We start from the raw sequence: 230,686 nt of genomic DNA on the forward strand, positions 1-230,686 counted from the left end.
TGCTGACCGGATTTTCTTTCGACATGCTGTATGTTACTGTCCTGAACCGTGATTGGTTTATTCTGATCAGATTTCGGATTCTTTTCATACCCTACCTCATTCTTATTGGCGCATGCAGAGAGAACGAGTGCAAGCACAAGCAGAGAGATGAATTTGTTCATGGCTTAACCTCCCGAATTAGTGTCAATATCTATTCTTATTGTGTAATTTTCTTCTATCTTTATACGTTTATTCATATATTTTAAGAAACGGGCCGTCCTATTTGAGTAGCTGGGAATAACCGGATCAACTTTGGCTACATACAATAGTAATAAGAAATGAGGAGCAGGAGGCATCGATTTGAAAAAAATTTATGTATTAGATACCAATGTCTTATTACAGGATCCACAAGCCATCTTTTCGTTTCAGGACAATGAGGTGGTTATACCTGCAGTTGTATTAGAAGAAGTGGATTCCAAAAAGCGTTACATGGATGAAATCGGACGAAACGCAAGACATGTATCAAAATTGATCGATAATTTAAGGCAAGAGGGAAAGCTCCACGAAAAAATTCCTTTATATACAGGAGGATCTTTAAGAATTGAGTTAAATCACCGGTCCTTTCAGGAACTCCAAGAAATATTTGTAGAGAAAACAAATGATAACCGGATACTGGCTGTTGCTAAAAATCTTTCTTTGGAGGAAGAGGCCAAAGAGGATGGGAAGTCCGTGATATTAGTGAGTAAGGATACCCTGGTGAGGGTTAAAGCTGACGCGCTCGGGTTACAGGCTGAGGACTTTTTAAGCGATCGGGTAGTTGAGGTTAATGACATATATACCGGATTCAATGAATTATATATTGATAAAGAATTAATGAACAAATTTTATGAAAAAGGGGAATTGACCCTTAAAGATATTACAAAACAACGGTATTATTCGCATGAATTCATCATTATGAAAGATGTGTTGGGAAGTTCTGCATCAGCACTCGGAATGGTTGATGGATCAGGATTGAAAGTGAAGAAGTTAGTATATGATCATGACCATATGTGGGGGATCAAGGCAAGGAATGTACAGCAGACAATGGCGACTGAACTGCTTCTCCGGGACGATATTTCACTGGTGACCATGATCGGGAAGGCAGGAACCGGCAAGACGCTGCTTGCACTTGCTGCGGGTCTCTTGCAAACAGAGGATTTTCATAAATTCAACAAGCTCCTTGTAGCCCGTCCGATTGTACCGGTCGGAAAGGATATTGGTTATCTGCCAGGTGAAAAGCAGGAAAAGCTCAGACCATGGATGCAGCCGATATATGATAATCTCGAATATCTGTTCAATGTTAAAAAACCTGGTGAACTGGACGATATATTAGCCGGAATGGCATCTATAGAAGTAGAGGCGCTTACCTATATAAGAGGGAGAAGTATCCCAGATCAGTTCATCATAATCGATGAAGCACAAAATCTTACGAAACATGAAGTGAAAACCATCTTGACCCGGGTAGGGGAGAGAAGCAAAATCGTCTTGATGGGTGATCCCGCCCAGATCGACCACCCGTATCTGGATGAATATAATAACGGTTTGACATATGTAGTAGAAAAATTCAAGGAACAACCGATAGCCGGTCACGTCAAATTGATGAAAGGTGAACGCTCGGGTCTTGCCCAGCTGGCTGCAGACCTTTTATAATGATGCGGGATTTCCTTCAAGAGGCAAGCCCGAAGGAAATAAATACATTTATACCATATGAAAAAACCGGGGCAGGGGTTACTGCTCCGGTTTAATTATTGTATGTAGAGGATGTTAATGAAGGTGACTATTCCAGGCGGAAAGCCTTGACTCTTTTTATCGGTTCATCTTTATTGGAGCCGTCCTTGAAAAGGATATGAATAGGTCCATCTTCCTTTAATGGTTTTCCGTTACTGGAAAATCCTAACAGCAATTCATCTGCTTGGTCAATCTCGAACCTGTATTCTCCGGTGTCAGTCTCAACCATGATATGAGAAGCACTTTGAAGCGGTTCTGCATTTTTGAGAAATGGAGAAAAGGGCATGGCGAAAGTACCTGTCAGGATCCTTTCCTTTTCATATTTCTTTTCTGTTTTTAAAGTGGGCGGATATGTGGCACCCTCTTGGATTTCACGGGACCAGTGCTTGGAAACCGCCTTTGTATATTCTTCAAGCTCGTCTTTTAAAACACTGCCTTCTTCAAAAAAAGTAGTTAAATCAATCTTTCTGTCATCAAATATCCATACTCCGGAATCCAATGTGATGACAAACTTTACTTTACCTTTGATCGGTACGATGCTTTTCACTGCAGATTCCTCCTTTTATTAGTACTAGTATATCGGTAAAGAAAGGTTTTGTCACACTATTAACTGAAAGCATTACACTGTTTTCAATTACTGAAAATAGGGAAACTTACATTAGTGAGGAAAGGAGAGTGAGTGGAAAATGTCAAATCAGAGACTTTTGGAAGAATTAGTGGAGATCGCGAGGCCGTTTGCCTCATATGGTAAGGTGGCAGATTATATTCCGGCACTAAGCGACCAAAATCCAGAGGATTTGGCCATTTGTATCTATTCCATTGAAAATGAATCCTATTATGCAGGAGACCATCTGAAAAAGTTCACGCTTCAAAGCATCTCGAAAGTCATCACGCTCGCTTTGGTATTGATGGATAATGGAGAAGAAGAAGTGTTTTCTAGAGTTGGGATGGAACCGACTGGAGATCCGTTCAACTCCATAGCCAAATTAGAGACTCATAAGCCATCCAAACCGCTAAACCCGATGATCAATGCGGGGGCTTTGGCAGTAACGAATATGATTAGAGGGAACACAGTCGTGGAGAAATGGGACAGGCTGATTGAATTTATTTCTCATTTGACCGGCGATAACGTTACATACAATGAGGATGTTGCATATTCAGAACTTCAGACAGCCAATCTGAACCGCTCATTATGTTACTTTATGAAGCAGCATGGCGTCATTACGGGGAATGTAGAAGATTTATTGGTTCTGTATACAAAACAGTGTGCCGTGGAAATGAACTGTGTTGATTTGGCGAAAATTGGAGCGGTCTTTGCTAATGACGGATTGGATGCAGAAAGTGGTAAACAGCTCATCACACGGGATGTAGCAAGAATATGCAAGACGTTTATGGTTACATGCGGAATGTACAACAGCTCAGGGGAGTTTGCCATCAAGGTGGGTATCCCTGCAAAAAGCGGGGTTTCCGGCGGGATAATGGGCAGTGTACCGGGCAGGTGCGGAATCGGAATATTCGGCCCTGCATTAGATGAAGTGGGAAACAGCTTTGCGGGGGTAAAGCTGCTCGAAGGGTTAAGTGCAAAGTATTCATGGAGTATATTTTAGGAATCATTCAATGGTCGGGAATTCCTCCTATTCTCAAATTCAATCCTTACAAATACGCTTATTTTTCTTGCAATTTATATGATTTAACGATAAAATTTTAAGACAGGAATGCTATTTGTTCGGAATGGGGGGATCACTGTGGCGTCAGAAATGACAGTTAATCATCGGGAAAAGGCCTATGAGTTGTTGAAGGCCGATGCAGAAAAGATTTTACAGCTTATTAAAGTGCAAATGGATAATTTAACGATGCCCCAATGTCCTCTTTATGAGGAAGTATTGGATACCCAAATGTTCGGATTATCCCGTGAAATAGAATTTGCTGTCCGATTAGGACTGGTGGACGATGTAGATGGCAAAGAATTAATTGATTCTTTAGAAAGAGAACTTTCTGCCCTTCATGAAGCATCCACTAAAAAGTAAAATAGTCATGACAACTCAAACAATACTTCACTCTTGTTTGAGTTTTTTTGTAGAAGTACATAAGAACGCTCAGCTGAACACACTGAGAGCTTAAAATCCATTTGCTTGATCGATGCACTGAAAATAAGAAATGATACAAGAAAAAGGGTTGAATCGCCATGATTAAAAAAATAATGAAGTCCTATGACTATTCGTTGATAGCTGTCTATGTATTCCTGTGTTTTTTTGGGTTGGTAATGGTATACAGCGCCAGTATGGTGATGGCTGTCGAACGCTTCGAGTATGAAAGCGACTATTTTTATCAAAAACAGCTGATCAACGTCCTGATTGGTTTTACTGCTTTCACTGCAGCGGCATGGTTCCCTTATAAAGCCTTTCAAGTAGGGAAGATCATCAAGGGTCTCATGTTTATCATTATCGCTATGCTTATTTCTGTCCATATCATCGGCAGTGAAGTTAATAATGCCAGGAGCTGGATCGACCTTGGATTCATGGGGATCCAGCCTTCAGAATTTGCAAAGCTTGCGGTTGTCATTTACCTCGGTTCGGTTTATTCAAAGAAACAGGCATACATCAATGATTTGAACCGTGGTCTTGCACCGCCGCTTATCTTTCTCGGTTTCATCTGTTTTATTGTCTTCCTGGAACCTGATTTTGGTACTGCTGCTATCATCTTTGCAATCGGAGCCATCGTTATCATGTGCTCAGGCATCAACTTCCGTACATTCTTTAAGCTTGCCGGCATAGGAGCAGGCTTGCTTGTCATCATCTCGCCTTTCATCTATCTGGCGAGGGGATTTATCTTCACAGAAGAAAGAATGAGTCGAATAGAAGCTTATCTGTCTCCATTCAAGGACGCGCAGGGGGAAGGTTATCAATTGGTTAACTCTTACCTTGCGATCGGTTCGGGCGGGATCCAGGGCCTCGGTTTGGGACAAAGTGTCCAGAAGCTGGGGTATATACCAGAACCCCAGACAGACTTCATCATGGCCATCATAGCAGAAGAATTAGGTGTGTTTGGCGTTAGTTTTGTCATTCTCGGTTTGACCTATATTGTATTAAAGGGAATCTATATTGGCGTGAAATGCCAGGACCCGTTTGGTACAATGCTTGCCATAGGAATTTCGAGTATGATCGGCATACAGGCATTCATCAATCTTGGCGGGGTGTCCGGTCTGATTCCGATTACAGGGGTGCCATTGCCGTTCATCAGTTACGGAGGCTCTTCTTTACTTGTCCTTTCATTATCGCTGGGAGTACTTGTCAACGTCTCCATGTTTGTGAAATATGAAGAAAAATATAAAACGAAGAAGGAAAATGCCGAACCGTTGGAGAATATGTCTACTAGCAAGAAAATATATGGTGTTAAAATGTAGATCTACATTAGAGGATTAAAAAACTCTATGTCTAGGGTCTGCCCCCTAAGATAAGCCAGCATCCATCTTTCGGGTCAGTCCTTTTTTAATAGACTAGTAATGAAAGATTTTCAATCATGAACTAACTCAGAAGGAGAGATTGTATTGAAGAAAATTCAAAAGGTATTAGTCGCAAACCGCGGAGAAATCGCAATCCGGGTATTCCGTGCATGTACGGAATTGAATATCAGAACAGTTGCAATTTACAGTAAAGAAGATTCGGGGTCCTATCATCGATATAAAGCAGATGAAGCATATCTGGTCGGTGAAGACAAGAAACCCATAGATGCATACCTAGATATTGAAGGCATTATCAAAATAGCCAAAAAGTCCGGGGTTGATGCCATTCACCCGGGTTATGGATTCCTGTCTGAAAATATTCATTTTGCCAGGAGATGCGAAGAGGAGGGGATCACATTTGTTGGCCCTCATTCCACTCATTTGGATATGTTTGGGGATAAGGTTAAAGCACGAAAGCAAGCACAGCTTGCAAGCATACCAGTCATTCCCGGGAGTGACGGACCGGTATCGACTTTGGAAGAAGTTATCAGCTTCGGAAAGGAAGCGGGCTTCCCGATCATTATCAAGGCCTCTCTCGGCGGAGGCGGCCGTGGAATGCGTATTGTCAGAAACCTTGAAAGCCTTAAAGAAGCTTATGAACGTGCTAAATCTGAAGCGAAAGCAGCGTTTGGTAATGATGAAATCTATGTAGAGAAATTTGTAGAGAACCCCAAGCATATCGAGGTTCAAATCCTGGGGGATGAAGACGGCAACATCGTCCACTTGTTTGAACGTGATTGCTCCATTCAGCGACGTCATCAAAAAGTAGTGGAAATCGCCCCTTCAGTATCTCTTACGGATGGGCTGAGAGATGATATTTGTGAAGCTGCTGTGCGCCTGATGGATAACGTGAAATATGTGAATGCCGGTACCGTCGAATTTCTGGTGGCGAATAACGAATTCTTCTTCATTGAAGTCAACCCGCGTGTTCAAGTCGAGCATACGATTACCGAGATGGTAACAGGGGTGGATATCGTTCAATCCCAGCTGTTGATTGCTGAAGGCCATGCCCTTCACAGCAGTGTAGTAGGAGTACCGCATCAGGAAGATGTTCAGTTGAACGGTTTTGCCATTCAGTCAAGGGTGACGACTGAAGATCCGCTTAATAACTTCATGCCTGATACAGGAAAGATCATGGCTTACCGCTCAGGTGGGGGATTCGGAGTTAGGCTGGATGCCGGAAATGGTTATCAGGGAGCAGTTGTTACACCGTATTATGATTCATTGCTGGTAAAGCTTTCGACATGGGCATTAACATTTGAGCAAGCTGCGTCTAAAATGGTCAGAAATCTTCAAGAATTTAGAATTCGCGGAATCAAGACCAATATTCCTTTCCTTGAAAACGTTGTGAAGCATGAAAATTTCATCACAGGGGAATATGACACTTCATTTATTGACACAACTCCTGAATTATTCATTTTTCCTAAACGAAAAGACCGTGGTACCAAAATGCTTTCTTATATCGGAAATGTGACGGTAAACGGGTTCCCGGGAGTAGAAAAGAAGAAAAAACCAGTATTTCAAAAGCCAAGGACACCAATGATCGATCTCACTGCCCCGGTAAGGCATGGGACTAAACAAATTCTCGATGAGCGTGGTGCAGACGGCCTGGTAAACTGGGTGAAGGATCAAAAGTCGGTCCTATTGACAGATACGACTTTCCGGGATGCCCATCAATCGCTGCTCGCTACCCGTGTGAGAACGAATGACCTCAAACAGATTGCAGAACCTACATCAAATCTGCTCCCGGATATGTTTTCCTTTGAAATGTGGGGAGGGGCGACCTTCGATGTTGCATACCGCTTCCTGAAGGAAGACCCTTGGAACCGGTTATTGTCATTAAGGGAGCGCATCCCTAATGTATTATTCCAAATGCTTCTGAGAGCTTCAAATGCAGTAGGGTACAAAAACTACCCAGACAATGTCATCAGGGAATTCGTAGAGAAATCTGCATTTGCCGGGATCGATGTCTTCCGGATCTTCGACAGCTTGAACTGGGTGAAAGGAATGGAAGTAGCGATAGATGCCGTAAGACAGAGCGGAAAGATTGCGGAGGCTGCCATTTGCTACACTGGCGATATCGATGATCTTGCTCGTACCAAATACGATATCGATTATTATAAGAATCTTGCCAGAGAACTGGAAGCGAGCGGAGCGCATATCCTGGCCATAAAAGACATGGCAGGACTATTAAAACCACAGGCAGCTTACAGGCTCATCTCAGAATTGAAGGATACCCTAAATCTTCCTATTCATCTTCATACACATGATACAAGCGGTAACGGGATTTATACGTATGCAAGGGCGGTGGATGCAGGAGTCGATATCGTCGACACTGCGCTCAGTACAATGTCCGGCCTGACATCCCAGCCTAGTGCAAACACACTTTATTATGCGTTGAAAGGCACTGAAAGAGAACCGGATGTCAGCATCGATTCACTGGAATCCCTTTCTCATTATTGGGAGGATGTGCGTAAGTACTATACTGATTTTGAAAGCGGCATGATGGCCCCCCATCCTGAAGTTTATAAACACGAAATGCCTGGCGGCCAGTACAGCAACCTTCAGCAGCAGGCAAAAGCTGTCGGCCTGGGTGACCGCTGGGAGGAAGTGAAGGAGATGTATGCGAGAGTCAATCATCTCTTCGGTGATATCGTCAAAGTCACTCCTTCTTCAAAAGTGGTAGGTGACATGGCACTGTTCATGGTGCAGAATGATCTTTCAGAAGAAGATGTGATTCAAAAAGGAGAAAAAATAGATTTCCCTGATTCTGTCGTGGAACTTTTCGAAGGATATCTGGGACAGCCGCACGGTGGATTCCCAGAAGAACTGCAAAAAGTCATTCTGAAAGGAAGAAATCCTTTGACTGTCCGTCCTGGTGAGCTCTTGGATGATGTCGATTTCACGACATTAAAAGAGAAACTTTATGAACAGCTGAACCGTCCAGTAACAAGCTTTGATGCTCTTGGATATGCCTTGTATCCAAAAGTTTTCTCCGAGTATGCGCAAACTCTCGAACAGTTTGGTGATATATCCAAATTGGATACTCCTACATTCCTATTCGGCATGAGACTTGGTGAAGAAATTGAAGTGGAAATTGAAACAGGTAAGACATTAATCGTTAAATTGGTTTCGATTGGACAGGCGCAGGCAGACGGTACAAGAATCATTTATTTTGAGTTAAACGGACAGCCTCGTGAGATCGTTATCAAAGATGAAAATATCAAATCCACTGTTGCTTCCAAAAGAAAAGTGGATCCGAAAGATGAAACTCATATTGGTGCTTCCATGCCTGGTACTGTCATCAAAGTGATCGTCGACAAGGGTGAAATGGTGGAGAAAGGCGATCACTTGATGATTACGGAAGCCATGAAGATGGAAACCACCGTCCAAGCTCCATTCTCAGGAAAGGTAAAAGATATCTATGTGGAAAGCGGAGATGCGATCAGCCCTGGGGATTTATTGATAGAGATGCAAAAAGCTTAATAAAGCTCTATGAAAAAAGGATGCCGGTAAAGACCGGCATCCTTTTTTGTTAATCTGTAAACTTAATCGTTTTTCAATTTACTCCTAGAAGCGAGGAGTATGAAGTAACATAATAATCCAAACAGACAAGAGATAATCAGTGCATGCAGCAGAGAGATCCCTAAGTGTAATCTGGTAAAGACGACCAGAGCACCGGAAATGACCTGTAATGTCACAAGGGTGAAGGCAATGATCCAACCCCAATAAATGACCTTCTGATGTTTATGCTCTTTTATGGCGATATAGGTGATATAGGCAATCCATAAAAAGATAAACCCGGCAGCTGCCCGGTGTCCCATTTGAATCCATTCGTACATATTTCCTGGTAGTCCGGGGCTCGAGTTCACACAAAGCGGCCAGTCTTTACAAACGAGACTTGAATTAGTATGTCTGACGAGCGCACCGGTGTACACGACAATGTAACTGTACAGAGTAACACCGATCATATGAAATCTCATCCGCTTATTGATCACAAGTGAGCTTGCTTCAAACTTCTGGTCAACCTCAAATATAAGTAAAGTCAGTAGTAATATAGCTGCAAATGATATGAGGGAAATTCCGAAATGCAGTGCAAGTACGAAATCGGATTGGCCCCATATAACTGCCGCAGCTCCTATCAGACCCTGTAATAGTAAGAAAAAGAATGATAGTACTGAAAGAAATTTCGTTTCACGCTTATATCCAATGGCTTTCCAAGACCATACTGATAATGCGAGCACGAGCAGCCCGACTCCCCCGGAAACCACCCGGTGCGCAAGTTCGATGACCAATTCTAACGTAATATCTGTTGGTATAAGCTGTCCATTACATAATGGCCAGGAACGGCCGCAGCCCATGCCCGATTCCGTTTTGGTCACCAGGGCCCCGCCTAATAGTACAAATAGCATGCCTAATGTCGTCAGGACGGCAAGCCATTTCAATCCTTTATGCAATCCATTCACCTTCTTAGATAAAGACGTATTTACATTCAAATAAATATAGTAGAAAAATAGTTTGATGCCTCTAAGATAATAACGAAAATAGTTCTAAAACTCAACAGATAAAATGTTACAGAATAATGAGCATTAATATAGGGAAGGTGGGGAGGATAATTCATAGTAAAAATATCCTAATAGGGATTATACTAATTGTGTAAGCGCTTCTGATAAAAATATGTTATGATAAAATCAACATTTGTCGAATCGGGTGGAGAACATGATTGATTTAATTCTTCACAATTTCTTCACAATATTATTTTTTTCCATCCCAAAAAAGAAAAAATATATGGTTTAATATAATATTGATAGCGTAATTACTGTTTCTTATCTCTGTTAAATATTTGAATTCGATATAGAAATGGTTGTTCAATTACTTTATAGTAGTAAGGGGTGTCATCTGCCTCTGTTTGGTTTTTATAAGAGGAGGGCTAAAATGTCAAACAGTCGATTAATGACAAATGTTGAAAAAGCCGAGATCACAACTTCCACTGTTTGGAAAGATTTCTTGGCATTAATAAAAGTCGGAATTGTTAATTCTAATCTAATTACTACCTTTACGGGAATGTGGTTAGCATTTTACTTTACGAATACACACTTTCTGAATTCTCTCGATATCATGTTCCTTACACTAGCAGGTTCCTCTTTGATCATAGCGGGATCATGTGTAATCAATAATGTGTACGATCGCGACATCGATCATCTGATGGAACGAACGAAGGAACGTCCTACCGTGACTGGAAAAATAAATGGCACCAAAGCTTCATTACTGGGGCTCCTGATGATTGCATTCGGAATCATCATGCTGTTTATGACTACCATTACAGCCGGGGTTATAGGAATCATCGGAGTCTTTAGTTATGTCGTATTATATACAATGTGGTCCAAGAGAAAATATGTAAGCAACACGATTGTAGGAAGCATCTCTGGTGCAGTCCCGCCATTAATCGGCTGGGCAGCTGTTGATCCAAATCTTGACATAATCGCATGGATGTTATTTCTAATGATGTTTATCTGGCAGCCGCCTCATTTCTATGCACTTGCTATGAAGCGCGTGGAAGAGTACAGAGCGGCAGATATACCGATGCTGCCTGTTGTAAAAGGGTTCGCAGTCACAAAACATCATATTGTTGCATGGGTTATCGCCTTATTGCCGCTACCTTTCTTTCTACTGGATTTAGGGATGTTTTTCTTCATTCTTGCCATGGCCTTTAATATTGGCTGGGTTGCCCTTGGTCTGGCAGGTTATAAAATGAAGGATGATATCAAGTGGTCTAAATTGATGTTTGTATATTCACTTAATTATTTGACTATCTTGTTTGTAGCGATGGTTATCGTTACCGTTATATAAGATTAGTGGGAATTCTTTCTGATAAGAAATCCAAATAGATATTTTTTTGAGTCCTTGTTTTATTTCAAGAAGTACATTACACGAAAGAGGGGTTTGATTAAGCTATGAAAGCAAGGCTAACGAAGTGGCGCTTATTCTCCATTGTAGCCATAATGGCACTTATTCTTTCTGGTTGCGGTGAGCCGTTTCTATCTACACTGCAGCCAGCAGGAGAAGTAGCACAGACACAATATGATCTAATGATTCTGGCTACATTAATAATGGTATTGGTTATTATTGTAGTCGTAATCGTGTATGCAGTGGCGATCATCCGTTTCCGAAGAAAAAAGGGAGACACAACGATCCCCAAACAAGTAGAAGGAAGCCATACTTTAGAGATTTTATGGACGGTCATTCCGATCATCCTTCTTCTAATCCTCGCAGTTCCAACTGTAACCGCGACATTCCAGCTTGCTGATACTAAAGCAATGGACAAAAAAGACGCGGACGGAAATCGTGAAGCATTGGTCGTAAATGTTCGGGCGAACCTATATTGGTGGGAATTCGAATATCCGGATCAAAAAATCATCACATCCCAGGATTTGGTTGTTCCAACGGATAAAAAGGTTTACTTCAATGTAACCGCTTCAGATGTTAAACATTCATTCTGGATTCCGGCGGCAGGTGGAAAGATTGATACTAACGTAGATGGTGTCAATACATTCTTCCTTGAGTTTGATGGTGAAAAATCTGAGGAAGCCGGTGGAGTATTCTATGGTAAATGTGCAGAGCTTTGCGGTCCTTCTCATGCATTGATGGACTTTAAAGTGAAAGCATTGCCGCAGGATGAGTTTGCAACATGGGTAGAAGATATGCAAAGTGCAGGAGAACCAAAACCAACTTCTGATTTAGCTCAACAAGGACAAGAGATCTTCAACCAAAAATGTTTAAGCTGTCATGCTGTTTCTCCAGAGGACGGCCGTCCCGAATCTGCCCGCCTTGCTCCAAATTTAGCAACTTTTGGGGAGCGCAATCGTATTGCCGGGATTTTAGAACATAATGAAGAAGAACTGAAAAACTGGTTGGAAGACCCTGAGCAATATAAGCCGGGTAACAAAATGACTGGTACATATGGAGAGCTGTCCGACGAAGAAATGGATGCTCTTGCAGAATACCTGATGGGCTTGAAAGTTCAAGATTAATAGGGGATTAGTTAAAAGGGAGGTTAAATCGTGAGTAGCTTAGCACAGAAAAAAGGCTTCGGAGCGACTGTTTGGGATTACTTAACTACAGTAGACCATAAAAAGATCGCCATCCTTTACCTCATGTCAGGAGGATTTTTCTTCCTGCTTGGAGGATTAGAAGCTCTTATTATCCGTATTCAGCTTGCAGTGCCTAATAGTGACTTTATTAGTGCAGGCTTATACAATGAAGTATTGACGATGCACGGTACAACGATGATATTCTTGGCAGCCATGCCGCTTATATTTGCATTTATGAATGCCGTTGTTCCTTTACAGATCGGTGCTCGTGATGTTGCATTTCCATTCGTGAATTCACTCGGTTTCTGGTTATTCTTCTTTGGAGGAGTATTCCTTAACCTTTCATGGTTCATGGGCGGAGCACCTGATGCAGGGTGGACATCCTACGCATCATTATCGATTGCATCAGAAGGTCATGGTATTGACTTTTACGTATTAGGTTTACAGATTGCCGGTGCAGGTACATTGATTGGTGGTATCAACTTCCTTGTTACGATCATCAATATGCGTGCCCCTGGAATGACATACATGCGTATGCCGTTGTTCACATGGACAGCGTTTGTGACATCAGCACTTATTCTATTTGCATTCCCAGCATTGACAGTCGGACTATTCTTGATGATGTTTGACCGTATGTTCGGATCGAATTTCTTCGATGTAGCAAATGGAGGGAACACAATCATTTGGGAGCATTTCTTCTGGATCTTTGGACACCCGGAAGTATACATCCTTGTATTGCCGGCTTTCGGTATTTTCTCTGAAATCATTCCGCATTTCTCAAGGAAACGTTTGTTTGGATATTCTTCCATGGTATTCGCGACCGTATTGATCGGTTTCTTAGGATTCATGGTATGGGCCCACCACATGTTCACGGTAGGTCTTGGTCCAATCGCGAATGCGATCTTTGCCGTAGCGACTATGGCTATTGCAGTTCCGACTGGTATTAAAATCTTTAACTGGCTTCTCACGATGTGGGGAGGAAGCATGAAATTCACAACTCCTATGTTGTACGCAGTTGCTTTCATTCCTTCATTCGTCGCAGGTGGAGTGACAGGTATCATGCTTGCCTCTGCAGCAGCTGACTATCAATTCCATGATACGTATTTCGTAGTAGCTCACTTCCACTATGTTATTGTCGGCGGGGTAGTATTTGCACTATTGGCAGGTACTCACTACTACTGGCCTAAAATGTTCGGTACGATGCTAAATGATTTCCTTGGGAAAATCTCATTCTGGTTGTTCTTTATCGGATTCCATTTAACATTCTTCATCCAGCATTTCTTAGGGCTTATGGGTATGCCGCGCCGTATCTGGAAATTCTTGCCTGGTCAAGGGTTTGAAACCGGGAACCTTGTAAGTTCGATTGGAGCAGGATTCATGGGTGCAGCTGTTATCATCCTGGTCTTCAATATCATAATGACGCAAGTAAAAGGCGTTAAAGTAGGAAATGACCCTTGGGGTGACGGTCGCACAATCGAATGGGCGATTCCATCTCCGCCACCATTCTATAATTTCAAGCAAACACCGCTTATCCGTGGTTTGGACGCTTACTGGTTAGAGAAAATGGAAGGGAAGAATGGACTCACTCCGGCTGAACCGATTGGTGATATTCACATGCCGAATAACTCGATCTTGCCATTAGTCATCTCATTCGGATTGTTTGTTGCCGCTTTCGGTGCCATGTATCGTCCCGATGGAGAGGCTTGGGCACTGCCGGTATTAGTCATCGGTTTGCTCATTACTTTGGGATCAATGTTCCTGAGATCTGTAATTGATGATCATGGATATCATATTCACAAAGAAGATTTAATGGATGATGATAAAGGGGGTAAGGCATAATGCACGCTGAAGAAAAATTCACGCCTAAGACCTGGCCGGCCTCCCCTGAAAAGGCGACCCTTGAGGGGAAAAATAAGTTCATGGGATTCTGGTTCTTCCTTGGTGGGGAAACAGTTCTGTTCGGATCACTTTTTGCCACTTATTTAGCTTTGAAAAATAAAGTGCCAAGTGATAGCCATGCATTGACAACTGATATTTTTGATCTTCCTTTGTCATTTGTAGCTACTATGCTGCTTTTAACTAGTTCATTAACAAGTGTTTATGCAATGTATCACATGAAGAATTATAATTTTCAGCGGATGCAGGCATGGTTACTGATCACTGTATTATTGGGTGCAGGATTCTTAGGTTTGGAAATTTACGAATTCAATCATTACGTACATGAATACGGGCATACTTTTACTAGTAGTGCGTTTGGTTCTGCATTTTACGCGCTGGTCGGTTTCCACGGAGGACACGTGGCTTTCGGTCTTCTTTGGATCATCAGCTTGATGCTTCGAAATGCAAAACGGGGATTGAACCTTTACAACGCACCTAAGTTCTATTTAGCTTCACTTTACTGGCACTTTATCGACGTTGTGTGGGTATTTATCTTTACAGTAGTATACTTAATGGGAATGGTGGGATAAACTGATGGCGAATCAACAATCAAATTCAGGTAACCCAAGTGTAGATTACGAATATCGTCGTAAGAAAAATGCAGAAGACATGAGAATGCAGCTTACTTCCTTTATGCTGATGATATTCTTGACATTGGTTGCGTTCATAACTGTTGCAGGTGATTTTGATAAGTACTTCGTTGTACCATTCATCCTGCTTTTGGCTGTAGTGCAACTGATCTTTCAATTATATTATTTCATGCATATGAGTCATAAAGGTCATGAGGCTCCTTCATTGTTCCTGTACTCTGGTGCACTTGTTGCATTTATCACAGTGTTAACATTTTTAACGATCGTATGGATCTAATAAAAGAGCCAGCCAATTTATAAATTGGCTGGCTTTTATTTATACTCATCCAAAAAGGCAAAGAGCGCCTTTATGACTGCCCTGTCTTATGCTTGTCGCCTCTGAGCAAGCCGCCTCCGCTTTTCTATTGTCCAGCTCCGGCGGCTAGAGGCTCGAGACATAAGCCATGCCATCCAAAAAGGCAAAGAGCGCCTTTGTGGCTGCCCTGTCTTATGCTTGTCGCCTCTGAGCAAGCCGCCTCCGCTTTTCTATTGTCCAGCTCCGGTGGTCTGCTCCCGTCTGAAAATTAACCTTCGGCTTTTGAGGCAAAAGAGCGCCTCTAAAGCCAAAGAACATTTTTCAGAGGGAGCAAAACGCCCACCTCCGCTTTTCTAATTGTCAAGAACTTGTCATTACATGACGTTGAAGTGGGGGGAGGTTGTCAGTATAATAAAGGTATAGGTTTTAAAGTGAAGTGAGGTGAGGAAATGTCATTGGGTATTTTTGGATTTCAGGCTTTATGGAGCCCGTATTTCATTTTGGCATTAGTGTTTATTACAGCGGTCTATTTTTTAGTTACCGTAAAGTGGAGAGACAGCTTCAAGGAGAGTGTTCCGCTCACTCGAAAAGAAGCCGTTTATTTTATATTGGCTATGATTCTTTTGTATGCAATCAAGGGTTCACCTGTAGAGGTGATGAGTACGATATTATTCTCTGCTCATATGACCCAGATGGCTCTTCTTTATTTAGTCGTAACACCGCTTATCATTTTGGGAATTCCCAATTGGATTTGGAAAGCTGCAATTAATTTTCCGGCTGTGAAACCTGTATTCAAATTTATGACAAAGCCGTTAATTGCTTTGTTAACTTTCAATATCACTTTTTCCATATACCATATTCCCCTGGTATTTGATAACGTCAGAACCGATGTGACACTTCATGGTTTGGCAACGGTCATTCTGTTCTTATTTGCACTATTCATGTGGTGGCCGCTAATAAATCCTGCTGATGAGGACATTGATTTGAGCGGTTTAAAAAGAATCGGGTATATTTTGGGCAGCGCAGTACTATTGACCCCTGCATGTGGATTGATCATTTTTGCTGAAAATCCGCTTTATGCACCTTATTATGATCCGCAGGAATTCATGAAATCCTTAGCCCTTTGTGTTCCAGTCGATACACTCCAAGGTCTGACCTTGACAGGTCCGGAATTATTCACATCAATGTCGACTCTGAATGATCAGCAGCTTGGCGGGGTCATCATGAAAATCATTCAGGAGATCGTCTTTGGAGTCTTGCTTTTTAATCTTTTCTTTCAATGGTACAGAAAAGATTTGGAAAGACAAGAAAGCCAATCCTACGATCCGATTGTCGATCCGGCTCCGACAGAATAATTTGGAAGGCAGAGTTTGCTGAATGCTGCCTGTCTTACATAGAACAATAACAGAAAAGTGAGGACTATTAATGGGTGTTCCAATTTTACCAACCATAAGTACCAGCTTTATTGTCATTAGTGCAATCACGGTCGCAATCGGCTGGTGGCAAATCAAACAAAGAAAAATTGAACAGCATCAGGGAACGATGACCCTGGCTGGTATTTTTGCACTGATTTTCTTTATCATTTATGCCAGCAGGACGATTTTTATCGGAAATACATCTTTTGGCGGTCCTGACGATATTAAGATTTATTATACAATCTTCTTGATTTTCCATATTACCCTGGCAACAACGGGGGCTGTATTCGGTTTAATGAGTTTATGGACGGGTTATAAAGAGAAACTCGCTAGACATCGTAAACTTGGACCCGTCACAAGCTTTATTTGGTTTTTTACTGCCATAACAGGAGTGGCTGTCTACCTCCTTTTATATGTGATCTATGAAGGTGGAGAAACCACCTCGGTCATCAAAGCGATACTAGGCAACTGACTTCAAAAGTTCGCATAAGGATAATCTTATGCGAACTTTTTTGTGTTCCAAAAGGAATCATCCTCTTTCTGTCGAATCTACAATTGAGAGAGGGGAGATTGACAGGTGGAGAATAAAATCAGGAAACTAAGACAGTCTCATTATGAAGCGTCTTTGCAATTATCTGAATATGCATTTCAATATGAAGTCCCTGAGGAAAAAAGAAAAAACAGACTGGAACAGTTAAATAAGCAGGAAGTTTATGGTATTTTTAATGATGAAATATTGACTGCTAAACTCCATCTATTGCCGCTTGAAATTTGGTTAGGGGAAGAAAGTTTTTCAATGGGCGGCATAGCTGGGGTAGCAACGTACCCTGAATATAGGAGAAAGGGATATATCAGGTCTTTAATCTCTCATTCATTGGAGCACATGAAGAACCAAGGGATGTCGCTTTCCATGCTTCACCCTTTTAATATTGATTTTTACAGGAAGTTCGGCTGGGAGATCTTTGCCTATATTGATAAGCTGTACTTGAAGAAGAAAGATTTACAGCCAATGAAAGTAGTAAAGGGTGAGATCAAGAGATTTAATAAGGCCACTTACCCAAATGCCCTGCACGACATTTACGACCAATATTCAAGGAACCATAATGGGATGCTCGTCAGGACAGAAGATTGGTGGAAAGAAAGAAGCATCACGGACCTTTGGATTGCAATCTATTATGATGAAGGAATGGTTCCTCAAGGATATATTAGTTATGAAGTGAAAAATGAAAAAATGAAGGTTGAAGAATTCATTCCACTGACATCAGCTGCAAGACAAGGGTTATGGAATTACATATGTCAGCACGACTCGATGATCAATGAAGCAGAGCTGGTTCTGAACCCACAGGAACCGCTGCCTTATTTACTCAAAGATCCGCGGGTCATAATAGAGAAGCATCCTTATTTTATGAGTCGGATCGTTGTGGTCGAAAGATTTCTGAACAGCTATTTGTCAAAGGTGGGGTTTGATGAATGTCTCCAACTATCCATCAAAGATCATCATGCCGTCTGGAACAACCGTACTTATAAAATGGATAATCATGAAGTCAAGGAAGGGAACCCATCAGAAAGTAGTGTTGTGATGAACATCAATACGTTTACTGCACTCATCTTTGGAGTGCATACACCACAAGCATTGCATGCAATGGGGCAAATTGAAGGAAAGAGAGAGGATGTTTCCAAACTTACAAAACTTACACAGCCGTACAGTCCGTTTTTCTATGATTTCTTTTAAAGGCTATACAGAGGCCCAGCCAGATTAATCCGGCTGGGCCTAATCATTACACTTTGAAGTTTGTTTTAATGATGCCTGCTTCCTTCGCTGAGTTGAAGACGATTAAGATAAGCGGGCCAATTATAAAGCCAAGGATTCCAAACATCTTTAGGCCAAGATACATGGCAATCAATGTAGCCAGAGGAGAGAGGCCGATATGGGTACCCATTACTTTAGGTTCCACCGTTCTCCTGATGATGAGCAAGATAGCTGCGAGTACCGCCAGCTGGGTGCCTAAGGCGATATTCCCAGTGATGAGGTGGAAAAGTGCCCATGGACCGAGAATGACGATGGACCCTATAAGGGGGATGAAATCTATGATCCATATTACAAGTGACATCACAACCGCAACTTCAGGGGAGATAAAGAGTAATCCAATCAGTGACACAAGGAATATGATTACACTCACGAGAAACTGGGCTTTAAAGAATCCGAAAATGACAAAAGAGAGACGCGAAGTCATAAAATTCACTTTCTCGGCAGTCCGTTCGGTAAGATGACTGAAAATCGAATGTTTAATACCAGGCAGATCCAGCATAAATAAGAACAAGGCAATCAAATAGACCAGGAAGCTTACAAGATAACTTGGTATGTATGACAAAAATGCACTGATTTTTTCGATGTTCAACGAACTAAGTATCTTGGTTTTAGCTGAGTTTAAGAAATTTTGTACTTCTTCGCTGAATCCGGTAACAACTTCATTTGGCAGGTCTTCTGCAGCATCCAACAGTCTTTCCTCATAATCCAGCCAAATATCACTTAACTGATTGATATATTTTGGCGTGTCCTCAATTAGTTTGATTCCTTCTCCGACTACTTTGGTCGTAACAAAGAAAGCGGACAGACTTATCAATAACAAAAATATGATAAAAACAGATAAAACCGCTATTTTTCTGTTTGTGGAAAATCGCTTTTGAGTGAACTTAACTGCAGGCTCTAAAAATAGTGCGGTAATGAGAGCAGTAATTAAGGGGACTGATATTGGCAAAATAAAAAAACATAATAATGCCAGAATGATGATACTAATAATAATGATAAAAAATTTTTTGGTGAAGAACTTGGACAATTGAGAACCCCTTTCTGACGTTTCCTCTTACTATTTATTATATTAAAGTAGAGTTAGAATGAACAGTAGGGAAGCACTGAATCTTTAATATTTTTGTGAATGTGATTTATTTAAATAAAAACCCCTGAAAACCAATAAACGTTTTCAGGGGTTTTTCGATAGGCTTGTCGCCTCTGGGCGAGGTGCCTTCGATTTTAGTGTCGTCCAGCTCCGGCGGCTAGAGGCTCGAGACATAAGCTAAGCCAGCCAAAAAGGCAAAGAGCGCCTTTGTGGCTCACTCATCTTATGCTTGTCGCCTCTGGGCGAGCCGCCTCCGCTTTTGGTATCGTCCAGCTCCGGCGGCTAGAGGCTCGAGACATAAGCTAAGCCACCCAATAAGGCAAAAAGCGCCTTTTTGGGTGGCTCATCTTATGCTTGTCGCCTCTGGGCAAGCCGCCTCCGCTTTTGGTATTACCAAGCGAATTCTGTTGCTTCTTTTTTTACGTCAGCGATTAGTTTTTCGCATGATGTGAGGAGGTGTTTAGGGAAATCTTCGCCTTCACCGTATTCTACACCGTGCGGGTAGTAATGCTTGCCTAATAGCGGTGTCATCAGTTGGATGACGGCATCATGCTTGCCCACGTCGCCTTCCACGGCAAGACCTTGAATACGAAGGTAATATAGACCTTCTCTGATTTCAAATTTACGGTCATAGGTTACTCTCTCATAATCCCATTGTCCGGCACGTACTAATCCGTGGGACTCCATGATTTCATCAAGGCGATTCAAATCTACTTTTAAATTTTCCATTCCACTTGCTTCAAAACGCATAAAAATTCCCTCCTATATTGTCTGGCTCAAGGCTAATTATGGAATCCTTGTGATATCACTATTGTTCCCAATTGCCCATCTGCATTCATCAGGTTAGAAGCATTTATATCGGTAATATGTAAGATGATACAAAATGCGGTATTTCTCATTCTTAATAATAGTGTAAAATCCCATTTCATGCAATGTCTTGATGATCGGGAATATGTCAATTTCTTTAACGGTGTATAAGTCGATGAAGTTAGAGAAAAATATATCAAGATCATTTTATCGGATTCAGTGAAATGAACAAAAATGGAGGAGGAGCAAAATGCCCAAATTGGAAAGGATCATGACAAAAGAAGTTGAGTCATGCACGCTGCTAGATAATGTTTATGAGGTTGCTGTGAAAATGAAAGAAAACAATGTAGGTTCCATTCCCATTGTGGACGGCAGCAGAATTGTGGGTGTCATCACTGATCGGGATATTGTCACACGATGTGTAGCCGAAAAACATCCGGCTTCTTCAAAAGTTGAAGATATCATGAGTAGAGATCTCATAACGATCGGTCCGGAAGCAGATGTTTCAGAAGCAGCACACCTGATGGCGGAAAACCAAATCAGAAGGCTGCCGGTTGTGGAAGGCGATACACTGGTCGGTATGGTTTCCCTTGGGGACTTTGCCATCAGGGACTCCCTGGGGAAAATGGCTTCCATAGCCCTGGAAGACATATCAGAATCACACTTCAGCAACAAACCTTGTTAATGATGGAAACACTTGACTGAATATAATAATCGAACTGACGGCCCCAGGTGAACTTTGCATTTAAAGTTCACCTTGTTGCTGTGAATCGGATTTCCTTTACATATCATATAGTTTTAGAGAAAATTAAAATATGCTATGCTTTATACATACATAATATTTAGAATCCTTTTAAATGGTATAATAATACTAGTATCTCGAGCATATCCTGCTAGAGAAGGTAGAGAGGAGGGAAATCTCTGAAGACGGTATTTCGTATTGCTATTATCCTTTTATTTATTCTTTCCATAAGTATTTATCAAAGTCTAAATGATGAGAATGAACCTCTTAAAGGCCCGGAACCCCAGACACTTAAGAAAGATCATGATAATCAATTGAAACAGCCTGTTGAAAATTCCGGAGAACGGCCGGTAACCGGGCTTTCTACTTGGATAGGAAAAAGTTCTGAACAAGTGGTTGAATCCTTTGGAGAGCCTGAAAGAATAGAACAAAGCGCATACGGGTATGATTGGTGGGTCTATCCCATATCCACCAAGCAGTATATACAGATGGGAATTGAAGAAGAGAAAGTCGTTACTCTTTATGCGATCGGGAATGAAGTGGACGTGGCTCCGTACAAACTTGGGCAGAAGCTTGAGGACATATATCGTTTTACCATAATAGAGTCTGAACTTGTTGTGAATGATGAATCTGGTTCTTATCAATTCGAATTAAATGAACAGGATCTTAATACGCGCTTATTGGTATCTCTGGGGGATATTTATGCCCAGCTTTATCTTGATAAATTCACAGGGGAATTAATGAGCATCCGGTTTCTGGACAGCTCCACTCTCATTAGGATACACCCTTATGAAATGATGTATCGCGGGGAACTGGTTGAAGAAACTGAGCCTACCGAAGAAGAGTGGGAGGCAATAGACACTGCGAGTGAAAATCAAATATTTGATATCACGAACGTAATGCGTGATCAACTTGGTGTTGGGAAAGTCGATTGGAATGAAGAAATTGCAGAAGTAGCAAGAGGACACAGTAGAGAAATGTATGAAGAAGGATATTTTTCACATGATTCACCTGCTTTCGGCAGCCTTGCTGATCGATTGGAAAGAGAAGAAATCACCTTTAAATCTGCAGGGGAAAACATCGCCTCACAATATACAGATGCAGCCGAAGCGGTCCACGGGTGGCTTAATTCCGAAGGCCACAGGAAAATCCTGCTGGAAGAAGATTTTACCGATCTTGGAGTCGGGGTTCATAAAAAATACTATACGCAGAATTTCATAGAAAAATTTGCTATTGAACAATGAAAAAGGTTGGCTACTCAAGAACATTTTCCTCATTTAATGCAGGAGAAATGTCATCTGAATGGCCAACCTTTTCAATTTTAATACTTTTTAATGATAAAGAATGATCCAGTGGAAGTGGCAACCACCTTCCCTTTGGAGTCCATAACCTTACCATCTACCACCATTGTTTTGGACCCTTTATGGATGACTGTTGCGCTTGCCGTCAATTCTTCTCCTATTCCCGGTGCAAGGTAATGGACATTTAAGTTTGTTGTGACCGCACCGTAACCTTCCGGAAGCATCATATTAGCCAAAGTACCCATTGCAGTATCCACTAATGTCGCCGTCACACCGCCATGTACGATATTTAATGAATTGTGTGTAACGGGTGTGATTGGGATATTTATTGTAAAGTTCCCGTCCTCTGAACATTTATCCATTGCGAAAATCCCGCCGATGATAGACTCATTCGCATGTTTTTGTTTGCGCTTCACACCGTTGAGAAGTTGTTTGATACTGATGATTTCTTCTTCGTCTGCTCCAGCTAATACTTCGTCCAATAATTTGTGCATCTGTTCTTGCATGTCAAACATCCTTTTCATTTACACAGCCCATAACACATAATGTACATCTTGACTGTTTAGTTTCTAAATTGAATTTTACTACAAAAAGGAATGTATCACCATTTTTTCATTCAGTCATAAAATGTAATAGGTCAATGTCCTGAGCAGGAGGTGCTGGGAATGGGAAAATCTTTACATCCTAAAGTAAAAGAGTTTAAGGAGTTCGTCAGGAAGCATCCTAAGATTGTAAGAGACGTCCGTAATGGAAATGCAAATTGGCAGGAACTTTTTGAAGATTGGTATTTGCTTGGAGAGGATGATACCCGTTGGGACTCATACAGGGAAGCAGGAGCACAAAATGATGAAAAAGTAGAAGATAATAATAAAAGTGGCTGGTTTGATCACGTTGGAGAGTTAGTAAAGAAAATGGATGCAAATCAATTACAAAGTCATATTAATAATATCAGTGAAGTCTTGGGAACGGTCCAAGGTGTCATCAGCCAGTTCCAATCGACTCCAAAAGGTACTGCGGTGACAAATGAGGCACGTTCCAAGCCTTCTCATCCATTTTCTTTTCGGAAGGACTAGGGGGGTGAGGCTGTGAGAGCAGACATTATTGAGTATATTCATTCCAATGAAGAGTTGAAGATGTTTCTGAGGGAAAAGCCTGAATGGTATAGAAAACTTTCAAGAAATCCGAACGAACTGGAGAAGTTTGAAATTGCGTCAATCAATCATTTTCAAAAAACGATACCTCATCGTGTTCAGAAATTTTCAAATGGAGTCCAGATGGCTTCTATGATGATCAGCATGTTTCAAAGCATGAATGAATCTGAATAGAATGGAATCGGCTATACAAAGAAAGGAAAACACAATTGAAGAAGTTTTCCTTTCTTTGTTTTTTGTAGGACAAGCACTAAGAGACTCAGTTTTCATAATCAACGAGTAAATTGAATGAAAGATGGGGAAGGCTATAGGAAAAGGAGTGGTATCGACTATGAAAAAGATTATCCTCTTGTCCCTCTCGCTGTTAGTGTTGTTGAGCGGATGTAAAGATGATATCCCCGAACCGGAAAGTTTCTCGTTTAGTAATAAGGTTCAGGCAAAGGAAAAAACATCACTTTCAGTTAAGCATATTGTTCAAGGGAATCAGGTATTCATTGAATGTGTGGTGCCTGATGTAACGTTTTCGACCAAAAGAAAAGGTGCTAAAAAAGGTAAAATTATTGTTTCATCAAATACAGGCGGGTTATACAAGGAATTTTATACCGCTGCCTTCGTTGTGAAGAATCTCCCAAAGGGAAACCATATTTTGAATGTAGAAGTAGTTAGTCCAAGCAATAAACCTTTGGGAATCAAGAAACGATTATATGTGACTATTCCTTAAAAATTCGAAATGGCAAATCGGGATTTTTTTACAGAGCATATTCGCTTCCGTCAAGAAAACGTGGTAAAATAACGTTACGGAGGTGAGCACTATGCTTGCTACTATAGAAAGAATGGAAATTTTAGATAGTGCTGATGAACTATCTCAGTGGATCTTACATTCCGATGTGGCAGAAAATTATCGGAAGTCTTTATATAAACTTCGTAATAGTAATGATACGCAGAGAAAGATACAGGTGTTTACGCGTATGAAAGAAAGTTACGAAGAAGTGCAGCGTTTCGGCCGATATCATCCCGACTACAAAACTGTCATGAAAGATATCCGAGAACTTAAAAGGGATATGGATCTGGATGATAACGTAGCGGAATTCCGACGTGCAGAAAATGAACTTCAGGATTTATTGGACAAAGTGAGTCTGATCATTGGACATTCTGTTTCTAAAAATGTGAAAGTCCCCTCAGGCAATCCTTTTTTCAGTGGAAGTTCATGCGGAGGCGGTTGCGGAACAGGCGGCAGCTGCGGTTGTTCTGCATGATAGGATAATAAAGAACGGGCGATTCGCCCGTTCATTTTTTTTACCTTTTTACTGTTTTAACCGTACACAATCGACGCATAGGTTTCCACAGCAAAACATTTTTTCCTGGGGAACATAAAAACGGTGGCGGTATACAAATATGGAAGATTGTGCCCTGAAGAATATCGTATCCGAATGCAGTCTTTTTCCCCTCATCGCACGTGCCGACCATTTCTTTATTAAATATTCCACATCACTTTTATCAAGCACGGTGTCTACATATAAGAAAGGAATGCCAGCGATCCTTTTTGCGGATGCATCGTGAATATCCGGCTCAGCGCGAAGATATTCAATAAATTCATCCCATATGACGCTAAGATCCATTTAACCACTCCATCCGCTCATTATCGTTTTCATAAGTACTATACCCTAAATAGGAACATTATGTTCGGAAGTGGAAAAGATTTTTTGGTGATTTGCCATGCGTGTCTGTTTGAGCCGCCTCCGCATTTCGTATTGTCCAGCTCCGGCGGCTAGAGGCTCGAGACATAAGCCATGCCAGCCAAAAAGGCAAAAAAACGCCTTTGTGGCTGTCCTGTCTTATGCTTGTCGCCTCTGTGCGAGCCGCCTCCGCATTTCGTATTGTCCAGCTCCGGCGGCTAGAGGCTCGAGACATAAGCCATGCCAGCCAAAAAGGCAAAAAAACGCCTTTGTGGCTGTCTTGTCTTATGCTTGTCGCCTCTGGGCGAGCCGCCTCCGCATTTCGTATTGTCCAGCTCCGGCGGCTAGAGGCTCGAGACATAAGCCATGCCAGCCAAAAAGGCAAAAAAACGCCTTTGTGGCTGTCCTGTCTTATGCTTGTCGCCTCTGGGCGAGCCGCCTCCGCTTTTCGTATTGTCCAGCTCCGGGGCTTAGAGGCACATGTCATAAGCCAAATCGACCAAGAAGGCAAAGAACGCCTTCATGTCCGATTCGTCATATGCCACCCGCCTCTGAGCAAAGCCCCTCCGCATTTCGTATTGCTAATTCCCATATTTTTGTGCTAGACTGATAAAAAAGTGATTCCTAGAGGGGAAACGGTATGTTGACGCAAAGACAAGGTTTAGTTGTTTGGTTACATAGTTTGAAGCATGCAAAGTCTTTGAGACGATTTGGGAATGTACACTATGTATCGAGGAAAATGAAATATGTTGTATTGTATTGTAATCAGGATGAAATCGATTCTGTCATGGAACGAATTACTACGTATTCTTATGTGAAGCGAGTGGATCCTTCCTATAAACCGTTTATTAAATCAGTGTTTGAAAATTCCAGACCTGATAAAGCGAAGGAATATGATTACAAGATGGGATTTTGATTGATTGCTGCCAAACTGATGTTGTTGGCAGCTTTTTATTTTGGTTTTAAGTGATCATTGCAGTGGTGAGATATAGTGATTTAATCTCAAAATAGCAATCAGGTGTTGATAATAGAGTTCCTTTTCGGGAAAAAGAGTCGATGGCTTGACATCCATCTGAATAATCTTTTTCTCAAGTTCCTCAGCAGTTTGTTCAAACAGCGAATACCTCTTGTTCGCCATCATGTTTGGATTGGGTATACCTTCTCTGCAGAAATAGATTGCCTGAAACTTTCCTTCGGCAGTCGGTTTCATCACGATGCCAAGCGAAGTAACCGGTCGATCTTTAATGATGGTATGAAAAGCCATCAGATGCTCGACCCGATTTTTATTGTGTCTTGCAGCTTCCAGTAATTCATAGATATCAGACAATCCCTCACCTAATTCGATAAAACGCTGAATCATGTTTTAACCCCTTTTATCATGTATTTAATCAATTCCTTATTATTTCAAACATAGTGTGAGAAGTAAAGAAGTTATGAGGGAGTAGTGAATATAGGGTATCGATTAACAAAAATGTCGTAATTTTTGACTCCTGGCTATATATCCCATGAATGAATTCTGATATCTTAATAGTAAGATTATACGAAGGGGTATCCAGATGAAACGGTTCTTACTCTTATTTACTTTCGTCATGGTAATAGCAATCGCAGGTATTATTTTTTTCCAATGGAACGGATTCTTATCAGGTAATGCCGAAGCGTCCAATATCTCTGAAGTGAACCAGTCATTTACGATAGAACACACTGGTAAAGAGTTTTTCATCACCCAGGAGGTTGATTTCAAGTCAGGCAATCAGAAGAATATGACAATAGAATGGCCGGAAGATGCAAAGAACTTTAAGTGCATAGAGGATAGTGGGGAAAGCTGCCTCTCCAAAGAAAATGGAGAATTTATATTAAAAATTAATAGTGAAGGAGATTCAGACGTGACGATCAGTTACACTCTTGAAAGACAAACTTCAGAAGGAAACCTTCACTTAAAGGAGTGGTATCCCGCACTATTAACTGCAATCCCGTTAGAAACAACGATCAATATCGTTGAAAAGACGGTCAGAGAAGGCACATGGATATCAGGCTACAAAGAGTCGAAACATAAAGAAATGCATTTTATCGATTATTATTCTTTTACCGGAAGCGGACCACCATCGGATTTGCTTCTCTTCTCGGGAGAAATTAACCTGTTTGAAAATGGGAGTACAAGGATTTATTCAAAAGAAAATCTGGATTTAACAATAAACGAAAACCGTTTGAACAGTGAAGGGTTTGTAACGGTAGTCATTGATGACCGTTTTCCAGTCAGTGAAACGGAAAATTTCCTGATCGTCAATGGGGATGTTTCCCGAACATCATTACTTAAAAAAATGGATTGGGCACTGGAACAGCAGAAGGATTCGGCATCTTATCAGGAGAGCTGGTTAGAAGAACTGAAAGCAAACATCATCTTATCCTCCTCCTACGGGTCTGCCAAAACGATGAATGCTTATCATGACCTAAAAACAGGTCTGACAGAAACTCAGTTGGATTCTTTCAGACAACTGCTGCTTAATGAAAATGGTCACATGCTCCAGGGTGGGCAACTGGATGTGTTGTTGAAGCAGGCAACCAATTTAAACTCCAGCTACTTTAAAGAAACAAGTAATAGAACAGAAGATATCCCGTTAATCTTGAAAGCACATCAAACTGTATTTCTGAATGACAAGCCTTTAATGGATGTAGACCTTATACAATATAAACAACAAGAGCTGATTTCTTTACCCGAGCTTCTTCAGGCAATAGGGATAAAGTACGACTTCCTCCAAAACGATGTGATATATGCGTTGAAAGGGGGCAGTTCGTATCGCTTCTTTGTAGATGAAGATTACTTTATACTAAACGAAGAGAATTATGGACTCCTTACAAAGCCGGTTCAAAAAATAGGCGGCGCTGTATTTATGGAAGTGGAATGGCTGGAAAAATTGTTTGGATTAGACATTGAGAGAAGCAATTCCAATGAAGAAATACAAATATCTGAAACATAAAAAGCCCTGCAGGATCTCTGCAGGGTCCTTCTATATCCATCTCTGGAAAGAAGGCAAAGGGAGAGGAGAAACCGGAGGAAGAACTTATGGGGAAACGTAAGTCTTCTCCGCGGTTGGCAACAACATCAGTTAGGATGTTGTTACTTCCATTATCACCTATCAATTTGTTTTTATACATTTTAGGATCAATTTCCTGAAGTGGCGATTCATGTAGATTTATGTTAGGATAATGTAGAAAAAATACATATATGGTGGATGATTATGAGAGTTATAGCAGGAACATTAAAAGGGAGGCCATTAAAAGCGGTACCTGGAAGCGGTACCCGGCCAACCACAGATAAAGTGAAAGAATCGATATTTAACATTCTTGGTCCCTATTTCGAAGGCGGAATGGGCTTGGATCTTTTCGCTGGCAGCGGAGGGCTGGGAGTGGAAGCTTTAAGCCGGGGACTTGAAAAGGTAATCTTCGTCGATAAGGATTCGAAGGCCCTGCACACCATTAAGGCTAACTTAAAAGAATGTGATCTTGTCGATAGAAGTGAAGTGTATCGCAACGATGCGAATCGGGCACTGAAAGCGATAGTTAAGAGGGAGATCGCATTCGACTACATCTTCCTCGATCCTCCATACAAACAAAAAAAATTAGAAGAATTGGTTACATTCATAGATGGCCATAACCTTTTAAATGAAAACGGTTTCGTTATGTGTGAATACAGTTCTGATAGCATACCATCAAACGTGATAGGACGATTGCATAAAGTAAGGGAAGAAGCTTATGGGATTATCGGAATATCGATTTATACATATCAAAAATAGTGAAAAGGCAGACATGGGGGTAAATGATCATGACGAGTATTGCAGTTTGTCCGGGAAGCTTTGATCCAATTACATTCGGACATTTAGATATCATTACGAGAGGGGCAAAAGTATTTGATCAAATATATGTTGTTGTACTGAATAATTCCTCAAAAAAACCACTATTCTCTGTTGAAGAACGAATCCAATTGATTCGTGAATCCACCAAAGACATTCCAAATGTTGTTGTCGATTCATTTCAGGGACTTCTCGTTGATTATGCGAAGAGTGTGAAGGCCAGCGCCATTATCAGAGGACTGAGAGCGGTTTCGGATTTTGAATATGAAATGCAGATCACTTCCATGAACAGAGTATTGGAAGAAGATATAGAGACATTCTTTATTATGACGAATAATCAATATTCCTTCTTGAGTTCGAGTATCGTTAAAGAAGTAGCCAAATATGGTGGGAATATTTCTGAGTTGGTTCCACATCCTGTAAAGAATGCTCTAAAGGAGAAGTATACAAGTAAAGAGTAATCAAACAGGGTTGTTCAGTTTCACGATATGAACACCCTGTTCTCTATTTTAAAGGGATTTATTTTTCATTCTTTTACTGTAAATTAAAATGTAAACCAATAGGCTGAGAATCGTCATAAGCGGACCGAATGTCTTTAGCCAATAAATGATTTCAGCCCAAATATAAGCGCTATCATGTGAAAATACAGGGATTGCATTTGAAAGCTGTTCATCAGAAAACCTTTCATAAACAGGCTTCCAGATAATGATTGTCACAATTGAAGAGGCAGCACCGTGAAGAAAGCGGGCGTAAAAGAATGGTTTAAATCGGATATCGGTTTGGGCAAGGATACTGGCAACCTGGGCTTGAACACTGAATCCGCTGAACCCTAAAATGAAGCTGGTGATGATCGCCTGATGCAGCAGGGTTGCTTCTGTCACTCCGCTTGTCAGCTTTGAACCCAATGTGATTTCAAATAATCCCGAAATGAAAGGGATACTCAATTGTTCCGTTAATTGAAACAAGGTGAGTATACTGGAGAATCCTTCAGCAATGAATGTGGTAATATGCAGGTGATAAAGCATTTTATTCATGACAGAGAAAAGGATAATAAAACCGCCGATCATTAATAATGTCTGAATGGAAGAAGTTACTGCATCACCAAGCAATTTGCCGATTGGCCGATTATCCTTTATCCTCGTTTGATGAAGAGCTGAAAATGCTTCAGCGATAAAAAATCGTTTCTTTTCCTTAGGATGTCTCCTGTGAACCACTTCATCATTTCTCCCATAGAACCTCATCGCAAGGCCAACGCAAATATTTCCTATATAATGTGCACAAGCCAGGACAATCCCCAGCGTCGCATTTTGAAAGAATCCAACTGAAACAGCACCAAAAATAAATAAAGGATTGGATGAATTCGTGAATGAAACCAGTCTCTCTGCTTCGATTTTTGTCAGCTGCTTTTCCTGCCTCAAGCGGGCAGTCAATTTAGCTCCAGCTGGAAATCCGGAAGCCATTCCCATAGCCCACACAAATCCACCAGCTCCAGGCACCCGGAATAAAGGACGCATCAGCGGTTCGAGTAATACCCCTATAAATCTTACGACTCCAAATCCAATCAGCATTTCAGAAACGATAAAAAACGGCAGCAGCGATGGGAAAACAATTTCCCACCACATATCCAGCCCGCGGATGGAAGCCTCCAAGGATTCACCAGGCATGATGATTAATGCTGCAGCAAACATTGTTACACCCGCCGATAATACCAACGTTTTAAATTTCGACTTCAACAGCACGTCCTCCTCATAACCTTACTATCTCAATTTCTTGTGTAACACAGAAAGCATGATAAAATGAGAGTAACTTCTACTTGTCCTCATATTATTCAATATACTCATACATATTAGAAATAGACCATATGATGAATTGAACCGAAAACTAAGGGTAAAGGGGGAAGACTTTTGAGCAGACCAAAGATAGGGTTAGCCCTTGGTTCGGGTGGAGCAAGAGGATTTGCGCATCTCGGGGTCTTAAAGGCCTTTGATGAAGAAGGAATCCCTGTGGATATGATAGCAGGCAGCAGCATGGGAGCATTGGTTGGCTGCCTTTATGGAGTCGGTCATAGAATGGAAGACCTCTATAAATTGTCGACCACTTTCAGAAGGAAGTATTATTTGGATTTCACCGTCCCGAAAATGGGATTCATCTCAGGTAAGCGTATAAAAGAATTCATCCAATTATTTTCTCATAATAAAAACATTGAAGATTTAAATATACCTGTGAGCGTAGTGGCTACTGATATAACCAATGGAGAGAAAGTTATCTTTACTACAGGTCCGGTCGCAAGTGCAGTTCGTGCAAGCATCGCCATCCCCGGAATATTCGTTCCTGAAAAAATCAACGGGCGTCTTCTGGTAGACGGCGGGGTAATCGATCGTGTCCCTGTTTCTGTAGTAAAAGAAATGGGAGCCGATCTCGTGGTAGGAGTAGATGTTTCTCATGTCAAAAGGAATGCTGAAATCACCACGATCTATGATGTGATCATGCAAAGCATCGATATTCTCCAGCTTGAAATTGTGGCACATAGGGAATTTGCCTCGGACTTCATGATTAGACCACATGTTGAAATGTACAGTACCCGCGCTTTCAGGAACATAGAAGAAATCATTTATATGGGAGAAGAAGAAGCCAAGAAGGTCATTCCTTCTATTAAAAAAGCGTTGGAGGAGTGGAAGGAGTAAACTTATGAAGAATAAAACGCTGATTAGAATCCTGGTCGTAATGACTGTTTTTATTGTTGCAACATCTTTTTATTATCTTCCCTACTATGTAACCAAACCGGGAAGTGCCCATGAACTTGATCCCATCGTTAAAGTAAAAGATGGGTTTGATGATAAAGGCGAGTTTATGCTGACTACTGTCAGGATGGGTAAAGCGAACATCTATGCCTACCTGATAGCAAGTATTAAGAAATATGAGTATATTTACCCGGTTGAGGAAATTAGAAATCCTCATGAAAGTGACGAAGAATACAACCTGAGACAGCTTCAATTAATGGAAAATTCCCAAAATCATGCAATCGAAGTTGCTTTTAAGGAAGCAAATAAGCCTTATCACTATAATTATAAAGGAATCTATGTGCTGAATGTATATCCTTCCATGCCTGCAGCTGAAATATTGAATCCTGGTGATCGGATTACAGCCCTAGATGGGCAGAAATTTGAATCATCTAAGCAATTCATAGAGTATATAGAGAATAAGAAAAAAGGAGACTCAGTTGAAATAACCTATATCCGTAATGACCAGGAAATGATCGAAAAGATCCCTTTAAAAGAATTTCCCGATATGGCGGATAAAGTAGGTCTTGGTATATCATTGAGTGATGATAAAGAAATTGTGACTGACCCTGCAGTGTCACTTGATACAGAAGAAATAGGCGGCCCTTCAGCCGGCCTGATGTTCAGTCTTGAAATTTATAATCAATTAACAGAGGAAGATTTAACAAAAGGGTACTCTATTGCGGGGACCGGCACAATTTCAGAAAACGGTGAAGTGGGCAGGATAGGCGGGATCGAACAGAAAATCATAGCCGCCGACAATGTCGGTGCAGAATATTTTCTTGCCCCTGATGAAACGATATCTGATGAAATGAAGGAAAAAAATCCCGGTCTGGAATCCAATTACTCAGCAGCCAAAAAAACAGCTGAGGATATCGGAACAGAAATGAAAGTCATTCCGGTTAAGACTTTTGATGACGCTGTAACGTTTTTACATTCGCTGCCAAATAAGTGATCAAGGAGAGACTGCCAAAAGGCAGTCTCTCCTTGTGTTAAAATGCCAGCAGCCCTATCGCACCATAATGGGGGGCTGGGACCATTCCTGAGAGAGAAGCTTTTTGGATTGGGCAGAAGGAAGCCCCAGAGAATAAACTTCTGAAGCTTTTATATCTAAGGAAATATCGTCTTTATTTGCACTTGAAAGTTTGCTGACTAGTGGAAGATTCAGCGATTTTTTGCAAGTGTGAAGGTATTCACGTCCTTTTTGGTTCATTCCGAGCAATCTTATATATGCTGGTGAGGAATGTCTTCTATTCATGTCTTCTTTGGTTGTATTCGTTAATATGTGAAGACACATTCGTTGTAAACGGGTCCATGTATATCTTTTGGTTTTAAGTATGGTCATGAATTCTTTAAATGATAGTGCCGTTTTCGCACTTTCAATGATTCTATTCTCGATTCCTTCTTCAATCTCATATATTTCCTGTAGTTGGGAGGGGGAGGAAGCGATTATTTTATACTTCAATAACGGCCAATAGTTCTCCCATCTATGATATTCCCCAAACTCCTGCTTGTATTCTTCAAGGAGAGATCCGGTAGAAGAAGGAATATAATGATGGATAGCTACAGTTTCCCGGTCCGGATCGAAAAGGTTTTTACGTATACTGGTTGCACTTGCGATGGAAGGCGAAGAAAAATGTTCATCATGATAGCCTGCAGATTCCCTCGTTATGGTGTAGGCATTCAGGCCGGGAGCAAATTCATTCCTAGCCCATACATAGTGATAGCCTAAGATATTATTCGGCTTGCTCAAATCGATCAAGCCCTCGCTCCCTTTGATATCCTTAAAGGCTTTCGATAGAGCTGAAGGATAACTGTTACCTTTTCTTACAAAGTCCTTAATGGAAGTATTATATGTACGTTTATTGTCCTGAATTAAACTGACAGTCTTCTCGAAAGATGCCAAATCACCGTCTTCACTGCCGAAACAGAAGCTATCACAGCCTATTTCATGGAGAAGGCAAATGGCCCCTTTCGCAAAAATTTCTGCGTGTTGCGTGGCAAAAGCATACGGAAGCTCAATGACCATATCAACCCCTGCTGACAACGCCATTTTTGTACGTGACCATTTTGATGTAAGTGCGGGCTCCCCCCGCTGCAGAAAGTGCCCGCTCATGCAGGCGATGACAAGGTCTGCCCCAGAAGCTCTCCTTGTTTCATTCAAATGATGCAAATGTCCATTATGAAACGGATTATACTCCACCACAACCCCGGTTGCTTTCATTTTAAACCCCACTCCTTTTGCCAAAAATAAATGGATAAATTATAAATATATATAAGTATCATATCGGATATTATAAATAATTTGAAACAGATTATAATAAAGCGTTATAATTGCAACACTGGAACAGTAATAAGTGTAAAGAAAAAATATTGACAAACGGTAATATCAAGTCTATAATTACCTTTGTTGCCTTGAGGTGATGACATTGAAATGGTCAATTATACAATTACAGAAATTCAGGGATAAAGGACTTTCACTTGATGAAACGGTCACTTTCGATGATCCAAAAGAAATTGATCCGCAAGTCAGGGAAGTATCCCCTATTCATGTTACGGGAAAAGCAGACATCGGTTCCAACCGTGTCACCTTCCATCTTCATTTAGACGGGAAGCTTGTCTTGCCTTGTTCAAGGACCCTCGTGGACGTGAACCTGCCAATCAATCTGAAAACGATTGAGACCTTCCTGCTTACAGATACTGATTATGATCGGTATGAGGAAGAGGAAGTTCATCGAATCGATGGGGATGTAATTGATTTAAAACCAGTTATAAGAGAGTTGCTGTTACTTGAGATCCCATTGCAGGTAATCAGTGATGAAGCGAGAGAACAGGATAAGCTTCCTTCCGGAAAGAACTGGGAAGTGCTGACCGAAGAACAGGCTTATGAAGTCGAAGAGGAAAAAGAGAAAAAAGTTGATCCTCGACTCGCTGATCTAGCAAAGCTTCTTGATCAAAACAAGAACTCTTAAAAGCGAAGTACCAGTTCGTTCTGGCTTCATAATATTTTTATCTCTATAAGGAGGTGGGAAGAATGGCAGTACCTTTTAGAAGAACTTCTAAAACAGCAAAAAGACAACGTCGTACACACTTCAAACTACGTGTACCTGGTATGGTAGCATGCCCAAACTGTGGTGAAATGAAATTAGCACACCGTGTTTGTAAAGAGTGCGGAACGTATAAAGGAAAAGAAGTTGTAAACAAATAATTTACAACATAAAAAAAAGCGTGAAGAGACCATGGCTCTTCACGCTTTTTTTGTGCATTACTGGTCAATTTTAACAAATCAATTTACACTAGAGGTGGGAGGGGACGACAAATGAGTGAATATATCATACATAAAAATCAAGAAGGTATTCTGCAATTCATTATTAACCGTCCAGAGAAACGAAATGCTATTAACTATGAAGTAATGGATGGATTAGAAAAGGCTTTGAAAGAATGTGAGGTTAATCCATCAATAAAAGCGTTTCTTATTACAGGAAGCGGAGAAAGCGCATTCTGTTCAGGGGGAGACTTATCGAAATTCCATAGCCTTAAGACAGAAAAAGAAAGTTATGAAATGCTGAGCAAAATGGGAAGTATTTTAATCAGGCTGGCTTTTCTGCCGAAGCCCACTCTCGCATTCATAAATGGAATCGCCATTGGCGGGGGCTGTGAAATAGCTGCAGCGTGTGATTTGAGGATTGGGAAAAAAGGAAAGGAAATGGGGTTTGTTCAAGGAAATCTTGCCATTACAACTGGATGGGGCGGAGGGACCTTGCTGCATAAACGGATTCCTTCATCAAAAGCCTTATCTCTTCTAATGACTGCTGAACTGAATGATGTTGAAACCTTATTAGAAATGGGCTTCATAGATGAATTAGTGGAGAGTACGATAGAAATGAACGATATCCCTCTTTTAAAAGCGATATCAACGAAAACCGCTGGGGTATTGACAGCTTACAAAAAACAGATGCTCAATGGGTGGGATAGAAGGGAAGTGGAAGAGCGTATTAAAAATGAAATCCGGGAATGCTCGAAGCTTTGGGCAACTGACGACCATCATGATGCAGTTGATCAATTTTTAGGCAAGTAAGTACGCTGGTAAAATAATTATAATTAATTAATTCTAATGTCAAGCATTCTGTTGATTCTATCTTCTCTAGTAAGTGCATATGCATAAAATAAAGGGATCTAACAGGAGGGATGGAAATGTCTTCAAACAGACAGGATGCTTGGAGTCAGGATGAAGATGTAATACTTGCTGAAGTGGTGCTTCGCCATATACGTGAAGGCGGCACACAACTGAAGGCTTTTGAAGAAGTGGGCAGAAAACTATCAAGGACTTCAGCCGCTTGCGGCTTCCGTTGGAATTCATTTGTCCGAAAACAATATAAATCCGGGATTGAATTAGCGAAGAAGCAAAGAAAACAATCCAAGAAACATACACCGCTTCTCAAGAATCATCCTCAGGATGAAGATGCGTCATTGAACTTGATTCAAATGGAGCCGGGACAGAATGTTCACGACAGTTTCTCTATGGGCAGTATGATTCAATATTTACAAAGAGCGGAAGAAGCAGTAATTAATGAAGAAACGGTTAAAAAGGAAAATTCACAGCTTCGTGAACAAATCTCTCAATTAACAGCCAAGCATCAAGAAGCTGAAACTGAATTGAAAGAATTAAAAAGCAAATTCACTTTACTTGAAGAGGATCATAAATCGCTGCTGACTATATTTGAAAAGGCGAGGAAAATGGCCCTCTTACAAGGTAATGAAGAAAAAGTGAAATTCCAGATGGATAAAAACGGAAATCTCCAAAGAGTCAATAAATAAAGTTGAATCCTTCTGTAAAATTAATAAGAAAGGCTGGCTATTGTTACTATAGCCAGCCTTTCTCATTCCCTTCGATTAATTGATCTTTTGTTCTTTTACACCTTCAGGATACCAGACTAAAGGGTTTTCTCCGAGGTCCCTCTCCACATCATAAGTGACAGGTTCAAAGCCCATTTTCTCCCAGAACCCCTGAGATTTGATACGAGAATTAGTCTTGATAGGCAGCCCGTATTCTTTTGCAAATTCCACGAGCAAATTGCCATATCCTTTGTTTTGATATTTAGGAAGTACTTCGAGTTTCCATAACTCCAAGTAATTTTGCGGCGGATCGAAGTATTGATCGAATCTTGCCTCCCGCTGATACAAACTCATTCTTGCAATCAATGTATCCCCAAAGTAAATACCGTAAAAAGGAGACTCACTATCGTTTTCGATAATGTTCGCTTGCAGATCTTCAAGCATGGATAACTCCTGCACACCATATTCTTTAAACTTTTTAAACTCTTCAAGAGTCTTATAATTCACTTTTAATTTTTCAACTTTAACTGCCATACCATTACCTCCTACTATTGCATCCTCACACATTGCTGACACCGGAATCAAGTGAATCCAGTATCTATAATGAGAAAATTAATTAATTATTTATTATTATTATATAACAAATAAACAAAAAATTCTGCACTTATTTAAGAAAACGTTTACAATAGAGAGGAGGAATTCGACTATTTTTGTAGAATCCTTATCTATGAGATGCTGTTTTTTTTCAGAAAGGGGAGAGATTGTGCAAAAAGTCTTAATTGCCAACAGGGGAGAAATTGCTTCAAGGATCATTAAAACATGTAAACAATTAAACATTAAAACAGTTGCAGTCTATTCTGATGCCGATGAGGAAATGCCATTTGTCAAAGAAGCTGATATCGCTCATCGAATCGGTGAACCGCCGGTTAACAAGTCTTATTTAGTGATAGATGCCATTCTTGAAGTTGCCAGGAAAGAAAATGTTGATGCTATTCATCCGGGGTACGGGTTGTTATCGGAAAATGGCGGTTTTGCAAAGAGGGTTTCAGAAGAGGGCTTTACATTTATCGGGCCTCCTCACAGTATCATCCAGAAAATGGGAGATAAGGTAGAAGCGAGAAAAGTGATGCAAGAAGCCCAAGTACCTGTAGTACCCGGAAGTGAAGGCGGGGTAGACAGTATAGATGCGGCTAAGGGTCTTGCAAGGGAAATCGGTTATCCGGTCATGCTTAAAGCAAGCGGAGGAGGCGGAGGCATCGGGATGATTCGCTGTGAAAATGAGCAAGCGCTCGTTCAAAGTTTTGATTCTACTAAAAATCGGGCCAAAGCATATTTTGGAAAAGATGAAGTGTTCCTCGAGAAATGTGTGGAAAATGCGCGCCATGTAGAAGTCCAAATCTTTGGGGATGAGCACGGAAACATCGTTCACTTGTTTGAGCGGAATTGTTCGGTTCAAAGACGAAATCAAAAAGTCATAGAAGAATCTCCTTCTCCGGAATTATCCATGGGGACCAGGCAAGCGATGTATGATGCTGCAGTCAAAGCCGGAAGGGCCGTGAATTACATCAATGCAGGAACGGTTGAATTCATCGTTGATGAAGAAGAAAATTATTATTTCCTTGAAATGAATACACGATTACAGGTAGAGCACCCCGTTACAGAATTCGTGACCGGACTTGACCTCGTGAAATGGCAGCTGCTCGTAGCAGATGGACAACCTCTGCCGCTGTTGAACCAAGACGAAATCACATCAAAAGGGCATGCACTGGAGTTCAGGATTTATGCGGAGGATCCAAAAACTTTCTATCCCTCTCCAGGACAAATCTCTTTATTGGATTGGGGGAACAGTGAAGGCGTCCGTATTGATTCGGGATACGTACAAGGGAATAAAGTAACACCTTTTTATGATCCGATGATATCAAAGTGCATTATCTATGGAAAAGATCGTGCAGATGCAATAGAAAGAGCCGTGGAGTTCTTCGCTGAGGTTCAAATTGAGGGTGTCAAAACGAATGTAAGTCTCTTCCGTGAGATTATCGGAGAGAAAGAGTTTGTAGATGGAACATATACAACTAAGTGGCTGCAGGATTATTTAACTGCAAACCGCGCATAAAATGATAAATGGAGGAAAAGGACATGAAAGAAATTACAGCAGCAATGGCAGGAACAGTATTAAATGTTTTAGTGGAACAAGGAGGCAGTGTTTCTGCGGGCGATACGGTACTCATGCTTGAATCGATGAAAATGGAAATCCCGGTCGAAGCGGAAGTGGAAGGCAAGATTTCCGAAGTGAAAGTAAACGTCGGAGACTTTGTAAACGAAGGCGACGTGCTGCTCGTACTTGAAGGCTAAAGAAACTTTAGATGTTACCGCATGTTTTACTGGGGAGTCTTCCTGGGTAAGCGAACAGAGGTAAAATCGGCATCATTACATAACGAACCAAGGGGGATTTATATGACTGCATCTAAAACATTTATCGATACACTCAATGAAACAAAAGAAAGAATAAATGCCGGCGGCCTGCCGAAATACCATGAAAAATTAAAAGAGCAAAAGAAAATGTTTGTTCGGGATCGTCTACAGCAATTATTCGATAATGGTGATTATCAGGAAGATGGAATGTTTGCCAACAATAAAGCGGATGATTTACCAGCGGACGGGGTAGTGACAGCTATTGGGAAAGTAGCCGGGCAAACGGTCTGTGTCATGGCAAATGACTCCACTGTAAAAGCTGGATCATGGGGTGCCCGTACCGTCGAAAAAATAATACGCATACAGGAAAACGCTTTGCGTTTGCAAGTGCCTATCTTTTATCTGGTGGATTCCGCAGGAGCACGTATTACCGATCAGCTTGAAATGTTCCCTAACAGACGGGGAGCGGGAAAGATTTTTCACAATCAGGTGAAAATGTCAGGCATGGTGCCTCAGGTTTGCATACTCTTCGGACCTTCTGCCGCAGGCGGTGCCTATATTCCTGCGTTCTGTGATATCGTAATCATGGTAGATGGCAATGCTTCCATGTACCTCGGCTCTCCTCGTATGGCTGAAAAGGTTATCGGTGAAAAAGTTACACTTGAAGAAATGGGCGGGGCAAGAATGCACTGCACTGTCAGCGGATGCGGGGATCTATTGGCTGTATCGGAAGAAGAAGCAATTGAAGAAGCGAAAAGATATCTTGGTTACTTCCCGGCAAATTACAAAGAGAAGCCGTCTGTGGAAGAAGGACTTGCCCCAAAAACAGAAAAGTTGCTTGAGGATATCATTCCTCAGCATCAGAATGCTCCATTTGATATGTATGAGGGGATTAATACACTGATTGACGAAGGCAGCTTCTTTGAAATGAAGAAATTGTTTGCATCGGAATTAATCACGGGCTTTGCGCGCATGGACGGGAAAGTGGTTGGGATCATTGCCAATCAGCCAAAGGTGAAAGGCGGCGTCCTATTCCATGACTCTGCCGACAAAGGTGCTAAATTCATCCAGTTATGTGATGCTTTCCATATTCCTTTATTATTCCTGGCTGATGTTCCAGGCTTTATGATTGGAACAAAAGTAGAAAGAGCAGGAATTATCAGGCATGGAGCCAAGCTCATCGCAGCAATGAGTTCTGCTACTGTTCCTAAAATATCAGTTATCGTAAGGAAAGCATATGGAGCGGGATTATATGCAATGGCAGGTCCTGCCTTTGATCCCGATGTCTGCATTGCCCTCCCGACCGCCCAAATTGCCGTGATGGGCCCTGAAGCCGCGGTAAATGCGGTTTATTCGAATAAAATCCAAGCGATTGAAGACCCGAAAGAACGAATTAAATATGTTCAAGAGAAACAACAGGAATATAAAGAACATATCGATATCTATAAATTGGCCTCTGAGTTAATCGTTGATGAAATCACGGCTCCCAATGAACTGCGTTCTGTATTAATAGAACGTTATAAATTGTATGAAACGAAAGATGTCCAATTCAGTGAGAGAAAGCACCCTGTGTATCCGGTGTAAAGAACCTCCCCTGACTTCAGACTTGTCCCTGAGTATGATCGGGGACAAGTTTTTTATTTCAACAATCTTTACACCTATTGTTTTCTGCCTCTGAAAAATTTGCTAAACTAAGGTTAGTTATACAAATCGATTCTGGTGAAGGAGAAATTATGAACATTGGAATTATCGGGGGAGGGGCAGTCGGGCTTCTCTTTTCCTCTTATTTAAGCAAAAAATTTGATGTCACTCTTTTAGTCAGAAGAATTGAACAGGTGAATCTTGTTAACCGCCTTGGTGTCACGCTCAAGAGATCTGATCGTTCAATAACTTCATATTTGAAGGGTGAAATCCTTTCAGGGAAAATGTCTTCATATGATTTAATTATCATTGCTGTTAAAGAATATGACCTCGATTCTGTACTGAAGATTCTAAAGGAGACGGACCAACAGATCCCTCTGTTGTTTCTCCAAAATGGCATCGGTCATTTAGACAGGGTAAAATCGCTCCCTCATTTGACTCTTCTGGCCGGCTCAGTGGAACACGGGGCATTAAAAGAAAATGATCATTCAGTGATTCATCTCGGAATCGGCAAGACAAATCTTGCCTTAATTAAAGGAGAATTGAATCGTGCAGAAGAATTATTAATACAGCAAATAGAATATTTTCCTTTCCTTATTCATGACGATCATGAAGTAATGATGTTAAAGAAGTTGTTTGTGAATGTCCTGGTCAATCCCCTTACAGCAATTGCTGGAGTTGAGAATGGCAGATTACCTGATAATCCACACTTCCTCCATATTCAACATACCTTATTTGAAGAATTGCTTACACTCTTCCCACATATGAAGAACTACATACACTTCCAGGAGATAATCGATATATGTCTTGGCACTTCTGATAATCGATCCTCCATGTTGAAGGATATAGAAGAGAAAAGGAAAACAGAAATTGAGACCATTCTGGGATCTTTATTGATCAAAGCGGAAAAAGAAGACCATTTTGTACCCATCATGAATACACTTTACGAATTAGTAAAAGGAATTGAAAGAGAAGGTCAGGGGGGGTAGAAGTGGCTTCCATTTTTTCTACGGTGATTGCCATATTTGTCATTATTCCATTCTTGGGATATTTCATCAGCTTCATCATAGCGAAGGAAGTGATGAAAAATCACAAGAAAGCAGTACATCTCGCGATTGATGTGACCACGTTACTGTTGATGGTTTCTGTCCATTTTATCGTGCTTGCCATATGGGATACATCTTATTTATGGTTGATTTTTCTAAGTGTTTGCTCCGTGGGTTTGATTTTTGCCATATTGTATTGGAAGGCCAAAGGGGAAATTCACTATCCGAAGGTGCTTAGGGGTTTGTGGAGGATTAACTTTCTCCTGTCCTTTGCAGCTTATATTGCGTTGATGGTAACAGGATTGATACTCAGGATCATTGAATTGAATTAAGTAGATCCTATGAGAGGCAGTTTTTTTCCTTTTCATTAATTGAAATGTTATACTCTTCGTTAGGAAATAAAGAGCTAGAAAAGGAGTAGTAGTTCATATGGAATTGGAGAATCTGAATATTCCGGCTATCAACCAGTTTGCTTCACTTTATATAAAACAAAAAGAACCTGTGACTTCTTTCTTTCACTATAATATTAATCAGCCAGATGTCTATCGGGAACGATTGAACGATTTGACCATTCGTGATTTCGACCGTGAAGAACTCACAGATTGTATTGCCTCATATATGAGGGACTTGCCATCTTCACGTAAAGTGGAAGAATCATTAAAGAAACTGAGATCAGGTGCGGTTTCCGTAGTGGCGGGTCAGCAGGCCGGATTGTTGACTGGTCCATTATATACCATACATAAAATCATTTCGGTCATTAAGTTGGCACAGGAACAGGAAAGTGCTTTGGACCATCCAGTGGTACCCGTATTCTGGATTGCAGGGGAAGACCATGATTATCAGGAAGTAAACCACATATATCAGGAAAAAGGAATTCAAATGGAGAAGTTCGGGTATCCGGAAAGAGTGCTCGAAAAGAAAATGACATCGGATATCTCTTTCGATAAAAACGTAATGAAGAATTGGGTGAATGAGATCATCCAGGCACTTGGCGAATCTCGCCATACTAAAAAGCTTGTCTCTGAATTAAATCAAATGATAGAGAGAGAGGGCGATATAGTACGGTTCTTTGCACATTTTGTCATGCACTTGTTCAAGGATTTTGGATTATTGGTAATCGATTCGGCGTACCCTGCATTAAGAAAGATAGAAAAGAATCACTTTCATCATTTGATCGAGAGCAGTCAGAGTATCACAAATGCAGTTCTGGAGCAGCAGGAAGAAATAAGGAATAATGGTTTCTCTACACAATTGGACATCTCTCCTAATGCGGCCAACTTATTCATCTCCATAAATGATGAAAGGGCATTACTGGAAAGAGAAGGGTCTGCTTTTAAAGAAAAAAATGCCGGAGATACCATTACGATGGAAGGGATATTGAAGATGCTGGATGAGGCTCCTGAAAGATTCAGCAACAATGTCGTAACCAGACCATTGATGCAGGAATGGTTATTTCCCACCCTTGCTTTTATTGGCGGTCCAGGTGAAATCGCCTACTGGGGTGAATTGAAGAAAGTGTTTGAACATTCAGGCTTGAAAATCCCTCCGGTAGTCCCGAGATTAAGTATCACCATCGTTGAACGTGAGGTTGAGAAGAAACTGGCTTCCCTCGGCCTGTCATTGACACAGGTATTAATTGAAGGTGTATCCGAAAAACGCGAGGAATATTGGTGTTCTATTAAAGAACCCTCTTTAGAAAGAGAAATTGCAGAGCTCGAACAATTTCTCCAGCAAAAATACACTCATATCCGTGAAAAATCAGAGCGTATCCACCGGGGATTGAATCAAATAGTGGATAAAAATCTGTCCATCCACCTTCATCAATTTGATTACTTGAGAAAGAGAACGGATAAGGCTCTAAAGGATAAATATGAAAAAACATTTTCTGACTTCGCTAAAGTAGAAAATTGTCTCCGTCCAAATGAAGGTCCGCAGGAGAGAACCTGGAACACCCTTTATTTCCTGAATAAGTACGGGGAAAACTTCATTCAAGACGTAACCTCCCTCCAAATGGAATTTGATGGGACACATAAAGTAGTGTACGTGTAATAACAGATTTAATATCAAGGACTTCTTTCGCAATAAAGGCCGAAAGAAGTCCTTTTTGTGTGCTTTAAAGACAAATTTTTTTCTTTACTCTGTCAGGAAAAGGGAGAAAAAGGCTAAAAAAAGTTAAAGGAAATATTTTATAAAAAGAGAATTTAGAAAACAGTGGAGAAAAGTGGGGGGATGTGGTACATTTGTGTTAGAAAGTGGGGGCAGTGCATATGTTCATGGGCGAATATCATCATAACATTGATAATAAAGGCCGTTTAATTGTGCCTGCCAAGTTCCGCGATTCTCTTGGAGAGTCATTTGTCATCACCCGTGGATTAGATCAGTGCTTATTCGGCTATCCAATGGATGAATGGACGGCGCTCGAAGAAAAGTTGAAGGCTTTACCACTTACAAAGAAAGATGCCCGTGCCTTTACGCGTTTCTTCTTTTCTGGAGCTACAGAAAGTGAATTGGACAAGACGGGAAGAATTAACATCCCTTCTACTCTTGTCAATTATGCCAAGCTTGATAAGGAATGCGTTATTCTTGGAGTTTCCAATCGGATTGAGATTTGGAGTAAGGCTTTATGGGAAGACTACTTCACAGAGTCTGAAGATTCTTTTGCAGAACTTGCTGAGAATATGATAGGGTTTGATATTTAAAAGATCAAAAACGTTCGATTGGAAAGGTGACTTCAACATGTTTAAACATACAACTGTATTATTGAAGGAAACAGTAGATGGATTGAATATCAGAAAAGACGGGGTTTATGTGGATTGCACACTGGGAGGGGCTGGCCATAGCGAGTATCTGCTCAGCCAATTATCGGAGGAAGGGCATCTCTATTGCTTCGATCAGGATGAAACCGCCATTAACCACGCAAGAGAAAAGCTATTGCCCCACCTTGGGAAGGTAACTTTCGTGCAATCAAATTTCCGTCATTTAAAAGATGAGCTTGAGCAGCTTGGAGTACATAATGTAGATGGAATACTTTACGATCTGGGAGTATCATCTCCCCAGCTTGATACACCGGAAAGAGGGTTCAGTTATCATCATGATGCCCCGCTTGACATGAGGATGGACCTCGAAGGAGATGTATCAGCTTTTGATGTGGTGAATCACTGGTCATTTGAAGACCTTGTCCGAATCTTTTACCGTTATGGAGAAGAAAAATTCTCAAAGCAAATTGCAAGGAAAATAGAAGCTGCCAGGGAGTCTAAACCGATTGAAACGACTAGTGAGCTTGTGGAATTGATTAAGGAAGGAATCCCAGCCCCTGCCAGAAGAAAGGGAGGGCACCCTGCGAAAAGAGTGTTCCAGGCAATCCGGATTGCAGTGAATGATGAACTGGGTGCATTTGAGGACTCGTTGGAGCAGGCAATTGAAATGCTTTCTAAAGGCGGAAGAGTCAGCGTAATTACATTCCACTCACTCGAAGACCGGATGTGCAAGACGATGTTTAAAGAAAAAGCCGCCGGACCGGACTTACCGCCGGGATTGCCGATCATACCGAAAGAATATGAACCGGAAGTCAAGCTGGTAACAAGAAAACCAATCTTACCGAGCGAGGAAGAACTCGCAGAAAACAATAGAGCCAGATCGGCAAAGTTAAGAATTGCAGAAAAAAACAGATAAAAAAGGAAATGGGAGGGAGCAGTTATGAGTAACTTAGCCAGAAACTTTGAAAGGCAGCAGGCAGACCAGTCAAACCAATCAATACAAGTGAATCCTCAGCCCCTGAGAAAAGAGCAGCGATCTGTCATTACACCAGGAGAAAAAATTCTAGTCGCAATCTTTGCAGTGGTATTTTGCTTCTTAGCTGTACAGATCGTTCAAACACAAGCTGCTATCTACGATGTAAATAAAGAAGTACAAGTGATGGAAACCGCCGTTGAAAAACAAGAGAAGGCAAACAATGATCTTAAGCTTCAAATCAGTGAGTTAAGCACATACGAACGAATTTTGGAAAAGGCAAAAGAGCTCGGACTTAACTTAAAAGAAAAGAATGTGAAGGTTGTTGAACAATAATGAAAAAAAGACCAAGTATGAACATAGGGGCAGCCATCCTTTTCGGGATTTTCGGCTTGCTCTTTTTTGTATTAATGGTGCGTTTCATCACGATTCAAGTAACGGGAGAAGCTGAAGGTAAGGTGCTTGCATCCCAGGCTGCAGAAAAATATATTAAAAGCAGAATACTTGAAGCACACCGGGGGACCATCTTTGACCATAAAGGCGAGGTGATCGCAGAGGATACTTCCGCATATACACTGGTTGCTGTCCTCAGCCCCACCGTGACCAATGATCCAAAAAACCCCAAACATGTGACTGACCCGGAAAAGACTGCGAGGGAACTTTCCCAGTTCATCGACATGAAAGAAAGCGAGATATATGAAAAGCTAAATACCGAGGGTGCCTATCAGGTTGAATTCGGTTCAGCCGGACGCGCGCTTTCCCATCAATTAATGCTTGATATTAAAGAAGAGGAACTTCCTGGTATAACCTTCAGGAAAGAATCCAAGCGATTCTATCCCAATGGGACATTTGCTTCTCATTTGATCGGTTTTGCGCAAAAAACCGCGAATGATGACGGAGAATCTGTAACAACCGGGAAAATGGGAATCGAAAAAAGCTTCAATGACATCCTGAGTGGAAAGAACGGATCGGTTAAGTATAAAAGTGATGTCTGGGGTTATTTACTTCCCAACTCTGAAGAACATGTCACGCCTCCGCAGGATGGGAATGATATCTACTTAACTATTGATAAGAAGATACAGACCTTCCTCGAAGAAGCGATGAATCAGGTTCAGAAACAATATAAACCTAAGGAAATGTTTGCGATTGTTGCCGATCCCACGACTGGGGAAATCCTGGCCATGACCCAGAGGCCTACTTTCCATCCGGATACTCGAGACGGGCTGCTTGATAACTGGACGAATACAATAGTAGAAGAAACGATCGAGCCGGGGTCAACAATGAAGTCATTCTCACTAGCTGCAGCCGTGAATGAAGGGAAGTTCAACCCAAACGAAACATACCAATCGGGAACATATAAGGTGGATAATGTTCCGAACCCTATCCGTGACCATAATGGCGGGGAAGGGTGGGGGACTATTTCCTTCCTGGAAGGGGTTCAGCGTTCCTCCAATGTAGCATTTGCTTATTTGCTTGATAAAATCGGGTTTAAGAAATTCGAAGGGTACCTTCATGATTTCGGATTCGGGGAACCTACAAATGTAGGCTTGCCGCATGAAGCATCAGGATCCATCCTTTATCATTATCCGATTGAGAAATATACAACCATTTTCGGACAGGGTACGACTGTCACCCCATTACAAATGGTCCAGGCAGAATCTGCGATTGCCAACGATGGGAAGATGATGAAACCTTATGTCATTTCGAAAGTTGTGGACCCGAATACAAAGGAGATTGTAAAAGAAACAAAACCTGAAGTAGTAGGGAATCCCATTTCGAAAGAAACAGCCGAGAAAACAAGGGAATACTTAGAGTCGACGGTTACATCTGAACATGGGACAGGTACCAGATTTGCAATTGAAGGGTACAGTGTAGCAGGTAAATCAGGAACTGCTCAAATCCCCGACCCTGAAACCGGTGGATATAGATACGGCAAAGAGAACTATCTATTTTCGTTTATGGGAATGGCACCTGCTGATAATCCTCAGCTGATTGTGTACGTAGGTGTGCAGGAACCAGAATTGAAGCCGACCGAGATAGGGTCAGATCCAGTATCTGATGTGTTTAAACCGGTTATGCAGAACAGCTTGAAGTACTTAAACATCAAACCACAGGAAAAGGTGAACTTGAAACAAGAACAAATCCCCGACCTCACAGGCTTAAGTGTGGACGAAGCCAAGAAAGAAATAAAAAAAGCCGGTGCTGATCCGGTAGTCGTCGGTAACGGATCCGAGATAATCAAACAATTGCCTCAGCCGGGAAGTGAAATGCTGGAAGGTGGAAAAGTCATCATCAGGACAGATGAGGACATTACCATTCCGAGTATGAAAGGCTGGTCAATTAGAGACGTTTTCAAAATAGCGAATATTGCAGAACTCAGGATCAATATGGTTGGGAACGGTTTTGCGGTGAGTCAAAACATTCAGCCTGATACACCTGTAAATGAAAATGAACCTCTCGTGGTAAACTTTAAAACGCCGGAAGAACAACTGCAGAAACAAAAAGAAGCTGAAACCGAAGAAGATTCCGGGGAAGAGCCTCCCTTGAATTAATGGTGTAAAAGAAAGCGTGGACAATCATTGTGGTCAATCCCTATCCGAAATGCTGAGTCAATTCGGTCAGGGGTGATCACATGAAAATGTCCGCCTTTTTTATTGTAGAAAACCATCATATTATCAGAATTAGCTGATCCAAGACCCAATAAAGTCATACATACCCTTGTGTGTCCAAGCATATAATGGAACGAGCCATAGAAGGGGAGGTCCATTTGTGAAAAGAGTATCGAATGTAACGGTAAGAAAAAGATTAGCGATTGCTCTGATTGTGGGAGTATTGATATTTTCCATTATTGACTTGAGACTGGGTTATGTACAATTTTTCATGGGGGATATGCTGACAAGCCGTGCAAAAGATTCCTGGAGCCGGAATATTCCTTTTCAGCCTGAGAGGGGTAAAATAGTAGACCGTAATGGTGTGGAATTAGCGGCAAATCAGAGTGCACCGACCATTTTTGTCGTTCCAAGACAAATTACTGACCCTCAAGGGACCGCTGAAAAACTGGCTCCAGTTCTTAATATTTCAGTGGAGACTGCATATAAATATGTAACACAGCAGGCGAGTATGGTATTGATTAAAGAAGCGAGGAAACTATCTTATGATAAAGCAAAGGAAGTCAGAGACCTGAATTTGAAAGGAGTTTACCTTGGGGAAGACTCCAAGCGGTATTATCCTTATGGAAGTTACTTATCCCATGTGCTGGGGTTTGCCGGGATCGATAATCAAGGTCTGATGGGACTTGAACTTTCCTATGATGAGGAACTGACAGGTGATAAGGGATATGTTAAATTCTTCTCCGATGCAAAAGGGAAAAGGATGGGAGATATGGCTGATGACTTTGAGGATCCGGAGAATGGACTGAATCTGAAACTGACAATTGATACAAAGGTTCAAACCATTGTTGAAAGGGAATTGGATATTGCACAGGCTACCTACAATCCCGACGGTATGATCGCCATCGCAATGAATCCGAAAAATGGTGAAATTTTGGCTATGGCAAGCAGGCCGACATTTGACCCTGCTAACTTTCGCAATGTCCCTCAGGAAATTTACAACCGAAACCTGCCGATATGGAGCACGTATGAACCAGGTTCGACCTTTAAGATCATTACTCTTGCAGCTGCACTGGAAGAGAAAAAAGTAGATTTATATAATGACAAGTTCCACGATTCCGGTCATGTGGAAGTGGCGGGTTCTACACTGCATTGCTGGAAAAGAGGGGGGCATGGGACTCAAACCTTCCTTGAAGTGGTACAGAACTCATGCAACCCCGGTTTTGTAGAGCTTGGAGAACGTCTTGGCAAGGAAACATTGTTTAAATATATCAAAGACTTTGGATTCGGCCAAAAAACCGGGATTGACCTTCAAGGGGAAGGGAAGGGGATACTATTTAATATTGATCGTGTGGGACCGGTTGAACAAGCAACGACTGCGTTTGGGCAGGGTGTTGCCGTAACCCCCATCCAACAGGTGGCTGCTGTCTCTGCTGCTGTTAATGGAGGGGTTTTATACCAGCCGTATATTGCAAAAGAACTGGTAGACCCGAAAACGAACGAAGTCGTTATGAGGAAATCCCCCCAGATGAAGAAACGGGTGATTTCTGAAGAAACATCCAAACAAATAAGGGAAGCACTGGAAAGCGTAGTCGCACAAGGTACAGGTGGAAACGCTTTTGTAGATGGCTACAGGGTAGGAGGGAAAACAGGTACTGCCCAAAAAGCCAAGGATGGAAAGTACTTGGAGAATAATCATATTGTTTCATTCATGGGTGTTGCACCGGCAGATGATCCAGAGATTGTAGTGTATGTTGCGGTTGACAATCCTAAAGGAACCATCCAATTTGGCGGGGTCGTAGCTGCCCCTATTGCCGGCAGCATCATCGGAGATAGTCTGGTAGCTATGGGGGTGCCGAAAAGAAAGGGTCAAATCGAAAAGAAAATGAAATGGGATGACATTCCCTTGATTGAAACACCTGACTTGATTGGCTTAACTAAAAAAGAGCTGCAGGAACAGCTTGTCAACTTAAACCTTGATATTAGCGGAAGCGGGGATAAAGTGGTTAATCAGTCACCGGACCCGGGTGTGAAAATCAATCAGGGATCCACAGTACGGATTTACCTTTCTGAATAGACTTTGGTTTAATAGCTAATCTGATTTTGTAGTCGTTCCCAACTTTTGATCGGCGTGCAAGACGAAGACTCCTGCGTCAGAAGCGAGACATGCATATCGGCCGCTCTTCGAAAACGAAGTCTTGCACGGAAATCAAAAGCGCGGTTTTCAGTACCAAAAAAAAAGAACTAAGTTAAAAGGTTGATAGCTTTCAAGCCTGTTTTTATGTAAAATATAAAAAGGTTGCTTTCTACCTGTGAGGAGTTGAAATGATGAGATTGCACACTTTGCTGGAGGTACTGCCGTTCTATAAAGTACATGGTGAAGGAAATCCAGCTATTTCAAACATCGCGAATCACCATAAGAAAGTTATGAATGGTGACTTATTTATCTGCATACAAGGCTTGGAGGTCGATAGCCATACTCTCGCCCACGTTGCAGAGATGAATGGTGCAGCTGCTATTCTTGCAGAAAGGAAAGTAGATGTTAACATACCACTGATACTTGTACCTGATACAAAAAAAGCCATGGCAGTCCTTGCCGATTATTTCTATAAACAACCTTCACACCAATTAATGTTAGTCGGTGTGACAGGGACGAATGGCAAGACGACTACTACTCATCTGATCGAACAAGTTTTTTCCGGGAACGGAATAAAGACCGGCCTTATAGGAACCATGCATATTAAAGCAGGTGATGAGCTTGAAGTCAGTCATAATACGACGCCCGACAGTTTGACCCTGCAGCAGACATTCAGCCGTTTTTGTCAGAAAGGGATCACTTCTGCCATAATGGAAGTCTCCTCGCATGCCCTTGATCAAGGCAGGGTGCATGGTTGTGACTATGATATTGCCGTGTTCACCAACTTGTCCCAGGACCATCTCGATTATCATCGTTCAATGGATGATTATCGGAATGCCAAAGGCTTATTGTTCTCTCAATTAGGAAATACTTATTTTAAAAAAACTCCTAAATATGCCATTATCAATAAAGATGATGCGGCGGCAGAGTACTTCATCAAGTCGACAGCTGCCCATGTTTTTACCTATGGTTTATCGCATGAAGCAGATTTTTATGCAAAGGACTTACAGTTGAATGCTGTGGAGTCTTCGTTTAGAATGGTCAGCCCGTTCGGGGAAAAAGATATGGTTCTGGGCCTGGCGGGTAGGTTCAATGTTTACAATGCATTAGCTGCCTTGGCTGCAGCTTCTGCTGCAGGCATCCCCATTGAACAATCTGTTCAATGCCTTGAAAAAGCCCAGGGGGTCAGAGGGAGATTTGAATCAGTTGTCGAAGGGCAGTCCTTCTCTGTTATTATTGACTACGCTCATACGCCCGATGGTTTAAAAAACGTTTTGGAAACCATTCAAACCATTACTGAGGGAAAGATTATCGTTGTAGTCGGTTGCGGCGGGGACCGTGACAAAATCAAACGTCCAATCATGGCAGAAATTGCTTGTGATTATGGAGACTTTGCCATCTTCACTTCTGATAATCCCCGTACTGAAAACCCGATGGAGATCCTTAAGGATATGGAAGCGGGAGTAGTCGGCAAACAATATAAATTGATACCCGATCGAAAAGACGCGATAAAAGAAGCGATTTCCCTTGCTGAAGCGGATGACGTTGTTCTTATTGCAGGCAAAGGTCATGAAACCTATCAGATCATCGGGCTTGAAGTATTTGATTTCGATGACCGTGACGTTGCAAAGCAAATCATAAGGGAGATGTAATCATGCTCTTTTATGAAGATGTAAAGTCGATTTTTCCACATACCCGGGGCATCCAGCTTAATGGTGTAGGATTTCATGCCGTGTCACCCCTGTACGATATACGTCTTGAAAAAGGCTTATATGTCCCATTGGTATCGCATGATCACCTTTTCGAGAGTATAAACAATGGGGCCATCGCATCATTATGGGACGGCAAAGAAGAGGTACCTCGATTCGTACCCAATCATTTTCCTTTGTTCATCGTGAAAGATGTTCAATCGGCTTTTAACGAACTTATCCATTTTTACAAACAAAAAAACAATCAAGAAAAGTGGGAAATTATGACGAAGTTTATATGTAATAGTGAATCCAATTTAATTAAATCAATTGATGCAGGAAGTTTGAAAGATCAGAAGAAACAGAAAGGAGGGGAATGAAGTGCTTGAACAAGTTATCTTTTTTACTATCATCATGGCATTTCTCATCACAGTGCTGCTGGCACCGATATTCATTCCCTTCTTGAGAAGATTAAAATTTGGTCAGAGCATTAGGGATGAGGGACCTCAGTCCCACCAAAAGAAAACAGGTACCCCAACCATGGGCGGGATTGTATTTTTACTGTCGATCGTCATCACAACGTTTGTTATGACCGGGAAATATTCAGAACCTGGACCGGAAACATATTTGATGCTTCTTGTTACCGTTGGTTTCGGACTTCTTGGATTTTTGGATGATTTCATCAAGGTTGTCATGAAACGGAATCTTGGACTGACATCCAAACAGAAGCTGCTTGGCCAAATCATCATTTCGGTCATTTTCTATCTTGTCTTTAAGCAGAATGACTTCCCTACTACAGTATCGATCCCATTGACTGACGTCTCATTCGACCTTGGCTGGATGTATATATTGTTCATCATATTCTGGCTTGTCGGATTTTCAAATGCGGTTAACTTGACTGATGGATTGGATGGATTGGTATCAGGAACATCGGCCATTGCTTTCGGAGCACTCGCAGTTCTTGCATGGAATCAGGGTCAATATGATGTATCGATCTTCAGTGTGGCAGTTGTCGGAGCCGTTCTTGGATTTTTAGTATTTAACGCCCATCCAGCCAAAGTATTCATGGGCGATACCGGTTCTCTTGCCCTTGGAGGTGCGATAGCAGCGATTGCGATTTTAACAAAATTAGAAATTATCCTGATTTTGATCGGCGGAGTTTTCGTCATTGAAACATTATCGGTTATTTTACAAGTTGCTTCTTTTAAAACGACTGGAAAACGAATCTTCAAAATGAGTCCTCTCCATCACCACTATGAGCTTGTCGGCTGGTCAGAATGGAGAGTAGTCGTTACATTTTGGACGGTTGGTTTGCTTTTTGCTGTATTAGGAATCTATATCGAGGTGTGGTTATAATTGAAGAAAATAACGAAGTTCAAACATAAAAAAGTTCTTGTATTAGGATTGGCGAAGAGCGGAGTCAGTGCCGCCTCATTACTACATAAGCTTGAAGCTTTTGTGACAGTGAACGATCAGAAGCCCTTGGCGGAGAATCCCGAGGCACAAGGGCTGCTGCAGGAAGGAATTAAAGTGATCTGTGGAAGCCATCCGATAGAGCTGTTGGACGAGGGCTTTGAATACGTCGTAAAAAACCCGGGGATCCCATATGATAATCCTTTAATAAAAAGGGCGGTCGAAAAAGGGATACCTGTATTTACTGAAGTAGAGCTTGCTTATTTAGTGTCTGAAGCTGAAATGATTGGGATTACGGGTACGAATGGTAAAACGACTACAACCACATTACTATATGAAATCCTGAGCGAAGACAAGAAGAAGCCGTTAATTGCAGGTAATATCGGAACAGTTGCATCAGAAGTTGCTCAATCTGCTAAAAGTGATGAGAAAATGGTAGTGGAATTATCTTCTTTCCAACTGATGGGGATCGACGAGTTCTCTCCACATATCGCCATCATCACCAATTTATATGATGCACATCTTGATTACCACGGAAACATCGATGAGTATTGGAAAGCAAAAGCCAATATTACGAGGAATCAAACAAATGAAGATTATCTGATTATCAATCAAGACCAGGCGCATCTTCGTGATGTTGTCGATTTCACACAGGCACAACTCATTCCATTTTCGACGAAACAGGAAGTGGATCAAGGTGCTTATATTAAGGACGGGGCAATCTATTTTCAACAGGAATACATCGGACCGTTATCTTCCGTAGTACTGCCGGGGGCCCATAATCTTGAGAATATACTGTGTGCAATCGCTGCATCGAAACTGTATGGAGTCTCAAATGATAGTATTATGCATGTTCTGGGGACTTTTACAGGAGTCAAACACCGGACGCAATTCGTAAAAGAAGTAAAAAATAGAAAATTCTACAACGATTCAAAAGCAACAAACAGTCTCGCTACTAAAAGTGCATTGAATGCCTTTGATGGGCCAACTATATTATTGGCTGGCGGACTGGACAGAGGGAACTCTTTCGATGAATTGATCCCTCATCTGAAAAATGTGAAGGTATTGATCACATTTGGCGAGACAGCTGACAAATTACAACAGACCGGTCAAAAGGCAGGGATACAAACGATCCTGCGTGTCGATAATGTTGAGAAGGCAGTGCCTGCCGCTTATGAACATTCTGATGAGGGAGATGTGATCCTGCTTTCACCTGCATGTGCAAGCTGGGATCAATATCGAACTTTTGAAGAACGCGGTGACATTTTTATTGAAGCGGTGCATAACCTTTATTAAGGGCTTGTCAAACAAAAGCATCATCACTTAGACATCTGGTAAGGCAATCTAAGAAGCGGAACGGTATGTATTGCTTGAAGCGGCTCAAATACGTCTATTCGAGGTGTTAAGATTGCCTTTAAAAAAATCGACTCCAGATTTTATCCTTATTATGGTCACCCTGACGCTTTTGGCTGTAGGGTTAATTATGGTGTACAGTGCAAGTGCTGTATGGGCGGATTACAAGTTCGATGATTCATTTTTCTTTGCGAAAAGACAATTGCTCTTTGCAGCTGTAGGAGTCTTCGCCATGTTTTTCATTATGAACGTGGAATATTGGACGTGGAAAAACTGGGCGAAAGTTCTTATCATCATATGCTTTGTTCTACTCGTGCTTGTGCTGATCCCCGGAATCGGCGTCCTGAGAAATGGTTCCCGAAGCTGGATCGGGGTGGGGGCATTTTCCATTCAGCCCTCAGAGTTCATGAAGCTTGCTATGATTGCTTTCCTCGCAAAATACCTATCAGAAAATCAGAGATACATCACTTCATTCAGAAAAGGGGTGCTGCCATCTTTACTGTTGGTCTTTTCTGCATTTGGCATGATCATGCTTCAGCCCGATTTAGGGACAGGCACAGTAATGGTCGGTACATGTGTGGTGATGATATTTATTTCCGGTGCAAGAGTCATGCATTTTGCCTGGCTGGGAATAGCGGGACTGGCAGGGTTTGCGGCTTTAGTACTATCAGCACCCTATAGGATAAAACGAATCACCTCTTTCCTCGATCCCTGGGAGGACCCGTTGAATAGCGGATTTCAAATCATTCAATCGCTGTATGCAATTGGCCCGGGGGGGCTGTTTGGATTGGGGTTGGGTGAGAGCAGACAAAAGTTCTTTTATTTACCTGAACCTCAAAATGATTTTATATTTGCCATTTTGGCAGAAGAGTTGGGCTTTATCGGCGGAACTTTTGTTCTTCTCCTTTTTTCGTTAATTTTGTGGAGAGGAATCAGGATTGCACTCGGTGCACCTGATTTATTCGGGAGTTTCCTCGCAGTGGGGATTGTCTCGATGATCGCGATTCAAGTCATGATCAATGTCGGTGTGGTGACGGGGTTGATGCCCGTCACGGGCATCACGCTGCCGTTCCTCAGCTACGGGGGATCTTCACTGACCCTCATGCTCATGGCCGTGGGAGTACTATTGAACATAAGCCGTTATTCAAGAAATTAAACAATAAAGATTGGCTTCTCATCCATTTAATTCAATGCCTTCCTTCCTGATTTCAGGAAGAAAAGGGAGGGAATTGTTAAATTGGCGGGAAGTTGCTCTTTTTTTTTTGAGAAAAAAGAACAGTTCGTTAATATTTACTCAAATAACAATAGGATATTTGAAGGTTAGATGTTACAATTAATTACATAAATGAAGCTTGTGAAAGTGTATTGGTTTTCAATATTATAGGAGGTTATATTACTTTTATTAAGCAAAACTTTTACAATTCAATGACATCCTTTCATAACATGGATTTGGTGTTTAGAATAGAGGGGAAGAGTGTAATATACAAGGTGTTATTCTCTTTTCGAGTCCATTCCGTGGAGTGTACATAACGATAAAATAAGATGCTCATTATGTTTTATACAGTTAAGGGAGCGTAGAGAGACCTTTCTGATTGAAAACCGTCCATTCTCTTTCACAACGATTGCCTTCATGATAACGAAGAAGGAAACTCATATTTAAGAGTACTTTCATTTTCAGGCGTGACGAAACATGCCCATAAATACGAAATGAAATTGAGGAAAACGTAATGAGAAAAGAAAATGTTGTTTCCATTGAAGAAAGAATTCCCAAGCTGAAACAGCACAGAAAAAAGAAAGCAAACAGAAGGCTGCTGTTCTTGCTGACGCTATTTCTTATCATGATCTTGTCGGTTATTTATTTCCAGTCGCCTCTCAGCCATGTGAAGACCATCAAGGTAAAGGGGAATGAGCTTGTTTCAAGTGAAACTATTCTTTCGGAAAGTAAACTTGAACCGGGAATGAATGTCTGGGGCGTTAATAAAAATGAAACCGCAGAACGATTAAAGAAACTCCCCGAGATAAAGAATGCAAAGGTAAGATTGTCATTTCCAAATTCCTTTGTGATCGAAGTGGATGAATTGGGAAAGAAAGCTTACCTTCTTAAAGATAATAAGTTTCTAATCATATTGGAAAACGGTAAGGTGCTTGATAAGGGAACCGAATCCATTCCTGTTGATGCTCCTTTATTAAGAGGATTTAAAGAGGATAAGACACTGAAGAAAATGATTTCTGAATTAGGGGAACTTCCAAAGGAGGTTCAGCACCTGATTTCCGAAATTAATCTGGTTCCGAAGAAAACGGATCAATATCATTTGACTTTATTCATGAATGACGGGTACGAGGTTAGTGCCACCATCAGGACTTTTTCAGAGAAAATGGAGCATTACCCATCCATCGTCAGTCAATTGGACCCATCGAAAAAAGGCATCATTGATCTGGAGGTAGGCTCTTATTTCAGGGCATACGAAGCAGAAAGGCAAGACGAAGGAGATGATGGGGATGAAAGTGAAGGGTAAACAAGTTATCCTCTCACTCGTAAGCTTAGTGCTTGGTTTCATCCTTGCTTTTTCTTACAGTCTTGCCAATTCAGAAGAAGCAGGACCGGGAAATCGAAGTAATGGCCAGTGGAAACAGGAAGAAGAGTTGAGAGATCAAATACTGGAACAGCAGCAAAAGAATAATAATCTGCAGGAACATCTCTATGAGAAACAAGAAAAGGTAGTCGACCTGGAGAAAGAATTCTCAAAAGAGAAGCAAATTTATTTTAATTTAGCCGAGGAAGCGGAGAAATACCGCATGTATTTAGGGAAGACCAAGGTCAAAGGTCCGGGGGTGAAAGTCACACTTTCGGATGCTGACTATAAACCCAATGAAGATAACGCAAACAATTATATTGTTCATGAACACCATATATTCAAGGTAATCAATGAATTGTATATAGCCGGAGCTTCTGCAGTTTCCATAAATGGGCAGAGGCTGAAACATGATTCATATGTGCTGTGTCACGGGCCGGTCATACAAATCGACGGGGTTGAATATCCGGCTCCATTTGAGATTTCAGCTATCGGAGATCCGGAAGTACTCTCTTCTGCCATGAATATTACAGGCGGGGTTAAAGATCAATTGGTGAATGAGAATATCGAATTCTCCTTGGAAAAGAAAGTTGATATTGTTTTAGAACCACTGATCGGTGAATCATAACGTTTGCACTCCAATAAAAGGAAAGTGATTGGAAAGCAAGGTGAAGGGGAATGGACAACAAGCTTAAAGCAAGTTTTACGGTTATCACCATTATCATCGGTTTCATGATTGCGATTCAATTCCAGACAGTCAAGGAACCTGTTGTCCGTGATACGAGGGATATTTGGGAATTAAGGGATGCCCTGCTTAAAGAGAAAGAATTGAATTCAAGTCTTCTTGACGAAATGAGAGCAGTGGAAGAAAAACTTGAAACATATGAATCAGAGAGAAAGGCAAGCCCCGAGCAGGCATTGAAACAAACATTAGAAGAACTGAAGACGGAAGCGGGCCTGACCGAGAAAAAAGGAACCGGTCTGATTCTTACGATCGAACCTGCGATGGAAGAGATATTGCTCGGTGAAAAGGTCCATAGTGTATCTCCTCAGCTCCTCGAAAGGCTGGTCAATGAATTAAACCAATATGATGCAATGGACATCGCCATTGATGGGCATCGATTGATCAATACATCGGTTATCCGGGATATTAACGGAGAGACCAATGTGGATGGATATTCCATCAACAAGATTCCATTTGAGGTAAGAGTGTTGACAAAGGATCTTGAAACGGCCAAAAAATTGTATAATCGGATGCAGGTGTCACAATCCGTAGAGGATTTCTTCATCGACAATCTCAGAGTATCCATATCAAAACCGATGGAAGAGATTGTATTGCCTTCATATGAAGATACAATCCGTGTCCGTTATATGGAGCCTGTCAGTGAAAGAGGAGGTAACGGTTAATATGTGGCTTCCCGTTTTAGGGTTGCTAGTGGGGGTCTTCCTTGGCCTTCTTACTGATATTAGAATTCCGGATGAATACTCAAATTATTTATCGATTGCGGTTCTAGCAGCCCTGGATACGCTGTTTGGCGGGATCCGTGCTCACCTCCAAAATATTTACGATGATAAAGTCTTTGTTTCGGGATTCTTTTTTAATATTTTACTAGCAGCAAGTTTAGCTTTTCTAGGTGTCCATCTTGGTGTAGACTTATATTTGGCAGCTGTATTTGCTTTTGGAGTCAGATTATTCCAAAACATAGCAGTGATAAGACGGATACTTATAAGCAATTGGACAAGTAAACAAGAAAAAAGAGAAAAAAATTAGAATTTTAAAAGGGAATCGTTTTTGTTACGACGAATATCTTAATAAGATATACTTAGAATTGAGACTATCTAGGACTGTTGTTCTCATTAACATTCTTTAAGGAGGTGCCATAGAGTGAACAGCAATGAAATTTACGTTAGCCTAGACATCGGTACATCCACAGTGAAAGTGATCATTGGAGAAATGTCAAATGATTCCTTGAACATTATCGGTGTAGGGAATGTAGAATCAGAAGGGATCAGAAAAGGTTCCATCGTAGATATAGACGAAACTGTTCAAACGATAAAGAAGGCAGTGGAACAAGCGGAAAGAATGGTCGGTTTATCCATAAACCAGGTCATCGTAGGAATAACAGGAAATCATGTTTCACTTCAAAATTGTCACGGTGTTGTGGCCGTTTCAAGTGAAAATCGCGAAATTGGGGATGAGGACGTCCTGAGGGTGATGGATGCTGCACAAGTGGTCTCAATCCCGCCTGAAAGAGAAATCATCAATGTGATACCGAGACAGTTCATTGTTGACGGTCTGGATGAAATCACAGACCCGAGGGGCATGATAGGTGTCCGACTTGAAATGGAAGGCACCATTATTACAGGATCTAAGACGATATTACATAATACTTTGCGTTGTGTTGAAAAAGCAGGGCTTGAAATTGTGGATATTGTACTGCAGCCGCTGGCAGCCGGATCAGTCGCTCTATCAAAAGATGAGAAAAATCTTGGTGCGGCATTAATCGACATCGGCGGCGGTTCAACGACCATCGCTGTGTTTGAACAAGGCCATTTAAAAGCGACTACAGTCTTGCCTGTCGGTGGAGAACATATCACGAAGGATTTATCCATCGGCCTTAGGACTTCTACAGAGGACGCCGAAAAAATAAAGACCAAATACGGTCACGCTTTTTATGATCACGCTTCAGAAGATGAAGTGTTCAGTGTTCCGATCATCGGGAGTGATCAGCATCAACAATTTAATCAATTAGAAATTTCTGATATCATAGAAGCAAGGCTGGAGGAAATCCTGGATCTCATAAGCCATGAGCTCAAGAGAATGGGGATTAGAGACCTGCCGGGCGGATATGTATTGACTGGTGGTGTAGTAAACCTCCCAGGTGTGTTGGAATTATCACAAATTGTTTTTCAGAATAGGGTCCGTGTAGCCATACCGGATTATATTGGGGTCAGGGAACCCCAGTATACTACAGCAGTCGGCTTGATAAAGTATTCTCAGAAGAATGCCAGATTACAAGGGAAAAGCGTTAGTGCTGAACCTGTTCCGGTTGATACAGCTGAAAAGAGGCAGTCAAAACAAACGAATAAGAAACAAAAACCAGCAAAAGTAACAGAAGAAACACATGAAGATGATAAGGCGATGACAAAAGTGAAAAAGTTCTTTGGATACTTCTTTGAATAAATAAGGAATCCATTGATTCGACGAGTTAGGAGGATTTGTCATGTTGGAGTTTGATACAAATTTAGATTCATTAGCGACAATAAAAGTTATCGGTGTCGGTGGTGGAGGAAACAACGCTGTCAATCGTATGATCGAGCACGGTGTCCAGGGTGTTGAGTTCATCGCCGTTAATACAGACGCACAAGCTCTTAATCTATCAAAGGCAGAGATTAAGATGCAAATCGGCGGCAAACTGACAAGGGGACTCGGTGCAGGTGCCAATCCTGAAGTTGGTAAAAAAGCTGCAGAAGAAAGCAAAGAACAGATCGAAGAAGCCTTAAGAGGAGCGGATATGGTCTTCGTAACAGCTGGAATGGGAGGAGGAACAGGTACCGGAGCTGCACCTGTCATCGCCCAGATTGCACGCGAAATCGGAGCATTGACTGTTGGTGTAGTGACCCGCCCATTTACATTTGAAGGACGGAAACGTTCGAATCAGGCTAGCGGCGGTATTGCTGCCATGAAAGAAGGGGTAGATACACTTATCGTCATCCCTAACGATAGACTGCTTGAAATCGTGGACAAGAGCACACCGATGCTTGAAGCCTTCAGGGAAGCGGATAACGTACTCAGACAAGGTGTACAAGGCATCTCTGATCTAATCGCAACTCCAGGGTTAATCAACCTTGACTTTGCAGATGTGAAAACCATCATGTCCAACAAAGGTTCCGCTCTAATGGGAATCGGTGCAGCATCAGGTGAAAATCGTGCTGCAGAAGCTGCTAAAAAAGCTGTTTCAAGCCCATTGCTTGAGACATCAATCGATGGGGCACAGGGTGTATTGATGAACATCACAGGTGGAACAAGCCTAAGTCTGTATGAAGTCCAGGAAGCTGCAGATATTGTTGCTTCAGCTTCAGATCAAGATGTAAACATGATTTTCGGATCAGTCATCAATGAGGATTTAAAAGACGACATTATTGTTACTGTTATTGCCACAGGATTTAACGAAGAGGTCATTCAGCCTCCAAAGCAGACGCGTCCTACATTTGGCGGTGTCAAGCCCAACCCTGCAGCGAGCCAGCAGCAGGTTAAGCGGGAACAGCCGAAGCGGGAAGAACCTCAGCAGCAGGAACCTGTACGCTCTTCTTCCAACAATCAAGGTGCAGAAGATACGCTGGATATCCCGACCTTCCTGCGTAACCGTAACCGCAGAAGATAATATACGTTTCATGGGCGATGGACTAAACTCGTTCGCCTTGGATCAGTGTTAGATCTCTATAACAAAAAAGACCCCGGTATGGGGTCTTTTTTGTTTGGGGTTTAATGATGAAAATATATCTTGCATTAATGATTAACATATAAGGAATTATGATGCTCAAAATGAATGATGTTTGATTAATTTCTCCAGAGTAAAAAATTCCCAATCCGTTTGGAAAATATTTATGACATATTTCGTTCGTATCTTCTAAAAGTTTTCCTCGATGGCATACATAAAGTGACAAACTTTTAGAGGGTATGTACGATATACTTCGTATAAGTCATACAGTTTTTCAACTATAATAGTGCGCAAACTAGATGAAGTTTAAAAAGGAGGGGAGCGATTGACCTTATATTTAGATGTCATCTGGTTGTTAAATGTATGTGTGGATTTTATATTACTATGGCTGACTGGATTGATCCTTAAAAGACAATTTGTTCTTTGGAGAATAGCAATCGGGAGTTTGATTGGTTCTGCCATTATAATTCTTTCCTTTTCTCCCTATGCCAATATTGTTGGAAATCCGTTAATTAAACTGCTGTTTTCACTGGCGATGGTTTATTCGGCATTTGGTTATAAAAGGTTTCGTTTCTATTTTACGAACCTTCTCATGTTTTATTTCGTTACCTTTTTGACCGGAGGCATCCTCATAGGTGCTCATTACTTCCTTACTTTTGATCCAGGGGCGGAAACAACTGTGCTTTTGGCAAGTATCAAGGGATTCGGAGATCCCATCAGCTGGGTATTTGTCATGCTGGCATTACCGATTGCATGGTATTTTTCCAAAGGCAGGATGGATAGTGTGGAGCACGTGAAGATTCAATATGATCAGCTTGTGGATGCAATCATAAAAATAGGGGAATATGAATTTCATGTAAAGGGACTCGTAGACAGTGGCAATCAGCTGCAGGATCCCATATCAAAGGCTCCTGTAATGATTGTCTCCATTTCATCATTGAAGGAGACATTACCGGAGGCAGTCAAGATTCTATGTGAAGAAGTTGACGAAATCTTCTCAGGGCATATAAACCTCAAGGCAGAATGGTCAGACAGATTAAGAATCGTACCAGCACAGTCAGTTGGAAGGAAAAGTCAACTATTGGCTGCGATCAAGCCTGATTCCATTACATTGAAAGATCAAGAATCCTCCTGGTCAACCGGCGGATTGATTGTTTTCAGACAGGAACCGCTTTCGGCTGATGACAGCTTTGGAGCGATCGTTCATCCCAGAATGGCTTCCGGGAAGCCCGCACAGAATGTTTCATAGTTCAATTACTACTACTATACTCACATTCTAAAGAAATAGAAGGGGGAGCAACGATGAAAAAATTAAAAATGAAGTTTATATATTTATGGTACAAATTATTAATCAAGCTTGGAATCAAGACAGATGAAATCTATTACATAGGAGGCAGTGAAGCACTTCCACCTCCCCTGACGAAAGAAGAGGAAGAAGTCCTTCTTAATAAACTGCCAAAAGGAGATAAGGCAGCACGTTCACTGCTCATTGAACGAAATCTTAGATTGGTCGTTTATATCGCCAGAAAATTCGAAAATACAGGGATTAACATTGAGGACCTGATTAGTATCGGTACCATAGGATTAATCAAAGCTGTAAACACTTTCAATCCAGAGAAAAAGATTAAATTGGCCACATATGCTTCAAGGTGTATCGAAAATGAAATCCTCATGTATCTAAGAAGAAACAACAAAATCCGCTCTGAAGTTTCATTTGATGAACCATTGAATATCGATTGGGATGGAAATGAATTGCTGCTTTCAGATGTTCTTGGAACGGATGAAGACATCATTACGAAAGATTTGGAGGCAACAGTCGATAAAAAGTTGCTGTTCAATGCACTTCATCAACTTTCAGAGCGTGAAAAACAAATCATGGAGTTGAGATTCGGCCTGATGGGAGAAGAGGAGAAGACACAAAAAGATGTCGCGGATATGCTGGGGATTTCCCAATCATATATATCAAGACTTGAAAAAAGAATCATCAAAAGACTCAAGAAGGAATTTAATAAAATGGTATAAATGACAGGCTGATCTTTTAAAAGGTCAGCCTGTCATTTTTATTTGAGAAAAATTTTGCGAGAGTTTTTCTAGATTTTGTAAGGGGTTTGACAGGATTCAACCACAAATCGATAGAATGAAATGCATATTTTTCCTCCTCAAGGAAATAATGAATTTTGTACAACAGCTCCTGCAAGGAGGGGAAAGAATGACACGTAATAAAGTTGAGATTTGTGGTGTAGATACTTCTAAATTACCTGTATTGAAGAATGATGAAATGAGAGTATTGTTCAAACAAATGCAAGCAGGTGATATATCTGCTAGAGAGAAGCTTGTTAATGGGAATTTGCGCCTCGTCTTAAGTGTAATTCAACGCTTTAACAACCGTGGTGAGTATGTTGATGACTTGTTTCAAGTCGGGTGTATCGGATTAATGAAATCGATCGACAACTTTGACTTGGGTCAAAATGTGCGATTCTCCACTTATGCAGTACCGATGATCATTGGAGAGATTCGCCGCTACCTGCGTGACAACAACCCCATCCGCGTATCGCGCTCTTTGCGTGACATTGCTTATAAAGCTTTACAGGTAAGGGAGAAGCTGATGGGTGAAACCTCCAGGGAACCGACAGCTGAAGAAATTGCAAAGGTATTGGATGTACCGCATGAAGAAATTGTCTTTGCCTTGGATGCAATCCAGGATCCTGTTTCATTGTTCGAGCCCATTTATAATGATGGCGGAGATCCGATCTTCGTTATGGATCAGCTTAGTGATGAACGAAATCGGGATTTCCACTGGATTGAAGAGATTGCGTTACAAGAAGGAATGAGAAGATTAAATGACCGGGAAAAGCTGATCATCAGCAAACGCTTTTTCCAAGGGAAGACACAAATGGAGGTAGCTGACGAAATAGGAATTTCGCAAGCTCAAGTCTCCCGATTAGAAAAAGCAGCGATCAAACAAATGAACAAAAACATTCAATAATTGAAGTAAGCGAAAGAGGTAATCATTCTTTCACTGTAACTCAAAAGCAGATCCTTAAATCCGGGGTCTGCCTTTCTTATTTCTGCATATAATAAAGTATTATGCAAAATTGCTGCCGTATAAAAAGTTCCGGAAGGCAAGCATGCAGGAGGGATTCTTGTGGTTCGTATTTCTGAATTTCAAATAAAGGATGTCGTCAACATTTCGGATGGAAAAAAGTTAGGGAATATCGGGGATATTGAAATCAACCTGGATACGGGCAGGATTGAAGCAATCGTCATCGGTGGAGGCGGTAAGTTATTGGGTTTCTTTGGAAAAGATGAAGATGTTGTCATACCATGGAAAAGTATCGTGAAAATCGGGGAAGACGTCATTCTGGTTCGACATAAAGAGAGCCATTATATACAAGGACAGCTCGAAGAACCTAAAGAATCTTCTTGATAAATGACGAATATTCAGTTTCTGTGGTACACTTAAATAAAACGAAGGAGATTCAATCGTGTCTATTGAGCCTTTTCAAAAAGAATCGGAATCATATTATTCAATAACGAAATGGACTGAAGAATTTCCTGGTCTGAAAGCAGGTATTACCACAAGGTCTGGTGGAGAAAGTAAAGGCTGCTTTGATTCTTTGAATATGGGGCTGCATGTTTGTGATAAGCAGGCAGATGTGGTCAAGAACCGTGTGAAAATCGCCGAATCGCTTCAGTTTCCGCTTGATCATTGGGTAGCAGGCGAACAGACTCATGGCAACAGGATCATTAAAATTACAACTTCAGATAAAGGGAAGGGCAGCAGGTCTTATTCTACAAGCATCAAAGATACTGATGGGTTCCTTACCGCTCATAAACACCTATTGCTGACAATGTGCTATGCAGACTGTGTCCCCCTTTATTTTCTTGATAAAAAGAATGGTCATATAGGAGTCGCTCATGCAGGCTGGAAAGGAACAGTAGGGGAAATAGGCCCTGCAATGCTGACAAAATTCCAGGACGAAGGTTCAAGTATTGCGGATATTGACGTGGTGATCGGTCCTTCGATTTGTAAAGAATGTTATGTAGTGGATGACAGAGTGATCAATCAAGTAAAAAAAGTACTAGAAGATGGGAACCACTTGCCCTATAATTTAAAAGAAGAAGGCCAATATCATTTGGATCTAAAGAGAGTGAATAAACTTCTTTTGCTTCAATGGGGATTAAATGATAGACAAATCCATACTTCTGGTTATTGTTCTTCCTGCAGTACAGAATTTTTCTCATATCGCAGAGATGATGGGAATACAGGGAGAATGATGAGTTTCATTGGCTGGAAGGAGAAATGAAATGAACGTTATAGAGAATTTGAAACAAATTCAGGAAAATATTCAGGATGCATGCAGCAAAAGTGGAAGAAATCCCGAGGATATCAACATTGTAGCCGTAACCAAATATGTTGGGGTAAACAAAGCCGAGGAAGCCCTCGAGGCAGGGCTAACTCATTTGGGTGAAAACAGGGACTCAGGACTTCTGTCGAAATGGGAAGCACTGGGGGAGGAACCACAGTGGCATTTCATAGGCACGCTTCAATCCAAGAAGGTCAAGAATATTATTGACAAAGTATCATACATACACTCCTTGGACAGGTTGTCACTGGCCAGGGAAATTCATAAAAGAGCGGACAGGCCTGTATCTTGTTTCGTCCAGGTGAATGTGTCAGGCGAGGAATCAAAACACGGCTTGGATCCTCAGAAAGTTGAAGGATTCATACGTAGCCTTGAGAACTACTCTTCCATCAAGGTTGCAGGTTTGATGACGATGGCACCTCATACAAATGATGGAGATTTCTTAAGGGAGTGCTTTCGCACATTAAAAGGACTTCAGGAAACTATCCATTCCTTGGGATTACCACATGCACCATGTACAGAACTATCAATGGGGATGAGTAATGATTATACAATCGCAATTGAAGAGGGAGCTACTTTTATCCGTATTGGATCAGCGTTAGTTGGAAATGACTGAGAGGGGATGTACGTAAATGGGCATTAAATCCAAGTTGAAAACTTTCTTTTTGTTGGATGAAGAAGAATATGACTATGAAGAAGATGAGAAGTATGAAGAAGATTTCGAGGAGAAGAAGAACATGAAAACACAATCAGTGTCTCAAGCGAAGCAGAACGTGGTCAGTCTTCAAAGCGTACAGAAATCTTCCAAGGTGATTTTGGTGGAACCGAGAGTTTATGCTGAAGCACAGGAAATTGCTGACCATTTGAAGAATAGACGGTCTGTTCTTGTGAATCTCCAGCGAATTCAGCATGATCAGGCAAAACGGATTGTCGATTTTCTCAGTGGTACGGTTTACGCCATTGGCGGTGACATTCAGCGTGTCGGAATGAATATTTTTCTCTGTACTCCAGACAATGTTGAAGTGAGTGGAAACATTTCTGAATTTCTAAAAGATGAAGATATATCTGATTCAAGGTGGTAATGTAAATTATGGGATTTGTTTTTGAAGTATTATCTACACTTATTCAGCTTTACTCGTGGGCATTAATCATTTATATATTAATGTCATGGTTCCCTAATGCAAGGGAATCATCCATCGGGCAATTTTTGTCCAAAATCTGTGAGCCTTATCTGGAGCCGTTCAGAAAATTCGTACCGCCGCTTGGAATGATCGATATTTCTCCAATCGTGGCTTTCATCGTCTTGAACCTTGCACAGATGGGACTGCGTCAATTATTCTTGTGGTTCATGTAAGTGAACTGAAAGACGTCTAGGTAAAGAGCTGAAACATCTCAAACAGTTTCAGTTCTTTTATTTTGACTGTAATAATGCCAGGAGGTGAATCTTGTGACCATATACCAACATTTCAGACATGATGAAAAGGAATTTGTAGATAGTGTGCTGCAGTGGAGAAATCAAGTTGAGAATCAATACGCACCAAAGCGTACTGATTTTTTAGATCCGAGGCAGCAGTATATCGTACAATCAATCATCGGTCAAAGCCAGGATATTCTCCTATCTTTTTCTCCTGAACATACCGAAAGGAAGAGGGCGCTGCTTTACCCCTCCTATTTTGAACCTGCAGAAGAAGATTATGGTATTCGTTTATTCGAGATTGAGTACCCTGTTAAGTTTGTTACAATAGAACATAGACAAGTACTGGGCAGTATCATGTCACTTGGTCTGAAGCGTGATAAGTTCGGCGACATTTTAGCAGATGAAAACAAGGTTCAATTAATTCTTGCAGAAGAGATTTCTGAATTCGTACGAATGGAATTAGTCGAGATAGGAAAAGCGAAAGTCACTTTACATGCCGTTCCATTCACAGAAATGATGCATTCACGGGAAGAGTGGCTTGAAAAAGTGACAACCGTGAGCTCCCTCAGAATAGATGTCGTCCTTGCCGCAATCTATAATATTTCTCGTCAGAAGGCTCAGACATTCATTAAAGCCAAGCTTGTGAAACTGAATTGGAAAATTACAGAAAATCCATCCATTGAAGTGGATACTGGAGATGTGATTTCAGCAAGGGGCTTCGGCAGAAGCAAGCTTATCTCAATTGAAGGAAAAACCAAACGGGAAAAATGGCGGATTTCTTTAGGAGTTCTGAAATAATTTAAAGAAAAAAGAAGGAATTTTCCCACATACTGTCGAATTTTTAGTTATAATAAAATTGTAATTCACCAAGTACTGGAGGTGGCTTCCATGCCTTTAACGCCATTAGATATACATAACAAGGAGTTTAGTCGTGGTTTTCGCGGTTATGACGAAGATGAGGTTAATGAATTTTTAGATCAAATCATTAAAGATTATGAAATTCTTATCCGTGAGAAGAAAGAAACCGAAGAACGTTTGAATTCATTGAATGAACGTTTAGGTCATTTTACAACGATTGAAGAAACCTTGAATAAGTCAATCGTCATTGCACAAGAAGCAGGGGAAGAAGTCAAAAGAAATGCGACAAAAGAAGCTAAGCTGATTATTAAAGAAGCTGAAAAAAATGCCGACAGGATTGTAAATGAATCACTTTCCAAAGCCAGGAAGATCGCGATTGAAATTGAAGAGCTCAAGAAACAGTCGAAAGTATTCCGTACTCGCTTCAAAATGCTGATCGAAGCCCAGCTTGATCTCCTGGATACGGGCGATTGGGATCAGTTGATGGAATTTGATTTAGATGCCACTGAATTAAAAACTCTTAAAGAAGAAGAGACACTGTCTTGACGAAAGCTGCATTCTTTTCATATAATTGTAAAACAATCTGAATTGCCATAATGAAGGCTAAGACAGGGACAGTACGTTTCTTCTTTAATTCCTGAAAAAGCGAACCGGGGATGGTGAAAGCCCGGTGAGGAAATAGAAGCGGAAGATCACCCTTGAGCTCCGGGCATGAAATTCCTGTATAAGGAAAACTAGTGTGAGGCGTTTTATTCACGTTACGAATGAAGCGAGTGAAAGTGTCCTTTGGATACTTTTATGAGGGTGGTACCGCGGGAAAGCTTTCTCGTCCCTTTTTTGGGATGAGAAAGCTTTTTTTGTTACCCGGATTGATTAATATTCGTAGAAAGTAGAAAAGATGGCAATTAAGATACATGCTGAAGGAGGATATTTTAAAATGGAGTATAAAGATACTTTATTGATGCCGAAAACTGAATTTCCAATGAGAGGGAATTTGCCAAAAAGAGAACCTGAAACTCAAAAGAACTGGGAAGAGATGGACATTTACAAAAAGGTCCAGGATCGTACAAACGGTCGCCCCCTGTTTGTCCTGCATGACGGTCCTCCGTACGCAAATGGCAATCTCCATATGGGGCATGCGCTGAATAAAATTCTTAAGGATTTCATCGTCAGATACAAATCGATGAATGGTTTTCACGCACCTTATGTTCCCGGCTGGGATACACACGGTCTCCCGATTGAACAGGCACTTACGAATAAAGGTGTGAAACGGAAAGAAATGACCGTGGCTGAATTCCGTAAATTATGCGAAGAATACGCTTATGAACAAGTGGACATCCAGCGTACTCAATTCAAGCAATTAGGGGTTCGCGGTGATTGGGAAAATCCATATATCACGTTAAAACCAGAGTATGAAGCACAACAAATCAAAGTCTTTGGTGATATGGCCAAGAAGGGCTATATCTACAAAGGGAAAAAGCCTGTATACTGGTCCCCTTCAAGTGAATCTGCTCTGGCAGAAGCTGAAATCGAGTACCAGGACAAACGTTCACCCTCGATCTATGTAGGTTTCAGTGTGACCGAAGGGAAAGGAATCCTTGAAGAAGGTACTCAGTTCATCATCTGGACGACAACCCCATGGACGATCCCTGCAAACCTGGGGATCGCGGTTCACCAGGATTTGACATATGTAGTTGTATCCGTCAACGGCAGCGCTTATGTAGTGGCCGAAGACCTTCTTGAAGATGTTGCTGAAAACCTTGAATGGCAAGAGTACGCAGTAACGAAAAAAGTCAAAGGTGCCGAGCTGGAACGGCTTAAAGCCAAACATCCGATTTATGACCGCGAATCTCTTATCATCCTGGGAGAGCACGTAACAACTGATTCAGGTACCGGGTGTGTACACACTGCACCGGGACATGGGGAAGATGACTTTCTTGTAGGCAGAAAGTACGGATTAGACGTATTGTGTCCTGTTGATGACAAAGGTGTCATGACTTCCGAAGCTCCAGGATTTGAAGGATTATTCTATGATAAGGCAAACAAACCGATCACAGAGAAGCTTGAGGAAGCCGGAGCATTATTGAAGCTTAACTTTATCACACACTCTTACCCTCATGATTGGCGTACAAAGAAACCGGTCATCTTCCGGGCGACGGCTCAATGGTTCGCATCAATCGATAAATTCCGCAATGACCTGCTTCAAGCAGTCAAGGATACGAAATGGGTGCCAAGATGGGGTGAAACGCGACTATTCAATATGGTTAGAGACCGGGGAGACTGGTGTATCTCAAGACAGCGCGCATGGGGTGTGCCGATTCCGGTATTCTACGCTGAAAACGGTGAAGAAATCATCACAGATGCGACAATCGATCATGTGTCTGATTTATTCAGTAAGCATGGTTCGAATATTTGGTTCGAAAAAGAAGCGAAAGACCTTCTGCCAGAAGGATTCACCCATGATGGAAGCCCGAATGGCCAGTTCACGAAAGAACAGGACATCATGGATGTGTGGTTCGACTCCGGTTCTTCTCATCAGGCTGTATTGGAAGCGCGTGACGATTTACAGCGCCCGGCCGATCTTTACCTTGAAGGATCTGATCAGTATCGCGGCTGGTTCAACTCCTCCTTGACTACCGGGGTTGCGGTAACAGGGGAAGCACCATACAAAGGTGTACTCAGTCATGGATTTGCACTTGATGGTGACGGCAGAAAGATGAGTAAGTCACTTGGAAACGTGGTTGTTCCAGAAAAAGTCATGAAGCAGTTGGGTGCCGATATCCTGCGCCTTTGGGTAGCATCGGTTGACTATCAATCAGATGTCCGTGTATCTGATCCGATCTTGAAGCAAGTAGCTGAAGTATATAGGAAAATCCGTAACACTTTCCGCTTCCTCCTTGGTAATTTAGCTGATTTCGATCCAAAGTCTGATGCGGTTTCATATGAAAAACTTCGTGAAGTTGATCAATTCATGATGGTCAAGCTGAATGACTTAGTCAGAAATGTTAAAAACTCTTACGATAACTATGAATTTGCGAGCATCTATCATGCCGTAAATAACTTCTGTACACTTGACTTGAGTTCATTCTATCTTGATTTTGCGAAAGATGTCCTTTACATCGAAGCAAAGGATGATTATGAGCGCAGAGCAATGCAAACCGTCTTGTATGAAGCATTAGTGGTTCTTACTAAAGTAATGTCCCCGATCCTGTCTCATACTGCTGATGAGGTTTGGGCTCATGTTCCAGGAGCGGTTGAAGAAAGTGTTCAATTAACCGACATGCCTGATTCGAAGGAACTTCCTAATGCGGAAGCGTTAAAGAAAAAATGGAACGCCTTCCTTGAATTAAGGGATGACGTATTGAAAGCATTGGAAGAAGCACGTAACCAGAAGCTGATTGGTAAATCGTTAACCGCAAAAGTGACACTTTACATTAATGAAGAAACAAAATCTTTATTGAATTCCATTTCTGAAGATCTTAAGCAACTGTTCATCGTCTCAGAAATTGAAATTGGCGGGGAAGTAAGCGAAGCTCCGGAGAGAGCATTAACTGTCGGTCATAACAGCATTGTCGTTGAAAAAGCAGAAGGAGAAACTTGTGACCGCTGCTGGGTAGTAACCACCACAGTCGGAGAAGACAAAGACCATCCTTCCCTATGTACAAGATGTGCGTCCGTCGTCAAAGAAAATTATTCTCATTTAGCATAAAACACAAAGAGACTGGTCTGCCTTGCAAGACCAGTCTCTTTCTATATAAAGATGAAAAAAAGAAAACTTTAACATTTTACTTCAAATGGCTCTGTGACCTCATTGGTGAGCCGGATTCCAGAATTACTATATCTTGCAAGACAAATTTTTTGACACTTACCTCCATACTAATAGTGGAGGGATCAAGATGACATATGACCGATACACATCCATCATTCAAGAATTAACTGCATCCTTGAAAGAGCTAGAGGCAAGTCAATCTCAACATCCTTTAATACAGCATTATATAAATCAGGAAATTTCAGATGTAAGACATGCACTCCATCTGGCGGACCAGAACCGGTACGGACTTTGTGAAATGAGCGGTGAAGAAATACCTTTTGACCTGATTAAAATGAACCCCACGCTCACCTCAATAACTGAAGCAAATGAATGGAAACGTTACGGTAAAATTCCAATGGGTTCAAAACAGTCATAAGACAATCTTCATAAAAGGGTTTTAGTTTAAGTGTCATTATTCAACCGTTTATGCTAAAATGCAAAGGTAATCATTTCTTACGATGCGGAGGTTGCCTTTGTGTTTTATTATTTATTGGCTTTGGTTGTAATTGGACTGGATCAACTTACTAAATGGTTGGTTGTGAAGAAGATGACAGAAGGGGAAAGCATAGAAATCATTGAAAACCTTTTCTATTTGACTTCTCATCGAAATCAAGGTGCAGCATGGGGAATACTCCAGGGGCAAATGTGGTTTTTTTATATTATTACGATGGTTGTGATTGCAGGCATTGTGTATTATATGCAAGTCCATGCTAAAGGTCAGTCTCTATTCAGTATAAGCTTGGCTTTTATGCTTGGTGGTGCGATTGGAAACTTTATTGACCGCGTCTTTCGACAAGAAGTAGTTGATTTTTTAAATACATATATCTTTTCCTATGATTTCCCGATTTTCAATATTGCCGACGCATCATTGACCATTGGGGTAGTGCTATTGATGATTTATATGTATCTGGACGAACGAAAAGCAAAGAAGGAGAAACAGAATGGAAGTAATTCAGCACATCATACAACAGAATGAACAGGGCGAACGAATTGATAAGATTGTAAGCGGATTGAATAAAGACTGGTCACGTTCACAAGTCCAGCAATGGATTAAAGACGGACATATCAAAGTGAATGATGAGGAAGTAAAACCAAACTTTAAATGTCCGGTGGAATCGACAATCACTGTCACAATCCCGGATCCGGAAGAATTGGATGTTGAACCTGAGAATCTTCATCTTGATATTCCTTATGAGGATTCGGATGTGATTATTGTGAATAAGCCGAAAGGGATGGTTGTACATCCGGCGCCCGGCCATTATTCAGGGACGATGGTAAATGGACTTATGTATCATTGTAAAGACCTATCGGGCATCAATGGTGTACTGAGACCTGGAATCGTTCACCGGATCGATAAAGATACTTCAGGCTTATTGATGGTAGCAAAAAACGATATGGCTCATGAACATCTGGTCAATCAGCTTGTTGAAAAGACGGTTACCAGGAAATACACGGCTGTCGTTCACGGATTGATCCCCCATGAATATGGCACAATTGATGCACCGATCGGTCGTGATCCCAAAGACCGCCAAAGTATGACCGTTGTAGATAATGGGAAAAATGCAGTTACTCATTTTAAAGTGCTTGAACGATTCAAGGATTTTACTTTAGTACAGTGCGAATTGGAAACAGGACGTACCCATCAAATACGTGTTCATATGAAATATATCGGATATCCGCTTGCAGGTGACCCTAAATACGGTCCACGCAAAACATTGAGCATCAATGGACAGGCTCTTCATGCAGGTGTTTTAGGCTTCAATCACCCTCGAACGAATGAATATATGGAATTCCAGGCCGAGATGCCAAGGGAATTCAAAGAGCTGCTTACACAGTTGGAAAATAAACATTGACAAACCAAAGCACAACCTGTACGATTTAGTTAATTGAATAATACCTTTAATACGGTCCCGTGAGGCTGAGAAGGAGCAATGTACGACCATTCGATTGGCGTGCAACGATTATTAACGATAAGTGTGCCCTCTCATCCCAACGGTGAGAGGGATTTTTTATTGGATATAAGATGCGAAGAGAGGTGCAGAAATGACAAAGAAAGCTACAGTGTTAGATCAGCCAGCCATACGGAGAGCACTTACACGTATCGCACACGAAATCATCGAGCGTAACAAAGGAATCCAGGACTGTGTCCTCGTCGGTATTAAAACAAGGGGAATCCATATTGCCAATCGACTGGCGGAACGCATTCACGATATTGAAGGAGAAAGAATTCCTGTAGGTGAAATTGACATTACGCTGTACAGGGATGATCTCAGCAAAAAGACCGCTGATAATGAGCCGGAGGTCAAAGGTTCTGATTTGCCGGTTGACATTACAAATAAAAAAGTCATCCTGATTGATGACGTATTATTTACTGGAAGAACGGTACGTGCAGGATTGGATGCACTAATGGATATTGGGCGCCCCAGTCAAATACAGCTCGCTGTCCTGGTAGACAGGGGCCATCGTGAACTTCCTGTGCGGGCTGATTATGTCGGAAAGAACATCCCGACATCAAGCTCAGAGAAGATCATGGTCTCACTTACAGAAGTAGATGGGGAAGAACAAGTAACGATACACGAAAAAGATTAATATAGAAATTCCTTTTAAGATTAGTCCCGTGAGACTGACAAAGGATGGGTGGCATGAATGTATGCTTTCGTATACCCTCTTTGTATCCTCATGGGCAAAGAGGGTATTTTTTTGTGAAAATCAAGTGGTTTGAGGGAGGAACAAGAGATGAATGAAAATCAAAACATCGTGTTGGATGTAGAAGAAAGACCGAATCTTGGAAAATGGATCACATTGAGTATACAGCATCTTTTTGCGATGTTTGGAGCGACGGTACTGGTGCCGTTCCTTGTTGGATTGAGCCCAGGTGTTGCACTGATCTCAAGTGGTTTGGGAACATTGGCGTACCTTCTCATAACGAGGGGCAGAATCCCTGCCTACTTAGGTTCATCTTTCGCTTTTATCGCTCCGATTTTGGCGGCAAAAAGCTTAGGAGGACCTGAGGCAGCTATGATGGGAAGCTTCCTGGCTGGTCTTGTATACGGAATTGTCGCCCTGCTAATTTCGAAACTGGGATTAAAGTGGTTAGTGCGTATCCTGCCGCCAATAGTTGTTGGCCCGGTGATCATGGTAATCGGTCTTGGCCTTGCAGGAACGGCAGTAAACATGGCGATGTATGAAAATCCGGGAGCAGAAAATCTCGTTTACAGTAACACTCACTTCATGGTTGCACTTGCTACACTTGCGATCACCGTCATCTGCTCGATCTATTTCAAGGGTTTTCTTGGAATGGTGCCGATTCTTGCAGGAATCCTTGGAGGCTACATCATTGCCGCTTTTGCTGGCCTGGTGGATTTTCAAAAAGTGATTGATGCACCTGTCTTTCAAATGCCGGACTTCTTCATACCTTTTGTAAACTATACTCCGGTCTTCTCATGGGAGATTGTTTCGATCATGGTGCCTGTCGCACTCGTAACTCTGGCAGAGCATACTGGAGATCAGATGGTATTAAGCAAAGTGGTCGGTCGGAACTTCATCGAAAAACCGGGGCTGCATCGCTCGATTCTTGGAGACGGGGTTGCGACCGTGATTGCTTCCTTGATAGGTGGTCCACCGAATACCACATATGGTGAAAACATTGGAGTATTGGCGATAACGCGGGTCTTCAGCGTATTCGTCATAGCTGGAGCAGCAGTTCTGGCCATCACATTCGGTTTCATCGGGAAAATAACAGCTTTGATCAGTTCAATTCCTTCGGCAGTGATGGGCGGTGTCTCCATCCTCCTGTTTGGAATCATTGCTTCAAGCGGACTTCGCATGCTGATTGATAATAAAGTTGATCTTGGGAACAAGCGAAATCTCATCATCTCTTCAGTCATCCTTGTAATCGGGGTTGGCGGCGCTTTTGTGAAGGTGAGTGATGAGGTTTCATTATCCGGAATGGCACTTGCTGCAATCGTTGGAGTAGTGCTGAATCTGGTACTGCCTGGAAGATCGGAAAGTGAAGGAAGTAATAATCTTTTTGAAGAAGATCATCCTCAAAAAAATGAAGTTGCATAGAAACACCTTTTAAGTGAGTCCAGAGTGTCTACAAGGGTGAAAGTGAACAGGACAGTGTGAAATATTTTCTCACATGTCTTCTGAAGTATGTTCAAACCACCCTGCAAATTTGCCGCAGGGTGGTTTTTTAGAGGGGGTCTGTGTGATGAAAGATTTGTTTACAATGAATGAATTATCCAATGAAGAAATAAATGAAATCCTAGACCAGGCTGAACGTTTTAAGCAGGGAGAAGCTTGGGATCAAGGGTCTCCGCGATACGTTGCAAACCTTTTCTTTGAAGCAAGCACTCGTACGAAATGCAGTTTTGAAATGGCAGAAAGGAAGTTAGGACTGCAGGTCATTCCATTCGAAGCCCATTCTTCGAGTGTCCAAAAAGGGGAATCTCTTTATGACACTGTAAGGACCCTGGAAGCGATCGGCGTTGAAACAGTCGTCATCCGTCATGAGCTGGAGAGGTATTTTGATGAACTTTCAGGTTTAAATACAAAAGTAATCAACGGCGGTGATGGGTGCGGCAATCACCCCACTCAATGTTTACTGGACCTGTTGACCATTCGACAGGAATTTGGTGGATTTGAAAATAGTCGAGTTGCGATCATTGGTGACATTGCTCACAGCAGAGTAGCCCGTTCGAATGCAGAAGCATTGACAAAGCTGGGGGCAGAAGTGGTGTTCTCCGGACCAAGAGAGTGGTTCCCGCCGGAATATCAAAGTCGGTATATGACAGTTGATGAGAGTATAGCCACATCAGACGCTGTAATGCTTTTAAGAATCCAGCATGAACGTCATCGAAGCACCTCGAACCTCACAAATGAGGAATATCATGAAAGCTTCGGGCTGACCGTCGGCAGAAAAGAAAGAATGAAGGATGGGAGCATCATCCTGCACCCGGCACCTGTCAACCGCGGCGTGGAAATCGCCGATTCATTGGTGGAATGTGATAAGTCGAGGATCTTCAAGCAGATGGAAAATGGAGTATATGTAAGAATGGCCGTTTTGAAAAGGGCTCTTGATAACAACTACTAGGGGGAATTTCAGATGAACTGGTTAATCAGAAATGCAAGTATCTTTAATGAAAATGGTGAACTGGAGACAATTGACTTGAAGATTCAAGGAAATAAAATCACCGCAATGGGCTCAAATCTGGAAAACGCCGATCATCAGGAATTCCAGGCTGAAGGACGGTTGGTCTCACCGGGATTTGTCGATTTGCATGTGCATTTGAGAGAACCAGGAGGAGAACATAAAGAAACGATAGAAACAGGAACGAAAGCGGCTGCGAAAGGCGGTTTCACGACCATAGCAGCGATGCCCAATACAAGGCCGGTACCGGATTCGGCAGAAACACTGCAGTGCTTAAATGCGAGGATTACTGAAACTGGAAGCATTCGTGTATTACCTTATGCAGCGATAACAGAAAGGCAGACAGGTAAGAAGCTGAATGATCTTTCTGCTTTAAAGAAAAACGGGGCATTTGCATTCACCGATGACGGTGTAGGTGTTCAGTCCGCCGGCATGATGCTTGAAGCGATGAAGGAGGCAGCTGCGATCGATGCATCGATAGTGGCTCACTGTGAAGAAAACACATTGATTAATAAGGGCTCGGTACATGAAGGAACATTCTCGGAAAAACACGATATCGCCGGAATTCCATCTGTGTGTGAAGCCGTACATATAGCACGGGATGTGTTATTGGCTGAAGCGGCAGGCGTTCATTACCATGTATGCCATATATCGACGAAGGAATCTGTAAGAGTGGTACGGGACGCTAAAAAGGCGGGAATCAATGTTACCGCAGAAGTCACACCTCACCATCTTCTGCTGTGTGAGGATGACATTCCCGGACTTGATCCGAATTTCAAGATGAATCCGCCGCTCCGGGGGAAACAGGACAGAGAGGCATTGGTAGAAGGATTGCTGGACGGCACGATTGATTTCATCGCAACCGACCATGCACCTCACACAGAAGCTGAAAAGTCAGAAGGAATGCAGTTGGCACCATTTGGAATCGTCGGTCTCGAAACGGCATTCCCGCTGCTCTATACACACTTTGTTGAAAAAGGGACATTTACACTGAAGCAGTTGATCGATTGGATGACGAGTAAACCAAGCACTGCGTTCAATCTTCCATTTGGACGGCTGGAAGTAGGGGGAGACGCAGATTTAACTCTGATCGATTTGAAAAGGCGGCAAGCAATTGAACCCCGGGGATTCTTATCAAAAGGGAAGAATACCCCATTCAGCGGCTGGGAATGCACGGGCTGGCCGGCAGCTACATTTTATCAAGGATCTCTTGTGTGGAATGAAGGAGGACATGAAGGATGAAAAGACAACTAATTTTGGATGACGGGACAGTTTTCACAGGTGAAGGTTTTGGTGCAAATGAGGAAACTGTCGGGGAAGTTGTATTTAACACAAGTATGACAGGATACCAGGAAATTCTTTCGGATCCATCCTATTGTGGACAGCTGGTAACACTAACGTATCCTTTGGTAGGTAATTATGGCATAAACCGCGATGACTTCGAATCGATCACGCCTGCCATTAAAGCATTCATCGTAAGGGAAGTCGCTGACTTCGCTTCGAACTGGAGAAATGAATCGACATTGGATGAGTTATTGAAAGTAAAAGGGATTCCGGGAATATCGGGGATCGATACAAGGAAGTTGACTCGGATCATCCGGCAGCATGGAGCGATGAAGGGAATTATTTGCTCAGCCGAATCGGACTCGGAGGCTGTCCTTGAAAGACTGCACGACTGTTCATTAAGAACAGATCAAGTCGATCAGGTATCAACGAAAACGGCTTATGCAAGTCCCGGGAGAGGATTTCGAGTAGTCCTGATGGATTTTGGAATGAAACATGGCATATTAAGGGAACTGAATAAACGGAATTGTGATGTGATAGTCGTTCCTTATGATACCTCAGCAGAAGAAATCCGAAGACTGCAGCCCGATGGCATTATGTTGTCAAATGGGCCCGGAGATCCAAAAGACGTGCCTCAGGCAATCGATACCATCAAGACATTGATCGGGGAAATCCCGCTATTCGGAATCTGCCTTGGACATCAATTATTCGCACTTGCATGCGGAGGGGATTCTTTCAAGATGAAATTCGGTCACCGTGGAGCGAACCATCCGGTGAAAGATGTGCAAACAGGGAAAGTAGCATTGACATCTCAAAACCACGGTTATGCAGTAGACGAAAATTCCCTGGCAGGAACAAGGCTAAAAGTCACCCATATAGCCATCAATGATGGAACTGTGGAAGGATTGAAACATCTTGATTATCCCGCATTTACAGTCCAATATCATCCTGAGGCATCACCAGGACCGGAAGATTCAAATTATCTATTCGATGATTTCCTTAAATTAATGGAAGATGAAAAAAGAAAGGAGCTTCAACATGCCTAAACGAACAGACATAAAAAGCATCTTAGTAATTGGAAGCGGACCGATCATCATAGGACAGGCAGCAGAATTCGACTATGCAGGAACCCAGGCCTGTATCGCTCTCAAAGAAGAAGGCTACAGAGTAATTCTGGTCAATTCCAATCCGGCAACGATCATGACAGACGCTGAAATGGCTGACAAAGTATACATTGAGCCGCTGACACTCGAATTTGTGAGCAGGATCATCCGTAAAGAGCGTCCGGATGCAGTTCTCCCGACATTGGGCGGACAAACCGGCTTGAATCTGGCTGTTGAGCTTTCCAAATCCGGGGTTTTAGAAGAGTGTGGAGTTGAAATACTCGGAACAAAACTATCTGCCATTGAAAAAGCGGAAGACCGCGACTTGTTTAGAAGCCTGATGAATGAACTGAATGAACCAGTGCCCCAAAGCGAGATCATCCACAGTGTGGAAGAAGCCTTTCATTTTGTTGACGGAGTAGGCTTCCCGGTCATTGTAAGACCCGCCTATACACTTGGGGGTACAGGCGGAGGAATCTGTCACAATGAAGAAGAACTTATTGAAATCGTGACCTCAGGATTGAAATACAGCCCGGTTACGCAATGTCTACTTGAAAAGAGTATTGCAGGATTCAAGGAAATCGAGTACGAGGTAATGAGAGATGCAGCGGATAATGCGATCGTGGTTTGTAACATGGAAAACATCGATCCCGTTGGAATTCATACAGGTGATTCGATCGTAGTTGCTCCGAGCCAGACATTAAGCGACAGAGAATATCAAATGCTCCGGAACACAAGTTTAAAGATCATCCGAGCGCTGGGAATAGAAGGAGGGTGCAACGTTCAGCTTGCGTTGGATCCCGATAGCTTTCAGTATTACATTATCGAAGTGAACCCAAGGGTGAGCCGCTCATCTGCTCTTGCTTCTAAAGCAACTGGCTATCCGATTGCCAAGCTTGCCGCGAAGATTGCTGTCGGCTTGACATTAGATGAAATGATGAACCCTGTGACCGGGAAAACATACGCAGCGTTTGAACCTGCTCTTGATTATGTTGTAACGAAGATCCCGCGCTGGCCATTTGACAAATTTGAAGCCGCCAAACGCAACCTTGGAACTCAAATGAAAGCAACAGGTGAAGTAATGGCGATCGGCAGGACATTCGAGGAATCCCTGTTGAAGGCAATTCGTTCCCTGGAGAGCAATACGTATCACCTGGAGTTGAGCGATGCTGAGCAGATGACTGATCAATGGATCGAGAAGAGAATTCGTAAAGCGGGGGACGAGCGGCTTTTCTATGTCGGTGAAGCTCTGAGAAGGGGTGTCACGATCGAAACGATACATGACTGGAGTAAGATCGACCTTTTCTTCCTTTATAAAATGAATAGAATTATAGAGTTTGAAAAAGAATTAAGGGATCATCCTTTCAACGGCGACCTGGGATTGAAAGCCAAGCGGCTAGGCTTCTCTGATATCACAGTTGCCAGGCTTTGGGGGAGTTCAGAATATGAAGTCTATCAGTGGAGAACAGAAAATAGTCTGATCCCGGTTTATAAAATGGTCGATACATGTGCTGCCGAGTTTGAATCTGAAACACCTTATTTCTACGGGACATACGAAGATGAAAATGAATCCAGGGTCACGGACAGGGAAAGTGTCATCGTTCTGGGCTCCGGCCCTATACGGATTGGCCAGGGAGTGGAATTTGATTACGCTACCGTTCATTCAGTCTGGGCAATCAAAGAGGCAGGATATGAAGCGATCATTGTGAATAACAATCCTGAAACAGTCTCAACGGACTTCAGTATATCAGACAAGTTATACTTCGAACCGCTTACAGTGGAAGATGTTATGCATATCATCGATTTGGAAAAACCAAAGGGAGTTGTTGTTCAGTTCGGTGGACAAACTGCCATCAACCTGGCTGATGAACTGGTGAGAAGGGGTGTCACGATTCTCGGTACTTCGCTCGAAGATCTGGACCGGGCAGAAAATCGTGACAAATTTGAGCATACTCTCAACCAATTGGGGATCCCTCAGCCAAAGGGGAAAACTGCTGTGTCAGTTGAAGGTGCGCTTGAAATAGCGGAATCAATCGGTTATCCGGTCCTTGTAAGGCCGTCTTATGTGCTCGGCGGCAGAGCGATGGAAATTGTTTATAGAAAAGAAGAACTCCTTCAATACATGGAGAACGCAGTAAAAGTAAACCCGCAGCATCCAGTGCTGATCGATCGTTATTTAATAGGGAAAGAAATTGAAGTGGATGCAATTTCAGATGGAGTTGACGTCGTTGTGCCGGGAATCATGGAGCATATCGAACGGGCCGGCGTCCATTCCGGGGATTCCATCGCTGTGTATCCTCCCCAGCAGCTTACCGGGGAACAGAAAGAAGTATTAGTTGATTACACTACTCGCCTGGCAAAAGGGTTGAATATTATCGGACTGCTTAATATACAATATGTCATCTCAAAAGGTGAGATCTATGTCCTGGAAGTGAATCCGCGCTCAAGCCGGACGGTGCCATTCATCAGTAAAATCACCAATGTCCCGATGGCGAATATGGCAACGAAATCAATCCTTGGAATCTCGCTTAAGGAGCAAGGGTACGAATCAGGATTAGTACCTGAAAAACAGGGAGTATATGTAAAGGTTCCTGTATTCTCCTTCGCGAAACTGAGAAGAGTCGACATCACTTTGGGACCTGAAATGAAATCCACCGGTGAAGTCATGGGGAAAGACCTTACGTTGGAGAAAGCCCTTTACAAAGGTATGGTGGCTGCGGGCATGGAGATGAAAGAGCACGGGTCAGTCCTTATGACGGTTGCGGATAAGGATAAAGATGAAGCGGTACTGCTGGCCAAACGGTTCGTGAACATCGGGTATCAAATTCTTGCAACAAAAGGAACTGCAGAGCAATTGATGAAAGAAGGCATTGCTGTCCGGGAGGTGGATAAGATCGGCTCGGAAGGACCGACACTCCTTGATATTATCCAAAGTGGAGAAACTCAGCTTGTCATCAACACATTGACGAAAGGAAAACAGCCTGCACGCGACGGTTTCAGGATCCGAAGAGAATCAGTGGAAAACGGCGTGCCTTGTCTCACATCGCTGGATACAGCCGAGGCGCTGTTACGGGTGATTGAATCAATGACATTCTCTGCAGAGGCACTTCCGGCTCAGCCTGTGAATAGAAAGGTGGTTCATCAATGATCGTAAATGAACAGATGAAAGTCGTTTCCCATGAAAGAATTGCAGCGAATATCTTTGAGTTAGTCCTGCAAGGTACGTTAGTGAATGAAATCAAAGCGCCTGGACAATTTGTCCACGTGAAAACCGGTACAGGGATTGACCCTTTACTGAGGAGACCGATTTCCATTGCTGCACACAATCATGACAGTCAGACGATGACCTTGATTTATCGTGCAGAAGGAAAGGGAACGAAACTTCTTTCATCAGTCAATATAGGGGAAAGTGTTGATATACTTGGACCTCTGGGGAACGGATTTACGGTTGAAGATGGAGCTGGAAGGACTGCTTTACTTGTAGGCGGGGGGATTGGTGTCCCTCCCCTATACGGTCTTTCCGAAAGGTTGATCGAACACGGCTGGACGGTGAAACACATCCTGGGGTTCCAGGATGTCACTGCCAGTTTTTATGCAGATCATTTCAAAGAGCTGGGTGAAACGTTTGTTGCCACAGTGGATGGTTCTATGGGCACGCGCGGATTTGTCACGGATGTCATCCAATATGAAGAGCTGCAGTTTGATGAATATTATTCATGCGGACCGACACCTATGCTGAAAGCATTACAGAACAAATTAGAAGCGAAAAAAGGCCACATTTCTTTAGAGGAGCGTATGGGCTGCGGGATTGGTGCCTGCTTTGCTTGTGTATGTCACAAGCAGGATGATCCTTTAGGGACAAGCTATGTGAAAATATGCAGTGACGGACCGGTATTTCCAGCAGGGGTGGTGCAATTATGACGAGATTACATGTTGAATTACCAGGGCTGTCGCTGAAAAATCCTATCATGCCGGCTTCAGGCTGTTTTGGGTTTGGGCGTGAATACAGCCAATTCTATGATTTAAGTGAACTTGGAGCTATTATGATAAAAGCAACGACCGATAAGGCGCGCTTTGGAAATCCCACGCCCCGAGTTGCGGAGACAAATGGCGGAATGCTGAACGCAATCGGTCTGCAAAACCCAGGACTTAAAGGGGTTTTGGAAAATGAACTTCCTTGGCTTTCTCAATTCGATGTTCCGATTATTGCTAATGTCGCAGGGGCACAGATGGAAGATTACGTTGAAGTGGCTAAAGAGATCTCTAAAGCCTCCAATGTTAAAGCACTTGAACTGAATATCTCCTGTCCGAATGTTAAAACAGGAGGTATCGCTTTCGGAACTATACCGGAAGTAGCACAGGAGTTGACGAAAAGGGTTAAACATGTGTCAGATGTTCCGCTTTATGTAAAGCTGTCACCTAATGTATCTGACATAGTGGAAATGGCCAAAGCGGTTGAGGCTGGCGGTGCGGACGGACTGACGATGATCAACACTCTCCTAGGAATGAGACTGGATATGAAGACCGGAAAGCCTGTCCTCGCCAATAAAACCGGAGGCTTGTCAGGACCAGCCATCAAACCGGTAGCGATCCGTATGATTTATGAAGTAAGTCAGGCGGTGGAGCTTCCTATTATCGGAATGGGCGGCATTCAGAGCGCTGAAGACGTCATTGAATATTTTTACGCAGGTGCCAGTGCCGTTGCTGTCGGCACTGCAAACTTCACAGACCCATTTGTGTGTCAAAGAATCATAAATAAGTTACCGGAATTACTTGATGAATTGGGTGCAGATCATATATCTGAACTCACAGGAAGGAGCTGGGGGAAGAATGAATCGAAAACCATTTATAGCTCTTGATTTTGCGACATGGGAAGAAACTTCTTTATTTCTGGACTTGTTCACTGAAAGTTTAAATGTAAAAGTGGGCATGGAATTATATCTTCAAAACGGACCTGCGATCATCGAAAAGCTTCTGGATAAAGATCACCGCATATTTTTAGATTTGAAACTTCACGACATTCCGAATACTGTGTTTGGGGCTGTTAAGGGACTTGCTCAATACGACCTTGATCTTCTGAACGTGCATGCTGCTGGAGGCAGAATGATGATGGAAAGAGCTATGGAAGCGCTGCATGCCGCCGGTTCTTCAACCAAACAGTCCCGCACAAAATGTATTGCAGTGACTCAATTAACGTCAACGACAGAATCTCAGATGCAAAATGAACAACTGATTCAGCATTCCATCAATGAGTCTGTCATACACTATGCTTCACTTGCCAGGGAAGCAGGACTTGATGGAGTCGTTTGCTCACCGCATGAAGCAGCCTTGGTACGTGAGGAGTGCGGCGAAGATTTTCTGAGAGTGACACCGGGAATCAGACTAAAGAATGATGATAAAGGGGATCAACAAAGAATTACCACCCCGAAAAAAGCGAAAGAGTCTGGTTCTTCCTTGATCGTTGTGGGAAGAAGCATAACAAAAGCGGCAGATCCGGTACGAGCATATGAAAAAGTGGTAAACGAATGGGAGGGTCTTTAATGAAAAGGGTAATTGCCAAAGAATTATTAGATATAGGAGCAGTATTTCTAAATCCCGGGAAACCATTTACCTGGTCGTCGGGGATCAAGTCGCCGATTTATTGTGACAACCGATTGACCATGTCGTATCCTGCAGTGCGAAATAACATTTCAAGTGGTCTGGCTGAGATCATCATGAAGCACTTTCCTGACGCTGAAGTGATAGCCGGGACAGCGACAGCGGGGATCCCCCATGCAGCATGGGTAAGTGAAAAATTGAACCTGCCCATGTGCTATGTCCGTTCCAAAGCGAAAGCACATGGAAAAGGAAATCAAATAGAAGGAAAGGTTACTGCCGGTCAAAAAGTGGTCGTGATAGAAGACCTGATTTCTACAGGGGGAAGTTGTATAACTGCTGTAGAAGCATTGAAAGAAGCAGGATGTGACGTACTCGGAGTCGCAGCGATCTTCACATATGAACTCGAACAAGGTAAGAGGATGCTGGAAAAACATAATATATCGGCCTATACGCTATCTGATTACTCGAGTTTATTGGATGCAGCAGTAGAGAACGGGATTGTTCAAGAGGAAGAAATAGAACAATTGAAAAAGTGGAGGGAAAATCCGGAAGATTGGAACGTATAGAACGAAGCAACTCGCAATTGCAATTGGGCTGTTCCTGTTTGAGGGTAAATGTTACCGGACGGTCGTTTAAAAGCACATTCGCAGAATGAATCTGGAATGTGCTTCAATTTTTGTTTAATTCAATTTTTAAGTGAACGCACCAAGTCAAGGTCAGGTGTTACATACACCGTCTGCTGTCCATCATAAATAACAAAACCAGGTTTGGCACCTTTAGGTTTTTTTACCTGTCTGACAATCGTGAAATCAACCGGAACTGAACCTGATTCCCTTGCCTTGCTGAAGTATGCTGCGATGTTGGCAGCTTCTTTAATGGTCCGGTCTGTTGGGTCGCTGCTTTTGATGACCACATGAGAGCCTGGTATATCTTTCGTGTGAAGCCAAATGTCGTCTTTAGAGGCAGCTTTATTTGTTAAATAATCATTCTGTTTATTATTTTTTCCTACTAAGATCTGTGTACCGTCGCTTGAAGTGTAGCTTTCAAGAACGGGCTTGACATTCATTTTTTTCTTTTTTGACTGTTTCCGGGCTCTAAGATAACCCTCTTCTTCCAATTCTTCGCGTATTTCCTCTACATCCTTTGTGGAGGCAGTGTCCAGCTGCTGCATTAATTGCTCCAGGTAGACAATTTCTTCTTCTGCCTTTTCAATCTGTTCGCGTACAACCTCAAACGCATTTTTTGCTTTTTGGTAACGCGAGAAATAGTGTTGTGCATTCTCAGAAGGCGATTTCTGAGGATTCAGAGGAATGGTTATGCTCCCCCCATCCTCATCATAGTAGTTCATGACACTTATCTCATTCATACCTCTATCCACTGCATATAAATTTGATGTAAGGAGTTCTCCCAATAGCTGAAAACGATCAGCCTGCCGGGCATCTTCCAGTGTTTGTTTTAGTTTCTCGATTTTATTTACGTTTTTATCCCTTTCGTTCCGAATAAACCGCTCCAGATCATTGCCCTGTTGCTTCACCCGGTCTCTTGCGGCTTTTTGGTAAAAGAAGCGGTCCAGTAATTCACTCAGGGAGGGAAATGAAAGTTTTTCTCCCTCTTCATGCTCAATGTCGAACCAGTAGAAGCTCTCCTTTTCACCTAACGTGAGAGTGGGTGATATCCGATTTTCCCTCGCAAGCGAAATCAGTCCAAGGAATGAATGTGCAACGGCTGTTTGTTTTCCAAGACCTGCACGATGGAGGACTTCTTTAGCAAATAAGGGAGAGATACCTGAGAATGCCTGGACAATCTGTTTATCCAATTTGCCAGAATTGAAATCCAATGCCCTGAGCACATCTTCTTCCGATGCTTCAATGGGATTCCGCTTATCCTGCTGCGGAGGAAGAATATACTCATGTCCCGGCAATACGGTACGGTGAGTATTCATGCTAGGGGAAATATGTTTGATGCTGTCCAGGATCATATTTCTTTCTTTATCGATTAATATGATATTGCTGTGTCTGCCCATCACTTCGATGATGAGCTGCTTATAAGAAATATCGCCTATTTCATTCCTGCCTTTTACCTCGAATATAATCATGCGGTCGAGTCCCGATTGTTTGATATCTTCAATTATATATCCTTCCAGATGCTTGCGAAGAAGCATGCAGAACATCGGCGGGACTGAAGGATTCTCGTAATCTTCCTTCGTTAACTGCACTCTTGAATAACTCGGGTGGGCAGATAAGAGCAGTTTATGGTTTTTTCCATTCGCCCGGATGATCAGCATAATTTCATTTTTGTATGGCTGATGAATCTTATTGATCCTGCCGTTCATTACCTTATCCTTCAACTCTAAAGTCATAGCTTTAGTAAACAATCCATCAAATGACATAACCAACATCCTCTTCAAAACGTATTTTATTGAAATTTATTTGTATTTTTATAAAAAAAAATCGTTGACCGTTTCTTCCCGCTCCAGGCACTTGCTACCGAGGGAGGAAAACAACAGCGGTGTATTAAATAGAAACATTGATTGAACCATCAGCAAAGCTTAATTACCCAAAACATATTTAAATCATATCATTTTTTGGGACGAGTCTGAATAAGAATGCTAAGAGAAGAACAACTTTTCGTTATCGTAGGAGGAGAGTGAAATGGTTCCATGAAATTTCATGAGATGAGACAGGAAGATATAGAAAAGTCATTAAATACCGATTATCACAACGGACTGACAGCAAAAGACATATCCGAAAGAAGAAAACAATTCGGATATAATCAGCTGGAGGAAGCAGAAAAGCAATCAATTCTGTTATTATTCTTCAGCCAATTTAAAGATTTCATGGTCCTTGTTTTGCTCGCTGCTACACTTATTTCCGGATTATTGGGAGAGTATATCGATGCAATAGCGATAATTGCCATCGTCCTCATAAACGGATTTCTTGGATTCTTCCAGGAAAGAAAAGCCGAAAAGTCACTTCAGGCACTCAAGGAGCTGTCAGCACCGCAAGTCTCGGTACTGAGAGATGGAAGCTGGATGAAAATCCCTTCCAGGGAAGTCATTGTTGGAGATATCATCCGGTTTGTTAGCGGAGATCGTATCGGAGCGGATGTCCGGTTGATCGAATGCAACAACTTAGAAATAGAAGAATCTGCATTGACAGGTGAATCAGTCCCGGTCACGAAATCGACTGCTCCTGTCATCGGAGATCATAACAGTCTCGGAGATTTGGAAAACATGGCATTCATGGGAACGATGATCACGAGGGGGAATGGGGTCGGCGTCGTAACAGCCATCGGGATGAAGACAGCGATGGGACAAATTGCGGATATGCTGCAAAAAGCGGAAACAATGATTACGCCGCTCCAAAGAAGGCTCGAGGAGTTGGGTAAAATCCTCATAACAGTTGCCCTGATCCTAACAGCTCTTGTAGTGGGTGTCGGTGTTATCCAGGGCCATGACATCTATACTATGTTCTTAGCTGGAGTGTCACTAGCTGTTGCTGCTATTCCTGAAGGGCTTCCTGCCATCGTTACGGTTGCGCTTTCACTTGGCGTACAGAGAATGATCAAAAAGAAGGCAATTGTCAGGAAACTGCCAGCTGTGGAGACACTGGGTTGTGCATCGGTCATATGCTCCGATAAAACCGGTACACTGACCCAGAATAAGATGACCGTCACTCAATTATGGAGCGGTGGAAGAAACTGGTCCGTGACGGGAACCGGATATGAGCCGGATGGCCAATTTTACAGCGGCGAAGAAAGGGTTTCTCCGCACAGCCAAAAAGCACTTAATCAATTACTGACATTCGGAATGCTGTGTAATCACGCTGAGCTTGTCACCCGGGGAAATACCTTCGCGGTGGACGGAGATCCAACTGAAGGAGCTCTATTGGTAGCTGGTATAAAAGCAGGATTGCAAAGGGATTCTTTATTGCAAAAATTTCAAATTGTGAAGGAATTTCCTTTCGACTCTACGAGAAAAATGATGAGCGTCGTCGTCGTTGATCAACACGGAAAGCAATTTTCAGTGACAAAAGGTGCGCCTGATGTATTGGCAGCCAAGAGTGAATCTATTCTATGGGAAGATAAGCTGCAAATGAAGACCAGGGAATTATCTCAGAAGGTAGAGGGTGCGATCAGCGAAATGGCTTCCAACGCCCTCAGGAATATTGCCATAGCATTCAAGCCGCTACAAGGGGCAAAAGTCGAATCATTGAATGAAAAAGATGTGGAGGAAGGGGTCACATTCATCGGGCTGCAAGGAATGATCGATCCTCCTCGGCCGGAAGTCAAACAAGCAGTAAGGGAGTGTAAGGCTGCAGGCATCAAAACCGTCATGATTACTGGCGATCATGTCCTGACCGCTAAAGCAATCGCCGGGCAATTAGGCATATTGAAAAGGAATGACAAAGTACTCGATGGAAAAGCGTTAAATGAAATGGAAGTCGAAGAACTCCAGGACGTGGTAGAAGAAGTCACTGTCTTTGCGAGAGTGTCCCCCGAACATAAATTAAAAATCGTAAAAGCATTGCAGAACAGGGGGCATGTTGTAGCGATGACGGGTGATGGCGTGAATGATGCGCCAGCCATCAAGACGGCTGATATCGGAGTGGCAATGGGGATAACAGGCACAGATGTTGCCAAGGAGTCTTCTTCCCTGGTCCTGCTGGATGATAACTTTGCATCCATTAAATCCGCCATTCAGGAAGGGCGCAATATTTACGAAAATATCCGGAAATTCATCAGATACCTGCTTGCATCCAATGTAGGGGAGATCCTTGTCATGTTATTTGCGATGCTGCTTGCACTGCCGCTTCCACTTGTTCCGATCCAGATCCTTTGGGTCAACCTCGTCACCGATGGCCTTCCCGCTATGGCGTTGGGACTTGATAAGCCTGAAGATGATGTGATGAAGAGAAAGCCGAGAAATATGAGTGAGGGTGTTTTTGCAAGAGGACTGGGCTGGAAAGTCGTTTCCCGGGGGTTCCTGATTGGAATCGCCACCCTGCTCGCTTTCATGCTGGCATACAAAGCACACCCTGATCATCTTGCTTACGCTCAGACAGTTGCCTTCGCCACTCTTGTCATGGCTCAATTGATACATGTGTTTGACTGCCGCAGTGAAGTGTCAGTATTCTCGAGAAATCCGTTTGGAAATATGTATCTTGTTTGGTCAGTCATTTCATCCCTGATTTTGATGCTCTTGGTCATTTACATTCCTGCCCTGCAGCCGATCTTCCATACGGTGCCGATCGCACTGAAGGACTGGATATTGATCATCGGTTTAAGCTCTGTTCCGACCTTTTTACTGGCAGGCTCATTTTTTGCAAGAAAAAAATAGTTAAATGTGGTATAATCCAAAAGGTAATAGAGTTTTGTCCTCTATTACCTTTTTCATATATTCCGACCATTCATCTTCTATGATAACTGGCTTGTACCGTCTTAAATGAATGCCGGGAGTCTCTATACATAATCGAACAACATTACATACACTAATATACATATAGATTGGAAGTGATCGTAATGGTTGTCAGCATGACAGGCTTTGGAAGAAGTAAGATAGATTCAGGACTACATACCATAACAGTCGAAATGAAATCGGTGAATCATAGATTCCATGAATGCACCATAAGGCTTCCCCGGCAGCTGATGAAGCTGGAAGATAAAATCAAGAAGCAGGTTTCTGGATTTATCAAAAGAGGGAAAGTGGATATTTTCATCACCATTACCGGAGAAGGACTGGTTCATCGAAACCTGCATATTGACTGGAAGCTCATTCGAGATTATTATCAGTTAGTACATGAAATTAACGACCGCTTTTCCTTGAAGGGTGAAATTGAGTTAAATCAATTATTATCCAGGGAAGAGTTCATCACGATTGATGAACTGGAAGAAGAAAACGAAGAACTTGACCGTTTGGTCTTACAAGCAGTTGCACAAGCTGCCAATGAGTTAAAGGATATGAGGATGAAGGAAGGAGAAGCCTTGAAAGAGGATTTCCTGACCCACTTGAATCATTTCAAACAAAAAGTTTCTGAGTTGATCAGTTTTGCACCGCACGTTGTCACTCAATATAGGGAAAAGCTTAGAAAGAAGATGATGGAGTACAGTGATGGTGCAATTGATGATAACCGTTTATTGAATGAAGTGGCCATCATGGCTGATAAATCAGATATTACGGAAGAGTTAACCCGTCTGAACAGCCACATCCTTTACTTTAACTCCACATTGAACAGCGGTGAACCCGTTGGACGAAAGCTGGATTTTATGATTCAGGAAATGAATCGCGAAGTAAATACCATCGGCTCGAAAGCGAATGATTCAAGGATCACCACTTTGGTGGTTGAGTTGAAGTCCACGCTTGAAAAGCTTAGGGAACAAGTACAAAATGTCGAATAAGAAGTTTAGTTTATTCCCAATACGGAGAAACTAAGCTATTGATTAGGAGGAGCGTCATGTCTATTAAGCTCATCAATATAGGATTTGGAAATATTGTATCAGCGAACCGGATCATCTCGATAGTAAGTCCTGAATCGGCACCCATCAAACGATTGATTCAAGATGCAAGGGACCGGGGTACTTTAGTGGATGCTACATATGGAAGAAGAACACGCGCAGTCATCATAACGGATAGTGATCATGTGATATTGTCAGCTGTTCAACCAGAGACCGTTGCTCATCGGTTAACGGATAAAGAGGATTTGCAAGAGGAAGGGCAGGGTAAATAAATGAATGAAAAAGGGTTGCTCATCGTACTTTCCGGTCCTTCTGGAGTAGGGAAAGGAACAGTGCGTAAAGCGATTTTTTCCCAAGAAGATACGAAATTTGAGTATTCCATTTCGATGACCACGCGCATGCCGCGGGAGGGTGAAGTGGATGGAGTTGATTATTTCTTTAAATCAAGAGAGGAATTTGAAGAACTCATCGGTAAGGGCAAGCTGCTTGAATATGCGGAATTTGTAGGGAACTATTACGGTACTCCTGTCGACTATGTCCGTGAAACAATCAACAATGGTAAAGATGTCTTCCTTGAAATTGAAGTTCAGGGCGCTCAGCAGGTTCGAGATAAGTTCCCTGAAGGATTATTCATCTTCCTGGCGCCGCCAAGCCTGTCGGAACTGCAGAACCGCCTGGTAACCAGGGGCACTGAAACAAATGAAGTCATACAGGGAAGATTGAACACGGCAAGAAAAGAAATTGAAATGATGAATCTGTATGATTATATCGTAGAGAATGACAAAATCGAAAATGCTGTTGAAAAAATCAACTCGATCGTGCAGGCTGAACATTGCAAAAGAGAAAAAGTTCAACAACGATATATTAAAATGCTGGAGGTTGAATAGATGTTATACCCATCCATTGACTCATTAATGAAAAAGATAGATTCTAAATATTCTTTAGTAAGCATCGCTGCAAAGCGAGCAAGAAATCTTCAGGATACCGGGGATTTCCGTTTGAACAAATATGCTTCACAAAAGTTTGTCGGCAAAGCGCTTGAAGAAATTCACTCAGGTCAATTATCCATGAAAGAAAGAGATGAAAAAGCTGTTTATTCCGATGAGTAATATCGGCATTTCTTAACGAATGATACGATCTAAGGGTTGACTCGGAAGATTTTTTGAATCTTCGTGAGACAGCCCTATTTTCTTTTTAGCTGAAAATCCTTCATAATAAAAGGAAGTATAAAGGTACTGGGGGAAAGTCCGATGAATCTGGGGAAGAAAATACTATTATGTGTTACAGGCGGAATCGCTGTATATAAAGCTGCCGCTCTCACGAGTAAGCTTGTGCAAAGCGGTGCGGAAGTAAAAGTCATAATGTCAGAATCAGCAAAGGAATTTGTAGCACCGCTAACATTTCAAGCCCTGTCGAGACAGGATGTATATTGGGACACGTTTGACGAGAAGGAATCTTCTAAAATAGCTCATATCGACTTGGCTGACTGGGCAGATCTAATCCTGGTTGCCCCGGCGACAGCAAATATAATCGGAAAACTTGCGAATGGGATTGCGGATGATATGATATCAACCACCCTGCTCGCGACCAAGGCACCTGTGTGGTTAGCCCCTGCGATGAACGTGCATATGTATGACCATCCTGCTGTTCAAAGAAATATTCTGACACTATTCGAAGATGGCTGCCGATTTATCGAACCGGGTGAAGGATACTTAGCTTGTGGTTATGTCGGGAAAGGGAGACTGGAGGAGCCAGAGAAAATCGTGGAAATTATACATGATCACTTTGCCCAGTCCATTAACGAAAGTTCACTGCTTAAGGGAAAACGGATTGTGATTACTGCAGGACCCACGCGGGAAATGGTCGATCCGGTACGCTTCTTCTCAAACCGTTCCACCGGTAAGATGGGGTATGCACTGGCGGAGGCTGCTTTGCAGTTGGGAGCCGATGTGACATTAATCTCCGGACCCGTAACGATTCAACCCCCGGCAGGTGCTCATTATATAGAGGTGTTGTCTGCAGAAGAAATGTATGCTGCGGTTCACTCGGTGTTCAATCAAGCTGATATCGTAGTGAAAAGTGCTGCGGTCGCAGATTATCGTCCGATTGAAGTCATGGATCATAAATTAAAGAAGAAAGACGGTAATCTGGTATTAGAATTCGAACGGACGAAAGATATCCTGAAAAGCCTCGGGGAGAAGAAAGATCATCAATTTCTAATCGGATTTGCAGCAGAAACGACGAAAGTAGAGGAATATGCCAAAGCCAAGCTGCATAAAAAAAACGCGGATATGATTGTGGCCAATAATGTTACCGAAACTGGTTCGGGATTTGGAACAGATACAAATAAAGTATCTATTTTTACAGAGAGTGGAATACGGCAATTGCCGCTGCTTTCCAAACATGAAGCCGCGAAGGAAATTTTCAAAGAAGCAATAACACAAATGAGGAATAAACATGAAGAACGTAGCTAGTGTCATTGTTGATGTTCCCGCAATGCAGACTGATCGCACCTATGATTATCTGGTACCCCATAAATGGATTGGCAGTATCTCTCCCGGTATGAGGGTGGCAGTTCCTTTTGGGCCCAGAACCATACAGGGATTCGTTATCGATCTTAAAGAAAAAGGTGAAGTTTCCAAGCTGAAGGCGATTTCTGAACCAATGGATCTTGTCCCGGTGCTGAATGAAGAACTATTATCATTGGGGAACTGGCTTACAGATAAAACCTTATGTTTTAAAATTTCTGCATTTCAAGCTATGCTTCCAGCAGCTATGAAAGCGAAGTATGAAAAGTTTTTTCGTATGGAAGAACGTGCAGAGTTGGAAGATTTGCCACTTTCTTTAAAACCTTTCTTCCAAAAAGGGAGTGAAGTTTCCTGGAAGGCGGTTGAAGAAGCCGGATTCCTTCCGCTCATCCAGAGGCAGGTGAAACTGGGGAACGTGGATGTCGTTTATAAAGTGAAAGCAAAAGGGAAAAAGAAGACAATAAAAAAGATACTTCCTACTTTCCTTGGTGAGCAGCTTGAGGATGTACTTAATAGACTTTCTCCCCAGGCAACCAAACAAAAAGAAGTCATTGAATTTATTTCCCGGAACGGAAAGGCAGAACACGGATTTATTGTCAATGAGATCATTGAAGGAGCAGGGACGACAGCTTCCACAATTAAATCATTAGTAAATAAAGGCTTACTGCTCGAAACATTTGTAGAGGTATACCGTGACCCTTATGAAAACAGGGTCTTTGAAAAGACTTTACCATTGTCATTGACACATCAGCAGGATGAAGCCATCAAGCCCATCCTTGAAAAAATAGACCATTCACTTCATCAGACATTCCTTCTTTATGGCGTAACAGGAAGCGGGAAAACAGAAATCTACCTCCAATCCATCCAGCGTGTATTGGAAAAAGGGAAAGAAGCGATCGTTCTGGTCCCTGAAATCTCTCTTACACCTCAAATGGTCCACCGATTTAAAGGACGGTTCGGGAATGACGTCGCAGTACTGCACAGCGGATTATCGGTCGGAGAGAAGTATGATGAATGGAGAAAAATTCAGCGAAAAGAAGTAAAAGTGGTTGTGGGGGCCAGGTCGGCTATTTTTGCACCATTTGAAAATATTGGGATCATCATCATCGATGAAGAACACGAGACGAGCTATAAGCAAGAAGAAAATCCGCGCTATCATGCGAGGGATGTGGCGGTTCACAGGGCAGAGAATCATCAATGCCCCGTCATCCTGGGAAGCGCCACACCTTCCTTGGAATCTTTCGCCCGTGCTTCCAAAGGGGTTTATGAGCTCTTGACTCTAAGTAAAAGGATGAATGATGGCGAGCTGCCGAAAGTATCTATTGTTGACATGAGAGAAGAATTAAGAAACGGAAATCGTTCAATGTTCTCTAAAGAACTTTTTGACAAGCTCCAGGAAAAATTGGAAAAAGGGGAACAGACGGTTTTATTCTTAAACAGGAGGGGTCATTCCTCTTTTATCATGTGCAGAGACTGCGGCTTTGTCGTGCAATGTCCGCATTGTGATATTTCCCTTACATACCATCGCTTCTCGAATGGGATGAAATGTCATTATTGCGGTTATGAAGAAAGTGTTCCAAATGCATGTCCGGAATGTACAAGTGAACATATCAGGTATTTCGGAACGGGCACTCAGAAGGTGGAAGAGGAGTTGAATAAGCTCTTGCCCGGTGCAAGGATCATCCGGATGGATGTGGATACAACCAGCCGGAAGGGATCACATGAAAAATTATTGACCGCTTTCGGAGAAGGAAAAGCGGACATCCTTCTCGGTACCCAAATGATTGCCAAGGGGCTCGATTTCCCCAACATCACACTGGTTGGTGTATTAAGTGCCGATACCATGCTGCACTTACCTGACTTCCGGGCAGCGGAAAAAACATTTCAGCTCTTGACCCAGGTAAGCGGAAGAGCTGGAAGGCACTCTCTTCCGGGTGAAGTGGTCATTCAGACTTATACGCCTGAGCATTATTCAATCGGTCTTGCCTCCAAGCATGATTATGATCGATTTTATTCACAAGAAATGATGATGAGAAAAATGGGGGCTTATCCGCCATTTTATTTCATTACCCTGATCACACTGAGTCATGAGGAGTTGATGAAAGTCGTGGACATCGCCGAAAAGTTATCGGGCTTTATACGTTCACGCTTGTCGGAATCCACAATTATTCTCGGACCGGCGGCTTCTCCGATTCCACGGATAAAAAATAGATATCGTTACCAATGTTTGATAAAATACAAGCGGGAACCGAATCTTACTGACACACTCAAAACAGTATTAGATCAATTCCAACAACAATATGCATCTTCGGGTTTAACAATCTCGATTGATGTGAATCCATATATGATGATGTAAAGTTATATAGAAAGATGAGGGTATAAATGGCTATTCTTCCAATTGTGATGCATCCTGATCCGATCCTGGAAAAGGAATGCGAAAAAGTAACTGAATTTGATAAAAAACTAAAAAAACTGCTGAACAATATGTATGACACGATGATTGAAGCGGATGGTGTGGGGTTGGCTGCACCTCAAATAGGAGTGGATCTTCAGGTGGCGATTGTCGATATCGGTGATGAAACAGGAACAATCGAATTGATCAATCCTGTAATCATCGAAAACGATGGGACTGATACAGATCTCGAAGGCTGTCTTAGCTTTCCGGGACTGTACGGGGAGGTAACAAGATCATCTTCTATAAAAGTCCGCACTTTTAACAGGAAAGGGAAGCTGGTGGAGTTTCAGGCAAAAGGTTTTTTGGCACGTGCCATCCAGCATGAAATAGATCATTTACATGGGGTTCTGTTTACAACGAAAATAGAAAAATATATAACCGAAGAAGATTTAGAAGGGTATGAAGTTAAATGACAAAGATCGTTTTTATGGGAACACCAGATTTTTCAGTGCCGGTTTTACAATCTCTCCTGCAAGCAGGCTATGACGTGATCGCGGTTGTCACACAGCCGGACCGGCCGGTGGGGAGAAAACGGGTTCTGACACCGCCACCTGTCAAAGCAGAGGCGATGAAGCATGGAATCCCTGTTTATCAGCCTGAGAAAATCAGGGTCCAAGAGGAGTTGGATGAAATACTTGCCCTGCACCCTGACCTTATCGTCACGGCAGCTTTCGGGCAGATCCTGCCGAAAGAATTACTGGAGGCTCCGCCTTACGGTTGTATAAACGTTCATGCATCATTACTTCCAGAATTAAGAGGCGGAGCGCCCATTCACTACTCTATTATCCAAGGAAAGAAAAAAACAGGGGTAACCATCATGTACATGGTAGAGCGGCTTGATGCAGGTGATATGATCAGCCAGGTAGAAGTGGAGATCGAAGAAACAGACCATGTCGGCACACTTCATGACAAACTGAGTGAAGCGGGTTCTAAACTGTTGATTGAGACTTTACCCGACTTGCTGGAGGGCAAAGTCGATCCTGCAAAACAAGACGACAATAAAGCTACTTTTGCCAGGAATATCAAGAGGGAACAAGAAAAGATCGACTGGACGAAATCAGGCGAAGAAATTTATAACCATATTAGAGGCATGCACCCTTGGCCGGTAGCCTATACGACATTTGACGGTGCGGTCATCAAGGTATGGTGGGGAGAAAAGATCATCAGTAATTCTTCCAGTCCGGGTGAGATCATTGATGTGCAAAAGGACGGATTCGTCGTATCAACCGGAAATGAAACTGCAATTAAAATAACAGACTTGCAGCCTTCCGGAAAGAAACGTATGAGCGCTGTGGACTACCTCCGCGGTGCAGGTGCGCATTTAGAAGAAGGAATGAAGTTAGGAGAAAAAGATGAGTAAAAAAAAGAAAAGCGTGAGGGAAGCTGCATTGGATGTCATTGAAGCAGTCGATAAGAATCAATCGTACAGCAATCTACTGTTGAATTCTGTCATTGAGAAGAACGAACTCCCCTCAAAAGATATTGGTCTCTTGACTGAACTTACCTATGGAACTATACAGAGGAAATTGACCCTCGACTATTTTCTTGCTCCCTTCATAAAGGGAAAGCTTGATGACTGGGTGCGCCACTTATTGAGATTGTCCCTTTACCAGATTGTTTATCTGGACCGTATTCCTGATAGAGCGGTACTACATGAAGCGGTGGAAATTGCAAAGAAAAGAGGGCATAAAGGGATCTCGGGTTTGGTTAATGGAGTGCTTCGCTCAATCCAGAGAAAAGGCATCCCTTCCTTGGAAGAGATAAAAGATCCGATTGAAAGAGTCTCAATAGAAACTAGTCATCCTTTCTGGCTGGTGAAACGCTGGGAAGAGCAGTTCGGTTTGGAAAAAACACAGGAGATGTGCGAGATGAACCTTGTCGCTCCGAAACAAACAGCACGGGTAAATACTACCAAGCTGACTAGAGAGCAGCTTATACATAACTTAAGCGAAACAGGTATAGAGGTGAAGGCAAGCCCGGTGACGGATGAAGCCGTACAAACGCTGAGAGGTAATCTTGTAAAAACGGACGCCTACCGCAACGGCGAATTAACCATACAGGACGAAAGCTCCATGCTGGTTGCACATGCTCTTGAATTGAAAAAGAATATGAAAGTTTTGGATGCATGCGCTGCCCCGGGAGGCAAAACAACTCATATCGCTGAACTGCTTGGAGGAACGGGCGAGGTATATGCATTGGATTTGCATAAGCATAAAGTCAAGCTGATTGACGAAAACGCCGCCCGTTTAGGTCTTTCGAATATATTCACCTCCCCTTTGGACAGTAGAAAAGCCAGTGAGAAATTCCAGAGGGAAAGCTTCGATCGCATACTCGTCGATGCACCATGTTCCGGGTTGGGTGTACTAAGAAGAAAACCGGATATTAAATACGCGAAAAAAGAATCCGATTTGCAATCTCTTCAAAAAATACAGCTCGACATCTTATCAGCAGTAGCGCCACTGCTTCAAATTGGTGGAATTTTAGTATACAGTACCTGTACAGTTGATAAGAATGAAAATGAAGGAACGGTCCATTCTTTCTTAAGTGATCATCCTGAATTTGAACCGTATCATTTAAAAAACCTTCCCGGAACGGTACAACCTTTTATTGAAGGAAATGAATTGCAAGTGTTTCCACAGGATTTTGGCGGAGATGGTTTTTACATTTCCTGTTTTATCAAAAAGGGGTCATAAACCAAATCCGCATGGAAATATCGTAATTTGAATGATTTTGTATATTGCAAGCAGGAAAATACTCGATTTAAGTCGTACATGTACTAGAAGCACATTATCTCTGTTATAGGAAGAATGTTTTTTGTTCCACAGGCCATTTGTCACTCAAGATTACGTTGATGCTTTTGAACCATGAAATTGTGAACGGGTGGCATGAGGGCAGGTGGGGCGCTGCATTGGGGAGCGGAAAGAAGAGAAGAGGTGACCTAAGTGAAAACTGTGTATAATACGGATAAAGGGAAAGTGCGTCAACTTAACGAAGATAGTGTCGGTGTATTCAAGAATTCTCATGGAGACTATCTTGCAGTAGTAGCTGATGGGATGGGTGGACATCGTGCAGGAGATGTAGCGAGTACGCTGGCGATATCCATTTTGAAGGACATGTGGGAAAAAACGGACAAATTCCAGACTGCAGACCAGGCTGAAAATTGGTTAAAAACGACTATTAACGAAGTGAACCAAGAAGTTTATAGTTATTCTCAATCCCATACAGAATGTGAAGGAATGGGAACCACCCTCGTTGGAGCAATCTGTACTTCACTGTTTGCTACCATAGTGAATATAGGGGACAGCAGGGGCTATATATTAAATGAGAACGGGTTTCATCAGCTTACAGAAGACCATACATTAGTGAACGAACTTGTAAGGAGCGGCGAAATCTCCAAAGAAGATGCAGAACATCATCCAAGGAAGAATGTGATCTTGAGGGCTCTTGGAACAGAAGCAACGATCTCGATGGACATAAAGACGATTATGTTCGAAGATGAAGATGTACTGCTTCTATGCTCGGATGGATTATCGAATAAAGTTTCAGAACAAGAAATGAAAGAGGTCTTATCAAATGATGACTCTCTCGGTAAAAAAGGCGAGAAGCTCGTTCATTTGGCTAACGATTATGGCGGGGAAGATAATATTACCGTCCTTATCGTCGAGTATGCCGCTGAAACGGAAAGCGGGTGATAGTACATGATGAATGGAAAGCGCATCAGTGGCCGATACAGAATCATTAAACTGATCGGCGGCGGAGGCATGGCCAACGTTTATCTGGCACACGATATGATTCTTGATCGTGAAGTGGCCATTAAAATGCTCCGGATGGATTTTGCGAATGAAGAAGAATTTATAAAACGATTTCAACGGGAAGCACAATCTGCCACCAGTCTTGTACACCCGAATATCGTCAGTATCTATGATGTAGGGGAAGAGGACGATCTCTATTATATCGTAATGGAATATGTGCAAGGCATGACCTTGAAACAATACATACAGCAGCACTCGCCGGTCGGTGTCAATGAAGCACTGGATATTATGAAACAATTGACCCTGGCGATATCACATGCTCATCAAAATCATATCGTTCACCGGGATATCAAACCCCATAATATCCTTGTCGATGAAGAAGGCAATGTGAAAATCACTGATTTCGGAATTGCCATGGCTCTCAGCGCTACCTCGATCACCCAGACAAATTCCGTTCTTGGCTCTGTGCATTATCTGTCACCAGAACAGGCGAGGGGCGGCATGGCGACAAAGAAATCGGATATTTATTCACTTGGAATCGTCATGTTTGAATTATTGACGGGGCGGCTTCCGTTTTCTGGGGAATCAGCTGTTTCAATCGCTTTGAAACACTTGCAGTCAGAAACGCCATCTTTGAGAAGGTGGAATCCCGACATCCCGCAAAGTGTAGAGAATATTGTTTTGAAATCTACAGCCAAAGATCCTTTCAGGAGATATGAAAGTCTGGAAGATATGGACGATGATTTAACAACCGCACTCAATCCCGACCGGTTGAATGAACCGAAGTTCTCTGTTCCGATGGATGACGAAGCCACTAAGGCCATCCCGGTCATAACGGATGATAAAGGTTCCTCAAATCTCGATGATACCATTATTCATACCCAATCAAATCCGGACACGAAGCCTGCTAAATCAGTCAAAGCTGCAAAGAAAGCTGAACCGGCAAAAGGAAAAAAGGATAAATCCAAGAAGAAAAACAAAAAGAGGAAATGGCCGGTCCTGATCATCAGTCTGTTCTTTCTGCTGATATTATTGGGGGTTGCAGCTGTAACGGTTCTCCCTGAACTGTTGGGTCCTAAAGAGATAAAGGTCCCGGATGTTGCAGGAAAGGAACCTACAGAGGCTGTTTCGATCATCGTATCTGAAGGGTTTATAGTCGGTGAAACAAAAGAGCAGTCCAGCGACACCGTACCTGAGGGTGAAGTGATCAAAACAAACCCTAAGGCAGGGCGCATGGCAAATGAAGGATCTTCAATCGACCTTTACGTCAGTACGGGTAAGGAAAAGGTGGAAGTGGGGGACTTCAAAGGGAAGAACTTTGAAGAAGTTGCTTCCAGTCTCGAGGAACAAGGCTTTACAGTCAAGAAAGAAGAAGAACCATCCAACGAAGAAGAAGAAGGAACAATCATTGAGCAGGACCCTTCACCCGGGGATGAAGTCGTTGCCAGTGAAACAACCGTTACCTTTACTGTAAGTACCGGTCCATCGTCTTTTGAATTACTTGATCTAAGGGACATGAGTCAAAAAGTCCTCGATGATTATGCTAATTCCAGGGGCATATCCATTGTGACTTCGGAAGAACAGTATTCAGAAGATGTAGCCGAAGGTCATGTAATATCACAAGGGACAAAACCCGGCACTCCAACATACGAAGGTGATACTGTATACGTGGTGATGTCAAAAGGCCCTGAACCTGTTAAAGAAAAGGAAGTCCCTTTAGAAGTTACCGTCCCGTATGAAGGGGATGGTACCACTCCTCAAATTGTCGAAATTTTCATCGAAGATAAGGATAGTACGTTTGAAGACAGTGAAGAGAAGACCGGCATAACCGAAGAGACGAAATTCACATTGAATTTCCTGCTGGAACAGGGCAGCCAGGGTAAGTACAAGGTCATGGTCGATGGAAACGAGTATAAATCAGGTACCGTTGAGTATCCTAAAGACGAAGAATGATAAGTGAGAGGGACTGTACCTCAGGTTTCTGATAACCTGGGGGGACAGCCCTCTTATTTTCCTTTATACTACTAAATGCTATATAATGAATGTATACATACTTGAATGTTTATTGATCGATAAGGAGGTCCCGAATGGCAGAAGGGAAAATTATCAAAGCATTAAGTGGATTTTATTATGTTCTTTCCGATGGAAAGGTCACTCAATGCCGAGGCAGAGGCGTGTTCCGGAAGAATAAAGTGACCCCGCTCGTAGGTGACTATGTAGAATTCCAGGCAGAAAACGAAACAGAAGGCTATATCCTTAAAGTGTTCCAACGAAGGAATGAACTGGTGCGCCCTCCCATCGCAAATGTTGATCAGGCTATTTTGGTTTTTTCCGCACGTGAACCGGATTTCAGCACCACGTTACTGGACCGTTTTCTTGTATTGGTGGAAAGCAAGCAAATCGAACCGCTGATCTGCATTACTAAAATGGATTTACTTCAATCCCATGAAGTTGATGAGATTGAAAAATATGTGGGACATTACCGGTCATTCGGGTATGAAGTGGTAGCCACTTCATCCAAAACAGAGCAAGGAATTGAAGAATTGTCTCCTTATATGAGGGGCAAGACGTCCGTGTTTGCCGGCCAGTCCGGAGTGGGCAAGTCAACTTTATTGAACGTAATCAAACCCGAACTGGATTTAAAGACAGCCATGATTTCCACTCATTTAGGGAGAGGGAAACACACAACCCGACATGTCGAATTGATTCACATCGACAATGGATTAGTTGCGGATACGCCAGGATTCAGTTCACTTGAGTTTACTGATATCGAAATGGACGAACTGCCGCAATGTTTCCCTGAAATGGCAGAAGCGGCAGAGCATTGTAAATTCAGGGGCTGCCTGCACATTAATGAACCAAAATGTGCAGTGAAGGATGCGGTACAAACAGGTGCCATACCGGATTACCGCTACGATCATTACCTGACATTCCATCAAGAAATAAAAGATAGAAAGCCGAGGTATTAAGAAATGAAAATAGCACCATCCATATTGTCTGCAAACTTTGCGGATCTGGGAAAAGAAATCAAGGACGTCGAAAATGGAGGCGCTGATTACATCCATATCGATGTAATGGACGGCCATTTCGTACCGAATATCACGATGGGACCGATAGTGGTGAAGGCCGTTCGCCCGCTCACTGATCTGCCGCTCGACGTTCATCTGATGATCGAGAAGCCGGACAACTATATCGAGGCTTTCGCCGACGCGGGGGCGGACTATATCACAGTCCATGTCGAAGCGGCACCACATGTCCACAGGACGATTCAATTAATTAAAAGCAAAGGTGTCAAAGCTGGCGTCGTACTGAATCCGGCAACACCTGCAGAATGGGTTAAACCCATTCTATCCGATATTGATATGGTCTTATTGATGACGGTCAATCCGGGATTCGGGGGTCAGTCCTTCATTTCATCCGTCGTTCCTAAAATCAGGCAGATCCGAAACTGGGCAGAAGAAACGAATCCATCTCTTGAAATTGAAGTAGATGGCGGTATCAATCCGGAAACAGCAGCCATTTGTGCCGAAGCTGGAGCGGATGTGTTTGTAGCAGGTTCAGCGATTTATAATCAGGCAAATAGAGCAGCAGCGATTGAAGACTTAAGAAAATCACTGTCGAAATAGTGACGGAGACTGATCCAGTAAGAGATGGATCAGTCTATTTTATATAAATGGGGTGAAATCAATGGAATACTGTATAGTCGCAGGGGGACCTGAGAGATATTTACCTGATTTAAAAGCTTTCCACTCAAAATATGTGAAATGGGTTGGAGTGGATCGGGGGGTGTTCACCCTCCTGCAAAACAACCTCGAACCAGAAGGGGCATTCGGGGATTTTGATTCTGTAAGCGAACATGAATGGACTATGATCAAGGATAGGGTGAAATCTGTAAACACCTATCAGCCCGAAAAAGATGAAACGGATTTAGAACTTGCCTTGAATTGGGTCCTAACGCAGAACCCTCATTCAATCAAGATATTCGGGGCAACGGGCGGACGGCTGGATCACTTTATGGGCAATGTCCAATTATTGATGCAGCAGGACTTGCTCGCGTCAGGTATAAAGTGTGAACTGATCGATATTCAAAATCATCTCTGGATCGCAAAACCGGGTGAGCATATAGTAGTTGAAGAGGCTTCCCGCGAGTATGTTTCTTTCGTTCCCATAACCGATTCTGTTGAAAAATTGACACTCACCGGATTTAAGTACCCGCTAAAAAACCGGAATATTTTCCGTGGTTCAACACTATGTATTAGTAATGAACTTATACAATCATCTGGTACTTTTTCTTTTACAAATGGCATATTAATGGTGATAAGAAGCAGCGATTCAGCTTCTTGACCCATTTAAGAAAGAAGACGTACTTAATTGAAACTGCTTGAATAGACTGAAACGATGTCAAACGAAACATTACGTTCTTTAGATTGCGGGGAGGGACTGGAATGCGATTTTATACAATTAAATTACCTAAGTTCTTGGGTGGGCTGGTTCGAGCGATGTTGGGGACTTTCAAGAAAGAATAATGAAGAGATTGGGGGCAGCGCGGTGCTGCCTTCTTTTTATGTGTTGAAGGTCTTAGGCTTTTTACTTGTCCAGCTCCGGCGGCTAGAGGCTCGAGACTTAAGCCATGCCATCCAAAAAGGCAAAGTGCGCCTTTGTGGCTGCCCTGTCTTATGCTTGTCGCCTCTGAACGAGCTGCTTCCGCTTTTCTTTTGTCCAGCTCCAGGGCTTAGAGGCACATGTCATAAGCCCAAACCGGCCAAGAAGGCAAAGAACGCCTCCCCGTCCTGTTTCGTCTTATGCCACCAGCCTCTGAGCAAAGCCCTTCCGCTTTTCTACATGTCCAGCTCCGGTGGTCTGCTCCCGTCTGAAAATTAACCTTCGGCTTTTGAGGCAAAGAGCGCCTCTAAAGCCAAAGAACATTTTTCAGAGGGAGCAAAACGCCCACCTACGCTTTTCTTGGTGTAAAGTATTTTTTCTTGAAAGGTTTAATTTGTAGTATTGCATTCTGGAAGCTTGTGTGATAAATTATTAAAGTATCTTTATGAAAAAAGCGAAATGTAGAACTGAAATAGTACTTCAGCTTCTTGTTAGTGAGGAGGGAATAGATTATGGCAAAACAATGCGTAGTAACTGGCCGTAAAGCTAGCGCTGGTAACGCTCGCTCTCACGCTATGAATGCGAATAAGCGTACGTGGGGTGCTAACCTGCAAAAAGTTCGTATTCTTGTGGACGGTAAACCTAAGAAAGTATGGGTTTCTGCGAGAGCGTTGAAATCAGGTAAAGTTGAGCGTGTATAATACTTAAAAATGGGGAGACGTCTTTGTACAAGGGCGTCTTTTTTCTATTTCTAAGTGTAAAGGACTGTAATTTGGAAAAAATGAGAGATGTTGAGCATAAATAGTGCCCAGACTATACTTTAGCTTTCAAAAAGCGCATAGTTATAGTAAAATGTTTTTAGCCAAGCATGTATTTAAAGGGGGAGAACATTCCATGTCCATCGAATTGAAAACGCAGTACGGACAAATTGATATTACAAATGATGTCATTGCAATGATTGCTGGAGGTGCAGCGGTGGATTGCTACGGAATTGTTGGAATGGCTTCAAAGAATCAAATTAAAGACGGTTTTACAGATATCTTACGTAAAGAGAATTTCACTCGCGGAGTGATCGTCCGTCAAGATGAAGAGGAAGTACATATTGATATGTATATTATTGTGAGCTATGGTACAAAAATTTCTGAGATTGCTCATAACGTACAATCCAAGGTTAAATATACCCTTGATAAGACCGTCGGCTTGGCGGTAGATTCAGTAAATATTTTTGTGCAGGGGGTTCGAGTAACGAACCCGTAGTGAGGAGGAAGATTTGTGTCGATTACATCTTTGGAAGGGAAACGTTTTGCCGGCATGGTGATTCAAGGTGCTGCCAAGTTGTCTGCTAATGCACAGCTGGTTGATGCACTGAACGTTTTTCCTGTTCCTGATGGTGATACTGGAACAAATATGAATTTATCAATGACTTCAGGTGCAAAGGAAGTTCAGCAAAAGACTCAAGATCATATTGGGAATGTTGCTACTGCTCTTTCTAAAGGGTTGTTGATGGGGGCAAGAGGTAACTCTGGTGTTATCCTTTCCCAGTTGTTTAGAGGATTTGGAAAAGCAATCGAAGGAAAAAGCTCGTTAACCAGTAAAGAATTTGCGGATGCTTTACAGACTGGAGTGGAAACGGCTTATAAGGCTGTAATGAAACCAGTGGAAGGGACAATCCTGACGGTTGCAAAAGATGCTGCAAAAAAAGGTGTGGCAGTTTCACAAAATGAGACTGATTTCATAAAAGTAATGGAAGCGATCGTGAAAGAAGGACAAGCTTCACTGGATCGTACACCCGACCTTCTTCCTGTATTAAAGGAAGTGGGAGTGGTAGACAGCGGAGGTCAAGGTCTATTATTTGTATATGAAGGCTTCCTGGCTGAATTAAAAGGAGAAAAGGTCTCAGAACAAGCCTCATTACCTTCCATGAATGATCTTGTAAGTGCAGAACATCATAAGACAGCTCAGGATTTCATGAGTACTGAAGACATTGAATTTGGTTACTGTACAGAATTCATGGTCAAATTCGAGGATGATAAGCAGGCATTTAGTGAAGAAGACTTCCGTAATGATTTAAGCGAATTTGGTGATTCGCTGCTGGTGATCAGTGACGATGAGCTTGCAAAAGTACATATTCACTCGGAGGAACCCGGTAATGTATTGTCTTATGGACATAAATACGGAAGCCTCATCAATATAAAGATTGAAAATATGAGACAGCAGCACAGCAGTATCGTAGGTCAATCACGGCCGGCCAAGACAGAAGCCCCTTCTGTTAAAAAGGAAGTGGACTTCGCGATTGTTACTGTTGCAATGGGGGAAGGGATTTCGGAACTCTTTAAGAGCATTGGTGCAACGACCGTGATCGAAGGCGGGCAGACGATGAATCCGAGTACCGAAGATATTGTGAAGGCTGTAGAAGAAGTGAATGCAAAGAAAGTCATCATCATGCCCAATAATAAAAATATTATCATGGCCGCGGAACAGGCTGCGGAGGTACTGAGTGCAGAGGTTGCTGTAGTGCCGACGAAGACTGTCCCCCAGGGAATGGCAGCATTACTTGCATTCAATCCAACGTCTTCAGTGGAAGATAACAAAAAGACGATGAGCGGTGCATCTCAGCATGTGAAAACAGGTCAGATCACGTATGCTGTCAGAGATACAAATATCGACGGTATGGCGATTTCGAAGGATGATTTCATGGGGATCGCAGAAGGTAAGATTGTGATAGCTGAAAAGGACCGTGGTCAATCTGCAGAGAAACTTCTGGATATCATGCTGGATGAAGACTCCGAAATACTTACCATCCTGTATGGTGAAGATGTGACCGAAGAGGATGCACAATCCTTACAGGAATTCGTAGAAGAACATTATGAAAATGTGGAAGTGGAAGTTCATAACGGTAAACAGCCACTCTACTCCTATATATTCTCAATCGAATAAAGGGACTAATGGGGACGGCACTAATAAAGCGCTTGTCCCCTTATATTATGTTAAACTAAATGTAGTTTGCTTGTAAGAACAGGGGGAATCTGCGGTGAAGTATAAAAGTGTTTTTGATATTATTGGTCCTGTGATGATAGGGCCGTCAAGTTCTCATACTGCCGGAGCGGCACGTATCGGCAGGATTGCGAGGAATCTATTCAGGCGCGAGCCTAAGTGGGTAACGATATCATTCTATGGTTCTTTTGCAAAAACGTATAAGGGTCATGGAACAGATGTTGCAATCGTTGGAGGGATTCTTGATTACGATACGTTTGATGAACGGATTATCCATTCAATCGATCAAGCAAGAAAAAAAGGTATAAGAGTGAAATTCCATGAAGAAGATGCGATTACCGATCATCCGAATACTGCCAGGATCCAGATGGGGGACGACGAAGGTGAATTGGAACTTGTCGGCATCTCCATTGGGGGAGGAAAAGTTGAAATCATCGAGCTGAACGGTTTTGAACTGAAACTCTCTGGCCATCATCCTGCCATTCTGGTTGTACACGATGATCGATTCGGTGCGATTGCTTCTGTGTCAAATATATTAGCTAAACATCAGTTGAACATCGGTCATATGGATGTTTCCAGAAAAGAAAAAGGAAAAATGGCGTTGATGACGATTGAAGTGGATCAGCCAATCGATGATGCAGTAATCGACGAAATCTCATCATTGTCTAGTATCACGCAAGTAACGAGAATATCAGATTGAATCATTCATATTATGAGAACGTTTACATCAGCATTGTAAGGGGGTTTCTACATGTTTAGAAATGTTGCCGAGTTAATTGAACTGGCTGAGAGTCAAAACAAAAAAATATCCGATATCATGATTGAGCAGGAGATAGAGTTTACAGGTAAAACGTACGAAGTAATATATGCTCAGATGGAAAAGAATCTGGAAGTGATGGAACAAGCTGTAGCAAAGGGTCTGGAAGGGGTTAAATCCCACTCCGGGTTGACCGGCGGGGACGCTGTTCTCTTGCAGAAGTATATCGAAAAAGGAAAATCATTAACAGGTGATACCATTTTGGACGCCGTCAGTAAAGCCGTAGCAACGAATGAAGTTAATGCAGCCATGGGTACGATCTGTGCAACTCCGACAGCCGGATCGGCAGGGGTTGTGCCTGGAACATTATTTGCAGTAAAAAATAAATTGAATCCATCAAAAGATGAAATGATCAGATTCTTGTTTACATCGGGTGCATTTGGATTTGTGGTTGCGAATAATGCATCGATTTCAGGGGCAGCGGGCGGCTGTCAGGCTGAAGTGGGATCTGCAAGCGGGATGGCTGCGGCTGCGATTGTTGAAATAGCTGGAGGCACTCCGTCTCAATCAGCAGAAGCAATGGCCATTACATTGAAGAATATGCTCGGCCTTGTATGTGATCCTGTAGCAGGATTAGTGGAAGTCCCATGTGTCAAACGGAACGCGATGGGTGCGGCCAATGCGATGGTCGCAGCCGATATGGCCCTTGCCGGAATCACCAGCCGTATTCCTTGCGATGAAGTAATTGACGCTATGTATAAAATCGGTCAAACTATGCCCGTCGCCCTGAGGGAGACGGCTCAAGGCGGTTTAGCCGCTACTCCTACAGGCAGGGAATTAGAAGCGAAAATTTTCGGGGTTTCTCTGAATAAACGTGAAGATTCATAATGATGAGCTGACGATCCAGAGCATTAAGGGGATTGGTGAGGAAACTGCGCAGCAGTTTAATCAAATGGGGATAAACAGCGTTCTGGATCTATTGGAGTATTTGCCATACCGCTATGAGGATTACAGGCTGAGAGATTTAGAAGAAGTAGCCCATGATGAAAGAGTCACAGTTGAAGGGAAAGTCCATTCAGAACCTTCACTGATGTACTATGGCAAAAAAAAATCCAGACTCACGGTCAGGGTACTGGTTGGAAGATATTTAATTCAAGCGGTTTTCTTCAATCAACCTTATCTGAAGAAAAAGATGGCACTTCATGATATTGTCACAGTCACAGGTAGATGGGATAAGAATAGACAAGTCATAACGGTACAGCATTTTCAAGCCGGGCCTCATAACAAAGAGGGGGATTTCGAGCCTGTCTATTCGCTGAAAGGGAATGTGAAGAATAATACACTAAGCAAATTCATAAAAAAAGCTTTCGACGAGTATTCCTATTTAGTGTCTGAGAATCTGCCTGCGGTTTTATTGGGAAAATACAAATTGATGAGCCGTGAAGAAGCGCTGTATCAATTGCACTTCCCGGATTCTCCTTCCGGCATGAAGCAGGCGAGGAGAAGATTTGTATATGAAGAATTTTTATTGTTTCAGCTGAAAATGCAGGCACTAAGAAAGTTTGAAAGAGAACACTCATCTGGGATTCAGCAGCATTATGATGTGGGGAAAATAAAATCATTCACGGATTCGCTGCCATTTCCGTTAACAGGTGCACAAAAAAGAGTAGTGAACGAAATCTCTGCGGACATGAAGTCACCTTACCGGATGAATCGTCTGTTACAAGGGGATGTTGGATCTGGGAAGACCGTTGTTGCTGCGATTGCGTTGTTTTCGTCCGTGACAGCGGGCTACCAGGGTGCCCTCATGGTTCCCACTGAGATATTGGCTGAGCAGCATGCAGAATCGATGAGTGAGCTATTATCCCCTGCGGGCTTATCAGTCGCACTGCTGACAAGTTCTGTTAAAGGGAAAAGACGAAAACTTCTTTTAGAAAAATTAAAAGAAGGAGAAGTTGATATTTTGATCGGAACCCATGCTTTGATCCAAGATGATGTGGAGTTTAAATCACTGGGACTGGTGGTCACCGATGAACAGCATCGTTTTGGGGTTAATCAAAGAAGGGTATTAAGAGAAAAAGGGAAAAGTCCTGATGTATTATTCATGACTGCAACCCCAATCCCGAGAACTCTTGCCATTACGGTTTTTGGTGAAATGGATGTGAGCATCATTGACGAAATGCCGGCAGGAAGAAAAGCGATCGAAACGTATTGGGCAAAAGCTGATATGCTCCCCCGAGTCCTGACGTTTATGGATAAAGAGCTTGATCAGGGAAGACAGGCTTATGTCATTTGTCCTCTGATAGAGGAATCCGATAAACTGGATGTCCAGAATGCGATCGATGTATACAATCAGCTTCTTGTCTATTTTGAAGGACGGTATAATGTAGGACTCATGCACGGACGGCTGCATCCAGATGAAAAAGATGATGTGATGAGACAGTTCAGTTCAAATAATCTTCAGGTTCTTGTATCGACAACGGTTGTAGAAGTCGGGGTCAATGTACCGAACGCCACATTTATGCTGATCTATGATGCAGAAAGATTCGGTTTATCGCAGCTGCATCAATTGCGTGGGCGTGTCGGCCGGGGGGAAGACCAATCTTATTGTATATTATTGGCCGAACCGAAAACAGAGGTCGGTAAAGAACGGATGAAAATTATGACAGAAACCAATGACGGATTCGTGCTGAGTGAGAAAGACCTGGAACTGCGCGGACCCGGGGATTTTTTTGGCAAGAAACAAAGCGGGCTTCCTGAATTCCAAGTAGCCGATATGGTGCATGATTACAGGGCATTGGAAGTGGCAAGGGACGATGCCGCATCGCTGATTAACTCTGAAAGTTTCTGGAAAGACCCGGAATGGGAAAGATTGCGCTCATTTTTAGCAGAATCGGGAATAATGGAAGGTGAAAAGCTCGACTAGAAAGGCAGATTGTAAGATTATTTCTTGCAATCTGCTTTTTTAGATTATATACTACTATTAGTACCTAGTACTAATAGTGGACGGTGTTGAATAATGAGACTTTCGAAAAAAGAAAGACAAGCGAACCTATTAGAGACAATAAAAGAGAACCCCTTTATAACAGATGAGGAATTGGCAGAGCGGTTTGGTGTAAGTGTTCAAACGATACGCTTGGATCGAATGGAACGATCAATTCCGGAACTTCGGGAGAGAATCAAAAACGTAGCGGAAAAATCATTTGAAGATGAAGTGAAATCATTGCCGATCGAAGAGGTCATAGGGGAAATAATTGATATAGAATTAGATGAAAGTGCGATTTCTATTTTTGATGTCAGAGCTGAACATGTCTTTGTGAGAAATAGAATCGCAAGAGGACACCATCTTTTCGCACAGGCGAATTCATTGGCTGTTGCGGTAATAAATGATGAATTGGCGTTGACTGCCAAATCCACGATTCGCTTTACACGTCCTGTAAAAGAGGGTGAAAGAGTAGTGGCAAAGGCAAAGGTCATACATATAGTAGACGAAAAAGATCGAACAATGGTTGAGGTACAGAGTTTTGTCGGAGGAGAACTTGCTTTCACAGGGGACTTCGAGATGTACCGCTCCAAAAAAACGGAAAAGGATGAAGCATAGATGAAGTTAGCCGTTGATGCAATGGGCGGAGATCATGCTCCTAAAGAGATTGTCCTTGGTGTGAAGAAAGCACTTGAAGAGTTCCATGATATTGAAGTTTTATTATATGGCGATGAAACCAAAATCAAAGAATGGCTTCCTTCACATGAACGATTAACCATCGTCCATTCGGATGAGGTGATTGAAGGGTCCGATGAACCGGTGCGAGCTGTAAAGAGAAAGAAGAATGCTTCCATGGTGATGATGGCGCAGGCTGTGAAAAATGGAGAAGCTCACGCTTGTATTTCTGCAGGAAATACCGGAGCGTTAATGACAGCTGGATTATTTCTAGTGGGAAGAATTGAGGGAATCGAGCGCCCGGCACTTGCACCGACTCTTCCTACATTGGACGGAAAAGGCTTCCTGATGCTTGACTTGGGTGCAAATGTGGATGCAAAGCCGGAACACCTGGCTCAATATGCAATCATGGGCAGTATTTACGCCGAGAAGGTAAGGGGTATCGAAGAACCACGGGTAGGACTGTTAAATATCGGGACAGAGGACAAAAAAGGAAATGAACTGACGAAGAAAACCTTCAGCTTATTGAAAGAAACCCCGGTTCATTTTGTAGGGAATGTGGAGTCCCGCGATTTATTGAATGGTGTGGCGGATGTCGTCATCACCGATGGATTTACAGGCAATATGGTCTTGAAAACGATTGAGGGCACTGCTTTATCCATCTTTTCTCTACTGAAAAAGACGTTTACAACGTCATTGAAAAACAAAATCGCAGCAGGACTAGTGAAAAGTGACTTGAAAGATATGAAAAACATGCTGGACTATTCCGAATATGGGGGAGCGGGGTTATTCGGCTTGAAGGCCCCGGTTATCAAAGCACACGGTTCATCAAACGAAGTCGCTTTTTATAACGCGATGAGACAGGCAAGGGAAATGGTGAAGAATGACGTATCAAATACCATCAAAGAAGCCGTAAAAGGAGGAGATGCACATGAGTAAACTAGCTTTTGTATTCCCGGGTCAGGGTTCTCAGACTGTTGGAATGGGGAAAGAACTGGCAGACAAGTATGATGATGTTGCAAGCTTTTTCAAAAAAGCAGACGAAAAACTCGGTACTGATTTATCCTCTGTCATATTTGAAGGCCCACAGGAAAAGTTGACTCTTACAACAAATGCGCAGCCGGCATTATTAACCACGAGTGTGGCTATCCTGCAGCGTTTAAAAGCTGAAGGAATTCAAGCTGATTACACTGCTGGTCACAGTTTAGGTGAGTATTCTGCATTGGTGGCGGCAGGTTCCTTATCTTTCGAGGATGCTGTTTATGCAGTGAGAAAAAGAGGGGAATTCATGGAAGAAGCCGTCCCGAGCGGCGAAGGGACCATGGCTGCTGTCCTTGGTATGGATAGAGAATCACTTAAAGTGATAACAGATCGAGTATCTGAAGAAGGACAGCAGGTTGGTCTTGCCAATCTGAATTGCCCTGGTCAAATCGTGATCTCAGGTACTGTAAAGGGCGTAGAAGCTGCTTCAGAATGCGCCAAAGAAGAAGGGGCAAAAAGAGTAATCCCACTGCAGGTAAGCGGTCCTTTCCATTCGCAGTTAATGAAACCTGCTGCTGAGAAATTCGTCTCGATTCTTGATTCGATGAACATTGACGATGCTGATGTTCCTGTCATTGCAAATGTAACTGCCTCACCTGTTACTGATGCAGAGGAAATCAAACGACTGTTGATTGAGCAGCTTTATTCACCTGTGTTGTGGGAAGATACCGTGGAAAAACTGTTGGCTCTCGGAGTAGATACATTTGTTGAAATTGGATCGGGTAAAGTACTATCAGGTCTCATCAAAAAAGTGAACCGTCGAGTGAAAATTTTTGCAGTCCAAGATGAGGCTTCCTTGACTGAAATGATTGAAACGTTAAAGGAGGAAGCGTAAATGAACGTAAATGGAAAAGTAGCAATTGTAACTGGTGCTTCGAGGGGGATTGGCAGAGAGATTGCCCTGGAACTTGCCCGTGAAGGTGCAAATGTGGTCGTTAATTATTCAGGCAGCGAATCGAAAGCAAATGAAGTGGTTGATGAAATCAAAAGCATTGGAAGAGAAGCACTTGCGATTCAATGTAATGTTGCGGATAGTGAATCTGTACAGTCGATGGTAAAAGAAACAATCAGTCATTTTGGAGCATTGGATATACTAGTGAATAACGCAGGGATCACCAAAGATAATTTATTGATGCGTATGAAGGAAAATGAATGGGATGATGTCATCAATATCAATCTTAAAGGGGTGTTCCTATGCACCAAAGCCGTTACCCGTCAGATGATGAAACAAAGAAGCGGACGTATCATTAATATCTCATCCATTGTAGGGGTAAGCGGAAATCCAGGACAGGCAAATTATGTGGCTGCAAAATCCGGGGTCATCGGTTTAACGAAGACAGCGGCGAAAGAGCTTGCTCCCCGCGGAATAACGGTAAATGCGATTGCGCCAGGTTTCATTTCTACTGATATGACAGATCAGCTGCCCGAAGATGTACGAAATGAAATGTTAAAGTTAATCCCTTTGAATCGATTCGGTGATCCGAAGGATATTGCGAAAGTGGTAAGCTTCATGGCTTCAGAATCGTCTTCTTATATTACAGGACAGACTCTTCATATTGATGGCGGCATGGTGATGTAATTAGCGCTCCAGAATAAGTGCGGACCGGAAATTTCTAAAAATCGCCGGATATGCTTTTCATTCCTGGTGGAAATACACTATAATACTTGAGGGGAGGTGACAAAAATGGCAGAAGTTTTAGATCGTGTAACTAAAATCATTGTAGATCGTCTTGGTGTAGATGAATCTCAAGTAACTCTTGAAGCTTCTTTCAAAGAAGATTTAGGAGCTGACTCCCTTGATGTAGTTGAGCTTGTAATGGAACTTGAAGATGAATTCGACATGGAAATTTCTGACGATGATGCTGAGAAAATTGGCACAGTAGGTGATGCTGTGAACTACATAAAAGCAAACGCATAATCGTTCGTTGGATGCATGCACTTGATCGTTTGCATCTCAACCATTTCAAACTTGGCAGAATTCCTCTGCCAAGTTTTTTGTCTTTTATCTTTGCTTTAAATAAACTTTTGATTATTTGTTTTATTTATCATAAACTTGATTAGTGTATATTGAGAACCTAAAGAGCAAGGTGGAGTGCTTTATGCGAAAGCATAGTAGAAACAAAGGACTATCAAGACAAAAAAACGACTTGAAATTCAAGAAATTTCAAGATGAAATCGGAATACATTTTCAAGATGAAAAGCTTCTTAAACAAGCTTTCACTCATTCATCCTATGTGAATGAGCATCGCAGAAAACCATATGAAGACAACGAACGTCTGGAATTTCTGGGAGATGCGGTATTGGAATTGACCGTATCCCAATTCCTTTTCAAAAAATATCCGATGATGAGCGAAGGGGAACTCACAAAACTGAGAGCGGCGATCGTGTGTGAACCATCACTCGTTAAATTCTCTATGGAAATGAATTTTGGAGAATTGATTCTTTTGGGAAAAGGGGAAGAAATGACCGGCGGCAGGGAAAGACCTGCTCTCCTGGCAGATGTCTTTGAGGCGTTCATCGGAGCGGTATACCTCGATCAAGGCCTTGAAACTGTAGTTAGCGTCCTTGATAAAGTTGTCTATCCAAAGATTAATATCGGTGCTTTTTCTCATGTGATGGATTACAAAAGTCAGTTGCAGGAATTCGTTCAAAGAGGCAATGCCGGATCAATTGAATATGGGATCCTTGAAGAAAGCGGACCTGCGCATAACCGCCAGTTCATTTCACGTGTCTGTCTGAATGATGAAGAACTCGGCATTGGAAAAGGACGTTCAAAGAAGGAAGCGGAGCAGCAGGCTGCGCAAAAAGCACTTGAAAAGTTAAAACAAACGTTAGACGTTAATTAGGAGGAAAGAAGATGTTCCTCAAACAACTGGAAGTAATGGGGTTTAAGTCTTTTGCAGAAAGAATCTCGGTAGAGTTTGTACCGGGAGTCACTGCTGTAGTTGGACCGAATGGCAGCGGGAAAAGCAATATCATCGATGCGGTCCGTTGGGTGTTAGGCGAGCAATCAGCCAAAAGTCTTCGCGGTTCTAAAATGGAAGATGTCATTTTTGCCGGAAGTGAATCGAGAAAAGCACTGAATATAGCAGAGGTCACGTTGGTACTGGACAATGAAGATGGTGCGTTGCCGATCGATTACAGTGAAATCAGTGTAACTAGAAGGGTATACCGTTCAGGAGACAGTGAATATCTGTTGAATAAGCAGCCATGCAGATTGAAAGATATCATCGAATTATTTATGGACTCTGGACTTGGGAAAGAAGCATTCTCCATTATCAGTCAGGGGAAAGTAGAGGAAATACTGAACAGCAAGCCGGAGGAAAGACGAACCATCTTTGAAGAAGCTGCTGGAGTATTGAAATATAAATCCAGGAAAAAGAAAGCAGAATCGAAGCTTTTTGAGACACAGGAGAACCTGAATCGTGTAAATGATATCCTCCATGAACTTGAAGGACAAGTAGAGCCCTTAAAGATCCAAGCTTCAATGGCAAAGGACTATCTTGAAAAAAAGGAAGAACTCGAGAAGTTCGAGGTCGCTCTTACTGTTTATGATATTGAGGATCTACATAAACAATGGGAAAAGCTGAGTATCGATTTTGAACAGCATGGAAGGGAAGAGCTTGCTCTTTCCGCACGGGTTCAAAAGAAGGAATCGGTACTTGCTCAAACCCGACAAAAAATTGCTGCGCTTGATGAATCCATCACAGACCTGCAGGATGTTCTTCTTTCTACAAGTGAGGAGCTTGAAAAACTTGAGGGAAGAAAGCAAGTATTAATCGAGCGAAAGAAAAATTCATCTACCAATGAAACACAATTAAAACAGACGATTGAAGAAACAACAGTCCAATTAAATCAATTTTCTTCTGAAAAGAACATTCTCCAAAAGGACTTTCAGAAAATTGAAGCTGATGTTAACGTCCTTAAACAGGAGCTGTCTGTGAAGCAAAGCCGCTTTCTGCATTACAGTGAAAATATTGAAGAAATCATCGAATCGTATAAAAGTGACTATATTGAAAAGCTGAATCAACAGGCAGCTGCAAAAAATGAAATCCAGTATTTGCAGCAGCAGCTGGAACAACAATCAAGCAGAAGCGGCCGGTTGGAAGCTGAGAATGAAAAATATGTTCAACAGCGTGATGAGCTTCAACAAAATCATAAAGAGCTTTCGAAAGAACTGCAGAAGCAGAAAGAAAAGATAGACGGGCATATACATTCATACCGCGCGGAGCAGAAGCAGCTGGAATCTGTAAGAAACAAATATGAAAAGCAGGAAAAGACACTTTATCAGGCTTTTCAATACTTGCAGCAGGCAAAATCCCGAAAAGAAATGCTTGAAGAGATGGAAGATGATTACTCAGGATTCTTCCAGGGTGTGAAAGAAGTATTGAAAGCAAGGGATACTATTCTGACTGGAATTGAAGGGGCTGTAGCGGAGCTTGTCAATGTTCCAAAACAATATGAAACAGCTATGGAAACAGCTCTGGCGGCCTCGATGCAGCATATTGTCGTCTCTGCTGAAGAAGACGGACGGAAAGCAATAGCCTACCTGAAAAAGAACCAGTATGGACGTGCAACATTTCTACCGATGGATGTGATAAGGGGGAAATCCATTCCGGTAGCACAGCTTTCAATGTTGAAAGGGCATCCTTCTTTCGTTGGGATCGGATCCGACTTAATTAGTTTTGATACACGCTACGGGATGATCATGTCCAATTTACTCGGGAATGTGCTCATCACTAAAGACTTGAAGGGTGCTAATGAAATCGCGAAGTTGATCCAATACCGCTACAGAATTGTGACTCTTGATGGTGACGTTGTAAATCCAGGCGGTTCGATGAGCGGCGGCACTGTCAAGCAGAAGAAGAACTCACTTCTTTCCAGAAAAGGCGAGCTGGAAGAAATGAAAGAAAAGCTTTCTGCCATGGAAATTCAAACTGAACAGCTTCAAGTCCAGGTTAAATCCCTTAAAGACGAGAGTGCGTTCAGGGAAAGAAAACTTGAAGAAATGAGAGTTTCCGGTGAGCGTCTTCGCATGAGAGAACAGGAAATTCTGTCGCAATTGCGGGAAAACGATTTATCACGGCAAAACATGGATGAAAGACTATCTCTATACGACTTGGAGAAGAAAGACTTTACGTCAATCACAGAAAAACACAATATTAGATCAAAAGAATTAAAGAGTATGTTAGAAAACATCAAATTGGAAATTTATGATCTGGATAAGAAAATTGAAGAGTTAACACGGCAAAAGAATTCTGAACGGACATCAAAAGACGTTTTATCGGGTGAAATCAGCGACTTGAAAGCAAACCTTGCTGCCCGGAACGAACAGCTTGTCAATACCCGTAAGCAATTGCAGCGTCTGGAAGCAAACCGTGCTGAAACAGAAAAGAGGTTAAAAGCACTAAAAGATGACCTCGAGTGGCTTCAAACGGAAATGAAAGACAACTTTTCAGGAGAAAAACAACTTGTAGAAAAGGCAGTAAAATGTGCCGAACAAAAAACAGAAACCACAAAACTTATATCAATCCGTCGTGAAGATCGGTTGAAACTACAAGAGTCGGTTGATGATGAAGAGCTTGAACTTAAAGAAGTAAAGCGTCAGCATAAGGGGCTTGTGACAGCATTAAGAGATGAGGAAGTGAAGATCAATCGTCTCGATGTAGAGCTCGAGAACCGCTTGAATCATCTTCGCGAGGAATACATGCTATCGTTTGAAGCCGCGAAGGAAGACTACCCGCTGACCATTGAAGTGGGAGAGGCACGCAAAAAAGTGAAACTTGTCAAACTTGCCCTTGAAGAACTGGGTTCGGTTAATATTGGGGCTATCGATGAGTATGATCGTGTCAAGGAAAGGTACGAGTTTCTTCTGGAACAGAAAGAAGATTTGACTGAAGCAAAAGACACGCTGTACAGAGTCATCAATGAAATGGATACAGAAATGATCAAGCGCTTCGATCAGACATTTTCCGCCATACAGGTTGAGTTTGAAGGGGTGTTTAAAGCGCTATTCGGAGGAGGTCGGGCCGAGCTTAAACTCACGGATCCTTCAGACCTGCTCAATACAGGTGTCGATATTGTCGCACAGCCTCCCGGTAAGAAACTTCAAAACCTGGGTCTTATGTCCGGAGGGGAAAGAGCGCTGACAGCGATCGCTCTCTTATTCTCGATTTTGAAAATACGTCCAGTGCCATTTTGCATTCTGGATGAAGTAGAGGCAGCCTTGGATGAAGCGAATGTGCAGCGTTTCAGTCAATATTTGAAGAGATTCAGTGACGATACCCAGTTTATCGTGATCACACATCGAAAAGGGACGATGGAAGAGGCGCATGTGCTTTATGGGGTCACTATGCAGGAATCCGGGGTATCTAAGCTGGTATCTGTAAGGCTGCAGGAGTCTCATGAATTACTTGAAACTAAATAGGCAGGTGTAGAAGATGAGTTTTTTCAAGAAGCTTAAAGATAAATTTACCACGTCCGGTGATAATGTAACCGAGAAGTTTAAAGATGGATTAAGTAAAACAAGAAATAATTTCACTACAAGAGTGAATGACCTTGTAGCCCGCTATCGTAAAGTAGACGAGGATTTTTTCGAGGAGCTTGAAGAAATTCTGATTGGAGCTGATGTAGGCTTCGATACAGTCATGGAATTGATTGATGAGTTGAAGATGGAAGTGAAACGCCGCAACATTCAGGATACAGAAGATATCCAGCCGGTCATCTCAGAGAAGCTTGTAGAGATTTATCAGGGTGAACATGATGACGACAGCTCCCTGAATATTAAAGAGAATGAGTTGACCGTCCTTCTATTTGTCGGAGTGAATGGAGTAGGGAAAACCACCACAATCGGAAAAATGGCTCATATGTTCAAGGAAGAAGGAAAGAATGTTGTGCTGGCAGCCGGTGACACCTTCCGTGCCGGCGCAATCGAACAATTGGAAGTTTGGGGAGAAAGAGTCGGGGTTCCCGTCATCAAGCAGGCTGCAGGGAGTGACCCGGCAGCGGTCATGTTTGATGCTGTTCAATCTGCCAAAGCCAAAAAGGCCGATATCCTTATTTGTGATACAGCAGGACGACTGCAAAACAAAGTAAACTTGATGAAGGAATTGGAAAAGGTAAAGCGTGTCATTGAAAGGGAGATTCCGGGAGCACCTCATGAAGTATTGCTTGTCCTCGATGCTACAACAGGACAAAATGCGATGATCCAGGCGAAGACATTCAAAGAAGCTACAAATGTATCAGGCATCGTCCTGACAAAGCTTGACGGCACAGCCAAAGGCGGAATTGTACTCGCCATCCGTAATGAACTTAACGTACCCGTCAAGTACGTCGGACTCGGAGAAAAAATGGATGACCTCCAGCCATTCGATGCAGAAAAATACGTTTACGGACTGTTTTCTAACCTCGTAGATAAAGAAGACTAAATTAAACTAAAACCATACAAAGAAATAGTAAGTAACCTTGACAAAAGCGCATAAAATCTGTATTCTTCATATGTAAAGGTTTTTCACTTAACAAGGAGGGATATCGTGTTAGAGAAAACAACAAGAATGAATTATCTCTACGACTTTTATCAATCTTTGTTAACTCCTAAGCAGAGAAGCTATATGTCCCTCTATTACCTGGATGATTTCTCTCTGGGTGAAATTGCCGAAGAATACAATGTGTCGAGACAAGCTGTCTATGATAACATCAAACGTACAGAGGCAATGCTGGAGGAGTACGAAGAAAAGCTTTTATTATTTAATAAATTTCAAGAACGCAACGAGATTCTTGCTCAATTAAGAAAAAATTTAGAAGATTCATCAATCGATTCTTCTGTCAGTCTGAAACTCATTGATGATCTTGAAATATTGGATTAGGAGGCGGCATGAATGGCATTTGAAGGATTAGCCGACCGACTGCAAGGAACGATTCAGAAAATCCGCGGCAAAGGTAAGATTTCAGAAGCGGATGTTAAAGAAATGATGCGTGAAGTTCGTCTTGCTCTCCTGGAAGCAGACGTAAATTTTAAAGTGGTTAAGCAATTCGTTAAGAAAGTAAGTGAACGTGCTGTCGGGCAGGAAGTCATGAAAAGCCTGACACCCGGACAGCAAGTCATCAAAGTGGTTCAAGAAGAGCTTACTGAATTAATGGGCGGTGAACAAAGTCATATTGCTGTTGCGAAACGACCTCCGACCGTGATTATGATGGTCGGGTTACAAGGTGCCGGTAAAACGACTACCACTGGAAAGCTTGCAAATCTGCTTCGAAAGAAACATAACCGCAAACCTTTGCTGGCGGCTGCTGATATCTACCGCCCTGCTGCGATCAAACAGCTGGAAACAATCGGGAATCAGCTTAACTTACCTGTTTTCTCATTGGGCGATCAAGTAAGCCCGGTTGAAATTGCCAAGCAGGCAATTGAAAAAGCAAGGGAAGAACATCACGATTATGTATTGATTGATACAGCTGGCCGGCTGCATATTGATGAAAATCTGATGGGAGAGTTGAAAGAAATCAAGGAACTCTCAAATCCGGATGAAATCTTCCTTGTCGTGGATGCCATGACGGGTCAAGATGCTGTCAATGTTGCTCAAAGTTTTAACGAGGCGCTGGGAATTTCCGGTGTTGTATTAACCAAGCTTGATGGTGATACACGAGGCGGGGCAGCCTTATCGATTCGTTCTGTCACTGATAAACCAATCAAGTTTGTCGGTATGGGTGAGAAGATGGATGCACTTGAGCCATTCCATCCTGAACGTATGGCTTCACGAATTCTCGGCATGGGCGATGTTCTGTCTCTAATCGAGAAAGCGCAGGCCAATGTTGATGAAGATAAAGCCAAAGAACTGGAACAAAAAATGCGCACCATGTCTTTCACATTTGACGATTTCCTGGAACAATTGGGTCAGGTGAAACAGATGGGTCCACTCGATGAGTTATTGAAAATGATGCCTGGAGCGAACAAGATGAAGGGTCTGGATAAGCTTCAGGTGGATGACAAACAGATCAGTCACGTCGAAGCGATCATTCAATCGATGACTAAGAATGAAAAGATTCACCCGGAAACAATCAATGCAGGCCGTCGTAAGCGGATTGCGAAAGGTAGCGGAACATCCATCCAGGAAGTGAACCGACTGCTTAAACAATTCGAGGACATGAAAAAAATGATGAAACAAATGAGCGGAATGCAGGGAAAAGGTAAGAAAAAAGGGATGAAATTCCCATTTATGTAAGGCAATCAGTTCAATTTTCTTAAAAAAAATTGAACTGTTAAGAAAAAAACCTTTACAAACAAATTAGACATTTGATATCATACTAACTTGTGTGAAACTATTCGGAGGTGCTTTAATAATGGCAGTTAAAATCAGATTAAAACGTATGGGAGCAAAAAAATCTCCTTTCTATCGTATCGTAGTAGCAGATTCTCGTTCACCACGTGATGGACGTCAAATCGAAACAGTTGGAACTTACAACCCGGTTGCCAAGCCAGCTGAAGTAAAAATCGACGAAGAGCTTGCTCTTAAATGGTTATCAAATGGTGCCAAGCCATCTGACACAGTTCGTAACCTATTCTCAAAACAAGGCATTATGGAAAAATTCCACAATGCTAAAAACAGCAAGTAATCGATCTGATCGATGAATGATCTTATTCTAACGATTGTGAAACCCTTAGTCGACCGGCCTGAAGATGTTCATATCGATATCGAAGAAGGAACAAATGGAATAACGTATAAGTTGTCTGTTCATCCTGAAGACATGGGAAAGGTAATCGGGAAACAAGGGAAAGTAGCTAAATCGATTCGAACTGTGGTATACGCTGCAGCAGGATCTTCACAACAGAAGAAAATCTTCTTGGAGATTGTTGAATGACACCGGTGAATAACCGCATTCAACCCACTCTTTAAGAGCAGGGGACTGACCCGAAGAAAGGTTCATAAAGCCTTATCAAGTCAGTCCCCTTTTTCATATCTTAAAACACATGCAAAAGGAATCTCCCTAAGAAAATGCCCTTCATCAAGTCATCTCTGGGGGTGAAATAAGGAGGGGACGAACGTTTGAATATTATACATACGATCACCGTAAAACAAATACTGACAAACAGAACGAAACAAGACCTTTCAAAACGATATGAAAATCAAAAACACCAATTAAAAAGGGAATTTGAACAGCTTCAATTCGAATGGAAAAAAATCGAACGATCAAAAAAATATCCTTCCCACAAATTAAGCCAGCACTTTCAGAAGGAAATGAATGATAAACTTGAGAAAATCAAACTGTTGGATTTTCAGTTGGAGCAGCTGGATATCCTGCCCATTGGCAGTGAATTGAAAGAGAAAGAAGTTCAGGGTATGATAGATATTCAAGTTGGTGACAATTGGGATGAAGAGACATTGTTGAAAACAATCATAATAGAAGATGGAATCGTAAAAGAAATTCGGTGACAACAAGAGGTGGAAGTATGGAAAAATGGTTTAATGTAGGTAAAATCGTCAATACTCATGGTGTCAAAGGTGAAGTAAAGATTGTTTCAAGCACTGACTTTGCTGAGGAACGTTATCAAAAAGGGAATAGCCTTCACCTTTTTCTGCCTAATAAGAAAGAACCTGTTTCGTTAATCATTGAATCTCACAGAACACATAAGAATTTTGATCTCTTAAAGTTCGAAGGCTTCAACGACATCAATCAGGTGGAAAGATTCAAAGAAGGTATTCTGAAAGTTCCGGAAGAACAATTGCAGGATCTCGAAGAAGGTGAATATTATTATCATGAGATTGTCGGTTGTAAAGTCGTAACCGTCCAGGGAGATGAGATAGGTACGATTAAAGAGATCCTGAGCCCGGGTGCGAACGACGTATGGGTGGTGAAGGGCGAGAAAGGCAAAGAGCATTTGATTCCCTATATAGAGGATGTTGTGAAAGAAATCGATATTAAAAAAGGTTGTATAACGATAGAGCCTCTTGAAGGGTTGCTTTCATGATGAAAATAGATGTATTGTCACTTTTCCCTGCCATGTTTCAGGGGATTTTCGGAGAGTCCATCCTGAAGAAAGCCTGTGAAAAGCAGGCTGTTGAGTATAATGTAGTCAATTTCCGCGAACATGCCGACAACAAGCACGGCCAGGTGGATGACTATCCGTATGGCGGGGGGGCAGGAATGGTCCTCAAACCACAGCCGATATTCGATGCAGTCGATAGCCTTAAAAAGGGAAATGACACGCAACCACGTGTCATCCTGATGTGTCCTCAAGGGGAACGTTATACTCAAGCAAAGGCTGAAGAATTAGCAAGAGAAGAGCATCTGATCTTCATTTGTGGTCATTATGAGGGATATGATGAGAGAATCCGCAAACATGTGGTCACGGATGAAATTTCAATCGGTGACTACGTGTTGACTGGTGGAGAGCTGGGAGCGATGGTGGTTATCGATAGTGTAGTAAGGCTGCTGCCGGGAGTCCTTGGTAATGAAGATTCACCGATTCTGGATTCGTTTTCTTCAGGGCTTCTAGAGCACCCTCATTACACACGTCCGGCAGATTTCCGGGGAATGAAAGTACCGGTTGAACTAATCTCCGGAAACCATCGATTGATTGAAGAATGGAGAGACAGAGAAAGTTTAAGAAGGACATTTGAAAGGAGACCGGATCTATTAGATAATCACTCTCTATCGGATAAACAAAAACAATGGATAGAGGAATGGGAAAAGTCCAGATAATCTATTGCTTCCTGTCATTCAATATGTTAATATATTCTTTGTGGCTTGAGGAGTTATCCACATTGCCATGATCCCGATGTTCCGCTGCAATCCATTGCTTTTGTAAGAGCATCTGTTGGAAGGAGTTGAAAAAGATGCACAAATTAATCGAAGATATTACTAAAGAACAACTTCGCTCTGATCTACCATCTTTCCGTCCTGGTGATACAGTACGTGTACACGTTAACATCGTTGAGGGTACTCGTGAACGTATTCAGGTCTACGAAGGAGTAGTAATCAAACGCCGTGGTGGCGGTATCAGCGAAACTTTCACTGTTCGTAAAATTTCTTACGGTGTAGGTGTTGAGCGTACATTCCCTGTACACACACCAAAGATCGCTAAACTTGAAGTTATTCGTCGCGGTAAAGTCCGTCGTGCGAAACTTTATTACCTGCGTAACCTTCGCGGTAAAGCGGCTCGTATCAAGGAAATTCGATAATCAAGAACGATTGGAAAAGGAGCTTGGAGACAAGCTCCTTTTCTTCTTGTTTACAGCGTACATAATTGACTCTCTGCTTGATTCGGAGAGGTTGGGGCTAATGGAGTAATTCCTCCTTTTTGGATGAGAAATAATGGTTTTTCTAGTAGAATAGATAAGGAAAGGAAATTACATTGGGTGGTGGATGTGTTGGCGAAAGAGAAGAACGAATGGTGGGAGTGGATGAAGGCTCTGCTGATTGCCGTTGGATTGGCAGCGATCATCAGATATTTCTTATTTGCCCCAATCGTAGTAGACGGGTTATCAATGATGCCTACCTTACATAACGGAGATCGAATGATCGTCAGTAAACTTGGTGAACCTGAACGCTTCGATATTGTGGTGTTCCATGCTCCTGAACAAAAAGATTATATTAAGCGGGTAATCGGATTGCCCGGGGATAAAATAGAATATAAGAATGATACCCTATACGTGAACGGGAAAGCTTATAAAGAGCCATACTTAAAAGAATACAAAAACCAGGTGAGTGACGGGCCGTTAACTGAAGATTTTTCTTTGAAAGATATCATAGACAGGGAAACCGTTCCTGAAGGTCAGATCTTTGTCATGGGTGACAACCGTCGATTCAGTAAAGACAGCCGCCACATTGGAACAGTTCCGTTTGAAGAAGTGATCGGTGATACGAAATTCATATATTGGCCTGTTAAAGATATGGGATTGGTGAAATAATTAAAGCAGTTTGGAGGTGGTCATATGACGATACAATGGTTCCCGGGACATATGGCTAAAGCCCGCAGGCAAGTAACCGAGAAGTTAAAGCTGGTCGATATCGTCATCGAACTTGTTGATGCACGGATTCCCTTATCTTCCAGAAATCCAATGATTGAAGAAATTATCGGACAGAAGCCGAGACTGGTCCTTCTGAATAAGGCAGATATGGCGGATCCGGTTAGGTCGAATCAGTGGATTGCCTACTTTGAAGAACAGGGAATCACAGCACTGGCTGTCAACGCACAGGGCGGGAAAGGCCTGCACTCTATCGTTCAATCTGCGAAAGAGATTCTGATAGAGAAGTTTGACCGTATGAAGTCCAGGGGGATGAGACCCCGTGCAATCAGAGCGATGATTGTCGGTATCCCGAATGTTGGGAAATCTACATTGATCAATCGTCTGGCAAAAAAAAATATAGCTAAAACAGGAAATACTCCCGGAGTGACAAAAGCTCAGCAATGGATAAAGGTGGGGAAAGAACTTGAACTTCTTGATACCCCTGGTATTCTCTGGCCAAAGTTCGAGGATGAACGGGTAGGCTATAAACTTGCTCTGACTGGTGCAATTAAGGACACAATCCTAAATCTGCAGGATATAGCGGTATATGGATTGAAGTTTCTTGAGCTCCATTATCCCGAGAGATTAAAGGAGCGCTACGGGCTTGAAGTGATACCCGAAGAGATCCTCGATAAATTCGACGCAGTCGGGAAAAAGCGCGGATGCTTAATGGGCGGAGGGGAAGTCGATTATGATAAAACCTCAGAAGTGATCATACGTGACATTAGGAATGTCCAGCTCGGCCCAATGACCTTTGATATGATTGAAGAGATTCTAAGTGACGAAGAATAATGATTGAGGCTCCTTAAAGAGACGTTTTCTCTTTAATGACGCCTCTTTATTTTTGTTGAATGATTCCGATATAAAAGGAGAATGCTTAATTGGATACAAAGGACATGACAATTAAAGAGATAAAGTCACTCGCAGCAAATATGTCAGAAGGCGATCCGCTGCTCAGGAAGTTAAAAAAAGATAATAGAAAAGGTGTTCAAAAAATCATTGAACAATACAATCGGGATCTTCAAAAACGGAATTTGGAAAAAGAGGAATTTTCCAATCTGACTATCTTTGAGCACAAGTTGTTCATGCAAGGTTTTTCAGAGATTGCAGGTATAGATGAAGTTGGCAGGGGGCCTTTGGCCGGACCGGTCGTAGCAGCTGCAGTCATATTGCCGCAAGATTTTTATCTTGCTGGTTTAAACGACAGTAAAAAGCTTTCGGAAGTAAAAAGAAATGAATTCTATGAAGTAATAAGGGAAAAGGCAGACTCAATTGGAATCGGAATGATTGATGCAGAGCAAATTGACATCATCAATATATATGAAGCCACTAAGAAAGCGATGCATCAAGCCGTCGCCAATCTTCGAATCAAGCCTGATTATCTGTTGATTGATGCAATGAAACTGAATACCCCTTACCCGCAGGAATCAATCATAAAGGGTGATTCAAGAAGTGTATCCATCGCAGCAGCTTCCATCATTGCCAAAGTGACACGTGACAAGCTCATGAAAGATTATGCTTTAATTTACCCTGGATATGGATTTGACCAAAACGCTGGTTACGGGACGAAAAGGCATTTAGAGGGTTTGGGACAATATGGTGTCACACCAATTCACAGAAAGAGTTTTGCCCCTGTAAGAGACATATACATGAAACGATAAGGGAGTCATACAGATGAATGATATTCAAGGGTTATACAATTCACACACTTCATCCCTAGTAAGAAACAAACCGTTCTCCCTTCAGAATGGCAGGGTTCTTCATGTTACTGTCCATAAACTTGTCGGTGAAGGGATGGCGGAAGTATCTGCCTCAGGGCAGAAGTTCATAGCAAAACTTGATATCCCCCTGGAAGCAGGAAACCGTTATTGGGTCAGAGTCAATCAAAGTGAAAGTGGAATAAGCCTCAGTGTCATTCAACAAGGCGCAGGAGAAAAAAGTGAAAAAACTATTGCCCAGGCTTTAATCCATCAACTGCATAATCAGCCGGCTAATAAAGAGCTTGTCAATACGGTCATTCAATTCATAAACAATAAAGTCCCGATCACAAAGGAATTACTTCAATTTGCCTCGGAGCATATCAATGCCGGAAACATAAAAAGCCGGCTGCCGCTATTAATAGAGTTGATGAAAAATCAACTGCCTTTATCAGAAAAAGTGCTCTTGTCCCTAGAAGCAGGTAAAGGAACAGAAACATTCAGCGGACTCTTAAGCAGATTAAAAGGGTACCTGTCTGGATCTGGATCCGGCCACGAAACACTGGAGATCATTAAAAAAATTCAAGATCCCCTTCATTTCCTTCATTCAAAACAAATGGCAGTGAAGGCAACGGAAAACGCCATGAACCCTTCTGAATCTTTTTCGACACGTTTAGGGAATTTCGAACTTCTGAAGTCTTTAGGGGTTATTCCGCGGGACAGTACGTTTTATGGCATTGAAAAAGGTTTAATGAATTCATTTACGAAAGCTATTCTTGAAAGCGGTACAACAGTCAACCAACTTAGAGATTTACTTGGTAATCTGGTACATTCTAATGTTCAGCAGGAAAAGGCAGGTCACACATCCATAAAGGAAATGAATCAAATCCTTTCAAGCGCAGGGAATGAATTCAGTAAAGATGGAGCTGCTAATAAAAGCAGCATTGAGCAAGCAGTGAAATTGATCTTTGAACTTTCATCAACAAGCGTAAAAGATGGGACCTTTTCAAAAGCAGGGGAAGGGTTAATAGAATTGATGAGTGAACAGAGAAAGCAAAATTTAGAAAGAAATTATTCAATTCTCCTGTCAAAATGGGATGGAAATCTTCAAAACTCCACTGAAAGTAAAATATTCCAAAAACTAAGTGCAAACATTGAGACGGAATCGATGTACCTGATCAGGGGGGAAGACATTGGGCAGGCTGTAAAAAAAATCATACGATCACTTGGATTCAATCTGGAATTTCAACTTCACAGCCAGCCGGAGATCGCGGCTGATTCCGCCACTCTTAAAGAAAGGCTCACACAGCTTAGCCTGCACAATCAGAGTCAGGATATCAGGGATCTTGCAGAGAAGATAGTTCTGAAAATGAACCATCCTGCACTGTTATCATGGGAGCAATCATCGTTCATGAATATCATCCAGCAGTTTCCGTTGTATTTATTCGGCCGCCAGACAGATATCACGGTACAATGGATGGGCAAAGAAAAGGAAAAAGGAAAAATCGACAGCGATCATTGCAGAATATTGTTTTATCTATATTTGGATAACCTTAAAGAAACACTGGTGGATATGCAGGTTCAGAGCAGGGTTATTTCATTATCCATCTGGAATGAGCTGCAAGCAGCAAATGAATTATCTCAATCATTCATTCTGGGACTCAAGGAAGCCTTGCAGAAAATAGATTACCAGCTGACTTCAGTGAAGATCAAGAAGCCTGATAATAAAGACAGCATATCTCAGGAACAGATGCTGAATATGCATTCCGTACCCCATACAGGAGTTGATTTGAAGATATGACAACTCATCAAAGAAAAGAAGCCATCGCCCTTGGGTATGATCAAACAAGTGAGGCAGCTCCGAAAGTCCTGGCAAAAGGGAAGGGGATCATTGCTGATAACATCATCTCAAAAGCAAATGAATATGGAATTGCGATTCAGGAAGATAAAAGTCTGTTATCACTGCTTGGTAAACTGGATATCGGAGAATCGATCCCCGATGAGCTGTATGGAGCAGTGGCAGAAGTATTCGCCTTTGTCTATAGACTGGATAAAGAGATGGAGCAAAAAAAGAAGTCCTGATTTAAGAAGTATTTTGACTTTATATGAAAATAACTTTATGAGAATAATAAATTATTACTGAAAAAGAATATTTCTTCCATTAGATTATGAAAAAAAAATTAAAAACAGTTCGGAATTTTTAAATTAATATAATATTTTTGGCATAATGGTAGACAGATAAACCGTCATTTTATACAATGAAAGCGCAGTCTATTTTTTGAAGAGTTTGATAGGAGGATGGAAAATGAATATCCATGAATATCAAGGTAAAGAAATCCTCAGAAATAACGGGGTATCCGTACCAAATGGTAAAGTGGCTTTTACAGCTGAAGAAGCAGTGGAAGCGGCGAAAACGCTTGAATCAAGCGTTTATGTAGTAAAAGCACAAATCCACGCAGGCGGTCGCGGGAAAGCTGGCGGTGTGAAAATCGCAAAGAGCCTTGACGAAGTGCGTACATATGCAGATGAGTTGATCGGCAAGACATTGGTCACTCACCAGACAGGCCCTGAAGGTAAGGAAGTAAAGCGCTTACTCATCGAAGAGGGATGTGATATTAAGAAGGAATACTATGTTGGTTTAGTATTGGACCGTGCAACTTCCCAGGTTGTTCTTATGGCATCTGAAGAAGGCGGAACAGAGATTGAAGAAGTAGCGGAAGCAACTCCTGAAAAAATCTTTAAAGAGTATATTGATCCAGTGGCAGGATTGACTGGATTCCAGGCACGCCGCATTGCATTCAACATCAATATTCCGAAAGAGCTTGTAAATAAAGCAGCAAAATTCATGCTGGGTCTTTACAATGTGTATATCCAGAAGGACGCTTCAATCGTTGAAATCAACCCGTTGGTTGTGACAGGTGATGGAGATGTAATGGCATTGGATGCGAAGTTCAACTTTGATTCAAATGCATTATATCGTCAAAAGGACGTAATGGAATTGCGTGACCTTGAAGAAGAAGACGCAAAAGAAATCGAAGCTTCTAAATATGATTTAAGTTATATTTCGCTTGACGGTAACATTGGCTGCATGGTAAATGGTGCAGGTCTTGCAATGGCAACAATGGATATTGTGAAACACTATGGCGGCGATCCGGCCAACTTCCTTGATGTTGGGGGCGGTGCGACTGCTGAAAAAGTAACGGAAGCATTCAAAATCATCCTTTCTGACGAGAATGTAAAGGGAATCTTCGTCAATATTTTTGGCGGAATCATGAAATGTGATGTCATTGCAACGGGTGTTGTTGAAGCGGCTAAGCAAATCGGTCTTGAAGTACCATTAGTTGTTCGCCTCGAAGGTACGAATGTGGATTTAGGAAAAGAAATCCTTAATAAGTCCGGATTGAATATTATTGCAGCTGAATCAATGGCAGACGGCGCACAAAAAATCGTTGAGCAAGTAGGCTAAGAAAGGCGGGGGACAAATGAGCGTATTTATTAATAAGGATACAAAGGTTGTTGTCCAAGGAATCACTGGATCAACAGCACTTTTCCACACAAAGCAAATGCTTGAATACGGCACACAAATTGTAGCAGGTGTTACACCTGGTAAAGGCGGAACTGAGGTTGAAGGCGTACCTGTCTTCAATACGGTTGAAGAAGCTAAGAAAGCAACCGGCGTCAACGCTTCGGTCATCTATGTTCCAGCTCCATTTGCAGCAGATGCAATCATGGAAGCAGTAGATGCTGAACTTGATCTGGCGATCTGTATCACAGAACATATCCCAGTACTCGATATGGTGAAAGTGAAACGTTATATGGAAGGCAAGAAGACTCGACTTGTAGGACCAAACTGTCCAGGTGTGATCACACCTGAAGAATGTAAAATCGGCATCATGCCTGGATACATTCATACAAAGGGCCATGTCGGTGTAGTATCCCGCTCGGGTACATTAACATACGAAGCGGTTCATCAGCTTTCCCAGTCCGGTATTGGTCAGTCCACTGCGGTAGGTATCGGTGGAGACCCTGTAAATGGAACGGACTTCATTGATGTGTTAAAAGCATTCAACGAAGACGAAGACACTTATGCAGTGATCATGATTGGTGAAATTGGCGGTACAGCCGAGGAAGAGGCTGCCGAATGGATCAAAGCCAACATGACGAAACCAGTTGTCGGCTTCATCGGCGGACGTACAGCTCCTCCAGGAAAACGCATGGGACATGCCGGTGCGATCATTTCAGGCGGTAAAGGGACTGCAGATGAGAAAATCCGCGTAATGAACGAATGTGGAATCCAAGTAGCACCTACACCTTCAGATATGGGTGAAACATTGATTAAGGTTCTTAAAGAAGAGGGAATCTTCGACAAATGTAAAACACATTAATCAAACAGACGACAAGAGGCTGGGCAATTTGCATTCAGCCTCTTATCGTTGTTTCCTATTAATCTATCTGCAGGAGGTTATAATGAAGGAATTGAACCGGTTGCTATTTCAAATGCAGCACTGTAAAGGTCTTGGATTGAAAGGAACCAGGATGCTATTGTCCAGGGTTTCCGATCCAGCATTGATCTACGAATTATCTCCAGTTGCGATTGGGCAGTTATCCCGATCAACAACAGCAAATGCCCAATTATTTCACACCGATCTTCACACCTTCCCATTCCAAGAATTTGAAGAATATTACCTCAAAAACGATATTCACTGGCTTTCTCTCTATGATGAAGACTACCCGGCACTCTTGAAAAATGTGTACGACCCTCCATTCATTCTTTTTTTAAAAGGAAAAAAAGAACTCCTTGAAACACGAATAAAACTGGCTGTGGTCGGATCGAGACAGGCTACCCCATATACGGAAGATATCCTTCGAGAAATGATGCCCGGACTGGCGGCCAAGAACATTGCGATCGTAAGCGGACTTGCCCGGGGGGCGGATACGATTGCACATAAAATGGCCATTCGTTCAGGCGGTATGACAATAGGAGTAGTGGCAGGCGGATTTCAGCATATATACCCCCGGGAAAATAGCAGACTTGCCGAATATATGATGAAGAATCACCTTCTCATTTCAGAATACCCTCCATTTACTAAACCCCAAAAATGGCAATTTCCTTTCAGGAACAGGATTATAAGCGGACTTTCCAACGCCGTCCTAGTAACAGAAGCGCAAAAAAAGAGCGGTACCTTCATTACGGCTGACTATGCATTAAATGAGGGAAGGGAGATTCTTTGTATACCCGGATCAGTCCACCATAAGTTATCCGAAGGGACAAATATCCTGATTAAGGATGGTGCCAAGATGGTATTATCTATAGAAGATATTTTTTCTGAGCTCGATGTATAAAGTTCCGGAAAATTATATAAAATCATGTAGTAAAGCTGGTTTTTTTCCATCAAATAGAGATTTTAAAGCGTATTTTATACAAAAAGGTTGCAATTCTTTTCAAACTGTTATACATTTTGCAACAGGTATCGAAAACAATAGAAGAGATGTAAAAGAGATAAATGGAGTACAATACTCCGCACTGAACGTATAGACTTTATACTGTATAAAAAGAAGTGAAACCGTTTACCGAAGAGCACTTTTTATACAGATTGTAAAAAAATCACAGTGATTATTATCCTCTTCAAGGAGGCATATTGGATGGCAGATTATTTAGTTATAGTGGAATCGCCGGCAAAGGCGAAAACGATTGAACGTTATTTAGGTAAAAAATATAAAGTGCGTGCTTCGATGGGCCATGTAAGAGATTTACCCAAGAGTCAAATGGGTGTGGATGTCGAAAAGGAATTTGAACCGAAATATATTACCATCCGTGGAAAAGGGCCGGTATTAAAAGAACTGAAGACAGCTGCAAAAAAAGCAAAGAAAATCTTCCTTGCAGCCGACCCCGACAGAGAAGGGGAAGCAATTGCGTGGCATTTAGCACATAGTCTCGATATGGATACGAAGTCTCAGTGCCGGGTCGTATTCAATGAAATCACGAAGGATGCAATCAAAGAATCTTTCAAACACCCTCGGCCGATCAATATGGATCTCGTGGATGCCCAGCAGGCAAGAAGGATATTGGACCGCCTCGTCGGCTATAACATAAGTCCGCTGCTCTGGAAGAAAGTCAAAAAGGGACTCAGTGCCGGGAGGGTCCAGTCGGTTGCAGTCAGGCTGATCATCGACCGCGAAAATGAAATTAAAGGTTTCGAGCCTGAAGAGTACTGGTCCATTGTAGGAGAATTCAAGAAAGACAAAGAAACTTTCCAAGCTTCTTTCTATGGGATCGATGGTAAAAAAGTAGAATTAAAAACAGAAGAGGAAGTTAAAGAGGTCCTTGAAAAGGTAAAAGGTAAATCATTTAATGTGAACAAAGTGACAAAAAAGGAAAGAAAGCGGAATCCCGCACCCCCTTTCACCACTTCTTCGCTGCAACAGGAAGCTGCGAGAAAGCTGAACTTCCGTGCCAAGAAAACGATGATGCTTGCACAGCAATTGTATGAAGGGATTGAGATTGGTAAAGAAGGAACCGTCGGTCTGATCACTTATATGAGAACCGATTCTACGCGTACTTCTGAAGTTGCTCAAAAAGAAGCCAGTGAATACATCACAACAAAATACAGTGAGGACTTTGTCAAGCAGTCGGAAAGAAAGGAAAAGAAACAGCAGAAAGCACAGGACGCTCACGAAGCGATCCGCCCGACGAGTACATTGAGAGATCCGGGCTCTGTAAAAGAGTTTCTATCAAGAGATCAGTATCGCCTGTATAAGCTTGTATGGGAAAGATTCGTTGCAAGCCAGATGGCTCCGGCCATTATGGATACGATGAGTGTGGATCTGGTGAACGGACCCGTATATTTCAGGGCAAATGGATCGAAAGTCAAGTTTCCAGGGTTTATGAAGGTATATGTAGAAGGGTCTGACGATCAAAAAGAAGAAAAAGATAATCTTCTGCCTGAATTAAAGGAAGAAGATAAAGTGACAAGTGAACTGATCGATCCTAAACAACATTTCACCCAACCGCCTCCGCGCTATACTGAAGCAAGACTTGTCAAGACATTGGAAGAGCTCGGTATTGGCCGTCCTTCCACATACGCACCTACTCTGGATACAATTCAGAGAAGGGGGTATGTATCACTTGATAATAAAAGGTTCATTCCAACTGAACTTGGAGAAATTGTGCTTGAACTGATCAGGGAATTCTTCCCTGAAATCATTGATGTCGAATTTACTGCCAATATGGAAAGAAGTCTTGATGATGTTGAAGACGGTAAAGTCAGATGGGCGAAGATCATCAATGCTTTTTATCAGGATTTTGAAAAGCATCTGATTATAGCAGAGAACGAAATGGAAAAGATCGAAATTCGTGATGAACCGGCAGGGGAAGATTGCACAGAATGCGGGCACCCTATGGTATTCAAGATGGGTCGATACGGCAAATTCATGGCATGCAGTAATTTCCCGGACTGCCGGAACACAAAGCCGATCGTTAAAGAAATAGGAGTCAAATGCCCTAAATGTGAAAAAGGCAATATAATAGAAAGAAAAAGTAAGAAGAAGAGAATCTTTTATGGCTGTGACCAATATCCTGAATGTGATTTTTTATCATGGGATAAGCCGATTGAGAGAAAATGTCCAAAATGCTCCGAATTACTCGTAGAGAAAAAGCTCAAAAAGGGCAACCAGATACAATGTACGACTTGTGACTATAAGGAAGAACCGCAGAAATAAAGGCTGGCAGGATAAAAAGATTGATTCTTTTGCGTCCTGCTTATACAATGTAAACGAGGGACTGTCCCAAGAGGTGATCAATTGATTATCATATGGGTCAGTTTTTCTGTTTTTTGCATAATGTAAAACAACTTTCATTTTTGTCTAAAAAAGACAATATGGACTCAGAAACAATTCAGAACTTTGTGAAAAAAGTGTAAAATTAATTGCAAGGGCATCAAGGTTGTGTTACTATTTAGTAGCCCTTGTGAGGTGTTAACTATATGTCAAATACATTAACCGATCAATTACATTCGTTTATTGAATATTTACAAATAGAAAAGCAGTATTCCACTTATACTTTTGAACAATATCGTCATGATATCGAAGAATTCTACGTATTTATGAAAGAACAGGGTCTTCGTTCACTAGAGGAAGTGGAATATTTTGATGCGAGGCTTTTTTTAACAGGTCTTCATGAAAAACAGTTAATGAGAGCTTCCATTTCAAAAAAGATATCAAGTTTAAGAAGTTTCTTCCGATTTCTCAATCGCGAAGAGCATCTGACAACGAACCCTTTTTCTTTTGTAAATCTCCCGAAGAAAGAACAGCGTCTGCCTAAATTTTTCTATGAGGAAGAGATTCAGGTCCTGCTTGAAGCCTGTAATGGTGACTCTCCATTGGACATCCGCAATAAGGCGATCTTTGAGCTTTTGTACGGCACCGGGATCCGTGTTAGTGAATGTGCAGGCCTGAAGTTGAAAGATGTTGATATGGCTCTGTCTACCATCCTTGTAAAAGGGAAAGGGAACAAGGAAAGATATGTCCCTTATGGAAGCTTTGCCCAGGATGCTTTGACCGTATACATAAATCAATCACGGCCGTCTCTTATAAGAGAACAAATACATTCCGCCGTATTCGTCAATCATCGGGGAGGAGCACTGACTGCAAGAGGAGTACGCCTGATCCTAAATAAGATTATTGATAAGGCCTCCTTAACAGGTAAAATAAGCCCTCATATGTTAAGACATACGTTTGCTACACATCTATTGAATAACGGTGCAGATTTGAGGACCGTTCAGGAGCTGCTGGGGCATTCCCATCTGTCTGCAACCCAGGTGTACACACATGTGACGAAAGATCAGTTAAGAAAAACATATCTTGCACATCATCCGCGTGCTTAATATTGGAGGTTATATAATGGATCAATTCCATGCTACCACTATATTTGCTGTTCAGCATAAAGGGGAATGCGCCATGTCCGGAGACGGACAGGTAACATTCGGTAATGCGGTCGTGATGAAACACACGGCCAAGAAAGTGCGTAAACTGTTTAATGGTAAAGTGCTGGCTGGCTTTGCAGGTTCCGTTGCGGATGCATTTACGCTGTCTGAAATGTTTGAAGGGAAACTTCAGGAATTTAACGGAAACCTTCAGAGGGCAGCTGTTGAACTGGCTAAAGAGTGGCGAAGCGACAAGGTGCTCAGGAAGCTGGAGGCAATGCTGATTGTCATGGATGAAGATCATTTGCTTCTCGTTTCAGGTACCGGGGAAGTAATTGAGCCGGATGATGGCATTTTAGCCATAGGATCCGGCGGCAATTACGCTTTATCTGCAGGTCGTGCCTTGAAGCAGTATTCAGGTGATCATCTGTCAGCGAAAGAGATTGCTAAAGCATCTTTACAGATTGCTGCAGAAATTTGTGTATATACAAATGAACAGATAATTGTTGAAGAATTGTAAAAAGCTCACTTGATGATTTCTCACACTATAGAATAGTTAGGGGTGTGTCATTTGAAAAAAAATGCTGAGCAATTAACACCAAGGCAAATAGTTGAAAGATTGGATCAATTTATTGTTGGACAGAAAGACGCAAAAAGGGCAGTTGCGGTGGCATTGAGAAACCGTTACCGCCGCAGTCTCCTTCCTGGAGAAATAAAAGACGAGGTAATTCCGAAGAATATCCTCATGCTGGGTCCCACCGGGGTAGGAAAGACAGAAATCGCCAGAAGGATAGCGAAATTAGTCCGTGCACCTTTCATTAAAGTCGAAGCTACGAAATTCACGGAAGTCGGTTACGTTGGCCGCGATGTAGAATCGATGGTCAGGGATCTTGTAGAAACGGCTGTCAGACTTGTCAAAGAAGAAAAAATGGTAGGTGTGCGTGAGCGTGCCGCTGAAAATGCCGACAAGCGTCTGGTAGAGCTGCTTGTTCCTTCTAAGAAAAAGTCGTCTTCCTATAAGAATCCTTTTGAAATGATTTTCGGCGCGGGCGGCTCAGATCAAAGCGATGAAGAAGAGGAAGAGAAACAAGAGGAGCTGTCTTTAAGAGAGCAGAGAAGAAGGGCAGAACAAAGACTCCGCAACGGGGAAATGGAAGAAGAGTTCATCACCATTGAAGTGGAAGAACAGCAAGCTTCTATGTTTGATATGCTCCAAGGTTCCGGTATGGAACAGATGGGCATGAATATGCAGGATGCGCTGAGTAATTTCATGCCTAAGAAAAAGAAAAAGAAGAAGCTGAAAGTGAAAGAAGCACGGACTGCTCTGACAAATGAAGAAGCGCAGAAGCTGATCGACATGGATGAAGTAACGCAGGATGCCATCCTGAGGGCAGAGCAATCCGGCATCATCTTCATTGATGAAATTGATAAGATTGCGAGTAAAGGATCCGGTCAATCGTCAGCTGATGTTTCCAGGGAAGGTGTGCAGCGCGATATCCTTCCAATTGTTGAAGGATCGACAATCGTGACCAAATATGGTTCGGTAAAGACCGATTATATGCTTTTCATCGGTGCCGGAGCTTTCCATATGTCAAAACCTTCGGATCTGATACCGGAATTACAGGGGCGCTTCCCGATCAGGGTGGAGCTTCAGAAGCTTTCAACAGAAGACTTTGTACGTATATTAATCGAACCGGATAATGCGATTATCAAACAATATATTGCTTTAATGGAAACAGAAGGTATACAAATTGAATTTTCTGACGATGCTATTCGTAGGCTGGCAGAAATCGCATATGAGGTAAATCAGAATACTGATAATATCGGGGCGAGAAGACTTCATACCATTATGGAAAAGCTGCTTGAAGATTTATCGTTTGAAGCACCTGAGATCACACTGGAAACAATTAAAATAACTCCACAGTATGTCGATGATAAATTGAGAGCTATTTCAAAAGACAAGGACTTAAGCCAATTCATTCTCTAAGTTTCTTACAAGCTTAATGAGGGTATAAAAAAAGTACATGAATGATGGTCATAATAATTAATTTAGCAATAGAGATAATTTAGTTGTAGTAGGAGGAAATGAAAATGAACTTATTAGGTAAAACAAGAACGATTAATGCGATGCTCCAAAAGGCGGCAGGCAAACCCGTTAACTTCAAAGAAATGTCAGAGACGCTCAGCGGTGTAATTGAAGCGAATGTATTTGTAGTCAGCCGCAGGGGAAAACTCTTGGGATTTGCAATTAACCAGCAAATTGAAAATGAAAGAATGAAGCAGATGCTTGAAGATCGTCAGTTTCCGGAAGAATATACCCAAAACCTTTTCAATATTCAGGAGACATCTCCAAATCTGGACGTGGAAAGTGAATATACAGCATTTCCGGTCGAAAACAGGGAGCTTTTCAAAAACGGTCTGACTACGATCGTGCCAATTATCGGCGGGGGGGAACGTCTTGGAACGTTAATCCTTGCAAGGCTTCAGGCAAGCTTTGAGGACGATGACCTGATCCTTGCCGAATACGGGGCTACTGTAGTAGGTATGGAGATACTTCGTGAGAAAGCAGAAGAAATCGAAGTCGAAGCCAGAAGTAAAGCAGTGGTACAAATGGCAATCAGCTCCCTTTCTTACAGCGAACTTGAAGCGATTGAGCACATTTTTGAAGAGCTAAATGGGAACGAAGGATTATTAGTAGCTTCAAAAATTGCGGACAGAGTGGGGATAACCCGTTCGGTGATTGTAAACGCACTGCGTAAATTAGAAAGTGCAGGAGTAATCGAATCACGTTCACTTGGAATGAAAGGAACGTACATTAAAGTTCTAAATAATAAATTCCTGCTTGAACTCGAGAAGCTTCGTACAAATTAATAGAAGTAATTGAAAACCCGTTATTTCTTTAGTGAAATAACGGGTTTTTTTGTTTACCAGCAGCAGATGACCACGAAGAATCTTATCCTTTAAACTCTCTTCGATTTGTCGATATGATATCCCCTCATAAAACTCAACCAGTACAGATCTTTATAGTGCAGCCGGAACTACTGAGAAGGTTATAACATTAGACATATTTTAGGCTGTAAATAAGCCGAAAGGACTATAATTGTGAAGGTGTTAGGTCTTGTCTTCTCTTATATGGATAGTAAAATTAAGTTGTTACATCTTCATTACGACTTTTTTCGACAGTATTTCAATACAGGTGTTTGGGATGAATTGAAAAATAGTTTGTTACAAACCAACAAAGAGAGTACTGTTGGAGGTTAGAAAACTTCTCTTATAAGTTCCTTAATTGGAAAAAAATACAGCTAGTGGGAATTAAATCTCATTGATAAAATAAACTGTGTAAAACTTTGTAATCTTACAAAAATGTAATTGAAATATTAAAGTAATGAAAGAGAAGATAAATTTCCAAAAACAGGTCTTTTTATAGGTTTATAGTCATGAATTCCCCTTTTTTCGACGTTTTTCGTTAAAAAATACAGAATATTCATAGACACTATTCGACCTAAACATTACAATAAGGACGGACATAAGTTATATTTGTAAAAAAATCCGTATCTTGCTAAATAAATGGATAGAGGTGTGAAATATGAAACTTTTTTCCAATACTTTTACAAACCTTGAAAGAGGCTTGGATTATGCCTCTATTAATCAGAAGGTAATTTCTCAAAATATCGCTAATGTTGATACCCCAAACTATAAAGCGAAAGAAGTAGAATTCAAGACTGTCTTAGATCATTCAATAAATCAATTGGAAGCTAAGAGGACGGATTCCAGGCATTTCACTTTTCAATCATCTGACACTCACCCCGAAGTGAAAACGAAAACTGATTATCAATACAATCATAATGGTAATGGGGTGGACCTGGATAAAGAAATGTCTGAAATGGCAGAAAATCAAATATATTTTAATGCTTTGTCAGATCGGATCAATGGCAAATTCAATTCTTTGAAGTCAGTTATTAGAGGAGGTAAATAACATTGTCAATCTTCACAAGCATGAACACGACTTCTTCTGCGTTGACAGCACAGAGATTACGCATGGATGTCATCTCCTCCAATATGGCCAATGTTGATTCTACAAGAGCCACAGTGAATGAAAATGGAGAATGGGAGCCCTATAGGAGAAAATCTGTTGTGATGGAACCAAAGGAAGCGGGGTTTTCTACTTTCTTGAATACAGCCATAAATCGCAGAGGTAATCATTCAATCGGGCAAGGGGTGAAAGTGTCAAAAATACAGGAGGATGAAAACACTCCATTTAAAATGGTATATGACCCTGAACACCCTGACGCCAATGCTGATGGATACGTACAGCTGCCCAATGTCGACCCTTTACGGGAGATGGTAGACCTTATTTCAGCTACCCGTTCATATGAAGCAAACGTCACCGTTTTCAATGCGAACAAATCGATGTTGATGAAATCATTAGAAATTGGTAAGTAAGGAGGTACATACGTATGGCAATTCATAGTATAAATTCGATTAACCCCGGACTTTTAAGTCCGTCTTTATCAAAAAAACAAATTACACCTTCAGATGCTACAGAGAATTTCAGTCAAATCCTTAGTAAAACAATTGATGAAGTAAATCGGGCACAGATTCAATCCGATCGTATGACAGAAAAACTTGTACGCGGTGAGAATGTTGATCTTCATCAGGTAATGATTGCTTCACAAAAAGCCAGTATCACACTTCAAACAACCATGGAAGTCCGAAATAAGGTTGTGGAAGCATATCAGGAAATAATGAGAATGCCAATGTAATAGATACATGCAGTCGAGTACCGGAGGATTGTAATGAATGAATCGTTTAAGAACTATAAAGAACAAATAAAGACCTATTGGAGTAACAGAACAAAAAAACAAAAAATCAGCATGGGAGCAATCCTGCTGTCTGTCATTATCCTTATTGGTATTTCTGTCTTTATGACGACAAGGACACCTATGGCTCCTCTTTATAAAAATCTTTCACCTTCTGAAACAGGTACCATCAAGGAGAACCTTGATGGGAGGGGGATCCCTTCTCAAATTACCGAAGGCGGGACAGCCATACTCGTACCAACTGAACAAGTAGATACCTTAAAAGTGGAACTGGCAGCTGAGGGTATTCCGAACTCGGGCAGTATCGATTACTCTTTCTTCAGTAAGAATGCCGGCTTTGGGATGACGGATAATGAATTTAATGTCATGAAACTTGATGCAATGCAAACGGAACTTGTGGAGCTGATTAAAGGGATAGACGGAGTTAAAGATGCAAAGGTCATGATCAATCTTCCGGAAGAGCAGGTTTTCCTGAATGATGACGAACAAAAAGCCACTGCTTCGATCGTCTTGAATACTAATCCAGGATTTGCTATGGATCAGCGTCAAATCAAATCGCTTTATCACTTAGTTTCGAAAAGCGTCCCGGACCTTCCTACTGAGAATATCGTCATCATGAACCAGTTTTTTGAGTATTTTGACTTGGAATCTCAAAATAATTCTATGGGAAGCGGTAATTTCGCACAACAGATGGACGTTAAAAAGGAAATAGAACGTGACATACAGCGCCAGGTTCAGAACATGCTTGGAACGTTGATCGGTTTTAATAAAGTGGTTGTGTCAGTATCCACTGATATTGACTTTACCCAGGAAAACCGTGAGGAAAACACCGTTACCCCAGTCGATGAAGAAAATATGGAGGGTATCGCCGTCAGTGCCCACCGGATTACAGAAACGTTTTCAGGTGAGGGAGCAGGACCTGGAGGAGTACCTTCAGGGGGTGATACCGACGATACTCTTGATTCTTATCAAGAAGGTACAGGTTCGGGCGGTGACTATGAAAGAATAGAAGAAACCATCAATAACGAAGTGAATCGAATAAGAACTGAAATTGTGGAGAGCCCATACAAAATCCGTGACTTAGGCATTCAAGTAATGGTGGAACCGCCGAATCCTGAAGATGAGAACTCGCTTCCACAAGATCGGATCGATGATATACAGCAAATACTATCCACCATCGTCCGAACTTCCATAAATAAGGAAGCTGCACCAGAACTGACAGATGAAGAAATTGAAGATAAAGTGGTAGTTTCAGTTCAGGAATTTAATGGAAAAATGGAATTTGAAGACAGCTCTAAATCAGGGTTGCCTTGGTGGGTTTATGTCGTTGGAGGCATTTTGCTTATTATCATTCTTTTACTTATCTTCTTCCTTCTTAGAAGTCGTAAAAGGAAGCAGGAAGAGGAAATGTTCTTTGAAGAAGAGCGTGTCCAAGCGGAAATACCGGATATTGAACCGAAGGAAGAAACAGAGGGATCCATACGCCGAAAACAACTTGAAAGAATGGCTAAAGAAAAACCTGAAGAGTTCGCGAAATTACTTCGAACTTGGCTGGCAGATGATTAGGAGGGTGATGACATGGTTAGAAGAGAGAGAGAATTAACAGGCAAACAAAAAGCGGCCGTCCTCCTGATCTCTCTTGGTCCTGATGTGTCGGCATCAGTGTACAAACACTTATCTGAAGAAGAAATAGAGAAGCTGACCCTGGAAATCTCAGGCGTGAAAAAAGTAGAAACAGAATCTAAAGAAGAGATCTTAGAAGAATTCCATAATATCGCAATTGCACAGGATTATATATCACAAGGCGGTATCGGTTATGCGAAAACAGTCTTGGAAAAAGCATTGGGTACAGATCAGGCAACAGCGATCATTAATCGCTTGACCTCATCTTTACAAGTGAGACCATTCGACTTTGCACGTAAAGCGGATGCAGCTCAGATATTAAACTTCATCCAAAACGAACATCCACAGACGATTGCACTTATTCTTTCTTACTTGGATCCGCAGCAATCGGGTCAGATTCTTTCAGAGCTGCCACAAGAAGTACAAGCTGATATAGCGAGAAGAATCGCAATAATGGATGGAACCTCACCTGAAGTAATCAGTGAAGTTGAAGCCATTCTGGAAAGGAAACTTTCCTCGACTGTTACACAGGACTATACGCAAACCGGCGGAGTAGAGGCAGTTGTCGAAGTACTCAATGGGGTGGACCGGTCAACTGAAAAAACGATTCTGGATGCCCTTGAAATTCAGGATCCGGAATTAGCAGAGGAAATCAAGAAGAGAATGTTTGTATTTGAGGATATCGTTACACTTGATGGAAGATCCATTCAACGTGTCATCAGGGATTGTGATAATGAAGATCTTCTACTGTCACTTAAAGTCTCAAGCGATGAAGTGAAGGAAATCGTATTCAAAAACATGTCCAACCGCATGGTGGAAACATTAAAAGAAGAGATGGAGTTCATGGGACCTGTGAGACTTCGTGATGTTGAGGAAGCACAGTCACGGATCGTTGCTATCATCAGGAGATTAGAAGAAGCCGGGGAAATCATTATAGCCCGTGGTGGAGGAGACGATATTATTGTCTAGGATCATTAAATCTTCCAGAGCTCAATCGATGGAAAAGAAAGAGAAGATCATAGCGCTTAAGCAAATCCGTTCTTCAATGCCCGGTTTCAATCAAGGGGATAGAGAGGGTCAACATCAGCTTCAGTCCAAAGAAATGGAGAAGTTGATTCATGACGCTAAGCAGGAAGCAGTTAAAATAGTGGAAGAGGCCATTCATCAGAAGGGCATCATTCAAAACCAAATTCAACAGGAAAAGGATAATTGGGTTTCCGAGCGCGAGCAATATATTCAAGAAGCCTATAACGTCGGCTTTCAACAAGGTGAAGAGGAAGGAATGAAAAAAGGGTACCAGGATTATAGTCATCGTTTAAAAGAAGCCGATGCCATAGTCGAATCCAATAAACAACAGTATTATTCCTATTTGGAAAATGCCGAAAAAGTGATTCTGTCCCTTTCCATTTCAAGTGCTGAAAAGATAATTGGGGAAAAGCTCAAGCAAGACCCTGATACATTTCTCCCGATTGTCAAAAGGGGATTGAAAGAAGTGAGGGACTTACCGGAAGTTCAGATTCACTGTCATCCCTCCAAACATACTCTTCTGACAGGAAACAAAGAGGAACTCGAAATGATTTTCCCTTCAAACGTACAATGCTTTATCTATGCGAACGATGAATTGAAACAAGAAGATTGTTACATAGAAACGAATCAAGGGAGAATCATAGTGAGCATCGACTCACAATTAAAAGAATTAAAACAAAGACTTCTTGAAGTACTTCAGGAGGATGAGTCATGAAAGCAGAGGATTTACTCTCTCATATAACTCAGATTCCGACGTTTAAAAAGTATGGAAAAGTAAAGCGTGCAGTCGGATTGATGATTGAATCACAAGGTCCTGAAAGTTCTGTCGGCGAGGTTTGCCACATTCATATAGTAAGCCGCGGCGCAGCAAAGGTCATCCAGGCTGAAGTGGTGGGCTTCAATGGAGAACTTGTGATTCTGATGCCTTATTCTAATATGCAGGATATTTCACCGGGAAGCTTGGTAGAAGCTACTTCGAGGCCTCTTGAAATCAAAATCGGTCCAACCTTGATTGGAAAAGTGTTGGATTCATTGGGTAACCCTTTGGATGGAAGCTCGCTTCCAAGTGGATTAAGTACTACATACACCGATCAAGAACCTCCCAATCCATTATCAAGACCACCTATCGATGAACCGATGGAAGTCGGAGTAAAGGCGATTGACAGCATGCTGACTGTAGGAAAAGGCCAGCGCATTGGTATCTTTGCAGGAAGCGGAGTCGGAAAAAGTACATTACTTGGTATGATTGCCCGTAATACTAAAGCTGATTTGAATGTCATTGCATTAGTAGGAGAACGAGGCAGGGAAGTCAGGGAATTCATTGATCGTGATTTAGGGGAAGAAGGGTTGAAGAGAACGATTGTCGTTGCTGCTACATCGGATCAGCCCGCGCTGATGAGGATCAAAGGGGCATTCACTGCCACAGCGATCGCAGAATATTTCCGGGATAAAGGCCTGAATGTCATGCTCATGATGGATTCTGCAACTCGTGTTGCAATGGCGCAGAGGGAGATTGGCCTCGCGGTAGGCGAGCCTCCGACTACGAAGGGATATACTCCATCTGTGTTTGCGATCCTGCCGAAACTTCTAGAAAGGACAGGCACAAATTTAAAGGGGAGCATTACCGCGTTTTATACGGTCCTTGTTGATGGGGATGATCTTAATGAACCAATTTCAGATACAGTCAGGGGAATATTGGACGGACATATCGTATTGGATCGTCAAATCGCCAACAGGGGACAATTTCCCGCAATAAATATCTTGAAGAGTGTCAGTCGTCTCATGAATCATCTTGCTTCGCCTCAGCATTTGCAAGCTTCGGTTAAATTAAGGGAATTACTAAGCACCTATCTCAATTCCGAAGATTTGATACAGATCGGTGCATATAAGAAAGGATCATCCAGGGAAATTGATGAAGCAATTCATTACTATCCAATGATCACTTCATTCCTTAAACAGGGTGTGTACGAACAAATTACTCAAACTGACAGTATAAGCCGGCTTATACAGTTAGCAGAAAAAGGTGATGGGGGACAATGAGTTATCAATATCGTTTTGAACGGATTTTAACCCTCAAGGAAAAAGAGAAAGATGAAGTAAATGAGCAATACAAAGGTGCTATCGCGAGCTTTGAAAGAGTGGCGGAAAAGCTCTTTGAGTTTCTGAAGAAGAAAGAAGAGTTGGAAGTCTATCAGTCTGACAAACTGCTAAAGGGTCTTTCAGTCCAGGATATCCGGCATCATCAGCAATTTATCACGAATTTGGAGAAAACCATCTCTTACTATCAAGACCTTGTCATACAAGCAAGAAACCGGATGAATTGGTATGAAGAAAAGCTGGTTGATATGAATGTAGAGGTAAAGAAATACGAAAAGATCAAAGAAAAAGATCTCAGTTACTTTCTTCATAGCATGAAAGAATCGGAAAACAAACAGTTGGATGAAGTGTCCGTTGTTCAATATATGAATCGGGGAATTAGGTGATTTAATGCCAAAAGTGATTGAAGAAGAAAAAGGAACAAAATCTAATGGCCGTTTTCAATGGATTGTTTTTGTAGTCTTCATTCCTTTATTATTTGCAATTACCATCGCTTTGGTTGTCATGACGGTGGCAGGAATTAATGTATTTGAGAAAGCCCAGTCCATTCCTTTCATCTCAAAAGTACTGCCGTCTGGAAATGAGGAGAATCAGGAACAGCTTGAAAATCGCATCATCTCATTACAGGCTTCAATCGAAGACAAAGAAGCGAAGATCTCACAGCTTCAAACTGAGATAGATGGGAGTGAGAAAGACAATGAAAAGCTTCAGGCTACGATTGAACAGCAGAAGCTTGAATTGGAAGAACTGAGACAGATTGGTGAAGAAAATAAACGAGCTTTCAAAGAAGTGGTAAGTACATTTGAATCGATGTCTGCAAAGAGTGCGGCTCCTGTCCTCTTGAAGATGGAGGATCAGGAGGCTATAAAAATTTTATCAAGTATCAAACCCGACAACTTAGCGGATATTTTGGAAAAAATGCCGCCAGAAGATGCTGCGCGTTTAACAGGTTTACTATCAGCTGACGAGAGTTAAGGTATGAAATCTTAGAGAGGGGGTGAAGTAGTGGAGATAGGATTAATGCAAACTGCACTTCCCAGTCGTCCAACACTGCAAGGTTCTAATTTGGAAAAGTTGACTAATACGAATAAATCTTTCTCCCATCATTTGCTGGGAAGCTTGAAAGATTCTATCCAGAACACAGCAATAAGTGAGACTGACGGTTCATTAAATTTAGGTGCTCTGAGTGACTTGTTGGGAGCAGAAGGGTTAGCGGTACTAGGGCTTTCAGAAGATCAAATAATGACCTTGAAACAAATGAAGGAGTTGGATGTTGAGGCAATCGCCGGTATTTTGGGAGTGGACTTGACCGAACTCAACAAGCTTAAAGCGGATCTTCAGGCAGAGATTTATTCCTTTTCCGGAAAAAAAGCTCCAGATGAAAATGAAGAAGTCCAAGGAGGAGATCTGGGAACGATATTGCACCTTATTCAAATGACATTTGAAAATGGGAAGGTTCAGCCAAAGGATCTTCAAAATATGGAGAAGCTTGTTAAGCTGGTAAAAGTAATTGAACATCTCGCCAATCAAAAAGACCTCCATATTGCGGAGGTTCAAAAAATACATGAGATGAAAGACTTGTTGAAACAAATCCAGCACAAGGTCGATGCTGTTGTATCTGCCCTTTCGAATCAGCCGAAGAATTGGAATGAAATGATGAAGGCTGCATATAACAGGCATATTCCGGCAGAGGAAGTCAGTGGATCAGCCAACATGGAGAATAAGGTTCCTCAGGCCGTTTCAGGGAATAATCATCCGTTCGTCCTTCAGAGAACAGAGCAGTTTACAATGACTTTACCACAGGAAAAGGGTTCAGTACGTTATGAACAATTTGCAAAGGAACTTCAAACAGTTCTAAGTAAATCGCTGTTGCAGTCACAGCCGAACATGAGTAAGCTGCTGATCAAGTTATACCCGGAACAATTGGGTTCATTGCGTATCGAACTGCTGCAGCAAAATGGAATCATGACTGCGAGGATTTTGGCCACAACTGCATCTGCTAAAGAAATGCTGGATTCACAGCTGCAAGGATTAAAGCAGGCATTCACGTCCCAGAACATCCAAGTAGAAAAGATTGAAATTTCACAGGCACTGTCAGATCCGGAAAGGCAATCAAAAGGACATTCTCAGGAACAATCAGGTGGACAGGCTAAACAAAGTCAAAAAGATTCTCCCAAGAATAATGAGGAACCCGACTCTGCAACGTTTAAAGAATATCTCGTGAATAGCGAAGTGTAGGTGATGTTATGACAAAGATAGATCCAAATTTATTGTATTCAACGCTGCAGACAAAAAAGCGTGAAGGCGGCAATGATATTTTAGGAAAAGATGATTTTCTGAAGATCCTCATGACTCAGCTTCAGAACCAGGACCCGATGAACCCCATGCAGGATAAAGATTTTATCGCACAAATGGCAACATTTTCATCGTTGGAACAAATGACGAATTTAACAGTGACAATGGAGAAATTTGTGGAAAATCAAAATCAAGCGCAATTGATTTCGTACAATCAATTCGTCGGTAAGCAAGTGACTTGGCATAAAATGACTGAATCAGATTCAGACGAAGCACCTGAAATCTCAGAAGGACAAGGAATTGTGAAAGGTATCCGGTTTAAAGAGAATAACGTTGAGTTCGTGATGGAAGATGGAACCATTCTCACTCCTGGAAATATTTCACAAGTGAATGACGGGATGGATACAGGCACGTCACTCGTCAGTGCCTCGATGCTGATCGGGAAAAAAGTGACTTGGGAAGGTGAAGAAGGCACGATCAGCGGTATCGTTCAGTCCGTATCATCAAAGGACTCCAGAATTTGGATACACACTGATGCAGGAGATAAAGTTCAAAGCGATAACTTGATTAAAATCGAATCATAACTAGGAGTGGTTGTATGGAGAAAGCTTTCTTGCATCGCGTTCCATCGCAGCCTATAACAACAGCCGTCAGAACGAAGGCAGTTGAAACTGTATCTAATCCGGACAATTCATTTGCCGCACAGCTAAATAGTGCCATACACCGTTCTGCAGAAATGCAGATTAGTAAACATGCAAAGGTCAGGATGGAACAAAGAGGAATATCTATCTCCCCGCAGGTTTGGGAGGAAATTGGAGAAAAGGTAAGTGAAGCAAAATCCAAGGGTGTTCAGGAATCCCTGGTTCTCTTGAAAGATGCAGCTTTAATTGTCAGTGCAAGAAACCGCACAGTCATTACTGCACTGGACCGCCAGGAAGCAAATTCACAGATCTTCACGAATATTAACGGAACGATATTAATTGATTCATAGGCTGGACCTTTAAAGGAAGCCTACAGGCTGTGGAATGATAGAAGCAGCTTATCACGAAAGGGGAAAAATTCATGCTACGTTCAATGTATTCAGGTATCAGTGGAATGAAGAACTTTCAAACAAAATTAGATGTTATCGGGAATAATATTGCCAATGTTAATACCTATGGATATAAGAAAGGCCGAGTAACGTTTCAGGACCTTATGAATCAGACGGTTTCAGGTGCAAGCAGGGCAACAGAAAACCGCGGTGGCCAAAATGCGATGCAGGTAGGTTTAGGGTCAACATTATCATCAATAGATACTATTCAAACACAGGGTAGTCTTCAAACGACGGGAAGATCACTTGACGTTGCTGTATCAGGAGACGGTTTCTTCATGGTCCGACAAGGCAATAATCAACTTTACACCAGAGCTGGAAACTTCTATCTGGATTCAAACGGAAGCCTCGTAACCGGTGGAGGAGCCCTTGTACAGGGGTTCCCCGTTGATGCAGACGGCGTTGTCAATCGATCAGGGGCAACGGATATTACGATTGATACGGATACGACGATGGCTCCTCAAGCGACGACTGCAGTTTCTTATAATGGAAATCTAAAAGCGACCGCAGAAGACGGAATTGTCGTAGAAATTGAAACAAAGGTAAAGGATTCATTAGGAAATGACATCAGTTTGCAGGTCACCCTGACAAAAAGTGCCGGAAACAATGAATGGGAAGCTGATATTGCCAGTCTGACAGATGGTATCACGATTGCAGGCGGGGATGAGTTAACGGTTAACTTTGATGCTGACGGTAACATGACCACCAATATGCCACATGGGTTGTCTCTTACTAATGGAAATGGGGCAAATGATCTGGACATCAACATGGACTTCTCAAACATCACTCAATTCGACAGTTCATCATCTGCCAACGTAGATACTGTAAATGGGAACTCTGAGGGATATCTCGAAAGCTTTAATATCGGTTCTTCAGGAGAAGTGAATGGGGTATTTTCTAATGGAGAAGTAAGGGTCTTGAGCCAATTGGCACTTGCGACATTTTCAAATCCAGGCGGGCTGACAAAAGCAGGAAGTAACTTATTCCAGGCTTCAAATAACTCTGGTCTGGCTAACTTGGGAGTGGCAGGGGAAGGAAGAGGTGCGCTTCAATCAGGTTCACTGGAAATGTCAAATGTCGACCTTTCTGAAGAATTCACCGAAATGATCACAGCGCAGCGCGGTTTCCAGGCTAATACGAGAATCATTACGACCTCGGATGAAATTTTACAAGAACTGATTAACTTGAAACGATAATTCGTTACAAAAGGGAGGTCATGGGCTGGCTTATATTTGGGTTTGATCCCGCTCTAAAATATGGGTCAGCTCTACATATGAATGATTACGTTAACAAGATTAAATGGTAAAGCCTTTACCATCAATGCATTCTATATAGAGACAGTCGAGTCGTTTCCGGATACGACAATCCAATTAACCAATGGAAGAAGATACGTAGTCAAAGAATCTGTTGACGAAGTTACGCAGCAGACATTATCTTTTTTTCGTAAAGTGAACCTTCTGGATCCTGCGCTTAAAGGGGGTACAACAGAATGAAGAATAAATTTATAACCATTATGTTGATCCTGCTTGTAACCATTACATTGGTTGGTGTGATTGCCTTAGTGGTCATACTTAAATTCTCGGATGATGAAGAAACGAAGGAACCATCCATTGAAGAAGTCATTGAGGCTTCTGTCGATATTCCTGAAATTACTACCAATTTATTAAGCAATGATTTTATTCGTATTTCCTTCAAAATTCAGACTGACAGCAAGAAAGCTAAACAGGAATTGGAGAAAAGAGATTTCCAGGTTAATAACATCATCATTGAAGAACTGTCCGAAATGAAAGCAGAAGACCTGCAAGGAAAAAAAGGCAAGGAATTGATTGAAGACAAGGTAAAGGAAAAGGTGAATAGCCTGATGCAGGAAGGCAAGGTAGAAAAAGTGTACATCACCTCTATGATGATTCAATGATTAAGGGTAATTTCAGGGGCTGGGGGTGAAGAGATATGGCAGATGTATTATCACAAAGTGAAATAGATGCCCTGTTATCGGCATTGAATACGGGTGAAATGAGTGCCGATGATTTTAAGAAGGAAGAAGAAGAAAGAAAAGTTAAGGTTTATGATTTCAAGAGGGCCTTACGATTTTCCAAAGACCAGATTCGCAGTTTAACGCGCATTCATGAGAATTTCGCCAGAATTTTAACAACGTATTTTTCTGCTCAGCTGCGCACGTATGTCCAGATTAATGTCGCATCCGCTGATCAGATTCCTTATGAGGAGTTTATTCGTTCTGTTCCAAAGATGACGATTCTAAATGTGTATGAACTTCCTCCATTGGATGGAAGGATTCTTATGGAAATAAATCCAAACATCGCTTATTCGATGATGGATCGTGTGATGGGTGGAAAAGGTGTAAGTGTGAATAAAGTGGAGAACCTTACAGAAATTGAGACTACCATCATGTCCCAGTTATTCGAGCGCGCTTTTGAAAACTTAAGCGAAGCTTGGAGCACAGTGGTGGATATTGATCCGGTGTTCGCTGAGTTTGAAGTCAATCCGCAATTCCTGCAGATGGTGTCCCCAAATGAAACGGTTGTGGTCATTTCGTTAAATACTACAATTGGGGAAACGACCGGGATGATCAATATATGTATTCCACATGTAGTATTGGAACCGATTCTTCCTAAGCTGTCCGGAAGCTACTGGATGGAATCAAAGAAAAAAGATATCAAGCCTCAAGAAGCTGCTAATCTGGAGAAAAGAATCAAAAGAGCGTACGTACCATTAGTCGCCGAGCTTGGTAATTCTGAAATATCGATAGAAGATTTCTTGATGCTTGATAATGGAGATGTCATACAGTTGAATGCCAGAATCGATGATCCGCTAACCATTAAAGTCGGTGAGATTCCAAAGTTCACTGCACAGCCTGGAAAAGCAAATAACAGACTGGCGATTCAAATAATAGAAGGATTGAAGGGGGGAGACGACGATGATGAGTGATGATATGTTATCACAAGATGAAATCGATGCTCTGCTTAGAGGTTCTGCAGAGCCTGATGAGCAGGATGACAGCGAAATGAACATAGAAGATTACATCAGTTCCATGGAACAGGATGCTTTGGGTGAGATAGGGAATATCTCTTTTGGAAGCTCTGCAACAGCTTTATCAACCTTACTTAATCAAAAAGTTGAAATTACCACCCCTAGAGTTTCCATTGTGAATAAAGATTCCTTAGAGGATGAATTTCCTCATCCATACGTTGCAATAGAGGTTAAATATACAGAAGGTTTTTCAGGTGCAAACCTGTTAGTGATCAAACAATCAGATGCCTCAATTATTGCTGATTTAATGTTGGGCGGAGACGGGCTGGACCCATCCGGGGAACTCGGTGAAATCCAGCTGAGCGCAGTCCAGGAAGCGATGAATCAAATGATGGGTTCGGCAGCTACATCAATGTCGACCGTGTTTAGTAAAAAAGTTGATATTTCACCGCCATCTGTGGACTTAATGTATATTCCGGATGGGGAGGGACAGGAAAATATACCGGATCAGGATTTGTTGGTTAAGGTATCATTCTCCCTGAAAATAGGGGAGCTTATCGATTCAAGTATTATGCAGCTGCTTCCTTTAAGGTTTGCCAAAAGCCTTGTGGATGAGTTGATGGGTGGAGGCAGCGTGCCGCAGGAAGAAGATACAGCCGGACAGGAAATGTCTCATGAACCGGCTGTGCCTCCGCAAAAGAGTCATGTGCAGGAAGATGCCTCACGTGAATTCATTGGTGCTGCTCAAGCGGCTGCCCCTGCACATTCCGGTCAGCAGCAAACATCCCCTCAGCACTATGGTGGGCATAGTTATTCCGGTCAACAGCAAGTAAATGTTCAGCCTGCTACATTTTCAAATTTTGAACCGGCAGAGCTCGGTCAGCAAGAAACAAAGAATCTGGACATGCTCCTCGATATTCCTTTACAGGTAACAGTAGAGCTGGGGAGAACGAACCGTTCAGTAAAAGATATCCTGGAGATGTCCTCGGGGTCAATCATCGAGCTGGATAAACTAGCAGGTGAACCTGTTGATATATTAGTAAACAGCAGATTGATTGCCAAAGGGGAAGTGGTTGTAATCGACGAGAATTTCGGTGTCCGTATCACGGATATCGTCAGTCCGAGTGATCGATTGAACAAACTTAGATAAACGCTCTATTAAAATACCATATGGTAAACATCAACGTATGAGTAAAGAGCCTGGGTAAATAATTAGAAAGATGGAGGATGACGGCGATGGCAAATAAAATATTAATTGTTGATGATGCAGCATTTATGCGAATGATGATTAAAGATATATTGACGAAAAATGGTTTTGAAGTTGTGGGTGAGGCTGCGGATGGTGCACAGGCTGTTGAGAAGTACAAAGAAGTTCAGCCTGATCTTGTGACAATGGATATCACAATGCCCGAAAAAGACGGTATAGCAGCACTGAAGGATATCAAAGCAATGGATCCGGGTGCGAAAATCATCATGTGTTCGGCAATGGGCCAGCAGGCGATGGTAATCGATGCGATTCAAGCAGGAGCAAAAGACTTCATTGTCAAGCCATTCCAGGCTGACCGGGTAATTGAAGCGATCCAGAAAGCTTTAAGTTAACAGTCATTAAGAAGGTGTATGAATTGAAAAAGTTTCAACTAGTGGTATGTGTTCTATTACTATTCATAATGGTGAGTGCTGGAGCTTCAACAGCACTTGCCGGTATGAATTCTGTGGACGATTGGTATGAAGAGCCGGAAAAACAGGATGGTGAGAAGCAAGCGGATCCATCTTCATCGAAGGATGAACCTATAGAAAACCAAGCGCCGGCTGTCACCTTTCTTGATTATGTGAAAATGATCGCTGCTTTGATCTTTGTTGTAGCACTAATTTATTTTCTTTTGAAATTCATCAATCAGAAAAGCCGGTCGTTTCAGCAGACAAAAATGATCAATCATCTTGGCGGTGCTCCGCTTGGGGGAAACCGGTCAGTGCAGATCGTCAAAGTCGGAAATCAGGTACTGGTTCTTGGTGTCGGTGAAGACATTCAGCTATTAAAAGAGGTTCAGGATGAAAAAGAGAAAGAAGAGATTCTTGCTTATTATAATAGTGGAACGGAGCAGTTGAGGGATCCAAAGATGCTGTTTGCAAATTTGCTGACGAAAGTAAAAGGCAGTCCTGAAAATACAACAGCACCTAACTCCTTTCAGTCGCATCTTAAGTCGCAGCTGGAGGAAATAAGTAAAGGAAGAAAGAAGATGCTAAAGGATTTAAAGGGTAAGGAGAACCATACAGATGAATGAATTCATGGAGTTTTTTAATGGCAGTCCCGCGGATTCTGTCTCTACCAGTGTAAAATTATTATTATTATTTACGGTTCTATCCTTGGCCCCAAGTATTCTTATTCTTATGACTTCTTTTACAAGAATCATGATTGTCCTTTCATTTGTAAGGACTTCACTCGCAACTCAGCAGATGCCGCCTAATCAAGTGTTGATCGGTATTTCTTTGTTTCTTACGTTCTTCATTATGGCTCCGACATTTCAAGAGGTCAACGAAGAAGCGTTGACACCGCTTTTTAATGAAGAAATAAACCTTGAAGAAGCATATGAGAAAGCATCGATCCCATTTAAAGAGTTCATGAGTAAACATACAAGACAGAAGGATCTGGAACTTTTCCTGAACTATTCCGGAGCCGACAGACCGGAATCCATTAAGGATATACCAATGACTTCTCTTGTACCGGCGTTTGCGTTGAGCGAGATCAAAACAGCTTTTCAAATCGGTTTCATGATTTTCATCCCTTTTCTTGTTATAGATATGGTGGTTGCCAGTGTCTTGATGTCGATGGGAATGATGATGCTTCCACCGGTTATGATTTCTTTACCGTTTAAGATTTTGCTCTTTGTATTGGTGGATGGCTGGTACTTAGTCGTTAAATCTCTATTAGAAAGTTTTTAAGTAGGTGAGCTTTATGAATGCTGAATCTGTTATCGCATTAGCTGAACAAGGAATTTATGTTACCTTGATTGTTTCAGGTCCTTTGCTGGTACTTGCCCTTGTCGTCGGGCTGATCGTGAGTATTTTTCAGGCGACTACCCAAATTCAGGAACAAACACTAGCGTTCATTCCTAAGATCGTTGCTGTATTGATCGGAATTGTTTTTTTTGGACCATGGATGCTGACGAAAATCGTCACCTACTCATCACAGATCTTTTCTGATTTAACTAGGTTTGTAGGTTAATAGAATGGCAGATCTTGTACCTGTATTATCGGTCTTTTTATTGGTATTTGTTAGAGTTTCTGCATTCTTTGTCACAATGCCTTTATTCTCATACCGAAATATACCTGCGCAGCATCGAGTTGCGTTTTCATTGGTCCTATCATGGGTGATGTATTATACGGTTGAATCGAAAGCGTTTGAGATCAATGGACAGTACTTTCTGCTGGTCATGAAAGAAGCAATGGTCGGCCTGTTGATCGGGTTTGTCGCATACATGATCATTTCCGCCATCCAAATTGCAGGAGGGTTTATTGATTTTCAAATGGGTTTTGCAATTGCAAATGTCATCGATCCCCAGACGGGTGCCCAAAGCCCTTTGATGGGGCAGTACTTATACACTTTTTCACTCTTATTACTGCTTGCATTGAATGGCCATCACTTGATTCTTGACGGTATCTTTTACAGCTATCGCCTGATTCCCATTGACAGTCCCTGGATTCCATTCGGCGATGAATTACTCGTCGAATATGTAGTGAAAACATTTAACTCCATGTTCATCATCGCATTTCAAATGTCCATCCCGGTCGTAGCCACTCTCTTTCTGGTTGATGTTGCTCTGGGTATCGTTGCGAGGACCGTGCCCCAGCTAAATGTATTCGTAGTAGGGTTCCCGATCAAAATTGCTGTTTCATTCATTGTTCTCTTTATCGTAATGGGAGTCATGTTCGCGGTTATGCAGCAGTTATTCGAGATGATGTTTGTATCGATGAGAGATTTAATGAAGTTAATTGGAGGCTTGTAAAGTGCAGTGGATATCTTTGGATTTACAATTCTTCAGTGGTGAGAAAACCGAGAAGGCAACCCCAAAGAAAAGGGAGGATGCTAAAAAGAAAGGACAAACTGCAAAAAGCCAGGATGTGAACACAGCTATCATCCTTCTTGCGGTGTTCTTGTTTATGACATTCGGTGCTTCATACATTGGAAATATTGTATTTGATTTATTTCGTCATTCCTTTCAGGAGTATATGCTGATGGAGCTTACTGAAAATACAGTCCAGGTCATCACAATGGATCTCATGAAAGAAATGGCGCTGCTGCTTGGACCCATTATGCTGGTGGCACTCCTTGCCGGGATCATTGCCAATTATATTCAAGTGGGAGTCATGTTCACTACCGAGCCAATGCAGCCGAAATTGGAAAAAATAGATCCCATCAAGGGATTTAAACGGATTTTTTCGATGAGGGCGATAGTAGAGCTTCTGAAGTCCATCTTGAAGATTTCTTTTATAGGAGCCATCACGTTTGTCATTCTTTGGATGAATATAGAAGAAGTACTGAGTTTATCTTTTAAATCAGTAGGCGATTCTTTGGTCACAATGGCCAAACTTGCCGTTCAAATGGGGATAGCCGCATCTTTGGCACTATTATTTTTATCGGTCTTCGATTATCTTTATCAAAAGTATGATTTTGAAAAGAATATCAGGATGTCCAAACAGGATTTGAAGGATGAACATAAGAACATCGAGGGAGACCCCTTAATCAAATCAAAAATAAAGCAAAGGCAGCGCGAAATGGCAATGCGCCGAATGATGCAGGAAGTCCCGCAGGCGGATGTAGTGATTACCAATCCCACTCACTTTGCCATTGCCTTGAAATATGATGAAGATAAAAAAGACGCTCCATATGTCGTTGCCAAGGGAGTCGACTATCTGGCTCAAAAGATTAAATACATTGCCAAAGAAAATGATGTTGTGATGGTGGAGAACCGACCACTGGCGAGATCACTATACGATGCGGCTGAGATCGGGGATACAGTCCCGGAAGAATTTTTTAAAGCTGTTGCAGAAATCTTGGCCTATGTATATCGAATCAAAAACAAACTGTAAGAATGTTAGGAGAGAAATTGTATGTCAGCAAGAGATTTATCCGTATTAGCCAGTGTCATATTGATTGTAGCTATGCTTATCATCCCGTTCCCGTCATGGATGTTAAGTGTACTGATCATTATTAATATTTCACTTGCTCTTTTAGTGCTCCTAACCTCTATGAATATGAATGAACCGCTTCAATTTTCCATATTTCCATCACTGTTACTGCTGCTTACACTATTTCGATTGGGTCTAAATGTTTCCACAACGAGATCAATTCTCAGTAAAGGAGAAGCGGGGGGCGTTGTGGAAACCTTTGGAACGTTCGTAGTCGGAGGAAATGTTTTAGTGGGACTTGTGGTGTTCGTCATTCTGATCGTTATACAGTTCATTGTCATTACAAAAGGATCAGAACGTGTATCTGAAGTAGCGGCAAGGTTTACCCTGGATGCGATGCCCGGGAAGCAAATGAGTATCGATGCGGATTTGAATGCAGGGATGATATCAGAACACGATGCGAGGCACCGCAGGGATAAAATAAGCAGGGAAGCAGATTTTTACGGGGCTATGGATGGGGCCTCTAAATTCGTAAAAGGAGATGCAATCGCCGGAATCGTCATTGTCATGATCAACTTGATTTTTGGGATTATCATCGGAATGACACAGCAGGGACTCCCGATCGGTGAAGCTGCAACACGCTATTCACTTCTCACTGTCGGGGATGGGATTGTCAGTCAGATACCTGCTTTATTGATTTCGACAGCAACAGGTATAGTAGTCACCAGGGCAGCTTCTGAAGGAAACCTTGGACAAGATATCATGAAGCAGCTATTGGCCTACCCATATATGCTTTACGTGGCAGCCTTTACTATTTTCATGCTCGGCGTGGCTACACCGATTGACGATATTTTGACCATTCCCATTGCCGCTGCAATGGCATTTGGAGGATATATGCTTTCACGCACCCCCGCCGAAAGCGAAACAGAATTGGCAGCCATGGAAGAAGAGGTAGAAACAGATGAAATGAAGAGCCCTGAAAGTGTAGTTAATCTTCTTAATGTTGATCCTATTGAATTTGAATTCGGCTATGGTCTGATCCCGCTTGCCGATACAAATCAGGGAGGGGATTTACTTGACCGGATCGTGATGATAAGAAGACAGCTGGCGATTGAACTGGGTTTAGTCATACCGGTTGTTAGAATAAGAGATAATATCCAACTGCAGCCAAATGAGTATCGATTGAAAATCAAGGGGAATGAAATGGCACGGGGTGAACTATTGCTCGATCATTATTTAGCGATGAGTCCTGGTGTTGAAGATGATTCGATTGAAGGCATTGATACAATCGAACCATCATTCGGTCTTCCGGCAAAATGGATATCAGAGGATATGAAAGAACAGGCGGAAATATTCGGATACACGGTCGTCGATCCCCCATCTGTAGTTTCCACTCATATAACAGAAGTAATCAAGACAAATGCACATGAGCTGCTGGGCAGACAGGAGACAAAACAATTAATTGATCATCTTCAGGAGTCTTATCCTATTTTGGTAGAAGAGGTAACCCCGAACCCATTGTCAGTGGGAGAAATCCAGAAGGTTCTGGCCAAGTTATTGAAAGAGAATGTGTCCATACGCAATCTCCCGATCATCTTCGAAACACTGGCTGACTTTTCGAAAATGAGTTCTGATACTGATTTGCTGGCGGAGTATGTCAGACAGGCTCTTGCACGTCAGATCACGAATCAATTTGTCCAGGATAACGGTTCACTTAAAGTGGTAACCATGTCCGGTAAAGTGGAGAAGCTCATTGCGGACTCCATTCAGCAGACAGAGCATGGCAATTATCTATCAATGGATCCGGGCGAGTCACAGCGTGTGCTGGAGTCCATTGCCTCTCAGGTAGAACAATTGTCGTTGATGGAAGAATCACCAATCATTTTATGTTCTCCTGCTGTAAGGATGTATGTACGACAAATAACAGAAAGGTATTTCCCGCAAGTGCCGATTCTGTCCTATAACGAATTAGAAGCAAATGTAGAAGTACAAAGTGTTGGGGTGGTGAATGTGGATTGAAGGTAATGAAATACGTAGCTCCTACGATGAATGAAGCAATGAAAAAAGTCAGGAATGAACTCGGAGAAAACGCGGTAATATTAAATTCGAAAGTAATGGATTCCGGTGGTGTTTTCGGTTTATTCAAGAAAAGAATGGTGGAAGTCATTGCAGCCATCGACCCGGGGATTGAGAATGAAAAAGCAGAAATGAAGAGGTTGCGTTCACAGCCTGATGCATCAAAATCGGTTTCTTTCAAACAAGATGAACACCGGAAACAACAGCTGAAAAGTGAAAATTCTGTTCAACAAGAGTTGAAGGAATTGAAGAAAATGATCGCATCTTTTACATCAAGCAGTCAATTCGAAAGATATGATTCTTCTATTCGAGAAATATTGCTTCATTTACAGATTCAAGGAATAAATGAGTCCCTTCTGTTACAGGCGGGAGATCACCTGCAAGGATATTTTAAGTCTTCCGGTCAGAAGGGCACAGAAATCCTGTTGATTGAAGCAAAGCGATTCCTGAAGGATGCTGTCAGCGAGGTAAACATGAGCGGTATGAGTTACAAGAAGAAGTACATCAATGTGATCGGACCGACGGGTGTGGGGAAAACGACCACCCTGGCAAAAATGGCAGCTGAAGCAGTAATTGAAAAAAGAATGAAGATCGGCTTCATCACAACAGACACTTACAGGATAGCGGCAATCGAACAATTAAAAACGTATGCCGGTCTTCTGAATGTTCCCGTTGAAGTCGTTTATAAGCTGGAAGACTACAAAAAGGCAATTCACAAGTTTAGAGATTTCGACCATGTGTTCATCGATACAGCCGGCAGGAATTTCAGGGAAAAGAAGTTTGTTGATGATCTTCACAAGGTTATAGATTTCGAGCGGGACATGGAAACCTTTCTTGTATTATCATTGACTGGCAAAGAAGATGATATGAAAGAAATCATCACACAATTTTCTGCCATTGAGATCAATGCTTTCATATTCACTAAGTTGGATGAAACATCAACCTATGGCTCAATGGTCAATATCCTCAAAGAGACAAAGACAGGTATAGCCTATATCACGACAGGTCAGGATGTTCCTGAAGATATAACCGAAGTGGACGCTGATTACATCAGTGAATTACTTCTGAAAGGGTTCAGCCATGAAAGATCAGGCGTATAATTTAAGGCAAAAGATGCTTTTAAACTCTACAACTCCTGCTAAAACGATAGGCATTGTCAGTGGTAAAGGAGGGGTGGGGAAATCCAATATATCTACCAATCTTTCAATATTAATGGGTGAAGCAGATAAAAAGGTCCTCCTGTTTGACATGGATATCGGAATGGGGAATATCCACATCTTATTAGGCAGTCATCATAAATACTCAATTATGGATTATATTGAGGGCAGAGAGCCGGAAATAGAAAACATCATATGTGAAAACGTTCATGGGATATCCTATATCAGTGCCGGGAACGGACTTAAGAGTATAGTAGAATGGAAGGAAGAACAGATACAACGTTTTTTCGAAGCGATGGACTATCTGGTTCTAAGGTATGATGTGATATTTTTCGATATGGGAGCAGGGGCCACTAGAGAAACATTGGATTTTCTATTAACGATGGAACAAATCATGGTAGTGACCACTCCGGAGCCGACTTCCATAACAGATGCTTATTCAATGATGAAATATATTCATCTCAGGGATGAGGAGAAGGAGTTCTACCTTGTATGTAATCGGGCTGAGAACCGCCAGGAAGGAATGGCAACGATTAAAAGACTGCAAGAAACAATAAGGAAATTTTTAGGTAAAGAGGTCACCCCTTTGGGAATTCTGCCTGAAGATCCTGCCGTGAGAAAAGCAGTCAGTCAGCAGACACCTTTGATAAGAAGTTTTCCACGTGCACCGATTACGATGAGCTTACACACTCTTGCAAGCAATTTTCTTTCGGAGACTGAAAATATTGCGGGCCAGGAGAAGAAACCTTCGTTTCTGAAAAACATTAAGAACTTATTTTTCAGGAGGTAAGATCGTGAAGAAAAAAGTACTTATTGTCGATGATTCCGCATTTATGAGAAAGTTGATCAGCGATTTTCTCTCAACTTCCGATCAGCTGGAGGTTGCAGGGATTGCCCGTAATGGGGAAGATGCGATAGCAAAAATAATGAAACTCTCACCCGATGTCTTAACCCTGGATGTTGAGATGCCCAAGATGAATGGGATAGAAGCTTTAAAAAGAATAATGTCAGAATGTCCTGTACCTGTCGTCATGCTTTCTTCCACTACCAAAGAAGGTGCCGAAGAAACCTTGAAGGCGATTCAGCTTGGTGCAGTTGATTTTATCGCCAAACCTTCAGGTACGATATCTCTTGATCTGCATAAAATTCAAGATGAAATCGTGCAAAAAGTGTTATCAGCCAGTCAAGTGTCAATCACTAAACTGTTGAAAAGCACGACTTCAATTGATTTTGATTCAAATAAAGAATGTCAAAAGGTAGACATTCCCCAAAAAGCAGATCACGTTACATCAAGAAGTTCTTCACTTGATTTCTATGACAATCATAAGAAAAAGATCATTTTGATCGGAACTTCTACAGGAGGTCCGAGGGCATTGCAGCATGTGCTGACGGAACTGCCTTCTTCTGTAAAAGCCCCCGTGCTTATCGTACAGCATATGCCTGCGGGGTTCACAAAATCATTGGCAGACCGTTTGGACTCGATCTCGGGCATTCGGGTAAAAGAAGCAGAACAGGGAGAAGTCCTCCAAGATGGGACTGCTTATATCGCTCCAGGCGGATACCATATGAAAATAGTGCAGTCTGAAACAATCTTGAAAGTGCATTTGACTAAAGAAGAAGAGCCAAGAAACGGGCATCGTCCTTCTGTGGACGTTCTTTTTGAATCAGTCTCAATAATAGATGATTACAATAAAATCGCTGTTATTATGACAGGAATGGGTACTGATGGTACACAAGGAGTTAAGAAAATTAAGGAATATGGCACTGTAAAGACGATCGCAGAGTCACCCGATTCTTGTATTGTTTATGGAATGCCAAAATCGGTGATAGCTGCAAATCTTTCAGATGAAGTTGTAAATGTGGATGAAATCGCTCAATCGATTATGAAGTACATGATGTAGAGAGGCGTGGAGCATATGGAAATGAGTCAATATCTAGAAGTGTTTATAGAAGAAAGTAAAGAAAATCTACAGACCTGCAATGAACAATTACTCGAACTTGAAAAAAGTCCCGATAATTTGACTATCGTAAATGAGATTTTCCGTGCAGCTCATACTTTAAAAGGGATGTCTGCCACAATGGGTTACGAGGATCTGGCAAACCTCACTCACAAGATGGAAAATGTACTGGATGGGATCAGGAATGAAAAGATATTCGTCTCACCTGAAATTTTGGACGTAGTATTTAAATCAGTGGATGATCTTGAAGAAATGGTCCTATCCATTGCAAATGGAGGGGATGGGAAAAAGGATGTAACAGAAGTTGTCACGCTGCTGCAAGCAATTGAAAATGGTGAAAGTATCCCGTCTTCACAATCTCCTGCCGAAAAAGAAACAGCAGCCGCAGTCTCAGACAAGAAAGATGCTGCCATTAAATACGAAGCGTTTGAACAGACAGTGATCGAACAATCATACGAACAGGGGATGCACTGTTTTGAATTGTCCGTATCATTAAGGGAAGATTGTCTTCTTAAAGCTGCGAGGGTATATATGGTGTTTGAAGTGTTGGAAAAGATCGGGGAAGTGATAAAGTCCGTACCGACAGTAGATAAGCTCGAGGAAGAACAGTTCGATCAAACTTTTACCGTTACAATCGTAACGACTGAAAGTTCTACCGACATTGAAAAAAAAGTGATGAAAGTTTCGGAAGTTGAAAGGGTCAACGTATCCGAAATTACTCCTGAGATCATTCAAAGTCAGAATACCGTACATAAAGTAGTAGAGCAAAAGCCTGACGGAAAGGCAGTGAACACTTCTGTAGAAGAAAAGCCTGTTAAAGAATCGAAATCTTCCAAAGAATCAACAAGGTCCACCTCCTCTAATAAAACGATTCGGGTAAATATCGAACGCCTGGATATCTTGATGAATTTGTTTGAGGAGCTGGTCATAGACCGTGGAAGGCTTGAGCAGATATCAAGGGATCTTGATAATCCGGAGTTGAATGACACCGTAGAGAGAATGACCCGTATATCCGGTGATTTACAAAATATCATTCTCAATATGAGAATGGTTCCCGTAGAAACGGTCTTCAACCGCTTTCCGCGTATGGTGCGCCAGCTAGCCCGAGACTTGAATAAAAAAATAAATGTCGAAATTATCGGTGCTGAAACTGAACTGGATCGAACAGTAATCGATGAGATTGGGGACCCGCTGGTTCATCTGATCCGGAATGCGATTGACCATGGAATTGAAAAACCGGAAATGCGCTTGAAGAATGGAAAAGCTGAAGAGGGAACTGTCAAGCTAATAGCGTATCACAGTGGAAATCATGTGTTTATTGAACTCGAAGATGATGGTGCAGGAATCAACAAACAGAGGGTTTTGGAAAAAGCCATCCAAAAAGGGATCGTTAGTGAAGAAACGGCAAGCACTCTGTCAGACAGACAAATATCTGAATTAATTTTAGCCTCCGGTTTTTCCACGGCAGAACAGATTTCGGACATTTCCGGAAGAGGGGTGGGGCTGGATGTCGTTAAAGCCACAATTGAATCTCTTGGTGGATCCATCACCATTGATTCCACAGAGGGACAGGGGTCGCTGTTCTCCATTCAGCTCCCATTAACTCTTTCGATCATTTCAGTTATGCTGGTTGAAATCGAGAAAGAGAAGTATGCAGTACCTTTATCTTCTATTATCGAAACAGCCATCGTGAAGAAAGACGATATCATGAAGACTCATAATCAGAAAGTGATCGATTTCAGAGGGAAAGTAGTACCGCTTGTCTTCCTTGAAGATGTGTTCGAAGTGCCGAAAGAATCAATTGAAGAAGAATTCTATTCAACTGTTATTGTTCGAAAAGGTGAAAAGATGGCAGGTCTCGTTGTTGACTCCTTCATTGGCCAACAGGAGATCGTCTTAAAATCACTGGGGAATTATTTGACAGATGTATTCGCCATTTCAGGTGCCACAATTCTTGGTGATGGACAAGTTGCGTTGATCGTAGATTGCAATGCATTAATTAAATAGGAGGAAAAGGCAATGAGTGAAATGACAGTATCAACTGAAGACCTTAAACTAATCGTATTTCAACTGGCGGATAAAGAATACGCCATTCCTGTTAATCAAGTGCGGTCAATCGAGAAACTGCAGTATATTACAAGAGTGCCTAAAACCCCTGATTATGTTAAAGGTGTCATTAATTTGCGAGGGGTCGTGACTCCGATTATTGACCTGAGATCCAAATTTGAATTGCCGCGCTGTGAAGATTCCGAAAACACACGGATAATCATAGCAGGTCTCGATGATAAAGAAGTAGGATTGATTGTAGATGCTGCAAATGATGTACTTGATGTTTTAAAGGACAGCATCGAACCACCTCCTGAAGTTGTTGGTGTGATGGAGGCAGAGTATATCGGCGGTGTGGTCAAACAGGACAGAAGATTACTTATCCTGCTCCATCTGGACAAGATTCTTCAATCATTATAGGAGACGACTTATGGGATATGAACAAAAAATCAGTACCATGCACCTGGATATTTTAAAAGAGATTGGAAATATCGGTGCTGGCCATGCAGCGACAGCATTGTCGACGATATTAGATAGAAAAATAGATATGAAGGTTCCGCACGTGAAAATCGTTTCGTTTGATGAAATGATGGAAATGGCCGGAGGGGCAGACAAAGTGGTAGTCAGTGTGTTTCTGAGAATAGAAGGAGACGCACCTGGAAGTATGTTCTTCTTGCTCCCGCTCGAACAAGCCTCTGCGTTTATTAAATCTATGATTCATGATGACCATTTTTCATTTGAAGCGTCTCCCCCATCTGAATTGGGACTATCTGCGATGCAGGAATTAGGAAATATTCTTTCCGGATCTTATTTATCATCTCTGGCTGATTTTACACAACTTAATCTGCTGCCTTCTGTACCGTCAATCTCAATTGACATGGCAGGTGCAATCATCGGTTTTGGATTGATTGAAATTTCACAAGTAAGTGATTATGCCATAGTAATTGATACTTCATTAAAAGAAGTGACAGCTTCAGATGCCGAATGTGTCAACGGGCATTTCTTCCTGCTCCCCGATCCCGACTCTTTTGACATCATTTTTCAGTCACTGGGAGTACAGGGATGATTGAAGTACAGTCTGTCGTTAAAGTTGGTATTGCTGATATGAATACATTAAAAGAAGAGGGTTCAATACGTACTTCGGGATTAGGCTCTTGTGTGGGTGTCGTTCTTTATGATGATTATCTGAAAATTGCCGGCATGGTCCACGTGATGCTTCCAAGTTCTTCGATTGCCAAAGAAAAGCCTTTAAATGCAGCTAAATATGCAGATTCCGGGGTGGAAGAATTAATTCACAAGCTAAAGGATATGGGTGCCGGGATGAATAGATTGAAATGTAAAATGGCCGGTGGGGCACAGATGTTTCAGCTTTCATCAAAGAGTGAATTGATGAGAATAGGACCTCGTAATATAGAAGCTGTGAAACAAGTGCTGATGAAAAATAATATACCGGTTGTCGCAGAAGAGTTAGGGGGAAACAAAGGAAGAACGATAGAATTCTTTGTTTCTGAAAGTAACCTTCACATCCGTACAGTAAATGAAGGAACAAAGATAGTGTAGATCACCTATTCAAAATATATCAGGAGGAGGAGTCCAATGTCTCAGCAGCCCGCTCGAACCGAAGAACAACACCATTGGGATAAATGGATAACAAGCCGTGACACACTGGCAGGTGACCTGTTAGTGAAAAAATACATGCCCTTAGTGTCTTACCATGTCGCGCGAATCTCAGTCGGACTGCCGAAAAACGTCTCGAGAGAAGATATTAAAAGTCTTGGGTTGATGGGATTACTCGACGCTCTTCAAAAATTCGATCCTTCCAGGGATCTTAAGTTTGATACGTATGCTTCCTTCCGGGTGAGGGGGGCCATTTTGGACGGCTTACGAAAAGAAGATTGGCTCCCAAGATCGACGAGGGATAAAGCAAAAAAAATAGAAGCGAAAATCGTTGAACTTGAACAACAACTCCTCCGCCATGTAACAGCAGAAGAAGTTGCGCATGAATTAGACATGGGGGTCGAAGACGTATATCAAACAATGAATGAACATTTTTTTGCAAATGTATTATCCATTGATGATCAGCTTACAGATGATGACCATGATACCCAGACCTATTCATTGAAAGATCATAAAACAATCTCACCAGAGGATGAAGTACTGAAAAGTGAGAGAATGACAGAACTTGAACAAACGATCCTAAAACTTTCTGAAAAAGAACAGCTTGTGTTAAGTTTATTCTATAAAGAAGAACTGACATTAACAGAAATAGGGGAAATTTTGCAGCTTTCCACTTCCAGAATATCTCAAATACATTCTAAAGCTATATATAAATTGCGTAATCTGCTTGACTCTTAACTTTTCTCGGAAATGAGGGTGGAACGATGAGTTTAAAAGCAATAGAAATGCAAATCGCGCTTCCGAGGACATTTGATGCAGCCAAACAGGCTGAACAGCATAACGGAAACCATCAATTGACTCAGAGCGCAGCAAGTCTGGAATTGGAAAGGGAACTGCGTAAAAAGAGGCATACTGTACAGGAGAGTGAACAAAAGGGAGAAGTTGCGATTCATAAGGAAAAAGCAAAAGATGCAGCAGAGGAAAGACATAAGAACGATGACAATCCCGAAGATCGGGATCAACACCCTTATAAAGGAGGAAAGATCGACTTCAAAGGGTAACTGCATATCAGCTGAAAGACTGCTCCTGATGCGTGAAAAGGACGGTCTTTTTTATGGCAACAACTAAATTTAACTAAAAAGGGTGATTGCATGACCATATTTTTATTAATCATATCCTTTCTCCTTAATATTATTTCGCTGTTTGCCATCGTTATCCTTTATACCCGCCAAAACAGGTTTATCGATCTGGAAAAAAAGCAGGGGAGGATGATTCAGGAGATGGAAGAAACAATTTCAACTTACCTCATTGAAATGAAGGAAGAAAACGAAGCATTCATGAACAGCATGAACAGAAATAATCAAGAACAGAAAACCGGGAAGCAGGCAGAGATTAAGGAAGCGCCATCCCCACCTTCCGAGAACATGGGATTGCAGGCCACAAAACGCCTGAATGCTTCCAAAGCGTATAGAAAGCCCACCGTCAACACGGAAGAAAGCGAAGTAGAAAATGACTGGGCACCTTTATTACCTGTAGAAGACAAAATACATCAGGAAGATACAATTGTAAATCGAGTCATCACGATGCAGAGTGACGGGCATTCAATCGAGGAAATTGCCAAGCGATTGGGTAAAGGAAAGACAGAGATTGAACTTCTATTGAAATTTAATCAAAAATCATAAGAAGTCCTTGCCTGGTGCAAGCAGGTGTGCTATAGTATTCATGGTGTGATTACACACGTTTCCCGATTGAGTGGATGGTGCTATTTAGAATAGTTTCTACTGCAAGATGACGGAAACGGAGGAGAAGAATAAAAACCATTAGGAGGAAACACACATGTCAGTAATTTCAATGAAACAATTACTAGAAGCTGGTGTACATTTCGGACACCAAACTCGCCGTTGGAACCCAAAAATGAAGAGATACATCTTCACTGAGCGTAACGGCATCTACATCATCGACCTTCAAAAAACAGTTAAGAAGGTTGAAGAAGCTTATAACTTCGTGAAAGAATTAGCTGGTAACGGCGGTAAAGTTCTTTTCGTAGGTACTAAGAAGCAAGCACAGGAGTCTGTTAAAGACGAAGCAGAACGTGCGGGTATGTACTACATCAACCAGCGCTGGTTAGGTGGAACACTTACAAACTTCGAAACAATTCAAAAGCGTATTTCCCGTCTTAAACAAATCGAGAAGATGGAAGAAGACGGTACATTTGAAGTACTTCCAAAGAAAGAAGTAGTTCAACTTAAGAAAGAACATGAACGCTTAGTTAAATTCCTGGGCGGTATTAAAGATATGAATACACTTCCTGATGCATTGTTCATCATCGACCCTCGTAAAGAGCGTATTGCTGTAGCGGAAGCGCGCAAATTGAATATCCCTATCGTGGGTATTGTTGATACAAACTGTGATCCGGATGAAATCGATGTTGTCATTCCTGCGAATGACGATGCAATCCGTGCTGTTAAGCTTCTTACAGGTAAAATGGCAGATGCCATCCTGGAAGCTAAGCAAGGAGAAGAAGCAGCTGTAGCAGCTGAGTAATTTTAAGAAGGTGATAAGAGGGACTTACCCTTATCACCTTTTTTTAAAGAGTATGCCCAAGTGATATTTCTATATAAGGATATTGCTTTAGGACAAATCTTCTGACAGGACGGTGGAATGAAAAGGTATATGTTCGTTTATACTTTCTACTGCCTTGCCGGGATGAATGAGTCTACATAGTTAAACTAAGGAGGAAACCCACTATGGCAATTACTGCACAAATGGTTAAAGAACTTCGTGAAAAAACTGGCGCTGGAATGATGGATTGTAAAAAAGCGTTAACAGAAACTGACGGAGATATGGACAAAGCAATTGACTTCCTTCGTGAAAAAGGGATCGCGAAAGCAGCTAAAAAAGCTGACCGCATCGCTGCAGAAGGTACAACTTTCATTACAAGCGAAGGTAACACTGCAATTATCATTGAAGTGAATGCAGAAACTGACTTCGTTGCGAAAAACGAAAACTTCCAAAACCTTGTTAAGGAACTTGCAGAGCATTTACTAGCTACTAAACCAGCTTCTGTAGAAGAAGCTATGGATCAAAAAATGGCTAACGGCTCTTCTGTTACTGAATTCATTAATACTGCAATCGCTAAGATTGGTGAAAAAATCACATTACGTCGTTTTGAAATCCGCACAAAAGGTGATAACGCAGCATTTGGTGAGTACCTGCATATGGGCGGCCGTATCGGCGTTCTTACTGTAGTTGAAGGAACAACTGATGCGGGAGTAGCGAAAGACGTTGCTATGCACGCTGCAGCTTTAAACCCTAAGTATGTATCACGCGACCAAGTATCTGCTGAAGAAGTAGAACGTGAGCGTGAAGTCCTTAAACAACAAGCACTTAACGAAGGCAAGCCTGAAAATATCGTTGAAAAAATGGTGGAAGGCCGCCTTGGGAAATATTTCGAAGATATCTGTATCCTTGATCAAACGTTCGTTAAGAACCCTGACCAAAAGGTCCGTCAATACCTTGAGTCTAACAAAGGTACTTTAACTGACTTCATTCGTTACGAAGTAGGGGAAGGTCTTGAAAAACGTCAAGATAACTTCGCTGAAGAAGTAATGAGCCAAGTCAAGAAGTAATCCGGATTAAGGAAGTTACACATTTCTTAGTAGGGAACACCTAGCGTGTTCCCTATTTTTCAAGAAAAATTCTACTACATATGGAGGTTTCCATGAGCGTTCCTAAATACAAACGTGTCGTTCTTAAACTGAGCGGAGAAGCTTTAGCAGGAAATGACGGCTTCGGCATCAACCCTTCAGTTATAAAAAACGTGGCAGAAGAAGTAAAAGAAATCGCAGAACTTGGTGTGGAAGTAGCCGTTGTTGTTGGCGGAGGTAACATCTGGCGTGGTAAAATAGGCAGTGAAATGGGTATGGATCGGGCATCAGCAGACTATATGGGGATGCTTGCGACCGTTATGAATTCCCTTGCCCTTCAGGATAGCCTTGAACAAACCGGCATCGAGACAAGAGTTCAGACATCAATCGATATGCGTCAGGTTGCAGAACCATATATCAGAAGAAGGGCGATCCGTCATTTAGAGAAAAAGCGGGTTGTTATCTTCGCTGCCGGCACTGGTAATCCATACTTTTCGACGGATACAACTGCAGCCCTGCGCGCAGCTGAAATTGAAGCTGAAGTGATCCTGATGGCGAAAAATAACGTGGACGGGGTTTACTCTGCAGATCCCAAAAAGGATGAAACGGCAGTGAAGTACGAAGAGCTGTCATACCTGGATGTACTTAAGGAAGGCTTGGCTGTCATGGATTCAACAGCCTCATCACTTTGTATGGACAATGATATTCCGCTGATTGTATTCTCAATCATGGAAAATGGAAATATTAAGAGAGCCATTACAGGTGAAAACATCGGTACTATAGTTAGGGGGAAAGCATAATGCCAAATACGATTATTGCAAATGCCAACGAAAGAATGACAAAAGCCATTCAAACATTTTCCCGTGAATTAGCAAGTATTCGTGCGGGAAGAGCTAACGCATCTTTACTTGATAAAATCAATGTTGATTATTATGGTGCACCAACACCTGTAAATCAATTGGCGGGTATCTCGATTCCGGAAGCAAGAATGCTCGTCATTCAACCTTACGACAAATCCGCTTTAGGTGATATCGAGAAAGCGATTTTAAAGTCCGACTTGGGAATCACACCAAGCAGTGATGGAAACATTCTTCGCATCGTCATCCCGGCTTTGACGGAAGAGCGCCGTAAAGATCTGGTCAAATTAGTGAAAAAAGAAGCAGAAGATGCTAAAGTCGCTATTCGTAACATCCGTCGTGATGCAAATGACGATCTTAAGAAAAAAGAGAAAAATGGAGACATCACCGAAGATGATCTTCGTGGATTCTCAGACGACGTTCAAAAAGCAACAGATGAAAGTATTGCGAAAATCGACAGTATTATGAAAGATAAAGAAAAAGAAATCTTGGAAGTATAATACAACTATTTTAATTTTAAGGGGCTGGCCCATAAGTGAACTCATATTCCTTATGGGCCAGCCCCTTTTCCGTACATAACATTGGCTGCCGCTAGTATAGAATGAAGCATAAAGGATTTTCTTGAAGATATCTTCTCTGATTTTTGATATGATAGTAAGGGTAAATATTTTTTGGATTGCTGGTGGAGGAAATCTTATGCTAAACAAGCTTAAACAATGGAAACGACAACAAAATAAAGATAATGTTGACGAGCGCTTCCAGGAACTATTAAAGCACCCCATCCCCGGGCACATCGCCATTATCATGGATGGCAATGGCCGCTGGGCACAGAAAAGAGCTCTGCCCAGAGTTGCAGGTCACCACGAAGGGATGAAATGTGTACGCAGAATAACTAAACTTGCAAATGAATTAGGTATAGAAGCTTTGACTTTATATGCATTTTCAACAGAGAACTGGAAACGTCCGAAGATGGAAGTGGAATTTCTGATGAAACTGCCGGAAGAGTTCCTCGGTACCTTCCTTCCTGAATTAATTGAAGAAAACGTTCAGGTAAAGATGATCGGGGCCGAAGAAGCAATCCCTCCGCATACATTGAGGGCTGTAAACAAGGCGATTGAAGCGACAAAAGAAAATGACGGACTGATCTTGAATTTCGCCCTGAATTATGGAAGCAGGGCAGAAATACTAGATTCCATCAAACACGTCTTAAAAGACCTTCAAAATGGTATACTAGATGAAAAACAATTAAATGAGGAATTATTTTCTAATTATCTAATGACAAAAGAATTGAAAGATCCAGATCTGCTGATCCGCACAAGCGGTGAGATTCGATTGAGCAATTTTATGCTTTGGCAGTTGGCTTATACTGAGTTCTGGTTTACCGAGTGTTTATGGCCGGATTTCGGTAAACTACAATTAATTGAAGCAATTGAAGCATACCAAGGTCGTTCAAGACGATTCGGCGGGTTACAAAGTGAGGAATCATAATGAAACAAAGAATCATAACTGCAATTGTTGCAGCAGCTGTTTTTTTACCTATCATCTTGTATGGTAAATCTCCATTTATCCTATTGATGTATTTGATTGCTTCGGTGAGCCTGTACGAAGCTTTGAAGATGAGAGGACAGAGGATCTTTACCATACCAGGTTTACTATCACTGGCCATACTCTGGGTATTCCTGATCCCGGACACTTACATAGGAATTATCAGTTATATTGGATATTCGAAAATTGAGCTTTCTTTTTTTGCCGTCTTGATATTTTTAACCTATACGGTCATTACAAAAAATCGCTTTACTTTTGACGACGTAGCATTTTCATTATTGAGCATCCTGTATATAGGGATCGGATATTACTATTTTATGGAAATCCGGATGGAAGAAGGGGTACAGTACGTGTTCTATGCCCTGTTCATAATCTGGGCAACAGATTCTGGAGCTTACTTCATTGGTAAGGCCATTGGAAAGAAAAAGCTTTGGCCGCATATCAGTCCCAATAAAACGGTTGAAGGATTCCTTGGCGGAGTGGTATGTGCCGTTATAGTAGGAGTGGTCATGACATTTTTCAGTGATCTGGATATGTCCATTCCAAAGCTGATTGTTGTAACAGCCATTCTATCTATATTTGGGCAAATGGGGGATTTGGTAGAATCTGCTTTAAAACGACATTACAAAGTGAAAGATTCAGGTCATTTGTTGCCGGGACACGGTGGGATGCTGGATCGGTTTGACAGTCTCTTATTTGTTTTACCCCTTCTTTATTTTCTTTTATAAGGAGGAGAAGGGCGCTGCGAGAGGAGTGTAATTTTTGAAGAATATTAGTTTAATGGGTGCGACAGGTTCAATAGGAACCCAGACGCTCGACGTTATTAGGGAGCATCCTGAGGAGTTTAGACTGACTGCTATGTCAGTTGGCAAAAATATCGATGGAGCAAGAAAGATGATTCAAGAATTCAATCCATCCGTTGTTTCAGTCCAGATTGAAGAAGATGCAATAAAGCTGCGAAATGAGGTACCCCCGGGTGTGAAGGTGCTATTCGGAGAAGAAGGCTTAGTGCAGGTTGCCTGCCACCAGGATGCCGACATCCTGGTGAATGCAGTTCTTGGAAGTGTAGGACTGTACCCGACTCTCCAGGCGATTGAAGCAGGCAAGACGATTGCGATCGCCAACAAAGAAACACTTGTCACTGCCGGTCATATTGTCATGGAGGCAGCCGGTAAGAAAGGCGTGCCTTTGTTACCCGTAGACAGCGAGCATTCAGCGATCTTCCAGGCACTTCAGGGGGAGAAGGAAAAGAACATTGAAAAACTGATCATTACTGCCTCTGGTGGGAGTTTCAGGGACAGAACGAGAGAAGAACTTATCGGTGTAACGGTTGAAGAAGCACTGAATCATCCCAACTGGTCTATGGGGGCAAAAATCACGGTTGATTCTGCATCCATGATGAATAAGGGGCTTGAAGTAATAGAGGCTCGTTGGTTATTCGATATCCCTTATGATAAGATTGATGTTTTGCAGCACAGGGAGAGTATCATTCATTCCATGATCCAATTCCATGACACATCCGTCATGGCACAGCTCGGCACACCGGATATGCGTGTACCGATTCAATATGCATTAACGTACCCTGACCGATTGGAACGCGAGGGGAAGAAGCGGCTGAATTTAGCTGAAATCGGTAACCTGCATTTTGAGGAAATGGACTTTAAGCGTTTTCGGTGTCTTGGTCTCGCATACGATGCAGGCCGTACCGGAGGAAGCATGACAACCGTATTGAATGCAGCAAACGAAGCAGCTGTAGCATTGTTTCTGGAGAATAAGATCTCATTCCTGGGAATTGAAGATATGATCGAAAGAGCATTGAATGAACATGAAGTTATACAGAACCCTGATCTCGAGACCATTCGTGAAATCGATAAAAAGACGAGATTGACCGTTTCCCGATGGATTTAAATAGCTGGCCTGTGCATGTTTGCATGTACAACAACGTAGTATTATATTAGACATGTTTTTCCGTTCAGAACGTTCATACTTATCATGCCTGGATACAGGTTCTTAAAAGGTGGTTATTTATTTGCAAACAGTCATTGCCTTTATCGTGATTTTTGGCGCTTTAGTATTTTTCCATGAACTGGGTCACTTGATCTTCGCTAAACGTGCCGGGATACTGTGCCGGGAATTTGCGATAGGATTCGGTCCTAAAGTATTTTCATATAAGAAAAATGAAACAACATACACAATAAGACTTCTGCCATTAGGAGGTTTCGTCCGGATGGCTGGAGAAGACCCTGAAATGGTGGAACTGAAAGCTGGACATAGAGTTGGTCTTGTGCTTGACCAAGATGAAAAGATAAGAAAAATAGTCCTGAATAATAAAGACCGCTATCCAAATATAAGAGTTATTGAGGTCGAGGAAGCGGACCTTGAACATCGACTGTATATAAAGGGATACGAAGATGAAGAAGAGGAAGTAATCAAGCATTTTGCAATTTCGCGTGATGCCGTATTTGTTGAAGATGGTGTGGAAACACAAATAGCGCCATGGGACCGTCAATTTGCTTCTAAGTCCCTGTCTAAACGTGCGATGGCCATTTTTGCAGGTCCGCTTTTCAATTTCATATTGGCTTTCTTTATCTTTTTACTTGTTGGCTTATTACAAGGGGTGCCGACCAATGACCCTGTTCTCGGAAACTTAACTGAAGACGGTGCAGCAAAGGAAGCGGGACTCCAGAAAAATGATGTCGTTCAAATCATTGATGGGAAAGAAATTTCGACTTGGGAAGACATCGTAACTGTCATCCAGAAACATCCAGGAGATGAACTGAAGTTCACTGTTGAGCGCGGGGGGACTACCGAGGAAATCTCTGTTACACCAAAGCCTCAAGAAGTAGAAGGCAAGGAAATCGGAATAATAGGTGTCCACAGCCCGGTTGAGAAGTCTCCTTTGAAGGTCGTAACCAATAGCGCTGAGCAGACCTATGAGTGGACTAAAATGATTTTTGTCCTCCTAGGGAAACTGGTTTCCGGCGAATTCTCGATTGATGCACTGTCAGGTCCGGTAGGAATCTACCAGTCAACGGATGTGGTAGCTAAATCAGGAATCTTTTACTTGATGAGATGGGCAGCTATATTGAGTATTAACTTAGGGATTATGAATTTACTTCCTATCCCTGCACTAGATGGGGGAAGGCTCCTTTTCTTCGGAATAGAAGCAGTGCGCGGAAAGCCGGTGGACCGGCAAATGGAGGGAATGGTCCATTTTGTTGGATTCGCACTCCTCATGGTGCTGATGCTGGTTGTCACATGGAATGACATTCAACGATTCTTTTTATAAAATGTATCTTTCATAATAGAAGGATTTACAGGCAGTTTCTACCTCGTACTTTTGAAAAGTGAGGGTAGAACTGCCTGTTCATTTACGCTAAAATAAAGAAAGTAATAGAGTGTTTCTATCCGTTCTTTTCTAATGAACTACATATTTAATACTAACAGTTAACCGAGGTGCTAATAAATGAAGCAACGAAATACTTTGATTCCTACAATGAGAGAAACACCGGCCGACGCGGAGATCAAGAGTCACCAGCTATTACTCCGCGCCGGTTATATACGACAGAATGCAAGCGGGATTTACAGTTTTCTGCCTTTAGGAAAAAAGGTCTTAAAAAAAGTCGAAGATATTATCCGTGAAGAATTGGATGCGGCTGGAGCATCTGAATTGCTAATGCCTGCCCTGCAGCCTTCTGAACTATGGAAAGAATCGGGAAGGTGGGGAACGTATGGTCCTGAATTAATGCGTATGCATGATCGTCATGATCGCGAGTTTGCACTTGGTGCCACTCATGAAGAAATGGTTACAAGCATCGTCAGGGACGAAATTAAATCATACAAGCGCCTCCCACTGACTCTCTACCAGATCCAGACAAAATACCGCGATGAAAAACGTCCGCGCTTTGGTCTTCTTCGAGGCAGGGAATTCGTAATGAAAGATGCGTACTCTTTTCACTCTTCAGGAGAGAGTCTGGATGAGACGTATGATCTCCTATTTCAGGCTTATACGAATATCTTCAAGCGCTGCGGATTGAATTTCAGAGCGGTAATAGCCGATTCCGGAGCCATGGGTGGAAAAGACACTCATGAATTCATGGTTTTATCCGAAGTTGGAGAAGATACGATAGCCTATTCTGATCAATCAACATATGCAGCTAACATAGAAATGGCAGAAGTGGTTGATTCATATTTATTATCTGACGATGAAATGAAAGATGTGGAGAAAGTATCAACGCCCGAGGTCAAAACGATTGAGGAAGTAGCTGGTTTCCTCGCTGCAGATAAGGAAATGTGCATCAAGTCATTATTGTTTAAAGTAGATGATGAGTTTGTATTGGTACTTTCCCGCGGTGACCATGAAATCAATGATATTAAGGTAAAGAACTTTTTGAATGCCGATTCAGTAATGCTTGCATCTGCAGAGGAAACAAAAGAAATTCTCGGTTCGGAAGTCGGTTCGGTCGGTCCTTGTTCAATGGAGGATAAAGTAAAAATAATAGCTGACAATGCCGTTAAATATATCCGCAATGGAGTAGCTGGGGCGAACGAATCAGGATATCATTTTAGAAACGTGAACCCTGAACGTGATTTTCAGGCTTCGCAATATGGCGATTTGCGCTTCATCCAGGAAGGGGATCCATCACCTGATGGGAAAGGAACAATCGTCTTTGCAAAAGGAATAGAAGTGGGCCATGTATTTAAACTTGGAACAAGATACTCTGAAGCGATGAACAGTACGTATTTGGATGAAAACGGCCGGGCACAGCCAATAATCATGGGCTGCTATGGAATAGGGGTTTCGCGTACACTTGCAGCTGTTGCTGAGCAATTCAATGATGAGAATGGACTACTTTGGCCATCTAATCTGTCGCCATTTGATTTGCATGTGATTCCGGTCAACTTAAAAGATGTTGATCAATCGGCTCTGGCACATGAATTGTATGAAGAACTTAAAAATAATCGTTATGATGTACTTTTGGATGATCGTGCCGAACGCCCTGGAGTTAAATTCGCAGATTCCGATTTGATCGGGCTGCCGATCCGCATCACTGTCGGCAAAAAAGCGGCTGAGGGCATCGTTGAAATAAAGGTAAGAAAAACAGGAGAAATGCTTGAAGTTCACAAGAGTGAGATTCTTACCACGTTAACAGGTTTATTTAATACACGTTCTTAATAAAAAGGGCTGATCCTTTAGGGAAGCAATGATCCTTATTCGTCAGCCCTTTTCTTCGGTTTAATAAGTCTGTTTCCAGGTATGGACGTATGGACGAAAATATAGCATGGAAAAAATAAAAAGAAATGGGGGAAGAGACAAATGGATGAAAAGCCCCTTGGAAAAAAAGAGAGATTTCAAATGTTATTGCAGCAGTTAGGGCTGACTGAAGACGCGTTTGTAAAGCATTTTAACAATGCAGAAATTGAAAAGCTTGCCGTCTATCGAAAAGAGAAGAAGTGGCATTTCTATTTTACGTTGCAAGATATGATCCCCTGCAGCGTTTGGAGCCGCTTTTACCTGGCTCTCCAAACATCCTTCAAGCATATAGCCAATGTGAATTTCAGCCTTAAAGTACTAAATATGGATGTAACGGAACAGTCAATTCTTGACTATTGGAGTGAATGTGTTAAAGAAGTACAGGGGATATCTCCCCCTCTATTAAAACTTCTCAATACTCAAAAGCCTGAAGTAATTGGAAACAAAATAATTGTCAAGGCTTCGAATGATACTGAAGCAGCACAGCTGAAGCGGAAATACGGGAATATCATTTCATCGGCTTTTGAAAACTTCGGTTTCCCTAAACTGATCCTCGATGCCGAGGTTGCTCAAGTGGAAGAACAAAATAACGATTATGAAAAATTCCTTGAAGAAAAACTGAAAGAAGATCAGGAGAGGGGTAAACAAGCTCTCATCGAAATGGAAAAGGCTGAAAAAGAGGAAGCTTCCGATGCACCAAGCGGACCATTCATGCTTGGCCTTACAATCAAGGATGACGCTGACTTCCGGAAAATTGAAGAAATATATGATGAAGAGAGACGAATCGCGATTGAGGGTTATGTGTTTGATTGTGAAACGAGGGAACTCAGAAGCGGAAGGACACTATTAACCTTCAAGGTTACAGATTATTCCAGCTCGATTCTTGTCAAGATGTTCTCAAGGGATAAAGAAGATGCTGCAGTCATGAATAATATGAAAAAAGGGATGTGGGTCCGCTGCCGGGGAAGTATACAAAATGATACATTTGTCAGAGACCTTGTTATGATTGCGAACGATGTAAATGAAATCAAACCCGTTCTTCGTCTGGATACTGCACCATCTGAGGAAAAAAGAGTGGAGCTTCATATGCATTCCCCTATGAGTCAGATGGATGCAGTCAGCTCGGTGGCCAGTATGGTTGCGCAAGCAAAGAAATGGGGACATAAAGCAATTGCGATCACGGACCATGCAGTTGCCCAATCTTTCCCTGAAGCATATAGTGCCAGCAAGAAAAATGATATCAAGGTACTATATGGCTTGGAAGCCAATCTGGTGGATGATGGAGTCCCGATCGGTTATAACGAGACCGACCGTAAGCTTGAAGATGCGACATATGTCGTCTTTGATGTTGAGACGACAGGGCTTTCAGCTGTTTACGACACGATCATAGAGCTTGCGGCTGTAAAGATTAAGGATGGCGACATCATCGATCGATTTGAATCTTTCGCCAATCCGCATCATCCTCTTTCTGCAACAACGATCGATCTAACAGGCATCACGGATGATATGGTCAGGAATGCCCCCGAAATAAAAGAAGTTTTACACGATTTTGAAAAATGGGTGGGGGATGACATCCTGGTCGCTCACAATGCTTCGTTCGATATGGGGTTTTTGAACTCAGGCTATCAAAAGGCTGGACTTCCTAAAGCGTCCAATCCTGTGATTGATACATTGGAATTGGCGAGATTATTATATCCGCAGTTTAAGAACCATCGATTGAACACACTCGCCAAGAAGTTCGATGTGGAATTGACCCAGCATCACCGGGCAATCTATGATGCAGAAGCCACAGGATCACTTTTGTTGAAAATGCTGAAAGATGCGTTTGAAAAAGGGATAATGAATCATAATCAATTGAACGACTACATGGGGAAAGGGGATGCTTATAAACGTTCAAGGCCATATCATTGCACTTTGATAGCTCAAAATGAAGAAGGGCTGAAGAACTTATATAAGCTGGTTTCCATTTCCCATATGCATTATTTCTACAGGGTGCCCAGAATCCCGCGGTCGCAGCTGCAGAAATACCGTGGGGGTATTTTAGTCGGATCTGGCTGTGACAAAGGTGAAGTCTTTGAAGGCATGATGCAAAAAGGGAAAGCGGAAGTGGAAGAAACCGCACATTTTTATGATTACTTAGAGGTCCACCCTAAAGAAGTCTATCAGCATCTTATTGAGCTGGATCTGGTTCAGAGTCAAAAAAACCTCGAAGATATAATAAAAAATATCGTTGAACTGGGAGAGAAAATCAACAAGCCTGTTGTAGCTACAGGGAATGTTCATTATCTTAATGAGACTGATAAGATCTACCGGCAGATCCTGGTAGGTTCACAAGGGGGAGCCAACCCTCTGAATCGTCATAAACTTCCCGATGTCCATTTCAGGACAACCAATGAAATGCTGGATTGCTTTTCCTTTTTAGGTAAAGAAAAAGCGAAAGAAATTGTCGTTGAGAATTCCAATAAGATTGCGGATATGACTGAAGTCATTAAACCGATCAGGGACGATTTATATACGCCTAAAATCGAAGGGGCAGACGAAGAGATGCGCCGGATGAGTTATGAGATGGCGAAAAGCATCTACGGGGATGAGCTTCCTGAGATTGTGGAAGCAAGACTCGAAAAGGAATTGAAAAGTATCATCGGTCATGGCTTTGCCGTCATCTATCTGATTTCTCATAAACTCGTGAAAAAATCTTTGGATGACGGATATCTTGTAGGTTCACGGGGATCTGTCGGGTCATCTTTTGTAGCAACTATGACAGAAATAACTGAAGTGAATCCGCTGCCTCCACACTATGTTTGTCCTTCATGTAAAAAGTCTGAGTTCTTTGATGATGGATCAGTCGGCTCCGGCTTTGATCTTCCGAATAAGGAGTGTCCTGCCTGCGGTCATGCATACAAGAAGGATGGACATGATATACCGTTTGAAACCTTCCTCGGATTCAAAGGAGATAAAGTTCCGGATATCGATTTGAATTTCTCTGGTGAATATCAGCCGAAGGCGCATAATTACACGAAAGTACTTTTTGGAGAAGACAATGTGTATCGTGCGGGTACAATAGGTACGGTTGCTGAAAAAACAGCCTACGGCTATGTAAAGGGATATGCAAATGACAATGCACTACAAGTCAGAGGAGCGGAAATTGACAGGCTTGTGAGCGGATGTACAGGAGTGAAGCGAACGACCGGACAGCATCCCGGTGGCATTATCGTTGTGCCTGATTATATGGATATCTTTGATTTTTCTCCGATTCAATTCCCGGCAGACGATCAAAGTTCAGAGTGGAAAACGACTCACTTCGATTTCCATTCGATACATGATAACTTGTTGAAACTGGATATTCTCGGTCACGATGACCCGACAGTCATCCGTATGCTGCAGGATCTATCGGGAATCGACCCTAAAACGATACCGACAGATGATCCCGAAGTCATGAAGATCTTCAGCGGGACTGAATCACTCGGGGTAACTGAGGAACAGATTATGTGTAAAACCGGAACCCTCGGTATACCAGAATTCGGTACCCGGTTCGTTCGACAGATGCTCGAAGATACAAAGCCTACGACGTTTTCAGAGCTTGTCCAAATCTCCGGACTCTCTCATGGAACGGATGTGTGGCTTGGAAACGCTCAAGAGTTGATACACAATAACACCTGTAATCTGAGTGAAGTAATCGGTTGTCGTGACGATATTATGGTTTACCTTATATATCAAGGTCTGGAACCTTCACTTGCATTCAAGATCATGGAATTTGTTCGTAAAGGTAAAGGCCTGCAGGATGAATGGGTAGAAGAAATGAAGAAGAACGGGGTACCGGACTGGTATATTGATTCCTGTCTGAAAATCAAGTACATGTTCCCTAAGGCGCATGCGGCGGCATACGTATTAATGGCGGTGCGTATCGCATACTTCAAAGTACATCATGCTCTCTTGTACTATGCAGCTTATTTTACTGTCCGTGCAGAAGATTTTGATATTGAAGCGATGGTCAGAGGCTCACAGGCAGTAAAAGCCAAAATAGAAGAAATCAACAGTAAGGGACTCGATGCATCACCAAAAGAGAAGAACACGCTTACTGTGCTGGAATTAGCCCTGGAAATGTGTGAGCGGGGGTATAAATTCCAGAAAGTGGACCTGTATCGTTCCCATGCATCTGAATTCATAATCGAAGGGGAAACGCTGATCCCCCCATTTAATTCAATACCGGGACTTGGTACAAATGCAGCGATAAATATCGTAAAGTCACGTGAAGATGGAGAGTTTCTTTCCAAAGAAGATCTTCAGCAGCGCGGAAGGGTTTCTAAGACCATTATCGAGTATCTGGATAATCATGGATGTCTTGAAAACTTGCCTGACAAAAACCAATTATCACTCTTTTAGCCCCGTCCCATGGGAATTGTTTGCATAAACATGTGGATTATGGTATATTTTTATTGGAAATACTAAAGATAGCTCTAAAGCAGAAGAGTGGGGTCGCACCCCACTCTTTCGTTATTACATGGAGATTTTTAACGATTATTTCTAGTCTTGGTGCAAGATTTTCATATAGACCAGGAGGTAAGTATGAGCAAAATAATGACACTAGTAGAAGAACTTGTCACACCCATCCTAGACGATCTGTCACTGGAACTCATTGATATGGAATACGTTAAAGAAGGTTCCAATTGGTTCCTTCGTGTATTCATCGATAAAGATACAGGTGTGGACATAGAAGAATGCGGAATAGTCAGCGAGCAATTAAGTGAGAAACTGGATGAAATCGATCCGATTCCCCACAACTATTTCCTTGAAGTCTCTTCACCGGGTGCGGAACGCCAATTAAAAAATGAAAAGGACTTCATGAAATCAATCGGCAAGAATGTTTACGTAAAAACGTACGAACCGATTGATGGGGAAAAGGCTTTCGAAGGTACCCTGCTATCCTATTCTTCTGAACAATTAGCGTTGGAAGTAACATTCAAAACACGAAAAAAGAAGGTTGAAATTCCTGCAGACAAAATCGCTATTGCAAGATTGGCTGTTACTTTTTAAAAAGGATGCAACCGTATTATAAAGGGGGATGACACCACCATGAGCACTCAGTTATTAGATGCTCTAACTGTCTTAGAGAAAGAAAAAGGCATCTCTAGAGATGTGATTATCGAAGCAATTGAAGCAGCTTTGGTTTCGGCTTATAAAAGAAACTTTAATCAGGCACAAAACGTCCGTGTAGACCTTAACCTTGAAACAGGGACGATGAGGGTATTCGCCCGTAAGGAAGTAGTAGAGGAAGTATTCGATTCGCGTCTTGAAATTACAGTTGAAGATGCAGGAGAGATCAATCCAAGCTATGAGGTAGGCGACGTTGTAGAATTGGAAGTTACACCAAAGGACTTCGGACGAATTGCAGCGCAAACCGCGAAACAGGTTGTTACACAGCGTGTAAGAGAAGCCGAGCGCGGCATCATTTATTCTGAATTCGTCGATCGTGAAGAAGATATCATGACCGGCATCGTGCAGCGTCAGGATAACCGATTCATCTATGTGGCTTTGGGGAAGATTGAAGCACTTCTACCTGTTAGTGAACAAATGCCGAACGAAACATATAAACCTCATGACCGGATCAAAGTATTCATCACAAAGGTGGAGAAGACGACAAAAGGTCCTCAAATCTTTGTTTCCCGTACACATCCCGGTTTGTTGAAACGATTATTTGAAATTGAAGTACCTGAGATTTTTGATGGTACGGTTGAAATTAAATCGGTTGCCCGCGAAGCCGGCGACCGGTCTAAGATATCTGTTCACGCGGATAATTCCGAAGTTGACCCGGTTGGGGCATGTGTCGGGACCAAGGGAGCACGAGTACAAGCGATTGTCAATGAACTGAAAGGTGAGAAAATCGATATAGTGCAGTGGTCGGAAGATCCGGTAACATTTGTAGCGAATGCTTTGAGTCCATCGAAAGTCCTGGATGTTCAAGTGAACGAAGCAGATAAAGCGACAAGAGTGGTTGTTCCGGATTATCAGCTTTCACTTGCAATCGGAAAACGCGGTCAGAATGCTCGTCTTGCAGCTAAACTGACAAACTGGAAGATTGACATCAAGAGTGAAACCGATGCAAGGGAACTTGGTCTGTATCCTCGTGAAGAAGCATTTCTTCCTCAGGAGGAAGAGGAAGAGTACGATAACGAACCTTTAAATATTGATTTCGATGATCAAGATTAAGAGGTGAAATACATGACTGGCAGCAAAAAGATACCATTGCGCAAGTGTGTAGCAACTGGTGAAATGAAACCTAAAAAAGAAATGATCCGGATTGTCCGCTCTAAAGAAGGAGAAGTTTCGATCGATCCTACTGGAAAAAAATCAGGTCGTGGTGCTTATCTTTCAAAGGATAAAACCGTCATATTACAAGCAAAAAAGAAGAACACTTTAGCCAATCAATTACAAGCGAAGATAGACGATTCTCTTTATGATGAATTGATCAGTCTTGTAGAAAAGGAGTAACGTTTAGCGTATGAAACAAGATCGTTGGATGTCACTTTTAGGGTTGGCAAATCGGGCACGTAAGATTATTTCAGGTGAAGAACTTGTTATTAAGGAAGTCCGGAGCGGAAGGGCAAAGCTTGTGCTCCTTTCCAGGGATGCTTCAGCAAACACTCACAAGAAGATTACAAATAAATGCAAGTCCTATCATGTGCCGGTCAGTTTTGTGGAGGACAGGTATGTTTTGGGAAATGCAATTGGTAAAGATGCGAGGGTGGTTGTAGCCTTATCCGATGATGGCTTTGCCAAAAAATTAACTGAAATGCTCGATTGAATCTCAATGGGGGTGAACATATGAGCAAGATGCGTGTTTATGAATATGCAAAAAAGTACAATGTTTCAAGCAAGGATGTTATTTCGAAATTAAAGCAACTGAATATTGAGGTATCAAATCATATGGCAACAATAGAAGACGATACAGTGAAGAAACTGGATTCAATGTTTACCGGTAATTCTAAGGCACAGGGTAATAATCCGGCTGAAAAGAATTCCAATCAAAAACAAAGCACTGCTAAAGTAGAGGATTCTCCTAACAAGGATAAGGTGAAATCAGCACCTAAGAACCGCGAAGGGAAAAAACACGATCAGCAGTCCCAATCAAAGGAGAAAAAAGTTTTCAATAATAATAACCAAAATAACAAAAAAAATAAAAATAACAGAAACAACAAGCAAAATAAAAACTTTAAGCCGGCGCCTCAGCAGCAACAGCCTGCCAAGAAAAAGGAACTTCCTTCAAAAATCACTTTTTCTGAGTCATTGACGGTTGCAGAACTTGCCAAAAAGCTTCACAAAGAGCCTTCTGAAATCATCAAGAAACTCTTTATGCTTGGGGTTATGGCAACGATCAACCAGGAGCTTGATAAAGATTCAATTGAATTGATCGCCGGTGAATACGGTGTAGAAGTTGAAGAAGAAATTAAAATCGATTCTACAGACCTTGGTGTTTACTTCACTGAAGACGATGCCGCTCAATTACAGGAGCGTCCTTCTGTAGTAACGATCATGGGTCATGTCGATCACGGTAAGACGACACTTCTCGACTCCATCCGCGATACGAAGGTAACTGCTGGCGAAGCAGGCGGGATCACCCAGCATATCGGTGCTTATCAAGTTGAAGTCGAAGGTAAGAAAATCACTTTCCTTGATACACCCGGACATGCTGCCTTTACTACAATGCGTGCCCGCGGTGCTCAAGTAACGGATATCGCAATCATTGTGGTTGCAGCTGATGATGGTGTTATGCCGCAGACGGTAGAAGCAATCAACCACGCTAAAGCTGCTGAAGTACCGATTATCATTGCTGTGAATAAAATGGACAAGGAAGCGGCTAATCCCGACCGTGTAATGCAGGAATTGACAGAATATGAATTAGTTCCTGAAGCATGGGGCGGAGATACGATCTTCGTACCGCTTTCCGCTTTATCAGGAGAAGGAATTGACAGCTTACTGGAAATGATTGTTCTTGTAAGTGAAGTGGAAGAGCTTAAAGCTAATCCTGAGCGTCTGGCATTGGGAACAGTCATCGAAGCTCAATTGGATAAAGGCCGCGGTTCTGTAGCTACACTGCTGGTACAGAACGGTACGCTTAAAGTCGGAGACCCGATTGTAGTAGGAAACACGTTTGGCCGTGTCCGTGCCATGGTCAATGACCTTGGACGCCGTGTCAAAGAAGTCGGTCCTTCAACTCCTGTTGAGATCACCGGATTGAATGATGTGCCACAAGCAGGAGATCGATTCGTTGTATTTGAAGACGAGAAAACAGCACGATCTGTTGGTGAATCACGTGCCTCTCAAGCCCTTCAGGCACAGCGCGGTGAAAAATCAAAAGTCAGTCTTGAAACGTTATTTGAACAAATGAAACAAGGTGAAATGAAAGATCTTAACCTTGTCCTCAAGGCAGACGTTCAGGGGTCAGTTGAAGCTCTGGCTGCTTCTCTGCTGAAGATCGAAGTAGAAGGTGTGAAGATTAACATCATTCACACAGGAGTAGGAGCAATCAATGAGTCTGATATCACACTCGCTTCCGCTTCGAATGCCATCGTTATTGGCTTTAACGTCCGTCCTGATGTAAATGCGAAGCGTGCTGCTGACGCAGAGGGTGTAGAAATCCGCCTGCACAGAATCATCTATAAAGTCATGGAAGAAATCGAAGCTGCAATGAAAGGGATGCTTGATCCTGAATTTGAAGAAAAAATCATCGGGCAGGCAGAGGTGCGCCAGACATTTAAAGTGTCTAAAGTTGGAACAATTGCGGGAAGCTATGTAACAGAAGGTAAAATTTCTCGTGACTCAGGTGTCCGTTTGATCCGTGACGGTGTCGTCATTTTTGAAGGTGAACTTGACGCCCTTAAACGTTTCAAAGATGATGCCAAAGAAGTTGCAAAAGGCTATGAATGTGGTATTACGATTAAGAACTTCAATGATGTTAAAGAAGGCGATGTAATCGAAGCCTATGTTATGGAGGAAATCACTCGTAAATGATCACATATGTTGAATGTGAGTGCATGATTCATGATTCTCACTCTTTAAAAGAGAAAAGGGCTGTTTTACAAAGAGTCCTTAGCCGGCTAAAGCAGAAGTATAATGTAGCTGTTTCTGAAATCGATCATCAGGATGTTTGGCAAAGGACAAGAATTGCCATTGTAACTGTCTCTTCATCCAAGGCATCCAGTGAAAGAGAAATAGAAAATGCATTAAAGTTTATTGATTCTTTCCCTGAATGGGAAAGGACCGATACAACGAGGGAATTCATTTAAAATTTGAATCACACTCACGATTCAATGCACACTAATGACAGAAATATGGGGTGATATTGATGAGCCATCGTGCGAATCGAGTTGGCGAGCAAATGAAAAAAGAGCTCAGCGATATTATCGGACGAAAAATTAAAGACCCGCGTATTGGATTTGTTACGGTAACAGATGTTCAGGTTTCCGGGGATCTTCAGCAGGCGAAAGTATACATTACTGTTCTTGGCGGTGAAGACCAAAGAGAAAATACATTGAAGGGTCTGGCGAAGGCGAAAGGATTTATCCGCTCCGAAGTGGGGCAGCGGGTTCGTCTCCGCAAAACTCCGGAAATAATCTTTGAGTTTGATGAATCGATTGAATATGGTAATCATATTGAAACTTTACTTCGTAAGGTACAAGATGATCCGGATGAAGATTCACAGAATAAAGACGAGTAAGCTGAAAGGACTGATCCATGCGGGAATCATTTTTCGTAAGGGTCAGTCTTTTTGTTTGTAAAGATTTAATGAATGGAGGTTTAGGTATGAACGGGATTTTACCGTTATGGAAACCCAAGGGCATGACTTCTCATGATTGTGTATTTAAATTAAGGAAATTGCTTCGAACCAAGAAAGTCGGCCATACGGGGACACTCGATCCTGAAGTATCCGGGGTGCTGCCGATTTGCATCGGAAGGGCAACGAAGATTGCAGAGTATATTACTTCAGCAGGAAAAACATATGAAGGTGAGGTAACACTTGGCTATTCCACTACCACAGAAGATGTGTGGGGAGAAGTGGTTGAAACCAAGTCTGTTTCAATATCTATAAAAAGAAGCAGAGTAGAAGAGGTATTGAGAAATTTGAATGGTGAAATCACACAGACTCCTCCAATGTACTCGGCAGTAAAAGTAAATGGGAAAAGACTTTATGAATATGCAAGGCAAGGATTAGAAGTGGAGAGACCAAGCAGGAGTGTCCATATACACCAGCTGGAGCTTCTGGAAGACTGGGCTGAACTGAATGAAAAGCATCCTTCTTTCACCTTTTTAGTCTCATGCAGTAAAGGTACGTATGTAAGGACCCTGGCAGTTGAAATCGGAAAGCAGTTGGGCTTTCCTGCCCATATGTCTGCACTAACACGAACGAAATCAGCAGGCTTTACAGAGGCTGATTGTTTCACTTTGGAACAAGTCGGCGACTATGTAAAAACCGAAAGGACTGAGGACCTTCTATGTCCCTTGGAAGCGGGAGTTTCACATTTGCCGAAAATGGTAATTAATGATACATTAGCAGAGAAAGTGAAGAATGGTGCACGCTTACAAGAACCTGAGGATTGGCCGCAGGATTCAGAAGTTGTGATGGAGCATAATGGCCGTGCCATCGCGATTTATCAGCGCCATCCTGACAAATATGAGGTTATTAAGCCTGTTAAAGTGCTATTCAACGACTAGTGAAAAAGGTGAAATACTGTGAAAATAATAACCGTACATCATCCTCATTCGTTCAGTAGCGATGACTTTCCTCCAATGGTCATGGCACTGGGTTATTTTGACGGCGTCCATAAAGGGCATCAGAGGGTCATCAAAACGGCTGTTGAAAAAGCCAGGGAACGCATTGTACATAGTGCTGTCATGACATTCGATCCCCATCCTTCAGTTGTACTGGGACATAAGCATAAACATATACACTTCATAACACCTCTTGAGGATAAAAAGGAGATCATTGAAGGATTGGGGGTGGACTATTTATTTGTGGTCCGCTTCACTTCAGAATTTGCCAGCCTCCTCCCTCAGGAATTTGTGGATCAATATATCATAGATTTAAATGTAGTGCATGCAGTAGCAGGATTTGATTACTCTTACGGGAGGATGGGAAAAGGAACGATGGAGACCCTTCCGTTTCATTCCAGGGAAATATTCACTTCTACAACGGTGCCGAAATTGACTGAAGAAGAAGACAAAGTGAGCTCAACAAAAATTCGTGATTGTCTTAGAGAAGGAAAGATAAATAACGCAACCAAATTATTGGGAAGGCCATACAGAATGAAAGGTACCGTTATTCATGGGGAAAAACGCGGAAGAAAGATCGGTTTCCCGACAGCTAATATAGAATTGGCTCATGACTATTTGACACCTAAAAACGGAGTGTATGCCGTTCGGATGAAAATTTATGACAAATGGTATGATGGTGTCTGCAATGCAGGGTTTAAACCTACTTTTAGAAATCCCGATGAATATTCCTTGTCCATCGAGGTTCATTTATTTGATTTCCATTCATCGATTTATGGTGAAGAAGTATATATTGAATGGTTTGAAAGAATAAGAGATGAACAGAAATTCTCGGGTATAGAAGAGCTGATCACTCAAATTCAAAGGGATAAAGAAACCGCAATGAGCTACTTTTCAAGAAATTGAGGTAATCACTTGATTTTTGTAGAAAAAAGTAGTATTCTAAATAGCGTATGAAATGAACCTTTGCTTGGCATCACGATTCACCAACGTATGCTCAGTAACAGGGGATTTGAAAGAAATTATTAGGAGGTGAAAAGGATGGCTATCACGAAAGAACGTAAAAACGAACTTATCAGTGAATACAAAGTACATGAGAACGATACTGGATCTCCAGAAGTTCAAATTGCTGTCCTGACAGAAGAAATTAACAATCTGAACGATCACTTACGCGTTCATAAGAAAGATCACCACTCTCGTCGCGGTCTTCTTAAAATGGTAGGTCACCGTCGTAATCTTTTATCTTACCTGCGTAAGAAAGATGTACAACGCTACCGTGAGTTAATTACCAAATTAGGTTTACGTCGATAATCAGAAACAAGGAAGCGGGAATATTTCCCGCTTTTTCTTTAGTTTTTATAAGTGGAAATCTTTGTATGATACACCATGATTTTTTTGGATTTTTCACCCGGGGAACTCGTTGCAGTTGTATTCTTACGGTGTGTTTTTGTCTACAATACATAATAAGGAACGTTTTAAGATCTGTTCACAATAGAGCATTTAGCAGACCTGGTTGACCGAAGATTTTACTATCCAAACTTATTTGAATATAACGGCACTTATGTGCATGATATAGATTACTGAATTTATTTATAACGGGTAAGGTAAAACCGACACCCTTTAAGTGATGTATAAAGAGAGGGGTACACTTTATGGAACAAACTAAACAAACCTTTTCCATCGATTGGGCTGGAAGAGAATTAACGGTGGAAGCCGGCCAATTGGCTAAACAAGCCAATGGAGCAGTATTGGTGCGCTACGGAGATACAGCAGTACTAAGCAGTGCAACTGCATCTAAAGAACCGAAACCGCTGGATTTCTTTCCTTTAACAGTCAACTATGAAGAAAGATTATATGCGGTTGGTAAAATCCCAGGAGGATTCATCAAGCGTGAAGGACGTCCGAGTGAAAAAGCAATCCTGGCAAGTCGATTAATCGACCGGCCAATCCGTCCATTATTTGCAGACGGTTTCCGTAACGAAGTCCAGGTCATCAGTATGGTGATGAGTGTAGATCAGAACTGTTCGTCAGAAATGGCGGCAATGTTCGGATCATCACTTGCTTTGTCAGTATCTGATATACCATTCGAAGGTCCCATTGCAGGTGTGATTGTAGGACTTATTGATGGTGAATTCATCATTAATCCATCTGTTGAGCAGTTGGAAAAGAGTGAGATTCACCTTTCAGTGGCAGGAACGAAAGATGCGATTAACATGGTTGAAGCACGTGCAGATGAAGTTCCTGAAGAAACGATGCTGGAAGCAATCATGTTCGGTCATGAAGAAATTAAGCGTTTAGTTGCATTCCAAGAAGAAATTGTAGCAAAAGTAGGTAAAGAAAAATTAGAGATTAAACTCTTCGAACTGGATCAGGAATTGGAAACAGAGGTCCGTTCACTTTGTGAAGAAGAATTAATCCCTGCTATTCAAGTTCAGGAGAAGCACGCCCGGGAAGAGGCGATTTCAGCAGTTAAAAAAAATGTGATCGCAGCTTTCGAGGAAAAAGAAGCAGAAGAAGATACTCTAAAGCAAGTTAAGAAAATTCTGGACAAATTTGTTAAAAATGAAGTCCGCCGCCTGATCACGGAAGAAAAAGTCCGCCCTGATGGACGTAAAGTGGATGAGATCCGTCCGCTTTCTTCTGAAGTTGGAATTCTGCCGCGAACACATGGATCCGGACTATTCACGCGTGGACAAACCCAGGCACTCAGCATTTGTACGTTAGGCGCTTTAGGGGATGTTCAAATCCTTGACGGATTAGGAATTGAAGAATCCAAACGTTTCATGCATCACTATAATTTCCCTCAATTCAGTGTGGGGGAGACTGGACCGATCAGAGGACCAGGCCGTCGTGAAATAGGACACGGTGCATTGGGAGAACGAGCTCTTGAGCCTGTTATTCCTAATGAAAAAGATTTCCCTTATACTATAAGGTTAGTTTCAGAAGTTCTTGAATCCAATGGTTCAACATCACAAGCAAGCATCTGTGCGAGTACTATGGCTATGATGGATGCAGGTGTTCCAATTAAGGCTCCTGTCGCAGGTATTGCTATGGGCCTCGTGAAATCCGGGGAACATTATTCTATTCTTACGGATATTCAAGGGATGGAAGATTTCTTGGGTGATATGGACTTTAAAGTAGCGGGAACTTCCAAAGGTGTTACTGCACTTCAAATGGATATCAAGATCGATGGTTTATCAAGAGAGATTCTTGAAGAAGCACTTCAGCAAGCTAAGATCGGCAGAATGCAAATCCTTGACAGCATGCTTTCTACACTTGGAGAATCAAGAACATCGCTTTCTCAGTATGCTCCTAAGATTCTTACAATGCATATCAATCCTGACAAAATCCGTGATGTTATTGGACCAAGCGGTAAACAGATCAATAAGATCATCGACGAAACAGGAGTTAAGATCGATATTGAACAAGATGGAACCATCTTCATTTCTTCAACTGATGAAGAAATGAATAAGGTAGCTAAGAAAACAATAGAAGATATCGTAAGAGAAGTTGAAGCTGGCCAAATGTATCTCGGTAAAGTGAAGAGAATTGAAAAATTCGGTGCTTTCGTTGAAATCTTTGCCGGAAAAGACGGTTTGGTTCACATTTCTGAAATTGCTGAAGAACGCATCAGAAAAGTCGAAGATGTTGTGGCTATCGGCGATGAAATCCTGGTAAAAGTCCTTGATGTAGATAATCAAGGAAGAGTTAACTTATCTAGAAAAGCCGTTCTGAAAGAACAACGCGAAAAAGAAGAACAAAACCAAGCATAACTCTTAATAGACGGGCTGTCCTGTATGGAGTGCATTTCTTCCGACAGGCAGCCTTTTTCTATGTAGTAAACTGCGTTCTACCTTGTCCAATAAACACATATGTTTAAAGGAAGGAAGGTGAACCCAGTTGGAAAAAAAGTACTTGATTGGAATTTGTGTTATTGCTATTCTGACATTATTAGCTGTGGAAAATCCTTTATCGGATGAATATGTCCGGAACTTAAAACAAGAATATGTATCAGTTAGTGGCAATAGCAGCAATGAAGATCTCTTAAGAAAAATTAAAGAAGCAGCAGAAAACAAATCTTTTTCTGCCCAAAATGCCAGAGTTGATCCAGTGTGGAAGGCAACTCCAGGTTATAATGGGTTAAAAATAGATGTTCAAAAGTCATTGAAGAACATGAAAAAAGATGCGTCTTTTTCTGAAGAAAAGCTTGTTTATAAACAGATTCGGCCTGAAAAGCATCTTTCCGATCTACCGCCTTCCCCCATTTACAGAGGGAATCCGGATAAGCCCATGGTATCCTTGATTATTAATGTAGCGTGGGGGAATGAGTATATTCCCGATATGCTGGCTACTTTGAAAAAGCATCATATTTATGCTACCTTCTTTCTAGAGGGCAGGTGGGTAAAGAATAATCCGGATTTAGCGAAAATGATCGTGGATGCAGGGCATGAAATAGGAAATCATTCATATTCGCATCCAAATATGGAAATTCTTCAAACAGCAAAAGTACAGGATGAGCTGAAAAAAACAAACGAGATCATCGAAGTGACCACCGGAGAAAAAGTGAAATGGTTTGCACCGCCAAGCGGCAGTTACCGGGATGAAGTAGTGAAGATCGCGAACGAGATGGACATGGGTACAATCATGTGGAGTGTTGATACAATCGATTGGCAAAAGCCTCAGCCCGATGTACTTATCAACCGTGTGATGTCCAAGCTGCATAAAGGAGCCATCATTCTTATGCATCCAACCGCTTCCACTGCAAATTCTTTAAACAGCTTAATTGTACAAATAAAAGACAAACAGCTCCGGCTTGGGACGATTTCGAGTTTGTTCAAAGAAGAAAGAATTATTGAGAATATTGATAATTCACCTGAACAGGGAAATGTTAAGAATAACTCATAATTTGCTGCACCATGAATAGGAGGAACACTTTTTGATTAAGAAACATACATGCCAGAATGGACTTAGAATCGTTTTAGAAGAAATTCCTACTGTCCGATCAGTCGCAATCGGTATTTGGATTGCGACCGGTTCTCGGAATGAAGTGCAAGATAACAATGGTATCTCGCATTTCCTTGAACATATGTTTTTTAAAGGGACAAAAACCAAGTCGGCCAGAGAAATTGCCGAGTCATTTGACAGTATAGGCGGCCAGGTAAACGCATTTACCTCTAAAGAATACACCTGCTACTACGCTAAAGTGCTTGATAATCATGCAGAATATGCTCTACATACTTTGTCTGATATGTTTTTTAATTCTGCCTTTGATGAAGAAGAAATGGGTAAGGAAAAGAATGTTGTGTACGAAGAGATAAAAATGTATGAAGATACTCCGGATGATATCGTACACGACCTTCTCAGCAAGGCTGTTTATGAAGAACATTCACTCGGTTATCCTATTTTAGGCACCGAAGAGACACTTAGTACGTTTAATAAAAATAAATTAAAACAATATATGCACGATATGTACACTCCCGATCAAGTGGTTGTATCGATAGCTGGGAATGTGGAAGAGAGTTTCATCAAGGAAGTAGAAAAATTATTTGGATCGTATGAAGGTGGAAAAGGACCTGGGGAAAAAAGTCAGCCTTCGTTCCATTTCAACAAACTTGCACGGAAAAAAGATACCGAACAAGCCCATCTTTGCCTGGGTTTTGACGGATTTCAAATTGGACACAGCGATATTTACAATTTGATAGTATTAAATAATATTGTTGGCGGCAGCATGTCATCCCGTCTTTTCCAGGAAGTCAGGGAGCAAAGAGGGTTGGCATATTCCGTATTCTCTTATCATTCAGCGTATCAAGACAGCGGGATGGTAACCATTTATGGAGGAACAGGCGCGAATCAATTGGATCAATTATTTGATACAATCAATCAGACACTGCAGGAATTAAAAGCAGAAGGCATAACTTCGAAAGAGTTGACCAACAGCAAAGAGCAGCTTAAAGGAAATCTGATGTTAAGTCTTGAAAGTACCAACAGCCGCATGAGCCGTAATGGGAAAAATGAATTGTTATTAAAGCGTCACCGAACGCTGGATGAGATTGTAGATGAGATTGATGGAGTCACAATGGAAAAGGTCAATCAAATCGCGAATGACATTTTTACAGACGACTATGCTGCTTCGCTGATCAGCCCTGATGGGAATCTTCCAAAAAATATCAAACAATGACCTTTACGAATAAAAGCAGGCGGCGGCCTGCTTTTATTCGTATGAGAAGAAAGAAATCCTTCTAAAAGTATTGGACTTTGTATACATTATAGTACAAGGCAAATAGGAGGATTGATTTCGGTGAGATTAAGTGAGCTGAGCGGAAAAGAAATAGTGGATTTCAGGAAAGCGGAAAGACTGGGAGTGCTGGGCCAAACCGATTTAGAGTTTAATGATAGATCCGGCCAGATTCATGCCCTTGTTATCCCGACGGGCAAATGGATGCGTAAGCAAGGAGGCGAAATCAGGGTCCCTTGGCATCAGATCAGAACGATAGGAACGGATATGATCATACTGGAAGTTTCAAATGAATAAATAATTATATTCAAGGTAAATCAGAACGGGGTGCTGCCTCGTTTTTTTCTTTGTCCATTTTTCTTTAATATCCACCCGCCTCCGCTTTTCTTTTGTCCAGCTCCAGGTCTTAGAGGCATATGTCATAAGCCAAACCGTCCAAGAAGGCAAAGAGCGCCTTCCCGGCCGGTTCGTCTTATGCCACCCGCCTCTGAGCAAAGCCCTTCCGCTTTTCTTTTGTCCAGCTCCGGCGGCTAGAGGCTCGAGACATAAGCCATGCCATCCACAAAGGCAAAGAGCCGCCTTTGTGGCTGCCCTGTCTTATGCTTGTCGCCTCTGAGCAAGCCGCCTCCGCTTTTCTATTGTCCAGCTCCGGGGCTTAGAGGCACATGTCATAAGCCAAACCGTCCAAGAAGGCAAAGAGCGCGCCTTCCCGGCCGGTTCGTCTTATGCCACCCGCCTCTGAGCAAAGCCCCTCCGCTTTTCTTTTCACCCATTAGTTACCCCTTACATACACTGTTGAAGTGAAAAGGGATTTAGAATAGCGATTATGTAAAAAGAAGGTGAAAGCAGTGATGTTGACCGGAATGCAGATCGCAGTTCTAGGCGGAGATGCTCGTCAACTGGAGATCATTCGCAAGCTTACAGAGCTGGATGCGAAGATTTCTCTAGTTGGTTTTGAACAATTAGATCATGCCTTTACAGGGGCAACGAAGGAAAAGTTAGAAGATGTGGACTTTTCCATTATGGACGCCATCATCTTACCTGTACCCGGCACGAATCTACAAGGAGAAATTGATACGATCTTTTCTAATGAAAAAATCTGTCTGACTGAAGATATCGTATCACAAACGCCAGGGCACTGTACGATCTATTCAGGAATAAGCAATAAATACTTGGATAATGTAGTCAATTCAACAAATCGGAAATTGGTTCAATTATTTGAGAGAGATGATGTCGCCATCTATAATTCCATTCCCACTGTGGAAGGAACAATTATGATGGCTATTCAACATACGGACTTCACTATCCACGGCTCATCGATTGTCGTATTGGGATTGGGGAGAGTCGGGATGAGTGTCGCAAGGACATTCAGTAATTTAGGAGCAAAAGTGAAGGTGGGTGCTCGTAAAAGCGAGCATCTGGCGAGAATCACGGAAATGGGTCTGAAAGCCTTCCATCTTGATCATCTGTCAAAAGAGGTGGAAAGCTGTGATATCTGCATTAATACGATTCCTACTTCCATAATCAAAGCGAATGTGATTGCTAAAATGCCCCCGCATACCCTGATTATTGATCTGGCATCCAAACCGGGAGGAACCGATTTCCGTTTTGCGGAAAAAAGGGGGATCAAAGCATTATTGGCACCAGGATTGCCTGGTATCGTGGCTCCCAAAACAGCCGGGCAAATATTAGCCAATGTATTGGCACAGCTTCTTGAGGAAGATATTGATTCTGGAAAGGAGAGCTTATCTTGAGTGTAAAAGGAAAACGAATCGGATTTGGATTAACTGGATCACACTGTACTTACGACGCTGTATTCCCCGAAATTGAAAGGCTGGTTCAAAACGGAGCTGAAGTCATGCCAATCGTGACTTCTACGGTCATGAATACAGAAACAAGGTTCGGAAAAGGGGAAGACTGGATTAAGCGCATAGAAAATGTAACGGGTCACAAGGTGATTGATTCGATTGTCAAAGCCGAACCGTTGGGGCCAAAGATTCCTTTGGACTGTATGGTGATAGCACCACTGACCGGCAACTCAATGAGTAAATTTGCCAACGCAATGACTGACTCACCGGTGCTGATGGCTGCAAAAGCGACCCTTAGAAATCATCGTCCAGTTGTATTGGGGATTTCAACAAACGATGCATTAGGGTTAAACGGCATTAATCTGATGAGACTGATTTCAACGAAAGACATTTATTTTATCCCATTCGGGCAGGATGCCCCAGAGAATAAACCGAAGTCAATGGTCGCGAGAATGACACTCATTCAGGAAACGATCGAGGCAGCTATAGAAGGGAAACAACTTCAGCCAGTCATTATAGAAAAGTACTTGGATTAATTGCATTGAAGGCTATCATCTGTTCGTTAGATGGCCTTCTTTTCCTGCGTTTTAATAAATTCATCGAAAAAACCACTATTGTCAAATAATTGTTTATGTTAAAATAACCTTTATTATAGTAAATGACTAAATTGTTTTAAACTACTATGAGAAAACATAAATGGCTGGAAGGAGAGAAGAGTTTTGAATACAAGTGGTTTTCATGTAGCAGTTGTAGGTGCTACAGGTGCAGTAGGACAACAGATGCTCAATACATTAGAAAAAAGGGATTTTCCGATCAAAAAGCTGACTCTATTGTCATCCGCCCGTTCGGCGGGTTCAACCGTTACTTTTAAAGGCAAAGAATGGACCGTTGAAGAGGCTGAGCCTGAAAGCTTTAATGGCGTGGATATTGCTTTGTTCAGTGCGGGGGGAAGTGTATCGAAACTCCTTGCTCCGGAAGCTGTCAAACGCGGTGCCGTTGTGGTGGATAATACGAGTGCATACCGTATGGATCCGGATGTGCCCCTGGTCGTCCCGGAAGTGAATGAAGAGGATATCAAGCTTCATAATGGTATTATTGCCAATCCGAATTGCTCAACCATTCAAATGGCAGCAGCCCTTGAACCGATCAGAAAAGAATATGGCTTATCGAAAGTGATCGTATCTACTTACCAGGCAGTATCAGGCGCAGGAGCAGCGGCGATTGATGAATTGCATGAGCAATCACAGGCGATATTAAATGAAGAGTCTTACGAGCCTGCTGTTTTGCCTGTGAAAGGGGATAAAAAGCATTATCAAATTGCATTTAATGCCATTCCTCAAATTGACATGTTCCAAGATAATGGGTTCACATTTGAAGAGATGAAAATGATCAATGAAACAAAAAAAATAATGCATATGCCTTCCCTGAAGGTATCGGCAACATGTGTCAGATTACCTGTTGTAACAGGTCACTCTGAAAGTGTATATATTGAAATAGAAAAGGAATCCGTCTCAGTTAAGGATCTGCATTTACTGCTGAAAGATGCGCCAGGAATTACACTTGAGGATATTCCTGAAGAGCAGGTCTATCCTATGCCGGCATACGCAGTTGGAAAACCGGATGTATTTGTGGGCAGGGTGCGCAAAGATTTAGATGAAGACAAAGGATTCCACATGTGGGTAGTCTCTGACAATTTGTTAAAAGGGGCAGCATGGAATTCTGTACAGATTGCTGAAAGTTTAGTGAAGCTGGGATTAGTGAAGTAATTAAGAGGATCATTCTAATAATCTTTCCTTAAATACACCATTTCGTTCCTCTCATACCTCTTGAACTTTGACAATGAGGTGTAGTCATGAAAGTGATCGTTCAAAAATTTGGTGGAACTTCTGTACGAAATGAAGAAAATCGTTTAAAGGCTCTTACTCATATCAAAGAAGCGATCGAAAAGGGCTATAAGGCTGTAGTCGTTGTCTCAGCGATGGGCAGAAAAGGTGAGCCGTATGCCACAGACTCTTTGTTATCTTTGATCGGCGGTCCAAATGCCCGTGTCAGTAAAAGGGAACAGGATTTACTATTATCTTGCGGGGAAACGATCTCGAGTTTGGTATTCTCGAATTTGCTGCTGGAAAATGGCATCAGATCCACGGCATTGACAGGGGCTCAGGCAGGTTTCATTACGAATCGTGATTTTAATAATGCAAAAATTATTGAGATGCAATGCACCCGTCTATACAAAGAGCTTGAAACTCATGATGCTGTGGTGGTGGCAGGTTTTCAAGGTGCAACGAAAGAAGGAGATGTCACAACGATTGGAAGAGGGGGCAGTGATACTTCTGCTTCTGCGCTTGGTGCCGCACTAAAAGCCGAATTTATTGACATCTTCACAGATGTTGAAGGCGTGATGACTGCGGATCCGAGAATTTCTGCAAAAGCCAGACCGATTTCGGTCGTTTCCTATAATGAAGTTTGCAATATGGCATATCAGGGAGCGAAAGTGATACACCCGAGAGCAGTCGAGATCGCCATGAATTCCCATATTCCTATGAGAATTCGATCCACCTATTCGAAAGGTGAAGGCACACTAGTAACGACTGCAGAAAATACGAAGGCTCATAAGGAATTCCGAAATCACCCTGTCACTGGTATTGCGCACGTAAGTCAATTGACTCAGATTAAAGTATTCGCAAAAAAGGATCAATACAATCTTCAGGCAGAAGTATTCAAAGCAATGGCAAACGAAGGAATAAGCGTGGATTTCATCAATATCTCCCCCAGGGGAGTCGTTTATACCGTTGCTTCATCTTTAGCTGAAAAAGCCATAAAGGTGTTAAAGAAGAAAGGGCATGAACCCGTGGTTGAAGAAAATTGCGCAAAAGTTTCCGTGGTAGGGGGAGGGATGACAGGAGTGCCTGGTGTCACCTCAGCAATTGTCACTTCTTTGTCTGATAATGGCATCAGGATTCTGCAATCCGCAGACAGCCATACGACGATTTGGGTTCTGGTGAAAGAAAACGAACTAATTCGTGCAGTGAATGCTCTTCATGATACATTTCAGTTAGAAAAGCCTTACAGCACATTCAAAGCAGGATAGAACTTAATAAAGGGAGTGTAAAGTTTGAATTTTGGCCGTGTTTCAACAGCTATGGTCACACCGTTTGATCATAAAGGTAATATAGATTTTTCAAAAACGACTCAGCTGATAAATTACTTGATTGATAATGGTACGGATTCTCTCGTTGTGGCAGGGACTACTGGTGAATCACCTACATTGACAAAAGAAGAGAAGGTTGCATTATTTCGACATGTGGTCAAAGCCGTGAACGGAAGAATCCCGGTTGTTGCAGGAACTGGAAGCAATAATACCCATGCGTCAATCGAACTGACGAAGAAAGCAGCAGAAGCAGGCGTGGATGCGATTATGCTGGTGGCCCCATATTATAATAAGCCCAGTCAGGATGGGTTGTTTCAGCACTTTAAGATCATTGCGGATTCAACTTCCTTACCCGTAATGCTTTATAATATACCGGGAAGGTCTTCAGTAAATATTGATTCGGAGACAATCATCAGATTATCAGAAGTCGAAAATATCATTGCTGTAAAAGAAGCCGGAGGTAATTTGGATGCAATGACGGATATAATTTCCAATACTCCAGATGACTTTTCTTTATATAGCGGTGATGATGGTCTGACCCTTCCGATCATGTCCATTGGCGGAAATGGAATTGTTTCGGTTGCTTCTCATATCATCGGAAGTGAAATGCAGGAGATGATTAAATACTTTGTGGAGGGCGACGTATCTGCCGCCGCAAAAACTCATCAAAAATTATTACCCGTAATGAAAGGATTATTTACGAGCCCGAGTCCGACGCCTGTCAAAACGGCACTGCAATTGAAAGGACTGGATGTGGGGTCTGTGCGTCTTCCTCTTATTCCTCTCAGTGAAACAGAAAGAACGAAGCTCAGTCGTTTGTTGAATACGATATAAAGTAAGAAGAACGGGAATGTGCAGAGACTTCTGCACATTTTTTCTTTCAACCGGGAAACTGCAATCTATTAGAAAATAGCCAAACATAAAAAGAAAATAAAGGATTTTGTAAAGCGGCATCGAAATAGTTAGGTAGAAAATTGATGCATACTTCGACCTTATACAGTAGTATATCTCTGCACCTAATCATTCCTCAACAGGGGAAAATTGGTTGTACTTAAAAAAAGTTATCAAGTATAATGAATCTGACTGATTACAGATCGGGGAAGCACAACATAGGAGGACACATATTGTGAGTAAGACAAAAAATGAAGTAATCCGAATCATTCCATTAGGCGGAGTAGGAGAAATAGGCAAGAATATGTACGTCGTGGAAGTAGACAACGAAATATTCATCATTGATGCTGGGCTGATGTTCCCGGAAAATGAAATGCTCGGAATTGATATCGTCATTCCTGATATCCAGTATCTTGTTGAAAACAAAGATCGTGTCAAAGGGATCTTTCTTACCCATGGACATGAAGACAGCATCGGCGCCATATCGTATGTACTGAACAGAATTAAAGCACCTGTCTACGGAACGAAGTTGACAAATGCTCTTGTAAAAGCACGCTTAAAAGACGAGCAGGTTCATGAGGATGTTAAGTTTTTCACAGTTCATTCAGACAGTCTCCTGAATTTTAAGGGAGTCCAGGTTACTTTCTTCAGGACAACACACAGTATCCCGGATTCAGTTGGAGTCTGTATCCACACTTCTGAAGGTGTAATCGTACATACAGGGGAATTTAAATTTGATCAGTCCGTTAAACATCTCTACAGACCGGACTTGGGTAAAATGGCGGCAATCGGGGACAAAGGTGTCCTTTGTCTTTTATCGGACAGCATCGAGGCGGAAAGGCCGGGTTATACGCCATCAGAAGCTGTCATTGCAAATCAGCTTACAAAGACTTTCCGCACTGCTAAGGGACGGATCATTGTTGCATGCTTTGCGTCGAATTTAATACGCCTTCAACAGGTCTTTGATGCGGCAGAACAAAATAACCGTAAGGTGGCAGTTGTCGGTAAAAGCTTAAAACGTGTTTATGATGTTGCATTAAAGCTGGGTTATTTACATACCCGTGATGAAATCTTGATTTCTTTGGATGATATAGAAAATTACCCAAATGATGAAATCGTCATCATCGCAACAGGTACTCAAGGTGAACCATTCGAAGCATTACAGAGGATGGCAAAGAAATCACACCGTCTGGTGAACATCGAATCGGGGGATACAGTTCTAATAACAGCGACTCCTTCCCCTGGAATGGAAGTGGTTGCGGGACGGACTGTTGATATGTTATTCAGGGCAGGCGCAGAGGTGCTGACAGCGAACAAAAGAGTACATGTATCGGGACACGGCAGCCAGGAAGACTTGAAATTTATGCTGAATATCATGAAACCTAAACATTTCATACCGATTCAGGGAGAGTATAAAATGCTGGTAGCCCACTCTCAGCTTGCACATGATACCGGGCTGCCTTATAAAAAGATATTCATCCTGGATAAGGGTGATGTCCTTGAATTTAAAGATGGCAAGATGAAAATGAGCGGCAGGGTCACTGCCGGAAATGTCCTGATTGATGGAAGCGGTGTTGGTGACGTTGGAAATATCGTGCTGCGTGACCGCAAATTGCTTTCAGAAGACGGTGTATTCACTGTGGTGGTAACAATCAACCGCAGATCTAAGTCGATTGTAGCGGGTCCTGAAATCATCTCACGCGGATTTGTTTATGTCAGGGAATCCGAGGAATTGATAGAAGGAGCTTCAGGAATCGTTAATGATGTCGTACAAACTTATCTACAAAAAGGTTCATTCGAATGGTCTGCGATCAAGCAGGATATCCGGGATCAGTTGAATTACTATTTATTCAATAAAACAAGAAGAAGACCGATGATTTTACCGATCATCATGGAAGTGTAAATCGATATTCATGAGCTGTGAAAAAAGCTATCCCTTAATCATAAGGTGATAGCTTTTTCTTTGTGTATATATCTCTGTTGATAAGAAAGAAATCATAATGACATCGCCTATGTAACGATAGATAGTATGAAAATGGCCTCTTATAAAAATAATAACAAAAGAAACGTATTGAAGAAGGAGATGTCATTATGAATGAGAATCATCTAAACATGGATCGTGAGCCTCAGCCAAATCAGCCAAATAAAGGCGAAGAGGACGGTAAAGACAAGCCGTCAGGATTAATGGAGAAAATACAGCAATTGGGACAGACAAATGTCCCTCAGCTATCACAGGATTCGAATATTCATTGCCTGACAATCGTGGGACAAATTGAAGGTCATATGCAGCTGCCTCCGCAAAATAAAACGACGAAATATGAACATGTCATCCCCCAGTTGGTGGCCATTGAACAAAATCCAAAAATTGAGGGTGTTGTGGTTATTCTGAATACTGTTGGCGGTGACGTAGAAGCAGGACTCGCTATTTCGGAAATGCTTGCTTCTTTATCCAAACCTACCGTTTCTGTCGTACTCGGAGGCGGACACAGTATTGGTGTACCGATTGCAGTATCCTGCCAATACTCTTATATTGCAAGCACTGCGACGATGACGATTCACCCTGTTCGATTAACGGGATTAGTCATCGGTGTGCCGCAGACATTCGAATATCTTGATAAAATGCAGGACCGTGTTGTAAGCTTTGTTACAAAACACAGTAATATCACAGAAGAAGCATTTAAAGATTTAATGTTTGCAAAAGGAAATCTCACCCGTGATATCGGTACGAATGTAGTCGGGGATGATGCGGTTGATTATGGCCTGATTGATGGAATCGGCGGAATTGGTGCTGCCATACAGAAACTTAATGAATTGATCGACAGCAAGAAACAAAGTGAACAAAAAGAAGGATTGATACAATGATTTTATATACGACTGTTCCTCAAGAACAGATTTATCCTGCAGATGAAACAGAATTCAGCGGTCAGATGATGATTGAGCATCAAGGTATCCCGCTTCTTGTACAGCAGGTTGATAATAAATACAGGATCGTCCGTATCATGAGCAGTGATCCAGCCCATTATATGACTGGCACTATATGTCCAGGTGAATTTATCACGAATTAAGGAAGAAAGAGGATTCTCTGAAAATATTGGTTATGCTATAATAAATGTGGAAGAGCTGCATCTGATTCGTAAAACGGATTCCATTTAAAGGGAAAGGGACTGACACCTTAGGCACGCGATTTGCCCCAAGTGTTCAGCCCTTTCTTCAATTACATAACAGCAAAGTATTTTATAGAATTTAGGTGAATCATATTGGCAAAACGAAAAAAACGAAAGAAACGTGCTTCCACAAGCGCGTCATTGAAACAAACGATCAAGTATGAGATTACCGGTCTTGCTCTGATCACACTGAGTATTATCTCCATTATAGAGCTTGGAGCAGTTGGAAAGGCTTTCGTGTATTTCTTTCGATTTTTTCTTGGTGAATGGTACATGGCGGCCTTATTATTGATGCTGTATATAGCAGGATACCTGATGGTGAAACGGGAAGTCCCTTTATTATTCAGCAGGCGTTTACTCGGTCTTTATATTATTATTGCCAGTTTTTTACTGCTGAGTCATGTGAAATTATTTGATTTGTTATCGAATGACGGTAACTTTGAAAATCCGAGTGTCATCATGAACACCTGGGATTTATATTGGATGGATGTTAATGGCGAGTCCAGCACATCGGATCTTGGCGGGGGGATGATCGGCAGTATCCTTTTTGCTGTATCATATTTCCTTTTTGATTCCCAGGGTGCAAGGATTGTCAGTGCTGCGTTTATTTTAATAGGAATCATACTGGTAACAGGCAAGTCGCTTGGCGAGGTACTTGGGAGAATTGGTTCTCGTTTCCGCGATTTCATAGGCAGTCAATGGGCAGCCTTTAAGAATGACATGACAGATTGGAAGGAAACAAAGGGAAAGAAAAAGTCAGAGAAACAGCAAAGAGCAAAGGTTGAGTCGAAAAAGATAGAATCTCCTCCCCTTCAGGAAGATGGTAATGAAGAAGAGAAGATTGAGCCTATCATTTCTAACTTTGCAGAAAGAGCATACGGGGGAACTCCGCCTGTCAAAGAGGAGAACGTTCCTACCACAGTTGAAACGGAAAGGCAGGGGACTCCAACCGGGAAAGCAAAGCAGGAAGAAGGAGAAACAGAAGCTTCTCCGCCTATAACCTTTACAGAAGTGGAAAATAAAGATTATAAACTTCCTTCCTTAGCTTTATTAAAAAGTCCGAAGCAGACTGATCAAAGCAATGAATATCAGTTGATTCATGCAAATGCCGCAAAACTGGAAAGAACTTTCCAAAGTTTCGGTGTGAAAGCAAAGGTGACTCAGGTTCATCTGGGACCGGCGGTTACAAAGTATGAAGTCCACCCTGATGTAGGGGTGAAGGTGAGCAGGATCGTTAACTTGAGTGATGATTTGGCTTTAGCCTTGGCAGCTAAGGATATTCGTATTGAAGCACCGATTCCCGGAAAGTCAGCAATTGGCATTGAAGTCCCGAATTCAGAAGTAGCAATGGTATCATTACGGGAGGTGCTGGATTCAAAACAGCATAACAAGCCGGATTCGAAGCTTCAGATTGGATTGGGAAGAGATATTACAGGAGAAGCCGTATTGGCTGAACTGAATAAGATGCCCCATTTACTTGTTGCTGGTGCGACAGGCAGCGGGAAGAGTGTATGTATTAATGGAATTATTACCAGTATATTAATGCGGGCTAAGCCGCATGAAGTAAAATTGATGATGATTGATCCGAAAATGGTGGAACTAAACGTCTACAATGGTGTTCCCCATCTTCTGGCACCTGTTGTGACCGATGCAAAAAAGGCATCACAGGCGCTTAAGAAAGTAGTAAGTGAAATGGAACGCCGTTATGAATTGTTTTCCCACACAGGTACAAGGAATATTGAAGGGTATAATGATTATGTGAAAAAGCAGAATATCGAGAATGAAGAGAAACAGCCGTTGCTTCCATATATTGTTGTCATTGTAGATGAGTTAGCTGACTTGATGATGGTAGCTTCCAATGATGTAGAAGATGCAATCACGAGACTTGCCCAAATGGCACGTGCGGCGGGAATCCATTTGATCATTGCTACACAGCGGCCTTCCGTCGATGTCATTACAGGCGTGATTAAAGCGAATATTCCTTCCCGTATTGCATTTGCTGTATCCTCTCAGACAGATTCCAGAACAATATTGGACTCTGGTGGTGCCGAGAAGCTATTAGGCCGCGGAGATATGCTGTTTATGCCTGTGGGAGCATCTAAGCCAACGAGGGTACAAGGTGCATTCTTATCCGATGAGGAAGTAGAAGAAGTGGTTGATTTCGTTATTTCACAACAAAAGGCTCAGTATCAGGAAGAAATGATTCCGGATGATGTCCCAGATGAAGCTAGCAGCAGTGAGGCAGAGGATGAATTATATAATGATGCTGTCCAATTAATTGCCGAAATGCAAACAGCATCAGTGTCCATGCTTCAGCGAAGATTCAGGATAGGATATACACGGGCCGCACGATTAATAGACGAAATGGAAGTAAGAGGAGTGGTCGGTCCTTATGAAGGAAGTAAGCCGAGAACAGTGTTGATCGGTAAACCTTCAGAGGAGCAAAACGCGTAATATGAAAAGATGAAACATCTATAAAGAGTGAAGTTTCCATGAAAGAAGGGGACTCACTCTTTTTTTGTTCTCATTAATACGGATGCTTGTAATATGTCCTTTATTTACTCAATCATAAATTACCCAAAATAATTGATAGTCACAGGTCAAATGAAACCGTTTTATTTTTGAGTATTCTTGTTTATCCACCAATGTGATATACTATTAAAAGCGGTTACAATTAGAATAAAATTATTTCAAAATTGTAATAACAAGAGGTGATAAGTTGTCTTATGTAACAATAAGGTAAAATTTGCAACACTAATATGCGAAAATACCGATATTTCTCCTTGTTTTTACCAGAAAAATTTTCAGAATTGCCTTATTGGTCTTTTTTTTCGACAAAATCACATAATGCTATTTATTTATTAAAAGAAAAGTGTTATAGTATTTTCGATTAGTAGGAAAGATATACATCAGAGGTCTGATGTCTTGAGAAAATTTGGTGGTGGTTCCAGTGACAATTAAAACAGACAATCGACATTTATACTTACAAGTTATTGACCGTTTGAAAAAGGATATTGATGCAGGAGTTTATAAAGAAAAAGAAAAACTTCCTTCTGAATTTGATCTTTCCAAACAACTGGGTGTTTCCAGAGCTACTCTCAGAGAAGCATTAAGGATCCTTGAAGAAGAAAGTGTCATTATCCGCCGGCATGGTGTAGGAACATTTGTGAATGCCAAACCCCTTTTCACATCAGGGATTGAGCAATTAAACAGTGTATCTAATATGATCAAGCAGGCAGGGATGGAGCCGGGAACCATTTTCTTAAGTTCAACGACTCAAGAAGCGACAGAGGATGATGTCAAAAGGTTTCAAAGTGAAGAAGAAGAGAACATTGCTCTGGTTGAACGTGTTCGTACAGCCAACGGGGAACCGGTGGTGTATTGTGTAGACAAAATTCCTGAAAGAGTCCTGTCCAGGAATTTCACGCATGAAGACAATTCAATATTCTCTGTATTGGAAAACCGCGAGAATAGAAGAATCACGCATGCTGTCGCCCAGATCGAACCGATGGGATACCATGATAAGATTTCTCCGATTCTGAATTGCGAGCCTGAAACAGCTTTACTCGTACTCAAACAGATGCATTTTGATGAGAATGATGAGCCCATCCTGTATTCAGTCAACTATTTCCGATCAGACAAATTCAGCTTCCAGGTTTTAAGGAAACGTGTCTAGCAAACAATCTTTCTACTAATTTATTACTACAAAAATTTTGGGGGGTACTCTAGGTGAAAAAGCGTAAATTCGGTTTAGCGCTGTCTTTTGTTCTTGCAGCAGGTACATTATTAGGTGCTTGTGGTTCAAGCGAGAAAGAAGAAGGTGCATCTAGTGGTGACGGAAAGAGTAAAGAAGATCAATTTACAGTAGCAATGGTTACAGATGTTGGCGGGGTAGATGATAAATCATTCAACCAATCAGCTTGGGAAGGCTTGAAAGCATTCGGTGAGGAACACGGATTAGAAAAAGGTAAAAGCGGTTACGATTACCTTCAATCTCAATCTGATGCGGACTATGCTACAAACTTAAACACATTAGCTCGTCAAGATTTTGACTTAGTATATGGAATTGGCTTCCTGATGGAAGGCGCAATCAATGATATTGCAGGACAGCAAAAAGACGCTCACTTTGCAATCGTTGATGCGGTTGTTGATCAGCCAAATGTTGCCAGCATCACATTTAAAGAGCAAGAAGGTTCTTTCCTTGCAGGTGTGGCAGCAGGTTTAGCAACAAAAACAAATAAAATCGGTTTCATCGGTGGAATGGAAATTCCAGTTATCGAACGTTTCCACTCCGGTTTCTTAGCCGGTGTTAAAGCGGTTAACCCTGAAGCTGAAGTTGTATCTGATTATGCAGGTGCATTTGACAAAGCTGAACTTGGTCAAACAATCGCTTCTAAAATGTACTCTCAAAATGCAGATGTAGTATTCCACGCTGCCGGTGGTACAGGTAATGGTCTATTCAAAGAAGCACGTGATTTAAAAGAAAAAGATCCTTCCCGTGAAATCTGGGCAATCGGTGTTGACTCTGATCAAACTGCGGAAGGGAAAGTTGGAGACCATAACATCGTTTTGACTTCTTCTTTAAAGCGTGTTGACAACGCAGTACTTGACCTTTCTAACAAAGCAAAAGAAGGTAACTTCCCAGGTGGAGAAGTCATTTCTTACGGTCTTAACGAAGACGGTGTAGGACTTGCTGAACTTAATGATGAACTTTCAAACAAAGATGAAGTAATGGCGAAAGTGAACGAGTGGAAAGAAAAGATCGCTAATGGAGATATCACAGTACCTGAATCTCTTGATGAGGCAAAATCTTTCTCTGCAGAATAATCGTTCGTCAAGTGATATCGGGGATAAGCGGGCCATGGAATGCCGGTCTCTTATCCCTTTTTCTTTACAGATGAGAGTGGATAAATAGTACTAATCGTTTCACTTGCCGTTGATAATATTTGACTATTTTTTTATATTAAAATTTTAATTGAAGTATAGAAAGCATACCTTCTATCTTTCATTTAGAGTTTTAATAGGGGGCAGCCCCTTTTTTTCTGGCGGACCAAGGTCTGACCTCTAACTACTAAACTAATTATCACTAGCCTACACAAGGAGTGAAAGCAATGGATTATGTAATTGAGATGCTGAATATCCGAAAGGAATTCCCGGGCATCGTAGCAAATGATAATATTACCCTCCAGCTGAAACAAGGTGAAATTCATGCGCTTCTTGGTGAAAACGGTGCAGGTAAGTCAACGTTAATGAACGTCTTATTTGGACTATATCAGCCAGAGCAGGGTGAAATTCGAGTCAAAGGCAAGAAGGTAAACATCACAAACCCTAACATTGCGAATGATTTGGGAATCGGCATGGTTCATCAGCATTTTATGCTGGTGGATACATTTACAGTCACTGAGAATATCATCCTGGGGAGAGAACCGAAAGCCGGGGCATCTGTAGATATTAAAAAAGCAGAAAAAGATATTTCAGACATTTCCGAGAAATATGGGTTGAAGGTGGATCCCTCTGCTAAAATATCAGACATTTCAGTGGGAATGCAGCAGCGTGTAGAGATTCTTAAAACGCTTTACCGCGGAGCTGATATTCTGATTTTTGATGAACCTACAGCAGTTTTGACCCCGCAAGAAATCAAGGAACTCATTCAGATAATGAAAACTCTTATTAAAGAAGGAAAATCTATTATTCTCATCACTCATAAACTCAAAGAGATTATGGAAGTGTGTGATAATGTAACCGTTATCAGAAAGGGGAAGGGGATTGGAACCGTAAAAGTTTCTGATACCAATCCTGACAGCCTCGCCAGCCTCATGGTTGGTCGTGAAGTGACTTTCAAGACAGATAAAACAGAAGCAACCCCTGCTGAGAATGTACTTGAAATAAGAGACTTGAATGTAAAGGATAGCAGGAACGTCCCAGTCGTTAAATCACTGAACCTGGAGGTCAGGGCGGGTGAAATTCTGGGAATTGCGGGCGTGGATGGAAATGGACAAACGGAACTGATCGAAGCGATCGCCGGACTTCATAAAGCGCAAAGTGGTTCCGTCAAGTTAAATGGCAAAGAAATAGTGAACTTGAAACCGCGTAAAATTTATGAGACCGGGGTTGGACATATACCCCAGGACAGGCATAAACACGGATTGGTATTGGATTTCCCTATAGGCGAAAATATGGTTCTGCAAACCTATTATAAGAAACCTTTTTCCAAGAAAGGAATTCTGAACTATAAGAATATATACGATCAGGCGAGAAAACTGATTTCTGAGTTCGATGTCAGGACACCGTCTGAATTCACTCTTGCAAGGGCATTATCCGGCGGGAATCAGCAAAAGGCGATTATCGGACGTGAAATTGACCGTGATCCGGATCTGTTGATTGCTGCACAGCCTACCCGGGGATTGGATGTAGGTGCAATTGAATTTATCCATAAACGTCTTATCGAGCAGAGGGATAACGGGAAAGCTGTATTGTTGATTTCATTCGAATTGGATGAAATCATGAATGTCAGTGATCGTATTGCGGTCATCTATGAGGGTCAAATCGTAGCTGTCGTAAACCCGAAAGAAACGACTGAACAAGAGCTTGGTCTATTGATGGCCGGTTCGAAAGGAAAGGGAACGGGGGAAAACGCAAATGTCTAATCGAATAACAAATATATTAATCCCGGTTATTTCTGTCCTTTTGGGTATCATTGTCGGTACCATTATCATGCTTGTCAGCGGCTATGATCCCGTTGCGGGATATTCAGCTCTTTGGCAAGGGATTTTTGGCGAAATCTACTATGTCGGTGAAACAATCAGGCAGGTTACTCCATACATTCTGGCTGGACTTGCTGTTGCATTTGCCTTCAGGACTGGATTATTCAACATCGGAGTAGAAGGACAATTAATTGTGGGCTGGATGGCAGCTGTATGGGTGGGGATTGCTTTTGAAGACCTCCCCAAAATCATCCATTTGCCAATGGCAATCATCGCTGCAGCGCTGGCAGGAGCGATTTGGGGATTCATCCCGGGCTTATTGAAAGCCAAGTACAGAGTGCACGAAGTTATCGTAACAATCATGATGAACTATATTGCTTTACATGTGACAAATTCAATTATCCGTGATGTTCTAACTGAACGTTCGGATAGAACAGATTATATTGCAGACTCAGCTTCATTAACATCTCCCTTCTTTGAAAGTATCACGGACTACTCCCGTTTACACTGGGGAATCTTCATTGCACTTGCATGTGTATTCATCATGTGGTTCCTGCTGGAGAAGACGACGCGCGGATATGAGCTGCGTTCTGTCGGGTTCAATCAGCATGCTTCCCAATATGCAGGGATGAATGTAAATGGAAACATCATCCTTTCGATGGTCATTTCAGGTGCTTTCGCTGGGCTTGCCGGAGCGATGGAAGGACTTGGGACATTCGGGTACGCATCGATCAAAGGCGGATTCACTGGTGTAGGTTTTGATGGTATCGCAGTAGCGCTATTAGGCGGTAATGTTGCGATCGGAGTTGTATTTGCAGCACTATTGTTTGGTGGTCTAAAGGTAGGAGCCTTAAATATGCCTCTTGAAGCTGGCATACCGCATGAATTGGTTGATATCATCATCGCACTTATCATATTCTTCGTAGCTTCAGGTTATATGATCCGTTATTTAATTCAACGATTCAGTAAAAAGGGGGTGAAATAAGTGGGCTTGATGGATATTTTAGTAATACTTATCCCTTCAACATTATTATGGGCTTCGCCACTTATTTTCACTGCTTTGGGCGGAGCGTTTTCAGAACGATCCGGTATTGTTAATATTGGTCTAGAGGGTCTTATGGTCATTGGTGCCTTCTCAAGTATCGTATTTAATATTACTTTTGCCGATACGTTTGGTTCTGCTACACCGTGGGTCGCGCTTCTTGTCGCAATGGTAATGGGGGGACTGCTTGCCGTACTGCATGCAGTTGCATCCATAACATTCAGGGCTGATCAGGTTGTATCCGGTGTGGCGATAAACTTACTTGCCATCGGTTTGACGTTGTTCCTCGTAAAAAGAATCTATGGAAAAGGTCAAACAGATATCATTTCAGAAGGGTTTGGTAAAGTGGACGTTCCACTATTGCACAAAATCCCGGTTATTGGTGATATTTTCTTCTCGAATACTTACTGGCCTCCGTTTGTGGCCATTCTTGTATCAGTCATTGTATGGTACGTCATGTTTAAGACGCCATTCGGATTGAGACTTCGTTCTGTAGGTGAACACCCGATGGCTGCTGATACAATGGGAATCAACGTAACAAGAATGCGGTATATCGGTGTCATCATTTCTGGTGCCTTCGCAGGTGTCGGCGGTGGAGTATATGCTCAGTCCATTTCTTCTGATTTCAGTCATGCCACGATCAGTGGGCAAGGGTTCATGGCTCTGGCAGCCTTGATCTTTGGTAAATGGCACCCCCTTGGTGCGATGGGTGCAGCTTTGTTCTTCGGTTTTGCACAAAGTTTAAGTATCATCGGAAGCAGCATTCCATTATTCGAAAATATTCCGAGTGTTTATTTATTAATCGCACCTTATGTCCTGACAATCCTGGCATTGACAGGATTCATCGGCCGTGCAGATGCCCCTAAAGCATTAGGCACACCATACGTAAAAGGAAGCCGTTAATTAGAAAAAGAGTGTCTATGTTGAATAATCAACAAAGGCGCTCTTTTTTTGTGACGGAATCGGAAATTGAAGAACCGCTACTAATAGAATTCTTTTATAAAGTGTCGGTATTCTTAACAGGGTCCTCTAAACATATAATGAATGACATGTGTCGATTTTTCCAATAGAGGAAGATGCTTGAATTCTTTCTATTACAACATGTATAGTTAAAATAAAATACCGCACAATAAAGGTGTTTATATCTTTATCAGAGTATAGTTCAATACATGCAAGTATGGACAAGGAGGACGGTACAATGACGGACATTAATGAAGTGGTGAAGAAGAAGCAAGGCTACACATTACATATCGTTAAAACGGATAAGTATAAGACGAACAACCTTGTAATGAAAATGAAAGCTCCTTTAGACCAGGAAACTGTCACGCTGCGCGGGCTGCTGCCGCACGTCATGCAAAGCAGCACGAAAACCTATCCGAATACGACGAAACTCCGGACGTATTTAGATGAACGATACGGAGCCAGCTTTTTTACCGACTTAGCCAAAAAAGGTGAATATCATATTGTCAGTTTCTCGGTAGAAATAGCAAATGAGAAATTCTTAAAGGATTCGGACCCCCTGCTTGAAAAAGGATTGGAATTCCTTTCAGATGTGTTATTGAATCCAAATGTTGAGAACGGTAAATTCGACGACCGTACTGTCGAGAAAGAGAAACGGAATCAAAAAGTAAGAATTCAGGCTGTGTATGATGACAAGATGCGCTATGCCAATTCCCGTCTTGTTGAAGAAATGTGTAAAGATGAAAGATTCGCACTGCATGTGAACGGAATGAAAGAGCACGTAGATTCAATTACTTCAAGTCATTTATATGATTATTACCAAAGAGTGATCAGCGAAGATCAAATGGATTTATATGTTATTGGCGATGTTGACGCAGAGCAAGTAGAAACGTTCTGTGACAGACTATTTACATTTCAGGAACGTACAGCTGTTGAAGTAGACTCTTCAGAAGTAAAACGGAAAGACAAAGAAAATGTTGTAAAAGAAAAGCAGGATGTTAAGCAAGGAAAGTTGAATATGGGGTACCGGACCAATACACAGTATGGTGACGAAGACTATTTTGCCTTACAGGTCTTTAATGGAATCTTCGGAGGTTTCTCTCACTCAAAGCTGTTTATCAATGTCAGGGAGAAGGCCAGCCTTGCCTATTATGCTGCCAGCCGTCTGGAAAGCCATAAAGGACTCATGATGGTGATGTCGGGTATTGAATTCAAAAATTATGATCAGGCAGTCGGCATCATCAATGAACAGTTGGAAGCCATGAAAAAAGGTGAATTCTCTGATGGTGAAATTGAACAGACAAAAGCCGTCATAAGAAATCAGCTTCTGGAGACGGTTGACACTTCGAGAGGATTAATCGAAGTCCTTTATCATAATGCATTATCGAATAGGCAGATTGACCTTGCCCATTGGCTTGAAGAAGTGGAAAAAACAACCAAAGAAGAAATCGTTGCTGCAGCCAATAAAGTTGAACTTGATACAATTTACTTCTTAACAGGAATGGAGGAATAAAGATGAAGAAAATTTCCTTCGATCAGATACAAGAAAATTTATATTATGAAAAAATGTCAAATGGCCTCGATGTATACATTCTTCCGAAAAAAGGATTCAACAAGACATATGCCACTTTTACTACAAAATACGGAAGCATCGATAATCATTTTGTACCGTTGAAAGCAGAGGAATTTGTGAAAGTACCGGATGGGATTGCCCACTTTCTCGAGCATAAGCTGTTTGAAAAAGAGGATGGAGATGTGTTTCAACAATTCAGCCGCCAGGGAGCATCCGCTAATGCCTTCACTTCATTTACACGGACTGCCTATCTATTTTCAAGCACAAATGAAGTGGAAAGAAACCTTGAAACATTAATCGATTTTGTTCAGGATCCTTACTTTACAGAGAAAACGGTCGAGAAAGAAAAAGGTATTATCGGGCAAGAAATAACGATGTATGACGATAACCCGGATTGGCGGCTTTACTTCGGTGTCATCCAGAACATGTATAAGAATCATCCTGTAAAAATTGATATTGCAGGTACCATAGACTCGATAACTCCAATTACGAAGGATATGCTCTATCAATGCTACAATACCTTCTATCACCCGAGTAATATGCTTCTATTTGTGATCGGCCCGGTCGAACCCGATCGGATCATGGATCAGATCCGTTCAAATCAGGAAAAGAAACCGTATGAAAAAATGCCTGAGATAAAACGCAGATTCGATGAGGAACCTGATAAAGTCGCCGAAACAAAACAAGTGCTCAAAATGAACGTACAATCACCTAAATGTCTCGTTGGATTGAAAGCTCCAAAGCCTACTCAGCAAGGAAAAGAAATGCTGAAACAGGAGCTTTCCATGAATGTATTCCTGGATTTATTATTCGGAAAGAGTTCAACTTATTATTTCGATCTCTATAACGATGGACTTATTGATGAGACCTTCCATTATGATTATACTCAGGAAAACGGCTTCGGGTTTGTTACAGTAGGAGGGGATACTGAAAAGCCCGATGAACTTTCTGATAAACTGAAAGAATTGCTATTAAAAGCGAAGGCAGAGTCACTATTTACAGAAGAAGGGCTGGAAAGAACGAAAAAGAAGAAAATCGGTGCTTTCCTCCGCGCGGTCAATTCCCCTGAATTCATCGCCAACCAGTTCACACGTTATGCCTTCAATGAGATGGATTTGTTTGATGTTGTGCCTACCCTGGAATCTCTGACCTATGATGATATCCAGAAAGTTGCCGAAACGATCATCAATGAAGAACGTTTCACTGTATGTCAGGTTGTACCAAAATCATAATGTTTTGCAGAACTGCCCTTCCGATTAGGGTGGTTCTTATCTTTGTATAGGGGAGAAATCTATGAAATTTGCTTTGATTACTGGCGCTTCCGGCGGTATTGGAAGAAGCACAGCTTTGACACTGGCTAAAAAAGGGTGGAATCTTTATTTGCACTATCATTCCGATAAGAGCAGCATAGACGGCTTAATGTTGGAACTGAAGGAGCTGGGAGTGGATGCAATCCCTATACAAGCGGATTTAACCCGTCCCGAACAGGTGAGAAAGGTTGTTGATTCAATTTTTCAGATCGATGGAATCGTTTACTCCAGCGGAATCTCGGGGTGGGGGCTTTTTCAAGATCAAAAAGAACAGGAAATGGACAGAATGATCAATATTCATGTGAAAAGTCCAATGCTGTTGATTCAGGCTCTGCTTCCAAAGCTGATGAATCGATGCGGTGCGATTGTCATTGTAAGCTCCATCTGGGGACAAATTGGCGGGGCATGTGAAGTGGTATATTCTACAGTGAAAGGTGCCCAACTTTCATTTGTGAAATCCCTTGCTAAAGAAATGGCTTTGAATGGCGTCAGAATAAATGCTGTGGCACCGGGGGCTGTGGCAACAAATATGATGAATTCATTTTCAAACGAAGAAATCCAGCAGATCAAAGGAGAAATCCCGATGGGCAGACTGGCTTCAAGTGAAGAAGTCGCATCTTCCGTTTACTTTCTGTTATCGGAAGACGCCGCTTATGTTACCGGGCAGACATTAGCTGTTAATGGAGGCTGGCATACGTAAAAATTTATATCAGACGCGCATACTTTTCCACTTGTGATACAAACTAACATTGTATTTCAATTAAGAGGAGGTTCATAACGATGTCTGTATTAGACAGTTGGTCAGATTGGAAGAATTTTTTAGGCGATCGCCTTAATCAAGCTCAGCATACTGGAATGGAAAACGAAACAGTCTCTGATTTAGCTTATCAAATTGGTGATTATTTAGCGAACCAGGTTGAGCCGAAGAACGACCAGGAAAAAGTTTTATCCGATCTGTGGTCCGTAGCTTCTCCTGAAGAACAGCATGCGATTGCAAACATAATGGTCAAGTTAGTGAACAATAACGGCACTCGTTAAGGAGAGGGAATTTTCCTCTCCTTTTCTTTTGACCAGATTTCGGGTGCTGATGATACCGTTTTCTTGATTGTACTAATCCGAATGATCCCAGAAACCATCCTAAAGAACTGTTTACGAATGGTATATGCAGAAATTGTATTAATTCTATAGGTTTTCCTTTTCTATTAGATGAAAATCATTTATTATAAAAGCTAGATGTTTTAAGTGGTTTTATCGAAAAATCCCCTATGTTGTCGGATTTTGTTGTCACATAAAATTTCAGGAGGTAACCAATGGAACGAAAAGAATGGTATTTGGAATATGAAATTCAAAAAAATCGTCCTGGCCTCTTAGGTGATATTTCCTCATTATTAGGGATGCTTTCAATAAATATAGTAACAATCAATGGTGTTGATGAAGGTAGAAGAGGGATGCTTCTTCTTGCCGATAATGAAGAGCAGATAACCCGACTGGAGTCCATCCTTCAGACAATGGATACGATTAATGTAACGAAATTGAGGGAACCTAAATTAAGGGACAGACTCGCTGTCAGACATGGGCGTTATATTCAGCGGGATGCAGATGATAAAAAAACGTTCCGGTTTGTTCGTGATGAACTTGGATTGCTTGTTGACTTCATGGCTGAGCTCTTTAAGCAGGAAGGCCATAAACTGGTAGGAATCAGGGGGATGCCCCGAGTTGGTAAAACAGAGTCAGTAGTGGCTTCGAGTGTGTGTGCAAATAAGAAGTGGTTATTTGTTTCTTCCACTTTGTTAAAGCAGACAATCAGGAGTAAGCTGATTGAAGACGAATATTCTTCAGATAATCTCTTTATTATTGATGGTATTGTTTCTACAAGGCGTGCAAGTGAAAAGCATTGGCAGCTGGTAAGGGAGATCATGAGGCTTCCGGCTGTGAAGGTCATTGAACATCCGGATGTGTTTGTTCAAAACTCAGAATATTCCTTGGATGACTTTGATTACATCATTGAACTCCGGAACAACCCGGAAGAAGAAATTACATATGAATTGGTTGAACAAAATAATCTTTTTCAAAATTCCGATTTTGGAGGTTTTGATTTTTAATATTGGAAGGTGTTAAATAGTGACGGAATTAGGAAATCGTCTGAAAGAAACCCGCGAAGCCAAAGGATACAGTCTCGAAGATTTACAAAGAATAACAAAGATACAAAAGCGTTATCTCATCGGCATCGAAGAGGGAAATTATGACATGATGCCAGGGAAATTCTACGTCCGGGCATTTATCAAACAATATTGTGAAGCAGTAGGTTTACAGTCTGAAGTTGTTTTCGAGGAATATAAAGAAGAGATTCCAACTACTTATGAAGACGAGATACCTGTATCCCTTTCCCGTGTCCAAACAAAGAAAGGAGTGCCTGCCAGTTCATCAAAAGTCTTTGATGTTATTCCGAAACTTTTGATCGCTCTATTTGTTATTGGTGCATTAATTGCCTTGTGGGTATTCGTGCAGAACAAAGTTTCGGATGATGCCGGAAATGCTGATCCATCCAATAAAGAACCAGTGGCCGTTGATCAGCAGGATCTGCCGAATGAGGATGAACCTGTTGAAGAGGAAGACAAGGATCAAAAAGAGTCCAATGAAGATACTGAATCTGATCAAGAGAAAGCAGCCAAAGAAAAAGAAGACAATACGGGTCAATCACTGGAGGCTGTTAAGACAGAAGGTACGAAAACGACCTATGAACTCAAGAACACAGATCAGTTCAAATTGGAGTTAGCTGCCAAAGGGGATGCCTGGGTAGCTGTGTACAATTCAAAAGATGAGGTTTTGTTCCAAGGGATGATGTATGATGGGGATAAAAAAGAATATGATCTTACTGCTGAACAGGAGGCATATCTCGTAATCGGTAACGCCGCTAACACGGGTATCAATGTCAATGGTAAACTGTTAGAGTACAAGATCCCTACGGAGACTGTCAGACAGGATATAATTATCCAATACCAGCCTGCAGAATCTCAACAATAAGACAAATGGAGTAAATGAAAATGAACTCCATTTCACATCCTGTAACCATTTTGTTTTCTAAGTATTGGAGGTAGTAAGGTGAATTTACCTAATAAGATTACAATTTCACGGATCTTTTTGATTCCATTATTTTTACTTATCATGCTCGCACCATTGAACTGGGGTGAGATGGTCTTCCTGGGAGCTGAATTGCCAGTGAAGCATTTCGCCGGTGCGATGATATTTATTATCGCTTCAACTACTGATTGGATAGACGGATATTATGCAAGGAAGTATAATATGGTAACCAATTTAGGAAAATTTCTTGATCCGCTTGCAGATAAGCTTCTCGTGTCTGCTGCGTTGATCGTACTTGTCGAACTTGGGCTCGCTCCATCATGGATCGTTATCATCATCATAAGCCGTGAATTTGCTGTGACAGGTCTGCGACTGGTGCTTGCCGGTGAAGGGGAAGTCGTAGCAGCCGGTCAGCTTGGGAAAATTAAGACATGGGCGCAGATCATTGCCATTTCTGCTCTGCTGCTTCATAATGCCATCTTTGAACTTATCAATTTCCCATTTGCGACAATAGCGTTGTGGGTTGCGATGCTATTCACAATTTGGTCTGGTTGGGATTACTTCAAGCATAACAAGACAGCATTTGTTAATTCGAAATAATATCCGAAGCGGAAAGCTGGACGTCTGTTCCATGCCGTTATATTCTAAAAGAGATGATTCTGCTTTGAATCATCTCTTTCTTTATATGGAGAGTCTACTGAAGGAGGAAACCAAATGAACGCAGAAATCATTGCTGTAGGGTCTGAATTATTATTGGGTCAGATAGCCAATACAAATGCCCAGTACATATCGGAACAGCTTGCTGAAGCAGGTGTGAATGTTTATTACCATACCACTGTAGGGGATAATCCGGTCCGTTTAAAACAGGCGATCGAAATTGCCCGGAAGAGAGCAGATCTGCTCATCTTCACTGGAGGACTGGGACCCACTAAAGATGACTTGACAAAAGAAACGATCGCAAGCTCATTGGGGACAGGGTTATCGATGGATGGAGATGCTTTGGAATCAATCAAGGCATACTTTATTAAAACAAATCGTTTGATGACACCAAATAATGAAAAGCAGGCTCTCATTTTAGCGGGCTCGGACGTTTTAAAGAATGAGTTTGGCATGGCGCCGGGCATGTATATTAAAAAGGAAGGAAAATCATATATGCTGCTGCCCGGGCCGCCATCCGAAATGCGGCCGATGTTCAGAAAGTATGGAATTCCGGCAATTTTACATACATTGAAAAGGAAAGAAATCATTTATTCCCGGGTTCTGCGTTTCTTTGGAATCGGAGAAGCTCAGTTGGAAACGGATCTGGAAGAATTGATTGATACCCAGACGAATCCCACTATCGCTCCGCTCGCAGGGGATGGGGAGGTCACTTTGCGGCTGACTGCCAAACACGAGTCCAAGGACATCGCAGGCTCACTTCTCGATGCTGTAGAAGAGAAGATCCTTGATCTCGTGGGAGAATACTTTTATGGCTATGATCATGATTCTCTTGTGGAGGCGGGAATGAGCGCCTTGAAAGATAAAGGATTGACCCTATCCTGCGCTGAAAGTCTGACAGGCGGTCTCTTTCAATCGGAAGCTGCCTCCATTCCAGGGGCTTCCGCAGTATTGAAGGGCGGGGTGGTCTGCTATCAGGATGAAGTAAAGAAAAGAGTGCTCTCCGTTCAGGAAAGTACACTTAAAATGTACTCAGCTGTAAGTGAACAATGTGCAATTGAACTGGCAGAAAATGTGCGTGTACTCTTTTCTTCCGATATCGGCATAAGCTTCACAGGAGTAGCCGGTCCGGACGATCATTACGGGAAGAAGGCGGGGACCGTTTGGGTCGGGCTCGCTGTAAAAAACCGTCCTGCCAAAGGATTTCTATTGAACCTTGCCGGCGGCAGAAATGCCAATAGGAAGAGGACCGCTAAATACGGCTGGCATTATTTATTAAAAGAATTTACATGAATTCTAAAGCAGAAACGGTCTCCGGCATAAACAGGGAGACTGTTTTTTAATTTGAATAAAAAGAGAAATAGTGATAAAACAAAAAACCGAATGGATGTTCGATTTTTTTCTTGTTTTCTTATATAACATGGTTTATAGTATAGATAGGTTGGATTTGAGACAAGCTTATAAGTTGTCTTTAAGTTCTAAATTCAAAGGAGGAAGATTAGTGAGCGATCGTAAAGCAGCCTTAGATATGGCGTTGAAACAAATAGAGAAACAGTTTGGAAAAGGCTCTATCATGAAGCTTGGGGAACAAACTGATAGAAAAATAGTGACTTGTCCGAGTGGATCCCTTGCATTGGACGCGGCTCTCGGAGTCGGCGGGTATCCTCGCGGAAGAATTATTGAGGTGTATGGACCGGAATCCTCAGGTAAAACAACCGTAGCACTTCACGCTATCGCAGAAGTGCAGGCGCAGGGTGGACAGGCAGCATTCATTGATGCCGAGCACGCGCTTGATCCTGAATACGCACAAAAACTTGGTGTAAACATTGATGAATTATTGCTATCTCAACCTGATACAGGTGAGCAGGCACTGGAAATCGCTGAAGCACTGGTACGAAGCGGTGCGGTAGATGCCATTGTCATCGACTCCGTTGCAGCACTTGTTCCGAAAGCCGAAATCGAAGGGGAGATGGGAGATGCCCACGTTGGTCTTCAAGCCCGTTTGATGTCACAGGCACTTCGTAAATTATCAGGTGCAATCAACAAGTCGAAGACCATCGCGATATTCATCAACCAAATTCGTGAGAAAGTCGGAGTCATGTTTGGAAATCCCGAGACGACACCTGGCGGACGCGCGTTAAAGTTCTATTCTTCTGTACGTTTAGAAGTGCGCCGTGCCGAAACTCTTAAGCAAGGCAATGAAATGGTTGGTAATAAAACAAAAATCAAAGTCGTGAAAAACAAAGTCGCTCCTCCTTTCCGTGTAGCGGAAGTGGATATCATGTACGGAGAAGGTATCTCCAAAGAAGGGGAAATCGTCGATCTTGGATCTGAGCTGGATATCGTTCAGAAGAGTGGTGCATGGTACTCATATAATGAAGAGCGCCTCGGCCAGGGCCGTGAGAACGCGAAAATCTTCTTGAAAGAGAATCCGGAGATCAGAACTGAAATCATGCTGAAAATCCGTGAGCATTACGGACTGGACACAGGTGCAGCTGAAACAGAAGATCAAAGTGAGCTTAATCTATTAGAAGATTAAGGGGAGAATGGAGAAGCAGACATTTTTCATGTTTGCTTCTCCATTTTTAATAACTATTTTCTACTATTCAATTTAGTTAACATAATAATCTTATGTAAACTAAATTAAATCCGCAAGTTGTAGCGATTTTTGTCGAATAGCAAGAAATCATTGAGAAATCCAGCGATAGACCGGACAACCACTTGACAATAAATTTTCTGAGACTTAAAATTAACATGTATATTTTACAAATTTTTCGAATGAATATTTGAAAGCCTAGCGCTGTATATTGAGTTCAAATGAGCAATGTACAAGCCGACATGTAAAAAAACATGATGACAGTTCATAGCAAGAGGAGGTGAAAGAATGCAACCTATTACAATCATCTCCATTTTGCTTGGCCTTATCGTCGGTGTAGTTGTTGGATACTTTATTCGTAAGTCCATTGCTGAAGCAAAGATAGCCGGTGCCAGAGGTTCAGCAGAGCAGATTTTAGAAGATGCTAAGCGCGAGGCAGATGCTCTGAAGAAAGAAGCACTATTGGAAGCAAAGGACGAAAATCATAGACTTCGCACTGAAATGGAAAATGAACTCCGTGAACGAAGAAATGAATTGCAAAAACAAGAAAATCGTTTAATGCAAAAAGAGGAAAACCTCGACCGTAAGGATGATACGCTTGATAAGCGTGAAGCTTTACTGGAAAGAAAAGAGGCAGCTCTTAACGAAAGACAACAACATATTGAAGAGATGGAAAGCAAAGTGGACGAGATGGTACGATCACAGCAAACCGAGCTAGAACGTATCTCGAGCCTGACTCGTGATGAAGCGAAAGGAATTATTCTTGATCGCGTTGAAAATGAACTCTCCCATGATATTGCCATCATGGTAAGGGAACATGAGACACGGGCGAAGGAAGATGCTGACAAGAAAGCGAAAGAAGTCCTTTCACTTGCTATACAGCGTTGTGCTGCGGAACACGTGGCAGAAACAACAGTTAGTGTTGTGAACTTACCGAATGATGAGATGAAAGGTCGAATCATCGGGCGTGAAGGACGTAATATTCGTACGCTGGAAACATTAACAGGAATTGATCTCATAATTGATGATACTCCTGAAGCAGTCATTCTTTCAGGTTTCGATCCGATACGAAGAGAAACGGCTAGAATTGCACTGGAGAAATTAGTTCAGGATGGTCGCATCCACCCTGCGCGAATTGAAGAAATGGTAGATAAATCACGCCGTGAAGTGGACGAGTATATCCGAGAAATCGGAGAGCAGACAACTTTTGAAGTTGGGGTTCACGGTCTTCACCCAGATTTAATCAAGATTCTCGGACGTTTGAAGTATCGTACCAGTTACGGTCAGAACGTCCTGAAGCACTCAATGGAAGTGGCGTATCTTTCAGGGCTTCTCGCAGCTGAGCTTGGTGAAGACGAAAGATTGGCCAAGCGGGCAGGATTGCTTCATGACATCGGTAAAGCAATCGACCATGAAGTAGAAGGCAGCCACGTTGAAATTGGTGTTGAACTTGCCACCAAGTATAAGGAGCATCCTGTTGTCATCAACAGTATCGCATCTCACCACGGTGATACGGAACCGACTTCAATCATTGCGGTTCTGGTAGCAGCTGCCGATGCTCTATCCGCAGCGCGTCCGGGTGCTAGAAGTGAGACGCTTGAGAATTACATCCGCCGTCTTGAGAAGCTTGAAGAGATTTCCGAGTCCTATGAAGGGGTGGAGAAATCCTTCGCGATTCAAGCGGGACGTGAAGTTCGCATCATGGTGAGACCTGAAGCAATCGACGATTTGGAATCCCACCGTTTGGCAAGGGATATTCGAAAGCGTATAGAAGATGAGCTTGATTACCCTGGTCATATTAAAGTCACGGTCATCCGTGAAACAAGGGCCGTAGAATATGCGAAGTAAATAGGTTGACTCTCGAAAGGATTGAATCCTTTCGGAGTCAGCTTTTTTATTTGGTCTTCTTTCCACTGCCTTCATGCATAGAGCGAAGGATAAATGTGATACAATATACTACATTATGAAGAGTAAATACTAATACATAGTGAGAAGGGATATTTTCATGAGAATATTATTTGTTGGAGACGTAGTAGGCTCAATGGGCCGTGAGATGATTACAGAATATTTATCTAAACTTAAAAAGAAGCATCAGCCTGACTTTACCATTGTTAATGGTGAGAATGCTGCCTCAGGCAGGGGAATCACTGAAAAAATTTATAAAAAAATTCTTCAGGACGGCGCTGATATGGTGACGTTGGGAAATCATACCTGGGACAATAAGGAGATTTTTGAATTTATTGATTCTGCGAAGAAAATGGTGCGTCCTGCTAATTTTCCTGAAGGTACACCAGGTACAGGACTGGTTTTCGGGGAGGTTTATGGCAAGACAGTGGCTGTGATCAATATTCAGGGAAGAACCTTCATGCCTCCTCTTGATGATCCCTTTCATATAGTTGATATGTTGGTGGATGAAGCCAAGAAGAAGACATCCATTATTTTCGTGGATTTCCACGCAGAAGCTACGAGTGAAAAGCAGGCGATGGGCTGGTTTCTGGATGGCAGAGTTTCTGCTGTCATCGGGACTCATACCCATGTCCAGACAGCGGACAATCGTGTCCTCCCAAATGGGACTGCCTTTATGTGCGATGTAGGGATGACAGGTCCTTATGATGAAGTATTGGGCATGAATAAAGCATCCGTACTTAAGAGATTTCAAACGAGTCTTCCGGTGCGGTTTGAAGTTCCTAAAGACGGTCGGAAGATTCTAAGTGCATGTCTGATAGATATAGATCATAAATCAGGAAAGGCAAAGAAGATTGAACGTATCCTGATTAATGAGGATCATCCGTTCATGGCCGAATATTAATGTTTTTTCCATCCTTTTTCAGTCATACCGGAATGAATTGTCCATTTGTTGAATATAGTAGCAGTGGAATCATTTATACCAAGTTTGTTCTTTACCACGGACATACGGTATGGGGGAAATGACAAGGAGGAAAAGGAATGGAAATATTAAAAGTTTCAGCAAAATCTAATCCTAATTCTGTAGCTGGTGCACTCGCCGGTGTTCTTCGTGAGAGAGGAGTAGCTGAGATTCAGGCAATTGGCGCCGGAGCACTGAACCAGGCTGTGAAAGCAGTTGCGATTGCAAGAGGCTTTGTTGCTCCCAGTGGTTTAGATTTGATTTGTATTCCGGCATTTACAGATATTCTGATAGATGGAGAAGAACGTACAGCCATAAAGTTAATAGTTGAACCCAGATAAAGCAAATTGCTTGCCCATTAGTTCGGTTTCACCGGAGATGATCATTCGGTACGGTGCCATTGATCCGGCAGTTTATGACAGAAGGCTGTCCGTTAAAGATATTTCTTTAGTGGACAGCCTTTTTGTTTTTCCATTATAGTACATATATGAATGAATGAAGGGAGGAATGGATTAAATGATCTTTGACGCTCATTGTGATGTATTAATGAAACTTTATCTCGAACCGGATACTTTATCGTTTCAATCAAAAAACGATATGCATATTACATACCCTCAGTTGTGTGAAGGCGGATCCAAAATTCAATTGTTCGCTATTTATATTCCATCCCGCCTTAAGCCCGGGCAGCGGTTTCAAGCTGCTTTAAATATGGTGAACCTTTTTTATAACCGAATCATCGAACCTCATCCTGATGTGAAATTCGTTGCCTCCAAAGAAGATATTGACAATCTTTCTCAGAATGAAATAGGGGCCATTCTGACGCTTGAAGGGGCAGAAGCAATCGAAGAGGATATTGGAAAGCTTGAAACGCTTTACCGCCTTGGGGTACGTTCTGTTGGGCTGACATGGAATTGGGCTAATGCAGCTGCAGATGGTGCGCTTGAACCTCGTGGCGGGGGACTAACAAGTTTCGGGTATGATATGGTCCGATTCCTCAATGAAAAAGATATGTGGACCGATGTATCCCACCTTTGTGAAAAAGCATTCTGGGACGTAATTGAAACAGCACATCACCCAATTGCTTCCCACTCCAATGCCTATTCCATTTGTCCGAATCCACGAAATTTAAAGAATGAACAAATAGAATCTCTCATTAAACAGGATAGTGTGATAGGGATCACTTTTGTACCGCCATTCTTAAATAAAAAAGGAAGTGCAGAATTAACGGATATCGTAAGGCATCTAGAGCATATTTGCAGCATTGGAGGAGAGAATCATGTAGGATTCGGGTCTGATTTCGACGGAATCGATGAGACGGTAAAAGGACTATCCTGTTATCATCAATATGATAATCTGATTGCAACCCTTCAACGCTATTACACTGATAAGCAGATCAGGAAATTCCTATTTGGGAACTTCCAAAAACGTGTGCGATTTTAACAATTCAGCTGATCTTCAAGATATGAGGATCAGCTTTTTTTATGCAGTACGTTTCAGACGGTAGTGATTTATAGTGAAAAGTGATAAACTAACTTAGTATACAAATGATTGATATAGTAGAATATCTATCTATGAGTTTTACCGTTTAATCCGGTGAAATGATGGAAATCAGAAACCTGTAAGAAGGGGTGTAATAGATGAAGGAACAACTTTCATGGAAGGTTGGCGGACAACAAGGTGAAGGAATTGAGAGTACAGGGGAAATTTTCTCCATGGCACTGAACAGACTTGGCTATTATTTATACGGCTACCGTCATTTCTCTTCACGCATCAAGGGAGGGCACACAAATAATAAAATTCGCGTCAGCACAGAACAGATTCGTGCTATTGCTGATGATTTAGACATTTTAATAGCGTTTGATCAGGAAACAATCGATGTGAACTATAAAGAGCTTCATAGAGATGGCGTCATTATTGCAGATGCTAAATTCAAGCCTGTGAAACCGGAAGATACAGATGCATCATTATATATTGTACCTTTTACAGAATTAGCAGCCGGGCTTGGAACCTCGCTGATGAAGAATATGGTGGCTGTAGGTTCGACATGTGCAGTCTTGAACCTGGATCCTGAAGTGTTTAAAGAAGTAGTGGAAGAAATCTTTGGGCGCAAAGGCGAAACAGTTGTAGAGAAAAATATGGATGCAATCAGACAGGGATACGAAACGATGAAAACGGACCTTGGAGAAAAAGCTGGTTCCCTTCAGCTGAAAGAGGCAGACGGACAAAAACGTATGTTTATGATCGGTAATGATGCAATTGCACTTGGAGCATTGGCGGGCGGGGTCCGTTTGATGGCTGCATACCCGATTACGCCAGCATCAGAAATAATGGAATATTTAATTAAAAAGCTGCCGATGGTTGGCGGTACGGTCATCCAAACAGAGGATGAAATCGCTGCAGCCACAATGGCCATCGGTGCAAATTATGGCGGGATCCGTTCATTCACTGCATCGGCTGGTCCTGGTCTTTCTCTCATGATGGAAGCGATCGGCTTATCTGGAATGACTGAACAGCCACTTGTCGTAGTCGATACACAACGTGGAGGTCCGTCTACAGGATTGCCGACTAAACAGGAACAATCTGATTTAATGGCGATGATTTACGGTACACATGGTGAAATTCCTAAGATTGTCATGGCTCCAAGCACGGTGCAGGAAGCTTTTTATGACACTGTTGAAGCGTTCAATCTTGCCGAAGAATACCAATGTCCGGTCATCATTCTATCCGACCTTCAGCTCTCCTTGGGTAAACAAACGGTAGAACCGCTTGATTACAGCAAGGTGGAAATCCGCAGAGGGAAGCTTGCCGATAATGGATCCAAATTGGAAGAATTGGAGCCTAAAAAGTACTTCAAACGATATGAAGTTACAAAAGACGGTGTTTCACCGCGTGTAACTCCGGGTATGAAAAATGGGATTCACCACGTCACAGGAGTGGAACATGATGAAACAGGGAAACCATCAGAATCTCCAGTAAATCGCCAGGCACAAATGGACAAGCGTATGCGTAAGATTGAATGTATCCGTTTCAATAATCCTGTTCATATCGAAGCACCTCATGAAGAAGCTGATTTACTTCTGGTTGGCTTCAATTCTACCCGCGGTGTCATCGAAGAAGCAATGGTCCGTTTAGAAGAAGATGGCGTGAAAGTGAATCACGCACACATCCGCTTGATTCATCCTTTCCCTGCGGAGGAGTTGCAGCCGCTTATGGAAAAAGCCGACAAAGTAGTGGTGATCGAGCATAATGCTACGGGACAATTATCAAATATTATCAAGATGAATGCAGGATATGGACACAAGATCAAGAATATGACGAAGTATGACGGCACTCCATTCCTGCCTCATGAAATTCACTCTAGATGTAAGGAGTTGAGCTAATCCATGGCTACCTTTAAAGATTTTCGAAACAATGTTAAGCCAAACTGGTGTCCTGGATGCGGTGACTTCTCAGTACAGGCATCGATACAGCGCGCGGCGGCCAATGCAGGGCTGGAGCCTGAGAATTTAGCTGTCGTATCTGGAATCGGTTGTTCCGGACGTATTTCAGGATATATTAATTCGTACGGTTTTCATGGAATTCATGGACGGTCTCTTCCAATCGCCCAAGGTTTGAAAATGGCGAATAAAGATTTGACTGTCATCGCTTCAGGGGGAGACGGAGATGGATTTGCCATCGGTCTCGGACATACGATTCATGCCATTAGACGAAATGTGGATATCACTTACATCGTCATGGACAATCAAATATACGGATTGACGAAGGGTCAGACGTCCCCGCGCTCCTCATCCGGATTTAAGACCAAGTCAACACCAAAGGGATCGATAGAACCTGCCCTGGCGCCGATGGAAATGGCTTTAACGGCGGGTGCCACATTTGTTGCACAAAGTTTTTCTTCCGATTTAAAAGAACTGACTGCATTAATCGAAGCGGGATTAAATCATAAAGGGTTTTCACTGATTAACGTATTCAGTCCCTGCGTTACTTATAATAAGATCAATACGTATGACTGGTTCAAGGAAAACCTGACGAAACTTGCGGAGGTTGAAGGGTATGATCCAACCAACCGGGAACAGGCAATGAACACACTCATGGAAAAGGACGGTCTTGTGACTGGTTTGATTTATCACAATACAGAACAGCCTTCATACCAGGAACTGGTTTCAGGATACTCTGAGGAACCGTTGAACACGCATGATTTGAAACTGGATGATGAGACGTTCGAAGGTCTCCTGAAGGAATTTATGTAACCACATGAAGCCGGTCACCCTTTAATAGCGGGTGGCCGGCTTTATCCTTTCTTCCTTAATTGATTGATTTCTTCTATTAATTTTGCATTTGTAAATTGCAAGTGCTCTATGGTCGTATGGTATCGATCCTTCTCCATTGGTGAAAGAGCGGTTTGTTGCGCAGAATCCATTCGTCCATGCTGCATGTGCTCTTTCCACTCCTGAATTTTGATTCGAAGGGATCTTAATGCAGAAGCAAATTCATTATTAGTTTTTTTCTCGTTTTGGAGTGCAGATTTTAATTCATTGATCTGTTCCTTGTATGACTTTGCTTGTTTGTTCAGGATTTGTATTTGTTTAACCCGGGAGTCGAGAAGATTCTTAATCTCATCCAGCCTCTGATTCTGAAGAAGTTGTTCTTCAAGATTTTGCATCATGGCCAGCATTTGCGTTCTGTACTTTTCGTCTCCTTCCAAAGAACCTTCGATCACCGTAACTTCTGTATGAAATAACCACTTCTTTAAGGAATCCCTTTCTATTATCAGCTGCCGTTTTTCTTCTTTCAGATATTCTCCTTCAATCTGGCATGCAATGCATTTCCGTTCGAGACCCTTCATGTTTTGCTCCATAACTTGTAAATTCATCTCACTTTGCTCCTGCAGATCTTGAATGGATTTATTTAAGGATTTTCCTTTTTTGTGCTGTGCTTTGAGCAGCTGAAATTTAGAAAGTAGTTTATGATGCTCAGTCTGCTGTTTTTTGATGATGGCAGACTTGCTTTCCATGGTTTCATTCGCTTCCTTGTATTTGGTCTGCCATTCCGAAATAGACTTTGTAAGTTGTTGGTTAACAGCTTCTAAGCGTGAAAGTTCATGTTTAAGCAAGGTAACTTTTTTTACGGGAAAATCATTTTCAAGTGCCATGCACCTTTGCTGGTATTTATGCAATTCAGATTTATAATGGATAATTTGCTGTTGAAGCTGGATTGTTGAGAGTTGTTTCATTATTTCCACACCTCTCTTTTTGAAAATCATTATTTTTCTAATTGTATGTATGAGTTCAGCCCCTGATTCACAGAAAAAGCCGTGTAAACTTCCCAGCGTTTACGCGGCTTTGTATATATAATAAATATCATTGCAATGATAGATCATTTTTTCACGTTCGTAATATTCATTTAAAAGTACGCAGATCTCGATTAGAGGTTCCCGTTCCCCATAACCATGTTATTTCTTGGCATCTTGTCCAAATTCACAATTATATTTACATTCCTCCTTTCTTCTTGCTATATAATATGACACCTCCTGTAATGTAATACT

The 230,686-nt window shown here is 42.0% G+C and carries 226 protein-coding genes and 1 other annotated feature (1 of these 227 cut by a window edge); of the genes, 213 read left to right on the top strand and 13 right to left on the bottom strand.

Going from position 1 to position 230,686, the window contains the following annotated elements; translation table 11 throughout:
• On the bottom strand, positions 1 to 161 hold the beginning of the coding sequence (locus V6B33_RS08605; protein ID WP_334217344.1) for a YhcN/YlaJ family sporulation lipoprotein. It extends 442 nt beyond the left edge of the window; only the first 161 of its 603 coding nucleotides appear in the window; it begins with the start codon at positions 159 to 161; its stop codon lies off the left edge, out of view.
• Positions 162 to 339: 178 nt separating this feature from the next.
• Here V6B33_RS08605 and V6B33_RS08610 point away from each other — a divergent pair, with 178 nt between their 5' ends.
• Positions 340 to 1,668 carry a PhoH family protein gene (locus tag V6B33_RS08610; RefSeq protein WP_334217345.1) on the top strand — a complete coding sequence of 443 codons (1,329 nt, stop codon included), beginning with the start codon at positions 340 to 342 and terminating at the stop codon, positions 1,666 to 1,668.
• Between the two features lie 127 nt (positions 1,669 to 1,795).
• Here V6B33_RS08610 and V6B33_RS08615 read toward each other — a convergent pair whose 3' ends face one another.
• Positions 1,796 to 2,293 carry a peptidyl-prolyl cis-trans isomerase gene (locus V6B33_RS08615; RefSeq protein ID WP_334217346.1) on the bottom strand — a complete coding sequence of 166 codons (498 nt, stop codon included), beginning with the start codon at positions 2,291 to 2,293 and terminating at the stop codon, positions 1,796 to 1,798.
• 139 nt (positions 2,294 to 2,432) lie between these two features.
• On the opposite strand from V6B33_RS08615, the gene glsA reads away from it, so the two are divergent.
• The 4 genes from glsA to pyc all read left to right on the top strand — a co-directional run bounded on the left by glsA (position 2,433) and on the right by pyc (position 8,734).
• Positions 2,433 to 3,353, top strand: a complete 921-nt coding sequence (gene glsA, locus V6B33_RS08620; protein WP_334217347.1) for a glutaminase A — start codon at positions 2,433 to 2,435, stop codon at positions 3,351 to 3,353.
• A 138-nt stretch (positions 3,354 to 3,491) separates the two neighbouring features.
• Positions 3,492 to 3,773, top strand: a complete 282-nt coding sequence (locus tag V6B33_RS08625) for a YlaN family protein (protein ID WP_334217348.1) — start codon at positions 3,492 to 3,494, stop codon at positions 3,771 to 3,773.
• A gap of 158 nt (positions 3,774 to 3,931) precedes the next feature.
• Positions 3,932 to 5,149 carry a putative lipid II flippase FtsW gene (gene ftsW / locus V6B33_RS08630; protein ID WP_334217349.1) on the top strand — a complete coding sequence of 406 codons (1,218 nt, stop codon included), beginning with the start codon at positions 3,932 to 3,934 and terminating at the stop codon, positions 5,147 to 5,149.
• A gap of 144 nt (positions 5,150 to 5,293) precedes the next feature.
• Entirely contained in the window at positions 5,294 to 8,734 is a 3,441-nt protein-coding gene (gene pyc, locus V6B33_RS08635; RefSeq protein ID WP_334217350.1) for a pyruvate carboxylase, read from the top strand.
• A 62-nt stretch (positions 8,735 to 8,796) separates the two neighbouring features.
• Here pyc and V6B33_RS08640 read toward each other — a convergent pair whose 3' ends face one another.
• A complete protein-coding gene (locus V6B33_RS08640; protein WP_334217351.1) occupies positions 8,797 to 9,705 on the bottom strand; it encodes a COX15/CtaA family protein in 909 nt (302 codons plus the stop codon).
• Positions 9,706 to 10,183: 478 nt separating this feature from the next.
• Between V6B33_RS08640 and cyoE the strand changes: the two genes are divergently transcribed.
• From cyoE to V6B33_RS08680, 8 genes are all read left to right on the top strand, one after another.
• Positions 10,184 to 11,098, top strand: a complete 915-nt coding sequence (gene cyoE / locus V6B33_RS08645) for a heme o synthase (RefSeq protein WP_334217352.1) — start codon at positions 10,184 to 10,186, stop codon at positions 11,096 to 11,098.
• A gap of 104 nt (positions 11,099 to 11,202) precedes the next feature.
• Entirely contained in the window at positions 11,203 to 12,279 is a 1,077-nt protein-coding gene (gene coxB, locus V6B33_RS08650) for a cytochrome c oxidase subunit II (protein WP_334217353.1), read from the top strand.
• Between the two features lie 30 nt (positions 12,280 to 12,309).
• Positions 12,310 to 14,178, top strand: a complete 1,869-nt coding sequence (ctaD, locus tag V6B33_RS08655; RefSeq protein WP_334217354.1) for a cytochrome c oxidase subunit I — start codon at positions 12,310 to 12,312, stop codon at positions 14,176 to 14,178.
• Positions 14,178 to 14,807: a cytochrome (ubi)quinol oxidase subunit III gene (locus tag V6B33_RS08660; protein WP_334217355.1), complete on the top strand. Its 630-nt coding sequence runs from the start codon at positions 14,178 to 14,180 to the stop codon at positions 14,805 to 14,807. Before ctaD ends, V6B33_RS08660 begins: the two co-directional genes overlap by 1 nt.
• A 4-nt stretch (positions 14,808 to 14,811) precedes the next feature.
• A complete protein-coding gene (ctaF, locus tag V6B33_RS08665; protein ID WP_334217356.1) occupies positions 14,812 to 15,144 on the top strand; it encodes a cytochrome c oxidase subunit IVB in 333 nt (110 codons plus the stop codon).
• 467 nt (positions 15,145 to 15,611) lie between these two features.
• Positions 15,612 to 16,517 (top strand): cytochrome c oxidase assembly factor CtaG, encoded by a 906-nt coding sequence (ctaG, locus tag V6B33_RS08670; protein ID WP_334217357.1) that lies wholly within the window; start codon positions 15,612 to 15,614, stop codon positions 16,515 to 16,517.
• Between the two features lie 70 nt (positions 16,518 to 16,587).
• Positions 16,588 to 17,049 carry a DUF420 domain-containing protein gene (locus tag V6B33_RS08675; RefSeq protein WP_334217358.1) on the top strand — a complete coding sequence of 154 codons (462 nt, stop codon included), beginning with the start codon at positions 16,588 to 16,590 and terminating at the stop codon, positions 17,047 to 17,049.
• Between the two features lie 105 nt (positions 17,050 to 17,154).
• Positions 17,155 to 18,309, top strand: a complete 1,155-nt coding sequence (locus V6B33_RS08680; protein ID WP_334217359.1) for a GNAT family N-acetyltransferase — start codon at positions 17,155 to 17,157, stop codon at positions 18,307 to 18,309.
• A 46-nt stretch (positions 18,310 to 18,355) separates the two neighbouring features.
• Here V6B33_RS08680 and ytvI read toward each other — a convergent pair whose 3' ends face one another.
• Positions 18,356 to 19,414, bottom strand: coding sequence for a sporulation integral membrane protein YtvI (gene ytvI, locus V6B33_RS08685; protein WP_334217360.1), 1,059 nt, complete (start codon positions 19,412 to 19,414; stop codon positions 18,356 to 18,358).
• Between the two features lie 450 nt (positions 19,415 to 19,864).
• Positions 19,865 to 20,224 (bottom strand): YugN family protein, encoded by a 360-nt coding sequence (locus V6B33_RS08690; protein WP_334217361.1) that lies wholly within the window; start codon positions 20,222 to 20,224, stop codon positions 19,865 to 19,867.
• 307 nt (positions 20,225 to 20,531) lie between these two features.
• On the opposite strand from V6B33_RS08690, the gene V6B33_RS08695 reads away from it, so the two are divergent.
• Together V6B33_RS08695 and V6B33_RS08700 are read left to right on the top strand one after the other, a co-directional pair.
• Entirely contained in the window at positions 20,532 to 20,966 is a 435-nt protein-coding gene (locus V6B33_RS08695; RefSeq protein WP_334217362.1) for a CBS domain-containing protein, read from the top strand.
• A 371-nt stretch (positions 20,967 to 21,337) separates the two neighbouring features.
• Complete coding sequence (locus tag V6B33_RS08700; protein ID WP_334217363.1) at positions 21,338 to 22,267, top strand: CAP domain-containing protein; 930 nt, start codon at positions 21,338 to 21,340, stop codon at positions 22,265 to 22,267.
• Between the two features lie 77 nt (positions 22,268 to 22,344).
• Here the strand turns inward: V6B33_RS08700 and V6B33_RS08705 are convergent, their stop codons facing one another.
• The gene (locus V6B33_RS08705; protein WP_334217364.1) at positions 22,345 to 22,830 is read right to left on the bottom strand and encodes a PaaI family thioesterase; all 486 of its coding nucleotides are present in this window, start codon (positions 22,828 to 22,830) and stop codon (positions 22,345 to 22,347) included.
• Positions 22,831 to 22,989: 159 nt separating this feature from the next.
• Between V6B33_RS08705 and V6B33_RS08710 the strand changes: the two genes are divergently transcribed.
• The 4 genes from V6B33_RS08710 (at position 22,990) to V6B33_RS08725 (ending at position 24,731) form a co-directional block, all read left to right on the top strand.
• A complete protein-coding gene (locus V6B33_RS08710) occupies positions 22,990 to 23,397 on the top strand; it encodes a YlbD family protein (RefSeq protein WP_334217365.1) in 408 nt (135 codons plus the stop codon).
• Positions 23,398 to 23,409: 12 nt separating this feature from the next.
• Positions 23,410 to 23,649, top strand: coding sequence for a YlbE-like family protein (locus V6B33_RS08715; protein WP_334217366.1), 240 nt, complete (start codon positions 23,410 to 23,412; stop codon positions 23,647 to 23,649).
• A 157-nt stretch (positions 23,650 to 23,806) separates the two neighbouring features.
• Positions 23,807 to 24,196 carry a hypothetical protein gene (locus tag V6B33_RS08720; RefSeq protein WP_334217367.1) on the top strand — a complete coding sequence of 130 codons (390 nt, stop codon included), beginning with the start codon at positions 23,807 to 23,809 and terminating at the stop codon, positions 24,194 to 24,196.
• Between the two features lie 91 nt (positions 24,197 to 24,287).
• Complete coding sequence (locus tag V6B33_RS08725; protein ID WP_334217368.1) at positions 24,288 to 24,731, top strand: YlbF family regulator; 444 nt, start codon at positions 24,288 to 24,290, stop codon at positions 24,729 to 24,731.
• Between the two features lie 48 nt (positions 24,732 to 24,779).
• Here V6B33_RS08725 and V6B33_RS08730 read toward each other — a convergent pair whose 3' ends face one another.
• Positions 24,780 to 25,094: a hypothetical protein gene (locus tag V6B33_RS08730; RefSeq protein WP_334217369.1), complete on the bottom strand. Its 315-nt coding sequence runs from the start codon at positions 25,092 to 25,094 to the stop codon at positions 24,780 to 24,782.
• A 697-nt stretch (positions 25,095 to 25,791) separates the two neighbouring features.
• Here V6B33_RS08730 and V6B33_RS08735 point away from each other — a divergent pair.
• Entirely contained in the window at positions 25,792 to 26,067 is a 276-nt protein-coding gene (locus tag V6B33_RS08735) for a YlbG family protein (RefSeq protein ID WP_334217370.1), read from the top strand.
• A gap of 54 nt (positions 26,068 to 26,121) precedes the next feature.
• Here the strand turns inward: V6B33_RS08735 and V6B33_RS08740 are convergent, their stop codons facing one another.
• The gene (locus tag V6B33_RS08740; protein WP_334217371.1) at positions 26,122 to 26,511 is read right to left on the bottom strand and encodes a DUF7147 family protein; all 390 of its coding nucleotides are present in this window, start codon (positions 26,509 to 26,511) and stop codon (positions 26,122 to 26,124) included.
• A 196-nt stretch (positions 26,512 to 26,707) separates the two neighbouring features.
• Between V6B33_RS08740 and V6B33_RS08745 the strand changes: the two genes are divergently transcribed.
• The 3 genes from V6B33_RS08745 to coaD all read left to right on the top strand — a co-directional run bounded on the left by V6B33_RS08745 (position 26,708) and on the right by coaD (position 29,460).
• Positions 26,708 to 28,126, top strand: coding sequence for a stalk domain-containing protein (locus V6B33_RS08745; RefSeq protein WP_334217372.1), 1,419 nt, complete (start codon positions 26,708 to 26,710; stop codon positions 28,124 to 28,126).
• Between the two features lie 261 nt (positions 28,127 to 28,387).
• Complete coding sequence (gene rsmD, locus V6B33_RS08750; RefSeq protein ID WP_334217373.1) at positions 28,388 to 28,942, top strand: 16S rRNA (guanine(966)-N(2))-methyltransferase RsmD; 555 nt, start codon at positions 28,388 to 28,390, stop codon at positions 28,940 to 28,942.
• A 29-nt stretch (positions 28,943 to 28,971) separates the two neighbouring features.
• Positions 28,972 to 29,460 (top strand): pantetheine-phosphate adenylyltransferase, encoded by a 489-nt coding sequence (gene coaD, locus V6B33_RS08755; RefSeq protein ID WP_334217374.1) that lies wholly within the window; start codon positions 28,972 to 28,974, stop codon positions 29,458 to 29,460.
• Between the two features lie 48 nt (positions 29,461 to 29,508).
• Here the strand turns inward: coaD and ylbJ are convergent, their stop codons facing one another.
• Entirely contained in the window at positions 29,509 to 30,735 is a 1,227-nt protein-coding gene (gene ylbJ, locus V6B33_RS08760; protein ID WP_334217707.1) for a sporulation integral membrane protein YlbJ, read from the bottom strand.
• A 168-nt stretch (positions 30,736 to 30,903) separates the two neighbouring features.
• Between ylbJ and V6B33_RS08765 the strand changes: the two genes are divergently transcribed.
• Positions 30,904 to 31,683, top strand: coding sequence for a patatin-like phospholipase family protein (locus V6B33_RS08765; protein WP_334217375.1), 780 nt, complete (start codon positions 30,904 to 30,906; stop codon positions 31,681 to 31,683).
• 4 nt (positions 31,684 to 31,687) lie between these two features.
• Entirely contained in the window at positions 31,688 to 32,734 is a 1,047-nt protein-coding gene (locus V6B33_RS08770) for a SepM family pheromone-processing serine protease (protein WP_334217376.1), read from the top strand.
• Between the two features lie 54 nt (positions 32,735 to 32,788).
• On the opposite strand, the gene V6B33_RS08775 is transcribed toward V6B33_RS08770, so the two are convergent.
• Positions 32,789 to 34,003 carry a nucleotidyltransferase gene (locus tag V6B33_RS08775; protein ID WP_334217377.1) on the bottom strand — a complete coding sequence of 405 codons (1,215 nt, stop codon included), beginning with the start codon at positions 34,001 to 34,003 and terminating at the stop codon, positions 32,789 to 32,791.
• Between the two features lie 205 nt (positions 34,004 to 34,208).
• On the opposite strand from V6B33_RS08775, the gene V6B33_RS08780 reads away from it, so the two are divergent.
• The 4 genes from V6B33_RS08780 to V6B33_RS08795 all read left to right on the top strand — a co-directional run bounded on the left by V6B33_RS08780 (position 34,209) and on the right by V6B33_RS08795 (position 36,597).
• Positions 34,209 to 34,751, top strand: a complete 543-nt coding sequence (locus V6B33_RS08780; RefSeq protein ID WP_334217378.1) for a YceD family protein — start codon at positions 34,209 to 34,211, stop codon at positions 34,749 to 34,751.
• A gap of 62 nt (positions 34,752 to 34,813) precedes the next feature.
• Positions 34,814 to 34,987 carry a 50S ribosomal protein L32 gene (gene rpmF, locus V6B33_RS08785; RefSeq protein ID WP_044337494.1) on the top strand — a complete coding sequence of 58 codons (174 nt, stop codon included), beginning with the start codon at positions 34,814 to 34,816 and terminating at the stop codon, positions 34,985 to 34,987.
• A 111-nt stretch (positions 34,988 to 35,098) separates the two neighbouring features.
• Positions 35,099 to 35,857: an enoyl-CoA hydratase/isomerase family protein gene (locus V6B33_RS08790; RefSeq protein WP_334217379.1), complete on the top strand. Its 759-nt coding sequence runs from the start codon at positions 35,099 to 35,101 to the stop codon at positions 35,855 to 35,857.
• Positions 35,858 to 35,973: 116 nt separating this feature from the next.
• Positions 35,974 to 36,597, top strand: coding sequence for an RsfA family transcriptional regulator (locus V6B33_RS08795; protein WP_334217380.1), 624 nt, complete (start codon positions 35,974 to 35,976; stop codon positions 36,595 to 36,597).
• A 75-nt stretch (positions 36,598 to 36,672) separates the two neighbouring features.
• Here V6B33_RS08795 and V6B33_RS08800 read toward each other — a convergent pair whose 3' ends face one another.
• Complete coding sequence (locus V6B33_RS08800; RefSeq protein WP_334217381.1) at positions 36,673 to 37,149, bottom strand: N-acetyltransferase; 477 nt, start codon at positions 37,147 to 37,149, stop codon at positions 36,673 to 36,675.
• Between the two features lie 229 nt (positions 37,150 to 37,378).
• Here V6B33_RS08800 and V6B33_RS08805 point away from each other — a divergent pair, with 229 nt between their 5' ends.
• The 46 genes from V6B33_RS08805 to pyrE all read left to right on the top strand — a co-directional run bounded on the left by V6B33_RS08805 (position 37,379) and on the right by pyrE (position 85,814).
• Positions 37,379 to 38,728 carry an acetyl-CoA carboxylase biotin carboxylase subunit gene (locus V6B33_RS08805; RefSeq protein ID WP_334217382.1) on the top strand — a complete coding sequence of 450 codons (1,350 nt, stop codon included), beginning with the start codon at positions 37,379 to 37,381 and terminating at the stop codon, positions 38,726 to 38,728.
• 23 nt (positions 38,729 to 38,751) lie between these two features.
• Entirely contained in the window at positions 38,752 to 38,967 is a 216-nt protein-coding gene (locus V6B33_RS08810; RefSeq protein WP_334217383.1) for a biotin/lipoyl-binding carrier protein, read from the top strand.
• Positions 38,968 to 39,069: 102 nt separating this feature from the next.
• Entirely contained in the window at positions 39,070 to 40,611 is a 1,542-nt protein-coding gene (locus tag V6B33_RS08815) for an acyl-CoA carboxylase subunit beta (protein ID WP_334217384.1), read from the top strand.
• A 149-nt stretch (positions 40,612 to 40,760) separates the two neighbouring features.
• Positions 40,761 to 41,657 carry a 2-dehydropantoate 2-reductase gene (locus V6B33_RS08820; protein WP_334217385.1) on the top strand — a complete coding sequence of 299 codons (897 nt, stop codon included), beginning with the start codon at positions 40,761 to 40,763 and terminating at the stop codon, positions 41,655 to 41,657.
• A 2-nt stretch (positions 41,658 to 41,659) separates the two neighbouring features.
• Complete coding sequence (locus tag V6B33_RS08825) at positions 41,660 to 42,046, top strand: DUF3397 domain-containing protein (protein ID WP_334217386.1); 387 nt, start codon at positions 41,660 to 41,662, stop codon at positions 42,044 to 42,046.
• 97 nt (positions 42,047 to 42,143) lie between these two features.
• Complete coding sequence (gene bshC, locus V6B33_RS08830) at positions 42,144 to 43,763, top strand: bacillithiol biosynthesis cysteine-adding enzyme BshC (RefSeq protein WP_334217387.1); 1,620 nt, start codon at positions 42,144 to 42,146, stop codon at positions 43,761 to 43,763.
• A gap of 218 nt (positions 43,764 to 43,981) precedes the next feature.
• Positions 43,982 to 44,413 carry a division/cell wall cluster transcriptional repressor MraZ gene (gene mraZ / locus V6B33_RS08835; protein WP_334217388.1) on the top strand — a complete coding sequence of 144 codons (432 nt, stop codon included), beginning with the start codon at positions 43,982 to 43,984 and terminating at the stop codon, positions 44,411 to 44,413.
• Positions 44,414 to 44,450: 37 nt separating this feature from the next.
• Complete coding sequence (gene rsmH, locus V6B33_RS08840) at positions 44,451 to 45,386, top strand: 16S rRNA (cytosine(1402)-N(4))-methyltransferase RsmH (RefSeq protein ID WP_334217389.1); 936 nt, start codon at positions 44,451 to 44,453, stop codon at positions 45,384 to 45,386.
• Positions 45,387 to 45,410: 24 nt separating this feature from the next.
• A complete protein-coding gene (gene ftsL / locus V6B33_RS08845; protein ID WP_334217390.1) occupies positions 45,411 to 45,779 on the top strand; it encodes a cell division protein FtsL in 369 nt (122 codons plus the stop codon).
• Positions 45,779 to 47,995 carry a penicillin-binding protein gene (locus tag V6B33_RS08850; protein ID WP_334217391.1) on the top strand — a complete coding sequence of 739 codons (2,217 nt, stop codon included), beginning with the start codon at positions 45,779 to 45,781 and terminating at the stop codon, positions 47,993 to 47,995. Before ftsL ends, V6B33_RS08850 begins: the two co-directional genes overlap by 1 nt.
• 217 nt (positions 47,996 to 48,212) lie before the next feature.
• Positions 48,213 to 50,129 carry a stage V sporulation protein D gene (locus tag V6B33_RS08855; protein ID WP_334217392.1) on the top strand — a complete coding sequence of 639 codons (1,917 nt, stop codon included), beginning with the start codon at positions 48,213 to 48,215 and terminating at the stop codon, positions 50,127 to 50,129.
• A 251-nt stretch (positions 50,130 to 50,380) separates the two neighbouring features.
• The gene (locus V6B33_RS08860; protein ID WP_334217708.1) at positions 50,381 to 51,841 is read left to right on the top strand and encodes a UDP-N-acetylmuramoyl-L-alanyl-D-glutamate--2,6-diaminopimelate ligase; all 1,461 of its coding nucleotides are present in this window, start codon (positions 50,381 to 50,383) and stop codon (positions 51,839 to 51,841) included.
• Between the two features lie 2 nt (positions 51,842 to 51,843).
• The gene (locus V6B33_RS08865; protein WP_334217393.1) at positions 51,844 to 52,257 is read left to right on the top strand and encodes a hypothetical protein; all 414 of its coding nucleotides are present in this window, start codon (positions 51,844 to 51,846) and stop codon (positions 52,255 to 52,257) included.
• A 1-nt stretch (position 52,258) separates the two neighbouring features.
• On the top strand, positions 52,259 to 53,233 hold the full coding sequence (gene mraY / locus V6B33_RS08870; protein ID WP_334217394.1) for a phospho-N-acetylmuramoyl-pentapeptide-transferase: 975 nt from the start codon (positions 52,259 to 52,261) through the stop codon (positions 53,231 to 53,233).
• Positions 53,234 to 54,586, top strand: a complete 1,353-nt coding sequence (murD, locus tag V6B33_RS08875; RefSeq protein WP_334217395.1) for a UDP-N-acetylmuramoyl-L-alanine--D-glutamate ligase — start codon at positions 53,234 to 53,236, stop codon at positions 54,584 to 54,586.
• 112 nt (positions 54,587 to 54,698) lie between these two features.
• Positions 54,699 to 55,799, top strand: coding sequence for a stage V sporulation protein E (gene spoVE / locus V6B33_RS08880; protein WP_334217396.1), 1,101 nt, complete (start codon positions 54,699 to 54,701; stop codon positions 55,797 to 55,799).
• 571 nt (positions 55,800 to 56,370) lie between these two features.
• Complete coding sequence (locus V6B33_RS08885; protein WP_334217397.1) at positions 56,371 to 57,159, top strand: cell division protein FtsQ/DivIB; 789 nt, start codon at positions 56,371 to 56,373, stop codon at positions 57,157 to 57,159.
• The gene (locus V6B33_RS08890) at positions 57,137 to 57,844 is read left to right on the top strand and encodes a DUF881 domain-containing protein (RefSeq protein WP_334217709.1); all 708 of its coding nucleotides are present in this window, start codon (positions 57,137 to 57,139) and stop codon (positions 57,842 to 57,844) included. Before V6B33_RS08885 ends, V6B33_RS08890 begins: the two co-directional genes overlap by 23 nt.
• Positions 57,845 to 57,894: 50 nt before the next feature.
• Positions 57,895 to 58,623, top strand: a complete 729-nt coding sequence (locus tag V6B33_RS08895; protein WP_334217398.1) for a DUF881 domain-containing protein — start codon at positions 57,895 to 57,897, stop codon at positions 58,621 to 58,623.
• A 1-nt stretch (position 58,624) separates the two neighbouring features.
• Positions 58,625 to 58,987, top strand: coding sequence for a small basic family protein (locus tag V6B33_RS08900; RefSeq protein WP_334217710.1), 363 nt, complete (start codon positions 58,625 to 58,627; stop codon positions 58,985 to 58,987).
• Positions 58,988 to 59,101: 114 nt separating this feature from the next.
• Complete coding sequence (gene ftsA, locus V6B33_RS08905; RefSeq protein WP_334217399.1) at positions 59,102 to 60,400, top strand: cell division protein FtsA; 1,299 nt, start codon at positions 59,102 to 59,104, stop codon at positions 60,398 to 60,400.
• A gap of 40 nt (positions 60,401 to 60,440) precedes the next feature.
• On the top strand, positions 60,441 to 61,601 hold the full coding sequence (ftsZ, locus tag V6B33_RS08910; protein WP_334217400.1) for a cell division protein FtsZ: 1,161 nt from the start codon (positions 60,441 to 60,443) through the stop codon (positions 61,599 to 61,601).
• A gap of 382 nt (positions 61,602 to 61,983) precedes the next feature.
• Positions 61,984 to 62,907 (top strand): sigma-E processing peptidase SpoIIGA, encoded by a 924-nt coding sequence (gene spoIIGA, locus V6B33_RS08915; protein WP_334217401.1) that lies wholly within the window; start codon positions 61,984 to 61,986, stop codon positions 62,905 to 62,907.
• A gap of 53 nt (positions 62,908 to 62,960) precedes the next feature.
• The gene (gene sigE, locus V6B33_RS08920) at positions 62,961 to 63,680 is read left to right on the top strand and encodes an RNA polymerase sporulation sigma factor SigE (protein ID WP_334217402.1); all 720 of its coding nucleotides are present in this window, start codon (positions 62,961 to 62,963) and stop codon (positions 63,678 to 63,680) included.
• A 187-nt stretch (positions 63,681 to 63,867) separates the two neighbouring features.
• Positions 63,868 to 64,644 carry an RNA polymerase sporulation sigma factor SigG gene (gene sigG, locus V6B33_RS08925; protein ID WP_334217403.1) on the top strand — a complete coding sequence of 259 codons (777 nt, stop codon included), beginning with the start codon at positions 63,868 to 63,870 and terminating at the stop codon, positions 64,642 to 64,644.
• Between the two features lie 159 nt (positions 64,645 to 64,803).
• Entirely contained in the window at positions 64,804 to 65,085 is a 282-nt protein-coding gene (locus V6B33_RS08930; RefSeq protein ID WP_334217404.1) for a YlmC/YmxH family sporulation protein, read from the top strand.
• Positions 65,086 to 65,143: 58 nt separating this feature from the next.
• Entirely contained in the window at positions 65,144 to 65,965 is an 822-nt protein-coding gene (gene pgeF, locus V6B33_RS08935; protein WP_334217405.1) for a peptidoglycan editing factor PgeF, read from the top strand.
• A 1-nt stretch (position 65,966) separates the two neighbouring features.
• On the top strand, positions 65,967 to 66,641 hold the full coding sequence (locus V6B33_RS08940) for a YggS family pyridoxal phosphate-dependent enzyme (protein WP_334217406.1): 675 nt from the start codon (positions 65,967 to 65,969) through the stop codon (positions 66,639 to 66,641).
• A gap of 16 nt (positions 66,642 to 66,657) precedes the next feature.
• The gene (locus tag V6B33_RS08945; protein ID WP_334217407.1) at positions 66,658 to 67,107 is read left to right on the top strand and encodes a cell division protein SepF; all 450 of its coding nucleotides are present in this window, start codon (positions 66,658 to 66,660) and stop codon (positions 67,105 to 67,107) included.
• An 8-nt stretch (positions 67,108 to 67,115) separates the two neighbouring features.
• Positions 67,116 to 67,379: a YggT family protein gene (locus V6B33_RS08950; protein WP_334217408.1), complete on the top strand. Its 264-nt coding sequence runs from the start codon at positions 67,116 to 67,118 to the stop codon at positions 67,377 to 67,379.
• 93 nt (positions 67,380 to 67,472) lie between these two features.
• Complete coding sequence (locus V6B33_RS08955; protein ID WP_334217409.1) at positions 67,473 to 68,240, top strand: YlmH family RNA-binding protein; 768 nt, start codon at positions 67,473 to 67,475, stop codon at positions 68,238 to 68,240.
• A 90-nt stretch (positions 68,241 to 68,330) separates the two neighbouring features.
• Positions 68,331 to 68,846, top strand: coding sequence for a DivIVA domain-containing protein (locus V6B33_RS08960; protein WP_334217410.1), 516 nt, complete (start codon positions 68,331 to 68,333; stop codon positions 68,844 to 68,846).
• A 50-nt stretch (positions 68,847 to 68,896) separates the two neighbouring features.
• Positions 68,897 to 69,137 (top strand) — a binding site (T-box leader).
• A gap of 100 nt (positions 69,138 to 69,237) precedes the next feature.
• A complete protein-coding gene (gene ileS, locus V6B33_RS08965; protein WP_334217411.1) occupies positions 69,238 to 72,009 on the top strand; it encodes an isoleucine--tRNA ligase in 2,772 nt (923 codons plus the stop codon).
• Positions 72,010 to 72,196: 187 nt separating this feature from the next.
• Complete coding sequence (locus V6B33_RS08970; protein ID WP_334217412.1) at positions 72,197 to 72,487, top strand: hypothetical protein; 291 nt, start codon at positions 72,197 to 72,199, stop codon at positions 72,485 to 72,487.
• A gap of 99 nt (positions 72,488 to 72,586) precedes the next feature.
• The gene (gene lspA, locus V6B33_RS08975; RefSeq protein WP_334217413.1) at positions 72,587 to 73,087 is read left to right on the top strand and encodes a signal peptidase II; all 501 of its coding nucleotides are present in this window, start codon (positions 72,587 to 72,589) and stop codon (positions 73,085 to 73,087) included.
• Complete coding sequence (locus tag V6B33_RS08980) at positions 73,053 to 73,964, top strand: RluA family pseudouridine synthase (protein WP_334217414.1); 912 nt, start codon at positions 73,053 to 73,055, stop codon at positions 73,962 to 73,964. Before lspA ends, V6B33_RS08980 begins: the two co-directional genes overlap by 35 nt.
• Before the next feature lie 190 nt (positions 73,965 to 74,154).
• Positions 74,155 to 74,700 (top strand): bifunctional pyr operon transcriptional regulator/uracil phosphoribosyltransferase PyrR, encoded by a 546-nt coding sequence (pyrR, locus tag V6B33_RS08985; RefSeq protein WP_334217415.1) that lies wholly within the window; start codon positions 74,155 to 74,157, stop codon positions 74,698 to 74,700.
• A 147-nt stretch (positions 74,701 to 74,847) separates the two neighbouring features.
• Complete coding sequence (locus V6B33_RS08990; protein WP_334217416.1) at positions 74,848 to 76,179, top strand: solute carrier family 23 protein; 1,332 nt, start codon at positions 74,848 to 74,850, stop codon at positions 76,177 to 76,179.
• A gap of 145 nt (positions 76,180 to 76,324) precedes the next feature.
• On the top strand, positions 76,325 to 77,206 hold the full coding sequence (locus V6B33_RS08995) for an aspartate carbamoyltransferase catalytic subunit (protein ID WP_334217417.1): 882 nt from the start codon (positions 76,325 to 76,327) through the stop codon (positions 77,204 to 77,206).
• A 12-nt stretch (positions 77,207 to 77,218) separates the two neighbouring features.
• Positions 77,219 to 78,505, top strand: a complete 1,287-nt coding sequence (locus V6B33_RS09000; RefSeq protein WP_334217418.1) for a dihydroorotase — start codon at positions 77,219 to 77,221, stop codon at positions 78,503 to 78,505.
• Positions 78,502 to 79,593 (top strand): carbamoyl phosphate synthase small subunit, encoded by a 1,092-nt coding sequence (locus V6B33_RS09005; RefSeq protein ID WP_334217419.1) that lies wholly within the window; start codon positions 78,502 to 78,504, stop codon positions 79,591 to 79,593. The genes V6B33_RS09000 and V6B33_RS09005 overlap by 4 nt, the downstream gene beginning before the upstream one ends.
• Positions 79,586 to 82,798, top strand: a complete 3,213-nt coding sequence (gene carB, locus V6B33_RS09010) for a carbamoyl-phosphate synthase large subunit (protein ID WP_334217420.1) — start codon at positions 79,586 to 79,588, stop codon at positions 82,796 to 82,798. The genes V6B33_RS09005 and carB overlap by 8 nt, the downstream gene beginning before the upstream one ends.
• Entirely contained in the window at positions 82,795 to 83,571 is a 777-nt protein-coding gene (locus tag V6B33_RS09015; protein WP_334217421.1) for a dihydroorotate dehydrogenase electron transfer subunit, read from the top strand. The genes carB and V6B33_RS09015 overlap by 4 nt, the downstream gene beginning before the upstream one ends.
• On the top strand, positions 83,568 to 84,509 hold the full coding sequence (locus tag V6B33_RS09020) for a dihydroorotate dehydrogenase (protein ID WP_334217422.1): 942 nt from the start codon (positions 83,568 to 83,570) through the stop codon (positions 84,507 to 84,509). The genes V6B33_RS09015 and V6B33_RS09020 overlap by 4 nt, the downstream gene beginning before the upstream one ends.
• Positions 84,481 to 85,191, top strand: a complete 711-nt coding sequence (pyrF, locus tag V6B33_RS09025) for an orotidine-5'-phosphate decarboxylase (RefSeq protein ID WP_334217423.1) — start codon at positions 84,481 to 84,483, stop codon at positions 85,189 to 85,191. The genes V6B33_RS09020 and pyrF overlap by 29 nt, the downstream gene beginning before the upstream one ends.
• The gene (gene pyrE, locus V6B33_RS09030) at positions 85,191 to 85,814 is read left to right on the top strand and encodes an orotate phosphoribosyltransferase (protein ID WP_334217424.1); all 624 of its coding nucleotides are present in this window, start codon (positions 85,191 to 85,193) and stop codon (positions 85,812 to 85,814) included. Before pyrF ends, pyrE begins: the two co-directional genes overlap by 1 nt.
• Before the next feature lie 119 nt (positions 85,815 to 85,933).
• Here the strand turns inward: pyrE and V6B33_RS09035 are convergent, their stop codons facing one another.
• Positions 85,934 to 87,637: an Rqc2 family fibronectin-binding protein gene (locus V6B33_RS09035; RefSeq protein WP_334217425.1), complete on the bottom strand. Its 1,704-nt coding sequence runs from the start codon at positions 87,635 to 87,637 to the stop codon at positions 85,934 to 85,936.
• A gap of 270 nt (positions 87,638 to 87,907) precedes the next feature.
• Between V6B33_RS09035 and V6B33_RS09040 the strand changes: the two genes are divergently transcribed.
• The 138 genes from V6B33_RS09040 to V6B33_RS09725 all read left to right on the top strand — a co-directional run bounded on the left by V6B33_RS09040 (position 87,908) and on the right by V6B33_RS09725 (position 229,391).
• Positions 87,908 to 90,586 (top strand): cation-translocating P-type ATPase, encoded by a 2,679-nt coding sequence (locus tag V6B33_RS09040; protein WP_334217426.1) that lies wholly within the window; start codon positions 87,908 to 87,910, stop codon positions 90,584 to 90,586.
• A 182-nt stretch (positions 90,587 to 90,768) separates the two neighbouring features.
• Positions 90,769 to 91,644 carry a YicC/YloC family endoribonuclease gene (locus V6B33_RS09045; RefSeq protein WP_334217427.1) on the top strand — a complete coding sequence of 292 codons (876 nt, stop codon included), beginning with the start codon at positions 90,769 to 90,771 and terminating at the stop codon, positions 91,642 to 91,644.
• Between the two features lie 56 nt (positions 91,645 to 91,700).
• Positions 91,701 to 91,973: an extracellular matrix/biofilm regulator RemA gene (gene remA / locus V6B33_RS09050; RefSeq protein ID WP_172248446.1), complete on the top strand. Its 273-nt coding sequence runs from the start codon at positions 91,701 to 91,703 to the stop codon at positions 91,971 to 91,973.
• Entirely contained in the window at positions 91,974 to 92,588 is a 615-nt protein-coding gene (gmk, locus tag V6B33_RS09055) for a guanylate kinase (protein ID WP_334217428.1), read from the top strand.
• The gene (gene rpoZ, locus V6B33_RS09060; RefSeq protein ID WP_172248444.1) at positions 92,589 to 92,810 is read left to right on the top strand and encodes a DNA-directed RNA polymerase subunit omega; all 222 of its coding nucleotides are present in this window, start codon (positions 92,589 to 92,591) and stop codon (positions 92,808 to 92,810) included.
• A 141-nt stretch (positions 92,811 to 92,951) separates the two neighbouring features.
• Positions 92,952 to 94,175: a bifunctional phosphopantothenoylcysteine decarboxylase/phosphopantothenate--cysteine ligase CoaBC gene (coaBC, locus tag V6B33_RS09065; protein ID WP_334217429.1), complete on the top strand. Its 1,224-nt coding sequence runs from the start codon at positions 92,952 to 92,954 to the stop codon at positions 94,173 to 94,175.
• Positions 94,159 to 96,585 (top strand): primosomal protein N', encoded by a 2,427-nt coding sequence (gene priA / locus V6B33_RS09070; protein WP_334217430.1) that lies wholly within the window; start codon positions 94,159 to 94,161, stop codon positions 96,583 to 96,585. Before coaBC ends, priA begins: the two co-directional genes overlap by 17 nt.
• A gap of 26 nt (positions 96,586 to 96,611) precedes the next feature.
• On the top strand, positions 96,612 to 97,097 hold the full coding sequence (gene def / locus V6B33_RS09075; RefSeq protein WP_334217431.1) for a peptide deformylase: 486 nt from the start codon (positions 96,612 to 96,614) through the stop codon (positions 97,095 to 97,097).
• Positions 97,094 to 98,044: a methionyl-tRNA formyltransferase gene (gene fmt / locus V6B33_RS09080; protein WP_334217432.1), complete on the top strand. Its 951-nt coding sequence runs from the start codon at positions 97,094 to 97,096 to the stop codon at positions 98,042 to 98,044. Before def ends, fmt begins: the two co-directional genes overlap by 4 nt.
• On the top strand, positions 98,037 to 99,377 hold the full coding sequence (gene rsmB / locus V6B33_RS09085; RefSeq protein ID WP_334217433.1) for a 16S rRNA (cytosine(967)-C(5))-methyltransferase RsmB: 1,341 nt from the start codon (positions 98,037 to 98,039) through the stop codon (positions 99,375 to 99,377). The genes fmt and rsmB overlap by 8 nt, the downstream gene beginning before the upstream one ends.
• Positions 99,378 to 99,626: 249 nt before the next feature.
• Positions 99,627 to 100,376 (top strand): Stp1/IreP family PP2C-type Ser/Thr phosphatase, encoded by a 750-nt coding sequence (locus tag V6B33_RS09090; RefSeq protein ID WP_334217434.1) that lies wholly within the window; start codon positions 99,627 to 99,629, stop codon positions 100,374 to 100,376.
• A 6-nt stretch (positions 100,377 to 100,382) separates the two neighbouring features.
• Positions 100,383 to 102,389 (top strand): Stk1 family PASTA domain-containing Ser/Thr kinase, encoded by a 2,007-nt coding sequence (gene pknB / locus V6B33_RS09095; RefSeq protein ID WP_334217435.1) that lies wholly within the window; start codon positions 100,383 to 100,385, stop codon positions 102,387 to 102,389.
• A 134-nt stretch (positions 102,390 to 102,523) separates the two neighbouring features.
• Positions 102,524 to 103,405, top strand: a complete 882-nt coding sequence (gene rsgA / locus V6B33_RS09100; RefSeq protein WP_334217436.1) for a ribosome small subunit-dependent GTPase A — start codon at positions 102,524 to 102,526, stop codon at positions 103,403 to 103,405.
• A gap of 3 nt (positions 103,406 to 103,408) precedes the next feature.
• Positions 103,409 to 104,062, top strand: a complete 654-nt coding sequence (gene rpe, locus V6B33_RS09105) for a ribulose-phosphate 3-epimerase (protein WP_334217437.1) — start codon at positions 103,409 to 103,411, stop codon at positions 104,060 to 104,062.
• A 61-nt stretch (positions 104,063 to 104,123) separates the two neighbouring features.
• The gene (locus tag V6B33_RS09110) at positions 104,124 to 104,780 is read left to right on the top strand and encodes a thiamine diphosphokinase (protein ID WP_334217438.1); all 657 of its coding nucleotides are present in this window, start codon (positions 104,124 to 104,126) and stop codon (positions 104,778 to 104,780) included.
• 101 nt (positions 104,781 to 104,881) lie between these two features.
• On the top strand, positions 104,882 to 104,962 hold the full coding sequence (spoVM, locus tag V6B33_RS09115) for a stage V sporulation protein SpoVM (RefSeq protein WP_032088878.1): 81 nt from the start codon (positions 104,882 to 104,884) through the stop codon (positions 104,960 to 104,962).
• 588 nt (positions 104,963 to 105,550) lie between these two features.
• Positions 105,551 to 105,739, top strand: coding sequence for a 50S ribosomal protein L28 (gene rpmB, locus V6B33_RS09120; protein ID WP_172249843.1), 189 nt, complete (start codon positions 105,551 to 105,553; stop codon positions 105,737 to 105,739).
• A gap of 193 nt (positions 105,740 to 105,932) precedes the next feature.
• Complete coding sequence (locus V6B33_RS09125; RefSeq protein WP_034755738.1) at positions 105,933 to 106,295, top strand: Asp23/Gls24 family envelope stress response protein; 363 nt, start codon at positions 105,933 to 105,935, stop codon at positions 106,293 to 106,295.
• A gap of 15 nt (positions 106,296 to 106,310) precedes the next feature.
• A complete protein-coding gene (locus V6B33_RS09130; protein WP_334217439.1) occupies positions 106,311 to 107,975 on the top strand; it encodes a DAK2 domain-containing protein in 1,665 nt (554 codons plus the stop codon).
• Positions 107,976 to 108,069: 94 nt separating this feature from the next.
• Complete coding sequence (gene sdaAB / locus V6B33_RS09135; protein ID WP_334217440.1) at positions 108,070 to 108,732, top strand: L-serine ammonia-lyase, iron-sulfur-dependent subunit beta; 663 nt, start codon at positions 108,070 to 108,072, stop codon at positions 108,730 to 108,732.
• 51 nt (positions 108,733 to 108,783) lie between these two features.
• Positions 108,784 to 109,677, top strand: coding sequence for an L-serine ammonia-lyase, iron-sulfur-dependent, subunit alpha (sdaAA, locus tag V6B33_RS09140; RefSeq protein WP_334217441.1), 894 nt, complete (start codon positions 108,784 to 108,786; stop codon positions 109,675 to 109,677).
• Positions 109,664 to 111,715: an ATP-dependent DNA helicase RecG gene (recG, locus tag V6B33_RS09145; RefSeq protein ID WP_442915492.1), complete on the top strand. Its 2,052-nt coding sequence runs from the start codon at positions 109,664 to 109,666 to the stop codon at positions 111,713 to 111,715. The genes sdaAA and recG overlap by 14 nt, the downstream gene beginning before the upstream one ends.
• 93 nt (positions 111,716 to 111,808) lie before the next feature.
• Positions 111,809 to 112,390 (top strand): transcription factor FapR, encoded by a 582-nt coding sequence (gene fapR / locus V6B33_RS09150; protein WP_334217442.1) that lies wholly within the window; start codon positions 111,809 to 111,811, stop codon positions 112,388 to 112,390.
• On the top strand, positions 112,391 to 113,386 hold the full coding sequence (plsX, locus tag V6B33_RS09155) for a phosphate acyltransferase PlsX (RefSeq protein ID WP_334217443.1): 996 nt from the start codon (positions 112,391 to 112,393) through the stop codon (positions 113,384 to 113,386). It begins immediately after the preceding gene.
• Positions 113,379 to 114,323, top strand: a complete 945-nt coding sequence (gene fabD, locus V6B33_RS09160; RefSeq protein WP_334217444.1) for an ACP S-malonyltransferase — start codon at positions 113,379 to 113,381, stop codon at positions 114,321 to 114,323. The genes plsX and fabD overlap by 8 nt, the downstream gene beginning before the upstream one ends.
• On the top strand, positions 114,324 to 115,067 hold the full coding sequence (gene fabG, locus V6B33_RS09165) for a 3-oxoacyl-[acyl-carrier-protein] reductase (RefSeq protein WP_334217445.1): 744 nt from the start codon (positions 114,324 to 114,326) through the stop codon (positions 115,065 to 115,067).
• A 105-nt stretch (positions 115,068 to 115,172) separates the two neighbouring features.
• The gene (gene acpP / locus V6B33_RS09170; RefSeq protein ID WP_032088865.1) at positions 115,173 to 115,406 is read left to right on the top strand and encodes an acyl carrier protein; all 234 of its coding nucleotides are present in this window, start codon (positions 115,173 to 115,175) and stop codon (positions 115,404 to 115,406) included.
• Between the two features lie 181 nt (positions 115,407 to 115,587).
• Positions 115,588 to 116,334 carry a ribonuclease III gene (gene rnc / locus V6B33_RS09175; protein WP_334217446.1) on the top strand — a complete coding sequence of 249 codons (747 nt, stop codon included), beginning with the start codon at positions 115,588 to 115,590 and terminating at the stop codon, positions 116,332 to 116,334.
• Positions 116,335 to 116,345: 11 nt separating this feature from the next.
• Entirely contained in the window at positions 116,346 to 119,915 is a 3,570-nt protein-coding gene (smc, locus tag V6B33_RS09180; protein WP_334217447.1) for a chromosome segregation protein SMC, read from the top strand.
• 13 nt (positions 119,916 to 119,928) lie between these two features.
• Complete coding sequence (gene ftsY / locus V6B33_RS09185; RefSeq protein ID WP_334217448.1) at positions 119,929 to 120,915, top strand: signal recognition particle-docking protein FtsY; 987 nt, start codon at positions 119,929 to 119,931, stop codon at positions 120,913 to 120,915.
• A gap of 105 nt (positions 120,916 to 121,020) precedes the next feature.
• Positions 121,021 to 121,353: a putative DNA-binding protein gene (locus tag V6B33_RS09190; protein ID WP_334217449.1), complete on the top strand. Its 333-nt coding sequence runs from the start codon at positions 121,021 to 121,023 to the stop codon at positions 121,351 to 121,353.
• Positions 121,354 to 121,365: 12 nt separating this feature from the next.
• Positions 121,366 to 122,709: a signal recognition particle protein gene (ffh, locus tag V6B33_RS09195; protein WP_334217450.1), complete on the top strand. Its 1,344-nt coding sequence runs from the start codon at positions 121,366 to 121,368 to the stop codon at positions 122,707 to 122,709.
• A 118-nt stretch (positions 122,710 to 122,827) separates the two neighbouring features.
• Positions 122,828 to 123,100, top strand: a complete 273-nt coding sequence (rpsP, locus tag V6B33_RS09200) for a 30S ribosomal protein S16 (protein ID WP_032088859.1) — start codon at positions 122,828 to 122,830, stop codon at positions 123,098 to 123,100.
• Between the two features lie 12 nt (positions 123,101 to 123,112).
• Positions 123,113 to 123,346: a KH domain-containing protein gene (locus tag V6B33_RS09205; protein WP_334217451.1), complete on the top strand. Its 234-nt coding sequence runs from the start codon at positions 123,113 to 123,115 to the stop codon at positions 123,344 to 123,346.
• 185 nt (positions 123,347 to 123,531) lie between these two features.
• Complete coding sequence (locus V6B33_RS09210; protein WP_334217452.1) at positions 123,532 to 123,918, top strand: YlqD family protein; 387 nt, start codon at positions 123,532 to 123,534, stop codon at positions 123,916 to 123,918.
• A 17-nt stretch (positions 123,919 to 123,935) separates the two neighbouring features.
• Positions 123,936 to 124,454 (top strand): ribosome maturation factor RimM, encoded by a 519-nt coding sequence (gene rimM, locus V6B33_RS09215; protein ID WP_334217453.1) that lies wholly within the window; start codon positions 123,936 to 123,938, stop codon positions 124,452 to 124,454.
• Positions 124,454 to 125,188, top strand: a complete 735-nt coding sequence (trmD, locus tag V6B33_RS09220; RefSeq protein ID WP_334217712.1) for a tRNA (guanosine(37)-N1)-methyltransferase TrmD — start codon at positions 124,454 to 124,456, stop codon at positions 125,186 to 125,188. The genes rimM and trmD overlap by 1 nt, the downstream gene beginning before the upstream one ends.
• 134 nt (positions 125,189 to 125,322) lie before the next feature.
• Entirely contained in the window at positions 125,323 to 125,667 is a 345-nt protein-coding gene (gene rplS / locus V6B33_RS09225) for a 50S ribosomal protein L19 (protein WP_032088854.1), read from the top strand.
• A gap of 189 nt (positions 125,668 to 125,856) precedes the next feature.
• Positions 125,857 to 126,396, top strand: a complete 540-nt coding sequence (lepB, locus tag V6B33_RS09230; protein ID WP_334217454.1) for a signal peptidase I — start codon at positions 125,857 to 125,859, stop codon at positions 126,394 to 126,396.
• Between the two features lie 24 nt (positions 126,397 to 126,420).
• Positions 126,421 to 127,287, top strand: coding sequence for a ribosome biogenesis GTPase YlqF (ylqF, locus tag V6B33_RS09235; RefSeq protein ID WP_334217455.1), 867 nt, complete (start codon positions 126,421 to 126,423; stop codon positions 127,285 to 127,287).
• Positions 127,288 to 127,391: 104 nt separating this feature from the next.
• On the top strand, positions 127,392 to 128,156 hold the full coding sequence (locus V6B33_RS09240; RefSeq protein ID WP_442915511.1) for a ribonuclease HII: 765 nt from the start codon (positions 127,392 to 127,394) through the stop codon (positions 128,154 to 128,156).
• Positions 128,157 to 128,169: 13 nt separating this feature from the next.
• On the top strand, positions 128,170 to 129,993 hold the full coding sequence (locus V6B33_RS09245) for a hypothetical protein (protein WP_334217457.1): 1,824 nt from the start codon (positions 128,170 to 128,172) through the stop codon (positions 129,991 to 129,993).
• Positions 129,990 to 130,274, top strand: coding sequence for an EscU/YscU/HrcU family type III secretion system export apparatus switch protein (locus V6B33_RS09250; protein WP_334217458.1), 285 nt, complete (start codon positions 129,990 to 129,992; stop codon positions 130,272 to 130,274). The genes V6B33_RS09245 and V6B33_RS09250 overlap by 4 nt, the downstream gene beginning before the upstream one ends.
• Before the next feature lie 223 nt (positions 130,275 to 130,497).
• Positions 130,498 to 131,658, top strand: a complete 1,161-nt coding sequence (gene sucC, locus V6B33_RS09255; protein ID WP_334217459.1) for an ADP-forming succinate--CoA ligase subunit beta — start codon at positions 130,498 to 130,500, stop codon at positions 131,656 to 131,658.
• A 16-nt stretch (positions 131,659 to 131,674) separates the two neighbouring features.
• Positions 131,675 to 132,577, top strand: a complete 903-nt coding sequence (gene sucD / locus V6B33_RS09260) for a succinate--CoA ligase subunit alpha (RefSeq protein WP_334217460.1) — start codon at positions 131,675 to 131,677, stop codon at positions 132,575 to 132,577.
• Positions 132,578 to 132,659: 82 nt separating this feature from the next.
• Positions 132,660 to 133,535, top strand: coding sequence for a DNA-processing protein DprA (gene dprA / locus V6B33_RS09265; protein WP_334217461.1), 876 nt, complete (start codon positions 132,660 to 132,662; stop codon positions 133,533 to 133,535).
• 300 nt (positions 133,536 to 133,835) lie between these two features.
• The gene (gene topA, locus V6B33_RS09270; RefSeq protein WP_334217462.1) at positions 133,836 to 135,911 is read left to right on the top strand and encodes a type I DNA topoisomerase; all 2,076 of its coding nucleotides are present in this window, start codon (positions 133,836 to 133,838) and stop codon (positions 135,909 to 135,911) included.
• Between the two features lie 263 nt (positions 135,912 to 136,174).
• Positions 136,175 to 137,074 carry a tyrosine recombinase XerC gene (xerC, locus tag V6B33_RS09275; RefSeq protein ID WP_334217463.1) on the top strand — a complete coding sequence of 300 codons (900 nt, stop codon included), beginning with the start codon at positions 136,175 to 136,177 and terminating at the stop codon, positions 137,072 to 137,074.
• Positions 137,075 to 137,090: 16 nt separating this feature from the next.
• Entirely contained in the window at positions 137,091 to 137,633 is a 543-nt protein-coding gene (gene hslV / locus V6B33_RS09280; RefSeq protein WP_334217464.1) for an ATP-dependent protease subunit HslV, read from the top strand.
• Positions 137,634 to 137,684: 51 nt separating this feature from the next.
• Positions 137,685 to 139,100, top strand: a complete 1,416-nt coding sequence (hslU, locus tag V6B33_RS09285; protein ID WP_334217465.1) for an HslU--HslV peptidase ATPase subunit — start codon at positions 137,685 to 137,687, stop codon at positions 139,098 to 139,100.
• A 104-nt stretch (positions 139,101 to 139,204) separates the two neighbouring features.
• Positions 139,205 to 139,984, top strand: a complete 780-nt coding sequence (gene codY, locus V6B33_RS09290) for a GTP-sensing pleiotropic transcriptional regulator CodY (protein ID WP_172249451.1) — start codon at positions 139,205 to 139,207, stop codon at positions 139,982 to 139,984.
• 715 nt (positions 139,985 to 140,699) lie between these two features.
• Positions 140,700 to 141,089, top strand: a complete 390-nt coding sequence (gene flgB, locus V6B33_RS09295) for a flagellar basal body rod protein FlgB (protein WP_334217466.1) — start codon at positions 140,700 to 140,702, stop codon at positions 141,087 to 141,089.
• A gap of 2 nt (positions 141,090 to 141,091) precedes the next feature.
• Complete coding sequence (gene flgC, locus V6B33_RS09300) at positions 141,092 to 141,556, top strand: flagellar basal body rod protein FlgC (protein ID WP_334217467.1); 465 nt, start codon at positions 141,092 to 141,094, stop codon at positions 141,554 to 141,556.
• 14 nt (positions 141,557 to 141,570) lie between these two features.
• Positions 141,571 to 141,876 carry a flagellar hook-basal body complex protein FliE gene (gene fliE / locus V6B33_RS09305; protein ID WP_334217468.1) on the top strand — a complete coding sequence of 102 codons (306 nt, stop codon included), beginning with the start codon at positions 141,571 to 141,573 and terminating at the stop codon, positions 141,874 to 141,876.
• A 33-nt stretch (positions 141,877 to 141,909) separates the two neighbouring features.
• Positions 141,910 to 143,499, top strand: a complete 1,590-nt coding sequence (gene fliF, locus V6B33_RS09310; RefSeq protein WP_334217469.1) for a flagellar basal-body MS-ring/collar protein FliF — start codon at positions 141,910 to 141,912, stop codon at positions 143,497 to 143,499.
• A 12-nt stretch (positions 143,500 to 143,511) separates the two neighbouring features.
• Positions 143,512 to 144,525, top strand: a complete 1,014-nt coding sequence (fliG, locus tag V6B33_RS09315; protein ID WP_334217470.1) for a flagellar motor switch protein FliG — start codon at positions 143,512 to 143,514, stop codon at positions 144,523 to 144,525.
• Positions 144,518 to 145,297 (top strand): flagellar assembly protein FliH, encoded by a 780-nt coding sequence (fliH, locus tag V6B33_RS09320; RefSeq protein WP_334217471.1) that lies wholly within the window; start codon positions 144,518 to 144,520, stop codon positions 145,295 to 145,297. The genes fliG and fliH overlap by 8 nt, the downstream gene beginning before the upstream one ends.
• Complete coding sequence (gene fliI, locus V6B33_RS09325) at positions 145,294 to 146,622, top strand: flagellar protein export ATPase FliI (RefSeq protein ID WP_334217472.1); 1,329 nt, start codon at positions 145,294 to 145,296, stop codon at positions 146,620 to 146,622. The genes fliH and fliI overlap by 4 nt, the downstream gene beginning before the upstream one ends.
• Positions 146,619 to 147,065, top strand: a complete 447-nt coding sequence (fliJ, locus tag V6B33_RS09330; protein ID WP_334217473.1) for a flagellar export protein FliJ — start codon at positions 146,619 to 146,621, stop codon at positions 147,063 to 147,065. The genes fliI and fliJ overlap by 4 nt, the downstream gene beginning before the upstream one ends.
• A 4-nt stretch (positions 147,066 to 147,069) precedes the next feature.
• Positions 147,070 to 147,654, top strand: coding sequence for a MotE family protein (locus V6B33_RS09335; RefSeq protein ID WP_334217474.1), 585 nt, complete (start codon positions 147,070 to 147,072; stop codon positions 147,652 to 147,654).
• A 30-nt stretch (positions 147,655 to 147,684) separates the two neighbouring features.
• Positions 147,685 to 148,917 (top strand): flagellar hook-length control protein FliK, encoded by a 1,233-nt coding sequence (locus V6B33_RS09340; protein ID WP_334217475.1) that lies wholly within the window; start codon positions 147,685 to 147,687, stop codon positions 148,915 to 148,917.
• An 8-nt stretch (positions 148,918 to 148,925) separates the two neighbouring features.
• A complete protein-coding gene (gene flgD, locus V6B33_RS09345; RefSeq protein WP_334217476.1) occupies positions 148,926 to 149,558 on the top strand; it encodes a flagellar hook assembly protein FlgD in 633 nt (210 codons plus the stop codon).
• Between the two features lie 14 nt (positions 149,559 to 149,572).
• The gene (locus tag V6B33_RS09350) at positions 149,573 to 149,965 is read left to right on the top strand and encodes a TIGR02530 family flagellar biosynthesis protein (RefSeq protein ID WP_334217477.1); all 393 of its coding nucleotides are present in this window, start codon (positions 149,573 to 149,575) and stop codon (positions 149,963 to 149,965) included.
• A gap of 71 nt (positions 149,966 to 150,036) precedes the next feature.
• The gene (locus V6B33_RS09355) at positions 150,037 to 151,260 is read left to right on the top strand and encodes a flagellar hook protein FlgE (RefSeq protein WP_334217478.1); all 1,224 of its coding nucleotides are present in this window, start codon (positions 150,037 to 150,039) and stop codon (positions 151,258 to 151,260) included.
• Between the two features lie 81 nt (positions 151,261 to 151,341).
• Positions 151,342 to 151,557: a flagellar FlbD family protein gene (locus V6B33_RS09360; protein WP_334217479.1), complete on the top strand. Its 216-nt coding sequence runs from the start codon at positions 151,342 to 151,344 to the stop codon at positions 151,555 to 151,557.
• Positions 151,554 to 151,979, top strand: a complete 426-nt coding sequence (gene fliL, locus V6B33_RS09365) for a flagellar basal body-associated protein FliL (protein ID WP_334217480.1) — start codon at positions 151,554 to 151,556, stop codon at positions 151,977 to 151,979. Before V6B33_RS09360 ends, fliL begins: the two co-directional genes overlap by 4 nt.
• A 35-nt stretch (positions 151,980 to 152,014) precedes the next feature.
• Entirely contained in the window at positions 152,015 to 153,010 is a 996-nt protein-coding gene (gene fliM, locus V6B33_RS09370) for a flagellar motor switch protein FliM (RefSeq protein ID WP_334217481.1), read from the top strand.
• Complete coding sequence (fliY, locus tag V6B33_RS09375) at positions 153,000 to 154,202, top strand: flagellar motor switch phosphatase FliY (protein WP_334217482.1); 1,203 nt, start codon at positions 153,000 to 153,002, stop codon at positions 154,200 to 154,202. The genes fliM and fliY overlap by 11 nt, the downstream gene beginning before the upstream one ends.
• Positions 154,203 to 154,288: 86 nt before the next feature.
• On the top strand, positions 154,289 to 154,651 hold the full coding sequence (locus V6B33_RS09380; protein ID WP_032088822.1) for a response regulator: 363 nt from the start codon (positions 154,289 to 154,291) through the stop codon (positions 154,649 to 154,651).
• Between the two features lie 23 nt (positions 154,652 to 154,674).
• On the top strand, positions 154,675 to 155,334 hold the full coding sequence (locus V6B33_RS09385) for a flagellar biosynthetic protein FliO (RefSeq protein ID WP_334217483.1): 660 nt from the start codon (positions 154,675 to 154,677) through the stop codon (positions 155,332 to 155,334).
• Positions 155,327 to 155,992: a flagellar type III secretion system pore protein FliP gene (gene fliP, locus V6B33_RS09390; RefSeq protein WP_334217484.1), complete on the top strand. Its 666-nt coding sequence runs from the start codon at positions 155,327 to 155,329 to the stop codon at positions 155,990 to 155,992. Before V6B33_RS09385 ends, fliP begins: the two co-directional genes overlap by 8 nt.
• A 13-nt stretch (positions 155,993 to 156,005) precedes the next feature.
• On the top strand, positions 156,006 to 156,275 hold the full coding sequence (gene fliQ / locus V6B33_RS09395) for a flagellar biosynthesis protein FliQ (protein WP_334217485.1): 270 nt from the start codon (positions 156,006 to 156,008) through the stop codon (positions 156,273 to 156,275).
• Between the two features lie 4 nt (positions 156,276 to 156,279).
• A complete protein-coding gene (gene fliR, locus V6B33_RS09400) occupies positions 156,280 to 157,056 on the top strand; it encodes a flagellar biosynthetic protein FliR (RefSeq protein WP_334217486.1) in 777 nt (258 codons plus the stop codon).
• Position 157,057: 1 nt separating this feature from the next.
• Positions 157,058 to 158,140 (top strand): flagellar biosynthesis protein FlhB, encoded by a 1,083-nt coding sequence (flhB, locus tag V6B33_RS09405; RefSeq protein WP_334217487.1) that lies wholly within the window; start codon positions 157,058 to 157,060, stop codon positions 158,138 to 158,140.
• Between the two features lie 21 nt (positions 158,141 to 158,161).
• On the top strand, positions 158,162 to 160,198 hold the full coding sequence (flhA, locus tag V6B33_RS09410; RefSeq protein WP_334217488.1) for a flagellar biosynthesis protein FlhA: 2,037 nt from the start codon (positions 158,162 to 158,164) through the stop codon (positions 160,196 to 160,198).
• A gap of 5 nt (positions 160,199 to 160,203) precedes the next feature.
• Positions 160,204 to 161,355 carry a flagellar biosynthesis protein FlhF gene (gene flhF / locus V6B33_RS09415; RefSeq protein ID WP_334217713.1) on the top strand — a complete coding sequence of 384 codons (1,152 nt, stop codon included), beginning with the start codon at positions 160,204 to 160,206 and terminating at the stop codon, positions 161,353 to 161,355.
• Between the two features lie 13 nt (positions 161,356 to 161,368).
• Positions 161,369 to 162,202 (top strand): MinD/ParA family protein, encoded by an 834-nt coding sequence (locus tag V6B33_RS09420; protein WP_334217714.1) that lies wholly within the window; start codon positions 161,369 to 161,371, stop codon positions 162,200 to 162,202.
• Position 162,203: 1 nt separating this feature from the next.
• Positions 162,204 to 163,313, top strand: a complete 1,110-nt coding sequence (locus V6B33_RS09425) for a protein-glutamate methylesterase/protein-glutamine glutaminase (protein WP_334217715.1) — start codon at positions 162,204 to 162,206, stop codon at positions 163,311 to 163,313.
• A 15-nt stretch (positions 163,314 to 163,328) separates the two neighbouring features.
• The gene (locus tag V6B33_RS09430; RefSeq protein WP_334217489.1) at positions 163,329 to 165,377 is read left to right on the top strand and encodes a chemotaxis protein CheA; all 2,049 of its coding nucleotides are present in this window, start codon (positions 163,329 to 163,331) and stop codon (positions 165,375 to 165,377) included.
• Positions 165,378 to 165,389: 12 nt separating this feature from the next.
• Positions 165,390 to 165,836, top strand: a complete 447-nt coding sequence (locus tag V6B33_RS09435) for a chemotaxis protein CheW (RefSeq protein ID WP_334217490.1) — start codon at positions 165,390 to 165,392, stop codon at positions 165,834 to 165,836.
• A gap of 10 nt (positions 165,837 to 165,846) precedes the next feature.
• A complete protein-coding gene (locus V6B33_RS09440; protein WP_334217491.1) occupies positions 165,847 to 166,482 on the top strand; it encodes a chemotaxis protein CheC in 636 nt (211 codons plus the stop codon).
• A complete protein-coding gene (locus V6B33_RS09445) occupies positions 166,479 to 166,976 on the top strand; it encodes a chemotaxis protein CheD (RefSeq protein ID WP_334217492.1) in 498 nt (165 codons plus the stop codon). Before V6B33_RS09440 ends, V6B33_RS09445 begins: the two co-directional genes overlap by 4 nt.
• Positions 166,977 to 167,012: 36 nt before the next feature.
• Positions 167,013 to 167,771: a FliA/WhiG family RNA polymerase sigma factor gene (locus V6B33_RS09450; protein WP_334217493.1), complete on the top strand. Its 759-nt coding sequence runs from the start codon at positions 167,013 to 167,015 to the stop codon at positions 167,769 to 167,771.
• 26 nt (positions 167,772 to 167,797) lie between these two features.
• Positions 167,798 to 168,094: a hypothetical protein gene (locus V6B33_RS09455; RefSeq protein ID WP_334217494.1), complete on the top strand. Its 297-nt coding sequence runs from the start codon at positions 167,798 to 167,800 to the stop codon at positions 168,092 to 168,094.
• Between the two features lie 90 nt (positions 168,095 to 168,184).
• Positions 168,185 to 168,715 (top strand): hypothetical protein, encoded by a 531-nt coding sequence (locus V6B33_RS09460; RefSeq protein WP_334217495.1) that lies wholly within the window; start codon positions 168,185 to 168,187, stop codon positions 168,713 to 168,715.
• Positions 168,716 to 168,869: 154 nt separating this feature from the next.
• Entirely contained in the window at positions 168,870 to 169,577 is a 708-nt protein-coding gene (gene rpsB / locus V6B33_RS09465) for a 30S ribosomal protein S2 (protein WP_048004028.1), read from the top strand.
• Positions 169,578 to 169,780: 203 nt separating this feature from the next.
• Positions 169,781 to 170,662: a translation elongation factor Ts gene (tsf, locus tag V6B33_RS09470; protein WP_334217496.1), complete on the top strand. Its 882-nt coding sequence runs from the start codon at positions 169,781 to 169,783 to the stop codon at positions 170,660 to 170,662.
• A 92-nt stretch (positions 170,663 to 170,754) separates the two neighbouring features.
• The gene (gene pyrH, locus V6B33_RS09475) at positions 170,755 to 171,480 is read left to right on the top strand and encodes a UMP kinase (RefSeq protein WP_334217497.1); all 726 of its coding nucleotides are present in this window, start codon (positions 170,755 to 170,757) and stop codon (positions 171,478 to 171,480) included.
• The gene (frr, locus tag V6B33_RS09480) at positions 171,480 to 172,037 is read left to right on the top strand and encodes a ribosome recycling factor (RefSeq protein WP_334217498.1); all 558 of its coding nucleotides are present in this window, start codon (positions 171,480 to 171,482) and stop codon (positions 172,035 to 172,037) included. Before pyrH ends, frr begins: the two co-directional genes overlap by 1 nt.
• 196 nt (positions 172,038 to 172,233) lie before the next feature.
• Positions 172,234 to 173,025 carry an isoprenyl transferase gene (locus V6B33_RS09485; RefSeq protein ID WP_334217499.1) on the top strand — a complete coding sequence of 264 codons (792 nt, stop codon included), beginning with the start codon at positions 172,234 to 172,236 and terminating at the stop codon, positions 173,023 to 173,025.
• Positions 173,025 to 173,810: a phosphatidate cytidylyltransferase gene (locus tag V6B33_RS09490; RefSeq protein ID WP_334217500.1), complete on the top strand. Its 786-nt coding sequence runs from the start codon at positions 173,025 to 173,027 to the stop codon at positions 173,808 to 173,810. The genes V6B33_RS09485 and V6B33_RS09490 overlap by 1 nt, the downstream gene beginning before the upstream one ends.
• A gap of 34 nt (positions 173,811 to 173,844) precedes the next feature.
• Positions 173,845 to 174,990, top strand: a complete 1,146-nt coding sequence (gene dxr / locus V6B33_RS09495; RefSeq protein ID WP_334217501.1) for a 1-deoxy-D-xylulose-5-phosphate reductoisomerase — start codon at positions 173,845 to 173,847, stop codon at positions 174,988 to 174,990.
• 121 nt (positions 174,991 to 175,111) lie between these two features.
• Positions 175,112 to 176,371, top strand: coding sequence for an RIP metalloprotease RseP (rseP, locus tag V6B33_RS09500; protein ID WP_334217502.1), 1,260 nt, complete (start codon positions 175,112 to 175,114; stop codon positions 176,369 to 176,371).
• A 177-nt stretch (positions 176,372 to 176,548) separates the two neighbouring features.
• Positions 176,549 to 178,258, top strand: coding sequence for a proline--tRNA ligase (locus V6B33_RS09505; protein ID WP_334217503.1), 1,710 nt, complete (start codon positions 176,549 to 176,551; stop codon positions 178,256 to 178,258).
• Between the two features lie 141 nt (positions 178,259 to 178,399).
• A complete protein-coding gene (locus V6B33_RS09510; RefSeq protein WP_334217504.1) occupies positions 178,400 to 182,719 on the top strand; it encodes a PolC-type DNA polymerase III in 4,320 nt (1,439 codons plus the stop codon).
• A gap of 183 nt (positions 182,720 to 182,902) precedes the next feature.
• The gene (rimP, locus tag V6B33_RS09515) at positions 182,903 to 183,370 is read left to right on the top strand and encodes a ribosome maturation factor RimP (protein ID WP_334217505.1); all 468 of its coding nucleotides are present in this window, start codon (positions 182,903 to 182,905) and stop codon (positions 183,368 to 183,370) included.
• Positions 183,371 to 183,409: 39 nt separating this feature from the next.
• Positions 183,410 to 184,543, top strand: coding sequence for a transcription termination factor NusA (gene nusA / locus V6B33_RS09520; protein ID WP_334217506.1), 1,134 nt, complete (start codon positions 183,410 to 183,412; stop codon positions 184,541 to 184,543).
• A gap of 12 nt (positions 184,544 to 184,555) precedes the next feature.
• Entirely contained in the window at positions 184,556 to 184,825 is a 270-nt protein-coding gene (rnpM, locus tag V6B33_RS09525) for an RNase P modulator RnpM (RefSeq protein WP_334217507.1), read from the top strand.
• A gap of 10 nt (positions 184,826 to 184,835) precedes the next feature.
• A complete protein-coding gene (locus tag V6B33_RS09530) occupies positions 184,836 to 185,138 on the top strand; it encodes a YlxQ family RNA-binding protein (RefSeq protein ID WP_334217508.1) in 303 nt (100 codons plus the stop codon).
• Positions 185,139 to 185,158: 20 nt separating this feature from the next.
• Entirely contained in the window at positions 185,159 to 187,345 is a 2,187-nt protein-coding gene (gene infB / locus V6B33_RS09535; protein ID WP_334217509.1) for a translation initiation factor IF-2, read from the top strand.
• Complete coding sequence (locus V6B33_RS09540) at positions 187,342 to 187,620, top strand: DUF503 domain-containing protein (RefSeq protein ID WP_334217510.1); 279 nt, start codon at positions 187,342 to 187,344, stop codon at positions 187,618 to 187,620. Before infB ends, V6B33_RS09540 begins: the two co-directional genes overlap by 4 nt.
• A 59-nt stretch (positions 187,621 to 187,679) precedes the next feature.
• Positions 187,680 to 188,051 carry a 30S ribosome-binding factor RbfA gene (rbfA, locus tag V6B33_RS09545; protein ID WP_172251643.1) on the top strand — a complete coding sequence of 124 codons (372 nt, stop codon included), beginning with the start codon at positions 187,680 to 187,682 and terminating at the stop codon, positions 188,049 to 188,051.
• An 86-nt stretch (positions 188,052 to 188,137) separates the two neighbouring features.
• Positions 188,138 to 189,046: a tRNA pseudouridine(55) synthase TruB gene (gene truB, locus V6B33_RS09550; RefSeq protein WP_334217511.1), complete on the top strand. Its 909-nt coding sequence runs from the start codon at positions 188,138 to 188,140 to the stop codon at positions 189,044 to 189,046.
• Between the two features lie 18 nt (positions 189,047 to 189,064).
• Positions 189,065 to 190,009, top strand: a complete 945-nt coding sequence (ribF, locus tag V6B33_RS09555; RefSeq protein ID WP_334217512.1) for a bifunctional riboflavin kinase/FAD synthetase — start codon at positions 189,065 to 189,067, stop codon at positions 190,007 to 190,009.
• Positions 190,010 to 190,144: 135 nt separating this feature from the next.
• On the top strand, positions 190,145 to 190,414 hold the full coding sequence (gene rpsO / locus V6B33_RS09560; protein ID WP_334217513.1) for a 30S ribosomal protein S15: 270 nt from the start codon (positions 190,145 to 190,147) through the stop codon (positions 190,412 to 190,414).
• A gap of 341 nt (positions 190,415 to 190,755) precedes the next feature.
• On the top strand, positions 190,756 to 192,876 hold the full coding sequence (gene pnp, locus V6B33_RS09565; RefSeq protein WP_334217514.1) for a polyribonucleotide nucleotidyltransferase: 2,121 nt from the start codon (positions 190,756 to 190,758) through the stop codon (positions 192,874 to 192,876).
• Positions 192,877 to 193,003: 127 nt separating this feature from the next.
• Positions 193,004 to 194,008, top strand: coding sequence for a polysaccharide deacetylase family protein (locus V6B33_RS09570; RefSeq protein ID WP_334217515.1), 1,005 nt, complete (start codon positions 193,004 to 193,006; stop codon positions 194,006 to 194,008).
• A gap of 31 nt (positions 194,009 to 194,039) precedes the next feature.
• A complete protein-coding gene (locus tag V6B33_RS09575; protein WP_334217516.1) occupies positions 194,040 to 195,281 on the top strand; it encodes a M16 family metallopeptidase in 1,242 nt (413 codons plus the stop codon).
• 120 nt (positions 195,282 to 195,401) lie between these two features.
• Entirely contained in the window at positions 195,402 to 195,635 is a 234-nt protein-coding gene (locus V6B33_RS09580) for a YlmC/YmxH family sporulation protein (protein ID WP_334217517.1), read from the top strand.
• Between the two features lie 554 nt (positions 195,636 to 196,189).
• Positions 196,190 to 197,092: a dipicolinic acid synthetase subunit A gene (gene dpaA, locus V6B33_RS09585; protein WP_334217518.1), complete on the top strand. Its 903-nt coding sequence runs from the start codon at positions 196,190 to 196,192 to the stop codon at positions 197,090 to 197,092.
• On the top strand, positions 197,089 to 197,682 hold the full coding sequence (locus tag V6B33_RS09590) for a dipicolinate synthase subunit B (protein ID WP_334217519.1): 594 nt from the start codon (positions 197,089 to 197,091) through the stop codon (positions 197,680 to 197,682). Before dpaA ends, V6B33_RS09590 begins: the two co-directional genes overlap by 4 nt.
• A gap of 183 nt (positions 197,683 to 197,865) precedes the next feature.
• Entirely contained in the window at positions 197,866 to 198,912 is a 1,047-nt protein-coding gene (gene asd, locus V6B33_RS09595) for an aspartate-semialdehyde dehydrogenase (protein ID WP_334217520.1), read from the top strand.
• An 86-nt stretch (positions 198,913 to 198,998) separates the two neighbouring features.
• Positions 198,999 to 200,237 carry an aspartate kinase gene (dapG, locus tag V6B33_RS09600; protein WP_334217521.1) on the top strand — a complete coding sequence of 413 codons (1,239 nt, stop codon included), beginning with the start codon at positions 198,999 to 199,001 and terminating at the stop codon, positions 200,235 to 200,237.
• Between the two features lie 24 nt (positions 200,238 to 200,261).
• The gene (gene dapA, locus V6B33_RS09605) at positions 200,262 to 201,131 is read left to right on the top strand and encodes a 4-hydroxy-tetrahydrodipicolinate synthase (protein WP_334217522.1); all 870 of its coding nucleotides are present in this window, start codon (positions 200,262 to 200,264) and stop codon (positions 201,129 to 201,131) included.
• A 292-nt stretch (positions 201,132 to 201,423) separates the two neighbouring features.
• Positions 201,424 to 203,091, top strand: a complete 1,668-nt coding sequence (locus V6B33_RS09610; protein ID WP_334217523.1) for a ribonuclease J — start codon at positions 201,424 to 201,426, stop codon at positions 203,089 to 203,091.
• 209 nt (positions 203,092 to 203,300) lie between these two features.
• Complete coding sequence (locus V6B33_RS09615; protein WP_442915512.1) at positions 203,301 to 204,050, top strand: ClpP family protease; 750 nt, start codon at positions 203,301 to 203,303, stop codon at positions 204,048 to 204,050.
• Complete coding sequence (locus V6B33_RS09620; RefSeq protein ID WP_334217524.1) at positions 204,047 to 204,253, top strand: YlzJ-like family protein; 207 nt, start codon at positions 204,047 to 204,049, stop codon at positions 204,251 to 204,253. The genes V6B33_RS09615 and V6B33_RS09620 overlap by 4 nt, the downstream gene beginning before the upstream one ends.
• 192 nt (positions 204,254 to 204,445) lie before the next feature.
• Positions 204,446 to 206,806 carry an FtsK/SpoIIIE family DNA translocase gene (locus tag V6B33_RS09625; RefSeq protein ID WP_334217525.1) on the top strand — a complete coding sequence of 787 codons (2,361 nt, stop codon included), beginning with the start codon at positions 204,446 to 204,448 and terminating at the stop codon, positions 206,804 to 206,806.
• A gap of 496 nt (positions 206,807 to 207,302) precedes the next feature.
• Positions 207,303 to 208,028, top strand: coding sequence for a GntR family transcriptional regulator (locus tag V6B33_RS09630; RefSeq protein WP_334217526.1), 726 nt, complete (start codon positions 207,303 to 207,305; stop codon positions 208,026 to 208,028).
• 53 nt (positions 208,029 to 208,081) lie between these two features.
• The gene (locus V6B33_RS09635; RefSeq protein WP_334217527.1) at positions 208,082 to 209,179 is read left to right on the top strand and encodes a BMP family lipoprotein; all 1,098 of its coding nucleotides are present in this window, start codon (positions 208,082 to 208,084) and stop codon (positions 209,177 to 209,179) included.
• 284 nt (positions 209,180 to 209,463) lie between these two features.
• Positions 209,464 to 210,999 (top strand): ABC transporter ATP-binding protein, encoded by a 1,536-nt coding sequence (locus V6B33_RS09640; protein WP_334217528.1) that lies wholly within the window; start codon positions 209,464 to 209,466, stop codon positions 210,997 to 210,999.
• Positions 210,992 to 212,041 (top strand): ABC transporter permease, encoded by a 1,050-nt coding sequence (locus V6B33_RS09645; protein WP_334217529.1) that lies wholly within the window; start codon positions 210,992 to 210,994, stop codon positions 212,039 to 212,041. The genes V6B33_RS09640 and V6B33_RS09645 overlap by 8 nt, the downstream gene beginning before the upstream one ends.
• A complete protein-coding gene (locus tag V6B33_RS09650; protein WP_334217530.1) occupies positions 212,042 to 213,001 on the top strand; it encodes an ABC transporter permease in 960 nt (319 codons plus the stop codon).
• Positions 213,002 to 213,296: 295 nt separating this feature from the next.
• Positions 213,297 to 214,571 (top strand): EF-P 5-aminopentanol modification-associated protein YfmF, encoded by a 1,275-nt coding sequence (gene yfmF / locus V6B33_RS09655; RefSeq protein ID WP_334217531.1) that lies wholly within the window; start codon positions 213,297 to 213,299, stop codon positions 214,569 to 214,571.
• A gap of 2 nt (positions 214,572 to 214,573) precedes the next feature.
• The gene (gene yfmH, locus V6B33_RS09660) at positions 214,574 to 215,863 is read left to right on the top strand and encodes an EF-P 5-aminopentanol modification-associated protein YfmH (protein WP_334217532.1); all 1,290 of its coding nucleotides are present in this window, start codon (positions 214,574 to 214,576) and stop codon (positions 215,861 to 215,863) included.
• Positions 215,864 to 215,924: 61 nt separating this feature from the next.
• Entirely contained in the window at positions 215,925 to 216,641 is a 717-nt protein-coding gene (gene ymfI, locus V6B33_RS09665) for an elongation factor P 5-aminopentanone reductase (protein ID WP_334217533.1), read from the top strand.
• An 80-nt stretch (positions 216,642 to 216,721) separates the two neighbouring features.
• Entirely contained in the window at positions 216,722 to 216,979 is a 258-nt protein-coding gene (locus V6B33_RS09670) for a DUF3243 domain-containing protein (RefSeq protein WP_334217534.1), read from the top strand.
• Positions 216,980 to 217,251: 272 nt separating this feature from the next.
• Entirely contained in the window at positions 217,252 to 218,043 is a 792-nt protein-coding gene (locus tag V6B33_RS09675) for a YmfK family protein (RefSeq protein WP_334217535.1), read from the top strand.
• Between the two features lie 19 nt (positions 218,044 to 218,062).
• Positions 218,063 to 218,965, top strand: a complete 903-nt coding sequence (locus V6B33_RS09680) for a helix-turn-helix domain-containing protein (RefSeq protein ID WP_334217536.1) — start codon at positions 218,063 to 218,065, stop codon at positions 218,963 to 218,965.
• 78 nt (positions 218,966 to 219,043) lie between these two features.
• Positions 219,044 to 219,622: a CDP-diacylglycerol--glycerol-3-phosphate 3-phosphatidyltransferase gene (gene pgsA / locus V6B33_RS09685; protein ID WP_334217537.1), complete on the top strand. Its 579-nt coding sequence runs from the start codon at positions 219,044 to 219,046 to the stop codon at positions 219,620 to 219,622.
• A gap of 114 nt (positions 219,623 to 219,736) precedes the next feature.
• Entirely contained in the window at positions 219,737 to 220,972 is a 1,236-nt protein-coding gene (locus V6B33_RS09690; RefSeq protein WP_334217538.1) for a competence/damage-inducible protein A, read from the top strand.
• Positions 220,973 to 221,180: 208 nt separating this feature from the next.
• Positions 221,181 to 222,218 (top strand): recombinase RecA, encoded by a 1,038-nt coding sequence (recA, locus tag V6B33_RS09695; protein WP_334217539.1) that lies wholly within the window; start codon positions 221,181 to 221,183, stop codon positions 222,216 to 222,218.
• A 345-nt stretch (positions 222,219 to 222,563) separates the two neighbouring features.
• Positions 222,564 to 224,123: a ribonuclease Y gene (gene rny, locus V6B33_RS09700; RefSeq protein WP_175989082.1), complete on the top strand. Its 1,560-nt coding sequence runs from the start codon at positions 222,564 to 222,566 to the stop codon at positions 224,121 to 224,123.
• A 157-nt stretch (positions 224,124 to 224,280) separates the two neighbouring features.
• A complete protein-coding gene (locus V6B33_RS09705) occupies positions 224,281 to 225,084 on the top strand; it encodes a TIGR00282 family metallophosphoesterase (protein WP_334217540.1) in 804 nt (267 codons plus the stop codon).
• 137 nt (positions 225,085 to 225,221) lie between these two features.
• Entirely contained in the window at positions 225,222 to 225,482 is a 261-nt protein-coding gene (gene spoVS, locus V6B33_RS09710) for a stage V sporulation protein SpoVS (protein WP_334217541.1), read from the top strand.
• A gap of 175 nt (positions 225,483 to 225,657) precedes the next feature.
• The gene (locus V6B33_RS09715; RefSeq protein WP_334217542.1) at positions 225,658 to 226,581 is read left to right on the top strand and encodes a dipeptidase; all 924 of its coding nucleotides are present in this window, start codon (positions 225,658 to 225,660) and stop codon (positions 226,579 to 226,581) included.
• A 197-nt stretch (positions 226,582 to 226,778) separates the two neighbouring features.
• Positions 226,779 to 228,521, top strand: a complete 1,743-nt coding sequence (locus tag V6B33_RS09720) for a 2-oxoacid:acceptor oxidoreductase subunit alpha (protein WP_334217543.1) — start codon at positions 226,779 to 226,781, stop codon at positions 228,519 to 228,521.
• Positions 228,522 to 228,524: 3 nt separating this feature from the next.
• A complete protein-coding gene (locus V6B33_RS09725; protein WP_334217544.1) occupies positions 228,525 to 229,391 on the top strand; it encodes a 2-oxoacid:ferredoxin oxidoreductase subunit beta in 867 nt (288 codons plus the stop codon).
• A 41-nt stretch (positions 229,392 to 229,432) separates the two neighbouring features.
• On the opposite strand, the gene V6B33_RS09730 is transcribed toward V6B33_RS09725, so the two are convergent.
• On the bottom strand, positions 229,433 to 230,374 hold the full coding sequence (locus V6B33_RS09730) for a hypothetical protein (RefSeq protein ID WP_334217545.1): 942 nt from the start codon (positions 230,372 to 230,374) through the stop codon (positions 229,433 to 229,435).
• Positions 230,375 to 230,686: the final 312 nt, after the last annotated feature.

The organism is Mangrovibacillus sp. Mu-81 (assembly GCF_036867415.1).
Taxonomy (GTDB): domain Bacteria; phylum Bacillota; class Bacilli; order Bacillales; family Bacillaceae_B; genus Rossellomorea.

What these genes read in the sequence shown, in the direction of transcription:
- glsA (WP_334217347.1), top strand. Translation starts at nt 2,433, where the DNA reads ATGTCAAATCAGAGACTTTTGGAAGAATTAGTGGAGATCGCGAGGCCG.
- ftsW (WP_334217349.1), top strand. Translation starts at nt 3,932, where the DNA reads ATGATTAAAAAAATAATGAAGTCCTATGACTATTCGTTGATAGCTGTC.
- cyoE (WP_334217352.1), top strand. Translation starts at nt 10,184, where the DNA reads ATGTCAAACAGTCGATTAATGACAAATGTTGAAAAAGCCGAGATCACA.
- coxB (WP_334217353.1), top strand. Translation starts at nt 11,203, where the DNA reads ATGAAAGCAAGGCTAACGAAGTGGCGCTTATTCTCCATTGTAGCCATA.
- V6B33_RS08660 (WP_334217355.1), top strand. Translation starts at nt 14,178, where the DNA reads ATGCACGCTGAAGAAAAATTCACGCCTAAGACCTGGCCGGCCTCCCCT.
- ctaF (WP_334217356.1), top strand. Translation starts at nt 14,812, where the DNA reads ATGGCGAATCAACAATCAAATTCAGGTAACCCAAGTGTAGATTACGAA.
- ctaG (WP_334217357.1), top strand. Translation starts at nt 15,612, where the DNA reads ATGTCATTGGGTATTTTTGGATTTCAGGCTTTATGGAGCCCGTATTTC.
- V6B33_RS08675 (WP_334217358.1), top strand. Translation starts at nt 16,588, where the DNA reads ATGGGTGTTCCAATTTTACCAACCATAAGTACCAGCTTTATTGTCATT.
- V6B33_RS08690 (WP_334217361.1), bottom strand. Translation starts at nt 20,224, where the DNA reads ATGCGTTTTGAAGCAAGTGGAATGGAAAATTTAAAAGTAGATTTGAAT.
- V6B33_RS08695 (WP_334217362.1), top strand. Translation starts at nt 20,532, where the DNA reads ATGCCCAAATTGGAAAGGATCATGACAAAAGAAGTTGAGTCATGCACG.
- V6B33_RS08705 (WP_334217364.1), bottom strand. Translation starts at nt 22,830, where the DNA reads ATGCAAGAACAGATGCACAAATTATTGGACGAAGTATTAGCTGGAGCA.
- V6B33_RS08710 (WP_334217365.1), top strand. Translation starts at nt 22,990, where the DNA reads ATGGGAAAATCTTTACATCCTAAAGTAAAAGAGTTTAAGGAGTTCGTC.
- V6B33_RS08720 (WP_334217367.1), top strand. Translation starts at nt 23,807, where the DNA reads ATGAAAAAGATTATCCTCTTGTCCCTCTCGCTGTTAGTGTTGTTGAGC.
- V6B33_RS08725 (WP_334217368.1), top strand. Translation starts at nt 24,288, where the DNA reads ATGCTTGCTACTATAGAAAGAATGGAAATTTTAGATAGTGCTGATGAA.
- V6B33_RS08730 (WP_334217369.1), bottom strand. Translation starts at nt 25,094, where the DNA reads ATGGATCTTAGCGTCATATGGGATGAATTTATTGAATATCTTCGCGCT.
- V6B33_RS08735 (WP_334217370.1), top strand. Translation starts at nt 25,792, where the DNA reads ATGTTGACGCAAAGACAAGGTTTAGTTGTTTGGTTACATAGTTTGAAG.
- V6B33_RS08740 (WP_334217371.1), bottom strand. Translation starts at nt 26,511, where the DNA reads ATGATTCAGCGTTTTATCGAATTAGGTGAGGGATTGTCTGATATCTAT.
- V6B33_RS08745 (WP_334217372.1), top strand. Translation starts at nt 26,708, where the DNA reads ATGAAACGGTTCTTACTCTTATTTACTTTCGTCATGGTAATAGCAATC.
- rsmD (WP_334217373.1), top strand. Translation starts at nt 28,388, where the DNA reads ATGAGAGTTATAGCAGGAACATTAAAAGGGAGGCCATTAAAAGCGGTA.
- coaD (WP_334217374.1), top strand. Translation starts at nt 28,972, where the DNA reads ATGACGAGTATTGCAGTTTGTCCGGGAAGCTTTGATCCAATTACATTC.
- V6B33_RS08770 (WP_334217376.1), top strand. Translation starts at nt 31,688, where the DNA reads ATGAAGAATAAAACGCTGATTAGAATCCTGGTCGTAATGACTGTTTTT.
- V6B33_RS08775 (WP_334217377.1), bottom strand. Translation starts at nt 34,003, where the DNA reads ATGAAAGCAACCGGGGTTGTGGTGGAGTATAATCCGTTTCATAATGGA.
- rpmF (WP_044337494.1), top strand. Translation starts at nt 34,814, where the DNA reads ATGGCAGTACCTTTTAGAAGAACTTCTAAAACAGCAAAAAGACAACGT.
- V6B33_RS08790 (WP_334217379.1), top strand. Translation starts at nt 35,099, where the DNA reads ATGAGTGAATATATCATACATAAAAATCAAGAAGGTATTCTGCAATTC.
- V6B33_RS08795 (WP_334217380.1), top strand. Translation starts at nt 35,974, where the DNA reads ATGTCTTCAAACAGACAGGATGCTTGGAGTCAGGATGAAGATGTAATA.
- V6B33_RS08800 (WP_334217381.1), bottom strand. Translation starts at nt 37,149, where the DNA reads ATGGCAGTTAAAGTTGAAAAATTAAAAGTGAATTATAAGACTCTTGAA.
- V6B33_RS08810 (WP_334217383.1), top strand. Translation starts at nt 38,752, where the DNA reads ATGAAAGAAATTACAGCAGCAATGGCAGGAACAGTATTAAATGTTTTA.
- V6B33_RS08815 (WP_334217384.1), top strand. Translation starts at nt 39,070, where the DNA reads ATGACTGCATCTAAAACATTTATCGATACACTCAATGAAACAAAAGAA.
- V6B33_RS08820 (WP_334217385.1), top strand. Translation starts at nt 40,761, where the DNA reads ATGAACATTGGAATTATCGGGGGAGGGGCAGTCGGGCTTCTCTTTTCC.
- bshC (WP_334217387.1), top strand. Translation starts at nt 42,144, where the DNA reads ATGGAATTGGAGAATCTGAATATTCCGGCTATCAACCAGTTTGCTTCA.
- mraZ (WP_334217388.1), top strand. Translation starts at nt 43,982, where the DNA reads ATGTTCATGGGCGAATATCATCATAACATTGATAATAAAGGCCGTTTA.
- rsmH (WP_334217389.1), top strand. Translation starts at nt 44,451, where the DNA reads ATGTTTAAACATACAACTGTATTATTGAAGGAAACAGTAGATGGATTG.
- ftsL (WP_334217390.1), top strand. Translation starts at nt 45,411, where the DNA reads ATGAGTAACTTAGCCAGAAACTTTGAAAGGCAGCAGGCAGACCAGTCA.
- V6B33_RS08850 (WP_334217391.1), top strand. Translation starts at nt 45,779, where the DNA reads ATGAAAAAAAGACCAAGTATGAACATAGGGGCAGCCATCCTTTTCGGG.
- V6B33_RS08860 (WP_334217708.1), top strand. Translation starts at nt 50,381, where the DNA reads ATGAGATTGCACACTTTGCTGGAGGTACTGCCGTTCTATAAAGTACAT.
- V6B33_RS08865 (WP_334217393.1), top strand. Translation starts at nt 51,844, where the DNA reads ATGCTCTTTTATGAAGATGTAAAGTCGATTTTTCCACATACCCGGGGC.
- V6B33_RS08885 (WP_334217397.1), top strand. Translation starts at nt 56,371, where the DNA reads ATGAGAAAAGAAAATGTTGTTTCCATTGAAGAAAGAATTCCCAAGCTG.
- V6B33_RS08890 (WP_334217709.1), top strand. Translation starts at nt 57,137, where the DNA reads ATGGGGATGAAAGTGAAGGGTAAACAAGTTATCCTCTCACTCGTAAGC.
- V6B33_RS08895 (WP_334217398.1), top strand. Translation starts at nt 57,895, where the DNA reads ATGGACAACAAGCTTAAAGCAAGTTTTACGGTTATCACCATTATCATC.
- V6B33_RS08900 (WP_334217710.1), top strand. Translation starts at nt 58,625, where the DNA reads ATGTGGCTTCCCGTTTTAGGGTTGCTAGTGGGGGTCTTCCTTGGCCTT.
- ftsZ (WP_334217400.1), top strand. Translation starts at nt 60,441, where the DNA reads ATGTTGGAGTTTGATACAAATTTAGATTCATTAGCGACAATAAAAGTT.
- sigE (WP_334217402.1), top strand. Translation starts at nt 62,961, where the DNA reads ATGAAAAAATTAAAAATGAAGTTTATATATTTATGGTACAAATTATTA.
- sigG (WP_334217403.1), top strand. Translation starts at nt 63,868, where the DNA reads ATGACACGTAATAAAGTTGAGATTTGTGGTGTAGATACTTCTAAATTA.
- V6B33_RS08940 (WP_334217406.1), top strand. Translation starts at nt 65,967, where the DNA reads ATGAACGTTATAGAGAATTTGAAACAAATTCAGGAAAATATTCAGGAT.
- V6B33_RS08945 (WP_334217407.1), top strand. Translation starts at nt 66,658, where the DNA reads ATGGGCATTAAATCCAAGTTGAAAACTTTCTTTTTGTTGGATGAAGAA.
- V6B33_RS08950 (WP_334217408.1), top strand. Translation starts at nt 67,116, where the DNA reads ATGGGATTTGTTTTTGAAGTATTATCTACACTTATTCAGCTTTACTCG.
- V6B33_RS08960 (WP_334217410.1), top strand. Translation starts at nt 68,331, where the DNA reads ATGCCTTTAACGCCATTAGATATACATAACAAGGAGTTTAGTCGTGGT.
- ileS (WP_334217411.1), top strand. Translation starts at nt 69,238, where the DNA reads ATGGAGTATAAAGATACTTTATTGATGCCGAAAACTGAATTTCCAATG.
- V6B33_RS08970 (WP_334217412.1), top strand. Translation starts at nt 72,197, where the DNA reads ATGACATATGACCGATACACATCCATCATTCAAGAATTAACTGCATCC.
- V6B33_RS08980 (WP_334217414.1), top strand. Translation starts at nt 73,053, where the DNA reads ATGGAAGTAATTCAGCACATCATACAACAGAATGAACAGGGCGAACGA.
- pyrR (WP_334217415.1), top strand. Translation starts at nt 74,155, where the DNA reads ATGACAAAGAAAGCTACAGTGTTAGATCAGCCAGCCATACGGAGAGCA.
- V6B33_RS08990 (WP_334217416.1), top strand. Translation starts at nt 74,848, where the DNA reads ATGAATGAAAATCAAAACATCGTGTTGGATGTAGAAGAAAGACCGAAT.
- V6B33_RS08995 (WP_334217417.1), top strand. Translation starts at nt 76,325, where the DNA reads ATGAAAGATTTGTTTACAATGAATGAATTATCCAATGAAGAAATAAAT.
- V6B33_RS09000 (WP_334217418.1), top strand. Translation starts at nt 77,219, where the DNA reads ATGAACTGGTTAATCAGAAATGCAAGTATCTTTAATGAAAATGGTGAA.
- V6B33_RS09005 (WP_334217419.1), top strand. Translation starts at nt 78,502, where the DNA reads ATGAAAAGACAACTAATTTTGGATGACGGGACAGTTTTCACAGGTGAA.
- carB (WP_334217420.1), top strand. Translation starts at nt 79,586, where the DNA reads ATGCCTAAACGAACAGACATAAAAAGCATCTTAGTAATTGGAAGCGGA.
- V6B33_RS09015 (WP_334217421.1), top strand. Translation starts at nt 82,795, where the DNA reads ATGATCGTAAATGAACAGATGAAAGTCGTTTCCCATGAAAGAATTGCA.
- V6B33_RS09020 (WP_334217422.1), top strand. Translation starts at nt 83,568, where the DNA reads ATGACGAGATTACATGTTGAATTACCAGGGCTGTCGCTGAAAAATCCT.
- pyrF (WP_334217423.1), top strand. Translation starts at nt 84,481, where the DNA reads ATGAATCGAAAACCATTTATAGCTCTTGATTTTGCGACATGGGAAGAA.
- pyrE (WP_334217424.1), top strand. Translation starts at nt 85,191, where the DNA reads ATGAAAAGGGTAATTGCCAAAGAATTATTAGATATAGGAGCAGTATTT.
- V6B33_RS09035 (WP_334217425.1), bottom strand. Translation starts at nt 87,637, where the DNA reads ATGTCATTTGATGGATTGTTTACTAAAGCTATGACTTTAGAGTTGAAG.
- V6B33_RS09040 (WP_334217426.1), top strand. Translation starts at nt 87,908, where the DNA reads ATGAAATTTCATGAGATGAGACAGGAAGATATAGAAAAGTCATTAAAT.
- V6B33_RS09045 (WP_334217427.1), top strand. Translation starts at nt 90,769, where the DNA reads ATGGTTGTCAGCATGACAGGCTTTGGAAGAAGTAAGATAGATTCAGGA.
- remA (WP_172248446.1), top strand. Translation starts at nt 91,701, where the DNA reads ATGTCTATTAAGCTCATCAATATAGGATTTGGAAATATTGTATCAGCG.
- gmk (WP_334217428.1), top strand. Translation starts at nt 91,974, where the DNA reads ATGAATGAAAAAGGGTTGCTCATCGTACTTTCCGGTCCTTCTGGAGTA.
- rpoZ (WP_172248444.1), top strand. Translation starts at nt 92,589, where the DNA reads ATGTTATACCCATCCATTGACTCATTAATGAAAAAGATAGATTCTAAA.
- coaBC (WP_334217429.1), top strand. Translation starts at nt 92,952, where the DNA reads ATGAATCTGGGGAAGAAAATACTATTATGTGTTACAGGCGGAATCGCT.
- priA (WP_334217430.1), top strand. Translation starts at nt 94,159, where the DNA reads ATGAAGAACGTAGCTAGTGTCATTGTTGATGTTCCCGCAATGCAGACT.
- def (WP_334217431.1), top strand. Translation starts at nt 96,612, where the DNA reads ATGGCTATTCTTCCAATTGTGATGCATCCTGATCCGATCCTGGAAAAG.
- fmt (WP_334217432.1), top strand. Translation starts at nt 97,094, where the DNA reads ATGACAAAGATCGTTTTTATGGGAACACCAGATTTTTCAGTGCCGGTT.
- rsmB (WP_334217433.1), top strand. Translation starts at nt 98,037, where the DNA reads ATGAGTAAAAAAAAGAAAAGCGTGAGGGAAGCTGCATTGGATGTCATT.
- pknB (WP_334217435.1), top strand. Translation starts at nt 100,383, where the DNA reads ATGATGAATGGAAAGCGCATCAGTGGCCGATACAGAATCATTAAACTG.
- rsgA (WP_334217436.1), top strand. Translation starts at nt 102,524, where the DNA reads ATGGCAGAAGGGAAAATTATCAAAGCATTAAGTGGATTTTATTATGTT.
- rpe (WP_334217437.1), top strand. Translation starts at nt 103,409, where the DNA reads ATGAAAATAGCACCATCCATATTGTCTGCAAACTTTGCGGATCTGGGA.
- V6B33_RS09110 (WP_334217438.1), top strand. Translation starts at nt 104,124, where the DNA reads ATGGAATACTGTATAGTCGCAGGGGGACCTGAGAGATATTTACCTGAT.
- spoVM (WP_032088878.1), top strand. Translation starts at nt 104,882, where the DNA reads ATGCGATTTTATACAATTAAATTACCTAAGTTCTTGGGTGGGCTGGTT.
- rpmB (WP_172249843.1), top strand. Translation starts at nt 105,551, where the DNA reads ATGGCAAAACAATGCGTAGTAACTGGCCGTAAAGCTAGCGCTGGTAAC.
- V6B33_RS09125 (WP_034755738.1), top strand. Translation starts at nt 105,933, where the DNA reads ATGTCCATCGAATTGAAAACGCAGTACGGACAAATTGATATTACAAAT.
- sdaAA (WP_334217441.1), top strand. Translation starts at nt 108,784, where the DNA reads ATGTTTAGAAATGTTGCCGAGTTAATTGAACTGGCTGAGAGTCAAAAC.
- fapR (WP_334217442.1), top strand. Translation starts at nt 111,809, where the DNA reads ATGAGACTTTCGAAAAAAGAAAGACAAGCGAACCTATTAGAGACAATA.
- plsX (WP_334217443.1), top strand. Translation starts at nt 112,391, where the DNA reads ATGAAGTTAGCCGTTGATGCAATGGGCGGAGATCATGCTCCTAAAGAG.
- fabD (WP_334217444.1), top strand. Translation starts at nt 113,379, where the DNA reads ATGAGTAAACTAGCTTTTGTATTCCCGGGTCAGGGTTCTCAGACTGTT.
- fabG (WP_334217445.1), top strand. Translation starts at nt 114,324, where the DNA reads ATGAACGTAAATGGAAAAGTAGCAATTGTAACTGGTGCTTCGAGGGGG.
- acpP (WP_032088865.1), top strand. Translation starts at nt 115,173, where the DNA reads ATGGCAGAAGTTTTAGATCGTGTAACTAAAATCATTGTAGATCGTCTT.
- rnc (WP_334217446.1), top strand. Translation starts at nt 115,588, where the DNA reads ATGCGAAAGCATAGTAGAAACAAAGGACTATCAAGACAAAAAAACGAC.
- smc (WP_334217447.1), top strand. Translation starts at nt 116,346, where the DNA reads ATGTTCCTCAAACAACTGGAAGTAATGGGGTTTAAGTCTTTTGCAGAA.
- ftsY (WP_334217448.1), top strand. Translation starts at nt 119,929, where the DNA reads ATGAGTTTTTTCAAGAAGCTTAAAGATAAATTTACCACGTCCGGTGAT.
- ffh (WP_334217450.1), top strand. Translation starts at nt 121,366, where the DNA reads ATGGCATTTGAAGGATTAGCCGACCGACTGCAAGGAACGATTCAGAAA.
- rpsP (WP_032088859.1), top strand. Translation starts at nt 122,828, where the DNA reads ATGGCAGTTAAAATCAGATTAAAACGTATGGGAGCAAAAAAATCTCCT.
- V6B33_RS09205 (WP_334217451.1), top strand. Translation starts at nt 123,113, where the DNA reads ATGAATGATCTTATTCTAACGATTGTGAAACCCTTAGTCGACCGGCCT.
- rimM (WP_334217453.1), top strand. Translation starts at nt 123,936, where the DNA reads ATGGAAAAATGGTTTAATGTAGGTAAAATCGTCAATACTCATGGTGTC.
- trmD (WP_334217712.1), top strand. Translation starts at nt 124,454, where the DNA reads ATGAAAATAGATGTATTGTCACTTTTCCCTGCCATGTTTCAGGGGATT.
- rplS (WP_032088854.1), top strand. Translation starts at nt 125,323, where the DNA reads ATGCACAAATTAATCGAAGATATTACTAAAGAACAACTTCGCTCTGAT.
- ylqF (WP_334217455.1), top strand. Translation starts at nt 126,421, where the DNA reads ATGACGATACAATGGTTCCCGGGACATATGGCTAAAGCCCGCAGGCAA.
- V6B33_RS09240 (WP_442915511.1), top strand. Translation starts at nt 127,392, where the DNA reads ATGACAATTAAAGAGATAAAGTCACTCGCAGCAAATATGTCAGAAGGC.
- V6B33_RS09245 (WP_334217457.1), top strand. Translation starts at nt 128,170, where the DNA reads ATGAATGATATTCAAGGGTTATACAATTCACACACTTCATCCCTAGTA.
- V6B33_RS09250 (WP_334217458.1), top strand. Translation starts at nt 129,990, where the DNA reads ATGACAACTCATCAAAGAAAAGAAGCCATCGCCCTTGGGTATGATCAA.
- sucC (WP_334217459.1), top strand. Translation starts at nt 130,498, where the DNA reads ATGAATATCCATGAATATCAAGGTAAAGAAATCCTCAGAAATAACGGG.
- sucD (WP_334217460.1), top strand. Translation starts at nt 131,675, where the DNA reads ATGAGCGTATTTATTAATAAGGATACAAAGGTTGTTGTCCAAGGAATC.
- dprA (WP_334217461.1), top strand. Translation starts at nt 132,660, where the DNA reads ATGAAGGAATTGAACCGGTTGCTATTTCAAATGCAGCACTGTAAAGGT.
- topA (WP_334217462.1), top strand. Translation starts at nt 133,836, where the DNA reads ATGGCAGATTATTTAGTTATAGTGGAATCGCCGGCAAAGGCGAAAACG.
- xerC (WP_334217463.1), top strand. Translation starts at nt 136,175, where the DNA reads ATGTCAAATACATTAACCGATCAATTACATTCGTTTATTGAATATTTA.
- hslV (WP_334217464.1), top strand. Translation starts at nt 137,091, where the DNA reads ATGGATCAATTCCATGCTACCACTATATTTGCTGTTCAGCATAAAGGG.
- codY (WP_172249451.1), top strand. Translation starts at nt 139,205, where the DNA reads ATGAACTTATTAGGTAAAACAAGAACGATTAATGCGATGCTCCAAAAG.
- flgB (WP_334217466.1), top strand. Translation starts at nt 140,700, where the DNA reads ATGAAACTTTTTTCCAATACTTTTACAAACCTTGAAAGAGGCTTGGAT.
- fliE (WP_334217468.1), top strand. Translation starts at nt 141,571, where the DNA reads ATGGCAATTCATAGTATAAATTCGATTAACCCCGGACTTTTAAGTCCG.
- fliF (WP_334217469.1), top strand. Translation starts at nt 141,910, where the DNA reads ATGAATGAATCGTTTAAGAACTATAAAGAACAAATAAAGACCTATTGG.
- fliG (WP_334217470.1), top strand. Translation starts at nt 143,512, where the DNA reads ATGGTTAGAAGAGAGAGAGAATTAACAGGCAAACAAAAAGCGGCCGTC.
- fliI (WP_334217472.1), top strand. Translation starts at nt 145,294, where the DNA reads ATGAAAGCAGAGGATTTACTCTCTCATATAACTCAGATTCCGACGTTT.
- fliJ (WP_334217473.1), top strand. Translation starts at nt 146,619, where the DNA reads ATGAGTTATCAATATCGTTTTGAACGGATTTTAACCCTCAAGGAAAAA.
- V6B33_RS09335 (WP_334217474.1), top strand. Translation starts at nt 147,070, where the DNA reads ATGCCAAAAGTGATTGAAGAAGAAAAAGGAACAAAATCTAATGGCCGT.
- flgD (WP_334217476.1), top strand. Translation starts at nt 148,926, where the DNA reads ATGACAAAGATAGATCCAAATTTATTGTATTCAACGCTGCAGACAAAA.
- V6B33_RS09350 (WP_334217477.1), top strand. Translation starts at nt 149,573, where the DNA reads ATGGAGAAAGCTTTCTTGCATCGCGTTCCATCGCAGCCTATAACAACA.
- V6B33_RS09355 (WP_334217478.1), top strand. Translation starts at nt 150,037, where the DNA reads ATGCTACGTTCAATGTATTCAGGTATCAGTGGAATGAAGAACTTTCAA.
- V6B33_RS09360 (WP_334217479.1), top strand. Translation starts at nt 151,342, where the DNA reads ATGATTACGTTAACAAGATTAAATGGTAAAGCCTTTACCATCAATGCA.
- fliL (WP_334217480.1), top strand. Translation starts at nt 151,554, where the DNA reads ATGAAGAATAAATTTATAACCATTATGTTGATCCTGCTTGTAACCATT.
- fliM (WP_334217481.1), top strand. Translation starts at nt 152,015, where the DNA reads ATGGCAGATGTATTATCACAAAGTGAAATAGATGCCCTGTTATCGGCA.
- fliY (WP_334217482.1), top strand. Translation starts at nt 153,000, where the DNA reads ATGATGAGTGATGATATGTTATCACAAGATGAAATCGATGCTCTGCTT.
- V6B33_RS09380 (WP_032088822.1), top strand. Translation starts at nt 154,289, where the DNA reads ATGGCAAATAAAATATTAATTGTTGATGATGCAGCATTTATGCGAATG.
- fliP (WP_334217484.1), top strand. Translation starts at nt 155,327, where the DNA reads ATGAATGAATTCATGGAGTTTTTTAATGGCAGTCCCGCGGATTCTGTC.
- fliQ (WP_334217485.1), top strand. Translation starts at nt 156,006, where the DNA reads ATGAATGCTGAATCTGTTATCGCATTAGCTGAACAAGGAATTTATGTT.
- fliR (WP_334217486.1), top strand. Translation starts at nt 156,280, where the DNA reads ATGGCAGATCTTGTACCTGTATTATCGGTCTTTTTATTGGTATTTGTT.
- flhA (WP_334217488.1), top strand. Translation starts at nt 158,162, where the DNA reads ATGTCAGCAAGAGATTTATCCGTATTAGCCAGTGTCATATTGATTGTA.
- flhF (WP_334217713.1), top strand. Translation starts at nt 160,204, where the DNA reads ATGAAATACGTAGCTCCTACGATGAATGAAGCAATGAAAAAAGTCAGG.
- V6B33_RS09420 (WP_334217714.1), top strand. Translation starts at nt 161,369, where the DNA reads ATGCTTTTAAACTCTACAACTCCTGCTAAAACGATAGGCATTGTCAGT.
- V6B33_RS09430 (WP_334217489.1), top strand. Translation starts at nt 163,329, where the DNA reads ATGGAAATGAGTCAATATCTAGAAGTGTTTATAGAAGAAAGTAAAGAA.
- V6B33_RS09435 (WP_334217490.1), top strand. Translation starts at nt 165,390, where the DNA reads ATGAGTGAAATGACAGTATCAACTGAAGACCTTAAACTAATCGTATTT.
- V6B33_RS09440 (WP_334217491.1), top strand. Translation starts at nt 165,847, where the DNA reads ATGGGATATGAACAAAAAATCAGTACCATGCACCTGGATATTTTAAAA.
- V6B33_RS09445 (WP_334217492.1), top strand. Translation starts at nt 166,479, where the DNA reads ATGATTGAAGTACAGTCTGTCGTTAAAGTTGGTATTGCTGATATGAAT.
- V6B33_RS09450 (WP_334217493.1), top strand. Translation starts at nt 167,013, where the DNA reads ATGTCTCAGCAGCCCGCTCGAACCGAAGAACAACACCATTGGGATAAA.
- V6B33_RS09455 (WP_334217494.1), top strand. Translation starts at nt 167,798, where the DNA reads ATGAGTTTAAAAGCAATAGAAATGCAAATCGCGCTTCCGAGGACATTT.
- V6B33_RS09460 (WP_334217495.1), top strand. Translation starts at nt 168,185, where the DNA reads ATGACCATATTTTTATTAATCATATCCTTTCTCCTTAATATTATTTCG.
- rpsB (WP_048004028.1), top strand. Translation starts at nt 168,870, where the DNA reads ATGTCAGTAATTTCAATGAAACAATTACTAGAAGCTGGTGTACATTTC.
- tsf (WP_334217496.1), top strand. Translation starts at nt 169,781, where the DNA reads ATGGCAATTACTGCACAAATGGTTAAAGAACTTCGTGAAAAAACTGGC.
- pyrH (WP_334217497.1), top strand. Translation starts at nt 170,755, where the DNA reads ATGAGCGTTCCTAAATACAAACGTGTCGTTCTTAAACTGAGCGGAGAA.
- frr (WP_334217498.1), top strand. Translation starts at nt 171,480, where the DNA reads ATGCCAAATACGATTATTGCAAATGCCAACGAAAGAATGACAAAAGCC.
- V6B33_RS09485 (WP_334217499.1), top strand. Translation starts at nt 172,234, where the DNA reads ATGCTAAACAAGCTTAAACAATGGAAACGACAACAAAATAAAGATAAT.
- V6B33_RS09490 (WP_334217500.1), top strand. Translation starts at nt 173,025, where the DNA reads ATGAAACAAAGAATCATAACTGCAATTGTTGCAGCAGCTGTTTTTTTA.
- V6B33_RS09505 (WP_334217503.1), top strand. Translation starts at nt 176,549, where the DNA reads ATGAAGCAACGAAATACTTTGATTCCTACAATGAGAGAAACACCGGCC.
- V6B33_RS09510 (WP_334217504.1), top strand. Translation starts at nt 178,400, where the DNA reads ATGGATGAAAAGCCCCTTGGAAAAAAAGAGAGATTTCAAATGTTATTG.
- rimP (WP_334217505.1), top strand. Translation starts at nt 182,903, where the DNA reads ATGAGCAAAATAATGACACTAGTAGAAGAACTTGTCACACCCATCCTA.
- nusA (WP_334217506.1), top strand. Translation starts at nt 183,410, where the DNA reads ATGAGCACTCAGTTATTAGATGCTCTAACTGTCTTAGAGAAAGAAAAA.
- rnpM (WP_334217507.1), top strand. Translation starts at nt 184,556, where the DNA reads ATGACTGGCAGCAAAAAGATACCATTGCGCAAGTGTGTAGCAACTGGT.
- V6B33_RS09530 (WP_334217508.1), top strand. Translation starts at nt 184,836, where the DNA reads ATGAAACAAGATCGTTGGATGTCACTTTTAGGGTTGGCAAATCGGGCA.
- infB (WP_334217509.1), top strand. Translation starts at nt 185,159, where the DNA reads ATGAGCAAGATGCGTGTTTATGAATATGCAAAAAAGTACAATGTTTCA.
- V6B33_RS09540 (WP_334217510.1), top strand. Translation starts at nt 187,342, where the DNA reads ATGATCACATATGTTGAATGTGAGTGCATGATTCATGATTCTCACTCT.
- rbfA (WP_172251643.1), top strand. Translation starts at nt 187,680, where the DNA reads ATGAGCCATCGTGCGAATCGAGTTGGCGAGCAAATGAAAAAAGAGCTC.
- truB (WP_334217511.1), top strand. Translation starts at nt 188,138, where the DNA reads ATGAACGGGATTTTACCGTTATGGAAACCCAAGGGCATGACTTCTCAT.
- rpsO (WP_334217513.1), top strand. Translation starts at nt 190,145, where the DNA reads ATGGCTATCACGAAAGAACGTAAAAACGAACTTATCAGTGAATACAAA.
- pnp (WP_334217514.1), top strand. Translation starts at nt 190,756, where the DNA reads ATGGAACAAACTAAACAAACCTTTTCCATCGATTGGGCTGGAAGAGAA.
- dpaA (WP_334217518.1), top strand. Translation starts at nt 196,190, where the DNA reads ATGTTGACCGGAATGCAGATCGCAGTTCTAGGCGGAGATGCTCGTCAA.
- dapG (WP_334217521.1), top strand. Translation starts at nt 198,999, where the DNA reads ATGAAAGTGATCGTTCAAAAATTTGGTGGAACTTCTGTACGAAATGAA.
- V6B33_RS09615 (WP_442915512.1), top strand. Translation starts at nt 203,301, where the DNA reads ATGGATCGTGAGCCTCAGCCAAATCAGCCAAATAAAGGCGAAGAGGAC.
- V6B33_RS09620 (WP_334217524.1), top strand. Translation starts at nt 204,047, where the DNA reads ATGATTTTATATACGACTGTTCCTCAAGAACAGATTTATCCTGCAGAT.
- V6B33_RS09640 (WP_334217528.1), top strand. Translation starts at nt 209,464, where the DNA reads ATGGATTATGTAATTGAGATGCTGAATATCCGAAAGGAATTCCCGGGC.
- V6B33_RS09645 (WP_334217529.1), top strand. Translation starts at nt 210,992, where the DNA reads ATGTCTAATCGAATAACAAATATATTAATCCCGGTTATTTCTGTCCTT.
- yfmF (WP_334217531.1), top strand. Translation starts at nt 213,297, where the DNA reads ATGACGGACATTAATGAAGTGGTGAAGAAGAAGCAAGGCTACACATTA.
- yfmH (WP_334217532.1), top strand. Translation starts at nt 214,574, where the DNA reads ATGAAGAAAATTTCCTTCGATCAGATACAAGAAAATTTATATTATGAA.
- ymfI (WP_334217533.1), top strand. Translation starts at nt 215,925, where the DNA reads ATGAAATTTGCTTTGATTACTGGCGCTTCCGGCGGTATTGGAAGAAGC.
- V6B33_RS09670 (WP_334217534.1), top strand. Translation starts at nt 216,722, where the DNA reads ATGTCTGTATTAGACAGTTGGTCAGATTGGAAGAATTTTTTAGGCGAT.
- V6B33_RS09675 (WP_334217535.1), top strand. Translation starts at nt 217,252, where the DNA reads ATGGAACGAAAAGAATGGTATTTGGAATATGAAATTCAAAAAAATCGT.
- V6B33_RS09690 (WP_334217538.1), top strand. Translation starts at nt 219,737, where the DNA reads ATGAACGCAGAAATCATTGCTGTAGGGTCTGAATTATTATTGGGTCAG.
- rny (WP_175989082.1), top strand. Translation starts at nt 222,564, where the DNA reads ATGCAACCTATTACAATCATCTCCATTTTGCTTGGCCTTATCGTCGGT.
- V6B33_RS09705 (WP_334217540.1), top strand. Translation starts at nt 224,281, where the DNA reads ATGAGAATATTATTTGTTGGAGACGTAGTAGGCTCAATGGGCCGTGAG.
- spoVS (WP_334217541.1), top strand. Translation starts at nt 225,222, where the DNA reads ATGGAAATATTAAAAGTTTCAGCAAAATCTAATCCTAATTCTGTAGCT.
- V6B33_RS09715 (WP_334217542.1), top strand. Translation starts at nt 225,658, where the DNA reads ATGATCTTTGACGCTCATTGTGATGTATTAATGAAACTTTATCTCGAA.
- V6B33_RS09720 (WP_334217543.1), top strand. Translation starts at nt 226,779, where the DNA reads ATGAAGGAACAACTTTCATGGAAGGTTGGCGGACAACAAGGTGAAGGA.
- V6B33_RS09725 (WP_334217544.1), top strand. Translation starts at nt 228,525, where the DNA reads ATGGCTACCTTTAAAGATTTTCGAAACAATGTTAAGCCAAACTGGTGT.
- V6B33_RS09730 (WP_334217545.1), bottom strand. Translation starts at nt 230,374, where the DNA reads ATGAAACAACTCTCAACAATCCAGCTTCAACAGCAAATTATCCATTAT.